At 72.5% G+C, this 230,686-nt stretch carries 166 protein-coding genes and 3 pseudogenes (2 of these 169 only partly in view); 78 read left to right on the top strand and 91 right to left on the bottom strand.

What is annotated here, in order from left to right; genetic code table 11:
- The 5 genes from pabB to OG875_RS29745 form a co-directional block, all read right to left on the bottom strand.
- Positions 1-912: the beginning of an aminodeoxychorismate synthase component I gene (pabB, locus tag OG875_RS29765; protein ID WP_330177948.1), read on the bottom strand. Its footprint begins 1,206 nt before the window's first position; only the first 912 of its 2,118 coding nucleotides appear in the window; it begins with the start codon at positions 910-912; the stop codon falls past the left edge of the window.
- Positions 912-1,742, bottom strand: coding sequence for an arylamine N-acetyltransferase family protein (locus OG875_RS29760; protein ID WP_330177331.1), 831 nt, complete (start codon positions 1,740-1,742; stop codon positions 912-914). Before OG875_RS29760 ends, pabB begins: the two co-directional genes overlap by 1 nt.
- A gap of 14 nt (positions 1,743-1,756) precedes the next feature.
- Positions 1,757-2,653, bottom strand: coding sequence for a 4-hydroxybenzoate octaprenyltransferase (locus OG875_RS29755; RefSeq protein WP_330177330.1), 897 nt, complete (start codon positions 2,651-2,653; stop codon positions 1,757-1,759).
- 10 nt (positions 2,654-2,663) lie between these two features.
- Positions 2,664-3,836, bottom strand: coding sequence for a cytochrome P450 (locus OG875_RS29750; protein WP_330177329.1), 1,173 nt, complete (start codon positions 3,834-3,836; stop codon positions 2,664-2,666).
- 150 nt (positions 3,837-3,986) lie between these two features.
- A complete protein-coding gene (locus OG875_RS29745) occupies positions 3,987-5,024 on the bottom strand; it encodes a polyprenyl synthetase family protein (protein WP_330177328.1) in 1,038 nt (345 codons plus the stop codon).
- Between the two features lie 564 nt (positions 5,025-5,588).
- Here OG875_RS29745 and OG875_RS29740 point away from each other — a divergent pair.
- Positions 5,589-6,875, top strand: coding sequence for a cytochrome P450 (locus tag OG875_RS29740; protein WP_330177327.1), 1,287 nt, complete (start codon positions 5,589-5,591; stop codon positions 6,873-6,875).
- Positions 6,876-7,121: 246 nt separating this feature from the next.
- Here the strand turns inward: OG875_RS29740 and OG875_RS29735 are convergent, their stop codons facing one another.
- From OG875_RS29735 to OG875_RS31090, 3 genes are all read right to left on the bottom strand, one after another.
- Positions 7,122-7,952, bottom strand: a complete 831-nt coding sequence (locus OG875_RS29735; protein WP_330177326.1) for a methyltransferase domain-containing protein — start codon at positions 7,950-7,952, stop codon at positions 7,122-7,124.
- Positions 7,953-8,133: 181 nt separating this feature from the next.
- Positions 8,134-9,042, bottom strand: a complete 909-nt coding sequence (locus tag OG875_RS29730; protein WP_330177325.1) for an SAM-dependent methyltransferase — start codon at positions 9,040-9,042, stop codon at positions 8,134-8,136.
- A 494-nt stretch (positions 9,043-9,536) separates the two neighbouring features.
- The gene (locus tag OG875_RS31090) at positions 9,537-9,821 is read right to left on the bottom strand and encodes a LuxR C-terminal-related transcriptional regulator (RefSeq protein WP_443079224.1); all 285 of its coding nucleotides are present in this window, start codon (positions 9,819-9,821) and stop codon (positions 9,537-9,539) included.
- A gap of 317 nt (positions 9,822-10,138) precedes the next feature.
- Between OG875_RS31090 and OG875_RS29725 the strand changes: the two genes are divergently transcribed.
- Positions 10,139-10,426, top strand: coding sequence for a hypothetical protein (locus tag OG875_RS29725; protein ID WP_330177324.1), 288 nt, complete (start codon positions 10,139-10,141; stop codon positions 10,424-10,426).
- Between the two features lie 97 nt (positions 10,427-10,523).
- Here the strand turns inward: OG875_RS29725 and OG875_RS29720 are convergent, their stop codons facing one another.
- From OG875_RS29720 to OG875_RS29705, 4 genes are all read right to left on the bottom strand, one after another.
- Positions 10,524-11,705 carry an MFS transporter gene (locus OG875_RS29720; RefSeq protein ID WP_330177323.1) on the bottom strand — a complete coding sequence of 394 codons (1,182 nt, stop codon included), beginning with the start codon at positions 11,703-11,705 and terminating at the stop codon, positions 10,524-10,526.
- 198 nt (positions 11,706-11,903) lie between these two features.
- The gene (locus OG875_RS29715) at positions 11,904-12,824 is read right to left on the bottom strand and encodes a PucR family transcriptional regulator (protein ID WP_330177322.1); all 921 of its coding nucleotides are present in this window, start codon (positions 12,822-12,824) and stop codon (positions 11,904-11,906) included.
- 917 nt (positions 12,825-13,741) lie between these two features.
- On the bottom strand, positions 13,742-14,527 hold the full coding sequence (locus tag OG875_RS29710; protein WP_330177321.1) for a WD40 repeat domain-containing protein: 786 nt from the start codon (positions 14,525-14,527) through the stop codon (positions 13,742-13,744).
- The gene (locus tag OG875_RS29705) at positions 14,524-15,246 is read right to left on the bottom strand and encodes an alpha/beta hydrolase (RefSeq protein ID WP_330177320.1); all 723 of its coding nucleotides are present in this window, start codon (positions 15,244-15,246) and stop codon (positions 14,524-14,526) included. The genes OG875_RS29710 and OG875_RS29705 overlap by 4 nt, the downstream gene beginning before the upstream one ends.
- A gap of 465 nt (positions 15,247-15,711) precedes the next feature.
- Between OG875_RS29705 and OG875_RS29700 the strand changes: the two genes are divergently transcribed.
- The 10 genes from OG875_RS29700 (at position 15,712) to OG875_RS29655 (ending at position 26,522) form a co-directional block, all read left to right on the top strand.
- A complete protein-coding gene (locus tag OG875_RS29700; protein WP_330177319.1) occupies positions 15,712-16,416 on the top strand; it encodes a GNAT family N-acetyltransferase in 705 nt (234 codons plus the stop codon).
- 797 nt (positions 16,417-17,213) lie between these two features.
- Positions 17,214-18,614: an ATP-binding protein gene (locus OG875_RS29695; RefSeq protein WP_330177318.1), complete on the top strand. Its 1,401-nt coding sequence runs from the start codon at positions 17,214-17,216 to the stop codon at positions 18,612-18,614.
- Positions 18,615-18,616: 2 nt separating this feature from the next.
- Positions 18,617-19,030 (top strand): roadblock/LC7 domain-containing protein, encoded by a 414-nt coding sequence (locus tag OG875_RS29690; RefSeq protein ID WP_330177947.1) that lies wholly within the window; start codon positions 18,617-18,619, stop codon positions 19,028-19,030.
- A 65-nt stretch (positions 19,031-19,095) separates the two neighbouring features.
- On the top strand, positions 19,096-19,407 hold the full coding sequence (locus tag OG875_RS29685) for a DUF742 domain-containing protein (protein ID WP_330177317.1): 312 nt from the start codon (positions 19,096-19,098) through the stop codon (positions 19,405-19,407).
- Between the two features lie 10 nt (positions 19,408-19,417).
- Positions 19,418-19,999, top strand: coding sequence for a GTP-binding protein (locus tag OG875_RS29680; protein WP_330177316.1), 582 nt, complete (start codon positions 19,418-19,420; stop codon positions 19,997-19,999).
- A complete protein-coding gene (locus OG875_RS29675; protein WP_330177315.1) occupies positions 19,996-21,303 on the top strand; it encodes a cytochrome P450 in 1,308 nt (435 codons plus the stop codon). The genes OG875_RS29680 and OG875_RS29675 overlap by 4 nt, the downstream gene beginning before the upstream one ends.
- Before the next feature lie 150 nt (positions 21,304-21,453).
- The gene (locus OG875_RS29670; RefSeq protein WP_330177314.1) at positions 21,454-22,536 is read left to right on the top strand and encodes a polyprenyl synthetase family protein; all 1,083 of its coding nucleotides are present in this window, start codon (positions 21,454-21,456) and stop codon (positions 22,534-22,536) included.
- Positions 22,537-22,583: 47 nt separating this feature from the next.
- Positions 22,584-24,194: a prenyltransferase/squalene oxidase repeat-containing protein gene (locus OG875_RS29665; RefSeq protein ID WP_330177313.1), complete on the top strand. Its 1,611-nt coding sequence runs from the start codon at positions 22,584-22,586 to the stop codon at positions 24,192-24,194.
- Positions 24,195-24,204: 10 nt separating this feature from the next.
- Positions 24,205-25,563 (top strand): cytochrome P450, encoded by a 1,359-nt coding sequence (locus OG875_RS29660; protein WP_330177312.1) that lies wholly within the window; start codon positions 24,205-24,207, stop codon positions 25,561-25,563.
- Complete coding sequence (locus OG875_RS29655; protein WP_330177311.1) at positions 25,560-26,522, top strand: terpene synthase family protein; 963 nt, start codon at positions 25,560-25,562, stop codon at positions 26,520-26,522. Before OG875_RS29660 ends, OG875_RS29655 begins: the two co-directional genes overlap by 4 nt.
- Positions 26,523-26,631: 109 nt before the next feature.
- On the opposite strand, the gene OG875_RS29650 is transcribed toward OG875_RS29655, so the two are convergent.
- Positions 26,632-28,149: an alpha/beta hydrolase gene (locus tag OG875_RS29650; protein WP_330177310.1), complete on the bottom strand. Its 1,518-nt coding sequence runs from the start codon at positions 28,147-28,149 to the stop codon at positions 26,632-26,634.
- Between the two features lie 193 nt (positions 28,150-28,342).
- Positions 28,343-29,296, bottom strand: a complete 954-nt coding sequence (locus OG875_RS29645) for a phosphotransferase family protein (protein WP_330177309.1) — start codon at positions 29,294-29,296, stop codon at positions 28,343-28,345.
- Positions 29,297-29,649: 353 nt separating this feature from the next.
- Between OG875_RS29645 and OG875_RS29640 the strand changes: the two genes are divergently transcribed.
- Entirely contained in the window at positions 29,650-30,585 is a 936-nt protein-coding gene (locus OG875_RS29640; RefSeq protein WP_330177308.1) for an SDR family oxidoreductase, read from the top strand.
- 326 nt (positions 30,586-30,911) lie between these two features.
- Positions 30,912-32,537: an MFS transporter gene (locus OG875_RS29635; RefSeq protein ID WP_330177307.1), complete on the top strand. Its 1,626-nt coding sequence runs from the start codon at positions 30,912-30,914 to the stop codon at positions 32,535-32,537.
- Between the two features lie 70 nt (positions 32,538-32,607).
- Here the strand turns inward: OG875_RS29635 and OG875_RS29630 are convergent, their stop codons facing one another.
- The 9 genes from OG875_RS29630 to OG875_RS29590 form a co-directional block, all read right to left on the bottom strand.
- On the bottom strand, positions 32,608-33,450 hold the full coding sequence (locus OG875_RS29630) for a methyltransferase domain-containing protein (protein WP_330177306.1): 843 nt from the start codon (positions 33,448-33,450) through the stop codon (positions 32,608-32,610).
- A gap of 457 nt (positions 33,451-33,907) precedes the next feature.
- Positions 33,908-35,521, bottom strand: coding sequence for an FAD-binding oxidoreductase (locus OG875_RS29625; RefSeq protein ID WP_330177305.1), 1,614 nt, complete (start codon positions 35,519-35,521; stop codon positions 33,908-33,910).
- Between the two features lie 740 nt (positions 35,522-36,261).
- Positions 36,262-37,914: an MFS transporter gene (locus OG875_RS29620; RefSeq protein WP_330177304.1), complete on the bottom strand. Its 1,653-nt coding sequence runs from the start codon at positions 37,912-37,914 to the stop codon at positions 36,262-36,264.
- 541 nt (positions 37,915-38,455) lie between these two features.
- Positions 38,456-39,502, bottom strand: a complete 1,047-nt coding sequence (locus OG875_RS29615) for a methyltransferase (RefSeq protein WP_330177303.1) — start codon at positions 39,500-39,502, stop codon at positions 38,456-38,458.
- Between the two features lie 85 nt (positions 39,503-39,587).
- Positions 39,588-40,652 (bottom strand): methyltransferase, encoded by a 1,065-nt coding sequence (locus OG875_RS29610; protein WP_330177302.1) that lies wholly within the window; start codon positions 40,650-40,652, stop codon positions 39,588-39,590.
- Positions 40,653-40,751: 99 nt separating this feature from the next.
- Positions 40,752-41,804, bottom strand: a complete 1,053-nt coding sequence (locus OG875_RS29605; RefSeq protein WP_330177301.1) for a hypothetical protein — start codon at positions 41,802-41,804, stop codon at positions 40,752-40,754.
- A gap of 54 nt (positions 41,805-41,858) precedes the next feature.
- A complete protein-coding gene (locus tag OG875_RS29600) occupies positions 41,859-42,584 on the bottom strand; it encodes a GPR1/FUN34/YaaH family transporter (protein ID WP_330177300.1) in 726 nt (241 codons plus the stop codon).
- Between the two features lie 77 nt (positions 42,585-42,661).
- Entirely contained in the window at positions 42,662-51,988 is a 9,327-nt protein-coding gene (locus OG875_RS29595; RefSeq protein WP_330177299.1) for a non-ribosomal peptide synthetase, read from the bottom strand.
- A 67-nt stretch (positions 51,989-52,055) separates the two neighbouring features.
- Positions 52,056-54,038, bottom strand: coding sequence for an AMP-binding protein (locus tag OG875_RS29590; protein WP_330177298.1), 1,983 nt, complete (start codon positions 54,036-54,038; stop codon positions 52,056-52,058).
- A 364-nt stretch (positions 54,039-54,402) separates the two neighbouring features.
- Between OG875_RS29590 and OG875_RS29585 the strand changes: the two genes are divergently transcribed.
- The 8 genes from OG875_RS29585 (at position 54,403) to OG875_RS29550 (ending at position 71,411) form a co-directional block, all read left to right on the top strand.
- Complete coding sequence (locus tag OG875_RS29585) at positions 54,403-55,128, top strand: thioesterase II family protein (protein ID WP_330177297.1); 726 nt, start codon at positions 54,403-54,405, stop codon at positions 55,126-55,128.
- On the top strand, positions 55,125-58,226 hold the full coding sequence (locus tag OG875_RS29580) for a condensation domain-containing protein (RefSeq protein ID WP_330177296.1): 3,102 nt from the start codon (positions 55,125-55,127) through the stop codon (positions 58,224-58,226). Before OG875_RS29585 ends, OG875_RS29580 begins: the two co-directional genes overlap by 4 nt.
- Positions 58,227-58,272: 46 nt before the next feature.
- Positions 58,273-58,473, top strand: a complete 201-nt coding sequence (locus OG875_RS29575; RefSeq protein ID WP_330177295.1) for an MbtH family protein — start codon at positions 58,273-58,275, stop codon at positions 58,471-58,473.
- Positions 58,474-58,506: 33 nt separating this feature from the next.
- Positions 58,507-62,958, top strand: coding sequence for a non-ribosomal peptide synthetase family protein (locus tag OG875_RS29570; protein WP_330177294.1), 4,452 nt, complete (start codon positions 58,507-58,509; stop codon positions 62,956-62,958).
- A gap of 70 nt (positions 62,959-63,028) precedes the next feature.
- Positions 63,029-64,033 (top strand): guanitoxin biosynthesis L-enduracididine beta-hydroxylase GntD, encoded by a 1,005-nt coding sequence (gene gntD, locus OG875_RS29565; protein ID WP_330177293.1) that lies wholly within the window; start codon positions 63,029-63,031, stop codon positions 64,031-64,033.
- An 86-nt stretch (positions 64,034-64,119) separates the two neighbouring features.
- A complete protein-coding gene (locus OG875_RS29560) occupies positions 64,120-66,720 on the top strand; it encodes an amino acid adenylation domain-containing protein (protein WP_330177292.1) in 2,601 nt (866 codons plus the stop codon).
- 247 nt (positions 66,721-66,967) lie between these two features.
- Positions 66,968-68,959, top strand: coding sequence for a BTAD domain-containing putative transcriptional regulator (locus OG875_RS29555; RefSeq protein WP_443079223.1), 1,992 nt, complete (start codon positions 66,968-66,970; stop codon positions 68,957-68,959).
- On the top strand, positions 68,940-71,411 hold the full coding sequence (locus OG875_RS29550; protein ID WP_330177291.1) for a M28 family peptidase: 2,472 nt from the start codon (positions 68,940-68,942) through the stop codon (positions 71,409-71,411). Before OG875_RS29555 ends, OG875_RS29550 begins: the two co-directional genes overlap by 20 nt.
- 73 nt (positions 71,412-71,484) lie before the next feature.
- On the opposite strand, the gene OG875_RS29545 is transcribed toward OG875_RS29550, so the two are convergent.
- The 5 genes from OG875_RS29545 to OG875_RS29525 all read right to left on the bottom strand — a co-directional run bounded on the left by OG875_RS29545 (position 71,485) and on the right by OG875_RS29525 (position 76,533).
- Positions 71,485-71,991 (bottom strand): hypothetical protein, encoded by a 507-nt coding sequence (locus OG875_RS29545; protein ID WP_330177290.1) that lies wholly within the window; start codon positions 71,989-71,991, stop codon positions 71,485-71,487.
- 73 nt (positions 71,992-72,064) lie between these two features.
- Positions 72,065-73,069 (bottom strand): 3-oxoacyl-ACP synthase III family protein, encoded by a 1,005-nt coding sequence (locus OG875_RS29540; RefSeq protein ID WP_330177289.1) that lies wholly within the window; start codon positions 73,067-73,069, stop codon positions 72,065-72,067.
- 19 nt (positions 73,070-73,088) lie between these two features.
- Complete coding sequence (locus OG875_RS29535) at positions 73,089-75,257, bottom strand: 2-oxo acid dehydrogenase subunit E2 (protein WP_330177288.1); 2,169 nt, start codon at positions 75,255-75,257, stop codon at positions 73,089-73,091.
- A complete protein-coding gene (locus OG875_RS29530; RefSeq protein WP_330177287.1) occupies positions 75,254-75,511 on the bottom strand; it encodes an acyl carrier protein in 258 nt (85 codons plus the stop codon). Before OG875_RS29530 ends, OG875_RS29535 begins: the two co-directional genes overlap by 4 nt.
- Before the next feature lie 2 nt (positions 75,512-75,513).
- Positions 75,514-76,533, bottom strand: a complete 1,020-nt coding sequence (locus tag OG875_RS29525) for a thiamine pyrophosphate-dependent dehydrogenase E1 component subunit alpha (protein WP_330177286.1) — start codon at positions 76,531-76,533, stop codon at positions 75,514-75,516.
- Positions 76,534-76,832: 299 nt separating this feature from the next.
- Here OG875_RS29525 and OG875_RS29520 point away from each other — a divergent pair, with 299 nt between their 5' ends.
- A complete protein-coding gene (locus OG875_RS29520; RefSeq protein ID WP_330177285.1) occupies positions 76,833-78,311 on the top strand; it encodes an FAD-dependent monooxygenase in 1,479 nt (492 codons plus the stop codon).
- A gap of 12 nt (positions 78,312-78,323) precedes the next feature.
- A complete protein-coding gene (locus tag OG875_RS29515; protein WP_330177284.1) occupies positions 78,324-79,589 on the top strand; it encodes a metallophosphoesterase in 1,266 nt (421 codons plus the stop codon).
- A 401-nt stretch (positions 79,590-79,990) separates the two neighbouring features.
- On the opposite strand, the gene OG875_RS29510 is transcribed toward OG875_RS29515, so the two are convergent.
- Both OG875_RS29510 and OG875_RS29505 read right to left on the bottom strand, forming a co-directional pair.
- Complete coding sequence (locus OG875_RS29510) at positions 79,991-82,483, bottom strand: excinuclease ABC subunit UvrA (protein ID WP_330177283.1); 2,493 nt, start codon at positions 82,481-82,483, stop codon at positions 79,991-79,993.
- Between the two features lie 118 nt (positions 82,484-82,601).
- On the bottom strand, positions 82,602-83,012 hold the full coding sequence (locus tag OG875_RS29505) for an ACT domain-containing protein (protein WP_330177282.1): 411 nt from the start codon (positions 83,010-83,012) through the stop codon (positions 82,602-82,604).
- 274 nt (positions 83,013-83,286) lie between these two features.
- On the opposite strand from OG875_RS29505, the gene OG875_RS29500 reads away from it, so the two are divergent.
- Genes OG875_RS29500 through OG875_RS29490 form a run of 3 tightly spaced genes read left to right on the top strand, consistent with a single transcriptional unit; the run spans position 83,287 to position 86,026 of the window.
- Complete coding sequence (locus tag OG875_RS29500; RefSeq protein WP_330177945.1) at positions 83,287-84,654, top strand: ferredoxin reductase family protein; 1,368 nt, start codon at positions 83,287-83,289, stop codon at positions 84,652-84,654.
- A 10-nt stretch (positions 84,655-84,664) separates the two neighbouring features.
- Positions 84,665-85,252, top strand: coding sequence for an FMN-binding protein (locus OG875_RS29495; protein WP_330177281.1), 588 nt, complete (start codon positions 84,665-84,667; stop codon positions 85,250-85,252).
- A gap of 42 nt (positions 85,253-85,294) precedes the next feature.
- On the top strand, positions 85,295-86,026 hold the full coding sequence (locus OG875_RS29490) for an FAD:protein FMN transferase (protein ID WP_330177944.1): 732 nt from the start codon (positions 85,295-85,297) through the stop codon (positions 86,024-86,026).
- 142 nt (positions 86,027-86,168) lie between these two features.
- On the opposite strand, the gene OG875_RS29485 is transcribed toward OG875_RS29490, so the two are convergent.
- The 6 genes from OG875_RS29485 to OG875_RS29460 all read right to left on the bottom strand — a co-directional run bounded on the left by OG875_RS29485 (position 86,169) and on the right by OG875_RS29460 (position 94,184).
- The gene (locus tag OG875_RS29485) at positions 86,169-87,161 is read right to left on the bottom strand and encodes a DUF6083 domain-containing protein (RefSeq protein ID WP_330177280.1); all 993 of its coding nucleotides are present in this window, start codon (positions 87,159-87,161) and stop codon (positions 86,169-86,171) included.
- Between the two features lie 122 nt (positions 87,162-87,283).
- Positions 87,284-87,712: a pyridoxamine 5'-phosphate oxidase family protein gene (locus OG875_RS29480; RefSeq protein ID WP_330177279.1), complete on the bottom strand. Its 429-nt coding sequence runs from the start codon at positions 87,710-87,712 to the stop codon at positions 87,284-87,286.
- A gap of 46 nt (positions 87,713-87,758) precedes the next feature.
- Positions 87,759-88,742, bottom strand: coding sequence for an aldo/keto reductase (locus OG875_RS29475; protein WP_330177278.1), 984 nt, complete (start codon positions 88,740-88,742; stop codon positions 87,759-87,761).
- 79 nt (positions 88,743-88,821) lie between these two features.
- On the bottom strand, positions 88,822-89,187 hold the full coding sequence (locus OG875_RS29470) for a VOC family protein (RefSeq protein WP_330177277.1): 366 nt from the start codon (positions 89,185-89,187) through the stop codon (positions 88,822-88,824).
- 1,069 nt (positions 89,188-90,256) lie between these two features.
- Entirely contained in the window at positions 90,257-93,082 is a 2,826-nt protein-coding gene (locus OG875_RS29465) for an AfsR/SARP family transcriptional regulator (RefSeq protein WP_330177276.1), read from the bottom strand.
- A 346-nt stretch (positions 93,083-93,428) separates the two neighbouring features.
- Positions 93,429-94,184, bottom strand: a complete 756-nt coding sequence (locus OG875_RS29460) for a VOC family protein (protein WP_330177275.1) — start codon at positions 94,182-94,184, stop codon at positions 93,429-93,431.
- A gap of 126 nt (positions 94,185-94,310) precedes the next feature.
- Here OG875_RS29460 and OG875_RS29455 point away from each other — a divergent pair, with 126 nt between their 5' ends.
- Positions 94,311-94,937, top strand: a complete 627-nt coding sequence (locus tag OG875_RS29455; RefSeq protein WP_330177274.1) for a hypothetical protein — start codon at positions 94,311-94,313, stop codon at positions 94,935-94,937.
- Positions 94,938-94,986: 49 nt separating this feature from the next.
- On the opposite strand, the gene OG875_RS29450 is transcribed toward OG875_RS29455, so the two are convergent.
- Complete coding sequence (locus OG875_RS29450) at positions 94,987-95,547, bottom strand: SRPBCC family protein (RefSeq protein WP_330177273.1); 561 nt, start codon at positions 95,545-95,547, stop codon at positions 94,987-94,989.
- Between the two features lie 373 nt (positions 95,548-95,920).
- Between OG875_RS29450 and OG875_RS29445 the strand changes: the two genes are divergently transcribed.
- On the top strand, positions 95,921-96,421 hold the full coding sequence (locus OG875_RS29445; protein ID WP_330177272.1) for a hypothetical protein: 501 nt from the start codon (positions 95,921-95,923) through the stop codon (positions 96,419-96,421).
- Between the two features lie 115 nt (positions 96,422-96,536).
- On the opposite strand, the gene OG875_RS29440 is transcribed toward OG875_RS29445, so the two are convergent.
- Positions 96,537-97,931: a ricin-type beta-trefoil lectin domain protein gene (locus OG875_RS29440; protein WP_330177271.1), complete on the bottom strand. Its 1,395-nt coding sequence runs from the start codon at positions 97,929-97,931 to the stop codon at positions 96,537-96,539.
- A 109-nt stretch (positions 97,932-98,040) separates the two neighbouring features.
- Positions 98,041-98,940 carry a glycoside hydrolase family 16 protein gene (locus OG875_RS29435; protein ID WP_330177270.1) on the bottom strand — a complete coding sequence of 300 codons (900 nt, stop codon included), beginning with the start codon at positions 98,938-98,940 and terminating at the stop codon, positions 98,041-98,043.
- A gap of 340 nt (positions 98,941-99,280) precedes the next feature.
- Here OG875_RS29435 and OG875_RS29430 point away from each other — a divergent pair, with 340 nt between their 5' ends.
- On the top strand, positions 99,281-100,129 hold the full coding sequence (locus OG875_RS29430) for an endonuclease I family protein (protein WP_330177269.1): 849 nt from the start codon (positions 99,281-99,283) through the stop codon (positions 100,127-100,129).
- A gap of 409 nt (positions 100,130-100,538) precedes the next feature.
- Positions 100,539-101,951 carry a PP2C family protein-serine/threonine phosphatase gene (locus OG875_RS29425; RefSeq protein ID WP_330177268.1) on the top strand — a complete coding sequence of 471 codons (1,413 nt, stop codon included), beginning with the start codon at positions 100,539-100,541 and terminating at the stop codon, positions 101,949-101,951.
- Positions 101,952-102,106: 155 nt separating this feature from the next.
- Here OG875_RS29425 and OG875_RS29420 read toward each other — a convergent pair whose 3' ends face one another.
- On the bottom strand, positions 102,107-103,597 hold the full coding sequence (locus tag OG875_RS29420) for a DNA-binding protein NsdB (protein WP_330177267.1): 1,491 nt from the start codon (positions 103,595-103,597) through the stop codon (positions 102,107-102,109).
- 244 nt (positions 103,598-103,841) lie between these two features.
- On the opposite strand from OG875_RS29420, the gene OG875_RS29415 reads away from it, so the two are divergent.
- Entirely contained in the window at positions 103,842-104,966 is a 1,125-nt protein-coding gene (locus tag OG875_RS29415; RefSeq protein ID WP_330177266.1) for an aminoglycoside phosphotransferase family protein, read from the top strand.
- 73 nt (positions 104,967-105,039) lie between these two features.
- Here OG875_RS29415 and OG875_RS29410 read toward each other — a convergent pair whose 3' ends face one another.
- From OG875_RS29410 to OG875_RS29385, 6 genes and pseudogenes are all read right to left on the bottom strand, one after another.
- Positions 105,040-108,150: a ThuA domain-containing protein gene (locus OG875_RS29410; protein WP_330177265.1), complete on the bottom strand. Its 3,111-nt coding sequence runs from the start codon at positions 108,148-108,150 to the stop codon at positions 105,040-105,042.
- Between the two features lie 363 nt (positions 108,151-108,513).
- Positions 108,514-109,413: a sugar phosphate isomerase/epimerase family protein gene (locus OG875_RS29405; protein WP_330177264.1), complete on the bottom strand. Its 900-nt coding sequence runs from the start codon at positions 109,411-109,413 to the stop codon at positions 108,514-108,516.
- Positions 109,410-110,630 carry an ABC transporter substrate-binding protein gene (locus tag OG875_RS29400; RefSeq protein WP_330177263.1) on the bottom strand — a complete coding sequence of 407 codons (1,221 nt, stop codon included), beginning with the start codon at positions 110,628-110,630 and terminating at the stop codon, positions 109,410-109,412. Before OG875_RS29400 ends, OG875_RS29405 begins: the two co-directional genes overlap by 4 nt.
- The gene (locus tag OG875_RS29395) at positions 110,627-111,739 is read right to left on the bottom strand and encodes an ABC transporter permease (protein WP_443079222.1); all 1,113 of its coding nucleotides are present in this window, start codon (positions 111,737-111,739) and stop codon (positions 110,627-110,629) included. Before OG875_RS29395 ends, OG875_RS29400 begins: the two co-directional genes overlap by 4 nt.
- Positions 111,736-112,704, bottom strand: a pseudogene (locus OG875_RS29390) (ABC transporter permease); the annotation flags it as partial. The pseudogene OG875_RS29390 and the gene OG875_RS29395, both read right to left, overlap by 4 nt.
- A gap of 28 nt (positions 112,705-112,732) precedes the next feature.
- Positions 112,733-114,286: a sugar ABC transporter ATP-binding protein gene (locus tag OG875_RS29385; RefSeq protein WP_330177262.1), complete on the bottom strand. Its 1,554-nt coding sequence runs from the start codon at positions 114,284-114,286 to the stop codon at positions 112,733-112,735.
- A gap of 207 nt (positions 114,287-114,493) precedes the next feature.
- Here OG875_RS29385 and OG875_RS29380 point away from each other — a divergent pair, with 207 nt between their 5' ends.
- Together OG875_RS29380 and OG875_RS29375 are read left to right on the top strand one after the other, a co-directional pair.
- Positions 114,494-115,699, top strand: a complete 1,206-nt coding sequence (locus tag OG875_RS29380; RefSeq protein ID WP_330177261.1) for an ROK family transcriptional regulator — start codon at positions 114,494-114,496, stop codon at positions 115,697-115,699.
- Positions 115,700-116,049: 350 nt separating this feature from the next.
- Positions 116,050-118,050, top strand: a complete 2,001-nt coding sequence (locus OG875_RS29375) for an N-acetylmuramoyl-L-alanine amidase (RefSeq protein ID WP_330177260.1) — start codon at positions 116,050-116,052, stop codon at positions 118,048-118,050.
- A 319-nt stretch (positions 118,051-118,369) separates the two neighbouring features.
- Here OG875_RS29375 and OG875_RS29370 read toward each other — a convergent pair whose 3' ends face one another.
- The 4 genes from OG875_RS29370 to OG875_RS31085 form a co-directional block, all read right to left on the bottom strand.
- Entirely contained in the window at positions 118,370-119,485 is a 1,116-nt protein-coding gene (locus OG875_RS29370; protein ID WP_330177259.1) for a baeRF3 domain-containing protein, read from the bottom strand.
- Positions 119,486-119,685: 200 nt separating this feature from the next.
- On the bottom strand, positions 119,686-122,016 hold the full coding sequence (locus OG875_RS29365) for a glycoside hydrolase family 95 protein (RefSeq protein WP_330177942.1): 2,331 nt from the start codon (positions 122,014-122,016) through the stop codon (positions 119,686-119,688).
- A gap of 205 nt (positions 122,017-122,221) precedes the next feature.
- Complete coding sequence (locus OG875_RS29360; protein WP_330177258.1) at positions 122,222-122,722, bottom strand: hypothetical protein; 501 nt, start codon at positions 122,720-122,722, stop codon at positions 122,222-122,224.
- Positions 122,646-122,978, bottom strand: a complete 333-nt coding sequence (locus OG875_RS31085) for a DUF397 domain-containing protein (protein WP_443079297.1) — start codon at positions 122,976-122,978, stop codon at positions 122,646-122,648. Before OG875_RS31085 ends, OG875_RS29360 begins: the two co-directional genes overlap by 77 nt.
- A gap of 520 nt (positions 122,979-123,498) precedes the next feature.
- Here OG875_RS31085 and paaK point away from each other — a divergent pair.
- A complete protein-coding gene (paaK, locus tag OG875_RS29350; RefSeq protein ID WP_330177257.1) occupies positions 123,499-124,785 on the top strand; it encodes a phenylacetate--CoA ligase PaaK in 1,287 nt (428 codons plus the stop codon).
- Positions 124,786-124,806: 21 nt separating this feature from the next.
- Here the strand turns inward: paaK and OG875_RS29345 are convergent, their stop codons facing one another.
- Positions 124,807-125,913, bottom strand: coding sequence for a calcium:proton antiporter (locus OG875_RS29345; RefSeq protein ID WP_330177256.1), 1,107 nt, complete (start codon positions 125,911-125,913; stop codon positions 124,807-124,809).
- Positions 125,914-126,064: 151 nt separating this feature from the next.
- Between OG875_RS29345 and OG875_RS29340 the strand changes: the two genes are divergently transcribed.
- Positions 126,065-127,891 carry a serine hydrolase gene (locus tag OG875_RS29340; RefSeq protein ID WP_330177255.1) on the top strand — a complete coding sequence of 609 codons (1,827 nt, stop codon included), beginning with the start codon at positions 126,065-126,067 and terminating at the stop codon, positions 127,889-127,891.
- Positions 127,892-127,957: 66 nt separating this feature from the next.
- Here the strand turns inward: OG875_RS29340 and OG875_RS29335 are convergent, their stop codons facing one another.
- The 3 genes from OG875_RS29335 to OG875_RS29325 all read right to left on the bottom strand — a co-directional run bounded on the left by OG875_RS29335 (position 127,958) and on the right by OG875_RS29325 (position 133,559).
- Positions 127,958-129,412 (bottom strand): MFS transporter, encoded by a 1,455-nt coding sequence (locus OG875_RS29335; RefSeq protein WP_330177254.1) that lies wholly within the window; start codon positions 129,410-129,412, stop codon positions 127,958-127,960.
- Positions 129,413-129,596: 184 nt separating this feature from the next.
- Positions 129,597-131,186: a phytoene desaturase family protein gene (locus OG875_RS29330; protein ID WP_330177253.1), complete on the bottom strand. Its 1,590-nt coding sequence runs from the start codon at positions 131,184-131,186 to the stop codon at positions 129,597-129,599.
- Between the two features lie 93 nt (positions 131,187-131,279).
- Positions 131,280-133,559 (bottom strand): serine/threonine-protein kinase, encoded by a 2,280-nt coding sequence (locus OG875_RS29325; RefSeq protein WP_330177252.1) that lies wholly within the window; start codon positions 133,557-133,559, stop codon positions 131,280-131,282.
- A gap of 280 nt (positions 133,560-133,839) precedes the next feature.
- Between OG875_RS29325 and OG875_RS29320 the strand changes: the two genes are divergently transcribed.
- Both OG875_RS29320 and OG875_RS29315 read left to right on the top strand, forming a co-directional pair.
- The gene (locus OG875_RS29320) at positions 133,840-135,522 is read left to right on the top strand and encodes a pentapeptide repeat-containing protein (protein ID WP_330177251.1); all 1,683 of its coding nucleotides are present in this window, start codon (positions 133,840-133,842) and stop codon (positions 135,520-135,522) included.
- Positions 135,523-135,591: 69 nt separating this feature from the next.
- A complete protein-coding gene (locus OG875_RS29315; protein WP_330177250.1) occupies positions 135,592-137,148 on the top strand; it encodes an ATP-dependent DNA ligase in 1,557 nt (518 codons plus the stop codon).
- Between the two features lie 73 nt (positions 137,149-137,221).
- Here OG875_RS29315 and OG875_RS29310 read toward each other — a convergent pair whose 3' ends face one another.
- The 4 genes from OG875_RS29310 to OG875_RS29295 all read right to left on the bottom strand — a co-directional run bounded on the left by OG875_RS29310 (position 137,222) and on the right by OG875_RS29295 (position 141,701).
- Positions 137,222-139,153: a potassium channel family protein gene (locus tag OG875_RS29310; RefSeq protein ID WP_330177941.1), complete on the bottom strand. Its 1,932-nt coding sequence runs from the start codon at positions 139,151-139,153 to the stop codon at positions 137,222-137,224.
- Between the two features lie 246 nt (positions 139,154-139,399).
- Complete coding sequence (locus OG875_RS29305; protein ID WP_330177249.1) at positions 139,400-140,650, bottom strand: methyltransferase; 1,251 nt, start codon at positions 140,648-140,650, stop codon at positions 139,400-139,402.
- A gap of 81 nt (positions 140,651-140,731) precedes the next feature.
- A complete protein-coding gene (locus OG875_RS29300; RefSeq protein WP_330177248.1) occupies positions 140,732-141,001 on the bottom strand; it encodes a hypothetical protein in 270 nt (89 codons plus the stop codon).
- Between the two features lie 4 nt (positions 141,002-141,005).
- Positions 141,006-141,701 (bottom strand): TetR/AcrR family transcriptional regulator, encoded by a 696-nt coding sequence (locus OG875_RS29295; RefSeq protein WP_330177247.1) that lies wholly within the window; start codon positions 141,699-141,701, stop codon positions 141,006-141,008.
- Positions 141,702-142,158: 457 nt separating this feature from the next.
- Between OG875_RS29295 and OG875_RS29290 the strand changes: the two genes are divergently transcribed.
- From OG875_RS29290 to OG875_RS29270, 5 genes are all read left to right on the top strand, one after another.
- Positions 142,159-142,809, top strand: coding sequence for a hypothetical protein (locus OG875_RS29290; RefSeq protein ID WP_330177246.1), 651 nt, complete (start codon positions 142,159-142,161; stop codon positions 142,807-142,809).
- The gene (locus tag OG875_RS29285; protein ID WP_330177245.1) at positions 142,806-143,480 is read left to right on the top strand and encodes a class F sortase; all 675 of its coding nucleotides are present in this window, start codon (positions 142,806-142,808) and stop codon (positions 143,478-143,480) included. The genes OG875_RS29290 and OG875_RS29285 overlap by 4 nt, the downstream gene beginning before the upstream one ends.
- Before the next feature lie 60 nt (positions 143,481-143,540).
- Positions 143,541-144,335 (top strand): GNAT family N-acetyltransferase, encoded by a 795-nt coding sequence (locus OG875_RS29280; protein WP_330177244.1) that lies wholly within the window; start codon positions 143,541-143,543, stop codon positions 144,333-144,335.
- A 384-nt stretch (positions 144,336-144,719) separates the two neighbouring features.
- Complete coding sequence (locus OG875_RS29275; RefSeq protein WP_161307368.1) at positions 144,720-144,923, top strand: cold-shock protein; 204 nt, start codon at positions 144,720-144,722, stop codon at positions 144,921-144,923.
- Between the two features lie 348 nt (positions 144,924-145,271).
- Entirely contained in the window at positions 145,272-146,813 is a 1,542-nt protein-coding gene (locus OG875_RS29270) for a DEAD/DEAH box helicase (RefSeq protein WP_330177243.1), read from the top strand.
- Between the two features lie 92 nt (positions 146,814-146,905).
- On the opposite strand, the gene OG875_RS29265 is transcribed toward OG875_RS29270, so the two are convergent.
- Positions 146,906-147,214, bottom strand: coding sequence for an SCO5918 family protein (locus OG875_RS29265; RefSeq protein ID WP_330177242.1), 309 nt, complete (start codon positions 147,212-147,214; stop codon positions 146,906-146,908).
- A gap of 224 nt (positions 147,215-147,438) precedes the next feature.
- Between OG875_RS29265 and OG875_RS29260 the strand changes: the two genes are divergently transcribed.
- Positions 147,439-147,756 (top strand): hypothetical protein, encoded by a 318-nt coding sequence (locus tag OG875_RS29260; RefSeq protein ID WP_330177241.1) that lies wholly within the window; start codon positions 147,439-147,441, stop codon positions 147,754-147,756.
- 13 nt (positions 147,757-147,769) lie between these two features.
- Here OG875_RS29260 and OG875_RS29255 read toward each other — a convergent pair whose 3' ends face one another.
- From OG875_RS29255 to OG875_RS29240, 4 genes are all read right to left on the bottom strand, one after another.
- The gene (locus tag OG875_RS29255) at positions 147,770-148,504 is read right to left on the bottom strand and encodes an endonuclease (protein WP_330177240.1); all 735 of its coding nucleotides are present in this window, start codon (positions 148,502-148,504) and stop codon (positions 147,770-147,772) included.
- Positions 148,501-148,860 carry a hypothetical protein gene (locus OG875_RS29250; protein WP_330177239.1) on the bottom strand — a complete coding sequence of 120 codons (360 nt, stop codon included), beginning with the start codon at positions 148,858-148,860 and terminating at the stop codon, positions 148,501-148,503. Before OG875_RS29250 ends, OG875_RS29255 begins: the two co-directional genes overlap by 4 nt.
- A 347-nt stretch (positions 148,861-149,207) precedes the next feature.
- Positions 149,208-149,486, bottom strand: a complete 279-nt coding sequence (locus tag OG875_RS29245; RefSeq protein WP_330177238.1) for a GlsB/YeaQ/YmgE family stress response membrane protein — start codon at positions 149,484-149,486, stop codon at positions 149,208-149,210.
- A 150-nt stretch (positions 149,487-149,636) separates the two neighbouring features.
- The gene (locus tag OG875_RS29240; protein ID WP_330177237.1) at positions 149,637-152,315 is read right to left on the bottom strand and encodes a SpoIIE family protein phosphatase; all 2,679 of its coding nucleotides are present in this window, start codon (positions 152,313-152,315) and stop codon (positions 149,637-149,639) included.
- A 179-nt stretch (positions 152,316-152,494) separates the two neighbouring features.
- Between OG875_RS29240 and OG875_RS29235 the strand changes: the two genes are divergently transcribed.
- The 5 genes from OG875_RS29235 to OG875_RS29215 all read left to right on the top strand — a co-directional run bounded on the left by OG875_RS29235 (position 152,495) and on the right by OG875_RS29215 (position 158,702).
- On the top strand, positions 152,495-154,834 hold the full coding sequence (locus tag OG875_RS29235; protein WP_330177236.1) for a DUF6351 family protein: 2,340 nt from the start codon (positions 152,495-152,497) through the stop codon (positions 154,832-154,834).
- A gap of 55 nt (positions 154,835-154,889) precedes the next feature.
- Positions 154,890-156,677: an ABC transporter ATP-binding protein gene (locus OG875_RS29230; protein WP_330177235.1), complete on the top strand. Its 1,788-nt coding sequence runs from the start codon at positions 154,890-154,892 to the stop codon at positions 156,675-156,677.
- A 112-nt stretch (positions 156,678-156,789) separates the two neighbouring features.
- A complete protein-coding gene (gene ligD, locus OG875_RS29225; RefSeq protein WP_330177234.1) occupies positions 156,790-157,797 on the top strand; it encodes a non-homologous end-joining DNA ligase in 1,008 nt (335 codons plus the stop codon).
- Positions 157,798-157,873: 76 nt separating this feature from the next.
- Positions 157,874-158,305: a VOC family protein gene (locus OG875_RS29220; RefSeq protein WP_330177233.1), complete on the top strand. Its 432-nt coding sequence runs from the start codon at positions 157,874-157,876 to the stop codon at positions 158,303-158,305.
- A gap of 157 nt (positions 158,306-158,462) precedes the next feature.
- Entirely contained in the window at positions 158,463-158,702 is a 240-nt protein-coding gene (locus OG875_RS29215; RefSeq protein WP_330177232.1) for a hypothetical protein, read from the top strand.
- Positions 158,703-158,782: 80 nt separating this feature from the next.
- Here the strand turns inward: OG875_RS29215 and msrA are convergent, their stop codons facing one another.
- Complete coding sequence (gene msrA, locus OG875_RS29210) at positions 158,783-159,301, bottom strand: peptide-methionine (S)-S-oxide reductase MsrA (RefSeq protein WP_330177231.1); 519 nt, start codon at positions 159,299-159,301, stop codon at positions 158,783-158,785.
- Positions 159,302-159,358: 57 nt separating this feature from the next.
- Positions 159,359-159,985: an NADPH-dependent F420 reductase gene (locus tag OG875_RS29205; protein ID WP_330177230.1), complete on the bottom strand. Its 627-nt coding sequence runs from the start codon at positions 159,983-159,985 to the stop codon at positions 159,359-159,361.
- A gap of 264 nt (positions 159,986-160,249) precedes the next feature.
- Between OG875_RS29205 and OG875_RS29200 the strand changes: the two genes are divergently transcribed.
- The 6 genes from OG875_RS29200 (at position 160,250) to OG875_RS29175 (ending at position 168,926) form a co-directional block, all read left to right on the top strand.
- The gene (locus OG875_RS29200; protein WP_330177229.1) at positions 160,250-160,708 is read left to right on the top strand and encodes a DUF2267 domain-containing protein; all 459 of its coding nucleotides are present in this window, start codon (positions 160,250-160,252) and stop codon (positions 160,706-160,708) included.
- An 84-nt stretch (positions 160,709-160,792) separates the two neighbouring features.
- Complete coding sequence (locus tag OG875_RS29195; protein WP_330177228.1) at positions 160,793-161,917, top strand: acetate/propionate family kinase; 1,125 nt, start codon at positions 160,793-160,795, stop codon at positions 161,915-161,917.
- Between the two features lie 189 nt (positions 161,918-162,106).
- Entirely contained in the window at positions 162,107-164,767 is a 2,661-nt protein-coding gene (lanKC, locus tag OG875_RS29190; RefSeq protein ID WP_330177227.1) for a class III lanthionine synthetase LanKC, read from the top strand.
- A 34-nt stretch (positions 164,768-164,801) separates the two neighbouring features.
- Positions 164,802-164,930 (top strand): mycelium formation morphogenetic lantipeptide SapB, encoded by a 129-nt coding sequence (gene ramS, locus OG875_RS29185; protein ID WP_330177226.1) that lies wholly within the window; start codon positions 164,802-164,804, stop codon positions 164,928-164,930.
- A gap of 121 nt (positions 164,931-165,051) precedes the next feature.
- Positions 165,052-167,031: an ABC transporter ATP-binding protein gene (locus OG875_RS29180; protein ID WP_443079221.1), complete on the top strand. Its 1,980-nt coding sequence runs from the start codon at positions 165,052-165,054 to the stop codon at positions 167,029-167,031.
- A complete protein-coding gene (locus OG875_RS29175; RefSeq protein ID WP_443079220.1) occupies positions 167,028-168,926 on the top strand; it encodes an ATP-binding cassette domain-containing protein in 1,899 nt (632 codons plus the stop codon). Before OG875_RS29180 ends, OG875_RS29175 begins: the two co-directional genes overlap by 4 nt.
- A 24-nt stretch (positions 168,927-168,950) precedes the next feature.
- Here the strand turns inward: OG875_RS29175 and OG875_RS29170 are convergent, their stop codons facing one another.
- On the bottom strand, positions 168,951-169,562 hold the full coding sequence (locus OG875_RS29170; RefSeq protein ID WP_330177225.1) for a helix-turn-helix transcriptional regulator: 612 nt from the start codon (positions 169,560-169,562) through the stop codon (positions 168,951-168,953).
- 342 nt (positions 169,563-169,904) lie between these two features.
- Between OG875_RS29170 and OG875_RS29165 the strand changes: the two are divergent.
- Both OG875_RS29165 and OG875_RS29160 read left to right on the top strand, forming a co-directional pair.
- Positions 169,905-170,380 (top strand): annotated as a pseudogene (locus OG875_RS29165) (AraC family transcriptional regulator); the annotation flags it as partial.
- A 131-nt stretch (positions 170,381-170,511) separates the two neighbouring features.
- Entirely contained in the window at positions 170,512-170,820 is a 309-nt protein-coding gene (locus OG875_RS29160) for a DUF6010 family protein (protein WP_330177224.1), read from the top strand.
- 163 nt (positions 170,821-170,983) lie between these two features.
- On the opposite strand, the gene OG875_RS29155 is transcribed toward OG875_RS29160, so the two are convergent.
- The 11 genes from OG875_RS29155 to OG875_RS29105 form a co-directional block, all read right to left on the bottom strand.
- The gene (locus OG875_RS29155) at positions 170,984-172,096 is read right to left on the bottom strand and encodes a protein kinase family protein (RefSeq protein ID WP_330177223.1); all 1,113 of its coding nucleotides are present in this window, start codon (positions 172,094-172,096) and stop codon (positions 170,984-170,986) included.
- 278 nt (positions 172,097-172,374) lie between these two features.
- Positions 172,375-174,207, bottom strand: a complete 1,833-nt coding sequence (locus tag OG875_RS29150) for an MOSC domain-containing protein (protein WP_330177222.1) — start codon at positions 174,205-174,207, stop codon at positions 172,375-172,377.
- Positions 174,204-175,295, bottom strand: a complete 1,092-nt coding sequence (locus OG875_RS29145; RefSeq protein WP_330177221.1) for a C45 family peptidase — start codon at positions 175,293-175,295, stop codon at positions 174,204-174,206. The genes OG875_RS29150 and OG875_RS29145 overlap by 4 nt, the downstream gene beginning before the upstream one ends.
- A 35-nt stretch (positions 175,296-175,330) precedes the next feature.
- Positions 175,331-176,380 (bottom strand): P1 family peptidase, encoded by a 1,050-nt coding sequence (locus tag OG875_RS29140; protein ID WP_330177220.1) that lies wholly within the window; start codon positions 176,378-176,380, stop codon positions 175,331-175,333.
- Entirely contained in the window at positions 176,377-177,285 is a 909-nt protein-coding gene (locus OG875_RS29135; RefSeq protein ID WP_330177219.1) for an ABC transporter ATP-binding protein, read from the bottom strand. Before OG875_RS29135 ends, OG875_RS29140 begins: the two co-directional genes overlap by 4 nt.
- Positions 177,282-178,301, bottom strand: a complete 1,020-nt coding sequence (locus tag OG875_RS29130) for an ABC transporter ATP-binding protein (protein ID WP_330177218.1) — start codon at positions 178,299-178,301, stop codon at positions 177,282-177,284. The genes OG875_RS29135 and OG875_RS29130 overlap by 4 nt, the downstream gene beginning before the upstream one ends.
- On the bottom strand, positions 178,298-179,212 hold the full coding sequence (locus OG875_RS29125; RefSeq protein WP_330177217.1) for an ABC transporter permease: 915 nt from the start codon (positions 179,210-179,212) through the stop codon (positions 178,298-178,300). Before OG875_RS29125 ends, OG875_RS29130 begins: the two co-directional genes overlap by 4 nt.
- Positions 179,209-180,174 carry an ABC transporter permease gene (locus OG875_RS29120; protein ID WP_330177216.1) on the bottom strand — a complete coding sequence of 322 codons (966 nt, stop codon included), beginning with the start codon at positions 180,172-180,174 and terminating at the stop codon, positions 179,209-179,211. The genes OG875_RS29125 and OG875_RS29120 overlap by 4 nt, the downstream gene beginning before the upstream one ends.
- A gap of 5 nt (positions 180,175-180,179) precedes the next feature.
- On the bottom strand, positions 180,180-181,799 hold the full coding sequence (locus OG875_RS29115) for an ABC transporter substrate-binding protein (RefSeq protein WP_330177215.1): 1,620 nt from the start codon (positions 181,797-181,799) through the stop codon (positions 180,180-180,182).
- Between the two features lie 223 nt (positions 181,800-182,022).
- Entirely contained in the window at positions 182,023-183,093 is a 1,071-nt protein-coding gene (locus tag OG875_RS29110) for a LacI family DNA-binding transcriptional regulator (protein WP_330177214.1), read from the bottom strand.
- A 5-nt stretch (positions 183,094-183,098) separates the two neighbouring features.
- A complete protein-coding gene (locus OG875_RS29105; protein WP_330177213.1) occupies positions 183,099-186,212 on the bottom strand; it encodes an aminotransferase class III-fold pyridoxal phosphate-dependent enzyme in 3,114 nt (1,037 codons plus the stop codon).
- A gap of 396 nt (positions 186,213-186,608) precedes the next feature.
- Between OG875_RS29105 and dhaK the strand changes: the two genes are divergently transcribed.
- The 5 genes from dhaK (at position 186,609) to OG875_RS29080 (ending at position 191,602) form a co-directional block, all read left to right on the top strand.
- Complete coding sequence (gene dhaK / locus OG875_RS29100) at positions 186,609-187,601, top strand: dihydroxyacetone kinase subunit DhaK (protein WP_330177212.1); 993 nt, start codon at positions 186,609-186,611, stop codon at positions 187,599-187,601.
- A 175-nt stretch (positions 187,602-187,776) separates the two neighbouring features.
- Complete coding sequence (gene dhaL, locus OG875_RS29095; RefSeq protein WP_330177938.1) at positions 187,777-188,376, top strand: dihydroxyacetone kinase subunit DhaL; 600 nt, start codon at positions 187,777-187,779, stop codon at positions 188,374-188,376.
- On the top strand, positions 188,373-188,786 hold the full coding sequence (locus tag OG875_RS29090; protein WP_330177211.1) for a PTS-dependent dihydroxyacetone kinase phosphotransferase subunit DhaM: 414 nt from the start codon (positions 188,373-188,375) through the stop codon (positions 188,784-188,786). Before dhaL ends, OG875_RS29090 begins: the two co-directional genes overlap by 4 nt.
- 742 nt (positions 188,787-189,528) lie before the next feature.
- Positions 189,529-191,064: an FAD-dependent oxidoreductase gene (locus OG875_RS29085; protein WP_330177210.1), complete on the top strand. Its 1,536-nt coding sequence runs from the start codon at positions 189,529-189,531 to the stop codon at positions 191,062-191,064.
- 82 nt (positions 191,065-191,146) lie between these two features.
- Positions 191,147-191,602 carry a tellurite resistance TerB family protein gene (locus OG875_RS29080; RefSeq protein WP_330177209.1) on the top strand — a complete coding sequence of 152 codons (456 nt, stop codon included), beginning with the start codon at positions 191,147-191,149 and terminating at the stop codon, positions 191,600-191,602.
- A gap of 339 nt (positions 191,603-191,941) precedes the next feature.
- Here OG875_RS29080 and OG875_RS29075 read toward each other — a convergent pair whose 3' ends face one another.
- Both OG875_RS29075 and OG875_RS29070 read right to left on the bottom strand, forming a co-directional pair.
- Entirely contained in the window at positions 191,942-192,973 is a 1,032-nt protein-coding gene (locus OG875_RS29075; protein ID WP_330177208.1) for a M56 family metallopeptidase, read from the bottom strand.
- 4 nt (positions 192,974-192,977) lie between these two features.
- On the bottom strand, positions 192,978-193,388 hold the full coding sequence (locus OG875_RS29070) for a BlaI/MecI/CopY family transcriptional regulator (RefSeq protein WP_330177207.1): 411 nt from the start codon (positions 193,386-193,388) through the stop codon (positions 192,978-192,980).
- 149 nt (positions 193,389-193,537) lie between these two features.
- On the opposite strand from OG875_RS29070, the gene OG875_RS29065 reads away from it, so the two are divergent.
- Entirely contained in the window at positions 193,538-194,113 is a 576-nt protein-coding gene (locus OG875_RS29065) for a TerD family protein (protein ID WP_330177206.1), read from the top strand.
- 93 nt (positions 194,114-194,206) lie between these two features.
- Here the strand turns inward: OG875_RS29065 and OG875_RS29060 are convergent, their stop codons facing one another.
- Positions 194,207-195,520: a cation:proton antiporter gene (locus OG875_RS29060; RefSeq protein WP_330177205.1), complete on the bottom strand. Its 1,314-nt coding sequence runs from the start codon at positions 195,518-195,520 to the stop codon at positions 194,207-194,209.
- Positions 195,521-195,526: 6 nt separating this feature from the next.
- Positions 195,527-196,012: a cation:proton antiporter regulatory subunit gene (locus tag OG875_RS29055; protein ID WP_330177204.1), complete on the bottom strand. Its 486-nt coding sequence runs from the start codon at positions 196,010-196,012 to the stop codon at positions 195,527-195,529.
- 388 nt (positions 196,013-196,400) lie between these two features.
- Between OG875_RS29055 and OG875_RS29050 the strand changes: the two genes are divergently transcribed.
- Positions 196,401-197,372: a siderophore-interacting protein gene (locus OG875_RS29050; RefSeq protein WP_330177203.1), complete on the top strand. Its 972-nt coding sequence runs from the start codon at positions 196,401-196,403 to the stop codon at positions 197,370-197,372.
- 138 nt (positions 197,373-197,510) lie between these two features.
- Here the strand turns inward: OG875_RS29050 and OG875_RS29045 are convergent, their stop codons facing one another.
- The gene (locus OG875_RS29045) at positions 197,511-201,080 is read right to left on the bottom strand and encodes an ATP-binding protein (RefSeq protein WP_330177202.1); all 3,570 of its coding nucleotides are present in this window, start codon (positions 201,078-201,080) and stop codon (positions 197,511-197,513) included.
- Positions 201,081-201,330: 250 nt separating this feature from the next.
- On the opposite strand from OG875_RS29045, the gene OG875_RS29040 reads away from it, so the two are divergent.
- Positions 201,331-203,757 carry a beta-L-arabinofuranosidase domain-containing protein gene (locus tag OG875_RS29040; protein WP_330177201.1) on the top strand — a complete coding sequence of 809 codons (2,427 nt, stop codon included), beginning with the start codon at positions 201,331-201,333 and terminating at the stop codon, positions 203,755-203,757.
- Between the two features lie 193 nt (positions 203,758-203,950).
- Here the strand turns inward: OG875_RS29040 and OG875_RS29035 are convergent, their stop codons facing one another.
- Entirely contained in the window at positions 203,951-204,100 is a 150-nt protein-coding gene (locus OG875_RS29035) for a hypothetical protein (protein ID WP_330177200.1), read from the bottom strand.
- Between the two features lie 185 nt (positions 204,101-204,285).
- Here OG875_RS29035 and OG875_RS29030 point away from each other — a divergent pair.
- Positions 204,286-204,732 (top strand): annotated as a pseudogene (locus OG875_RS29030) (NUDIX domain-containing protein); the annotation flags it as partial.
- 198 nt (positions 204,733-204,930) lie between these two features.
- Positions 204,931-205,731, top strand: a complete 801-nt coding sequence (locus OG875_RS29025) for a glycoside hydrolase family 75 protein (RefSeq protein ID WP_330177199.1) — start codon at positions 204,931-204,933, stop codon at positions 205,729-205,731.
- Positions 205,732-205,874: 143 nt separating this feature from the next.
- Here OG875_RS29025 and OG875_RS29020 read toward each other — a convergent pair whose 3' ends face one another.
- Together OG875_RS29020 and OG875_RS29015 are read right to left on the bottom strand one after the other, a co-directional pair.
- A complete protein-coding gene (locus OG875_RS29020; RefSeq protein ID WP_330177198.1) occupies positions 205,875-207,398 on the bottom strand; it encodes an amino acid permease in 1,524 nt (507 codons plus the stop codon).
- A 79-nt stretch (positions 207,399-207,477) separates the two neighbouring features.
- Positions 207,478-208,404, bottom strand: a complete 927-nt coding sequence (locus OG875_RS29015) for a hypothetical protein (RefSeq protein WP_443079296.1) — start codon at positions 208,402-208,404, stop codon at positions 207,478-207,480.
- 329 nt (positions 208,405-208,733) lie between these two features.
- Between OG875_RS29015 and OG875_RS29010 the strand changes: the two genes are divergently transcribed.
- The 3 genes from OG875_RS29010 to OG875_RS29000 are packed head-to-tail and all read left to right on the top strand — an operon-like array spanning position 208,734 to position 212,979.
- A complete protein-coding gene (locus OG875_RS29010) occupies positions 208,734-210,245 on the top strand; it encodes an FGGY family carbohydrate kinase (protein WP_330177197.1) in 1,512 nt (503 codons plus the stop codon).
- Complete coding sequence (locus OG875_RS29005; protein WP_330177196.1) at positions 210,242-211,681, top strand: NAD(P)/FAD-dependent oxidoreductase; 1,440 nt, start codon at positions 210,242-210,244, stop codon at positions 211,679-211,681. The genes OG875_RS29010 and OG875_RS29005 overlap by 4 nt, the downstream gene beginning before the upstream one ends.
- Positions 211,678-212,979 carry an NAD(P)/FAD-dependent oxidoreductase gene (locus OG875_RS29000; protein WP_330177195.1) on the top strand — a complete coding sequence of 434 codons (1,302 nt, stop codon included), beginning with the start codon at positions 211,678-211,680 and terminating at the stop codon, positions 212,977-212,979. The genes OG875_RS29005 and OG875_RS29000 overlap by 4 nt, the downstream gene beginning before the upstream one ends.
- A gap of 164 nt (positions 212,980-213,143) precedes the next feature.
- On the opposite strand, the gene OG875_RS28995 is transcribed toward OG875_RS29000, so the two are convergent.
- Genes OG875_RS28995 through OG875_RS28975 form a run of 5 tightly spaced genes read right to left on the bottom strand, consistent with a single transcriptional unit; the run spans position 213,144 to position 219,571 of the window.
- Positions 213,144-214,640, bottom strand: a complete 1,497-nt coding sequence (locus tag OG875_RS28995) for a mucin-5B (protein ID WP_330177194.1) — start codon at positions 214,638-214,640, stop codon at positions 213,144-213,146.
- Positions 214,640-215,605 (bottom strand): sugar ABC transporter substrate-binding protein, encoded by a 966-nt coding sequence (locus tag OG875_RS28990; RefSeq protein ID WP_330177193.1) that lies wholly within the window; start codon positions 215,603-215,605, stop codon positions 214,640-214,642. Before OG875_RS28990 ends, OG875_RS28995 begins: the two co-directional genes overlap by 1 nt.
- On the bottom strand, positions 215,602-216,654 hold the full coding sequence (locus tag OG875_RS28985) for an ABC transporter permease (RefSeq protein WP_330177192.1): 1,053 nt from the start codon (positions 216,652-216,654) through the stop codon (positions 215,602-215,604). Before OG875_RS28985 ends, OG875_RS28990 begins: the two co-directional genes overlap by 4 nt.
- On the bottom strand, positions 216,651-218,171 hold the full coding sequence (locus OG875_RS28980) for a sugar ABC transporter ATP-binding protein (RefSeq protein WP_330177191.1): 1,521 nt from the start codon (positions 218,169-218,171) through the stop codon (positions 216,651-216,653). Before OG875_RS28980 ends, OG875_RS28985 begins: the two co-directional genes overlap by 4 nt.
- Positions 218,168-219,571, bottom strand: coding sequence for an aldehyde dehydrogenase family protein (locus OG875_RS28975; protein WP_330177190.1), 1,404 nt, complete (start codon positions 219,569-219,571; stop codon positions 218,168-218,170). Before OG875_RS28975 ends, OG875_RS28980 begins: the two co-directional genes overlap by 4 nt.
- Before the next feature lie 435 nt (positions 219,572-220,006).
- Between OG875_RS28975 and OG875_RS28970 the strand changes: the two genes are divergently transcribed.
- The 5 genes from OG875_RS28970 to OG875_RS28950 all read left to right on the top strand — a co-directional run bounded on the left by OG875_RS28970 (position 220,007) and on the right by OG875_RS28950 (position 226,562).
- Entirely contained in the window at positions 220,007-221,752 is a 1,746-nt protein-coding gene (locus tag OG875_RS28970; RefSeq protein WP_330177189.1) for a TIGR03767 family metallophosphoesterase, read from the top strand.
- A gap of 260 nt (positions 221,753-222,012) precedes the next feature.
- Complete coding sequence (locus OG875_RS28965; RefSeq protein WP_330177188.1) at positions 222,013-222,531, top strand: subtilase-type protease inhibitor; 519 nt, start codon at positions 222,013-222,015, stop codon at positions 222,529-222,531.
- A gap of 412 nt (positions 222,532-222,943) precedes the next feature.
- Positions 222,944-223,135 carry a putative ATP-grasp-modified RiPP gene (gene tgmA, locus OG875_RS28960; protein ID WP_330177187.1) on the top strand — a complete coding sequence of 64 codons (192 nt, stop codon included), beginning with the start codon at positions 222,944-222,946 and terminating at the stop codon, positions 223,133-223,135.
- 16 nt (positions 223,136-223,151) lie between these two features.
- Positions 223,152-224,084 (top strand): ATP-grasp ribosomal peptide maturase, encoded by a 933-nt coding sequence (gene tgmB, locus OG875_RS28955; RefSeq protein WP_330177186.1) that lies wholly within the window; start codon positions 223,152-223,154, stop codon positions 224,082-224,084.
- A gap of 570 nt (positions 224,085-224,654) precedes the next feature.
- Positions 224,655-226,562, top strand: a complete 1,908-nt coding sequence (locus tag OG875_RS28950; protein WP_330177185.1) for an RICIN domain-containing protein — start codon at positions 224,655-224,657, stop codon at positions 226,560-226,562.
- Between the two features lie 418 nt (positions 226,563-226,980).
- On the opposite strand, the gene OG875_RS28945 is transcribed toward OG875_RS28950, so the two are convergent.
- The gene (locus OG875_RS28945) at positions 226,981-227,874 is read right to left on the bottom strand and encodes a UbiA family prenyltransferase (protein WP_443079295.1); all 894 of its coding nucleotides are present in this window, start codon (positions 227,872-227,874) and stop codon (positions 226,981-226,983) included.
- 139 nt (positions 227,875-228,013) lie between these two features.
- Between OG875_RS28945 and OG875_RS28940 the strand changes: the two genes are divergently transcribed.
- The 3 genes in view from OG875_RS28940 to OG875_RS28930 are tightly spaced (at most 14 nt apart) and all read left to right on the top strand, a layout consistent with a single transcriptional unit that may run on beyond the window.
- The gene (locus tag OG875_RS28940) at positions 228,014-229,186 is read left to right on the top strand and encodes a type III polyketide synthase (RefSeq protein WP_330177183.1); all 1,173 of its coding nucleotides are present in this window, start codon (positions 228,014-228,016) and stop codon (positions 229,184-229,186) included.
- A gap of 14 nt (positions 229,187-229,200) precedes the next feature.
- Positions 229,201-229,725 (top strand): isoprenylcysteine carboxyl methyltransferase family protein, encoded by a 525-nt coding sequence (locus OG875_RS28935; RefSeq protein ID WP_330177182.1) that lies wholly within the window; start codon positions 229,201-229,203, stop codon positions 229,723-229,725.
- Positions 229,722-230,686: the 5' portion of an NAD(P)/FAD-dependent oxidoreductase gene (locus OG875_RS28930; protein WP_330177181.1), read on the top strand. 49 nt of this gene lie beyond the right edge of the window; only the first 965 of its 1,014 coding nucleotides appear in the window; it begins with the start codon at positions 229,722-229,724; its stop codon lies off the right edge, out of view. The genes OG875_RS28935 and OG875_RS28930 overlap by 4 nt, the downstream gene beginning before the upstream one ends.

The following is a 230,686-nucleotide window of genomic DNA, read 5'->3' as shown; positions in this document are numbered from 1 at the left end:
GACGTCGAACACGCTGCCGGTGACGGTGTGGACGCCGTTCGCGTCGCGCACTTCCACCGACCCGCTGCCGGTGCGGTAGGTCAGGACCTCGCTGAGCGGACCCGACGTGTCGCCGAGGAAGGAGAACCGGGACAGGTCTTCCTCGACGCGGCTGCTGTCCAGCCAGAAGCAGTGGGGGGTGTTGTCGAAGAGTTCGAGAAAGATGGCCTCGGAATCGGCGGCGGTCGGCACGACCGTGCTCACGATTCCCAGTCCCTCGCCCGCGTCGGGCACGTGGTCGGACGATACGGCGACGCCGACGGGGTCGGTGACGGACGGCCGTGGTCCGTGCCGCGTACGGCGGGTCAGTTCGGCGAAGTTCCGCAGGATGTCCCGCCCGTACTGGGAGGCGATCGACTCGGGGTGGAACTGCACGCCCCACTGCGGCAGATCGCGGTGACGCAGCGCCATGAGCACACCGTCGTCCGCCCACGCGGTGGCGACGAGTTCCTCGGGCAGGGGCTCCCGTACGCAGAGCGAGTGGTAGCGCACCGCGACGAACTCACGCGCGATTCCGGCGAACAGCGGATCTCCGTCGTGGGAGACCTTGGCCAGGTGTCCGTGTTTCGGTTCGGGCGCGGCGACCACCGACGCCCCGGCCAGGTGGGCGATCAGCTGGTGGCCGAAGCAGACGCCCAGCACGGGCAGGGTGGTGCGGCGCAGCAGGTCACCGAGGAGGCCGACGTCGCGGGGGTTCTGCGGCCTGCCGGGGCCGGGTGAGATCACGATGTTGTCGAAGTCCTCCAGCCGCAGGCCGGCCAGCGCCGGATCGTCGTTGACCATGACGACGGGCTCCCGGCCGTTGATCTCGGCGATCAGCTGGTACAGGTTGAAGGTGTACGAGTCGTAGTTGTCCAGCAGCAAGGTACGCATCATGGACCGTCCAAGATTTTCCCGAGCGCCTGGACGTCGCCCGGCTCCAGGGTGATCCCGAATATCTCCTCGGGAGCGGAGAGCAACTCGTCCCTGTCGAGTTCCCGGACGGTCTCCGGCTGCCCGGGACGCAGTTCCATGAGCGTGCCGCCGACGAGGAGGTGCCTCACGTCGGGCCGGGTGCGCTGGAGGACCAACCGGTGGTTGAAGGGCGAGCGCGGATGCGTGAGGCAGAAGTGGTTGAGGAGCTCGAAGTCCGACGGATAGCGCACGTCCGTGGTGAAGCCGTAGAGCTCCGCCGGTCCCTCCGGCCGCAGGAACCGCAGCACGAGCTCACCGGTCGGCTCCCGCACGAGATCGAACGGCCAGTCGCCGTCCAGCCGCGCGTTCTCCGCGAGCCGGATCGGCTCGTGCGGCCCGTAGGCACCGAAACTCACGTCGTGGATCCAGCGTTCGCCGTCGAGCTCCACGCACAGGGCCACGTGCAGGGCAGGCCCGAACCTGGTCCCGGTGCGGTTCCGCGTCCGGCCGGCGAACGCCGTGAACGTGAACCCGATGCGGTCCAGCACGGCCGCCATCAGTACGACCTGTTCCAGGCACCAGCCGCCGCGGCCCCGCCGCACGAGCTTCTCCTGGACGCTGTCCGGGTCCAGCGGTATCACCGTGCGCCCGAGCACCGCGTCGAGGTTGTCGAAGGCGATCGCGTCGACATGGGCGGTGTGCAGGCCGCGCAGCGTGGCGAGGTCCGGAGCCACGTCGCCCTGGTAGCCCACCCGGGTCAGGTAGGAGTCCAGGTCGACGCCGCTCCCGTGCCACATCGAATCCGTCACCCGCGGCTCGTCCCTCATGTGAACTGCCCGGCGACCACGGCCGCGAGAGTGATCCAGCCGAAGTAGGGGTTGGCGACGAAGGTGTCCCAGCACGAGGTCGGGTCGTCCAGGTCCACACGTACGACCAGGAACGACAGGAAGCCTCCCGCGAGCACGACGATCAGATGGAACGCCCATCCCATCGACATCTGGGAGCCGGCCCACAGCACGCCGCCGACGCCCAGCACGACGAACACCGCCAGCCACGCCTTGGTGGCCTTGCCGAACAGCAGGGCGGACGACTTGACGCCGATGTTCCGGTCGTACTCCTTGTCCTGATGGGAGTAGATCGCGTCGTGAATCAGGGTCCAGAACGCCCCGCCGGCGTACAGGCCGTACACCGCCAGCGGGTAGTCGACGCTCCCGGTCGCCGCCGTCCAGCCGATCAGCACGTAGACGCTCATCACCAGCGCCAGGAACGCCGAGGGCCAGAAGAAGACGCGCTTCATGTAGGGGTAGGCGACGATCAACGGGTACGAGGCCCCGGCGACCAGGGCCGTCTCCACGTTCGCCACGGCCAGGACCAGCAGGGCGACCACGCCCTGCGCGACCGCGAACAGGAGCGCGTTCCGGACACTGATCGTTCCCGACGCGACGGGACGCGACACGGTGCGGGCGACTCGGGCGTCGATCTCCCTGTCGACCACGTCGTTGACCGAGCAGGCCGCGCCACGCACCAGCACCGCGGCGACGGCGACGACCACCAGGGTCAGCGGGTCCGGTCGTCGCCCGGAGGCGAGGACGACGGCCCACAGCCCCGGGAGCAGGTAGAGCACGTACCCCGTGGGCCTGTCCAGTCGCATCAACAGGAGATACGCGCGGATGGAGTCCGGGCTCTTCGTGACTACGCCGGTGGATATCTTGTACAGCATCAGGATCCCATCACCATGTCACCGGAAGTTGGATCAGCCCGCCGACCAGCGAGTGGTGACGCAGCCCCAGCTCCTCCACACCGACGGCCGGACGCATGGTCGGGAATCGTGCGACGAGCTGGGTGAGCACCACCCGCAGCTGCATCCGGGCCAACGTCGCGCCGACGCAGTGGTGGGCGCCGTGCCCGAACATGAGGCCGGCCGTGGTGTCGCGCGTGACATCGACCCGGCCGGGGTCCGGGAAGACCGTCTCGTCGTGGTTGGCCGCGATGATGTTCAGCAGCACGAAGTCGCCGGTCCGGATGGTGACCCCGTCGATCTCGAAGTCCGTCAGCGCGTAACGGGGCATGCCGCCGTTGTGCGGGTTCGGCATCGACATGCGCAGGGTTTCCTCGACCGCGCCGGGGATCAGGCCCGGGTCGCGCACCAGCGCCTGCCACTGCCCGGGGTCGGACAGCAACAGCAGCACACAGGTGCCGATCCGGGCCACCGTGGTCTCGTAACCGCCGAACAGCAACAACGCCGTCAGTCCGATGACCTCGTTGTCGGTGATCCCCTCGGTCGCGCAGATCCGGGAGATCGCGTCATCGCCCGGGTTCTGCCGTTTGTCGGCGATCAGTTGACGGCAGTAGCCGAACAACTCGCCCAGCCCCTGCTTGGACCTGACCGGGTCCCCGACGTTGGCGGCGTCCTGGGTCCAGCCGCCGAAGCGTTCCTTGTCCTCCTGGGGAACGCCCAGCCACTCGCACATCACCTGGATCGGCAGCGACTGCGCCAACGCCTGGCACAGGTCCACCGGCGGCTCCCGCCCGGCCAGTGCGTCCAGGAGCCGGCCGGTCAGTTTCTCGACGTAGGGCCGCAGCGCCAGCATCCGCTCGGGTGAGAAGTGCGGCTCCAGCAGCGCGCGCAGCCGGGCGTGATCGGTGGCGAAGCCGCCCAGCAGGCCGGCGAGAAGCGCCGACCCGCTGTCCTTCGTCGCGGCCTCCGGATCAGGATGGGAACGGCCGAGCCGGTCGTCGTCGAGCAACTGCCTCACCCAGGTGTGACCGGTGACCAGCCACGCCTCGTCGCCCTCGGCGGTACGAACCCGATGGACCGCGCCCCGGGACTGGATCGTGCGCAGCCCTGGCGCGAGTTGCAGCACATTCGTCTGCTCGAAAGGCAATTGAGCTGGGGTACTCACTGACGGCCTCCGCCGGAATCGAGGTTCGGACCACCTGGTCGAGGACGCTCAGGACGTACGGGAGCGCCTCGCCCCGGTGTCCGTCGAGGAACGAGGAACGGCCATGATCATGTGCTCCGATCCGGCTGCCGCCCCTGTCGGGAGTACGGGTCATGCCGTGCGGTTGACGATGCGGTCGAACAAGCGGGTCAGTTCGGTGGAGGCGGCCGGGGACAACTCGGCCCGTCCGAGGTGCTCCAGAGCCGAGTCCAGATGGCCCCGGGACACCTGCTCGGCCGTATACCGGCCGCCGGTTTCCCCGACCAGGTCGGCCATCTCCCGCAGCTGCGCCTCCGTGGTGCCGTCGGCGTGCCACAGCCGGAGCAGTCGCTCGCCGGCCGGGCTGTCGGCGGACAGGGCGGCGATCACCGGAAAACTCGGGTTGCGCCGCAGGATGTCGCTCCGGACGGGCTTGCCGGTCACCGCGGGGTCGCCCCAGATGTCCTCGACGTCGTTGAAGATCTGAAAGGCGAGACCCAGATGCCTGCCCGCGCCGCGCAGGGCGGCCAGCACGTGCTCCGGTCTGCCCGCCCGCAGCGCGGGCGTCACCAGTGCGCACTCCAGCAGGGCGGACGTCTTCTCCACCACGATCCGGTCGTACTCCGCGACGCCGGTGCCGGGCTCCGACCGGGCGGTGAACTCGCGAGCCTGGCCCGAGAGAACCAGACCGAGGGCCTCGGCGAACACGCCGGAGATCTCCGCCCGTCCGGGGCCGGGGTCGTCGACGACCATCCGCAGCCCCAGAGCCTGCAACGCGTCCCCGGCCAGGATGGCCGGACCGGTGCCGAACACCTTCCACGCGGCCGGGCGCCCGCGACGCAGCTCGTCCCCGTCGATGATGTCGTCGTGGATCAGGGTCGAGTTGTGCAGCAGCTCCAGTGCCGCCGCCTGGCACCGGACGTCCTCCGGCCGCAGGCCGACTCCGTCGGCCGCCGCCGTCATGAGGGCGGCGCGCGTCAGCTTGCCGCCCTCCGCGCCGCTCGGGTCACCGTGTTCGTCGAGAAAGCCGAGATGGTAGGAGCAGATCCGGGCCAGCGTCGGCTCCAGTGCCGAGACCTGCTGCCGCACGACGGACGATACGGTGGACGGCTCCGGCCTCCGCGACAGGAAGGCTCGGCGTCCGGTCGACGAGGTGTCGAGTGCGCTCATCGAGATTCTCCTCCGGTCGCAAGCCTTTCCCATTCTTGTCGGAACCCACGCTCATGAGGTCCGCGAATTGCACGACTGAAAATCATTGCACGACCGAGAATCACGGTGCTGAATATGTGCGTGCCGGATATGCGCGTACTGCATGGGTGTGCAATTTGCGTGGCCGTTCTGACCGCCATCCTGAACGACCCCGTCCTGCCGTGTCAATGACGCGGCGTAAGCATCTCCGACTTTAGGAAAAACCCCAAAGAAGGCCGCTCGGGGCCTGAATCGGACTCACCTGCGGAATGATGGCTGCCGGGTGGCACCATGACCCTATTCGAGTCCGGCCATTGAGCCGGCGCCCAACGGCGGGCAGGACGTCCCGAGAAGGACTCGGTCTCCACCGACCGGCGCGGATGCCCTGTTCGGCAAGGTGAGCCGGGCGTTCCGACGCGGTCGGGACGGTTGCCGACGCGGAGACACCGGACCTTCCCCGGCATCACACAACGTCATGATCATTACCGGGAATGGTTCGCTGAAAGCTTGAGAGGCGGAATCGTCATGTCAGTTGATTCTGGGCAATTGTACGAAGGCAGGCCGTTCGACCCGTACGGCTCCCATCGTGACGACCCGTATTCGTTTCTGGCCGACATCGGAGAGACGGAGCCGGTGTTCTACGCCCCTTTGCTCGACGCGTGGTGCGTCACCCGGCGCGAGGACATGGTCGCCGTGCTGCGGGACGACCGGAACTTCTCGGCGCGCGACCACAACCCCCGCTCCTCGGTCGCGTTGCCCGAGGACGTGAAGCGGATGCTCCGCACCTGGCGCGGTGCCGGCGCGCTGGCCGTCGGCTCGCTCGACCCTCCCGAGCACACCAAAGTCAGGGAAGTGCTCAACATCGGGTTCACGCCGGCCAGGGTCAGAGCGTTCGAACCCACGATGCGTGCGATCGCCACGGACATCGCCGAGCGGGCCGCGGTCGCGGAGGAGTTCGACTTCATCACGGCGTTCGCCGTCCCGTACGCCCTGGAGGTGATCTGCCGGCGCCTCGGGATCCCGGACGAGTACCTCGACCGCTTGCGCCTGTGGTCCGAGCAGCGGATCGAACTCATGATGTTGCAGGAGTACACCGATCCCGACCAGCTGCGTGAATACGCCCGCGGGCTGATGGAGTTCGGAGCGTTCGCCCGATCGCTCGCGCAGGAGCGGCTGGTCTCACCGAAGGACGACCTGATCAGCGAACTGCTCCACGACGGCAAGGGGGGCCGCACGCTCACCGCCGACGAGGCGGCCGTCCAGATCCCCACACTGATCTTCGCCGGGCACATGACCTGTGCCGAGGCGCTCGGCACGATCCTCTTCCAGCAGCTCCGGTCACCCGGCGGCTGGGCCGAGGTGGTCGACGGGACGATCGCCGTACGGGAACTGGTCGAGGAGGGGTTGCGCTTCGACAGTCCGCTGGCGGGCATGTACCGGAGCGCGGTCCACGACGTCGTGGTCGGCGGCGTCCACCTGCCCGCGGGGAGCCGGCTCCTTCTGCTGTACGGGGCGGCCGGCCGGGACAGCGACTCCCACGCGTGTCCCGCCGGGTTCAGTCCGGGCAGTGGGTCGGCCACGCATCTCGCGTTCGGGCACGGCATCCATTTCTGCCTCGGCGCCGGATTCGCCCGCCTGGAACTGGAGGTCGCGATCCAGGCCCTGGCCACCGCGATGCCGGAGCTGACTCTGGCACCGGGGCCGCCGCCGCGTCACCGGCCGGTGTTTCCGCTTCGGGCGCTGACCGAGTTGCGGGTGCGGCAGGGGGAACGGGCATCCGGGCGGTCGTCGGGAGATGCGGACGGCACATCGGCATCTGCGGGACTCGTCTGACTCATGTGTCCGACGGCACGGAAGGTACGGCCGGTCAGTACGCCGGCCCGCCCCGGGATGTCGTGACGGCCCGCCGGTTGAACCGGCGGGCCGTCACGGCTTGTCGGACTGGTGAGGCGCCTGCCGGTGACCCGGCCGCCGCGCCGGACGGGGCCGGCCCGGCGTGCTCGGCCCGCGTCAGGGCGTGACGACGCGGGCCTTACGCCGTGGGACGCCGAACGGAGCACCGAGGACGGTCGCCCGCGCTCACGCGCGGACGGCGGTCAGGAAGAGGTAGCCGCTCTCCGGGGTGACCGCGGACAGACGCATGAAGTCGATGAGCGACGTGGCCTGTTCCTCGCCGACCAGCGCGGCCAGCTTGTCGTGGACGGTCTCCACGGCGTCGGCCATGACCGCGAGGGTACGGGAGACGTTGTCGCTGATGTCATGGATCTCCACGTCGACGAAACCGCTGGCGGCCAGCGCCGTCCGGTATTCGTCGATGGTGCCCAGGGAGCTCACCGCGTAGTTCGCGCAGATGTGGTCCAGGACCACGCGCCCCTCGGGGCTGACCGGGCCGCGCTCGATGACGTCGGCGACGGCGAGACGGCCGCCGGGGCGCAGGACGCGGGCGGCCTCGGAGAGCACCTGGCCGCGGTCGGGCATGTGCCACATGGACTCGAACGCCCAGGCCGCGTCGAACGAGCCGTCGGGGAAGGGCATGTTCATCGCGTCCGTGAACTGGAACGTGGCCCGGTCGGCGAGCCCGGCCTCGGCGGCGAGTTCCCTGGCCCGCGCCACCTGGACATGGCTGACGGAGATGCCCAACACGTCCACGTCGCACGCGCGGACGAGCCGCAGCGCGGGATGGCCGATGCCGCAGCCGATGTCCAGGACCCGCTGGCCGGCCCGCGCGGCGATGCCCGAGATCATCATGTCGGTCAGGCGGTCGGTGGCTTCCTCGATGGAGCTGTCGTCGGCGTCGTTCTCCCAGTAGCCGTAGTGCTTGTTGGGGCCCCACGCGGAACCGTAGATCTGGCCGATCCCGTCGTACATGTGGGCGACGTCGCTGGGAGCGGGAAACTGCTCGATCGTCATTGAGGAACTCCGTATCGTTGTGAAGGTGACGGGAAGTCGGCGCCGAAAGCGGGCGGAAACCCGCTGCGCCCGGCTGGGCAACCCCAGCCGAGCGCCTGCGTGGTCCACCGGCGACCACTGACATCCAGGTGAGCCGTCAGGTGGTGCGAGGACCCCGAGAATCCGCCACCGCGCTCTCTGCTCACTCCAGTTCGAAACGCAGGAAACCCAGCCGCAAGCCCCCTGCTTGCCATTCGGCGCCCAGCGCCTGATTCGCCATCAGCGATATCCTCAGCTGCCTGCGTTCCACCGCTGAAAGGCTGCTGTCACTGTCCAGTACCGCCTTCGTCCAGGCGGCACTCTCCTCCCAGAACGGCAGGGTTTCCGACGTGGCGTCGACGTCATCGACCAGTTTGAAACCCGCGGCCCGCGCGGCTTCCGCGTAGTCGAGCACCGTGGCCGGTTTGGTGTAGAAGTATTCGGCCCACACATCGGCACCGTGCGGGCGTGTGATGAATACTTCCTCGATGCACACACTCCCGCCCGGACGGAGCACGCGCGCCAGACGCTCGAACCACTGAGGACGGTTGAAGTACCCGCTGCTCTCGATGGCGACTGCCGCGTCGTAGGGGCCGTCCAGGGGGAGATGCATGGCATCACAGACCAGTGGGCGGACCTTGCCGCCCACACCGCTTTCCCGCGCGAACCCCTCGACCAGCGGGGCGTGTTCCGGCGCGTTGGTGACCGCCGTGACGTCGGCGCCGTATTCCTGCGCCCAGAACAGCGAGCCCCCGCCGAGACCGCAGCCGACGTCCAGGATTCTGCCCGAGAGCCGGTGTTCGGCGCCCCAGACCTTGGCCGCGTAACGCAGCAGACCCTCTTGGTGAAGCCGTATGCTGCGGCGGATGTCATCCGGCGTCGCCTCGTGAACATTCAGCGGCGTCGCTGAGGAGGGGTAGTAACCCACGTGATAGTGAATTCTGGGTCCAGGCCCGTATTTGCGAACAAGCCTGGCCGTTTTGTCGTCGTAGTACTGGCCAACTATTCTTACCTCGTCCTGAGGCTCCAGCGCTGTCTGAGGTGAACCTGAAAGTTCATCCAGATTTGACACGGTCACTCCTCCAGAGCTCGGATGCCGACGACATTGGCGAATGGCCTGCTTCGGTCGTTGCGCTGCGCTCGTCATGCGTTCGTGGTTCACGGCACGAGTGGGCCGCAGCCTTGATCCGAGTTTATTGCCGCAGCAGCGCCTCGTTCGACATTCATAGCCGCCCTCACGATGCGGAATCTTGAGGCACCCGGAAATTGGGTGGCAGCTATTGGATTCCATCCTGAAGGGCGACCCTGGGCGTGTCAACGACACGGGGTGCGCATCTTCGACTTTAGGAAAAATCCCAAAGAAGGCGAAGCAGGGCCTGGATCGGACTCATCTGCGGAATGATGGCCGGCGAGTGGCACCGAGGGCCTATTCGAGTCCGGCTGCCGAGCCGGCCGAGTCGTGGATTCTGTGTGCCGATGTACGCCGGGAGACGACAGCCGTCATCGACCTCGCGCCGGAACAGTACGGCGTGCCGATCCGATCGCGATCCCGCGGACCACCGGGCGTCAATCCGCTGTTTCGGACGCGATGCGCGGGGGCCAGGAATCCGTTCGCAGAATCTGGAGGACGAACGCCCTCGAAACCAACGAGACACGATTCGGCGCCTGTAGCTTGTCGGACATGACGCCCACGTGATAATCGATGGCCTTCGAACTGAGGTACAACTCTCTCGAAAGCCGCCGACTGGAGAAGCCGGCCGCGACGCCCTCCAGGATCCTGGCCTGGACCGAGCTGAGAACCCAGCCGCCGGCCGACCGGGACACTTCGTAGCCATTCTGGTCATTATCCATGGCACCCATCCATTCCGTACAGCCCACGAGGCCAGGACCGCAACCGAAGAAATGCAGAGCGAGAAGTGCTTGAATAAGATCCTAGGCAGACCCCTCACTGCTTGTCACTGTCGCGCCGTCGCAACCCGTCAGTTTCCGCCCGCCTCAGAATTCCCTCCGAATTTTGCGGAATTCTGGTCCCGTTTGTGTTGACGCATGCCGGGGAATGAGGGTTGGCCGACGAGCCACGACATGAAAGATCATCAGCTCCCGCGCATCCAGCCCCGGGGAGGGGACCCAGTGTTGTATCCACCGTGGAGCGGCTTCGAGGAGCGGCCGTGACGAACTTCGCGCGCGATACCGGGACGGCGGCGCCGGCGGAACCGGACGCCCTGATCCAGACGCTGTACGAGGACCTGAGCAGACTGCCGGCCAGCGCACAACTGGACGCGACGCTGTGCCTGTTGGAGGCGGCCAGGCTGATGCTGCCCACGCTCACCCCGGCGCGTGGCGAGCTCGCCGGCGAAGACCTCGACGACATCCGCGCGGCCATGCGCGCCGCGTCGCTCTCGGTACGCAGCTACCTGTGGCGGACCGGCGACAACCCTTCGGTGAACCGGAACTGAGGCACACGTGCGGGTTGTCCGTACGCGAAACCGGCGTTCGACCGATCGTCGAACGCCGGTTTCGCCACCGGCTTCCCCCCGCGTCGGCGGCCGACTGTCAGCCGCGTGCCACCGAGGCCGGGGCTGAGGCCCGCAGCCGGGTCGCGTCCCGCGGGTCGGGCAGGAAGGTCATGACGATCGCCGCGCACGCCATGAAGCCGGCGCACACCAGCAGACCGGCACCGAAACCCGTGTTGACGGCCAGCACACCCAGCGTGAGGGGCGCGAAGGCGGACACACCACGCCCGATGTTGTAGCAGAACCCGGCACCGGTCATCCGCACCCTGGTCGGGAACAACTCACCCATGTACACGCCGAAGACGCCCGCGTAGGCGGCGAAGAAGGCGAACATCGGACCCAGCCACAGCAACGTCGTACGGTCGGCGGCGACCACGTACAGCGGCAGGGTGAGCGACACACCGGCCAGTGACAGCACCAGTGCGTTCTTGCGGCCGATGCGGTCGGCGATCAGCCCGAAGACGTTGTAACCGACGAACATCCCGAGGTTGAGCACCGTCATGAACATCGCGACCGTCGCGGCCGGGATGTCCTTGTCGCTCTGCAGGTAGGTCGGCAGCCACGTGGACGCTCCCCACGCACCGAACATCGCGAGCGTTGCCACGATCGTGGCGAGCAGAGTGTTCCTGCGCAGTTCCGGCGCGAAGATCTCCGTCACCTTCACCGGTGTGGTCTTCTGCGCGACCCACTCGGCCGACTCACGGAAGAACAGTCCGACGAAGACCAGCGGGATCAGCACGCCCACCCCGCCGAGGAAGAACAACAGCCGCCAGTCCGGCAGCAACGCACCGGACATCGCCGCGGCGATCACCCCGCCGACGGGGAACGCGCTGAGCACGAACGCGACCGCACGGCCCCGTTGGGCCGCCGGCCACGTCTCGACCACGTAGGTCGACACCGCTCCCCAGACCCCACCGAGTCCCAGCCCCGCGGCGAAACGCAGCAGCAGGAACACCGCGAAACTGTCGACCAACGGGATCGCCGCGGTGAACGCGCCGAACACCGCGAGCGAAAGCATCAACGCCCGTTTGCGGCCGTAGTTATCGGCGAGCCAGCCGACGGTTACGCTGCTCACCCCGATCCCGAGCAACGTCGCCGTGGCGAGCATGCCCCCCTCGGTCGTCGTGAGTCCCAGATCGGCACGGATCGCGGGCAGCGTGTACGACAGCAGCAGGATTTCCAGCGCGTCGAACATGTAGGCCACGAACGAGCCGACGAGCACAACCCACCTGTTAGATCCACTCAATCGAACCAGTCCATTCAGCCCTCAAGGTTCTCCGCTCGGGAGAACGCATGCTAGGTGCCCGTGCGGGGCTCGTCGTGGCTCAGCCCCGATTTTCCGCAGTTCGCGGAGAACCGTCCGAGAACTCATCAAAGAACGGCAACCGGTCGCACCGGCCTGCCCGTTGAGCACATCTGGTCATCCCTGCACGGCCTCGGCGACGATCGCCGCCGTCAGCATCTGGGCGCCCCTGCCGGTGGTCGGGTCGCAGCCGGTGACATCGCCGATCCGCCTCAGGCGGTAGTCCAGTGTGCTGCGGTGGATGAACAGGCTGCGGGCCGCCTTGTTCCTGCTGTAGTCGCAGTCGACGAAGGCGGTCAGCGTCTCCCACAGGACCTTGTGCTCCCGCAGCGGCCTGATGACCGCGGCGAGATCGGTCCGCACCTTCTCGTGCAGTGTGACCGCGTACTCGACCAGCACGTCCGAGATCGTGTAGGCACCGCTCGGGCGCAGTCCCGCCACCACCAGCCTCAGCACGTACGACGCCTCGTTGAAACCGTCGCCGAGGCACGCCCTGTCCCGTTCCGCGGTCGCGAGCCAGCCTCTGCCGCCGAGACACCGGGTCAGCTTCGTCACCGAGCGGTCGCCGCTGCCCGGACCTGCCGCCGGGATGAAGAGCACGACGTTGCCGTCCCGGTGCGTCAGCAGCGCGTTCTCCCCCGCCACCGCGCGCAACGCCTCCACCTGGCGGCCGGGTTCCGCGAACCTCACCACGGCGATCAGGTAGCGAGGGGTGAGCCCCTCGAACACGTCCGCGGGCAGCGGATGACCGTCGGCGAGGTCGCCCGCCACATCACGCGAACCCTCCGCGGCGGTCTTCTGCTGATATCCGTCGAGGAAGTCCTGCAACAGGCGGCCCCCGGCACGCACGATGGCGTCCAGCCCCGGATCACCCGCCGCCGCCTCGGTCAGCAGCTCAACCAGTTCGTCCGGCTCGTCACCGGTCCACTCCTGCCCTGCGGCCCGCACCTTCGCCCGGAAGTCGGCGACCCTGTCCTCCTCCGGCGTCGAGCGGAGCGCCTCGACCGGAGATAACGACCTGCCCATCATTTCGGTCATTTTCCATCTCATCTTCCTGAACGGTGCGGCTGCCCCACAATCCCGCACCTGACGCTTTCTGCAGATGCTCCTCGAAGTCGAGGTGGTATCGGCAGACCCGAGAAAGGGTCGATTCCAGGAAAGAAACCTGCTGCCGAACAACTGGCAATACCATGGTTCGCACCACACTCGGCGACGCCTTGGCGACCGGCGGACGAGGTGACGTGTGCGGTCACCGCGATTCTCCTCCGGCCGCGCGAGTGGGGCGCGAATTGAACCGATGAACATTCATCAATGCACGTGTGAATCAGGTCGAATATATGTCAGCGCTTTTCACCTGTTGCCCCACTTCGCCGTGCGGAAACATCACCCGGCATCACCGCAGGTCAGTGGCGCATCGCTCCCGGGTTTCGCATAATCCGGAATCCAGAGTTGCCCCTGCGGCCCCGGCGGTGGAGCGGATTTCAGTCTGAGTGATGTCCCCAGCCGTGTCAACGATGCAGTACGAGTGTGCTGGAATTGGTCTCGACAACGGGAGCGCCGGCAGATGACCGGCCCGTTCGAGATCCACCTGGAGACGATCAAGTTTATCCCCGGCTTGGGCGGTTTGAGCATCATGTAATTCCCCATCCCGAATCTTCCCGGTTGGCCGGGGGGAAAGCGTTTTCCCGCATATGCATCAACCCGAAGCGGGCCCGAAGCGGTCTTCCAGTTCACTGATACGGGCAATGACGAAACCGCCCGGCCCGCTTGCTCCCGAGGCCGGGACGCCCACAGCGCCGCCGTTATCAAGGCGAATCAGTCGTTGGTGTGGCAATGGCTCAAATGCCTGCCCTGGCGGGATGCGTCCCCGCCCGGTAAACCCGTGGCTTTGTTCAGGACGGCCGGTTCATGCGCCTCTTCCGCGGCGCGGCCGGGGCGAGTGAGGGATAAACACCTCAGGGGTGCAGGAAGTTTCCAGGAATGCTCAGTCGCGATCCTTGGGTGGCCGAAAGCAATTGGCCGATTGCGGGTGTCCGCCCACCGCCCGACTTCGTGCCCACGTCCTGACGATCCGCTGCCCGACCGGGCCCGGTTCGCCGTGGGCCTCGTCGCGGCCGGTCCGACCGGTGCCCGGACACCGGTCGGCCACTGCCGGGCCGGTCGGGGTCCTCCGCCGTGAGGAGCCGCTCGACGGGGACGCAGGCGGCGCAGGTCCACCGGCGGACGGTGCCGTCGCCGTGGGCGCTGACCAGCCGCGCGCCCGGCAGGAACGCCAGGGCCTCGACGGTCGCGCCGAAACCCTCCAGGACCAGCGGTTCGGAGGTCGTGCCGTCGGCCCGCCAGATCCGTACGGTGGCGTCCTTGCCGGTGCTCGCGATCCACTCGCCGTCCGGGCCGACCGCCACGTGCCACACGAACCCCCGGTGCCCGCGCAGTACGACGGGCGGGGTCCACCCGTCGGGGTCCCACAGCCGGACGGTGCCGTCGTCGCCCGCGCTGACCAGGCGCCGGCCGTCCGGCGTGAACACCACGGCGAACGGCAGCCCGCCGTGCCCGCGCAGCACCGTCGGCGCGGCCCGGCCGGTGGTGTCCCACACCCGCACCGTGCCGTCCTGGCCGCCGGTCGCCAGTCGCCGCCCGTCCGGGCTGAAGGCGACGTGCCGGATCTGCGTCCGGTCGGCCCGGCGGACCAGCACCGGGCCGCTCCCGTCGACGTCGCGGACCCGCAGGGGCGGCGTCACTTCAGGTGCCGGGCGAAGAACCGGGCTCCGTCGTCCACCTCGAACCACGGGGTGCCCGCGTGCCCGCCCATGTTGGCGTGCAGGGTCTTCTCCTCGGTGCCGAAGGCGTCGAACAGGTCGAGTGCTCGCTGCCGGTCGTTCCCTTCGTCGTCCCACTGCAACAGGAACAGCACGGGAACGGTGACCTGCCGGGCCTCCTCGCGCTGGGCGCGGGGCACGTAGCCACCGGCGAAGAAGCCGGCGGCCGAGATGCGCGGTTCGGCCGCCGCCAGCCTGATGCCGACGGCGGTCATTCCCGAGTACCCGACCGGGCCGCCGATCTCGGGCAGTGAAAGGAGTGCGTCCAGGGTGGTCCGCCATTCCGGGACCGCCGTGTCGACCAGCGGGGCGACGAAGGATTCGAGGATCCCGTCGACCGGTTCGCCGGCCGCCATCGCCCGGCGGAGGTCGGCACGGGCCTGTTCGCCGGCGGCGGATCGGGGCCGGTCGCCGTGTCCGGGGTGGTCGATGGCGGCCACCGCGTGGCCGTACCGGGCGGCGTAGTGCCGGGCTCGGGCCACCAGGCGCGACTCCCGCTTGTGCAGGCCGCCGTTGTGGCCGATCAGGATCAGCGGGGCCGGTGCGGATCCGGACGTCCACAGGATGCCGGGGATGTCGCCGAGGGTGAATTCGCGTTCGAGAACCCCGTCGTCGAGGCGCTGTTCGGAAGTGAACCGCATGGTCGTGCCTTTCGGGAGCGCGCGTGGGCGGCGCTCCCGGACGACCTATCGCCCGACCGTGACCCCGGAGGAGAGCACCCATGTCGATACCGCGTTCACGGGTACCACCTCCTCGTTCTCTCGCACGGCCTCCGGCAAAGTAGCAGTGGTCGCCGCGGTCCGCCAACGGGTTTTCGCGCGTGCTCCGTGGCCGGACGCCGAGGCCGTCACGCTCGGCCGGCAGGCTCCGGCGGACGCACCCCCGCTCGCCGGACATACCCGCCGGGGAAGGCGAGTTCGCCTCTGTCGAGGGTCGCGGGCGTCCCGTCGCCCGCACGCCCGGTACCTCCCGGGGTTGCCCGTCGCGGTGAGCCTGTCGAACCGGTGTCGTGGCGCTGTCCCGTTCGTCTCCCTGTCCGCCGCCCCGGGCCGGGGGGTGGCGGACGGGCATCGCCCGCCGGGAGAAGGCGTTCTAGGGTTGCGCCCATGCCGACGACCCCCTCACCGCTCTCCGCGTATCCCCCGTTGAACGTGCGGGTGCACACCCCCCGGCTCTCGCTGCTCGGGGCGACGGACGAGCTCCTGGAACGCCTGGTCCCCGTCGTACGCGCGGGGGTGGCCACCGGCCCGCCGTGGGCCTTCGACGATCCGATGTCCCTGTACGAGGACAGCCCGGAACGCGAGTGGCGCTGGCTGCGGGGGATCTGGTCCGGCCGGGGCCGGGTCGGTGCCGGCTCCTGGCGCCTGTACTTCGTCGTGGTCGTCGACGGGGAGCCGGTGGGGATGCAGGATCTGATCGGCATCGACTTCGGCACGTACGGAACGGTCACCACGTTCTCCTGGCTCAGCCCCGGTACGCGCGGCGGCGGGCTCGGGAAGGAGATGCGCCGGGCGGTGCTGGAGCTGGCCTTCGAGGGGATGGGGGCCGGTGAGGCGAGCAGCGACGCGTTCGTCGACAACCACGCCTCCAACCGTGTCTCGGAGTCCCTGGGCTATGTGCCGAACGGTGTCTCCTGGGACACCAGGCGCGGCGAGCGGGCGCAGATCGCCTGCTGGCGGCTGACCCGCGAGGAGTGGAGCAAGCGGCGGCGTGACGACATCGAGCTCGTCGGGGTCGCCGACTGTCTGCCCGTTCTCGGAATCGCCCCTCCGGCGCCGGCGCAGGCACCGGAGGCCGCCCGGCGGTCCTGACCCGGCTCAGTGCCCCCGGCCCGGCCCGGCGGTCCTGATCCGACTCGGCGGTCCCGGTCCGGCTCGGCGCTCGGCGGATCTGGTCTGAACCTGTGGCATCGTCCGGTCGAACACCTGCCGACGCCGACCCGTCGTCGGGGCCCGGACTTCCGGGGGCGGCGGGTGCGGTCGGCCACGCGCCCATTCAGTTCGTTGCAACCGCGAAAGGCTCTCGCTCGCACCTCGGTGGAATCCGCCTCCGGCGACGGCGGACTCGCCCGCTCCACGGTCCGGGGGATGCCGTTCCTGGCGGTTTCCGAGTGGAAAAGGCGAGCTGAGAAGCGCTCGTTCTTCGCCACACACGAAATGGCTCGAACTCTCACCATGGCCCTCTCGCGATGCGAGATGAAGGTCAACTCCCCTAAACTAGCGACGCTTTGGCGTGATCCCCCACTCCGGCACGGCAGCACGTGACGGCGATGACTCCTGCGTCGCCCTCGGTCGGCCAGGGGGATTCCACGAACCCGAGCGATCGTGACCAGTCCAGCCATTGTGTGTCGGAGGCCAGCAGCTATGACGTGCCGGAAAGGACGCCCGCTGTGTTCGCGTGCGGTCCCGCTCCGGGATCGGCGGAAAACCCGCGTCGCTCCTGGTCCCGCCGGTCTCGCGACCCGCTCCGGCGTCCCGCCCCTGCGGCGCTCCGGCTTCGCCGGGCCCGCGGGAAGCGGAATTCCCGGCACACCTCACCACGGGCGGGGACGGCCGACAGGATCGTTGCCCTCGCCCGTTCCCCCTTCAATCCCTAGGACCCTTTTTCCGTGACCTCTCCCTCAGAACCCGCCGTTGTGCTCGGCGCCGTGACCGTCGTCATGGCCGCCGTCGCGCTGCTGCTGGCGCTCTCCCGTCGTAAACAGACGCGACGGTCCAGAGAAATGGACACGGCGCTCAAGAGCGCCGAGGCGCGTACGCGTCACGCCGAACTCCGCGCGCACGGCGCGGAATCCCGCGCACGGGACCTGGAGGCCCGCGAGGAGCGGTTCCGCGCCGAGGTGGGTCATCTCGCCTCCGCGCGGCTCCCGGCCCTCAGACTCAGCCTGATCAGCTCCCACCACCCCGTACCCGGGCTGCTCCACGAGCGGGAGGCGCGGCCCGAGGAGACGGAACTCCTCGACGCCGTGCTCGGCCGGGTCTCGGAGATGGTCCTGACCGACCGTCGTCGGGTGGACGCCGCCGCGCGCGCGGCGTTGCGGGGCGCGAGCCAGGACTCGCAGGCGCTGTCGTACCGGCTTCAGTCGGAACTCGACGCGTTGCAGAGGGAGTTCACCGGGTCGCAGCACCTGACGCACCGGATTCTCGCCGCCGACCATCTCAACGAGCAGAATCTGCGGCTCATCCAGCGCACCGCCATCGTGTGCGGTGCCTGGCCGGGGCACGTGCGCAAGGACACGTACGTGGCCGAGATCGTGATGGGTGCCTCTTCCCGGTTGCGCGGTTTCGACCGGATCAAGATCAACTCGCGGATCGCGTCCAATGTCGGGATCGTCGGCCGTGCCGCCGAGCCCGTCGCGGTGGCCTGCGCGGAGCTGATGGCCAACGCGCTGGAGCACTCCCGCGACGACCTCGCGGTGGAGGTCAGCCTGATCCAGACCGGAAACGGCAACGTCTGCATCACGATCGACGACGCCGGCAAGGGCATGACGGCGGAAGCGACCGCGCGGGGCGTACGGCTGCTGTCGGCCGACAGCCAGGATGTGATGCTCACCGAGCTGGGCGACCCGCCGTCCCAGGGCTTCGCGGCCATCGGCAATCTCGTCGCCGACTACGGCTTCCGCGTATCCATCGACACCGACCATCCGTCTCCCTATGGCGGGGTGCGCGCTGTGGTGACCATTCCCCCGAACCTGCTGGCCCCGATCGACGAGGAGGCCGAGCCGCAGTCGGCGATGGCCGCCCAGCCGGCGGTGGCACCGAAGGCGGAGAGGCGGCCCTCCGCGGTCGCCGAGACCGTTGTCGCCGAGGAGAAGCCGCGCGCCGCCGCGCCGGGCGCCGGGGACGGTCTGCCCCAGCGTCGCCGTCGCGGGCCCTCGGCGTCGGCCAGCGGGCTCGCCGCTCCCACCTACCGTGCGCCGGACCCGGAGCGGTCTCTCAAAGCCTGGAGTGAATTCCAGGACGGCCTCGAAAGCGGCCGAACCGGTACTGATTCGGAGGAAACACTGTGACCATGCCCGCCGGCGAGAACGAGACCTGGTACCTGAACCCCATCACCGAGATTCCAGGTGTCCGTCACGCCCTGCTCATGACCCTGGACGGAATGGTCCAGGCGCGGTCCGGGAATCTTCCGGCCGACGACGCGGACGGTATGGCCGCGATGACCTCCGCCCTGCACGCGGCCTCGCGCGCCGCCGTGATACCGGCGCTGGGGGCCGCGGCGGACACCCCCATCGAGACGGTGACCGTGAAGATAGCCGAGGGCACCTACATGGTCATGCCGGCCGGTGCCAACACCTTGATCGCGGCCGCGGGCGACGACTCGATGCACATGGGCGTGGTCGTCCACATGATGGCTCGTCAGGCGAAGAAGCTCGGGGAGCAGCACATGTCCGTCTCCGCGCGCGTCCATGACGGCACGTCATGATGAGCCGCGGCCATCAACGGCGCCTGCTTCCGGCGTATCTGGCGACCGGAGCCGGCGGTGCCCCGTTGCCCAGCACCGTCGACACGCTCACGGCCCTGCGTGCCAGCGGCGCTCCGTTGGCCTCCTACCACACGGCGGCGCACCGCCGGGTGGTCGAGCTGGTGACGGACGGTTCCCTCACCGCCGTCGAGATAGCCGCCTATCTCGCGCTGCCGGCCAGCGTCGGTCTGATGCTCGCCGAACAGCTGGTCAGTGACGGCCTGTTAAACGCCAGTGTGCCGATGCCGGATGCCCTTGCCCCTTCGCGTGCCGGACGGCCGTCGATGCAACTCATGGAAGAGGTGCTGAGTGGACTCCAGTCACTCCGCGTCGCCTAGCCCGCGTCCGGTGTATCTCCCGGAGGGGGAGCACCAGAGGGCGAAGATCCTTGTCGCGGGTCCTCTCGGCGTCGGCAAGACGACGGCGATCAGGACGCTTTCACAGATCCCCACGCTGCACACCGACGAAGTCATGACGGACGCGGCGGCCGGCGCCGACGATCTGAGTTTCGTCGGTCTGCGGGACAAGACGACCACCACGGTCGCCATCGACTTCGGCCGGCTGACCCTGCCGGGCGGGCGAGTTGTCCTGTATCTGTACGGAACTCCGGGGCAGCGCCGCTTCCTTCCCCTGTGGGAGGGCATCGCGTTCGGGGCTCTCGGTGCGCTCGTCCTGGTCGACACGCGTCGACTGGACGAATCCTTCGAGGTGATGGATCTCATCGAGGAGCGCGGTTTGCCGTACGCCGTGGCAGTCAATACCTTCCCTGACTCACCCGACTACGACTTGGAGGTCGTGCGCAAGAAGCTCGACCTCGCCCCGCGAACCCCGCTCGTCACCTGTGATGCCCGCGAGATGGACAGCACTCTTCACGCACTCATCGCACTGACCGCCCATTCCATATCCTCGGCCGGAGTCGGAGTCTCGTGAGCATCACACCATCTGCCGCCACAGCCGTGCCCCTGCACGGTGCCGCGCACGCGGCCGATCCCCAGCGCAGCTATGAACTGCTGCGCCGTCAGGGGCCGGTCGGGGTCGCGGAGATCGACAACGGTCTCTTCGTCCATCTGGTCACCGACTACCAGGCGGCGCTCGACCTGCTTCAGGACACGGCCACCTGGACGAAGGACACCCGCAGTTGGCTGTCCCGGGTTCCGGAGAACAGTCCGATCAGACCCCTGGTGGAGTGGCGGCCCAGTCTCTTCTTCGCCGACGGCGAGGAGCACGCGCATCTGCGCAAGGTGATCACCGACAGCTTCGCCCTTCTCGATCCCAACGACGTCCGTGTTCTGACGTTCCGTTACGCCGACAGGCTGCTTCAGGACTTCGCGGACGCCGGGACGGTCGATCTCGTCGGCCAGTACGCGCGACAGCTGCCGTTGATGATCTTCAACGCCCTGTTCGGCATGGCGGACGAGCACGGGGCCCCGCTGGTCGGGACGCTCGCGGCCATGGTGGACACCGATCCGGGGCGGAAGGCGGCCGGCACGGAGGCGTTCGGCGCGTATCTGGGGACCCTTTACCAGACCAAGGCCGCGCAGCGCGGGCACGACCTGACGTCCTGGTTCATCGATCACCCCAACGGGTTGAGCCCGGAAGAGGTGATGAACCAGGTCATCATCCTGCTCGGTGCGGGAAACGAGACGACGGCCAACCTCATCGCGAACACCTGCGTCCGGATGCTGAGTGACGACCGGTACTTCGGCACCCTGACCACCGGCAGCCTGCCGGTCCAGCACGCCATCGACGACGCCCTGTGGCACGACTCGCCGCTGGCCAACTACAGCTTCCACTTCCCGAAGGAGGACGTCACTTTCCACGGTACGCACATCCCCGCCGGTTCCCCCGTCATGGTGTCGTACGCCGCCGCGAACACCTGTCCGCACGCGGGGATACCGACCGACGGCTACCGGTCGGGCAGCAAGGCGCATCTGGCGTTCGCCGCCGGGCCGCACGCCTGCCCGGCGCGTGATCTCGCCCTGCTGATCGCGACCGCCGCGATCGAAAGGCTCACCAGCTATCTGCCGGACATCGAACTGGCCGTCGAACCGGATCAGTTGACCTATCGCGAGGGGCCCGTCCACCGGACGCTCACGTCGCTCCCCGCACGGTTCACTCCGCTGACTCCCGACGCCGAAGGCGCCACCCCCTGGAGCCGTAGCTCCTCCAGCCCGGAGCCGACCGTGGCGTCGTCCCCGACGGCAGGCGACCGTGCGTCGGTGACAGCTTCCTAGCCTGACCTCCCATGCCGTGTCGCGGTGGTGCCGTGGGCCGAGTACCCGTCACCACCGTGACACCCGTGGGGCCAAGCAGTGTCCTGGCCGCGTCCTCTGCCCGAACGGAACCGCCGTGGCGGCTCTCGAACGAAAGGGGATCAACCACACATGACAACCACACGCCCCGACACCGCTCCACCCGGCATGTCGCCCGTACGGGACAGGGTGAGCGCGGCTCTCACCGGATTCCTCGACGCCAAGGACGAGGCCGCGCCGGGATCCGAACTGCTCTATCTGACCTCCACCCTGCGCAGGTTCCTCGCCGGCGGGAAACAGCTGCGGTCCGTGCTGTGCGTCTACGGATGGCAGGCCGCCGGAGGGGACGGGGAGATGACGGCCGCCGTCCGGGCGGCCGCGAGCCTCGAACTGTTCCAGGTGTTCGCCCTGGTGCACGACGACGTGATGGACGACAGCGATGTCCGTCGCGGGCAGCCGTCCGCGCACCGCGCGCTGGCCGCCGCGTACACCGATCGCGGTGGTCTCCACGACCGTGCCGAGGCACACGGACTTGGCGCGGCCGTCCTCCTGGGCGACCTGGCGCTGGTGTGGTCCGACGAGCTCCTGCACACGGCGGGTCTCGAACCGAGCAGGCTCGCCCAGGTGCTGCCGCTGGTGGCCGACATGCGCAGCGAGCTCATGTACGGCCAGCTTCTGGACCTTCAGACCACCGGCCGGCCGAGCGACGACGTCGAAACGGCCCTGCACGTCATCCGTTACAAGACCGCCAAGTACACCGTCGAACGCCCCCTGCACATCGGCGCGGCGGTCGCCGGAGCCGCGCCGGAGGTCATCGACGCCTGCACGGCCTTCGGCATCCCGCTAGGAGAAGCGTTTCAGCTGCGGGACGACCTGCTCGGTGTGTTCGGCGATCCCATCGAGACCGGAAAGTCGATACTGGACGATCTGCGCGAGGGCAAGGCCACGGTCCTGATGGCCCTCGCCTTCCGCCGGGCCTCCCCCGGCGAGCGTACGACCCTGCGCGACCTCGTCGGGCGCGGTGATCTCGACGAGGAGCGGGCCGCCGAGGTCCGGGCCGTCCTGGAGTCCACCGGCGCCCGGCAGACCGTGGAAGAAATGATCAAGGAGCGCCGGGAGGCGGCCCTCACCGCACTGGACGAGGCGCCCTTCCCGGAAGCGACCACCGCCCGGCTGCGCCAGGTCGCCCTGGCCGCCACGGACCGGCAGACATGACCGCCCGCCCCTACCCCGTCACCACAACCGTGAGGTGCGACAAGCCGATGAGCGACACGGTCGTGCACACGACCTACCCCGAACAGGCCGCCCAGCTGCTGGCGAGGATCGACCAGGACCCGTGGGGCAGTGTCCGCCCCTCCCTGTACGAGACCGCCCGGGTCATCTCGGCGGCCCCCTGGCTTCCCGGGGAACCGCAGCGGATCGCGTATCTGCTGAACGAGCAGGCCCCGGACGGCAGTTGGGGTGAAGGCCCCGAACGGTACCGCCTGCTGCCGACGCTCAGCGCCGTGGAAGCCGCACTCGCCGTCCTGCGGCGGGGCAACACCTCCGCCGGGACGACCCGCCGGCTCACCGCCTCGGTGGACCGTGGGCTCGCCGCCCTGCGCGCGCTGCCCCCGGCGGGACCGTGGCCCGACACCGCCGCGGCCGAGATCCTCGTGCCCAGCCTGGTCGCGAGGATCCACGAACAGATCGCCCTCCTCGCCGACGACCGGACGGACCACGGGACAGCGGCCACCGGCGGATGGCTGCCGGGGCCCGGCCCCGCCCTGCCCCGGGGCTACGACCAGGGCGCGCCCGCGTACGTCGCCAAGCGGTACGCGGCGGCGGGCGGGCTCCCCGTCAAGCTGCACCACACGTTCGAAGGCATAGCCCGGTACATACCGGAGGCGCTCGTACCCGACGGGCCGGATCTGCTGGGCAGTTCACCGGCCGCCACCGCGGCCCGCGCCGCCGCGCTCTCCCGGGAACCGGCGCCCGAAACCGTCACGGCTCTCGCAGCCGTGTCACGACGCTACGCGGGTAGCTTCCCCGAGGCGGCTCCGATCGTGGTCTTCGAGCGCCTGTGGGTCGCCGCCGCGCTCGCCGGTGCCCAACTGCCGGCCGCCGGCCTGCCCACCGTCCGGCAATGGGCCACCGACCTCTACGACCCCCGGGGAGTACGGGGCGCCCCCGGGCTCATGACGGACGCCGACGACACCGCCATGGCCGTCCTGGTCTCCTCGCTGGTCGGTCTGGAGCACAGCCCCGACCCGCTCGACCTGTTCCACAACGGCACCCACTACGACTGCTACGTCGGCGAGGACACCGGATCCGTCACCGCGAACGCCCACGCCCTCCAGGCACTCGGCGGCTACCAGCGGCGCCACCCCGGGACGCGGCACCTCCACGGCCCCCGCACGGCGGGGGTGCGCGACTGGCTCGTCGGCCGGCAACTGCCCGAAGGACCCTGGCCGGACAAGTGGCACGCCTCCCCCTACTACGCCACGACCCGGTGCGTGTCCGCGCTCACCCGGTACGGCGCGGACCACGCGTCCGGCGCCGTGGAGGCCGCCGTGGCCTGGACCGTCGACACCCAGCGGGACGACGGCTCCTGGGGGGTGTGGGGCGGTACGGCGGAGGAGACCGCGTACGCGGCACAGATCCTGCTGGCCGCCGCCGGACCCCGGCCGGAGCGTGAGCGCGCCCTCCGGCGGGCCGAGACGTATCTGAACGACGGGGCGGGCGACGGCCACCACCCCGCGCTGTGGCACGACAAGACCCTGTACGCCCCCGGGGCCATGATCGAGGCCGAGATCCTCGCCGTACGGGAACGGCTGCGGACCCGGCACGACGCGAACGGACGACAGACCACCCCCACGGACGCGGAAAAGTAAGGAGAGACACGTGTCGACCAGCCTGAACATTCCGCCGATCGCGCCCGGGAAGCTCCCCCTCATCGGGCACACCCTGCCGCTGATCAAGGACCGCCTCGCCTTTCTCCAGAGCCTGCGCACGCACGGCCCCATCGTCCGCGTCACCGTCGGCCCCAAGACCCTGACCGTGGTCAACTCGCCCGAGCTGATGCACAAGATGCTGACCAGCCAGGCCGACGAATTCACCAAGGGGCTGCTCTTCGAGAAGCTCAAACTCTTCGGCAAGGACGCCCTGCCCGTCGCGGAAGGCAAGCCGCACCTGCGCCGGCGCCGCCTGATGCAGCCGGCCTTCCACCGGCAGCAGATCGCCGGCTACGTCACCACCATGCGGGAGACGGTGGAGCCCTACATCGCGTCCTGGGACGGCGGCACCCCGCTCGACCTCAAGACCGAGATGCAGCTCATGACACAGGGCGTCGTCATGTCGGCCCTGTTCTCCGCCACGCCCCCACGCGGTCCCGCCCGCACGATCCTCGACAGCGTCGACACCGTCTTCACGACCGCCCTGAAGCGGGCCCTGCTGCCCATCTCCGTACTCGAACGGCTGCCCACCCGCGGCAACCGGAAGGTCCGGGCGGCCGGCATCACGCTGCGCACCACCGTCGCCGACATCATCGCCGAACACCGGGCGCACCCCGACACGTACGACGACATCGTCTCGCTGCTCCTGAACGCACGGGACGAGTCCGGCGAGCCGCTGCCCGACGACGAGATCCTGTCGGAGGTCGTCGGACTGCTCGCCGCGGGTTCCGAGACCACCGCCGTCGTCCTGTCGTGGCTGTTCCACGAACTGGGCCGCGCCCCGGAGCTGGAGCGCCGGCTCCACGAGGAGGTCGACTCCGTGCTCGCGGAGGGCCCGCTCACCGCCGAGCGCGTCCCCCGGCTCGTCCTCACCCGCAGGCTCGTCAGCGAGACCCTGCGGCTCTACAGCCCCGCGTGGCTCGTGACCCGGAAGGCGGTCGCGGAGGTGAGACTCGGCGAGTTCACCCTGCCCGCCGGCTCGGACGTGATCTGGAGCGCGTACACGCTGCACCGGGACCCGCAGCTGTACCCCGATCCGCTGCGCTTCGACCCCGACCGCTGGCTCCCCGAGCGTCCCCAGCCGCCGAAGGGCGCGTTCATCCCCTTCGGTTCCGGCAAACGCATGTGCATGGGGGACGCGTTCGCCTGGACCGAGGCCGTCCTCATCACCGCGCTGGTCGCCTCCCGCTGGCGGCTGCGGCCCACTCCCGACACCGTACGCCCGGTCGGAGAGATCACCACGCATCCCTCGTCGCTGCACATGGTGCCCGAGCTGAGGCACCACACCCTGGCGGGGAAGGCCCGGTGAACGACGCGACCCGCACGGACCAGGGGGCCCTGCCGATGCCCGATCTGCGCGGCTCCTTCCCCGGGCCCTTCCCGGCGAGCCCGTACGCCGACGACATCGAGCGGCACGCCGCCGGGTGGCTCCGGACGTTCCCGCTCGTCGGCTCGGAGCGCAGATCGGGCGCCCTGGCCAACATCACGGGCCACGGAATGGCCCGCACCTTCCCGACGGCCGGCCGGGACGACCTCTTCCTCTGCGCCGATCTCTTCCTGTGGCTGACCGCGTTCGACGACGCGCACGGCGAGGCGACGGGGGCCCGCGACCCGGCCCGGCTGGTCCGCGCGGTCGGTGAGTGCGTCCAGGTCGTCGCGGGCCATGGCGAGCCACCGGAAAGCCCGAGCGTCTTCGCCACGGCGCTGGGCGACCTCCTGGCCCGGTTCCGGGTACGGGCCGCTCCCGCCCCGTACCTCCGGCTGACCGCACACCTGCGGGACACCCTCTTCGGCATCGTCTGGGAGGCGCACCACCTCGGGGCGCCCGACCGTGTGACCCTGTCCGACTACCGCGCGATGCGCCCGCACACCGTCTTCGTACGGACCCTCATGGCCACCGGGGAGATCGTGCTCGGGTACGAACTGACCGAATCCGAGAGGTCCTTGGAGCCGGTGCGGGAACTGGAGGGGGCCGTCGCCGACCTCGCCGGCTGGATCAACGACCTCGCCTCGTACGCGAAGGAGACGGCCGACGACGGGCAGGCGCCCCTCAGCCTGCCCGTGTTGCTGGGGCGACAGCACGACGGCGATCTCGAAGAGGCGTTCCGGGCGGCCTCGCGCATGTGCGAGGAGCGTGCCGCGACGGCCGCCGCCCGTATCGCCGAACTGACCGCCCGGGGCGGTCCGCTGGCCGCTCACGCGGGGGCGCTCGGGTCCGTCGCGTCCTCGTACGTCTGGCACATCCGGCACTCCCGCTACCGGACGTAGCACCGGGGTTCGGATCCCGGTGGCCTTTCCGGGGGCCTGCCCGTGCCGACCCCTCGGCCGCCCCACTGCCGGGCGGCCGGGCGGTCGGCACGGGCCCCATGACCCCCAGTCAGTTCGCGCAGTACACGTCCCGCCGAGGGCGCTCGCCCGTCCTCAGGAACGTGGTGACCACGCTGTCGCCGCACGCGTTGCCGTTGGCCAGGTACATGCCGTGTCCGCCCTGGTCGACGGTGACCAGCCTCGCCCGGTCGCCCAGCGCCTCACGCATCCTCAGTCCGCCGAAGTACGGGGTGGACGGGTCCCGCAGGCTCTGGATCATCAGGATGTTGGACGGCCCCCGGTCCGTGACGCGCGTCGGCCGGTCCGCGTACTCACCCTTCCAGAAGGCGCAGGGCCCGACGTTGCGGGGCATGCCCGCCGTGAGCGGGTGGCGGGCACGGTCCTCCTTCGTGGCCCGCGCGTAGGCGCCGACGGACGTGGGCCAGCGCACGTCGTTGCAGACGACGCCCATCGTCACGGCCGCGTCCTCGTCGCGCAGCGGCTGCGCGATCTCCGGGGTCAGAACCGGCGTGGCGGCCGGGTCGTGGGCGGCCTGCACGAGCCGGGCGAGCTGGGGGAAGGCGGAGTCGCCGTAAAGGCCGTTGAGGAACGCCTGCCGCAGCATGTTGCCGGTGAGCGGATTGCCCTCGGTGGTCGACTCCTTGGGCGTACGGTCCAGCTCGGCCGCGATCCCGATGAACAACTCCCGCACGTCCCGCGCCCGTTCGGCCAGCCGCAGCCCTTCGTCGTCCCGGTCCGGGTCGGCGGCCCAGGCCGCGAAGTCGGGGAAGCGGTCCTCCACGGCCCGGGACGTGTTCGCCATCCAGCCCTGCTCGACACGCGTCGGGTCCGGGTCGCCGCTGCTGTCCAGCACCCAGCGGTCGGTACGGGTCGGGTACTTCTGCGCGTACACGGCACCGACATACGTCCCGTACGAGTTCCCCAGCGCCGACAGCTTCTCCTCCCCCAGCGCCTGCCGGAACCGCTCGATGTCCCGTACCTCGTTGGCGGAGGTGAAACTCCGCAGCACCGCGCCCCCGTTGGCGTGGCACGCCTCGGCGGTACGGCGCGAGCGGGCCACGTTCTCCGCGATCCCGCCGTCCGCGTCCGGCCAGGACCGCAGGTTCGCCAGATACCGGTCGTCCGCGTCGAGCCCGCAACTGGCCGTCGTACTGCCGCCGACGCCGCGCGGATCGAAACTCACGAGGTCGTACGCCCCGTCCAGCTCCTCCCGCAACGCGTTCCCTCTTCTGGCCAGCGCCTGTACGCCCGATCCCCCGGGCCCGCCGGGGATCATCAGCAGCGTCCCGCGCCGGGCCGCCGGGTCCTCGGCGCGTACCCGCGACACGGCGATCGTCAGCTGTCGGCCACCGGGTTCCCGGTAGTCCACGGGCACTTCCAGCTCCGCGCACTCCTGTTCCGCGGGCCCTCCGGCCCGCGCGCACGGTGTCCAGGCCGGCGCACCCCCGCCCCCGCCCTCGACCGCCCCGGCGCCTCCGGCAGGCCCGGCGACGGTCAACGAGCCGGCCAGGGCGGCGGAGAGGGCGAGGAGCAGGGTCTTTCGGCTGTGGTTCCGGTAAGTCGTCATGCCACAAGGGTGGTTGAGCGGGCGGCTGCTTCCCATGCGGCAGGCAGGCATCCGTGGGGTGGGGGTATCCCCCGGGGGTCCCGGCGGTGTCCGGTGGGTGGGTCCGAGGGGCACGGACACGCCGGCGCCCGGGGACCCGGTGACACCGGGGCGAGGGCCGGGGACCCGTGCGCTCGCCCCGGAGCGCGGCGCGTCATGCCCGACGCATCAGGGCGGTGACGTAGGCGTCCAGCCGCTCCTCCACGGCTCGGGTCGTCAGATCCGTCCTCCCCGCCTGTCGCCATGCCCGCGCCACCGACGGCAGGTCCTCCGAGAGCGCCAGGGCGTCCCGCACCTGCCAGTACAGCCGTTCACCCGGGGCCGCCGCCCGTACGCCGCCCGCCGCCTCGTACGCCTCGGCGAACCGGGGAGCCCACGCGGGACCGTGCAGCAGCGCGAGATTGGTGGAGCAGTGCGCCACATCGAGATCCGCCGGGCCCCAGGAAGTCACCGGCCAGTCGACGACGCCGGTGATCCGGGCATCCGCCGGCCTCGCGGGCGGCACGTCGAACAGCACGTTGCCGGGGTGGAAGTCCCCGTGCAGGAACCGCCCTTCGCAGGAGGGCGCGGGCGCGCGGATCATGTCGATCGCCGCGGCCCACGCCGCCGGGTCGGCGCCCCGCGGAGTCACGACGGTGTCGGCCGTCGTCCACGTCACATACTCCCGGGGCCGCTCGGCGGGCCGCAGCGCGTGGATCGCCACGAGTTGACGGGCCAGCAGCGGGACGCGGGTCTCCAGTCCCTCGTCGGCGAGGACCGTCCGGCCCGCCACACAGGTCATGAGGAGCGACGGAAACTCGCAGTGCTCGCCGACCGGATCGACCGCGACCAGTCCGGGGGCCGGCACGGCGGTCCCGGCGAGCAGGGTCAGCGTGTCGGCCTCCCTGTTCAGCTCGGCCTCGGCGTGTCTCATGTTCACGAACGTCCGCAGCACCAGGTCACGGGTGGATCCGTCCCGCCGCCCGCCGATGGTCAGCCGCCGCATCTCGGCGGTGATACCGCCGTGCAGGACCTCGGTCCCGACGATCCGTTCCCCGGCCTCCAGATACCGGCTCGCCCATGCCAGGGTCGACGGCCGGACGGTCCCCGCCTCATCGTGATCGGTCACCGCGCCACCCCATCACCCGGACGACGTCACGCGCAAAGAATTTCCGCCGGGGAGACGGCGGCACCGGCCTTCCCGGCGGGAGGAGCGGTCCGCTCCCGGAAAGGCGGAACGCGGAGGTTTCAACCTCGCGGGACGATCGCAACCTTCACGTGTGGGCCCACAGCCGGCTCAGCCACCCCATCAGGTGATGTCCGCCCCTTGGGTGACGCGTCGGGGGCCGGGAATTCTGGCGTTTCCGTGGAGATCGGCGAGAAGCACGACACAAGGTGTCGGGTTTCTGGTTGATCATGGTGACACCGGTCTGCGTCGATGACTGACGCGGGCCAGGCCGCGCACATAGATAAGGGAACTCCATGGTATTAAAGCCCGACACATCGGCACCGGACCTCCGCGGGAAGATCGCGCTGGTCGCGGGTGCGACGCGGGGAGCCGGGCGGGCCATCGCCGTGCAGCTCGGCGCGGCGGGTGCGACGGTCTACGTCACCGGCCGCACGACTCGGGAGCGGCGCTCGGAGTACAACCGGGCCGAGACCATCGAGGACACCGCCGAGCTGGTGACCGCGGCGGGCGGGACCGGGATCGCGGTGCCGACCGACCACCTGGTGCCCGAGCAGGTCCGTGCGCTGGCCGAGCGGATCGACGCCGAACAGGGGCGGCTCGACGTGCTGGTCAACGACGTCTGGGGCGGGGAGAAGCTGTTCGAGTTCGACACACCCGTGTGGGAGCACGACCTCGACAACGGACTGCGCCTGTTCCGGCTGGGCATGGAGACCCACGCGATCACCAGCCACTTCGTGCTGCCGCTGCTCGTGCGTCGGCCGGGCGGGCTCGTGATCGAGATGACGGACGGAACATCCGCGTACAACGGAACGCGCTACCGCAACTCGTACTTCTACGACCTGGTCAAGAACAGCGTGCTGCGCATGGCGTTCGTCCTCGCGCACGAGCTGAAGCCGCACGGCGGGGCGGCCGTCGCGCTGAGTCCGGGCTGGATGCGTTCGGAGATGATGCTCGAAACGCTCGGCGTCACCGAGGACACCTGGCAGGACGCGCTGACCGAGGTGCCGCACTTCTGCATCTCGGAGAGCACCTCGTTCGTGGGACGCGCCGTCGCGGCGCTCGCGGGTGACCCCGACATCGCGCGCCGGAACGGTGAGTCGCTGTCCAGCGGTCAACTCGCCCAGGAATACGGCTTCACCGACCTCGACGGCTCCCGCCCCGACTGCTGGCGCTACCTGGTCGAGGTCGAGGAGGCCGGCAAGCCGGCGGACGCCTCCGGGTATCGGTGACGGACACCGCTCCCGGGCCGGGGCGCTGACGTCGGCAGCGCGTACGCGCCCGGCCCGGGAGCGGGCCGTCGGTCCGGGACGGACGTACGACCGTCGGGCGGGGCGGGGTCCCGGCGGCACGCCGAGCGTCAACTCCCCCTGATCCGGGCCGCGCAGGGGCCACCCGGCCGTTGCGTCGAACCCCGGCCGGGTTTCGAACCGCCGCCGGCCACGCCGTATCCGGTGTCCGGCACTCCGACGCCGCCCGCGGGCGGGAATCGTCAGCTGTCGACGACGGCCCGCCTGTCCGGGGCGCGCGTTCACTCTCACCGACGGGGCTCTCCTCCATGACCGTAAGAGAAACGACCGCTCCCTCACCGGCGCGGGCCGGAAGACGCGAATGGACGGCTCTCGGCGTCCTCGCCCTGCCGGCCATGCTCATCACCCTCGACAACACGGTGCTGCACCTCGCCGTGCCACACCTGAACGCGAGTCTGAACCCGAGCGGTCTGCAACTGCTCTGGGCCGTCGACGTCTACAGCTTTCTGATCGCCAGCCTGCTGATCGTCGCGGGCACCCTCGGCGACCGGATCGGGCGCCGCCGGCTGCTGCTGATCGGCGCGGTGGGCTTCGGTGTCGCGTCGCTGATGACGGCGTTCTCCAGCAGCGCGGAGATGCTGATCGTCAGCCGGGCACTGCTCGGCATCGCCGGGGCGACCCTCACGCCGTCCTCGATGTCGCTGATCCGCAATCTGTTCCACGACGCCCGGCAGCGGACCGTGGCCTTCAGCGTCTGGATAACCTGCTTCCTGGTGGGCGGGGCCATCGGCCCGCTCGTCGGTGGCGTGATGCTGGAGCACTTCTGGTGGGGCTCGGTGTTCCTGCTGAGCGTGCCGGCCATGGTGCTGCTGCTGATCCTCGGGCCGGTGCTGCTGCCCGAGTACCGCGACTCCCGGCCGGGCAGCATCGACATGGCGAGCATCGGCCTTCTGGTGCTCTCCCTGCTCAGCACCGTCTACGGCCTCAAGAAGCTGGCCGGCGAGGGCCTGGCCACGGCCCCCGCCCTGATCCTCCTCGCCGGTCTCGTCCTGGGCATGTCGTTCGTCGTACGCCAGCGCCGGCTCACCGAGCCGCTGATCGACATGGATCTGTTCCGGGAGCGGACCTTCTCGGCGTCCCTGGGCGCGATGGGGCTCGCCCTGTTCGTGATGTCGGGATCGCAGTTCTTCATCGCGCAGTACCTCCAGATGGTGCTGGGACTGTCGCCGCTGGAGGCCGGGTTGGCGTCGTTACCCGGCAGTGTCGGTGGGGTGGCGGGGTCGTTGCTCGCGCCGGTGGCACTGCGCTGGGCACGTGCGGCGTACGTGATGACCGGGGGCCTGGTGATCGCCGTGATCGGCTTCGTGGTCCTGGCGCAGGCCGGTACCGACAGCGGGCCGGCCACGGTGATGGTCGCGCTGGCGCTGCTGAACGTCGGCGTCAGCCCCACCGTCGTGCTCGGCACCGACATGATGATCAATTCCGCGCCGCCGGAGAAGGCCGGAGCGGTCGCCGCCATCTCGGACACCTCGCACGAACTGGGCCTGGGCCTGGGCATCGCCGTACTGGGCAGTGTCGGGAACGCGGTCTACCGGGGTCAGGTCTCCGGTGAGCTGCCCGCCGGGCTGCCGGAGGGGGCCGCCGAGGGTGTTCGGGACACCATCGGCAACGCGGTCGGCCAGGTCTCCCGGCTGCCGGAGGCGCTCGGTTCCGCCACGCTGGACGTGGCGCGCGAGGCGTTCACCCACGGGCTGGTGCTGGTCGGCGTCGTCTGCGGGGTCCTGACGGTGCTGACCGTGTTCCTGACGCTGAGTCTGCGCGGAGTGGCCCCGGCCGCCGGGTCCGAGGGGTCCGGGAAGTCCGGGGAGGAGTCCGGCGCGGCCGGCGACGGGTCGGCGGAACTGCTGGAGGCCGGCGGCCGTATCACCGAGTGAGGTCACGGCCGTGACTGCCCGACACCCGCCGTCGCGGGGGGTGTCGGGCGGCGTACGCGGGGGGCCGGGGTCAGGAGCCCGATGCCGGGTCCAGCGTCGCGGCGATCACGAGGTACCCGATGTCCTGGCTGGCCGCCGCGCGGCGCATGAGGTCGATGTACTGGTCGACCGGTTCCGGCCCGTCGATCTTGGCCAGTTCGTCGCGCCGGGCCGCGACGACATCGGCCATGATCACACCGGTCCGGACGACCTTGTCACTGATGTCGTGGACCTCGACGTCCACGAACCCGTGGGCGGCCAGCAGTTCGAGGTACTCGGCGGCGGTGGCGAACGAACTCACGCCGTAGGAGGCGCAGATGTCGCCGAGCACCTTGCGGCCCTCCGGACCCACCGGCGGGATCTCGGCGGTGTCGGCGATCACCAGCCGCCCGCCGGGGCGCAGCACCCTGGCCGTCTCGGCGAGCGCACGGCCCCGGTCCGGCACGTGGAGCAGCGACTCGATCGCCCACGCGCCGTCGAACGAGCCGTCGCCGAAGGGCAGTTCCATCACGTCGGCGTTGCGGAAGGTGGTGACGTCCGACCGGCCCGCGGCCTTGGCGCGCTCGGCGGCCTGCTCCACCTCGACGTCGCTGATGGCGATGCCGGTGACGTGCACGTCCCTGGTCGCGACGAGCTGGAGGGCGGGCTTGGCCACCCCGCATCCGATGTCGAGGACCGCGCCGCCGGGGGCGGGGTCGAGCAGGGTGATCAGCATGTCGTTCAGCCGGGCCGTGGCGGCCTCGACGGTGCTGTCGTCGGCGTCGTCCTCCCAGTAGCCGTAGTGCAGGTTCTCGCCCCAGGCGGCGTTCAGAACCTGACCGAGACCTTCGTAGAAACTCGCGACATTGTCAGCGCCGGATATCTCGGCAGCCATCTCGATCTCCCTGCGTGTCTGCGACACCTTGACCCCGGTGGCTCGACCGGCCGGACCGCCACAGAAGTCATGTCGTCCCCTGTGGAAGAACGGGGCCGGGAGCTTCCCCGGGGTGGTCGAAATCTTGCTAGGACGCGTAAACAAACTCATGACCGGCGTGGGGTGTCAAGGCAGCCCGAATCGGCGCCGGTCGCACCGGTCTGGCTGAAAGAAAGCCATCTGCGGAAGGGAATGAGCCACTTTCCCGACGTCGGGCAACGGCTACTCCGGCCCGATTTCCCGCTGTGCGGACGCGCGTTTCCCCGACGCCGTACGCCTGGACGGCCGTACGGTCCGGAAGAACCCTGCACCGTCCGGATTCGTGGAGCAATTGATTCCACCCCGTACGGGCGAACACCGGTGCGCCCACCGGCCGGGAGACGAACCGGCCGGTGGGCGCACCCGTGGTGGTACGGAATCAGTTGGGCCGGATGGACAGCGCGTGGCGGAACACGTCGCGCGGGTCGTAGGCCCGCTTGACCTGCTGGAGCCGCGCGTAGTTCGCCCCGTAGTACAGCCCGTGCCAGGGCGTGTTCGAGGTGTTCCACTCCGGGTCGGCGAGGTCGACGTCCGGGTAGTTGATGTACGCCCCGGCGTTGATGGCGTTGGGAACGGGCACACCCCCGGTCGTGCTGTAGACGTCCCGGTAGAGCTTGCGCACCCAGTCCACGTGCGTGGCGTCCTCCGCCTCCGACCTCCATACGCCGGGGGTGAAGTAGGCGCGCAGGATGGAGTCCCGGTGCACGTAGGCGGTCGCGTCCGGACGCACGCTGTTGATCTTCCCGCCGAGGGCGGCCAGGTTCACCTGGGCGCCGGGATTGCTGATGGAGTCGTCGGTCAGGTAGCGGTAGATCGTCGCGATCTGCGCGTCCGTGTAGCTCTTCTTCAGGTCCGACGTCTTGTCCTTCTGGCGTCCGGGGGGACCCCAGAACCAGTTGTCCCGGTCGAGCCACGCCAGTTCGGACCTCGTGTCCGACGCGGACGTGAGGCCGGTGCCTGCGGCGACGGCGTCGAACAGGCTGTCGAGCATGGCCTCGCCGCCGGGGACGTTCTCCGACACACCGGCCATCAGGCCGACCACGCCGGCCGCCTGGTGCGACGCGGAGAACGAGGCCCAGACCTGGACCTCCCTCGCCCCGGGGGCGCTGTTGTGCTCGTACCACGTGCTGAAGTTGCGGATGAGCTTGGCGAACGCCTGCGGCGACAGGCCGTCCCACGACCACTGCACATTACGGACCCGCTGGTTCGAACCGCGCGGAAGCAGCATGCCCGGGTCGGTGGAGTCCACCTTCGGCGTACGCAGCCAATACCGCGTGACGATGCCGAAGTTGCCGCCGCCACCGCCGGTGTGCGCCCACCACAGGTCGCGGTTGGGGTCGTTGCGACGGCGCGTCGCCACGACGGTGCGGGGCTGTCCGTCGGCGCCCACCACGACCACCTCGACGGCGTAGAGGTGGTCGACGGCGATGCCGTGCACGCGGGAGAAGAAGTTGTAGCCGCCGCCGAGTATGTGCCCGCCGAGGGCCACCTCCGAGCAGCCCGCGGAGGGAATCGTCACGCCCCAGCCCTTGAAGAGCGTGTTCTGCGTCGGCGCCACGATCGCGCCGGGTCCTACGGCGAAGGCACGTCGCTTCTCGTCGAAGTAGACGTCCGACATCTGCGAGAGATCGATGATCTCCTTGATCTCGGCGTTCGCCGTGAAGTTCTCCAGGCAGTGGCCGCCGGAGCGGACGGCGACCCGCCGGCCGGACGCGACGGCCCGGCCGAGCGCCTCGGCGACGTCGTCCGAGGACGTCGCGATGGTCACCTGGTCGGGCCGGCCGGTGAATCGGGTGTTGTGGGCACGGAGGAAACTGTTGTACCGGGAGTCCCCGGGCTGGACGGTGATGGAGTCGAACGCCGGCGTGCACGCTCCGTCGGGCGCACCCGCCGCGACCGCGGGTCGGGTTCCGGCCAAGACGTCCGCCGAGACCAGACCGGCCCCGGCGAGTGCGGCACGAGTAAGTAATCCTCGGCGGTTCAATTCAGACATTTACGCGACTCCTCGCATTTTACTGGAACTGAGCACAGTGGATCTTGGCAATCCGCCGAATGGGTCCGACATCAGCCGATCGGAAGCTTATGTCATGACGTCGGAATTGAAACGAGTCAGTGCTGGTAGAAGCTGACCGGGAACGGTTTCCCGGATCTCCTCGCATAAGTGGAATGCGGGAATCAGGTCGGCTTCGCGGTGCCGTGGGGATCCGGCGAATACGGAATGGGATCGGCCGGATTCGATTCATCGTCGTGGCCGTACGGGTGCGGTCGGCGCCGGTGACCAGTGGTGGGATCTCGGCCATGGGCGTCCCGACGGAGGCCGGCGCAGCGGCAGATCGGCGACACGCTGTCAGCGTGTGGGCGGCGCGTCGACGGTGTGCCGCCGATACGAGGAAAGCGCCGCCGCCCGACACGGTTTCCCGAACGGCGCCGTCCGGACGGTGAATCGGGGTGATCCGGGCCCGGGAGGCCGGCACCGCTTCCGCCCCGGCCGCGCGGAACGTGCGCGCCGGACCTCCGCGCGGAACGGGCGGGCCGAACCGGCGTGCGGAACGGGCGGGCCGAACCGGCGTGCGGAACGGGCGGGCCGAACCGGCGTGCGGAACGGGCGGGCCGAACCGGCGTGCCGCGTCACCGGGACGTCTCCACCGTCCGGCGCTCCCGGGCGCGCCGTCACCCTTTCGTTCAGCGCCCCCGGTCCGTCTGCCGTCGCTCCTTCGTTCAGCGTGCCCGGTCCTAGCGTGCCCGGTCCTCCGGGGCCGTCGCCGGCCGGTGGTGAGCGGGCGTTCGCGGGTCGGCGGTCTCCAGGGCCTCATGGGGACCGGGACGCCCGGCGGCGCCGTCGGGGCCGTCGGGTCCGTCGCCGGCCGGCACCCGGCGGAGCAGCACGGCGACCATGACAACGGTCAGCAGCGTGATCACCGTACAGATCACGCTGACGTAGAACAGGCCGTCGGTGAAGGCGACTCGGGCCGCGTCGAGGACCGCCGTGCCGAGCTCGCCGGGCAGCCGGTCGGCCTCGTACACGGCTGAGCCGATGGTGTCCTGGACGCGGGAGGCCGCGTCGTCCGGCAGACCGGCGGGCAGGGTGTCGGAGACCTCGGCGCGGTACACGGCGGTGCCGACGCTGCCGAGGATCGCGATGCCCATGCCCAGGCCGAGTTCGTGACAGGTCTCGGAGATCGCGGAGACCGCTCCGGCCTTCTCCGGCGGTGCGGACGCGATCATCATGTCGGTGCCGAGCGCGATGGTCGGTGCCACACCGAAGTTGAGCAGTCCCAGGGCGATCATCACCGGGATCAGTCCGTTCTCCGTCTCGACCTGGGTCAGCACGGCGAAGCCGGCGAAGGCGATCGTGAGGCCCAGTGTCATCACGTACGCGGACCGCAGCCAGCGCAGCGCCACGGGGGCCAGCAGGGCGCCCATCACACCGCCGACGCTCCCGGGCAGGGAACTCAGTCCCGTCTCCAGCGGGGAGAGCCCCACCACCATCTGGAGATACTGCGCGACGAAGAACTGCGAGCCCGACATCACGAACAGGGCGAGGGCCATGGCCCCGAGGGAGACGGCGAACGTGCGCTCGCGGAAGAGGCCGGGTTCCAGCAGGGGATGGGTGAGGCGGCGCTGCCGGGAGGCGAAGACCACGGCGAGCGTGAGTCCGGCCAGCAGCAGTGCCACCGGCAGGACGGCGACACCGTCACCGGCGAGCACCTTGAGTCCGTAGACCGTCGCCAGCAGGGAGACCACCAGCAACAGCACGCTCGTGGGGTCGATCCTGCCCGGGTTCGGGTCCCGGTACTCGGGCAGCAGGAGCGGCCCCACGATGAGCAGCAGCACCATCGCGGGCACGCTCAGCAGGAAGACCGAACCCCACCAGAAGTGCTCCAGCATGGCGCCGCCGACCATGGGGCCGATCGCCCCGCCCACCAGGAAGCAGGCGATCCAGACGCTGAAGGCGACCGACCGCTGGCGTGGGTCGGCGAACATGTTCCGGATCAGCGACATCGAGGACGGCATCAGGGTCGCCCCGGCGATGCCGAGCAGTGCCCGGCTGACGATCAGCATCTCCGCGCTGTTGGAGAACGCCGTGAGCAGCGAGGCCAGTCCGAAGCCCGCCGCGCCGATCAGCAGCAGCCGGCGGCGGCCCACCCGGTCGCCGAGGGTACCCGCGATGATCAGCAGGCCGGCGATGAGGAAGCTGTAGATGTCGACGATCCAGAGGAGTTGAAGACCGCTGGGGTCGATGCTCGCGCTGAGATGCGGAACCGCCAGGTGCAGGACCGTGTTGTCGAGGGAGATCAGCATCGCCGGCAGGGCGAGGACGGCGAGGGCGGTCCATTCGCGTTTTCCGGCGCGCTCGGGTGGCGGGAGGGCGGAGTGTGGGCTCATGTGGGAGTGCCTATCCAGCGAGGAGAGGGTGATACGCCCGTCTGAGTGGCCGGTGGCCGTTCAGGAGCGGTTTTCGGACCTGGTGGGCGGCGGTTCGTGGCACGCCGGAGCCACGTCCGGGCCCTGGGGGCCCGTACGTCGGCGGCACCGGGACACTGAACGGAAATCACCCTTTCCGTGGGCGGGCGGACGCGCGGTTGCGGGCGCCGGACCGGTCGGCCTCGGACGGCTCCCCGCCGGGCTCCCGTACGGCCGTACGACCGGGCTCCCGTACGAGCGGAGGACCGGACTTCCGTACCACCGGGCTCCCGTACGGCCTCGACGGCTCGAACTCCGGCCGGTGGCGGTGGACACCCCCGTACCGGTCCTCACGCACGCCACGCGGTCCGCGTGCGGACCGCCGGAGCCTGTGACATGACGTCAGAGGCGCCCCGTCGGGCGGGCGTGCGGGGAGGCCCCCCGCCGACGGGCCGGCGCATCCGGACCGGACAGGCGCAGGCGCCGATGCGGGCGCCGGTGCCGATGCGGGCGCCGGTGCCGGTCAGCCGATGATCGGGCGGGCCGTGATGACGGCCATTCCGCTGGGCAGCACCAGGGTCTCCTCGGCCTCCAGCCCGGCGTCCGCCAGCAGCGCCCCGAACTCTCCGCCGGTGCGCTCCCGGCCGCCGTCGGCGCCGAAGAGGGAGAGCATGTAGAGGTCCATCAGGGCGGGGAGCCGGTGGCGTCCGCCGTGGTCGTCGGCGGCGGCGTCGGTGAGCAGGTCGATCACCATGATCCGCCCGTGCGGGGGCATCGCCGCCGCGCAGGTACGGAGGATCGAGACCGCGCTGTCGTCGCCCCAGTCGTGCAGGATGTGGCTGAGAATGTAGAGGTCCGCTCCCGGGGTGACGGAGCTGAAGAAGTCTCCGGCGGTGGTGGTGCACCGGTCGATGAGCCCGCCCTCGACGATCCGCTTCTCGGCGAGCGGTACGGTGCCGGGCAGGTCGACGACGATGCCGGTGCTGCCCGGCGTACGGAGCAGCAGTTCGCACATCAGGTGGCCGTTGCCGCCACCGACGTCCACGATCCGCCGGTACCGGTCGAAGGTGACCGCCTCGAAGATCTCGTCCAGTTCCAGGCGCAGCCCGGCTTCCTGCGACCGGTCGAAGACCTCGCGCCGCTCCGGCCGCCGCTCCAGGTGTTCGAAGAGCGCGATGTCGTTGATCAGCCGGAACGCGGATTCGCCGGTCCGTACGGTGTGTTCGAACTCGCCCCAGGCGCCGCCGACCTCGCCGGCCAGCAGCAGGGCGGAGGGGCGTGCCGTACCGGGGGTGTCCGGCAGCAGGGTCGTCCCGAGTCCGGTCAGCGCGAAGGTCCCGTCGGCCTCTTCGGTGAAGACCTCGAAGGGGACGAGGGCGCGCAGCAGTCTGCGCAGGGCGAGCGGGTGGGCCTCCACCTCGCGGGCGAGGTCCTCGGCGGAGCGGGGGCCCCCGGCCAGGGCCTCCGGCAGGCCGAGCTGCACCGCCGTGCACACCGTCTTCGACACGAGCTGGCCGTAGAGCAGCATGCGCATCCGTGTGGCGTCGTCCCGGAGCCGTGGGTGGAGCATGCGGTCACCTCCTTGTTGCGTCGGGTGGGATCCCACCGGGCCGCCGTGCGGCGGCCCGGTGGGATCCACTGGCGAGGGACGTGTGTTACTTGGTGGCGACGATGACGCCGTGCGGGGTCCAGCCCGGGAAGGGGATGCGCTTGAGGGTACTGAACCCGGCGGCGCGCAGGGACTTCTCGTGCGTGGCCCAGGAGTAGATCATCCCGCCCTCGGCGGGCAGCGCGGCGAAGTAGACGCTGTCGAGCGCGGCGACCACCGGGCCGTCGCCCTCGTCGTTGGACATGGAGTTGAAGATGACCAGCTGGCCGCCTTCGGGCAGGACCTCGTAGGCGCGGCGGAGAAGCTCGGTGTTCTCCTCCGGGGTCCAGATCACCATCTGGTGGGCGAACATCACGACGTCGCAGCCGGTGGGCAGCGGGTCGCGGAACATGTCACCGGTGATGACGGAGACCTGGTTGCTGACCCCTGCCTGGGCGATCTTCTTCTCGGCGATGGTGCCGGACGCCGGAATCTCGAAGACGGTGACCTTGAGGTCCGGGTTGGCCTTGGCGAGCTCGATGGCGTTCACCGCGTCGCCGCCGCCGCAGTCCAGGAGGTGCGTGCGGCCGGAGAGGTCGAGTTCCTCGACCAGGTGCTTGTTGGCCAGCTCGGACCAGGACCGCATGTAGCGGTAGAAGACCTGCTCCATGTGCGGGTTCTCGGCGAGACGGTGGTACAGGTCGCGGCCGGAGCCACGGACCCGGCGCAGGCCGACGTTGCGGTTCTCGCGGAGCGAGTCGGTGAAGTCGAGCTGGCCTTCGTACACGATGTACTGCTCGAAGGCGACGGTGTCCTTGAAGCGCTGCCAGTCGCCCTCGTCCATGAGGCCCTTGACGACGTCGGCCAGTCGGTACAGCCCGTCCTGCTTGACGAGGATGCCCAGCGAGGTGCAGCCGAGGAGGAGGATGTCGACGGCGCGGTCCTGGAGAGCGAGCGCGTCGCGGATCTCTTCCCGGGTCAGTTCCTGCTTCTCGGCGACCAGGTCGGGCAAGCCCAGTTCACAGGCGGCGTTGAGGTACTGGAAGGCCGCATGCCCGAAGAGGATCCGGGACAGGCCGTCCATGTCGAGCTCGATGGGCCCGCCGTGCTGGGTGTGTGCGATCGCGGTCATGAGTGCCCTGCCTCTCGGATGTGGATGCGTCTCTACCGGTCACTGGTGTGTGGTCCGTGACACCTGTGGTGGTCAGGAAGTCCGTTGTGGTCGGGATGGTCATTTGTGGTCAGGAAGCGGGGCGGCGGGCAGGGTGCCCGCACGCAGTCGGCGGAACTGCTCGATGACGCCGACCGCGGGACGGTGGGACCGGCTGGTCGCGAGCAGGCTCGGCGACTGCCGGCCCACGAAGTGTCCGCAGACGCCCTTGTGCGCGTCGTACGTGGCGTCGAGCGCGGTGCGGAACTCCTCGAGCGGCTCGGGACGGCGCTCGGCCAGCCATGACCAGGCGTCACTCGACCCGGTGAGGGCGGTCACCAGGGCTTCGTGGTCCCGCCATCGCAGTCCGCTCATCTGCGGGGGTGCGACGGGCGGCATGAGGGTGGGCCTGATCTCCGCCTGGTACTGGTCCGGGCTGGCGTCCCCGGCGAACCGGAGCGAGGCCCGGCAGCCCCACATGATGCGGGCCGCCACGCCTGCCGCGGTGGCGGCGGTCTCCTCGTCGCCCGCCTCGGCCGCCGCCCGCAGGCTGTTCACGGCGAGGGCGCCACCCTGCGCGAGCACCATGAACACGTGATGGCCGCGGACCCAGCGGCGGAGCCCGTCGAGGGCTTCCGGCGCGCCGGACGGCGGGCACGCGGGCACGGGCAGCGGTGCGGGGAGCCGGGTGGGAGCGGCCGGCCAGCGCACCAGTACGTCGAAGCCCGCGACGAGGTCGTACCACGCGGATTCGTCGAGTCCGGTGCCCCGTTCCTCGGCGATTTCCAGGATGCCGAGCTGGGCGTTGAGGACGGCCGCGACGAACAGTGCGAGTGGGTCGCCGTGGTGCCGTTCTATGCCGAACGCCAGGTCGTTGTCCCGATTGGGCCGTGACTCCTTCGGATCGTCGCCGACGAGGGTGCTGGGCACCGGGCCGAGGTCCTCGCGTGCGGCCCGGGTGGCTGCCAGCAGCTGGGCGAGCCCGGTCCGGTTGGCCGGCCGGGACGTCCGGTCGGCCAGCGCGGCGAGCGCGGTGGGGGCCGCCGCCGCGATGGCCGGGGCGTCGTCGGGCAGATCCTCCGGGCGCGGCATGGGGAAGGGAACGGTGGCGACGTGGGGCAGGTAGTCGGTCATCGTGCCTCCTTTCATACGCGGAGTCGTACGCGGGACGTCGGGAAGAATCCGTGCTCAGCGGCCCTTGACCAGCGGCTTGCCCAGCGGGAGGGTCTTGGCGCCGGTCGCCCGGTGCATGAAGGCGGCGAAGATGTACATACCGAGCACGATGAAGAGGAACATCGTCCCGATGCCGACATAGATCAGCCAGGGGTCACTCGGCTTGAGGGGGTTGTTGACGGTCTGGTCGATGGCCTGCTCGATCGAGCCGAACAGCACGAGCAGGGTCGCCGAGACCACCACGAAGAGGAACGTGAAGACCCGCGGCAGCCGCAGGGTCGTCAGCGTCAGCAGAACGATCACGATGGCCCACACCAGGACGAAGTTGGCGGTGGCCTGACGCTGTTCGATGTTCTCGAACTCACCCATCAGGTTGTTGTTCAGGGCGAGGCTGAGTACGGAGAAGCTCAGCCAGAAGGTGCCGAACAGTCCGTACACCGCCGCGAACACCCCGTCGCCCAGGCGCATCGCCCAGACCGAGGCCATCAGCAGCATGATGGTGCTGCTGAACACCATGATGGGCAGCGAGGCCACCAGGGAGTTGGCCGGGATGCTGACGTCCTTCAGGTAGAAGGCGAGCGAGATGGAGCCGAGCAGGAATCCCCCGAAGCCCAGCATGGCGGGCTCGGTGGCCCGGGGTCCCTGGGACAGATCCGGCACGGGTGCGGCCGTCCTCGCCGCGGGAGCGACCCCGGCGACCGGCGCGGGTGGGACGTCGAGTGTTGCCTTTTCCTGCTTCATCGCTTTCTCCTGTATCTCGTAGGGAGCGGAAGGACGGAGGGGGGAGCGGGGCGTACGTGGAGGGAAGGGGCCGGGTCTCACCCCGCGGCGGATCGTCCCCTGACGCGCCGGACGCGCGTGATCCCGGCCGGGGCCGCCCAGGACGCCGGATCGGGCAACTGCCGGGCGAGGTCGGCGAGTTCGGAGTGGTCGAAGATGAGCTGGAGCGGTACGTCGGTGCCGGTACGCGCCGCGAGCCGGCTGATGACGCGGCTGGCGAGGAGGGAGTGCCCGCCGAGGCCGAAGAAGTCGTCGTCCGCGCCGATGTCGCCGATGTCCAGGACCTCGCGCCATATCTCGGCGACGAGTTCCTCGGCCGGGGAGGCGGGGGCGCGGTAGGCGGTGCGGCCGATGCCCTGTTCGGGGTCGGGGAGTGCGTTGCGGTCGGTCTTTCCGTTGGGGAGGAGGGGGAGTTCTTCCAGGCCGACGAAGACGGAGGGGACCATGAAGTCCGGCAGCCAGGTGCGGGCATGGGAGGTCAGTCCGTCGGGGACTGTTCCGCCGGGCTGGTCCGGGACGATGTAGGCGACGAGGCGCAGTGATCCGGATACGTCTTCGCGGGCGACAACGACAGCCTGGTTCACCTGGTCGTGGCGGCGGAGGATTTCCTCCACCTCGCCGAGTTCGACCCGGTGGCCACGGACCTTGACCTGTCCGTCCGCCCGGCCGAGATAGTCCAGCTGGCCGTCGGGGCGCCAGCGTACGAGGTCTCCCGTGCGATACATCCGTCCCCCGCCGTCGGCGGAGAACGGATCGGGGAGATAGCGGTCGGCGGTGAGAGCGGGGCGGGCGTGATAGCCACGCGTCACACCGGCACCCGCCAGATACAGCTCCCCCACCGCACCCAGTACCACCGGGCGAAGATTCGTGTCCAGGACGTGGGCGGTGGTGCCGTCGACCGGCCCGCCGATCGGAGTCCGTACGTCACCGGGAGACGTGACCGCGTGCGTGGAGTACGTGGTGTCCTCGCTGGGCCCGTACAAGTTGTTGACGACGTCGATGACCGGGTGGGCGTACAACTCTCCGACCAGGCCCGGTGCCAGCGGTTCGCCCGCGAGGTTCATCGTCCGTGCGCGGGGCGGCACCGCACCCGACGCCAGCAGCTCCCGCGCCACCGACGGCACCGTATTTACCAGCGTCACGTCTTGGTAGCGCTCCGGATGGGCGATCAGATCCAGCGCACTGTCCGGGACCACGAACACCGTCCCGCCCACGGACAGCGGCGCGAAGATCTCGAACACGGAGAGGTCGAAGGAAACAGAGGTGGCGGCGAGCGTGCCTGCCAACTCCTCGCCCGTGAACACCCGGCCGGCCCAGGACAGCATCGCCACCACCTGGGAATGCTCGATCACCACCCCCTTCGGACGACCGGTCGAACCCGACGTGTAGATCACATACGCCGTGTCGTCCGAACCACCCGTCAGCGGAACGCGATCCACCCGCCCACCGTCCGGGAAATCCTCCACCGAACGCAGAACCAACGACACACCCGAGTCCTCAACCATGAACTCGACACGCTCGTCCGGATAACCCGGATCCATCGGCACATAACCCGCACCCGACTTCAGCACACCCAGCAAGGCGACCACGAGGTCGACCGACCGGGGCAGACATACACCCACCAGGTCGCCCGGCCCCACACCCGCACCCCTCAAACCCCACGCCAGCCGATTCGCCCGCTCCTCCAACTCCCTGTACGACAAAGCTCCGTCCGCACCACGAACCGCCACAGCACCACGGTCCGAACGATCGACAACCCTCTCCACCAACCCCTCAACCCGACCACCAACCACACCCAGCCCCGCACCCACCGACAACCCACCCAACCGCTCCCGCTCCCCCACCGACCGCACATCCAACCCCGCCAACTCCTGACCCGGACCGTCGACCAACGCCCGGACGACGGTGGAGAGTCGGTCCGCGATGAGCAGAGCGGTCGACCGCTCGAACAGGTCCGTGTTGAAGACCAGATGTCCGGTGACGCCGCCGTCGCGTTCCTCCGCCTGGACGACCAGGTCGTACGGGGTGGTGCGGAACGGAACGAGGGCCGGGGTCACGGTCAGACCGGGCAGCTCGTACCGGGGCGGGGTTCCGTTGAGCGCGAGGAGCACCTGGAACAGGGGGCTGCGGTCGCGGTCCGGGCGCAACTCCCTGATCAGTTCTTCCAGCGGGAGCTGCGGGTGGGCGCGGACGTCGTCCACGAGTTCGCGGGTCGTTCGCAGGGCCTCGGCGAGCGTGCCGTCGGGGTCGTGGCGCAGGCGGAGCGGGAGGGTGTCGACGAGGTAGCCGACGACCTCCGCGGTGTCCGGGTGGTCGCGGCCGGCGACGGGGATGCCGATGGTCACGTCGTACCGGTCGGTGAGCTTGGCGAGGACGACGGCCAGGGCCGTCGCGAGGACGGTGAACGAGGTGGTTCCCGCGGCACGGGCGGCGGCGCCGAGTGCTTCCTGCGGAAGTGTCAGGGGTACCGAGTCGCCCCGGAAGGTCTGCTGCGGGGGGCGCGGCCGGTCGGTGGGCAGACCGGCCGACGAAGCGTCAGCCAACTGGGCCCGCCAGAAGTCCAGTTCCTTCGGCGCCGTATCGCGCTGCCAGGTGGCCACTTCGGCGTACTGCACGGCAGAGGGCGGAAGCGGTTCGGTGTCGGGGGCGTGCATGAGCGTGCCGTAGCTCTCGGCGACCTCCCGGAAGGCGAGGTCGAGCGACCAGCCGTCGGCGATCGCATGGTGCAGGCTGACGACGAGGACATGGTGCTCGGGGCCGGTACGGACGAGCGTCACGTGCCAGAGGGGGCCGGTGGTGAGGTCGAAGGCCCGCCGGGTCTCCGCCTCGACCACCGCTTCCCAGTCGGCGGTGGCGGTCCGGGTCAGCGGCACCTCGGGGTCGGCGCTCACGACCTGGCGGACCTCGCCGTCGATCTGACGCAACGAGGTACGCAGCACCTCGTGGCGACGCGCGAGATGCCGCAGGGCGGTGGTCAGCGCGTCCTCGTCCAGGGTTCCGTCGATGTGGACGGCGCCCCTGATGTGGTACGCGAGGTTGGCCTGCGCGTCCCGCGCGCACAGCACCCAGAGCCGCTCCTGGCCGAGCGACGCCGGCAGGACGAGGGTCCCGTCCGCTGCCGGAACCCGGTCGAGCACGTCGATGAGCGGGACGCGCTGCTGCTCCTTGTCGGCGGGCAGATGAGCGGCGAGGTCGATGAGGGTGGGGTGTTCGAAGACGAGGTGCAGCGGGACGTGGGTGCCGAGGGCGGCACCGAGTCGGTGGGTGAGACGCGTGGCAAGGAGGGAGTGCCCGCCGAGGCTGAAGAAGTCGTCGTCCGCTCCGACTTGGGTGATGTCGAGCAGCTCAGCCCAGATACGGGCGACGAGTTCCTCGGCCGCTCCCGAAGGAGCACGGAAAGCGGTGAGGCCGGCACCCGGGTCAGGGTCGGGAAGCGCGCCGCGGTCGGTCTTCCCGTTCGGAAGCAGCGGGAGTTCTTCCAGGCCGACGAAGACGGAGGGGACCATGAAGTCCGGCAGCCAGGTACGGACATGCGACGACAACCCGTCGGGAACCAGTCCGCCCGGCTGGTCGGGAACGATGTAGGCGACGAGGCGCAGTGATCCGGATACGTCTTCGCGGGCGACAACGACAGCCTGGTTCACCTGGTCGTGGCGGCGGAGGATCTCCTCGACCTCGCCGAGTTCGACCCGGTGACCGCGGACCTTGACCTGTCCGTCCGCCCGGCCGAGATAGTCCAGCTGGCCGTCGGGGCGCCACCGCACCAGGTCTCCCGTGCGATACATCCGCCCCCCGCCGTCGGCGGAGAACGGATCGGGGAGATACCGGTCGGCGGTGAGAGCGGGGCGGGCGTGATAGCCACGCGTCACACCGGCACCCGCCAGATACAGCTCCCCCACCGCACCGAGCACCACCGGGCGAAGATTCGTGTCCAGGACGTGGGCGGTGGTGCCGTCGACCGGCCCCCCGATCGGAGTACGGGCATCACCGGGAGACGTCACCGCGTGCGTCGAATAGGTCGTGTCCTCGCTCGGCCCGTACAGGTTGTTGACCACATCGATGACCGGATGCGCGTACAACTCTCGCACCAGGCCGGGTGCCAGCGGTTCGCCCGCGAGGTTCATCGTGCGGGCACGCGGCGGCACCGCACCCGACGCCAGCAGCTCCCGCGCCACCGACGGCACCGTGTTCACCAGCGTCACGTCTTCATACCGGCCCGGATGCGCGATCAGATCCAGCGCACTGTCCGGCACCACGAACACCGTCCCACCGACGGACAGCGGCGCGAATATCTCGAACACCGAAAGATCGAAGGAAACAGAGGTGGCGGCAAGTGTTCCCGCCAACTCCTCAGGCGAGAAGACGCGGCCGGCCCAGGACAGCATCGCCGTGACCTGGGAATGCTCGATCACCACCCCCTTCGGACGACCCGTCGAACCCGACGTGTAGATCACATACGCCGCGTCGTCCGAACCACCCGTGAGCGGAACCCGATCCACCCGCCCACCGTCCGGGAAATCCTCCACCGAACGCAGAACCAACGACACACCCGAGTCCTCAACCATGAACTCGACACGTTCCTCGGGATAACCCGGATCCATCGGCACATAACCCGCACCCGACTTCAACACACCCAACATCGCCACCACCAGATCAACCGACCGGGGAAGCAGCACACCCACCACATCACCCCGCCCCACACCCGCACCCCTCAAACCCCACGCCAAACGATTCGCCCGCTCCTCCAACTCCCCGTACGACAAAGCCCCCTCCGCACCACGAACCGCCACAGCACCACGGTCAGACCGGTCAACAACCCTCTCCACCAACCCCTCCACCCGACCACCAACCACACCCAGCCCCGCACCCACCGACAACCCACCCAACCGCTCCCGCTCCCCCACCGACCGCACATCCAACCCCGCCAGCACAGCGTCCGGATGCTCGGCCAGAGCTGAGACGACAGCGGCGAGGCGCTCGGGGAGGAGACGCGCGGTGCTGCCGGCGTAGAGGTCGGTGTCATAGGTGAGATAGCCGGTGATGGCGTCCTCGCCCTGCTCCAGGTGGAGCGAGAACTCGAACTGGGAGCCCGCCGGCGCGATGTCGAGCCGGGTGACGGTCAGACCGGGCAGGTGCAGATTCCGCGACGGGGTCTCGTTGAGGGCGAGCATCGTCTGGAACAGCGGGCCGCGCGACTGGCCGTCAGGGGTGGCCGCCGCGTGGCGGACGATCTCCTCGAACGGTGTCTCCGCGTGCTGGTGCGCTTCCACCAGGGCCTGGTGCGTGGCGCGCAGGGTTTCCGCGAGGGTGGCCCGAGGGTCCAGAGTCCGCCGCAGCGGCAGGGTGTTGGTGAAGAAGCCCAGGATCCCGGCGGTGTCGGGGTGGGTACGCCCGCTGGTCGGGATACCGATGGTCACATCGTGGTTGCCCGACAGGGCGCCCAGGACGACGGTGACCGCTGTGGCGACCACGGCGAACGGGGTGGTTCCGGTGCTCCGCGCGAGCCGGCCGACCACTTCGGCGCTCAACTCCACAGGGATGGCAGCGCCGTTGTGGGTACGGCGGGCCGGGCGCGGGTGATCGGTCGGGAGATCCAGCGCGCGTGCTCCCGCGAGCCGCTCACGCCAGTGGACAAGCCCGGTGTCGTCCTCGGGTACGCCTGCGGCGGCCCGTGCGTGCGCGAAGTCGCCGTACTGGAGACCGGGCGCGGGGGCGAGGGGGCGGTCTTCGACAAGGGCGGTGTAGGTCTGGGCGATCTCGTCGAGGAGGAGGGTGAGCGTCCAGCCGTCGGCAATGGTGTGGTGCAGGGACAGCAGGAGCAGGTGGGCGTCCTCGGTCCGGCGGACGATCCGGGCGCGGAACAGGGGACCTGCGGCGAGGTCGACCGTGGACCGACGCCAACTCTCCAGCAGCGCGGCCTCGTTGTCGCCCGCCGAGACCGCGTTCACCGTGGCCGTGTCCGAGGGGTCTGACGGGTCCGACGCGAGCGGGTCGCCGCGCCAGAGCGGATGCACGACCTGGACGATCTCGCCGTTCTCTTCGCGCAGCGTGGTCCGCAGCACCTCGTGGCGGCGGGCGACCTCCTCGATGGCCCGTGCCAGTGACGGGACTTCGAGGTCGCCGGATATCCGGGCCCCGCCGTTGAGGGTGTAGGCCAGGTTGGCCTGCGGGTCCAGAGCGCACAGCAGCCACAGGCGCTTCTGGCCGGAGGTGGCGGGAAGGGTGACGGTGCCGTCGGAGTTCGGGGTACGCGGCGCGACCGGGATGGGCTCGTGGCCGTCGCCCGAGCGGGGCAGGTGGGCGGCGAGTTCGGTGAGGGTGGGGTGTTCGAAGACGAGGTGCAGCGGGACGTGGGTGCCGAGGGCGGCACCGAGTCGGTGGGTGAGACGCGTGGCGAGGAGGGAGTGCCCGCCGAGGCTGAAGAAGTCGTCGTCCGCTCCGACTTGGGTGATGTCGAGCAGTTCACCCCAGATACGGGCGACGAGTTCCTCGGCCGCTCCCGAAGGAGCACGGAATGCGGTGAGGCCGGCACCCGGGTCAGGGTCGGGGAGTGCGTTGCGGTCGGTCTTTCCGTTGGGGAGGAGGGGGAGTTCTTCCAGGCCGACGAAGACGGAGGGGACCATGAAGTCGGGCAGCCAGGTGCGGGCGTGGGAGGTCAGTCCGTCGGGGACTGTTCCGCCGGGCTGGTCCGGGACGATGTAGGCGACGAGGCGCAGTGATCCGGATACGTCTTCGCGGGCGACAACGACAGCCTGGTTCACCTGGTCGTGGCGGCGGAGGATCTCCTCGACCTCGCCGAGTTCGACCCGGTGGCCACGGACCTTGACCTGTCCGTCCGCCCGGCCGAGATAGTCCAGCTGGCCGTCGGGGCGCCACCGCACCAGGTCTCCCGTGCGATACATCCGTCCCCCGCCGTCGGCGGAGAAGGGGTCGGGGAGATAGCGGTCGGCGGTGAGAGCGGGGCGGGCGTGATAACCGCGCGTCACACCGGCACCCGCCAGATACAGCTCCCCCACCGCACCGAGCACCACCGGGCGAAGATTCGTGTCCAGGACGTGGGCGGTGGTGCCGTCGACCGGCCCCCCGATCGGAGTACGGGCATCACCGGGAGACGTCACCGCGTGCGTCGAATAGGTCGTGTCCTCGCTCGGCCCGTACAGGTTGTTGACCACATCGATGACCGGATGCGCGTACAACTCTCGCACCAGGCCGGGTGCCAGCGGTTCGCCCGCGAGGTTCATCGTCCGTGCGCGGGGCGGCACCGTACCCGACGCCAGCAGCTCCCGCGCCACCGACGGCACCGTGTTCACCAGCGTCACGTCTTCATACCGGCCCGGATGGGCGATCAGATCCAGCGCACTGTCCGGCACCACGAACACCGTCCCACCGACGGACAGCGGAGCGAAGATCTCGAACACCGAAAGGTCGAACGAGACCGACGTCGCCGCCAACGTTCCTGACAGTTCCTCGGCGGAGAAGACGCGGCCGGCCCACGCAAGCATGGCGACGACCTGGGAATGCTCGATCACCACCCCCTTCGGACGACCCGTCGAACCCGACGTATAGATCACATACGCCGCGTCGTCCGAACCACCCGTGAGCGGAACCCGATCCACCCGCCCACCGTCCGGGAAATCCTCCACCGAACGCAGAACCAACGACACACCCGAGTCCTCAACCATGAACTCGACACGTTCCTCGGGATAACCCGGATCCATCGGCACATAACCCGCACCCGACTTCAACACACCCAGCAGTGCGACGACCAAGTCGACCGACCGGGGCAGACACACACCCACCAAGTCGCCCGGCCCCACACCCGCACCCCTCAAACCCCACGCCAGCCGATTCGCCCGCTCCTCCAACTCCCCGTACGACAAAGCTCCGTCCGCACCACGAACCGCCACAGCACCACGATCCGAACGATCGACAACCCCCTCCACCAACCCCTCAACCCGACCACCAACCACACCCAGCCCCGCACCCACCGACAACCCACCCAACCGCTCCCGCTCCCCCACCGACCGCACATCCAACCCCGCCAACTCCTGACCCGGACCGTCGACCAACGCGGTGAGGGCCGTGCGGAAGCGGTCGGCGAGCAGGCCCGCCGTGTCGGCGGTGAACAGGTCGGTGTCGTAGCCGAGGAAGCCGGTGATGCCGTTCTCGCCCTGCCAGAGGTACAGCTCGCAGTCGTTGCGGATGGTGGTGGGCGCCATCACCGTCGGGCGGACCGGCAGGTCGCCCAGGTGGACGACGGGCAGTTGCGGCTGGAGCACGAACAGCACGTCGAACAGGGCGGTGCCGCGCTGCCCGAGCTGTTCCGCCACGGTCTCGAAAGGCACGTGGGCGCGGCCGTACGCGTCCAGGCAGGTGTCCCGGACGGCGTGCAGCACCTCACGGGCGGTACGGGCCCCGGTGGTGTCGGTGCGCAGGGCGAGCATGGTCGCCAGCGGGCCGACGGCGCCCGGGGCGCGGTGGCGTTCGCGGGTGGCGATGGGCGATCCGACGGTGATGTCGTCGTGGCCGGCGGTGCGCGCGAGGGTCAGGTGCAGTGCCGCGAGCAGGACCATGAAGGGGGTCATGCCGTTGCTGTCGGCCACGTCCTCGACACGGCGCAGCAGGTCGGCGTCGACGGAGAGGTCGACGTGGTCGGAGCGGAACCGGCGGGTGCCCGGTCGGGGCCGGTCGGTGGGCAGGGCGAGCGGGCGGGCGCCGGCCAGCCGGTCGCGCCAGGCGGCGAGGTCGGCCGGGTCGGGGGTCGCGGGGACCGGCGGCAGGGGGGTGGCCGGCCCGAGGGGCAGGTCCGCGTACAGGGTGCCGAGTTCGGCGAGAAACACACCGAGGGACCAGCCGTCGGCCACGATGTGGTGGGCGAGGAGCTGGAGGCGGGCGGTGCCGTCGGCGAGGGTCCAGACGGCGACCCGCCAGAGCGGGCCGGTGGCCAGGTCCACGGGGGCCCCGGCGCGGGTGGCGGCCTCCGCGCGGGCCTGGTCGCGGCCGGCCGCGGCGCCGAGGTGGCGGAGGTCGGTGACGGTCAGGTCGGGTGCGGCGTCGGCCTCGGGGGTGACGGCGCAGGCGGTGCGGTCCCCGTGGGGGAAGGTGGTGCGCAGCACGGGGTGCCGTCGGGCGAGGGTACGGAGGGCGGTGGCGAGGCGGTCCCTGTCGACGGTGCCGCCGACCTCGGCGTCGAAGCGCAGGATGTTGGCGGCCGTGCCCGGGTGGATCTCCTCGAACAGCCGCAGGCCGAGCTGGATGGGACTGACCTGGGGGACGACGGGCGCTGTGGTGTCCGGTGTGCGGGCACGCCAGCGGGCGAGCAGGTCGCGGCCGAGGTCGGCGGGTACCTGAACGTTGTCTGACACGGGCGTCGTCCTCCGATTTGTCACCGGACGTGGTCCTCCGCTTGGTTGCCGGGTGTGGGGGTCGGCCTCACTCGTGGGACATCAGGGTCTTGACGCGTTGCAGGGCGTCGCCGGCGGGTACGCCGTTGTCGGCCCAGCGCCGGGCGAGTCGTGCGGTCAGTTCGCGGGGCGACTGGGCGCGCAGGACGTCCTCGACGCGTACGGGGAGGGTGAGGGCGTCCTCGACGACCGCGGCGATCTCGGCGGCGCGCAGGGAGTCCCCGCCCATGGCTGTGAGGGTCTCGTCGGGTCCGTAGGAGGGGACCTGACAGACGGCGGCGAAGATGGAGGAGAGGAAGAGGGTGATGAGTTCCGCGTCCTCGGCTGTGGCGGTGGCGGGTGTGGCGGTGACGGCGGTGCCGCCGAGTTCGCCCGCGAGGTGGCGGGTGCGGGCCTGGGAGTGCTGGATCTTCCCGCTGGTGGTGCGGGGGATGCTGCGGGGCGGGCAGAGGACGACGGTGTGCACGCGGACTCCGGTCGCGGTGAGGACCCGGGTCCGGATGTCGGCGGCGAGGGCGGCCCGGTCGTGGTCCTGGCCGGCGACCTCGACGGCGATGACGACTTCTTCGTCGGGGCCGCTGAAGGCGGCGGCGGTGGGCCGTACGGCGGGGTTGTCCTCGACGGCGGCGGAACACAGGTCGTGGGCGTGGTGGTTGACGCCGTTCTGGATGAGGACGTCCTTGCGGCGGCCGGTGACGGTGAGGTGTCCGGTGCGCAGTTTGCCGAGGTCGCCGGTGCGCAGGTGGCGGGTGCCGTCGAGGACGCCGAAGAGTTCGCTGTCGGGGGTGCCGGTGCTGTTCCAGTAGCCGCCGCTGATGCTGGGGCCGCTGATCCAGATCTCGCCCTCGGCGCCGTCGGGGACGGGTGTGCCGGTGTCGGGGTCGACGAGGGCGAGGGTGTGTCCGTCGATGACGGGCCCGCAGTCGACGCGGCCGTCGTCGTCGACGCCCCGCTCGTGGCCGGTCCAGTGGTGTCCGGTGACGATGAGGGTGGCCTCGGCCAGTCCGTAGCAGGGCAGGAACGCCTCGGGGCGGAAGCCGTGGGGTGCGAAGCGTTCGGTGAACCGGTGGAGGGTCGCGGGGCGGATCGGTTCGGCGCCGTTGAAGGCGAGGCGCCAGGTGCTCAGGTCGAGTCCGGTGAGGTCGGCCTTGCCGGCGCGCCGGTCGCACAGGTCGTAGGCGAAATTCGGTCCGCCGGTGTGGGTGATGCCGAGTTCGCTGATCTGGCGCAGCCAGGCGAGGGGATTCTTGAGGAAATGCACGGGTGACATCAGGCGGACCGGAAATGCCCCGTGGACGGGTGTGAGGATGAATCCGATGAGGCCCATGTCGTGATAGGGCGGCAGCCAGGAGACAACGCGGGCGGTTTTGTCGAGCTGGAACACGTCGGTGATCGCCTCGATGTTGGCGAGCAGATTCCGGTGTTCCAGGACAACGCCTTTGGGTTGTCCGGTGCTGCCCGACGTGTACTGGATGAGAGCGGTGTCCTCGGGGCGGGCGGCGGTGCGCAGCAGCTCGGCCAGGACGTCCGGGCGGGTGTCGCCGCTCGCGGTCGTGGCGGCGCTCTCCTCGCCGGTCTCCTCCAGGGTGAGGACCCTCGGCAGGTCCTCGGCGCTCAGGCCGGTGGTGAAGAATTCCAGCACCATCGGGTCGGCCAGCAGGGTGGTGGCCTTGGAGTCGTCGAGGATCCGGAGGAAGCGGGCCGTGATGCGGTCGGTGGAGCCGAACAGCGGCGGGTACGCGGGAACGGCGGGCACGCCGGCGAGCAGGCAGGCCCAGATGGCGACGACGAAGTCCAGGCCGGGCGGGTAGAGCAGCAGGGCGGGGCCGTTCTGTCCGCCGTCGGCGCGCAGCCGCGCCGCCGCGCCGGTGGCCCGGTCCAGCAGCTCCTGATAGGTGAGGCTGTCCACTCGCCCGTCGTCGTGCAGGTACTCGTAGGCCGTCTGCCCGCCGCGGGTGGCGGCGTGCCCGACGAGGGTGTGCACGAGGGTGGGGCGGGCGGGGCTCGGCATCGGCGGACTCCATTCCCTCGGCCGCGGGCGGCCCGGTGTCGGATCGACGGATCAGGGAGGGTGCGGGGCTCGGTGGTCGTTCGGCGCGACGGCGACACACGTCGGCGCCGATGCAATTAAAAGCGTGCTGTCTCTCACTCGGGTCTCAGTTCCTTATCGCTCAACTCTCAGGCCGGTACGGGGTCATTGACGCACCCTCCGATGAAACTGGTAGGGATAGGATTCCGCACTGCGATCCGGTCGGTGAATCTGATCCGGTGATGTTGATCCAGCACATTCTCGCGTCCTACGTTCGCCATCTCCGATGGAGGTAGAGGTGCGCCCGTCCCGACTGAGTTCCCGTTGGTACAGAACTTTCGGCGAAGTGGCCGATCCGGTCAGCCAGGTGGTGTGTTTTCCGCATGCCGGTGGCAGTTCCGCGGAGTTCCGGAACTGGCAGCGGTACACCTCGGCGCTGAAGGTCACCGCGGTGCAGTTGCCGGGCCGGGAAGTGCGCCTCGGTGAGGCGCCGTTCCGGGAGATGACCGCGCTCGTCGACGCGTTGGCGCCCGCGCTGCGGCCGCTGACCCGCCGGCCGTACGCGCTCTACGGGCACAGCATGGGCGCCCTGGTCGCCTTCGAGGTGCTGCGGCGGTTCGTGGAGCTGGAACTGCCGCTGCCTCAGGCGCTGTTCGTGTCGGGGCGGGACGCCCCGCAGTACGCGGACCAGGAGCAGGTCCACCATCTGCCGGACGCGGAACTGCTGGACCGGTTGCGGGCCTGGGAAGGCATGGAACCCCAAGACCTCGCGCAGTACGCGGAGTTGGTCGCGCTGATGCTGCCCACCATCCGGGCGGATCTGACCCTGGCGGAGACCTACGGGTATGTGCCGGGGCCGCCGCTGCCGGTGCCGGTGCGGGTGTTGCGCGGTACGCGGGACCCGCTGGTGCGGGCCGGGGACGCGGGCTGGGCCCGGCAGACCTCGGCGGACTGTTCGGTGCACGACTTCGACGGAGGTCATTTCTTCGTGCAGGACCACGAGAGGAGCGTCGTGACCTTCATCGAGACGGCACTCGGTGTATCGGCCGTGAGGGAGGCGGGGACCCAGTGAGCAGTTCCTCGTACGCCGGTGGTGTCGGCAGCGGAGAGTCCAGGGACTACAGCGACTACTTCGTGCTGCCGGCCGCGCCGGCCCAGCGCAGCCTGTGGTTCGTCTGCCAGTTGAACCCGCCGAGCAATGCCGCGTACAACGTGGTGAGCGCGGTGCGGCTGACCGGCGAGCTGGACCTGGTGCTGCTCCAGCAGGCGGTCAACGCGGTGGTGGCGCGGCACGAGAGCCTGCGCACCGGGGTCGGGCTGGTCGACGGTGATCCGCACCAGCTGGTGCTGCCGGAGGCGCTGGTGTCGCTGCCGGTGGTCGACTGCGCGGACCTGTCGGCCGAGGCGGCCGAGGCCCGGGTGCAGCGGCTGGCCCGGGAGCAGGCGGCGCTGCCGTTCGCCCTGGACGCGCCGCCGTTGCTGAGGCTGGTGCTGGTGCGGGAGGCGCCGCGCCGGCACACCATGATCGTGACGATCCATCATCTGGTGTGCGACAGCTGGTCGATGGATGTGTTCTACGCGGATCTCGCGGCGGCCTACCGGGGGTTGCGGGAGCGCGGCCGGGCCGGTTTCGGTGATCTGCCGGTGCAGTACGCCGACTATGTCGGCTGGCTGGACGAGCAGTTGGCCGGTGAGCAGATGGAGCGGATGACCGCCCACTGGCAGCGGGCGCTGGCCGGGACGACGCCGCTGGAGCTTCCGGTGGACCGGCCCCGGGACCAGGGGCGCGGCGGGGACGGCGGCCGGGTCGAGGAGCGGCTGGACGGGACGACGACGGCCGCTCTGGAGGAGCTGGCCAAGCGGTCCGGCGGGACGCTGTTCATGGTGCTGCTGACCGGTTTCATGGCGACGCTGGCCCGGGTGACGGGCCAGGAGGACGTGGTGGTGGGCACGCCGGTGGCCGGGCGGCACCATCCGGACGCGGAGCAGCTGGTGGGGTTCTTCGCGAACACCCTGGTGCTGCGGGCCCGGTTGCCGCTGCGCGGCGGGTTCGAGTCGGCGGCCGGGGTGGTGCGGGACGCCTGTCTGGGCGCGTTCTCGCACGACCGGATGCCCTTCGACCGGCTGGTGCAGGAGATGCGGCAGACCCGGGCGCTGGACCGCAATCCGCTGTTCGACGTGATGTTCTCGATGCCGAACACGCCCGCCGCGGAGGTGCCGCTGCCGGGCCTGACGATGGCCCCGGTGGAACTGACCGGTACGGCGGCGAAGTTCGACCTGTGGCTGACCGTGCTGCCGGACGGGGACGGGCTGCGGCTCCAGTTGGACTACGACCGGGGCCTGTACGACGCGGCGACGGCGGCGCGGATCGTGGAGCTGCACCGGCAGGTGCTGGCGGACGCGCTGCGGGACCCGTCGGTGCCCGTGGGGGCGCTGCCCCTGGCGGCGGCCCCGGTCCCGGCACAGACGCCCGCGGTGCCGGCCCCCGCGGCGGTGCCGGTCACGGTGTCGGAGCTGCTGGCGCGGCGCGGCGCGGAGGACGCGGTGCTGTCCTCGGCGGACGCCGTGCTGACGCTGGGCGAGTTGCGGGAGTGGGCGGCCGATCTGGCCGGGCGGCTGCGGGCGGAGGGGATCGCCGGGCCCGGTATGCGGGTGACGACTCCCCCGGTGCCGTCGGCCGGGCTGATCGCCGTACTCCTGGCGGTGTTCGAGGTCGGCGCGGTACCGGCGTACGGGCAGCGGCACGACCGGGCGGGCGCGTTCGTCCGGCGGGCCGAGGAGGAGCCGGGCGGCTGGGTGATCACCACCGGGCCGAGGTTCGATCCGGTGCCGGACCCGGGCACGCCGGGGCCGGAGGCGACCGCCTGGTCGGCGGGTGACGGGGGCCCGGAGGGGTCCGGGGCCGCGGTGTCGCACGGGGCACTGGCCGCCGCGCTGGCCGGGGTCGCGGAGCGGCTGTCGGTGACCGCCGAGGACGATGTGCTGCTGCTGGACGGCGGCGCCCCGCCGTCCCCGGTGGACCTGTTGATGCCGTTGGCCCATGCCCGCAGTCTGATGCTGTCGGGGGTGCAGCTGGCCCCGGCCGGGCCGCCCGCCGCGTTCGTCCTGGCCGATCCGCCGACCTGGCGGCGGGTGCTGACCGAGGGCTGGGAGCCGCCGCCCGGGGCCCGCCTCGTCTGTGTGGGCGAGGTGCTCGCCCCCGACCTGGTGGACATGCTGACACGGACCGGACGCACGGTGTTCCTGGGCCGCCCCGGCCCGCAGGCGGCGGCGATGCCCGCCGCGCTGGCCCCGCTGGACGAGAGGCGGGGGCGCCGGCTGGGGCCGCCGCCCGCCGGGGTGGTGCGGAGCCTGCTGGACGTACGGGGCATGCCGGTGTCGGGCGGTCTGGTCGGCGAGTTGCACGTCGCCGACGGGACCGGCACCGCCGTACCGGTGGGGCTGCGATGCCGGCGGGCCCGCGACGGGGCCCTGGAGGCGGTCGGGCCCGGTGAGGGACGGCTGTTCGTCGGGGACCGCGCCGTACCGGCCGCGGCCGTCGAGCGGGTGCTCGCCGGTTTCCCCGGCGTGGGCGCCGCAGCGGTGACCACCGACCCCGGTGCGAGCCGGCTGATCGCCTGGCTGGTGCCGGACGGCAGCGTCGCGGCGGGCACCGGACCGGAGCGGGAGGCGTTCGCCGCCGACATCCGGGGCCGGGCCAGGTCCGCGCTGCCCGGCTACCGCGTCCCGGCCGTCTTCGGCGTACTGGACGAACTGCCCGAGGCTCCGGGCGGCGGACCGGACCGGGGGGCGCTGCCGGCGCCGCCGGCGCCCGCGCCGCGCGAACCGGTGGCGGAGGTGGCACCCCGCAACGGGGTGGAGCGCCGGGTGCTGGCGATCTTCCAGGACGTCCTGGGGCTGTCGGTGGTCGGGGTGCACGGCGACTTCTTCGGGCTCGGCGGGCACTCCCTGCTCGCCGCGAAACTGCTGAGCCGGGTCCGGGCCGAGTTCGGTCTCCAGGTCCCGGTACGCGACTTCTTCCGTCTGCCGACCCCGGCCGGACTGGCCGCGGCCATCGAGGAACTGGAGCGGGCCCGCGACCGCAGGCCCACCTCAGACGAGGCGCTGCTCGCTCAGCTCGCCGGGATGTCCGACGACGAGATCGACCAGCTCCTGCGCCATATGAACTGACCACTGGACAGCCGACCGATCACACGACACACCACGAGGAGCCCTCATGGGGATCGACGACGCCGACACCGTCTTCCAGGTCGTCACCAACGAGCAGGACCAGTACTCCATCTGGTTCGCCGACCGCGCGGTACCCGCGGGCTGGGCCGCCGACGGTCCGGCCGGCACGAAGCAGGAATGCCTCAAGCACATCGAGCGGGTGTGGACCGACATGCGTCCTCGTTCGGTCCGCGAACGCTCCGCCTGATCGCATCCGACAGCTAGGACGGGAGTCCACCGAATGAGCGGGCAGCACGAGATCAGTTCCCTGACGTCCGAGGAGAAGCGGGCGCTCCTGGCGGGCCTCCTGGACGCTTCCGCCAACGTCACCAGCAACCTCACCCTGGAGCAGCGCCGTCTGTGGCTGCTGATCCAGCTGGACGAGAAGCGGCCCTGGCAGACCAGCGCCGCGGTGCGGCTGACCGGCCGGACCGACCCGGCCGTGCTCCAGCAGGCACTGTCGGCGACCGTGCAGCGCCACGAGGTGCTGCGTACCACCTTCCGTACGGTGGACGGCCATCCGCTGGCCACCGTCAGGCCGGTGGCATCGCTGCGTCTGCCGGTGGTCCAGGTGGACCCGGACCGGCTCGACGCCGAACTGGCCCGGATCGTGGCCTCCGAGACCCGCCGCCGGTTCGATCTGGCGCAGGGCCCGCTGGTGCGGGCGAGCCTGCTGCGGCTCGGCGAGGAGGACCACGTACTCCTCCTGACCGTGCATCAGCTGGTCGCCGACCGGCGCTCGGTCCGGCTGCTCACCGACGAGGTCCTCGCCGGCTACACGAACCTGCTCGGCGGGAACGCGGAGGTCACCGCCCTCGCGGCCGAGCCCGAGGCTCTCGCCGCCGCCCAGCGCGCCTGGCTGGCCGGCGACGACGCCGAGAAGGACATCGAGTACTGGCGCGCCCGTACGACCGGTCTGAGCACCCTGGAGCTGCCCACCGACCGGCCGAGGCCGCCGGTGAAGACCATCGACGCCGATGTGGTGACGGTGCGGGTGTCCGCCGAACTGCGTGCCGAACTGGACGCGTTCACGGCACGCACCGGTCACCGGCTGTCCCGGCTGCTGCTCGGCGCGTACACCGCGGTGCTGTCCCGGCACGCCCAGCAGCAGGGCTTCGCGGTCGGTGTCCCCGTACCGCCGTCGTGGCAGGACGGCGCCGGCGATCTCGTCGGCCCGCTGGAGAACACCCTGCCGGTCCGCTTCGACCTGGAGGCCGGCGAGACACTGACCGGGCTGCTGCGGCGGACCGACTCGGCCCTGGACGAGGCCCTGGCGCACGCCAGGCTGCCGTTCGAGCAGATCGTGGAGGCGGCGCAGCCGGCCCGCGACCTGAGCCACACCCCGCTGTTCCAGGCCCTGTTCGGCTTCGAGGAGGAGTGGGGCAGTCAGGAGCTGCCGGGCGCCACCGCGCGTCCGCTGAGCCTGCCGGTCACCTGGACCCCGCACGACCTCGACCTGTTCGCGGTCAGCCGCGACGGGGACCTGTCGCTGCGCGCCCACTACAACACGGCGCTGTTCGACCGTGACACCGCCGAGCGGCTGCTGGACCGGCTGCTGCTGCTCCTGACGTCGGCGGTCGCCGAACCGGACCGGCCGCTGGCGGACTTCTCGCTGCTGTCCGGCCCGGACCGGGAGCGGCTGTCGGAGTGGAACGCGACCGGCGCCGAGCGCGACGGGTCGCGGCTGCTGCACGAGCTGGTCGGGCAGGCCGCGGCGTCCGCCCCGGACACCCTGGCGCTGACCTCCAGCACGGCGGAGCTGACGTACGCGTCGCTGGACCTGCGGGCCGAGGCGCTGGCCGCGCGGCTCGCCGAACTCGGCGCGGGCCCGGAGACCCTCGTCGGTGTCATGGCCGACCGGTCGGTGCACACCATGGTCGCGCTGCTCGGTGTGCTGAAGTCGGGCGGCGCGTACGTGCCGCTGGACCCGTCGTACCCGGCGGACCGTATCGCGTCGATCGCCGAGGACGCCGGGATCACCCTGGTCGTCGGCGGCGAGGGTGCGCTGGACGGGCTCGACGGCAAGCTGCCGGGCCTGGAGAAGGTGGCGGTGCCGACCGCCGATCCGCAGGGCCCGGTGACCCGGCCGTCCGTGGAGGTCGGGCCGGACAGCCTGGCGTACGTCATCTACACCTCCGGGTCCACCGGCCGCCCGAAGGGTGTGGCGGTGGAGCACGGGCAGATCGTCCACTCCACCCTGGCCCGGTCGGTCATCGAGGGCCCGGGGCTGCCGGAGAGCTATCTGGTGCTGGCTCCGTTCACCTTCGACGCCTCGGGCGGCGGCCTGTACTGGACGCTCACCCGCGGCGGCACCGTCGTCGTGCCGAACGAGACGGAGGTGCTGGACCCGCGGCTGCTCGGCGCGCTGATCCGGGACAAGGAGGTCACCCACGTCGACGGTGTGCCCTCGCAGTACGCGGTGCTGCTGGAGGCCGAGCCGGAGGCGTTCCCCTCGGTGCGGACGACCGTGCTGGCCGGTGAGGTGCTGCCGCCGAACCTGGTCGAGGCGCACCTGCGGCGCTCCCCGGACGTGGCGCTGTTCAACGAGTACGGTCCGACGGAGGCGACCGTCTGGGCGTCGGTGCATCCGGTGACCGCCGCCGACGCGGCGTCCGGCCGGGTGCCGATCGGCCACCCGATCCCCAACACCCGTCTGCACCTGCTGGACAAGCGGCTGAGCCCCGTGCCGCCCGGCGTGCCCGGTGAGCTGTACATCGGCGGCGGCGGCGTGGTCCGCGGGTACGTCAACCGGCCGGGGATGACGGCGGGCAGCTTCCTGCCCGACCCGTTCTCCGACGAGCCGGGGGCCCGGCTGTACCGGACCGGTGACCTGGCCCGCTACCGGCAGGACGGCAGCGTCGAGTTCCTCGGACGGGCCGACACCCAGATCAAGATCCGTGGTTTCCGGATCGAGCTGACCGAGATCGAGAACGTCCTGCGGCGCCACCCGCTGGTCGCCGAGACCGCGGTGATCGCGCGGGAGGACCAGCCGGGCGTGCAGCGCCTGGTGGCGTACGTGGTCCCGGTCGTCGGCCGGGTACTGACCAAGGAAGCCCTGATCAAGCACGTACTGGCGCAGGTCCCGGACTACATGGTGCCGGGCGCGTTCGTGACACTGGAGCGGATACCGCTCACCCCGAACGGCAAGGTGGACACCGCGGCGCTGCCCGCGCCCGACCTCGGTATCGAGGACTTCGTCGAGCCGGGGACCCAGCTGGAGGCGGAGATCGCGGAGACCTTCTGCTCGCTGCTGGGCGTGCCCACGGTCAGCGCGGTCGCCGACTTCTTCGAACTCGGCGGGAACTCCCTGCTGGTGGCGCGGCTGACCGCGCAGCTGGCCCGGACGCACGACGTGACCCTGCCGGTGGAGCAGATCTTCCGGGTGCCCACGGTGGCCGGCGTCGCCGCGGCGATCGAGGAGGACCGGCGGCAGCGGGACAACGTGGACAGCGAGGTCCTGTACGCGCAGCAGCTGGAGGAGCTGCACGAGGAGGTCCGGCTGCCCGAGGAGATCACCCCCGGGGACCTGCCGCACTCCGAGTGGTTCAGCCCGCGGCACGCGCTGGTCACCGGTGCCACCGGTTATCTGGGCGCGTTCCTCGTGGTGGAGCTCATCAAGAGCACCGACGTCCTGGTGCACTGCCTGGTCCGGGCGGAAAGCGAGGACGCGGCGTGGGAGCGCATGGAGCAGACCCTGCGCACCTACCACGCGTGGGACGAGTCGTACCGCTCCCGGATGCGCATGGTCATCGGTGACCTGGCCAAGCCGCGGCTCGGGCTGAGCCCGGCGGAGTTCACGCACTGCGCGTCCACGATCGACGTGATCTACCACAGCGGCGCGGTGGTCAACTTCACCTACCCGTACGAGGCGGCCCGCCCGGCCAACGTCGAGGGCACCAAGGAGGTGCTGCGGCTGGCCACGACGGAGACGCTCAAGTCGGTCCACTTCATCTCCAGTGTGGACGTGTTCATGGGCAGCGGGGCGGAGCGCCCGTTCACCGAGGAGGACCTGGACAGCGGTCCGATCCGGATCCCGACCGGCTACCCGCGCAGCAAGTGGCTGGCCGAGAAGATCATGTACATCGCCCGGGACCGGGGTATCCCGGTGACCGTGCAGCGCCCGTGGATGATCACCGGTCACGCCGAGACCGGCGCCTCGCACCACACCGACTACCTGTACGTGTATCTGCGGGGCTTCCTGGACCTCGGGGTGCTGCCGCTCTACAACGACGTCATCAACGCGGTGCCGGTGGACTTCACGGCGCAGGCCGTCGTCTACACCTCGCTCCGCGAGGAGAACTTCGGGAAGAACTTCAACATCACCAACCCGGCGCCCACGACGATGCAGCAGTGCTACCAGTGGCTGCGGTCGTTCGGCTACAACCTCGACGTCATCGACGAGGAGGACGCCCGGCAGCGGGCGCTGGACGTCGGCGAGGACCACATCCTGTTCCCGATGACCCCGCTGCTGCGGGTCGCCACGATGCGGCACGCCGCGCTCGACCCGGAGCTGCAGAAGCAGATCAACCCCATGGACGAGTGCCGGGTACTGACGGAGGCCCTCGAGGGTTCGGGCATCAGCTGCCCGCCGGTGGCCGAGGAGTGGGCGCACTCCTGCTTCCGGTTCCTGGTGGAGGGCGGCTATCTGCCCGATCCCGAGACCTTCGTCGTGTCGAAGGACACCGCCAACTGATCGCAGGACAAGGAGGACTCGTGAACACACGAGGATGCTTCCCTACGGATCGTGCGGGAGATGAGCGCCGATGATCCGTTACGTGGACCTCGACGCGGCCGAAGGGGCCGCACTGGACACGCTCACCCGCTCGGTTCTGCGGGAGCACGGGGCGAGCAGCGCCCCGGCCCTGCTGGACGACCTGTCCGTACAGGCACACCGGCTGCCGCCGCGTCTGATCCGGGAGCTGCGCGAGTTCCGGACCTCGGAGTCGGCGTCGTGCCTGGTCGTACGGGGCCTTCCGGTGGACGACAGCCGGCTCGGGCCGACGCCGCTGGACTGGCGGGAGCCACCGAGGGAACCGGAGTCGGGGGCGCACGAGGTGGCTCTCATGCTCACCACGGCGCACCTCGGGGACCTGTTCGGCTGGTCGACCCTTCAGAACGGGCGGCTGGTGCACGACGTACTGCCGGTCCCCGCGCACGAGAACGACCAGAGCGGTCACGGCACGGTGGAGCTGGCCTGGCACACCGAGGACGGTTTCCACCCGTTCCGCTGCGACTATCTGCTGCTGCTGGGACTGCGGAACCACGACGCGGTGCCGACGGTGGTGGCCGGAGTGGACGAGGTGGTCCTGACGGACGAGCAGCGGGAGGTGCTGAGCCAGGCGCGGTTCCTGATCCTTCCGGACACCGAGCATCTCAAGCACGCCCGGACGCTCACCGCGAACCGGGGCAGCATGCACGCGGTGCAGCGGATGCAGGACGAACCGGAGCCGTGCGCGGTGCTGTTCGGCCATCCGGACCGGCCGTATCTGCGGATCGACCCGGCGTTCATGTCGCCACTGCCGGGTGATCAGGAGGCCCAGGCGGCGCTGAACGCGCTGACCGGGGAACTCCAACGCAACCTGGTCGAGGTCGCGTTGGCCCCCGGTGACCTGCTGGTGATCGACAACTACCGGGCGGTGCACGGCAGGAGCGCGTTCAAGGCCCGGTTCGACGGGACCGACCGCTGGCTCAAGAAGGCGGTCGTCACCCGGGACCTGCGCAAGTCGCGGGCCCACCGGGAGACTCCGGCGGAGCGCGTGCTGCTCTGACGGGTCGCGGGAGCACGGAGGCGGCCGGGCACAACGCCCGGCCGCCTCACCACGACAGCACGTCAGCACGACAGGAGGAGCGACCCATGTCCGCATCCGTGCCGGTGACCGTGCCGGTGTCCGCGTCCGTTCCCGGGGCCGCTCCGGCGGCTGTTCCCCCGGTCCGTCCGGCGGCCGTTCCTCCGGGCGGGCTCGCCGGTCTCACCACCGGTACCTGGGTGGTCCACGGCCGGCCGGACCTGGGCGCGCTGCGGGCGCGGGTCGCGGGCCCGGTTCCGGAGATCCCGCTGACCGTGCACGACCTGGCGGCCGGCGGGACGGACCCTTCGGAGTGGGGCGAGCTGGTCCGGGAGGAGAGCGCCGCCGCCGAGGCGGAACCGGGCCCCGCCCGGGTGCTGCTCGCCCGGCTCGGCGACGAACGCTTCCTCCTGGTGGTGGTCACCGCCCACCCGCTGCCCCCGGCGGCGGTGATGCGGTGGCTGCTCACGGACGGCATCCCCTTCCCGGCGGTGTCCGGGAGCGGACCCTCGGGTTCGCTCCCGGACACCGCCGGATCGGCGGGCTCCGGCGCCGAGGGCGCGGCGCCGGAGCCGTCCGTCCTTCAGGGCGGTGGCCGGGCCTCCGGGAACGCGCGGACGGTGCGGATCCCGGCCGGGCCCTCACTCGCGCGGCTGCGGGCCGCCGGGGTGTCCGACGAGGCGGCGCTGGCCGCGGCCGTCGCGGTGCTCCTGGTCCGCTGCGGCGACTCGCCCGGGGCGGCGCTGGCCGTCGCGTACGACACCCCCGTGGCGGTCGTACCGGGGGTGACCGAGACCCTGTCCGGCGGCGCCGCCCTGCGGCGGGCCGGGGAGGCGGTCGCCTCCGGTGTGCCGCTTCCCCCGGGGTTCCGCGCGGCCCTCGCGCTGGCCCCCGGCGGCGAACCGGAGCCGGAACGGGTCGGCGCGTACACGGCGCTGCCGGTCCGGGTGCCGGACGCCGTCGCCCACCACGGGCTGCTGGTCCTGCGGGAGGGCGACCGGCTGCGCCTGGACCACGACACCGGTCTGCACGACGAGACGGTGGCCGACATCTTCGTACGACGCCTGCTCGCCGTCCTGGACGGGCTGCTCGACGACCGGCCGGTGTACGAGACCGACGGCGGCACCGCGCCGGAGCGGGCCGCGCTCGCCGGCTGGTCGCGCGGCGCGGAGCGGCCCTTTCCCGCCGGCTGCCTGCACACCCTGGTCGAGGAACACGCCGCGCGGACCCCGGACGCGCTCGCCGTACTGTGCGGCGACACCGAACTGACACACCGTCAACTGGACGAGGACGCCAACCGGGTGGCCCGGCAGCTGCACGCGGCCGGGGTCGGCCCCGGCCGGCTGGTGGCCCTGCTCACCGACCGCTCCGCCTGGTCGGTGACCGCGATGCTCGGCACGCTGAAGGCGGGCGCCGCCTACGTGCCGATCGAGCCGACGTACCCGCCCGAGCGGATCCGGCACATCCTGGCCGACTCGGGGGCGGTGGCGCTGCTCACCCGGCGGCGGCCGGAGTTCTCCGTCCCGGTGCCGGTGCTGGCGGCCGAGGACGCCGCCGGGCTGCCCGGCACCTCCCCCGGTGTCCCGGTCACCCCGGACGACCTCGCGTACGTCATCTACACCTCGGGCTCCACCGGGGCCCCGAAGGGCATCGGCGTGCACCACCGGGCGATCGTCGCCTCCACGGCGGCCCGCGCGGCGGCCGGCCCGCCGCCCGGCCGGGACCTGGTGCTGCCGCCGCTGTGCTTCGACGGGGCGGCGGGCGGCATGTTCTGGGCACTGACCAGTGGCGGCGCGGTGGTGCTGCCGACCGAGACCGAGGCGCACGACCCGATGGCGCTGCGGAAGCTGCTGGAGGGCGCGGCCGTCACCCACATCCACGCGGTGCCCTCGCACTACCGGATCGTGCTCCAGGTCGCGGACCGGGAGGTGCTCGGCCGGTTCTCGATGGTGGCGGTGGGCGGGGAGCCGCTGAGCCCGGACATCGTCGCCGAGCATCTGCGGCTCTGCCCGGACGCGCCGCTGTTCAACGACTACGGGCCCACCGAGTGCGCGGTGTGGGCCACCACGCACCGCTGCGGCCCGGCCGAGGCGGCGGGCGCGGCCATCCCGATCGGACGTCCGGTGCCCGGGTACCGGGCGTACGTGCTCGATGCCCGGCTCCGTCCCGTACCGCCCGGGGTGCCGGGCGAGATCCATCTGGGCGGTCCCGGGGTGGCCCGCGGCTATCACGGGCGGGCGGCGGCGACCGCGGAGCGGTTCCTGCCCGATCCGTTCGAGCCGGACGGGCGGCTGTACCGGACCGGGGACCGCGGGTGGTGGGGGGACGACGGGCGGCTGCGGATTCTCGGCAGGGTGGACCATCAGGTCAAGGTGCGCGGTTTCCGGATCGAACTCGGTGAGGTCGAGGCGGCGGTCCGCAGACACCCCGCGGTGACCGATTGCGCGGTGCTGCTGCGCCGTGAGGACGCGGGAGAACGGCTGATCGCGTTCGTGGTGCTGGGAGCCGGTGCGACGGCCTCGGAGGTGCACGAGAAAATAGCCGAGACTCTCCCCGGACAGATGATCCCCGATCACATCATCGTGCTGCCGGAACTGCCGAGAACACCGGGCGGAAAGGTCGACGCACTGGCTCTGCGCACAAGGGCGGGCTCCGTAGGGCGACCATAGCCGTCGGCTGATTGAAACATTCCGCTTGCAGTCGCCTCCCGCCGGAACCACTCCATTCAAGCCAGCCCGCATTGTGCACAGTGCAAGAAACTCGTGCACTGTGCACAATGCGAAGTGCAAGAAACTCCGCACAGGAAAAGATCAGCCGACCAAATCCGTTGTCGCCGCCCAACCTGGGTATGGACATGACACCCGATGCTCTCCTAGCATTCCCTGCTGGCCGTAAATTGCTTCGGGCACCGGGAGGATGATCTTGCCGCTCCACAATGGATATTCATCTCTCAATACAGGTCACTCCCAAGAAGAACTGGACGACAATGGCCGGGAAATCTTCTTTCGCATCCTCGGGCCATTACAGGTAATCATTCACGGCAAGCCAATTCGCCTGGGGAGGAATCGCCAGCTGACCGTGCTGGCGGCCCTTCTGCTCCATACCAACCGAATCGTCCCGGTGAATTCACTGATCGACGCCGTGTGGCGCTCCGCGCCGCCCGCAACCGCGGACAAGCAGATCCAGACCTGCGTCTGGCGCCTGCGGAACGCCTTCGCCGCGGCCGGCGCGCCGGTCGACCTCATCGAGACCGAGCAGGGCGGCTACCGGATCCGGCTCGACGACGAGGACCTCGACGCCCACGCGTTCGAGAAGGCGGTACGCCGGGCCCGGGACCTGGTGGCCGTCGGCGAACTGGAGCCGGCCACCGCCGAGTACCGCAGCGCCCTGGCCCTCTTCCGCGGGCAGCCGCTCGCCGACCTCTCGGGACCGCTCACCTACGCGGTGGCCGCCCACTGGGAGGAACGCCGCTTCTCAGTTCTGGAGGAGTGGCTCGACGTGGGCCTGACCCTCGGCCGGCACGCCGAACTCATCAGCGAACTCAAGCCGCTGGTCGCCGAGTACCCCATGCGTGAGCGGCTGTGCGCCCAGCTGATGACCGCCCTGCACCTGTCCCAGCGCCGGGCGGAGGCGCTCACCGTCTACCGCAACAACCGTCTCACCCAGATCAACAATCTCGGCCTGGAGCCGGGCGCCGGACTCCAGGAACTGCACCAGAAGATCCTCTCCGGCGAGCCGATCGCGCCACCGCCCGCCGTACCGCAACGGACCTGGCCGCCCGCCAAGGTGCCCGCCCAGTTACCACCCCAGATCAAGGACTTCACCGGCCGGCGCGAGCTGCTCCACCGCGTCACCTCGGACCTGCGCGGGGACAGCGGGCCCCGTGTGGTGGCGCTGGCGGGGTGCGGCGGCACCGGCAAGACCGCGCTCGCCCTCCACGCCGGGCACAGCCTGCAACAGCACTTCCCGGACGGCCGGCTCTACGCCGACCTGCGCGGGCAGACCGACCCGGCACCCCCGCAGGAGGTGCTGCACGGGTTCCTCGACGCGCTCGGGGTGCCCGAACAGCGCATCCCGGCGGGCCTCGCCGCACGGGCCGCGCTGTTCCGCAGCGTCACCGCCACCAAGCGGCTGCTCATCGTGCTCGACGACGTGGCCGAGTGCACACGGTACGAGGCCCTGCTGCCGAGCGGCGACAGCGCGGTCCTGTGCACGGGCCGGTCCAGTCTGCTGAAGATCCCCGGTCTGACCGAGTACCGCGTCGACGGGCTGCCCACCGACGAGGCACTGGATCTGCTCGCCTCCCTGGTGGGCGTGGAACGGGTCTTCGCCGAGGTGGACAGCGCCCGGCGGATCGCCCGGCTCTGCGGTCATCTGCCGCTGGCCATCCGGGCCGCCGGAGCCCGGCTGCGGGCCCGCCCCCGCTGCACGTTGCGCAGCTTCACCGACCGCCTGTCGACCCAGCAGAATCGTATCGCCGAACTCTCCATCGGCTGCCTGGACATGGGAGCGCGGCTCGCGTCCTCCCTCGACCAGCTGCCGCCTGCCGGGTACCGGCTGTGGCTCCGGCTCAGCCTGTGCGACCTGGAGTACGTCCCCGAGTGGATGGTCTCCGCCGTCTCCGACCGGCCCGGCGACGACACCCAGCGGCTGCTGGACGCCCTGGTCAACCTGCATCTGCTGGCGGTCGCCCCGGACGAGGTGTCGGGCGGCCCCACCTACACGTTCAACCCGCTGGTCCGCGACCACGCCCGGCAGCGCGCCGCCGCGGAACTCGGCCCGGTCGCCGGGCGGGACGTGATCGACCGCATCGCGCGCGCCCTGCGCGGGCGGGAGAGCACCGCCGGAGTGCACGGCGGATACCTGCCGAGCGAGGGGTCCACGGTCTATGGCACTCAGGCGGTATGACACCGGGGCGGGCCGCACCCCGCCCGGTGGTTCCGACCGGTCCGCGCCCGACCCCGAGGGCCCGGAGGATCCACGCCCCGACGGGCGGGCACGCGACAGCCCCGGGGAGCACGGCACCGACCGGCACGGCGCCGGTGACGAGCCGCCGGGAACGGGCCGTACGGCCGGGAGACGCCGGGTGTTCCCGGCGGCGGTCGCCGTCTTCGCCGCGCTGTGTCTGGCGCTGGTGGTCCAGGACGCCCGGATGCCCGCCGCCCGGGGCCCGGACGCTCCCGCCGACGCCTTCTCGGCCGCCCGCGCCGGCGCTCACGTACGGGAGATCGCCGACGCCCCCCGGCCCAGCGGCTCGCCCGCGCACACCCGGGCCCGTGAGTACATCGTCCGTACCCTCACCGCGCTGGGCATCGACGCCCAAGTGCACACCGGGGCCGCCGCAGCCCACCGCCCCGACCTCTCCCCCACCGCCGCCGACTCCCGGTACGCCGGGCTCCGGCTGGAGAACGTGGTCGCCCGCATCCCCGGCACCGCGAGCACCCGGCCCGTCGCGCTGGTCACCCACTACGACTCCACCGAGGCCGGGCCCGGCGCCAACGACGCCGGGGTCCCGGTGTCGGTGCTGCTGGAGACGGCCCGCGCGCTCCGTACCGGACCGCCCCCGCGCAACGACGTCCTGCTCGTGTTCACCGACGCCGAGGAGAGCGGTCTCCTCGGCGCGCAGGCCCTGGTGGACGCCCCGGGCGCGCTGCCGCCCGACGCGGTGGTCCTGAACTTCGAGGCCCGGGGCAGCCGCGGGCCGAGCCTGATGTTCGAGACCGGGCCGGACGCCGCGTGGCTGGTGGACACCCTCGCCGGAAAGGTGCCGGGCGCGCGGGCCGACTCGCTGCTCGACGCCGCGTACGGCTACATGCCCAACCTGACCGACTTCACGGTGTTCCAGGAGGCCGGGCACCAGGGGCTGAACCTGGCCTACCTGGACGGCTACACCCACTACCACGGGGCCACCGACACCCCGGACCAGGTGGATCCGGCCACCGTCCAGCACCAGGGCGACCAGGCCCTCGGGCTGGCCCGCGCGCTCGGCTCCGCCGACCTGGCGCACACCCCGGCCGGGAACTCCGCGTACTTCCGGGCCGGTGGACTGTTCGTCTCCTATCCGCTGGGCGCGGCCCTGCCCGCCGCGCTGGTCGTGGCCGGGCTCGGCCTGGCGCTGCTGCTGCGGCTGCGCGCCCGGGGCGCGCTCACCGTGGGCGACGTCTGCCGGGGGTTCCTCGTCGCCCTCGGCCAGCTGCTGCTCGCCGCCGGGGCGGCGTTCTTCCTGGCCCCGCTGACGGCGTCCGGGCACGCCGAGTTCCCCCACTACTACGACATCGGCGGGCACGGGACGGCGCTCGCCGGGTTCCTGGTGTTCGCCCTGGCCGTCGGCAGCGCGCTGGCTCTGCTCGCCCGGCGGTGGGCCCGTCCCGGGGCGCAGGTGGCGGGCGCGGCGCTGCTGTGGATCCTGCTGTCCCTCGTGACGGCGGTGCTGCTGCCCGGCGGCAGCCACGTCTTCGTCTGGCCGACGCTGGGGCTGCTCGCGGCGGTCGCCGTGCTCACCTCCCGGGCCGGGACGACCGTACGCGGCCAGGTGCTGGCCGCCGCGCTGGGCACGGTGCCGTGCGCCCTGCTGGTGTTCCCGCTGCTGCCGCTGCTCACGAACGCCCTGGGCCTCGGTCTGGTGGCCGCGCCGGTGGCCGTGGCGTCACTGCTCACGGCCCTGCTGCCGGGGGTGCTGCCGCGCCTGCCGCGTCTGCTGCCGGTGACCGCCGCCGTGGTGGCGACGGCGGTGCTGGCGGGCACCGCCCTGCTGCCTCCGGAGCGCGAACAGCCGGTCCGGTCCGACCTGCTGTACCTGTGGGACGCGGACCGGCGTACGGCCCACTGGATCGGCAGGGCACCGTCGGACGACTGGAGCGACCGGTTCCTGCCTGCGGACGCCGAGCGCGGTTCGGTGGCCGACCTCTGGCCCGGCTGGCGGGTGCCGGTACGGCGCGGCCCGGCCGACGCGTTCCCGCTGCCCGGTCCCCGGGTCACCAGCACGGTGGTCGGGGACTCGGCGGACGGGGGGCGGCGGGTGCGGCTGACGGCGGTCTCCGGGCGCGGCGCCGACGAGCTGGTGATCGTCGTCAGCGGGGCGGCCGTCCGGGGCTGGTCCCTGTCCGGGGTGCCGGGCAGGTTCGCCGACGACCCGGACGGGGACGCGGCGTGGGAACTGTGGGTCCGTCAGGTGCCCGCGCGGGGAGCGGAGCTGGAACTGGAACTGGCGGCGGGACCGGCGACGGTCCGGGTCATCGACCGCACCCCGGGGCTGCCGGGCCCGGCGGCCGACGGGCCGGGCGACACCCGGGCGCCCGCTCTCGGGGTCGCGTCCGTCGGGGAGGCGACCCTGGCCGCCACCACCCGCACCCTGGGGTGAGCGGCGAAACCCCTGGTGCCGGGGCCCGCCACCGTACGGTGGCGGGCCCCGGCACCAGGGGTACGGGGAAGGGTCAGCCGGCGGCTGCGGTCGGGGCGGGAAGCGAGGCCGCGAGCTTCCCCGCCGCCTTCTTCAGGGAGGTGCACACCTGCGGGGTCATCGCCGTGGTCCGGCCGAGCCGCAGTTCCACGCTGTCCTTCTCCCCGGTGTCCAGGAAGATCTTGCAGACACCGTTCAGGGAACCCATCAGCATCACGGCGTCGTACTCGCCGAACTTCATCGTGCTCCGCTTGCCGTCCCCGGTGGCCACCGCCTCGTAGGGACGGTCCCGCAGGGTGAGGGTGAGGGTGCCGAACTCGTGGGTGTGGGCGGTGCAGCCGTCGCCGGCCATCTGGCTCACCGAGGGTTCACCGAGACCGAGGTCGACGGAGACCGGTTTGAACATCCGGCAGGCGGGGGTGTCTGCGGAGCCGGCGGACTGGGCGTCCGGGTCGGGCGTGGACGCGCAGGACACCAGGCCCAGGCCCGCGCAGACCAGCGCGGCGGCCATCAGGGCGCGCCGGGCGGGGTGACGACTCATAGCGTTTTACTCCGATCTGTTCGGTGGTGGGAGGAGACTCCCCGGACGGCCGAGCGGGCGGCCGGCGACACGGTCAGCACTGGAGGACCGCGCACGCCCAGTGCATGCCCCGGCCGTTGGCCGCGAGGGCCACGAGGTCCCCGGGCGCCAGCTCCCCGTCCTCCTCCAGCCGGGCGAGGGCGAACAGGTGGTCGGCGGCACCGAAGTGCCCGTTCCGGGCGGCCAGTCGGGCGTTGGTCCGCTCCAGCGGCACCCCGATCAGTTCGGCCTGCGCCGCCAGTACCCGGGCGTTGTCGTTGAGCAGGAGCAGCCGGGCCAGGCTCTCCTCGTCGCAGTCGGCCTGGCGGCAGGCCCGGTGGACGGCGCGCGCGGTGCGCTCGTCGATCTCCTCGGCGTAGGCGGCCAGCCGTTCGGCGTCGTGGTCGAAGCGCTCGACCACGTCCCAGGCGTCGCGTACGGCGGGTGTTCCGGTGCCGGGTACGAAGGGCTGCCGGGCGCCGCCGACGTCCATCCGGAAGAAGTCGGCGTACCGGCCGTCGGTCTCCGCGTAGGAGGACCGCCAGCGCAGCGTGGGCGCGTCGCGTACGGCGACGGCGGCGGCGGCCCCGTCCGAGAAGAGCAGCGAGTGGGTGTCCAGCCTGTTCCAGTACGCCTCCACGGTCCGGTTGGCGCCGATGACCAGCGCCGTCCGGTAGCCGGGGTGGGTGGCGAACCGGCCCGCGACGGTGTCGAACGCGGTGACTCCGCCCACGCAGCCCTGGTCGACGAGCACCGCCTCGGCGTGGCTGAGTCCGAGGGCCCACTGGACCTGGGCCGCCGCGTCCCAGTAGAGGTGGTCGGCGAGGTCGGTGAGGGCGAGGACGAGCAGGTCGACCTCGCGCGGGTTCACCGACGCGAGGGCCCGCCGGCCCGCGTCGACGGCGAGGTCGGTGACGCTCACGTCGGGCGGGGCCCGGTGGATGTACTCGTAGCCGTATCCGAGGACGCGCTCGACGTCCTCGGTGTACTCGGCCACGACGTCCTTGACGGCGGCCTCTTCGCCCAGGGCCACACCGAAGGCGGTCAACCCGTACTCCACTGGCGCTCACTCCTCAGGGTCAGTCGATGAGTTTGTCGAGCTGTTCCGGGTCGTGGAGGGCGTCCGCGACGACGCGCAGGAACGCGACCGCCTCCCGGCCGTTGACGACCCGGTGGTCGTAGGCGAGACCGAGGGTGACCGCGGTGGCGGGGGTGGGTGTCCCCTCGGTGAGGACGAGGCGGGTGAGCGGGCCGCCGACCGAGACCATGCACAGCTGCGGCCACATGACGATCGGCTGGACGACCAGGACGCCGGGCTCCGTGTTCAGGGACACGCTCAGGGAGCCGCCGGACAGCTCGCCCGCGGTGAACTCACCGCGGAACGCCTTCATCCGGAACTCCATGAGGTCGTCGGAGAGGTCGGTGAGGGAACGGGCGGCGCAGTCGCGGAGCACGGGGATGTAGAGGCCGTTCCCGGCGTCCACGGTGACTCCGATGTCCACGGTGTCGGCGAGTCGTACGGTCCGCTCGTCCAGGAGGGTGCCGAACAGGTGCGGGAACGCGGGGTGGGCGGCGGCCACGGCCTTCACCACCGCCTCCGGGAGGCCGACCTCGGCGCCGGTGTCGTCGGACAGCGTCCGCAGCCGGGCCAGTACCGCGTCCACCTCGACCTCGACGGCGGCGAAGGCGGCGGGCACCTCCTGGTGGGCGCGGGTGACGACGGCGGCGGTGCCCTGCTGGGCCCGGTCGAGCACATGGGTGCGGGCGTCGGGTCCGGGCGGGGCGGCGGCGGGCGGTTCGGGCACGGCCGCGGCCGTGGCGCCCGGGGAGGTGGCGGCCGGAGGGGCGGACGGGGTCGTGGGCGGTTCGGCGAACAGTTCGGCGAGGAGCTTCCCGACGCCGATCTCGGTGCCTTCGGCGGCGTGCACGCGCAGGTGCCCGGCGGCCGGGGCGGCGATCTCCTCGACCGCCTTGGAGGTCTCCACCTCGACCAGCGGGTCGCCCTCGGCGACCTCCGCGCCGTCCTCGGCGAGCCACTGGAGCACCAGGTAGTCGGTGTCGTTGTTGTTGAGCTTGGGCATGCTGACCGGCACCCCGGCCACGGGCTCGACGCCTTCCGGCGCGACGGTGTCCGGGGCTGCGGCGGCCGGCGCGGACGCGTGCGAGCCGGGGTCCACCAGGGGCCCGGCGGCGGCGACGGGCCCCGCGGGCGCGGCCGGCGCGCGGGCCGGCAGCGTGCGGGCGGCGGCGGCCTCGATCTCCTGGGCGATCCGCCCGGCCCCCAGCAGTACCTCCGCCTCCAGGTGCGGGGCGGTCGGCACCACCGAGTCCGCCGACGACAACAGCAGCACGGGCGCGCGCAGTTCCGCCCAGATCCGCGCGTGCACCCGGGCGGCGATCTCGGCGCCCCAGGTGCCGCCCGCGGTGCTCTCCTCCGCGACCGCGACGAGCCGGGCGCCCGCCAGCAGCGGCAGCACGGGTTCCAGGTCGGGCGGGTAGAGCCGGGCCGGTACCAGTACGTGTGCGGTCAGTCCCCGGTCGCGCAGCAGCCGGGCGGCTTCGAGCGCCCGGTGCGCGGTCCCGCCGGGGCAGATCAGCACCACGTCGGCGGGGGCCGCGTCCACGGGGGTGACGTGCGCCCAGCCGGTCGGGCCGCCGAGCAGCTCGTACCGGTGGTGCTCGTCCACCGTCCCGTCCCGGTACATCCGCCGGGTGTAGAGGACCTTGTCCTCGAAGAGGATCGCGGGCCCGTGGTCGAGGCCCTCGGCGAGCTGCGCGTACGGGTCGTGGAACGGGCTCGTCTCGTACAGCGCCAGGTTGGGAATGCCCACGAAGTGCTTCTGGAGGCTCTGGCTGTGGGTGGGGCCGTACCCCCGGTTGCCGCCGACCGGGCAGCGCACCACGACCGGCATCGGCACCCGGTCCCCGTACATGGTCACCGACTTGGAGATCAGGTTGAGCACCTGGTCGAAGGCGAGCGCGGCGAAGTCGCCGAACATCACCTCGACGATCGCCTGGTCACCGGCGAGGGCCAGACCGCCGGCCACGCCGGTGATGCCCGCCTCGCTGATCGGGGTGCCGAGCACCCGGTCGGGGTGGCGGGTGGACAGGCCGCGGGTCACCTTGAAGGCGCCGCCGTACGGGTCGAGTACGTCCTCCCCGAGCAGGTGCAGCGAGGGCCGTTCGTCGAACAGCCGGACCAGGGCGCCGTTGAGGGTCTCCACCACCCGGGGTGCGGGCCCGCTCACGGTGTCTCCCGCTTCTCCGCCAGCACCCCGCGCAGGGCGCCGACGCTCCGGCAGCCGCGTACCTCACGGGCGGTGAGCCGTATGCCGTAGGTCTTCTCGACCCGGGCGACGATCTGGACGTGCCGCAGGCTGGTCCAGGCCGCCGAGGTGGCGGGCCCGGTGTCGTCGGTCACCTCGGCGGCGGCGACCTGGAGCACGTCGGCCACCAGGTCCGTCAGTCCGGTCGGTTCCGTGCTCTCGCTCGGTTCGGCCATGGCTACTCCATCCTCGTGTCCGGGAGACCGGACCCCGTCCACGCGGCGGGCGGCCGTGCCTCCACCTCCCGGGCCAGCTCTTCCATGTCGGCGCGGATCCGCGCGTCGAGCTCCCGGAACGGCTCGCCCAGCCGTTCGGTCAGCTCCCGGTGCCAGTCGTCGTCCCAGAGGCGGTCCACCTCCTCCCGGGGGCGGGTGTCGTCGCCCTTGCTGTGCGGCCCGAGCCGGTGGGTGGTGAACTGCACGACGGCCGGGCGGTGTTCCTCGCGGACCCGGCGGACCACGGGGGCCAGCCGCTCCCGGATCTCCGGCACCTGATGGCCGGTTATCTCCAGGAAGTCGATGCCGAAGGCGGCGGCCCGGTCCGCGATCGAACCGGCCATCTGGAGGTGCGACGGGGTGGACTGGGCGACCCCGTTGTGCTCGACGACCACCAGGACCGGCGACCGCCACAGCGCGGCCATGTTGAGCGCCTCGTACACCGCTCCCTCGCCCCAGGTGCCGTCACCGACGAACGCGGCGGCGATCCGGCCGGACCCGACGCGCTTGCAGCGCAGACCGATGCCGACGGCCAGCGGCAGGCTCTGGCCCTGGACGCCGGTGGAGAGGTAGCCCTCGCGGCGGATGTGCTGGCTGCCGCCGACGCCCGAACACACCGCGCCGGCCCGGCCCATGATCTCCGCGAGCAGTCCGGCGGGGTCCCGGAACAGGGCCAGGTAGTGGCCGTGGCCCCGGTGGTTGCTGAGGACGTGGTCGCCCGCCAGCAGCGGGGCCAGCGCCACCGGCACGTACTCCTGTCCCAGACAGGTGTGGGTGGTGCCGTTGAGCCTGCCCTCGGCGAACATCCGCAGCAGCAGGTTCTCGAAGTGGCGGATGCTCAGCAGGGATTCCAGGTCGTCCGGGTCCGGGACGGCCGGTGACGTCGTGGCGGACGGGGGTTCCGGGGAGGCGGGCGGCTCCGGCGGGGCAGGCGGCTCCGGGGCGGCCGGTGCGCGAAGCGGTTCCGGCGGATGCGCGGTCATGGCGGGACGCCCCCCTGCGGGCTGGACAGCATGGACACCACCTGATCGTCCGCCACGCTAGGTCCCCCTGATCTCAACCTGGTTCTCGAACCGGTCTCATCCGGAGGCTCCCGCTCTCCACCGCCTCTCACCTCGTTCTCAGCCCTGTTGCGCCCCGCCGAGGACCGCCCCTTAACTGGCTGGCGTCACGGCGGGGTGCGGCTCCGCGGCCCTCGTCCGGCCGCCCTGGCCGCCCCGCGCCTCGCGCGCCCCGCACCCTCCCCGTGCGGCGGGACCAGCCGATCCGAAGGAGTCAGCAGATGCCGCCGTCCCCACAGGTGCTCATCGTCGGCGCCGGGCCCGCCGGACTCGCGCTCGCGGCGGAACTGGCCGGTTTCGGCATCTCCTGCCAGGTCGTGGACAAGCGCGACGGGCGCAGCCGGCTGTCCCGGGCCTGTACGGTCGAGCCCCGCACCATGGAACTGCTCGACATGCGGGGCCGGGTGGACGATCTGCTGGCCTGGGGCCTGGAGTGCCCGCACCCGCCGCTCGGCAACGAGGACGGCTTCCTCGACTACGGACTGCTCGACACCGGCTTCCCGTTCAGCCTGTCCATCCCGCAGGCGAAGACCGAGGACGCGTTGCAGATCGCCGCCGAGAAGGCGGGCGCGGTGCTGGTGTACGGCACGCAGATGACCGGGCTGTCGCAGGACGACGAGGGCGTCGTGGTCGAACTGACCGGCCCGGAGGGCCCGACCACGGTCCGGGCCCGGTACGTCGTCGGCTGTGACGGCGTGAACAGCACCGTGCGCGAGGCCCTCGGGGTGAAGTTCGACGGCTGGAACTACGACCAGTCACTGATGATGGGCGACGCCCGGCTGAGCAGTCCGCCGGGACCCGCCGAGTACGCCCGGATCAACCGGCGCGGCATGGCGGCCCTGTTCCCGTTCCGGGACGGCACGTACCGGGTCATCGTCCTGGACCGGCGGAAGTTCACCGTACCCGCGGACGAGCCGCTGACCCTGGAGGACCTCAGCGAGAGCTGCGCCGACATCCTGGGGCTGGACATCGGCATCCACGACCCGCTGTGGCTGTCGCGGTTCCGCAGCTCGCAGCGGCACGCCAAGCGGTACCGGGTCGGCCGGGTGCTGCTCGCCGGGGACGCCGCGCACACCCACATCCCGTCCGGCGGGCAGGGCCTCCAGACCGGTATCCAGGACGCGTTCAACCTGGGCTGGAAACTGCGGGCGGTGCTCGACGGGTGGGCGCCGGAGGATCTGCTGGACAGTTACGAGGCCGAGCGGTACCCGATCGCGGCGGAGACCCTCCGCAAGACCGACCTGTCGTTCCGGTTCGAGACCTCCGACAGTCTGCCCGCCCGGCTGATGCGGAAGGCCGCGATGTGGTCGATGCGTATCAAGCCGGTCCACCGGCTGAACGTGCGGCACCTGTCGGGGCTGACCCTGCGCTACCCGGCGGGCGGGGGCGACCGGTGGGTCGGCCGGCGGGTGCCCGACCGGCCACTGGTGGCGGCTCCCGGCGGCCCGGAGCGGCTGTACGAACTCTTCAGGGGCGGCGGTTTCGTCCTGACGGGCACCAAGGGCTGCCCGCCCGCCGCCGAGGGCTGGGAGGCCCGGCTGCGTACCGGGGTGCTCGCCGAACCCCTCGGCGACCCGTGGCCCGCGCATGTGCTGATCCGGCCCGACGGATACGTGGCGTGGGCGGGCGCCGAGCCCGGCCGGGGGCTGACCAGGGCCCTGCGGCGCTGGTGCGGCGACCCGCAGCCGATCGCCGGCTGATCCGGGGGTCCGGTGTCCTCCGCGCTGTTCGTCGCGCTCGTCCTGCCGCTGCTGGCCGCCGTCCACTACTACGTGTGGCGGCGCACGGTCCGCGACACCACGACTCCCGGCTCCTGGTGGCGCCGGGGCGGTACCGCGCTGATCGTCGTGCTGGGCCTGCTGCTGGTGGCCGCGCCGCCCGGCGAGCGGGGGCTTCCCGTGCCGCTCAACGCGGTGGTCGGCTGGCCGGGTTTCGTGTGGATGGCCGGGATCCTCTATCTGACCCTGGCGCTGCTGGCCGGCGAGGTGCTCCGGCTGTTCCTGCTGCGGGCGGAACGGCGCAGGGCCGCGAACGCCGGGCCCGGACGTCCCGGTGACTCCGCGGCCGGTGCGGAGCCCGCGACCCGTACGGACTCCGTGTCCGGCACGGACTCCCCGGAGCCCGCCCCCGCTCCCGCGGCCGTTCTCCCGCTCTCCCGGCGGCTGTTCGTCGGCCGGACCGTCGCCCTGGTGTCGGGGGCCGCCGCCACCGCGACCGTGGGGTACGGCGCGTACACCGCGCTCGGCCCTCCCCGGATCAAGCACCTCACCGTGCCGCTCGCCCGGCTCGACCCGGCGGCCCACGGCTTCCGGATCGCCCTGATCAGCGACATCCATCTGAACGTACTGGTGGGGCGGTCCCGCACCCGGCAGCTGGTGGACCTCCTCAACGACACCGGGGCGGACCTGGTGGCCCTCGTCGGCGATCTGGTGGAGGACGCCGACGTGGCCGACCAGGGACGGGCCGCCGAACCCCTCGCGGATCTCCGGGCCCCGCACGGCGCGTTCTACGTCACCGGCAACCACGAGTTCTACTCGGGCGCCGACCAGTGGGTCCGGTTCGTGCGGGGACTCGGGCTGCGCACCCTGCGCAACGAGCGGGTCGCCCTGCCCGGCTTCGACCTGGCCGGGGTCGACGACGCGAGCGGCGCCGACGTCGGCGAGGGCCCGGACTACGAGGCCGCGCTCGGCGGACGCGACCGGGACCGGGCCGTCGTCCTGCTCGCCCACCAGCCCGTACAGGTCGAGGAGGCCGCCCGGTACGGGGTGGACCTCCAGCTCTCCGGCCACACCCACGGCGGCCAGCTGTGGCCCTTCACGCACCTCTCGCGCCTGGCCAACCCGTCCGTGGCCGGACTGAGCCGGCACGGGGACACGCTGCTCTACGTGACCCGGGGCACCGGCTTCTGGGGCCCGCCGGTCCGGCTGGGCGCCGACCCGGACATCACGGTCGTGGAACTGGCGTCACCCCGCGCCTGACCGCGCACCGTCGCGGCCGGACGCGGGGCTTCACCCGCCAACTGCCCCCGATCGCGGTCGACTTCGGACGATGAGGTCAACACCCCCAGGGTCGTGGACGACTTCGACCCCGTCGGTCAACCGACTGCGCCAACGACCTCCGTTCATGGGTGACTTCGACCGGCGAGATCAACAGCTGCTGGCCAAGGACGACTTCGCGTACTCAACGCCCTCCGGTCGACCCGACTCGACCCGCGCTCTCAACAGCCGCTGGCCGAGAGCGACTTCGGCCCAGGCGCTCAACACCCCCCGGTCGACCCGACTCGACCCGCGCGCTCAACAGCCGCTGGCCGAGAGCGACTTCGGGCCTCGTCGGGCCGACCGGCGGCGGTGGCCTCCGGGGATCCACCGCGACACCGGACTCAGCTCTCGCCGGGCTCCCCCAGCAGCGGCAGGCCCGCCGCGTACCGGCGGAAGAAGCCCGCCGTCGGGGTGTCCGCGTCCGCGACGTCCTCGGGGGTGCCCGCCGCGACGACCGCCCCGCCGTCCGGGCCCGCGCCCGGCCCCAGGTCGATCACCCAGTCCGCGGAGGCGGCGACCGGGATGTCGTGCTCGGCGACGACCACCGTGTTGCCCGAGTCCAGCAGCAGGTCGAAGGCGTCCACCATGCGCTGGATGTCCGAAGGGTGCAGCCCGGAGACCGGCTCGTCGAGAACGACCAGTCCGGCCTTGCGCCCGGCCGCGCCCCGCTGGATCGCCGAGGCCAGTTTCAGCCGCTGCGCCTCGCCGCCGGAGAGTTCCGTCGCGTTCTGGCCGAGTTGCAGATAGCCGAGGCCGACCCGGTCCAGCGCCTCCAGCGCCTCCGCCAACTGCCGTGGTTTCGTGAGGCGTTCCACGGCCTCGGCGACGGTCAGCTCCAGCACCCCGTCGATGGCCAGCCCCTGGTAGGTGATCTCCAGGGCCTCCGGTGTGTAGCGGCGGCCCTCGCAGGCGTCGCAGACCACCCACACGTCCGGCAGGAAGTGCATGTTGACCAGCTTGCGGCCGTACCCGGTACACGTCTCGCAGCGTCCGCCGTTCGCCGTGTTGAATGAGAACCAGGAGGCGTTGACGCCGCGCTTGCGCGCCTCGTCGGTCTCCGCGAACAGCTTGCGGACGATGTCGAAGGCCTTGCTGTACGTGGCGGGGTTGGACCGGGGGGTCCGGCCGATCGGCTCCTGGTCGACCACGGCGACCCAGCTGAAGCGGTCGCCTCCGGTGACCCGGCGCACGGTGTCGGCCGCCGTGCCGTTCAGGACCGCCTCCATCCCGGCGCCGAGCGCGCCGAGCAGGCTGCTCTTGCCGCTGCCGCTGACCCCGGTCAGACAGGTCAGCCGGCCCATGGGGAAGCGGACCAGGTCCGCGGTCACGTTGTGCGCGGACAGCCCGTGCAGCTCGACCCAGGCGGTACGGTCCCCAACCGGCCGCCGGGAGCGGCGCAGGCGCGGCCCCTTCCCCGCGAGGTAGTGCCCGGTCAGCGATGTCGGGTGCGCGGCGACGTCGTCGGGGGTGCCGGAGACGAGGACCTCGCCGCCGAGCCGCCCGGCGCCCGGCCCCATGTCGATCACCCAGTCGGCGCGGGCGATGAGTTCCGGGTCGTGCTCGACCAGCAGCACGGTGTTCCCGGCCGCGCGCAGTTCCAGCGCGATGTCCAGCAGATGCGCCTTGTCCGCCGGGTGCAGGCCGGTGCCCGGTTCGTCGAGGACGAAGATGATGTCGCTGAGTTCGGTGCTGAGCTGCGCGGCGAGCCGGGTGCGCTGGAGTTCGCCGCCGGACAGGGTGGCCGCGCCCCGGGAGAGCTGGAGGTGGGCCAGGCCGAGGCGGTCCAGCACCCGGAGTCTGCGGGCCAGGTCCTGGAGCAGGGGCTCGCCCACCGCGCGCTGTCCGGTGCCGAGTCCGGCGGTGACGCGCTCCCCCCAGGCGCGCACCTCGCGGACGTCGACCTCCAGCAGCTCGGGGTAGGCGAGCCCGCCGAGCCGTACCGACCGGGCGATGGCGTCGTAGCCGGTGCCGCCGCAGGTGGTGCAGGGCATCTTGCGCATGTACGGCAGGTAGCGCTCCTTGGCGCTGGGCGTCGCGGCCTTGGCGAAGACCCGTTCCACCTCGGCGAGCGCGCCGCGCAGCGGCTCGCTGGAGGTGTACGTCCAGGAGGAGGTCTCGTTCTTGTTCGGCATGTCGACGGTGGCCTCGATCTTCTCGTCACCCGTGCCGTACAGCACGTTGTGCCGGAAGCCCTCGGGCAGCGACTGCCAGGGCCGGGCGAGGTCCACACCGCGTTTCTCGGCGAGGGCGGGGATGAACGCGTGCTCTCCGGACCGCCACTTCGCGTACCAGGGGGAGGCTCCTTCGAAGAGGGGCAACTCCGGTTGGGTGATGATGAGTTCTTCGCGTGCCTGCCAGCGGCCACCGACGCCGTGACAGTCGGCGCAGCTTCCCTCGGGGGTGTGCCGGTCGAAGTGGGCCGTGGAGAGGTGTCCGTCGCCGGGAACGGTGTCGGGGCCGATGCCGGGCAGCCGGGAGTACAGCAGTCCGAGGTGGCCGTCGATGCCGGTGATGGTGGCGACGGTGGACCGGGGGTTGCGGTTGAGCCGGCGCTGATCGACGGCGAGGGTCGCGCCGAGACCGAGGATGCGGTCCACCTTGGGGCGGTTGCGCTGGGTGATGTACTGCCGGACGAACGGTGACAGCCCCTCCAGATAGCGGAGTTGAGCCTCGCTGTGCAGGGTGTCGATCGCTAACGAGGTCTTGCCGCTGCCGCTGACCCCGGTGAAGGCGACCACCTGTCCCTTGGGGATGCTCACGGTGACATCACGGAGGTTGTTGGTGCGCGCGCCCACCACCTCGATGGTCTCGACGTTGTGCGCGGATGCTGTCATTCGTTCAGTCCTCTCCCGACGGCGGGAAGGGAACGTACGTGCCCGGAGTACCCGGAAACGGCCCGGCCTCTCGTCCCGAACACCCCGAAAACCCTTCCCGGACAAACCACTTATGTTACTACGAGCGACCGGCCGCTGATCTACGGGAGAGCCCGTCGAGCAGGTCCATGGCACGGTCCGCCGCCTCGTACGGCACGAAGAGATGGTCGTGGTGGAACCCGGCCACCACGTTGCAGCTGACCCCGCCCCTGGCGAGTTCGTGGGCGACGGCGGCCGTCAGGCCGACCGCCTCCAGCGCGGAGTGCACCCGCAGGACCAGCCAGCCGGCCACGTAGTCGTATCCCAGTCCCGCCGCTTCGGCGTCCTCCTGGCTCAACACCAGGGTGAGGCCCTCGCGTTCGGCCACCATGACGACCGGGGAGACCCCGGGGGGAACGCCGCCGGCCACCGTGGTGAACACGTAGCGCCCCGGATTCAGCTCCGGCCGCATGTCGATCAGAAGTCTTCGCAGGTCAGTCTCACCAGGCACGGGACACACCCTATGCAGCCGCCGGGCCGGAACACGCATTCGCTCCCCCGGTCGGCCCCGCCGGAAGACTCGCGGCGGCCGGGGCTCCGGCCCCCTTCGTGGGCGACCGGCCCCGGACACCGTACGGACATATGTCCCGCATCACCGCGAAAATCGGCCGTCCGACGGCCGCGCCCCGAACTCGTCCCATCTGCCCGCCCCGGTGATTGAACTGGGCCCCTCTCCCATCCGTATGGGCGGACACCGAGGAGAATCGAGGAGCAGTCCCTTGGCGATGATGCACAACGGCCGAGCCGCCAGACGGCAGACCATGCGCGCGATCCGCCCGCAACGGCAGGGCGCACGACCGCTGTTGGCGATGTGGTGGGCGGGCGCGACCGGCGTCATGGCCCTGTGGTGGCAGAACACCCCGGTCGTCCACGTCGACCTGGCCGAGTGGCTGATCGGATCGGGCCGCCTCACCGGGCTGCTCGCCGGTTACACGATCGCGGTCGTGATCCTGCTGATGGCCCGGGTCCCGGCGCTGGAACGGCGGGTGGGCTCCGACCGGGTGGCGCGCTGGCACGCGATGAGCGGCCGTTTCGCCGTCAGTCTGGTGCTCGCCCATCTCCTGCTGACCATCGGCGGCTACGCGGTCCAGGCGAACACCGGTCTGGTGGAGCAGACGCTGATCATCGTCCTCGACTTCCCCCGGATGGTCGAGGCGACCGTCGGCACGGCACTCCTGCTGCTGATCGGCTTCGTCTCGGCGCGGGCGGTGCGCCGCAGGATGCGTTACGAGATCTGGTACTACCTCCATCTGCTGACCTACGTCGCGGTCTATCTGTCCTTCTGGCACCAGCTGGCCGCGGGCGCCGAGTTCGTCGCGAACCCGACGGCACGCTCCCTCTGGTACGCCCTGTACGGCGTGGCCGGTCTGCTGCTGCTCTGGTACCGGGTGCTGGCGCCGGTCCGGCTGAACCGGCGCCATCGGATGCGGGTCGAGCGGACGGTGCAGGAGTCACCGGGCGTGGTCTCCGTCCTGATCACCGGGCGCCGGCTGCACCGGCTCGGCGCGCAGCCCGGCCAGTTCTTCCGCTGGCGGTTCCTCACGGACGGGCTGCGCTGGAGCTCCAACCCGTACTCGCTGTCGGCGGCGCCGCGCCCCGATCTGCTGCGGATCACCGTCAAGGCGAACGGTGAGCACAGCGAGGCCGTGGCGCGGCTCGCGCCCGGCACCCGGGTCTGGGCGGAGGGGCCGTACGGGGCGATGACGGCGGCCCGCCGCAGCCAGGAGAAGGTGCTGATGATCGCGGGCGGTGCCGGAATCACCCCGATGCGGGCCCTGTTCGAGACGCTGCCCGGTGAACCGGGCGATCTGACCCTGCTCTACCGGGCCAGCAAGACCGAGGACCTGGCGCTGTGGGGTGAGCTGCGGCAGATCGCGGAGGCGCGCGGCGCGCGGCTGCTGTACGCGGTCAACGGGCCGGACGGGGTCCGGCCGGAGATCACTCCCCGTCGGCTGCGCGAACTGCTGCCGGACATCGACGACCACGACGTCTATGTGTGCGGGCCGACCGGGCTGGCCCGTCAGTCGTACGAGGCACTGCGCGAGGCGGGCGTGCCCGCCCGCCGTATTCACCACGAATCCTTCGAGATGTGAGAGGCAGCCGATGAAGAGGAACCGTCCGCTCCGGCGGATCATGATCGGTGCCGCCGCGACCGCGGCGGGGGTCGTCCTGCTGCTCGCACTGAAGCAGCCCGGCGGGTCGTCGGTGGCGGGGGTGGCCGCGCCGCCCCCCGGCGGGGTGGTGGTCTCGGCGCCTCCGGCCGGGGATACGGGCGCCGCCCCGGACACGGGCGAGGTGCCGCCGCCGGACGCCCCGGCGGGCGAGGCACCCCCGGCCGGGGACCCGGTCGACGAGGCTCCGGCGGACGAGGCACCTCCCGCGAACGAGCCCCCGGCGGCCGAGGCCCCGCCGGCGCCGCGCACGGTGCTCGGTGACGCGGTGGACACCCAGTACGGCCCCGTGCAGGTGCAGCTCACCCTCAGCGGCGGGCGGATCGTCAAGGCGGAGGCACGTCAGGCGCCCGGCTCCGACGCGCAGAGCAAGTCGGTCACCGCGAACGCCGTACCGAAGCTCAACCAGGCGGCGGTCAGCGCGCAGGGCGCGGGGATCGACGCGGTCTCCGGTGCCAGTTACACCAGCAAGGGCTATCAGGACTCGCTCCAGAGCGCCCTCGACAAGGCGGGGGTCTGAGTGGCGGACCGCACCGAACGGCTGCGCCACGTCGAGGAGTCGATGGGCACGGTCTTCTCGTTCGACGTCCGTGACATCGGCGACGGGGCCCGGGTCGGGGCCGCCCTCGGGGCGGCGGTGGCCTCGCTGCACCGCGCGGACGAGTTGTTCTCGACGTACCGCCCCGGCAGCCAGCTCATGCGGCTGGGGCGGGGCGAGCTGGACCGTGCCGACTGCGCGCCGGAGGTGGCCGAGGTCCTGGAGCTGTGCGCGGCGGCGGAACGGGAGAGCGAGGGCTGGTTCACCACCCGCTACGCGGGCGGGCTGGACCCGACGGGGCTGGTGAAGGGCTGGGCGGTGGAACGCGCGGCCCGTACGATCGCCGCCGCCGGTGCCGGCCGGGTCTGTCTCAACGGCGGCGGCGACGTCCAACTGCTGGGCGGGCCCTGGCGGGTGGGGATCGCCGACCCGCTGAGTCCGGGCGCGCTGGCCCTGGTGGTCGAGGCCCGGGACGATCTGGGGGTGGCCACGTCGGGCCCGGCCGAGCGCGGGTGCCATGTCATCGACCCCCGCACCGGGGAGGCCCCGGTCGGCGGCCTCGCGTCGATCACGGTGGTCTGCCCGGCGGGGCTCACCGTCGCCGATACCCGGGCGACGGCCGCGTACGCGATGGGCGAGCGGGCCCGGGACTGGCTGGAGGCCCTGCCGGACACCGAGGGCTTCGCCGTCACCGCCGACGGCGCCACCTGGACGACCGGCGGATTCCACCGGCACACGGCCGAGGTGCACGCCTGAACACGACGTGGGCGGGGGCGGGTTCAGGGCGGAAGCCGAGGCGTCGGCGCGCCGGGATCTCCTCGCGAGGGCCGGGGTTCGCGTACGTGGGGTTCGCGTACGTCGGGATTCGTGCGACAGCCGGGGTTCGCGTACCGCGAGGTCAGTCGGTCCGTGGTCCCGGTGCCCCGGGTCCCACCCATCGCCGGTGCACGCGTGCGCGGCGGCGCAGCTCCGGTTCGCACTGCCAGCAGAGCCAGCCCTCGGGCACCGACTCGACCGTGCAGTTCGAGCAGTGGGCGCACTTGTGGCGTTCGCGGGGGCCCTCGTGGACGACGATGCCCTCGTCGGTCTTCGCCACGTCGTAGCCGGTCGGCCGTTCGGTGAGGATGAAGGCGTCGTGGCGTACGGGGTGGAACGGCACGAACTCGTTCCGGACGGCGTCGGGCCGCGAGGACATGAAGTGGTCCTCGCAGCGTTGCGCCCACCACCGTCGGACGACATGGAAGTCGACCAGGTGCCAGGCCCAGACCTGGCCGCCGGTGACGTCGAGGACGAGCTGTCCCTGCCGGCCCTTCGCCTGCCGGACGTCGATGTCGACCCGGGCCCACTCTCCCTCGCCCGCGTTGTACACCCCGCTCTCGCAGCGCACGCCGGTGCGGTGTTCCTCCGCGACACAGCGCAGGTCCTCGATGGCGCACGGGCCGAGGCGCAGATCGCCGTAGTACGCCACGATGTGACGGAACCGTCCGACCCGTTCGGGCTCGGGGTGCGCGACGCTCTCCTCGCCGACGGGTTCCTCGTACGGGGTGAACTCCCCGTCCTGGACGGCCTGGTGCATCCGGCGGGCCAGGACCCGGACGACGTCGGCGAGTTCGCCGGGCAGGTCCGGGTGCTCCACCGCCGGGCAGACGGCCGGGTGCGGGATACGGCAGAAGGCCGTGTCGCTCCCGGGGTACGCCACGCCGCGGTTGATGTGCCAGTGCAGGTGCTTCGGCACGGCGCGCGCGGGGAACTCCGGGGTCAGCGGGATGCGTGTCCCGTCGTACCGGTCGAAGAACTCGATCGGGGTTCCGCAGAACTTGCAGCGGGACCGGGCGTCGCGCCGGAGCATCTTGGTCTGGTTCGCCCGGTGCAACCGCAGGTTTCGGGTCATGGATTCCTCAGGACGTACGCGCCGTCACGCCGTCGCGCGCGACGGTACGGCTGATGACAGTCGGCGGGCCCGCGCCCCGGGCGGCTTCGCCCGGGGCGTCGGCCCACCTCACGGTGCCCGGTTCAGAGTCCGCCGAGGTCCGTCGACAGCCACCGCTGGGGCCGCATCCGGATGACGACCTGCTCACCGTAGCCGGAGCTCGCCATGGTGACGTACGCGTCGACCTTGTCGGCGGGCAGATAGCGGCCGGCCATCTCCACGAGGTGGTCCCGGGTGCCGGGGATCCGCTCCGTCACCGGGCCCTCGGCGGAGACGTACCGGACCGTCGGGCTGACCCGCTCGGCCAGCAGCGAGAACCGGCCCGCCGCCGTGATCAGCCTGGCTTTGCGCGAGTCGGCCCCGGTCAGGATCCAGAGGTCCCCGCCGGGCACGTACTGGTACCGGATGGGGACGACGAGCGGCGCCCGGTCCGGCTCGCCGGAGTCGACGGCGAGGGATCCGATGTGCGGCTCGGCGAGGAACCGCTCGCGTTCGTCGGTACTGAGCGCCACGGGAAGTCCCCTTCGTACGAAGTGAGGGAATTCATCCCGTTCATCCTCACCAGCGGTGGTGGACCTCCGCACGGATACGGCGGTCGTACAGCTCCCGGACGGCGTCCAGGGTGGCGTCCGGCAGGGGGGCGAGCGCGGCAGCGGAGGCGTTGGCCCGCACCTGTTCGACGGAACGGGCGCCGGGGATCACGGTGCTGACCCCGGGCTGCTGGATGATCCAGCGCAGCGCGGTCGCGGCGGGCGTGGCGCCCTCGGGGGCCAGCCCGGAGAACTCGGCGGCGGCGGCGAGGCCCGTGCCGTAGTCGATGCCGGAGAAGGTCTCGCCCTGGTCGAACGCCTCGCCGTGCCGGTTGTAGTTCCGGTGGTCGTCGGCGGCGAAGACGGTGTCCTCGGTGTACTTGCCGGTCAGCAGGCCGGAGGCGAGCGGGACACGGGCGATGATGCCGACGCCCGCCTCACGGGCGGCGGGCAGCACCTCTTCGAGGGGCTTGAGCCGGAAGGGGTTGAGGATGATCTGCACGGAGGCGACGCCCGGCCTGGCGATGGCGGCCAGTGCCTCGGCGCAGGTCTCGACGCTCACCGCGTAGGCGGCCGTCCGCTTCTCGGCGACCAGGGTGTCGAGCGCGTCGAAGACGGCGTCGGAGGAGTAGACGTCCGACGGCGGGCAGTGGAGCTGGACCAGGTCGAGGGTGTCCACGCCGAGGTTGGCGCGTGAACGGTCGTTCCAGGCCCGGAAGTTGTCCAGCCGGTAGTTCTCGGGGCGCTGCTCGGCGCGGCGGCCCATCTTCGTCGCGACGAACACGTCGGCGTCGGGGCGGTTCTTCAGGAACCGGCCGATGAGCTGTTCGCTGCGGCCGTCGCCGTACACGTCCGCCGTGTCGAAGAAGGTCACCCCCGATTCGAGTGCCGTGTCGAGAACGGCGAAGGCGTCGGCCTCGGCGACGTCCCCCCAGTCGGCCCCCAACTGCCACGTGCCCAGTCCGACGACGGATGCCTCACGGCCGGTCCTGCCCAGTACGCGCTTCTCCATACGGGTGATGCTACGTGGACCGGCGGGGGCCGGGTGGGCGGGTCGGACAGCTGGGGACGACCGGTCCGCCGGGACCGGTTCAGAGCTGCTGGGTGAGATTGACGGCGTTGCCGTCCGGGTCCTTGATGTGGGCCACCCGCTGGCCCCACGGCATGTCGTTGGGAGGGCCGAGTACCTGCCCGCCCAGCCCTTCGACCTGCCCGAGCAGACCGTCCACGTCCGTGACGGCGACGCTCAGCAGCATCCGCTGGGGCGCGCCGAGTTCGACGTCCGTGTCCGAGACGAGGCCGAGATCGGATTCACCGATCCGCAGGTTGACGAAGAACGGCGGGCCCTCGTCGGGCGTGCGCGCGGTCTCCACGGCGCGGAGGAGCCCCTGGTAGAAGGCGAGCAGCCGCTCGATCCCGGGCGTGACGACGATCGGCTGGACGGTGCTGGCGGTCATGGTGTTTCTCCTTCTGGTGCGTTCGCTCCCGGCTCCGTGCTGCCCGGTCCGGAGGTTTCCCGGCTTTCCCGGCTGCCAGGTTCTCCGGCTTCTCGGCTTCTCGATCTCGCGGCCGGAGCGGCGGGCCCGTGACCGGTCCCGCTCCTGTGACCGGCGGCGGGCCCGAGACTCATCGGTCGACGCGCCCGCGCCGATTCTCTCCGGAGGGCGGGGTACGCGCGATCGCGGGACGCTGTCCGGAGGAAGGCGGCACGGCCGGACAGCCGGTCCCTGGTGGATTGCAGGTTTTCCGAAGGTTTCCCGACGGGCGCCCCGGCAGTGTGGCCAATGCGACGCGACCAAGAGCGGACCTTCGGACCGACCACCGAATCCCGTCCGCTTGTCGTGCCCCGGCGGATCGCTCGTTCGCCGGGGTGAGTGAACCGACGTCAGTCCGGTGCGGGGCCCGCGGAGGGGGTGCGTGGAGGGAGCCCCGCCGATAACCGAACCAGTCGGGGGAGTGTCCGGACCGGGGAGCGCCCGCACGGGGGACGGGCGCACGGAGGACGGGCGCACGGAGGGCGGAATCCGCAGGCTGTCGGCCTGCGGATTCCGGGCCCGCCGCCCGAAGCGCCCCCGGCCGGCGGACGACGCGGACGGCGCGGCAGGGCGCGACGGCGGACGCCGGACGCCGGTCCTTCTCCGGCCGGCGGCGTACCCCCCAGAACCACCCGGCGAGCGGACGGCGCGAAGGGCCGCGACGCCGGACACCGATCAGCCTCCGGCCGGCGGCGTACCCCCCAGAACCACCCGGCGAGCGGACGGCGCGAAGGGCCGCGACGCCGGACACCGATCAGCCTCCGGCCGGCGGCGTACCCCCCAGAACCACCCGGCGAGCGGACGGCGCGAAGGGCCGCGACGCCGGACACCGATCAGCCTCCGGCCGGCGGCGTACCCCCCAGAACCACCCGGCGAGCGGACGGCGCGAAGGGCCGCGACGCCGGACACCGATCAGCCTCCGGCCGGCGGCGTACCCCCCAGAACCACCCGGCGAGCGGACGGCGCGAAGGGCCGCGACGCCGGACACCGATCAGCCTCCGGCCGGCCCGAGCGCGGCCAGCCGCTCGTGGACGCCCTCGGCTTCGGCGGTGCGCCGCTGGTCGCGGTAGAGGGCGAGCGCCCCGCTCCACGCGCGGCGGGCCTCGGCGGGACGGTCCAGCGCCCCGTACGCGTCGCCCAGCCGGGCCAGCGTGTCGGCTTCCTCGTAGTGGTCGCCCAGTTCGCGGCGCAGGGTGAGCGCCCGGCCGTAGTGCTCCAGGGCCAGCGGGTAGCGGCCTCCCTGGTGTGCGATGTAGCCGAGGCTGTCCAGGGTGAACGCCTCGCCCTCCCGGAAGCCGTGCCGACGGCACAGCGCGAGGGCCCGCTCGCAGTACTCGCGCGCCTGCCGATGATCTCCGAGGCGGGCGTGGTACCAGCCCACCGCGTTGAGGGCCTCGGCCTCCCGCGGCGGACTGTCCAGCGTCTCGCGCAGGCGCAGGTTCCGCACGGCGTGTTCCAACGCCTGGGCGTCGTCGCCCCGTTGTTCCCAGGCGAGGGCGAAGTTCAGATGGGTCTGCGCCCGGCCCGCCGCCTCACCGGCCTCCTCGAAGAGGGCCAGTGCCCGTTCAAGATGTTCCACCGCCCGGTCGTGCTCGCCGAGCGGGACGTGGGCGCGGCCGAGCAGCCGGTGCGCCAGGGCGAGCGCGGCCCGGTCCGGAGGCGACGCGAGGGCGGGGAGGGTGTCCCGCAGGGTGCCGACCCGGTCGGACAGCAGACCCCGCCGCCAGTGGAAGGTGTCGAGTGCCCAGGCGAGTTGCCAGGCCCGGCCGTGCCAGCCGTGGGTCAGGGCCGACCGGTGCGCGGCGAGCAGACAGACGTGTTCGGCCTCGAACCAGGTCATCGCCGTCCCGGCGTCCCGGACGTCGGCGGCGACCGGCGCCGGGTCGGGCTCCGGTGGGGCGAGGGGCGTACGGTGCGGGGCCAGGAAGCGGTCACCCGCGCGGGCACCGCACAGGTAGAAGTCGACCAGCCGGCCCAGGGCGGCGTCCCGGACGTCGGCGGGCTGCTCCCGGCCCCGTTCGATCGCGTGGAGGCGGACCAGGTCGTGCATCCGGTAGCGGCCGGGACAGTGCTGTCCGACCAGATGGGCCGCCTCCAGGACCCGGAGCACCCGCCGGGTCGCCGGGAGCGGGAGGTCCGCCAGCCGGGCGGCGGCGGCCGCACCGATGTCCGGTCCGGGCGCCAGTCCGAGCAGCGGGAAGAACCGCGCGCTCTGCGTGTCGAGGGCGCGGAGGGACGTCTCGAAGACCCCTCTGAGGTCGGTGGCCAGGTCTCCGGCGTGCAGGGCGTCCAGTCGGGTGGGCGCGTCGTCGAGTTCGTCGGCCAGCGCGGCGAGCGGGAAGTCGGGGCGGGCGGCGGCCCGTGCGGCGGTGATGCCCAGGGCCAGCGGCAGCCCCGCGCACCGCCGGAGCAGGACGGCCACGGCGCCGGGCTCGGCCGCCATCCGGTCGTGGCCGAGCGCGTGGCTGAAGACCTGGCGGGCGTCGTCGTCGGGAAGGGTGCCGAGGGCGAGGTACTGGGAGCCGTGGGTCGCGGTCAGTCCGCCGAGGTGGCTGCGGCTGGTGACCACGACCACGCAGTTGCCGCCGCCGGGCAGCAGCGGGCGGACCTGGTCGGTGTCACGGGCGTTGTCCAGCACGATCAGCATGCGGCGCCCGGCGACCAGGGACCGGTACAGCCCGGCCTGGGACTCCGGGTCGGCGGGCATCTGCTGCGGATCGGTGCCGAGCGCGTCGAGAAAGCCGCGTACCGCCGCCGGGGCGGTCAACGGGTCGGCGGACGGGTCGAATCCACGCAGGTTCACATACAGCTGCCCGTCCGGGAACAGGTCGAGATTCTCATGGGCCCAGTGCAGTGCCAGCCAGGTCTTGCCCACGCCGCCCGCGCCGCCGACCGCCGAGATCACCGGCCCCCGGTCCGCGCCGACGGACCGCTTCAACAGTCCTTCGAGCGCGGCGAGTTCACGGCCGCGTCCGGTGAAGGCGACGGGCGGCGGCGGAAGTTGCCTCGGCACCGGCCGGGGCCGCCTGACGGCGGGCACCTCGGCGGGCTGTGACGGGGAGACGGCGAGCGCCGGGTCCGCGGTGAGGATGCGGTGGTACAGCCGCCGCAGCGGCCCGCCCGGATCGACACCCATCTCCTCGGCCAGCAGCCGCCGGATCCGCTCGTACCGTTCCAGCGCCTCGGCCTGGCGACCGCAGCGGTACAGGGCGAGCATCAACTGCCCCGCCACCCGCTCGTCCAGCGGATGCCGTTCGGCGCGGGCGGCCAGCTCGGCCGCCATCCCGGCGTGCTGCCCCAGGCGCAGCCGTGTCTCGGCCAGATCGAGCCGGGCGGCCAGCCGTTCCGCGTCGAGCAGCGAGCGCTGCGCGTTGAACCAGGGGGTGTCCGCCCCGGCGAACGCGTCCCCCCGCCAGAGTCCCAGCGCCTCCTCCCAGAGCACGGCCGCCCGCTCGCCCGGGTCCGTCGCCCGCGCCCGGTGCGTCAGCTCGCGGAACCGGCGCAGATCGATCGTCCCGGTGTCCGTGCTCCCGCCGTGCACCGAGAGCCGGTAGCCGCCCTGTTCGCGCACGATGTCGACCTCGGGTGCGGGCAGCGCCCGGCGTAACCGGGACACGTACCCGTACAGCGCCTCCCGGCCCCGTCGGGGCATCCGCTCCCCCCACACCCGCTCGACGAGCGCGTCCGCCCGCACCACCTGACCGGCGTCCGCGAGCAGCGCCGCGAGTACCCACCGCTGCCGCGCGTGCCCCACGTCCAGCGCTCTCCCGTCCCGCCACGCCTCGATGACACCCAGCACCCCGAACCGGACAGCCACCCGCCCCACCCCTGTGATCGTCTCTCCGCCGTCCGGCCCCCGACGAGCCACCGGCCCCGGCCCGCTCCGGAACGCGCCCCCGGACGCCCCGGCCCCCGGGCTCCCCCGGCGTGACGACGCGGCAGGGCGGATCGCGCCCCGCCCGCGGTCGGTCCCCGCGCAGGTCGACCCCCTGGTCCTGGCGGCCGGTCCGAGGGACTCGTCCCCTGGAGGGGCGAGCATCATGAGAGTCTCAGAATCGGCCGCCGTGAGCAGGCCGATCCGGAACATCGGCCGCCGCCTTCCCTCCCGTTGGCACCGGAGACCGCCGGCGGAGGCGGGCGGGCAGCGGCGTCGGCGGCCGGTGTCAGTGGGCCGTGCCCACCGAGAAGACCGCGCCCGAGGGGTCGGTGACGGCGGACATCCGGGCGTACGGGGTGTTCTCGGGCTCGGTGGCCGAGCCGCCGGAGGCGTTGGCGCGGCCCGCCACCGCATCGGCGTCGGCCACGGCGAACAGCGTCCCCCAGGCGGAGGTGGGTACGTCGGCGCTGCCGACGATCCCGCCGATCTCGTGGCCGTCGGGGCGGCGGAGGAAGGTGAAGTCCAGCTCCGGGACCTCGTCGTTGCCGTCGAGTGTGAAGCCGAACAGTGCCGTGTAGAAGGCGCGGGCGGGGCCGGGGTCGGGGGTGATCAGGTCGTTGCGGACCAGTGAGTCGGGCTCGTTGACGATCTCGCTGCCGAGGCGGGTGCGCCCCTGCCACAGCCCGAAACGGGCGCCGACCGCGTCCACCGCGACCGCCGTACGGGCGTGGTCGGCGAGATCGGCGGGCTCCTCGACCAGCCGCCCGCCCGCCTCCGTGGCCCGCCGGGCCGTGTCGTCGCAGTCGTCGGTGGCGAAGTACATCGTCCACGCGGCGGTGGTCCGCCCCGGGTCGGGGACGATTCCGGCGACCGGGCGCCCGCGCAGCAGACACAGGGTGCCGTCGTCGTCGCCGGTCGGGTACGGCTCGTACTCCCAGCCGAACAGTTCCCGGTAGAAGGCGAGCGCGCCCGTCCGGTCGGGGGTCCTGAGGTCGATCCAGGTGGGGGTGCCTTCGGGCTGGTTGCCGCTGAGAACGCTCATGGGTCTGCTCCTTCGTGGGGCGTCGGCGCGATGACCTCAACGTAGGGGGCATACAGGACAGAAGATGTCCTGGAAACACCTGCGGATGAGCGGTGTCCACGCGATCGGGCGCTCCATCATTCGGTCATGACACGCTCATCGAGGCACCGCTCCCTCGGCCGGACGACGGTGGTCGCCGTCGCACTGAGTGCCATGTGCACGCTCACCGGTTGTGTACCGGCGCAGGACGACTCGGATTCCGAGGACGGGCGGTCCACCCGGACCGTACGGCCCGCCCGCACCGCCGTCCTGCTGGGCGACACCGTGCTGGTGAACCACCCCGGCGGGCAGGACGAGGCCATGCTGGCCCTGGCGGTGACCGCCGTCGTGGACGAGGCGTCCCGGGTGGCACGCCTGGCCGTGAGGAGCGCGGACACCGGCACCGGTCGGCCGGGGGCGCGGGGCACCGGCGCCCCGGACGGCAGGAAGTGGGTCGCCGTCCTCGCCGAGGTCAGCAACGCGGGGGCGCTGCCGTATCCGCACGACGTGGCGCACAGCTTCACGGCCGTGGACAGGTCCGGCCGCCGGTACGGACCGCTGCCCGCGGCGGCCGACCTCACCGTGGGCCCGGTGCTGAGCTGGCCGGTGCCGCTCACCGCTGGCCGCTCGGCGCGCGGGTGGCTGGTCTTCGACCTGCCGGCGGAGGCGGTGCTGACCAGGCTGGAGTTCGGCCGTACGCGGACGGCGGCGGCCTCGGCGGACTGGGCCCTGTGAGCGGCCGACGGCGTGCGGCGGACGGAGGTCCGTGGCCGCGCGTGCCCGGTTACTCGGCCGTCAACTCCTCGAAGTACGCCTTCTGCGCCGGGTAGTAGTCGTCGAAGACCGGCCGCGGAGCGCTGTCGAGGGAGACCCGGAGCATGTCCAGGTAGTACTCCCACCCGGGGCCGATCTCGCCGACCCCGTCCCGTGTCCGGAGGTGGTGGACCAACTGGATCTCCGTACCGCCCGTCTCGGCGCCGGGCGGTCCGTCCGGCAGGTCCGCCGCCTCCGCCAGTCTCAGCTCCAGGCGCCAGCCGCCCGCCTCGTCCGCCGTCGAGACGGCCAGCCGGCGCGGCGCCTCGCAGGCGTCGACGCGCATCTCGCTCCAGGGCTCCTCGTCCTCGAAGACCATGCGCACCCGCACGGTGCCGCCGGGTGTGCCGTCGCCCTCCCAGGGGCCGAACCACCGGGCGGTGCGCGCCGGCTCGGTGACGGCCGCCCACACCTCGCCGACCGGGAGGGTGAGGGTCCTGCGGAGGACGAGGTCGACGCCGTCGGGCGTACGCAGGAGCCTGCCGGTCGGGACCGGCGGCGGGGTCGGCGGCGGAGTCGGGGTCGCGGTCATCGGGGAGGTCTCCTCGTGCGATCGGCGAACGGGATGTCCGGACCGGACCGGTGCGGCCGGGTGTCCTGACGGGAACCGGTCTATCACCCGCCACTGACAGTGGCCGTGCGTCCGCCCGCCCGCGCGCGGCGGAACGCGGCCCGAACCGGGCGGGAACATTCCGCGCCGGGCAACCGTTCGGGTGTATGTGGGTGTGGACGGAACAGTGTCCCCGGGCCCCATCAAGAAAAGCCCACAGGGACGATCGTTCGGCTGAAGCCCTGTGGAGCGCATCGCCGCGAGGCGACCGCCGCCCGCACCCCACTCAATCGGCCCCGGCCGGTCTCCCCCGTCCGGTCGGGGTCCCTCCGCGCGTCACGGCTACTGTGCGGGCATGACGGCCGAGGGGAACACGGGTACGAACGCGGGCGGGAGTACGGAAGGGTCCGGCGGTTTCGCCGCCGCGACCGGCGACGGCCCGCCGCCGCACGTCCCGCCGGAGGTCCGCGCCGCCGAGGTACGAGTCGCGTTCGCGGGCCTGTCGCAGATCCGCCGCCTCACCAACTCCGCCGCCGCGGATCCCGGCGCCGTCCCGGCCGACTGGGAGCGGAACCAGCCGGTCCGCGCCGTGGCGCTGGCCCTGGAGGCCGCCGGTGTCGCACCCTCCGCGCTCGACGGGGAGGGGCGGCGCACCGCCACCGGGTACCGGGTCGCCGCAGGCGAACGGCCCGGCACCGTACGGGTGGAGTGGCTCGGCCCGCACGGAAGCGGCGCGGCGCGGGAGGAGGAGCGTGAGCTGACGGCGTGCGCCGCCGTCCTGACCCGGCTGGGCTGGGAGGCGCTGCTCTACCGGGGTCCCCGCCGCCGGCGCTTCCTGGAAGTGGAGCCGGCCTGACCAGCGCCGACCGGCCCCCGCACCCGTACACACCGATCGCCCCGGACACCTCTCCACGGTGTCCGGGGCGATTCGTGCGTCACGGGGCTGTCCGCCGCGTTCGGCGACAGCCGGGTCAGCCCCGGTACTGCGCCAGGACCCGGGTGAAGTCCCACGCGGACTGGCTCACGCCGGAGCAGGTGTCGGCCCCGCCGCCCGTGCAGGGCCGGTCGCGGTTGACGGACCAGAAGGTCAGCCGGGCGAGGTGGCGCTGCTGCGCGTAGGCGAGGATCGTGCGGAAGTCGGCGACGGTGATGGTCTCGCCGACGTCCGTGACGCCGTTCATGGAGGAGATGCCGGTCTTGCGGTACGCCTCGTCGTCGCCGTATCCGTAGGCGTTCTTGACGGCGGTCTTCAGGCCCTCGGCCGCGCGGACCGACAGGGTGCCCATGTTCTGGCCGTTGCCGCCGAAGTTGAACGGCATGATCGTCCAGCTGTCGACGGTGAGGCCGGAGGAGGCCGCGCGGTTGATCAGGCTGGTGTCGGGGCCGTTCTGGCCGGTGCCGAAGGTGATGTAGATCTTGATGCCGGGGTTGTTCGCCCGGATCGTCTTCAGCGCGTCCACGGTGCGCTGCTGCACGGTGGGGCTGTCGTAGGCGGCGGCCTCGATGTCGATGTCGATCGCCTTGAGGCCGTACGCGTTGATGACCTTCTGGTACGCGGCGGCCAGTTCGCCGGCGCTGCCGCAGGAACTCTCCAGCTTGTTGCCGCTCCATCCGCCGAAGGACGGGATGACGTCACCGCCGCCCGCGCGCACGGTGTTGACGGTCTGCTGGTCCACGCCCCCGGTCAGCGGCCGGCCGCCGTCCCACTGCGGATTGCAGTAACCGTTGCTCAGGACGAAGGCGAGAGTGAACCACTTGACGCCGGTCGCGTTCTGCACGGTGGTGGGGCTGGGCGGGCTGCCCCAGCCGTTGTAGATGTACGGCGCGACGGCCATGGGCGCGCCGCCGGGGTCGGGGTTCCCGCCGCCGCCGGAGGGCGCGGTCCACTTCTGGTTGGCGGCACCGGTGCAGGTCCACAGCTGGAGCCGGGTGCCGTTGGCCGAGCTGTTGCCGGTGGCGTCCAGGCACTTGTCGGCCTGGGTGTTGACGATGTCGCGGGCCGCCGAGACGGTCCACTTCTGGTTGGCGGTGCCGGTGCACGACCAGAGCTGGAGGACGGAGCCGTTGGCCGTGCCGCCGTCCTTGACGTCGAGGCACTTGCCGAGCGCGCGGATCGTGCCGTCGGAGGCGACGTCCCACTGCTGGGCGGCGCTGCCGTTGCAGTCGTAGAGCTGGACGGCGGCGCCGTTGGCGGTGCTCCCGCTCGCCACGTCCACGCACTTGCCGCCGATGCCGGTGACGGTGCCGACGGCCGCGACGGCCGCGGTCGCGGGCGTCACGCTCATGGTCGAGGCCACGGCCACCAGCGGCATGGCCAGCACGGCCAGCGGTCTGAGGTGCTTCCAGGGCTTGAACGAGGCGGTCATGCGGGTCACCGTCCACTTCTGGGGAGGCCCACCGGGGGCCGGTGGACCGGTGGGCCCGTGGGTGCGGGGCGGGTCGTGCCCGTACCGCACCCACGGGCGGAAACGGGTACTAGTCGCTGACCCGTACGTAGTCGACGACCAGTTGCTGCGGGAACACCGTGCTTCCGTCGGGGTCGCCGGGCCAGTAGCCGCCGACCGCGAGGTTGAGGATCAGGAAGAACGGCTTGTTGAACACCCAGGGGTTGCCGCCGACGTCGGCGGGCGTACGGGTCTGGTAGACGTTGCCGTCCACCGACCAGGTGATGGAGTCGGGCGCCCAGTCCACCGCGAAGGTGTGGAAGTTGTCCGCGAACGCCTCACCGTTCGGCAGGTTGTAGCCCGCGCCGATGCCGCCGGCACCGGAGTAGCCGGGGCCGTGGAGCGTGCCGTGGACGGTGCCGGGCTCGAAGCCGACGTTCTCCATGATGTCGATCTCGCCGCTGTTGGGCCAGCCGACCTGGCCCATGTCGCTGCCCAGCATCCAGAACGCGGGCCAGATGCCCTGGCCGCGCGGGATCTTCATCCGGGCCTCGACCCGGCCGTACGCGGAGTCGAACTTGCCCGAGGTGTTCAGCCGGGCGGACGTGTACTCGCACGTGCCGTACCAGCACTGGTAGTTGCCCGGATTCTCCTTCCGGGCGGTGATCACGAGATTGCCCTGCCCGTCGAGCTGGGCGTTGCTGTTGCCGGAGGTGTAGTACTGCCGCTCGTGGTTGTTGACGTTGTCGCCGGTCTCGATCTGCCACTTGCTTCCGTCGACACCCGATCCGGCCGGACCGTCGAAGTTCTCCTCGAACTTGACGGCCGCGGGCGCCGCGCCGGAGTGGGGTCCGGTCGCGGCGGAGGCTCCGGCGGGCACGGCGGCCACGGCTCCGGAGGTGCACAGAAGTGCGAGGGCGTACAGCGCCGTACGGCGCCGCCAGGACATATGCACGGTCATCACATCGCTTTGCGTGGGGGGCATGCGCATGACAGGTAACACGGAGAAGAAAGCGCTTGGGGGCGCCTTTTTCACTGCTTGATTGAAGGCAGCCACGGGGCGCCCGTCAAGCACCTGGTATGGACCAAATCTTCAGCCGCGTAACTCCGGCCCATCCATGTGAACAGGTATGAGGAGCGTCCCGCCGCCCCAACACCCGTCGCCGACCGGCCTCTTGACCTGCACATGATGGATGCGGAACATTCACCCCAGCGTCACAGGCGCTGTGGAAAGCTCCTGCGGAAACGCCACACCACGCATGATCACCGCGTGCACCGCCCCACCCTACGGCCGTGCGCGCGGTGTTCCTATGAGGAGAGGACGCCCCCACATGTCCCGTCGTCACCATCCCGCCGTGCGGCCCGTGCTGGCCCTGTGCGCCGCCGCCGCGGTGCTCGTCGGCAGCGCGAACGCCGCTCCGGCCGCCACACCCCCGGCGGCCGGAACGGGAACCGGTGTCACCGGCACCTCGGCCGTCAACAAGCTGGCCGCGCTGGACGACACGTACTACCAGAACGCCCTGGGCAAGACCGGTCCCGCGCTCAAGAGCGCGCTCCACACCATCATCAGAAACCAGACCAAGCTCTCGTACACGGCCGTCTGGGAAGCGCTCAAGGTCACCGACCAGGACCCGGCCAACTCCGCCAACGTCAAGCTCCTCTACAGCGGCCTCTCCCGCGCCAAGTCGAAGAACGGCGGCAACGTCGGCGACTGGAACCGTGAGCACGTGTGGGCCCAGTCCCACGGCGACTTCGGCACCTCGCAGGGCCCCGGCACCGACCTGCACCACCTGCGCCCGGAGGACGTCCAGGTCAACGGCATCCGCGGCAACAAGGACTTCGACAACGGCGGCAGCTCGGTCAGCGGTGCCCCGGGGAACCTCACCGACAGCGACTCCTTCGAGCCGCGCGACGCGGTCAAGGGCGATGTCGCCCGCATGATCCTCTACATGGCGGTCCGCTACGAGGGCAACGACTCGTTCGCCAACCTCGAACCGAACGACCGGGTCAACAACGGGTCGTCCCCCCTGATGGGCCGGCTCTCCGTACTGAAGGCGTGGAGCGACGAGGACCCGCCGGACAGCTTCGAGCAGCGCCGCAACGACGCGATATACAACCAGTTCCAGCACAACCGCAACCCGTTCGTCGACCACCCCGAGTGGGTCGAGTCCATCTGGTGACTCCGGCGGTGACGCGGCGTGCGCTCCCCCGACCCGGGCGTCCCGGCCGGCGGAGCGCGCGGCGCCGCCTCCCGGCGCCCCTGCGGGGAACGCCGGCCGGAGCCCCCGGTCGGGGACCGTCGAGTCCCTGACCGGGGGCTCCGGCGCGTTCCGACGCGCTCCCCGGCGCACTCCCGGCGGACGCCGGGGCGCACGACGGCGCGGCGGACCGGAGGGGCGGACGGCCGCGTCAATTCCATTTGTCGGTCTCACCCGTGACGGTGAGTCACCCGTCCCGCCGTTGGCATATGTCGCAAGCACCACCGGATCGAGTGTTGCCAAACGGCTTACGGGCCGTGGCGGCCTGTGCGACAGTCGTGGGGGTCCACCCTTCAGACCTGGCAGTGCCACGCCTGTAACGGAGTTCGAGATGCCGTCCCCCCTGTCCGCGGACCGTCCCACCCCGCAGCCACCGGAGCGGCGCGTGGTGGAGTCCCTCATCTCGCGCACCCGCAGCCTGCGCGGGGATGTGGACGCCGTGCGCAGGGACACCGTGGCCGACGAGCACGACTCCCGGCGGCGCTGGCAGCGCGCCCTGTGCGACCTGGCGGTCCATCAGCTGGACGATCTGGGCGCGCATCTCGGGCAGTTGAGCAACGGGCTGCCCCAGGAGACGGCCGTCGCGCCGCCCGCCGCGCGGGAGACCGGTGCGGGGATCCGGTCGGCGCCGAGCCGGGTGGGCAGCGCGGAGTGGAATCTGCTGACCGACGAGGTCAGCTGGTCCCCGGAGCTGTACGAGATCTTCGGCCGCCCGCGCGAGAAGGGGCCGATGACCCTGGACGAGCTGCCGTCGGTGGTGGTCGCCGAGGACCGGGGCCCGCTCCAGACGGTGGTGACGGACTGTCTGGTCGACGGCCGGACCATCGACAGCGAGTTCCGTGTCGTCAGCGCCGACCGGCGGATCCGCACCCTGCACATGACGGCCGAGCCCGTGCTCGACGCCGACGGCTTCACGGCCTCCATGTGGGCGGTGCTGCGGGACGTCAGCGAGTTACGCCGCCGCCGGCGGGCCGTCGACGAGTCCGGCGACACGCTCCGGCGCCGCGAGCGCGGCGTCCGGAGCGAACAGCGGCTGGTGGCCGAGGTGCAGAAGGCCGTACTGCCGTCGTGGCGGGGCCCCCTCCGGTCCGCGCCGGGCGCCCTGGATCTGGCGGGCCGCTGTCTGCCCCCGGCGGGCGGCACGCCCGTGGGGGCAGACTGGTTCGACGCGCTGGAACTCCCCGGCGGCGACACCCTGTTGACGGTCGGCGACCTCACGGGTCACGGGGTCGCGGCGGCCTCCACGATGGCCATGCTGCTGGGCGCCCTGCGCGGGATGGCCGTGGCCGGTGTCGAGCCGGGCCGGCTGATGGGCCATCTCAACCAGCTCCTCGACACCGCCGACCGGCCCGCGCTCGGCAGCGCCGTCTGCTGCCGCTACCGCGCCGAGACCCGAAGCCTCCTCTGGGCACAGGCGGGCCACCCCGCCCCGCTGCTGTTCCGCGACGGGACGGGGCGCGCGCTGACCCCCCTGGACGGTGTCCTGCTCGGCGCGACGTCGGGCGCCGCGTACGAGCAGGCCGAGACGACCCTGCTGCCCGGCGACCTGCTGGTGCTGCACACCGGCAGGCTGACGGACCGGACGGGCGTGGACCGGTTACTGGCGCTCGGTCCCCGGCTGTCCGGGGCGCGCGACGCGCAGGACAGTGTCAGGACGGTCGTCGAGGAGTTCGGCGGGACCGGACGCGAGGACGACGCCTGTGTGCTGGTGGCCCGGATCGGCCACGACGGCCCGGAGGCGTGACGGCCCCGGAGAGGTCCCCGGACAGACAGGCCGCCGTCAGGACGTACAGATGGACGAGTCGGACGACGGTCGGTGGGCGACGATCGGTGAACAACGGTCGGTGGAAACGGGATCGGTGAACGACGATCGTCAGGTGCCGGGTGGGCGGTGGGTGGCTAGATCGGTGAACTCCTCGGCTTGTGGACGGAGTTCGGCAGGACCGCGTCGATCTCCTCGCGCAGCCCCCGGATCGTGGAGTGCGCCGCGTACTGCCCGGTGAGCCGGTACATCTCCCGCAGCCGGTCCCAGGTGCGGTGCGAGGACGTCTCCCCCATCGACACCAGCGCCAACCGCGCGTACCGGTCGGCCTGTTCGGGATCGTCCGCGATGAAGCAGGCGGAGGCCAGCGAAAGATAGTCGAAGATCATCGACCGCTGGCGACCGCCCTGGCGCAGCTCGATCGCCCGTGCGGCGTGCCGCTGCGCCAGGGTCGCGGCCGAGGGGTCGTGATCGGCGAGCGTACGGTACGCCAGCGCCTCCATGCCGTGCAGATCCGCCTCGTCGAACATCTGCATCCAACTCGGCGGCGGCACGTCTCCCTTGTCCGAGACGAACAACTCCTCCGCCTCGCCCAGGGTCCGGCGCATGGCCTGGCCCCGGCCCAGGGACGCCTGCGCCCATGCCTCGATCGTGCAGAGCATCGCCCGGGTGCGGGGCAGCACCTCGTCCCCGGAACCGGACTTGGCGAGTTTCATCAGGTCCAGCGCCTCGTCCGGTCGCCCCAGATGGACCATCTGCCGGGCGGCCCGGGAGAGCGCCTCTCCGGCGCGCGGGCGGTCGCCGCCCTCCCGCGCCGCGTGCGTGGCGATGACGAAGTACTTCTGGGCGGTGGGTTCGAGGCCGACGTCGTGCGACATCCAGCCGGCGAGGACCGCCAGGTTGGCGGCGACGCCCCACAGGCGCCGCTGGAGATGGGGAGGGTGGCGGTACGACAGCATGCCGCCCACCTCGTTGAGCTGGCCCACGACCGCTTTTCGCTGGAGTCCGCCGCCCCGGGCGGCGTCCCAGGCCCGGAAGACGTCGACGGAGTGCTCCAGCGCGTCGATCTCCTGCGCCCCGACGGGGGCCGCCTCGTAGCGGTCGTACCCGGCGGGGTCGGCGTGCAGGGGGGTGCCGCTCCGGGGAGCGTCGGCGGTCAGGGCGGGGTCGGTGTGCAGCCAGTCGTACATGGAACTGGTGAGTGCGGTGCCTGCGGTGAGCACGGCGCCCGCGCCCACCAAGCCGCGTCGGTTGAGCATGAGGTCCATTCCCGTGAATTCGGTGAGGACCGTAGCCGTCCGGTCGGGCGCCCAAGGCAGGCCGTCGGGGTTCGATGTCTCCCCGGCGTCCCGTCGTCTCCCCGCGCGTCCGTGTCGTACGAACCCGAGGTCCTCGATGGTCACGACACGGCCGAGCCGCTCGGTGAACAGGGTCGCCATCACCCTCGGCACCGGATCGCGGGGGGTCTCCCCCATGTCGATCCAGCGCCTGACCCGCGAGGTGTCGGTGGCCAGCTGGGGGTGGCCCAGGGCCGCCGCCTGTCTGTTCACCAGCCGCGCGAGCTCGCCCTTGGACCAGCCGGCGAGGCCGAACAGGTCCGACAGACGGGTGTTGGGTACTCCGGTCACGTCAAGCCCCCAGGTTCTCGGCTGAGTTGACAGTAACCGGCCGTCACCCACCGATCGGATGCCTGGCGACTATTCGCCAGGCTTCGCCAGGGTCCGCCACATGGTGTGCCACCCGCGACCGGGTGTCGTGTAGGAACGCGCCACCCCGGCCCGGCGGTTCGGACACATTCCCCAGGATGTGAAAGGGCCGCCGGGGCGGGAGGCGCGGGCAATTCGTCGGTACCACGAAGGGATTCGTTGGCCCATGTACACAGCGTCGTCGTACACAGCATCGCCCTCCGTGGCCGCTCCGCCCCGGCAGCAGCGGCCCCCGACGGCGGGGGGCGGCCCCTATCTGGACCCCACCCACGCCGGCCGGGCGCGGCGCTGGACGGGGACGTCCGGCGGGCCGCTGGGCGGCAGGCTGGACCTGTCCGGCGCCCAGGGCGCGCAACTGCGGATGGCCATCGCCTCGGTGCACCGGATCTGCCCGGAGTTCCACCCGGTTCAGGTGCTGCGGCGCAGCGGCCGGTCGGTGCTGCTGGTCGGGACGACGGGGCGGACCACGGCGGTGGCGAAGTGCTTACTGGACCCGTCCCCGGCGTGGGCGGAGAGTTTCCGGCACGAGATAGCGACGTACCGCTCGTTCGTACGGCACCGGCCGCCGGTCCGGTCCCCGCGGCTGATCGCCGCCGATCCCGACAACTGCACCCTGGTCGTGGAGCGGATGCCGGGGCGCGCCGCGGCCCTGTCGCGCCATCCGGCCGAGGCGGCGCCGCGCGCCGACGTACGGGCGGTGCTGGGCGCGGTGACGCGGCTCAACACCTGGCGTCCGCCGGGCGACCTGTTCGGCCCCGGTCTTGACTACGCGTCGCGGATCACCCGTTACCACGAGCTCGGTCTGTTCACCGACCGGGATCTGGGTGACCTCCAGAAGCTGTTGCGCGGTCTCGGGCGGCCGGGCACGCGGCAGTTCTGCCACGGTGACGCGCTGCTCTCCAACATGCTGCTGGGGCCCGCGGGGGCGGTGCTGCTCGACTGGGAGCACGCGGGCTGGTATCTGCCCGGGTACGACCTGGCGACGCTGTGGACGGTGCTGGGCAACAACCCGGTGGCGCGCCAGCAGATCAGCAAGCTCGCGCAGGCCAGCGGCACGGCGGACCGGGACGCCTTCCTGGTCAATCTGATGCTGGTGCTGACCGGGGAGATCCGTACGTACGAGACGCAGGTGCAGCGCACCATGCGGGACGCGCCTGCGGCCGGGGCGGCGAGTGTGTCGCGGCCGGGTACGGTGCCGAGCGGCGAGGAGCAGCGGCTGCTGCTGCGGCGGTTGCACGACGACTGCGCGCTGGCCCGCCGTGCGGTGCGCGCGGCGGTGGGGACGCGCTGAGCCGACGGGGTGGGTGGTGGGGGGTGGCGCGCCCGGTGTGGGGGCACGGGGCGCGCCACCCCCCGGGGGCGGGCTACGGTCCGAATTCGACCGTGTCCACGTCGAAGGAGTTGTCCCGCGGTGACGTGAAGACGAGGTACAGCGTGTGGGTGCCGTCGTGGGGCTTCACCGGGACGGGATCGGTCGGCCGGTAGACGTCCCAGTCCCCGGTGTCGGGGACCGGGGTGGTGGCGAGCAGTTCGCCGTCCGGTGATCCGGCGCGCAGTTCGATCGCTCCGACGCCGTACGGGGAGGAGACGCGGTAGCTCACGGTGTCGACGCCTTCCACGCTCATCGGTGTGAACGCCAGCCAGTCGCCGTCGCTGATGTCCCCGACGCGTTTGCCGTTGGCGGCGCCCGCCTGGTCGATGACGCGGGTGCCCGACTGGTCGTCGTGGTATTCGGCCTGCTTGACCCTCGGTTGCAGGACGGCCCGTCCGTAACCGGTGAGGGCGGGTGCCCCGTCGCCGCCGCCGTCGGTGTAGGTCGCGTTCAGGACGTAGGTGAGGTCGGCGCCCTCGGGGTGTCCGCCGAGGTCACCGGTGTCGACGGTGCCCTCGCAGCCGGCGATGTCGTTGGTCGGGTGTTCGTGTGCGTCGTGTCCGAGTGCCGGGTTGAGGGTGACGTCGGAGCAGTCGACGGTGCCGTCCTCGGGGTCGGTGACGGTGATCCGGTACGGGACCGTGTCGCCGAAGTCGATGAGGGTGCCGTTGACGGGGATGTCGACGGTCACCGTGGGCCGGGTGTTGCCCGCGGTGACGGACACATTGGCGAAGCCGGTCTTCCCGCCGGGGTCGGTGACCTTCAACTGGGCGTTGAACGCGCCTCCTTCGGTGTAGGTGTGGGTGGCGTCCCGGTCGGTGGAGTCGACGGTGCCGTCGCCGTCGAAGTCCCACGCGTAGGTCAGCGGGTCGCCGTCCGGGTCGGTGCTGCCCGCGCCGGAGAAGTCCACGGCGAGCGGGAGCGGTCCGTCGGTGACGGAGGCGGTGGCCTTGGCGACGGGGCTGCGCCGGCCCTGGGCGTAGTCGACGCGGTAGAGGCCGGAGTCGTTGTTGCCGCCGCCGAACTGGCTGCCCCACTCCAGGACGTACAGCGAACCGTCGGGTCCGAAGGTCATGTCCATGGGGCTCTTGAACGGCACGGTGTCCAGAAAGTCGTTGATCTTGAGGACGTTCCCGTCCTGGTCGAGGCGGACTTCCTTGACCGTGTTGCGGGACCACTCGTAGAGGAAGCCGGCGCCGTCGAAGTACTCGGGGAACTTCGTCTCGGAGGGGTTGTCGGGGTCGTAGCGGTAGACGGGTCCGCCCATGGGGGCCGAGCCGCCCTCGCCCATCTCGGGGAAGTGCCCGGACACGCCGTAGCCGTACCAGAGTTCGGGCTGCTGGAGGGGCGGCAGATCGGTGAGTCCGGTGTTGTTGGGCGAGGGGTTGACGGGGTCGGCGCAGTCGAACTTGGGCCCGGTCTCCCCGGTGTCCGGGTCGTACGGCGCGTACGGCTGGTTGTCGCCGTGGCAGAACGGCCAGCCGAAGTTCCCGGGCTCCTCGATGACGTTGTACTCGACCAGTCCCTCGGGGCCCCGGTCGGTGGTGGGCAGGCCGCGGTCGGGGCCGTAGTCGGCGAGGTGGACGTTGCCGGTCCGCTGGTCGACGGTGAAGCGGAACGGGTTGCGGAAGCCCATCGCGTAGATCTCGGGGCGGGTCTTCTCGGCGCCCGGCGGGAAGAGGTTGCCCTCCGGGACGGTGTAGCCGCCCTCGTCGGTGGGTGTGATGCGCAGCAGTTTGCCGCGCAGGTCGTTGGTGTTGCCCGCGGTGCGCGCGGCGTCGAGCATCTCCTTGCCCTCGCGCCAGTCGATCGGCGCGTAACCCTGCCAGTCGGGGTCGAGGTTGGGCGGTACGTCGTCGCCGACGCCCAGGTACAGGGTGCCGTCCGGGCCGAACTCGACGGCGCCGCCGGTGTGTCCGGGCTCGGTGAAGGTGCGGGAGCGGTAGGCGGGGACGTCGAGGAGCTTCTTCTCGCTGGCGAGGTCGAGGGTGTCGCCGTGCAGGGTGAAGCGGGAGAGCCGGTTGATGTCCTCGGTGGCGCCGGCGGGGGCGTAGTAGAGGTAGATCCAGTGGTTGGTGGTGAAGTCCGGGTCGAGTTCCATCCCGACGAGGCCGTCCTCGCCGCCGGTGTAGACGTCGAGGGTGCCCGCGGTGACGGTGGCGTGGGAGGCGGGGTCGAAGACCTTCAGTTCGCCGTTGCGCTGGGCGTAGACCACCCGGCCGTCGTCGGCGACGTCGAGTTCCATCGGGTCGGCGGTGTTGTCGTCGAGGGTGACCTTCTCGTAGGCGCCCCAGTCGGTGCCGCCGCAGTCGCCGGGCGCGTCGCCGGCCGCCCACCGGAGGCCGCCGACGACATGGTCGCGGAACGCCTCCTCGTCGTAGGCGGGCGCGTCGTGGCCCATGGCGGTGGCCCAGACCCGGCCGCCCTCGGTGTTGCGGCACCAGGAGATGGGGTGGTCGGCGCCCATGGCGTCGGGGCCGGGGTCGTACGTGGTCTCGTCGGCGGTGACCAGGACATGGACGTCACCGCGGGGGTCGGCGTCGAAGTTGTACCACTCCTCGGGGCGTTCCCACCGCTCGGGCAGGTGCGCCGTGGAGGGGTGGACGCGGTCGGCGACCTTGGCGGTGCCGGGGAGCACGCCGGGCGAGTGGCTGGGCATGTGGGCGCCGCCGTTGATGGTCTCGTCCCACCACGGGAACGCCTCCTCGACGCCCATGTCGAGGGTGTTGTGGACGGCGACGACGCCCTTGCCGCTCCGCAGGTAGGTCTGCATGGCCCGGCGCTGGGCCTCGGTGTCCCAGACCATGCCGGAGTTCTGGAGCATGACGATCGCGTCGTACTGGGCGAGGTTGTCGTCGCTGAAGACGGCGGGGTCGTCGCTGCGGACGATCTCGAAGCCGTTGTCGGCCGCCTCCTCCTCGAACATGGTGACGCCGTCCGGGATGGAGGCGTGGACGTAGCCGACGGCGCGGGTGAAGATCAGCGCCTTGAAGGAGGCTTCCTTCTCGGCGGCTCCGGCGCCGGTGGGCAGGGCGGTCAGCGCGAGGAGCAGGGCGCCGACGGCGGCGGTGAGGGCTCTGCGGGTCGCTCTCCCGCGCCGCATATAGTCATGCACATGCCATTTCATCTGCCGGTCCTCTCTGGGGGACGGGATCGGTCGGGTGGTACCGCGCGTGGCGAGCCGGGTCCGACGCTCGCGCGCCCGGCGGGCGCCTGGGCCGTGTCCGGCGCATGGTGTGGTCCGCCCGCAGGGCGGGGCGTGCGCCCGTCGCGGAGCGGCTGATGTCTCCGCCGGTGCGTGCGCCCGCAAGGCGGAGGATCGTCGTCGTGGACGGACCCGGCGTACTCGGGCGTACGTGGCCGACTCCGACAACACAGGGGGCACCTCCCGTAACCCCCTCGGGGGCTACGGGGGAGAGCGTGCGTGCCGGGCGTCGCGCGCCCGGTCATATGCGTCGGACACGGTCTACGGAAGGGCGGCGAGCGTGCGGCGCAGGAACGCCAGCCCGTCGGTGGCGAGCGTGTCCTGGCTGGTGGCGAGGGGACGCCAGACGGAGGCGGCCACGGCGATCGCGTCGTTGTGCGCGGTGAACGACTCGACGCACAGCGGCCCCCGGTAGCCGCTCTCCGCGAGGGCCGTGAGGAAGCCGGGCCAGTCGAGGTGGTCGGCGCCGGGCGCGCCGCGGTCGTTGGCGCACACCTGGACGTGGGCGATCCGGCCGCCCGCCTCGCGTACGGCGCCGGGCAGGCCGCGCTCCTCGATGTTCTGGTGGTAGACGTCGAGGGCGATGCCGACGGCCGCCGGGTCCAGGCCGTCCAGCGCCGTGAGGCACTGGGCGACGGTGTTCAGCAGACTCGTCTCGTACCGGTTCAGCGGTTCGACGGCGATCGTCACGCCCGCGTCCCGCGCGTGGGCGGCGACGGGCGCGAGGTGCTCGCGCCACTCGGCCCACGCCGCCGCGCGCTCACCGTCCGTCATCCGCCAGGCGCGTCCGACGGCCGTGTAGACCGGGCCGGCCACGACGGGCGCCCCGAGGGCGTGGGCCGCGTCGACGCAGCGCCGCAGATAGTCCTGGGTGGCGCGCACGGTCGCCGCGTCGGTGGCCACGAGGTCACGGCCGGGCGGCATGACGGCGACGACGGCCGCCGGGGCGAGCCCGGTGGCGTCCAGCAGCTTCGCCGTGGCGGCGGGCGCCCAGTCGCCGGCCCGCTCCAGGGGGAGTTCGACGCAGTCGAAGCCCCAGCCGGCCAGCTTCGGCAGCGTCTCCGCGAGGGCCGCCCCGTCGACCGGGGAGTGCCAGATCCAGGGGTTGGCGCCGAGCGCGAAGGGCGGGAGCGCCGGGGAGGTCCCGGCCGGCCCGGTCACCTGCCGCCCCAGTCCTTCGGGAATCCGGGCATCGACTCGCAGCCGCACATCGCGTAGTGCAGCGGCGGCATGCCGGGCTTGAGGTAGTCGCCCAGGTTCTCCTGCGTGACGGTCGGCTGCGGCAGCTTCCACTCCTTGGGCACGTCCTCGCCCTTGAGGACGTCCAGCGCGGCGATGACGGCGGTACGCCACTGGAACGTCGGGTACGCGGGGGCGATCGCCGTGAGGTCCTTGTCCCGCCACGCCTGGAGGAAGTCCTGCTGGTCCTCCCCGGTGATCGGCGGGACGTCCTTGCCGGCGTCCTCGAACGCCTCGACGGCGGCGACGGCGGTGGCGCCGGAGTCCATCCACACCCCGTCGATGTCGCCGTGCCGGGTGAGCGCGTCGGTCACGACCGCCTTGGTCCTGGCCGGGTCGCCGTCGGTGAACTTCACGTCCACGACGTCGAGTTCGCTCCGGTCGAAGGCGACCTTCGCCGCCGACCAGCGGGTCTCCAGGACGTCCACGCCGGGTGAGATGCGCAGTGCCAGGATCTTGCCCCTCGGCTCGACCTTCTCGACGAGGAAGTCGGCCGCCACCGCGCCGTACGCGTAGCCGCCGATCGGATTGACGAAGGTGACCGCGCAGTCGGTCTCGACGCCCCGGTCGAAGACCACGACGGGCAGCTTCCCGCAGGCCTGTTCGACGGCGGGGGTGAGGGTGGCGGTCGTGTTCGGCGAGACGATCAGCGCGTCGCAGTCGCGTCCGGAGAGTTCCTGGATGTCGGAGATCTGTTTGTCGTCCTTGCCCTGGGCGTCCAGGACGGTGAACTCGGTGATCTCCCGGTGCAGTTCGACCTCGGCGCGCATGTTCTTCAGGCCCACCTGGCGCCAGGGGTTGAAGACGCCCGCGTTGGAGAAGCAGAGGGCGATGTCGTCCGGCTCGTCCGTCCGGTACTGGGAGGTGTCCACCATCTGCGGGCTGAGCATCTGCTCCCAGGGCTTGTCCGCCGGTCCGTGCGGCCGTTCGTCGGCGAGGGCCAACTGGTGCTCGTACTCGGCCTGTTCGAAGAAGCTGGACTGTTTCCCGGTGCCCGCGTCCGCGGTACTCCCGGTGCCCGGGGCGGCCGGGGGCCGGTCGGGGGGCGCGTCGCTGGTGCAGGAGGCGACGAGTACGGCGCCGAGCAGGGCGGCGCCCGCGGCGAGCGCCCGTCGGCGGGCGGTGCGTAGGACGGTCATGAGGCTGTTCCTCCCGAGGGGTGCGTACCGGTGGGTGGGGTGACACCGGGTGGAGAAATGCCGGGCGGGGCACTGCCGGGCGGGCCGGCGCCCCGAGCCGCGCGGCGGGGCCGGCCGGCCGCGCCGAGGCCGACGGCGGCGATGACGATGACGCCCTGGACGGTGGACTCCAGGGCCCCGGAGACACCGTGCAGGTTGAGCAGGGTGAACAGCGCCTGGAGGGAGAAGGCACCGGCCATGGCGGCGACCACCGAGCCGCGTCCGCCGCCGAGGGCCACCCCGCCGAGGACGACGGCGGTGATGGCCTCGAACTCGTAGCCCCGGCCCGCCTGCGCGGAGACCCCGGAGAAGCCGCCGACGAGGACGGCGGCGAGCGCGGCGGCGGTGCCGGACAGGACGAAGGCCACGGTCCGCACCCGGGCCACGCGGACTCCGGCGAGCGCGGCGGCGCGGTCGCTGTCGCCCGTCGCGACGAGCGTCCGCCCGAAGTCGGAGCGTGTCACCAGGACGGCGGCGGTCCCGGCCAGCAGACAGGCGACGACCGCCCAGGGCAGGACGCCGAAGGCGGTGCCCCGGCCCGCCTCGCGGAAGGCGTCGGGCAGGACGCCCTGCGGTGAGCCGCCGGTCCAGAAGAAGACCGCGCCTTCGAGGATCAGCATCATGCCGAGGGTGGTGATGAACGACGGCACCCGCAGGACCGTCGTGATCAGCCCGCTCACCAGCCCGGCCAGCGCACCGGCGGCGAGCAGGACCCCGGTGACCACCGGCCAGGGGGCGCCGGGGAAGGAGCCGTACAGTTCGGCCGCCACGACCACGCCCGCCGTGACGACCGCGCCGACGGACAGGTCGAACTCGCCGCCGACGACGACGAGATACTGCCCGGCGGCCAGGATCACCAGGGGCGCGGCGCGCTTGACGAAGGAGAGGAAGCTGTCGGGCCGGTAGAAGCCCGGGTCGGTGATCAGGAGGGCGAGGAGCAGCAGGGCGAGCAGCGCGAACACGGGGGCACCGGCGCCGAGGGCGCGGGCGACCCGGCTTCCGAGGGCCGCCGTCGAAGCCTTCCCGCGCCCGGTCCCGGCCTCGCTCGCGGTGGTGCCGGGGGTGTTCACGCGGTCCGCCCTTCCGTCGGTGCCGCGGACGGCTTCGGGGTCCGCCGGGGCCGGGCGTAGAGGGCGACGGCGGCGATGATGACGACGCCGCGTACGACGTTCTTGAAGAACGGGTCGACGGACAGCTGGTTGAACACGCTGTCGAGTACGGCGAGGACGAGGACGCCCCCGAGGGTGCCCGCCACTCCCCCGCGTCCTCCGGCGAGGGCCGTGCCGCCGAGGACGACGGCGGCGATCGACTCCAGGTCGTAGCGTGCCTCGGTGCCGGCCCAGGGGGCGCCCGCGCCCAGTCGCGCGGCGAGAAAGAGGGCGGCGGCGCCGACGCACAGCGAGCACAGGACGTGGGCGAGGACGACGGTGCGTCCGGTGCGTACGCCGGAGAGCCGGGCGGCGTGTGCGTCGCCGCCGGTGGCGTACATGTGGTGGCCGGGGCGGGTGCGCCGGGTGATGAGCCACATCAGGGCGGCGACGGCGGCGAGCAGGAACACCGAGACGGGGACGGGGCCGACGCGGTCGTAGCCGAGGCGCTGGAAGGAGGCGGGCACCTCGCCCGCCGGTCCGGTGTAGGTGTCCTCGATCCAGCCGCGCAGCACGAACGCCGTGCCGAGGGTCGCGATGAAGGCGTTGACCTTGAGCCCGGTGACGACGAGTCCGTTGGCGAGCCCGACGGCGGCGGACAGCGCGAGGACGGCGAGGACCGCGAGCACCACACCGCCGCTCGCCATCGTCTCGGCGGCGACGAGGGTGCCGAGGCTGATGAGGTAGGCGACGGACAGGTCCAGGGAGCCGGTGAGGACGACCACGGACTGGCCGACGGCGACCAGGCCGAGCGCGACGCAGTTCTGGAGGATCGCGACGGTCGTGGTGGTGGTGAGGAAGGTCCCGCCCTGGGCGGTGACGACGATCCAGCCGAGGACGGTGACGGCGAGCGCGGCGAGCCAGACGCCGACGACGGGGTCCTTGAGGGAGCGGCGGGAGCGGACTCGGTGGTGGTCACGCGGCGCCTTCCTGTCGGGGACTCGCGGAAGGGTTCTCGGACGGGGCCTCGGAGGGGGCCGCGCGCTCGTCGGGGCCGTCCGGCCGCCGCCCGGCCGTGGCGAGGCGCATGACGCTCTCCTCCGTCGCTCCCGCGGGCAGTTCGCCCACGAGACGCCCGCCGGACATCACCAGGATCCGGTCGCTCATCCCGATGAGTTCCGGCAGTTCGGAGGAGATGATCAGTACGGCGAGTCCCTCGCGGGCGAGTTCGCGCACCAGGGTGTGGACGGCCGCCTTGGCCCCGACGTCGACGCCGCGCGTGGGCTCGTCGAAGAGCAGCACCCGCGGGCCCGCCGCCAGCCACTTGGCGATGACGACCTTCTGCTGGTTGCCGCCGGACAGGAACCGGACTTCCTGGTCCTCGCCCCGGGACCGGAGCCGTACCCGGTCGAGGAGGGCGCTCACCCCGGGTCCGGCCGGGGGTCTGCCCCGGACGGCGACGGCACGGGTGACCAGCAGGGTGTTGTCCCGTACCGACTGGTGGAGCACCAGCCCCTCGGCCTTGCGGTCCTCGGTGACCAGGGCGACACCGGCGCGGATCGCCCGGCGGGGGGTCGACGGCCGCAGCGGTACTCCGTCGACCGTCATGGTGCCGGTGGTGAAGGGCGCGGCGCCGAAGAGGGCGCGGGCCAGGGACGTACGTCCCGCCCCCTGGAGGCCCGCGACGCCGACGATCTCGCCCGCGCGCAGGGTGAGATCGATGCCGCTGACGCGCGCGTTGCCGCCGCCGGTGACGGTGAGGCGTACGCCGCCGATCTCGCCGGGCCGGGCACGCGGCGGGTAGTACGCGGTCAGTTCGCGGCCGACCATCGCGCGCACCACGGCGTCGGGGGTGGTGTCGGCGGTGCGCACGGTGGTGACGTGACGGCCGTCCTTGAGGACGGTGACACGCCCCGCGAGGTCGAAGACCTCGGTGAGGCGGTGCGAGACGTAGAGGATGCCGAGGCCGCGCGCGGTGAGCCGGCGCACCAGGGCCGACAGGAGCGCGACCTCGTGCCCGGCGAGCGGGGCGGTCGGTTCGTCCATGACCAGCACCCGGACGTCGGAGGCGAGCGCCTTGACGATCTCGACGGTCTGCTGCCGGGCGACGGACAGGTCCTTGACGGGCGTGCGCGGGGTGATGCCCGTCGTGTCCAGTTCGGCGAGCAGTTCGGCGGTGCGCCGCTCCATGGCCGTACGGTCGACCAGGCCCCGGCGGGTCGGTTCGCTGCCGAGGAACACGTTCTCGGCGACGGTGCGGTGGGGCAGGAGCGCGAACTCCTGGTGGATGACGCCGATTCCGGCGGCCCGCGCCTGGCCGGGGTGGCGGAACGCGTGCGCCGTTCCGTCCAGGGTGATGGTGCCGGTGTCGGGGGTGTGTTCGCCGGCCAGGATCTTCATCAGGGTGGACTTTCCGGCGCCGTTCTCGCCCACCAGGGCGTGGACCTCGCCGGGCCGCAGGTCGAGCCCCACGTCGTGGAGCACCCGCACGCCGAGAAAGCTCTTGGACACGCCCTGCATCGTCAGCATCCGGTGCTCCTCGACGGCTTCGACGGGGTGGTTTCGACGGTTCTCGACGGGCTCCTCGGTCGCGGTCTGCTCTGCAATGTCGTGACGGGGCTTTGACCTGTCAAGGGTTCAAGGGCCTTTCTTTTCAACGGAGTTGACGGGGACTTGGGTCGCCCGGCGAACCAACGGTGTCTTGTGAGCGGCGGAAGTCGTCCCTAGGGTGAGGCCATGCCCGCACCGCCGGACCGCAGCGGTCACGCCGTCTCCCACACGCCGGGCGAGGTGCTCACGCTGATCAGTTCCGGCGCCGCGGCGACCCGCGCGGATCTCGCCCGGATGACGGGTCTCGCGCGCTCCACGGTCGCCCAGCGGGTGGACGCGCTCATCGCGCACGGTTTCGTGGACGAGTCGGGACCCGAGTCCGGTGACTCCACGGGCGGCAGGCCGCCGCGCAGACTGCGGCTGCGCACCCGCGAGCACGCGGTGGCGGGTGTCGACCTCGGCGCCTCGCACTGCCGGGTGGCGCTGATGGACATCGGCGGGACGACCCTGGCCACCCGGGAGGACCCGCTGTCGATCGGGGACGGCCCCGACCCGGTCCTGCGCCATGTGGAACACACACTGCGCGCGCTGCTGGAGGAGGCGGGGCGTGATCCGCGCACGCTGCGGTCGATCGGGGTGGGGGTGCCGGGGCCGGTCGAGTTCTCGACGGGGCGTCCCGTCGATCCGCCGATCATGCCCGGCTGGCACCAGTACCCGATCCCCGAGTTCTTCGCCTCCCGCTTCGGGGCGCGGGCGCTGGTCGACAACGACGTGAACGTGATGGCGCTGGCCGAGCAGCGGCGGGCCTTCCCCGAGACCCGTTTCCTGCTCCACATCAAGGTCGGCACGGGCATCGGCTGCGGCATCGTCGCCGACGGCAGGCTGCACCGGGGCGCGCAGGGCAGCGCCGGCGACATCGGGCACATCAAGGTCGGCGAGCGGGAGGACGCCTGCCGGTGCGGCAACTTCGGCTGTCTGGAGGCGGTCGCCGGGGGCGCGGCGATCGCGGGGCGGCTGGCGGCGCTCGGGCTCGACGCCGTGTCCGGCCGTGATGTCGTACGGCTGGTGACGTCGGGCAACCGGGACGCGCTGCGGATGGTGCGCGAGGCGGGCCGCGCGGTCGGCGAGGTGCTGGCGGGGCTGGTGAACTTCTTCAACCCGGACACGGTGGTGCTGGGCGGGGCGCTGGCCGCCGTGCACGACCAGTTGCTCGCGGGCGTACGGGAGGCGGTGTACCGGCGGTCGAATCCGCTCGCCACACGGGTGCTGCGGATCGAGCCGAGCCGTACGGGCGAGAACGCGGCGGCGCTCGGGGCGGGCATCCTGGCGATCGAGCACGCGCTGTCCCCGGCGCAGGTGGACCGGCGGCTGGCCGGCGGGATCCCGGCGTGAGACGCCCCGGCGGCTCCGGGGCGACCGGCCGCCGTCCCGCTTCCCGACCTGCTGTCAGCCGTCGGTGAACGTCACGGCGGGATCAACATCGTTCAGTTCCGGGCGAGTCCGGACATTGGTTCACACCACTGACGCGCCGCAGGCCCGTGGCCCGCCAGGGCCGGAACGGCCGCGACACACGCCCTGACGTGCGAACTCGGCGCCCTCACACATGATTGACGGATCGCCGCCGAGCCGATACCCCTGTACCCCTGCCCTGTACTTCGCACCCCTCCCTCGTCCCGCACCACCGGTCCGGTGCCGAGTACGGTCCCACGGGCGCTTCGCGCACCATGTCTCCGGAGGCCGTTTTGCCAGGTTCGACCCCCACATCCGCCAGAAACGTCCGCGGCCGCGCGCTGCGCACCGCGGGCGCCGTCGCCTCGGTGGCCCTGCTGCTGCCCCTGGTGTCGGCCTCCCCGTCCGCCACCGCCGAACAGCCCGCCGAGGGCTCCCTCCAGCGGGACTTCGCCGCGGCGGCGGACCGGTACGACGTACCGTCGAGCATCCTGCTCGGTGTCTCCTACCTCCAGTCGCGGTGGGACACCCACAGCGGGGCGCCGAGCGTCACCGGCGGCTACGGCCCCATGCACCTCACCGACGCCCGGACCGCGATCGCCGAGGCACCGCACCACTCGCACGGCTCGGAGGACGCCCGCGGCGACACCTCCCGCCCGGTGCGGACCGGGGCACCGGACTCCGTCCGGCAGGCCGTCGTCCCGGCGAACTCCGCGCTCCCCGCGCGGCTGCGCACCGTGGACCGCGCCGCGAAGCTCACCGGCCGCCCCGCCGCACAGCTCCGGCGGGACCCCGCCGCCAACATCCAGGGCGGCGCCGCCCTGCTCGCCGACGCCCAGCGGGCGCTCGGCAAGCCGCTGAGCGCCGACCCGGCCGACTGGTACGGCGCCGTCGCCCGCTTCTCCGGCGCCGACGACTCGGCCACCGCCGCGACGTACGCCAACGACGTGTTCGCCGTGATCCGGGACGGCCAGCGCCGTACGACCGACAGCGGGCAGCGGGTCTCGCTGCCCGCCACCCCGAGGCTCGCCCCCGACCCCGCGCAGATGAAGAAGCTCGGGCTGCGCACGGCGGACACCGGGGCCACCGAGTGCCCGCCCACCGTGGCCTGCGAGTGGATCCCGGCCCCGTACGAGGAGTTCGGCGAGGGCGACTACGGCAACCACGACAAGGCGAGCCGGCCGGAGGCCGGGTCCCCGTCCATCGACACGATCGTCATCCATGACACCGAGGCGACCTGGGACACCACGCTCCAGCTCGTCCAGGACCCCACGTACGTCTCCTGGCACTACTCGCTGCGCTCCTCCGACGGCCACATCGCGCAGCACGTCCCGCTGAAGGACGTCGGCTGGCACGCGGGCAACTGGTACGTCAACTCCACCTCGGTGGGCCTGGAGCACGAGGGGTTCCTGGTCTCCCCGGACGCCTGGTACACCGAGGCGATGTACCGCACGTCGTCCCGGCTGGTGCGCTACCTCGCCGACCGGTACGACATCCCGCTCGACCGGCAGCACATCATCGGCCACGACAACGTGCCGGGCACCACCGCCTCGACCATCGCCGGGATGCACACCGACCCGGGCCCGTACTGGGACTGGGCGCACTACTTCGAGCTGCTGGGCAAGCCGTTCAAGGCGGCGGGCGGACGCAACCCGGGCATGGTGACGATCCGTCCCGACTACGCGTCCCACCAGCCCGTCTACACCGGGTGCGTGACGGCCGGTCAGGCGTGCGCGCCGCGCGGCTCGGGCGCGGTACGGCTGCACACCGCGCCGGACGCCTCCTCGCCGCTGGTCAAGGACATCGGTCTGCGGCCGGGCGGCGGTGACTCCACGACCGGCGTCAACGACCTGGGCGCGCGGGCGTCGACGGGCCAGCAGTACGCCGTGGCCGGACGCGAGGGCGACTGGACGGCGATCTGGTACCTCGGCCAGAAGGCGTGGTTCCACAACCCGGCCTCGGCGCCCACGGCCGTCGGTGCCACCGGGCGGGTGCTGACGCCCAAGCCCGGTCTCACGGAGGTACCGGTGTACGGCAGGGCCTACCCGGAGGCGGCGGCGTACCCGGCCGGCATCCCCGTCCAGGCGATCTCGCCGTTCCCGTACAAGCTGCTCGCGGGCCAGACGTACGTGGTCGGTGACCGGGTGCCGGGCGCCTACTACTTCGCGCCGGTCTTCGACACCACGGGCCACCGGGTGGTCAGCGGGCAGGAGCGGTACTACGAGATCCAGTTCGGGCACCGGATCGCCTATGTGAAGGCGTCCGACGTCCGAGTCCTGCCCTCGGGCCGCTGACACGCGGCTCTCGCAGGGCCCCGGGCGCCACCGGTCTGTGGGGGGCCGGTGGCGCCCGGCTCGTTCTTCCCGCCGCCGGGCCGTGTCCGACACACGGTTTCCCGGCGCGCGGCGTCCGGCACGCTCGCTGCGGTGTCGGAGTCGGAGTCGGCCGCGTACGCGCGGGTCATTCACGACGCCGATCCTCCGCCGGGCGATCGCGCGCACCGCGGGGACATCAGCCGCTCCACGACGGGCGCACGCCCCGCCCCGGGGGTGGACGACACCCGGTGTCGGACACGGCCCCGGGCGTCCGGCCCGCCCCTCCCGGCCGGGCGCGTCAGTAGCGCAGCTCCGCCGCGATCCGGCCGTGGGCGGCGAGCGCGTCGTCGTCCAGGAACGCGACCTCCGCGCCGCCGTCCAGGGCCGCCTCGACGAGTTCGTCGACGATGTCGTCCTGGACCTCACGGCCGGGGGCCGCCCCGTCCTCGCCGCCGACCGGGATCAGCCGTCCCCCGGCGACCCGGGCGGTGCGCTGGAAGTGCTCCTCCACCGCCACGAGCCCGGCGCGCCGTTCGCGTACCGCCTCCCACACCTCGTCCAGACCGGCGGCGAGGGTACGCCGGCCCCGGGCCGCCACGAGCCGGTCCAGGATCTTCCGTGCCTCGCCGCGCGCGTGCACCGCCACCACCGGCCGGATCGCGGCGGCCAGCGCGTGCGCCGGGCCGTCCGTCAGACCGCCCTTGGCCAGCCGCCCGTCGGCGGAGCGCGCGGTGGTGCCCGCCTCGTCCAGCAGGGCGAGCGCCGGGGCCACGCCCACCAGATGGACCGGCCGGGGGCGGGCGGCGAGGACGGCCGTCAGGGCGTCGTCCACGGACCGCAGGAACTTGCGGGTCTCCTCGTCGGTGAAGGTGCTCGGGGTGTCGCCGATCCGTTCCTCCCGCTCGGTGTCCCACGCCTCCTCGGGCGCCCGCATCGGGAAACCGTCGGCGCGGTGCTCGCGCAGCGAGCCGCCGACACCGCTCCAGAGCGTCGCGCGGTCGGCGGCCACGGCCAGGACCCAGTAGGGGCGCGTCTGCGCGGTGGCGGCGACCAGGTTCCGGGTGAGGTAGGTGTCGCTGACGACGACCGACTCGGGCGCCTCGCGCGGCAGGTACCAGACCTGGTGCTCGTCGGCGTCGGCGAGGATCACGAGCCCGTCGAGCCGGTCGCGCGGGTCCACCTCGGCCGCGGCCCGGTCGAGCTGTGCCCGCACGGCGAGCCGGGCCGTCCTCGGGACGTCCGGGTCGGCCTCCATCCGGCGCTCGGCCTCGGCGAGGCCGTTGCGCAGCCGCACCGGGTCGCCGTCGTACCGGGGCTCGTGCCGGTGGGTGGGCATCGTCAGGGACACCGCCGGGTAGGGCCGCCGTGCGCGCAGTGTCCGCAGGACCTCGGGCGTCAGATCGTTACTGTCCATGCTGCCCCTTCGCTCGGCGGAGATCCGGCGCCGGCGAGCGGCCGGCGTGGAGTCCCCGGACCTGCTTCCAGTCTGCGCGACGGCGCCGACATCCGCAGGGGCGCGGGCCCCGGGCGCGGCCCGGATCCCGGGCACGCGGCGGGGCCCCGTCCCTGGCTGCCGCCGCTGCCGGGAACGAGGCCCCTCGTGACCGCGTGCCGTCAGTGCCGGCCGCGGTCCGCTGTGAATTCGTAGACCTGACCGGCGCGGGCGCGGAACGTCTCCTCGCCCCCGGGCAGCAGGGTGCTGCGCAGGGTCAGGCTTCCGGTGCGGCTCGCCGTGAGGACGATCCGGCTCGCCCTGCCGCCGGCCCAGGTGATGTCCAGGGTGGCGCCGCCGCGCGCCCGCAGTCCGGTGACCGAGCCGTCGGGCCAGGACGCGGGCAGGGCGGGCAGGACCTCGATCGGGCCGTGCTGGCTCTGGAGCAGCATCTCCGCGACGCCGGAGGAGGCGCCGAAGTTGCCGTCGATCTGGAACGGCGGGTGGGTGTCCCAGAGGTTCGGCAGCGTGGAACTCCTCAGCTGCTCGGTGAGCATCTTGTGCGCGTGGTCGCCGTCCCGCAGCCGGGCCCAGAAGTTGATCTTCCAGGCCTTGCTCCAGCCCGTACCGCCGTCACCGCGCGCGGTGAGGGAGACCTTCGCGGCCTCGGCCCACTCGGTGCCGACCTCGACCTGCCGGCCCGGGTGCAGGGCGAAGAGGTGGGAGACGTGCCGGTGGTCGTTGTTCTCGTCGTCCAGGTCCTCCTTCCACTCCTGGAGCTGCCCCCAGGACCCGACCCGCAGTCCGGGATCGAGCTTGCGCAGCGCCTCCCGGAGCCGCCTGCGGAACCGGGGGTCGTCGCCGAGGATCTGCGAGGCTTCGAGCGTGTTGGTGAACAGGTCGTGGACGATCTGCTGCGACATCGCGGCACCGGCCGTGAAGTCGCCCTGCTCGGGCGAGTAGCTGGGGTTGACGACGAGCTTCCCGTCGCGCGGGTCGGTCCGCAGGAAGCCGAGCCAGAACTCGGCGGTCTCCTTCATCACCGGGAAGGCGGTGGCCCGCAGATAGTCCGCGGAGAGGTTGAACCGGTAGTGGTCGTACATCTGCTGGGTGAGCCAGGCACCGGCCTCCGGGAACCAGAACGAGGTCGGCCAGGTGTGCAGGCCCGTGAAGCCGTACGGGTTGGTCTCGTTGTTCACCACCCAGCCGTCCGTCTCGAACATCTCCCGCGCCGTGACCCGGCCGGGCGCGCGCATCGAGTCGACGTACTCGTCGTACGGCACGGTGGTCTCGGCGAGGTTGGTGACCTCGGCGAGCCAGTAGTTCATCTGGAGATTGATGTTGACGTGGTAGTCGGCGTCCCAGGGCGGGTTGGTGACGTTGTTCCACACGCCCTGGAGGTTGGCGGGCAGCGATCCGGCCCGTGACGAGGCGATGAGCAGATACCGGCCGTACTGGAAGTAGAGCGCTTCGAGCGCCCGGTCCGCCGCGCTCGCGCCGCCCGTGTAACCGGAGAGCAGCCGGTCGGTCGGCAGGTCGGGCAGGGCCTGGCCGATGTCGAGGGCGACCCGGTCGAACAGGCCCCGGTGGTCGGCGACATGCTCGGCGCGCAGGTCCTCGTAGGAGAGGGCGGCTGCCCGGTCGACGGTCCCGGTGACCCGGGTGTGCGGGTCGTCGGTGCGGTAGTCGGGGTAGGTGTCGGCGTAGTCGGTGCCGGCCGCGAGGACGAACCACGCGCTGTCGGCGCCGGTGACGGTGAGGGTGCCGTTCCCGGCGGTGACGGTGCCGCCCTGGGTACGGACCCGGAGCTGGCCCTCGAAGATCAGCCCGTTGTTCTGGAGCCTGCCGCGGATGGTCAGCCGGTCGCCGCTCGCGGTGGCCGTGTAGTCCTGGCGGGGGGAGGTGTAGCGGAGGGTGAAGCCGACCTTGCCGGGCTGGTCGGCGGCGAACCGGCCCGCGATCACCCGGCCGGGGTGGGAGGCGAAGAACTCCCGGGTGTGGACGGCGCCCTGGTGGGTGTAGGTGACCGAGGCGAGGGCCGACGCGATGTCCAGGGCGCGCCGGTAGGAGGCGTCGGGGCCGGCGGGCGCTCCGGGGACGTCGATCAGCAGGTCGCCGAAGACGTTGTAGGACCCGAAGTTGTGCTTGGGCTGGCCCAGTTCGGCGACGACGTCCTCCGGGGTCATGGACCCCTCGGCGTCGATACGGTCCTGGATTCCGCGCAGCACGCCGGGGCGGGGGCTGGTCCAGTTGCCGTGGTCGTAGTCGGGCGACCCGGGCCCGCCGGTCCACAGGGTCTTCTCGTTCAGGACCAGCCGCTCGGTGGCGAGCGTTCCGTAGATGCCGGCACCGAGCGCGCCGCTGCCGATGGGGAGGCTCTCGCGCTCCCAGTCGGCGGCGGGCTTGGCGTACCAGAGTGTCAATTCATCGGAGGGGTCGGCGGCTACGGCTCTCCCGGCGAGAGCAGGTACACCCAGTGCCAGAGCACTGGTTACGCCGAGGGCGGACTTCATCGTGGTTCTGCGGGTGATGCCCTGAGTCATGCGGCAGACGTTAAAAGTCCGATGACTGAATTGGCAAGGCACATGACAAAACCTCGCGGCAGCCATTTTCGCCACCGCGAGGTGAGGGGGTGCGGAACCCGCCCGGGAGGGAGCGCGGGAACGGAGTGCGGGAAGGGGCGCCGGCCGGTCCGCGCCGGACGCGGACGCGGCCCGTTCAGCCCTGCTGGAACAGTTCGGCGGGCAGGGGCTTCAGCAGCGCGTAGAGATCGTCGGTGATCGGCCGGTCCCAGCTGGCGATGGTGACGAGGACGTTGTCGCTGCGGTCGAACTGCACGCAGGCGATACGGGTTTCGGAGAGCTTGAGCCGGCGCACGATCAGCAGGTTGTCGCCCTGCATCACCGGCACGTCCTCCGAACCGACGACGTCGACCTGTTCCTCGTTCTCCAGCGCGATCAGCAGCTGCGCGACCTCGAACGGGACCTGGCCGTCCGCCAGCTCACGGGCCGGTGATCCCTCGGGCAGATTGCCGATGATCATCGCCGGGCCACGTCCGCCGAACAGGTCGTACCGCAGGAAGACGCCCTGACAGCTGCCGTCGGGGGCGGGCAGCAGACCGGCGCCCAGATTTCCGGGCCAGTCACCCGGGTCCATGGCCAGGACGTCGAAGTCCGGGCCCGCGGGTGTGGCGGCGCTGCGGCGGCGGAGGAAGGACATGCCGCCATGGTACGTCTCGCCGGGGCCCCGGCGACCCGGGACCCCGGGCCCGGGAGGGGGCCGCGGGAGACGGTCGGGTGAGGTCGAACTCCCCCGTGCGGGCGTCGAGTACGAAGGCCCGCCACTCCGCCGGGCCGAAGATCGGCGAGGGGTTCTCCGGCCCGCCGCCGTCGCGCATGGCGACGCATCCCTCGACGAGGGCGATCCGGACGGCTACCCGGCCCCGACTGCCCGAGCGCCGGTCGGCCCGGCTCAGGCCCGGCTCAGGCCCGGCTCAGGCCCGGCTCAGGCCCGGCTCAGGCCCGGCTCAGGTCCGGCTCCGGCTCGTTCCGGCCCGTCGGCGGCTGCCCGGACGTGCTGCCGCCGACCACGTCCCGCTCCCTCCGGTTCGTCGTCCGGGGCCGGACCGGCGATCGTTTCCGGTCACCGACGGGCCGCTGCGCGGACCCTCCTCAACACCCGTACGCAGCGGCCGGGTCGGCGGCCGTACAGGCTCGTTCCGGCCTGCGTACGCGCGCCGGGGCGCGGCACGGACGACCGCCCCGACGACCACGGGCGGCACCGGTGGAACGACGGCCGGGACCGGCGGCGGGAGGCCCACCGGCCCGCCACCGGCCTGCCGCCGGGACACGGGTCCGGGGCGCGTTCCGGACCTTGACGCCCGTGCGGAGGGCTGGATTACTGAGCGGGAACGAAGATCGACCGAATGATCGGTCGCCCGTCCGCCGGCCCGTCGGGCGGTCGGCGGGCGGCCACGGAAGAGTCGGAGATCAGCCATGACGGTTCTGCTGGACGACGGGGAGCGGCTCGGCCGGGACGCGCTCGAAGCGTTGCAGCTCACCCGGTTGCGGGCGACGCTGCGCCAGGCGTACGACAACGTGCCGTTCTACCGCCGCTCCTTCGACGCGGCGGGGCTGTCGCCGGACGACTGCCGCTCGCTCGCCGATCTCGCCCGCTTCCCCTTCACCGCCAAGTCCGACCTGCGGGACAACTACCCCTTCGGGATGTTCGCGGTCGACCGGGCCGACGTCCGCCGTATCCACGCGTCCAGCGGCACCACGGGCCGCCCGACCGTCGTCGGTTACACCCAACGCGATCTGGACACCTGGGCGGACGTCGTCGCCCGGTCGATCCGGGCGGCGGGCGGGCGGCCCGGCCACACGGTCCATGTGGCGTACGGATACGGCCTGTTCACCGGCGGTCTGGGCGCGCACTACGGGGCGGAGCGGCTGGGCTGCACCGTGGTCCCCGCGTCGGGGGGCATGACCGCCCGGCAGGTCCGGCTGATCACCGATTTCCGGCCGGAGATCATCATGGTCACCCCCTCCTACATGCTGACGCTGCTCGACGAGTTCGAGCGCCAGGGCGTCGATCCCCGGTCGACCTCGCTGAAGGTCGGCATCTTCGGGGCGGAGCCGTGGACGGAGGAGATGCGGCGGGAGATCGAGGAGCGGTTCGCCATCGACGCCGTCGACATATACGGCCTCTCGGAGGTCATGGGCCCCGGTGTGGCGCAGGAGTGCGTGGAGACGAAGGACGGCCCGCACATCTGGGAGGACCACTTCTATCCCGAGGTGGTCGACCCGCTCACCGGCGAGGTGCTGCCCGAGGGCGAGGAGGGCGAACTGGTCTTCACCTCGCTCACCAAGGAGGCGATGCCCGTGATCCGCTACCGCACGCGTGATCTCACCCGGCTGCTGCCGGGCACGGCACGGGTGTTCCGGCGGATGGAGAAGATCACCGGGCGCAGCGACGACATGGTCGTGCTGCGCGGGGTCAATCTCTTCCCGACCCAGATCGAGGAGATCGTGCTGCGTACGGCGGGGGTCGCCCCGCATTTCCAGCTGCGGCTGACCCGCGAGGGGCGGATGGACGCGCTGACGGTGCGGGCGGAGGCACGGGCGGGTGCGACGCCGGAGCGGCGCGCGGAGGCCGCGCGCGCGATCGCGGCGGCCGTGAAGGACGGGATCGGGGTCTCGGTGGCGGTCGAGGTGGTGGACCCGGAGACGCTGGAGCGGTCGGTGGGCAAGATCAGGCGGATCGAGGACCTCAGGACACCGTGAACGGGGGCGGCGGCGCGGGTGTCACGGGCTGACCGCGAGGAACACGAACGCCGCGAAGATCGCCAGGTGGACGCCGCCCTGGAGGAGGGTCGCCCGGCCCGGGACGACCGTCAGCGCGCCCACGACGACGGTGAGCGCGAGCAGCACCATATGGGTGGCGTTCAGCCCGAGCACGAGCGGTCCGGACAGCCAGACGCCGGCGAGCGCGATGGCGGGGATCGTCAGGCCGATGCTGGCCATGGCCGAGCCGAGCGCGAGATTGAGGCTGGTCTGCACCCGTTCGCGGCGCGCCGCCCGTACGGCGGCCAGGGTCTCGGGGGCCAGCACGAGCAGGGCGATGATCACGCCCACCACGGCGTGCGGCAGCCCGGCCGACTCCACGCCGGACTCGATGGTGGGCGACACCGCCTTGGCGTCGCCGACGACGGCGATCAGTGCGACGACGAGCAGCACCGTGCTCAGGGCCGTCGCGCGCCGGGTGGGCAGGGGCGCGTGCGCGTCCTCCTCCTTGATCTCGCCCTGCTGGGTGACGGGGAGGAAATAGGAGCGGTGACGGACCGTCTGCATGGCGACGAAGAGGCCGTACAGGGCGAGGGAGGCGATCGCGGCGAAGGTGAGCTGCGCCGGGGAGAACTCGCGTCCCGGTCTGCTCGTGGTGAAGGTGGGAAGCACGAGGCTGAGTGTGGCGAGGGTGGCGACCGTGGCCAGGGCGCCGCCCGAGCCCTCGGCGTTGAAGACGGCGACCCGGCTCCGGAGGGCGCCGACCACCAGGGCGGCGCCGACGATGCCGTTGCAGGTGATCATCACGGCGGCGAAGACGGTGTCCCGGGCGAGGGTGGCGCTCTTGGCGCCGCCGTCGACCATCAGGGTGACGATCAGCGCCACTTCGATGACGGTGACGGCGACCGCCAGGACGAGGGACCCGAAGGGTTCGCCGACCCGGTGCGCGACGACCTCGGCGTGGTGGACGGCGGCGAGGACGGCGCCCGCGAGGAGCAGGGCCACCAGGGCGACCGCGTACCCCGGCAGGTCGCGGCCCCAGCTGAACACCAGGGCCAGCAGGGCGAGCAGCGGTACGACCACCGTCCAGCGGGACCACGGCGCTCGGGTCCCGGTGCGCGTCGTCATACGGCTCACGCTGCCAGAGGTGCCCGGGGCCCGCGCGGTGAGCCGTTCGGCCGGGAATCGCGCGGTCCCGCGGTCGCGGGCCGGGCGTGAGCGGGCGAGTAGCCTCGGGCGGCGGGCCGGGTCGGACGGAGCGTCAGGAGGGGTGTGCCGGATGAGCGGGGACACGGTGGGCGGCGGAATGAGCCGGCGGTGGCCGGGCGGCGGCACTCCGCCGCCCGGTGGCGCGCCCGCCCCGGCGCCGGTCCCGTTCGCCGGCAACGCCACGGCCCGGGGCCCGGAGGCGTCCGGCCCGGCAGACTCCGGCCCGGCAGGCTCCGGGCGCCCGGCCCCGACGCTGCGGCGCGGCTCCCCGGCGCGGGCCGGTCTGCTGGCGGGCCCGCTGGAGCGGCTGGTCACGGAGGCCGAGCGGTTCCTTCACCCGTCCCCGGCGCACCCCTGGTACGCGGGGGCCGTCCTGCTGGCCGGGCGGGGTGACACGGTCGCCCTGCACCGGCCCCTCGGCATGGCCGTGCGCTACGCGGCGTACGACGAGACGACCGACACCGGTGTCGAACTGCCGCCGGAGCGGCGGATCCCGATGGCCGAGGACACCGTCTTCGACCTGGCGTCCGTCTCCAAGCTGTTCACCTCGATCCTCGCCGTGCGGGAGACCGAACGCGGGGCGCTGGCCCTGGGGGAGCGCGTCGCCGCGTATCTGCCCGAGTTCGGCGGCGCGGGCAAGCAGGACGTCACGGTCCGGCAGTTGCTCACGCACACCTCGGGCCTCGCGGCCTGGATCCCGCTCTACGAGGAGCCCACCCGGGAGGGGAAGCTGCGCCGGCTGTGGGCGCAGGCCCCCACGAGCCCGCCGGGCACCGTCCACCGGTACTCCGACCTCAATCTGATCTCCCTCCAGCTCGTCCTGGAGGAGATCACCGGCCGCACGCTGGACGTCCTGCTGCGCGAGGAGATCACCGGGCCGCTCGGTATGCGCCGTACGCGTTTCAACCCGCCCGCCTCGTGGCGGCCGGGGATCGCGGCCACCGAGGACGCACGGCCGCCGTGGTCGGGGCTGGACCGGGGCCTGGTGTGGGGCGAGGTGCACGACGAGAACGCGTACGCGTTCGGCGGCGTCGCCGGTCACGCGGGGGTCTTCTCGTGCGCGTGGGACCTGGCGGTCCTGTGCCGGACACTGCTGAACGGCGGGGCCTACGGGCGGGCGCGCGTCCTGCGTCCGGAGTCGGTGGAGCTGATGTTCACCGCCTTCGACACCGGCTTTCCCGGCGATCCCCACGGGCTGGGTTTCGCACTCGGCCGGCACTGGTTCATGGGGGCGATGGCGACTCCGCGTACGGCGGGGCACACCGGCTTCACCGGGACCAGTCTCGTGCTCGATCCGACGACCGACTCGTTCCTGGTGGTGCTCGGCAACTCCGTTCATCCGGTGCGCGGGTGGCGGACGGGCAGCGCGCCCCGGGTGGCCGCCGGCGACCTGCTGGCGCGCGCGGTGCCGGTCACGCCGGTAGGGGGCCGGACCGCCTGGTTCTCCGGCATGGCCGCCGGGACCACCGCCACGCTCACGCTGCCCGCGCTGCGCCTCGCCACCGACCGGGCGCGGATGCGCTGCCACCTGTGGTGGGACACCGAACCCGGAACGGGGGTCCTGGCGCTGGAGGCGTACGGCGCGGACGGCGAGTGGCGGCCGGTGCCCTTCACCACCACCCACGCCGGTGCGGAGACGGGCACCCCGCACCCCGAGGGTTCCGTCTCGGGCTGGTCGGGCCGGGTCTGGCACCGGCTGGACGCGGAGCTGACCGGCCGGCGCGGGCATGACGTAAGGCTGCGCTGGCGGTACACCACCGACGGCCCGTACGTCGGCCGGGGTGTCTACGTGGACGGGCCCCGGATCGAGGACGGCGGCCGTACGGTGTTCGACGACGCCCGCCCCGGGGACGCCGCCCGGGTGGAGCCGGACGGCTGGAGCGTGTCGGCCGACTGACCGCGCGCCCCGCGTCCCTTGTCCGGCGCACGCGTCCGACGTGCCACGTCCGGCGGGCCGCCCGGCTCAGTCGCGGGCCGACAGGGGCCGCGCGATGTCCTCCAGCGACCTGCCCTCGGCGGCCACGGCGAAGAGCACGGCGACCACACCTGCGGCCACCATGAGCGAGGCGCCCACGCAGAACGCGATGACGGCATCGCCGACGACCCCGCTGCTGGTGAGGCTCGCGAACAGCAGCGGCCCGGAGATGCCGCCCGCCGCCGTACCGACGGCGTAGAAGAACGCGATCGCCAGGGCCCGGGTCTCCATGGGGAAGACCTCACTGACCGTCAGATAGGCGGAACTCGCCCCGGCGGAGGCGAAGAAGAGCACCACGGCCCAGCAGAGGGTCATGGTGGTCGCGTCGAGCCAGCCGTTGCTGAAGAACCAGGCGGTGAGGAAGAGCAGCAGCCCCGAGATGATGTACGTGCCCGCGATCATCGGCCGGCGGCCCACCGTGTCGAACAGCCGCCCGAGCAGCAGGGGGCCGAGGAAGTTGCCGAAGGCGATGGCGGCGAAGTAGTAGCCGGTGGAGCCGCTCGACACGTCGAAGAAGTTCACCAGGATCGTGCCGAAGCCGAAGGTGATGGCGTTGTAGAGGAACGCCTGGCCGATGAAGAGGGAGAAGCCGAGGACGGATCGCTTGGGGTAGACACGGAACAGCGTCTTGGCGATCTCCAGGAAGCCGATGCTCCTGCGCTGCTCGATGGTGATGGACGAGCCGGGTTCCGGCAGTTTCTTCCCGGTCTCCCGCTCGATCTCGCGTTCCGCCCCGGACACGATCTCCTCGGCGCCCTCGTCCTGCCCGTGGATGAACATCCAGCGGGGGCTCTCGGGGACATGCCTGCGGACCAGCAGGATGACAAGGCCGAGGACGACGCCGAGCGCGAACGTCAGCCGCCAGCCGACGTCCTTGGGGAAGATGTTCGTGTTGAGCGCGAGGACGGAGAGCAGTGCGCCGCCCATCGCGCCGAGCCAGAAGCTGCCGTTGATGATGAGGTCGACCCGGCCCCGGTACTTGCTGGGGATGAGTTCGTCGATGGCGGAGTTGATCGCCGCGTACTCGCCGCCGATACCGAATCCGGTGAGGAAGCGGAAGAGGAAGAACCACCACGCGGAGAAGGAGATCGCCGTCAGCGCGGTCGCGACCAGATACACCGCGAGGGTGATCAGGAAGAGCTTCTTGCGGCCGAACCGATCGGTGAGCCAGCCGAAGAAGAGCGCGCCCGAGCAGGCACCCGCCACATAGAGGGCGGCGGCCAGGCCGGTGACCTCGGCGTCGGTGATCGGCAGGCCGCTGCCGTCCTCGGAGAGGCGGCTGGCGATGTTGCCGACGACGGTGACTTCGAGCCCGTCGAGGATCCACACGGTGCCGAGGCCGATCACGATCATCCAGTGCCACCGGGCCCACGGCAGCCGGTCGAGCCTGGCCGGGACCTGGGTGGTGACGGTCCCGGTCACGGGGGATCCGCTCGGACTCATGGTCTGCCTCCTCGCTGGCGGCAGCGCCTTCCGCGCCGCTGACGCCGGGTCCGTGTACCCGGCGGCCTTCGAGGGGAAACGGGCCACCGGCCGGACGGCCGAGCGGCAATCGGGCCGGACGGCACGGCGGCCGTCCGGCCCGTCAGGAACCGGTGCCGGGGAGGCCGGCGGCGGTCCCCGGGAGTCAGCGCGCGGCCGTACGCTCCCGCTCCAGCACGGCCATCGCGGCGTTGTGCCCGGGTACGCCGCTGACGCCGCCGCCGCGCACGGCGCCCGCGCCGCACAGCAGTACGTTCGCGTGCGCCGTCTCCACGCCCCACCGGCCGGTGTCCGGCGTGGCGTAGGGGAAGGCGAGATCCCGGTGGAAGATGTGGCCGCCGGGCAGCCGCAGGTCGCGTTCGAGATCCAGGGGCGTCTTCGCCTCGATGCAGGGCCGCCCGTCCGCGTCCACGGCGAGACAGTCGGCGATCGGCTCGTCCAGGTGCGCGTCGAGCTGGTTCAGGGTCGCCTTGAGCAGCGCGTCGCGCGCGGCGTCGTTGTCCTCCGTGAACAGCCGCGCGGGCGTGTGCAGTCCGAAGAGGGTGAGCGTCTGGTAGCCCTCCCCGGCCAGCTCGGGGCCCAGGATCGACGGGTCCGTCAGCGAGTGGCAGTAGATCTCGGACGGGGGCGCCGACGGCGGCCGGCCACCGGCCGCCTCCTCGTACGCCGTCGCCAACTGCCCGTACCCCTCGGCGATGTGGAACGTCCCCGCGAACGCCTCGCGCGGGTCGACGCCCCGGTCCCGCAGCCTCGGCAGCCGCCGCAGCAGCATGTTGACCTTCAGCTGGGCGCCCTCGGCCGGGGGCGCGGGCGGGGTGGCGCCGAGCAGGGCGGCGAGCGCCTGCGGGGACGCGTTCACCAGCACATGGCGCGCGGCGACGGTGCCGGTGCCGCCGTCCTCCGTACGGAAGGTGACCTCGGCGCGCGCGCCGTCGGTCTCGACGCGGGTCGCCTCGTGGCCGGTGACGATCTCCGCCCCGGCCGCGCGGGCCGCGCCGGCGAGCGCGTCGGTGAACGCGCCCATGCCGCCCACCGGCACGTCCCAGTCGCCGGTGCCGCCGCCCACCACGTGGTAGAGGAAGCAGCGGTTCTGGAGCAGGGACGGGTCGTGGGCGTCGGCGAAGGTGCCGATCAGCGCGTCGGTGAGGACGACGCCCCGTACGAGGTCGTCACGGAACCGCTCCTCGATCGCGACGCCGATCGGCTCCTCGAAGAGCATCCGCCAGGCGGCTTCGTCGTCGATCCGGGCGCGCAACTCGTCGTGGGCGGGCAGGGGTTCGGTGAGCGTCGGGAAGACGCGCTCGGCGACCCGGGCGGTGGCGGCGTAGAACTCCTGCCAGGCCGCGTACTCGCTGTCGCCCCCGGTCAGCGCGGCGAACGACGCGCGGGTGCGGTCGGCGCCGCCGCCCACCAGCAGCCCGGTCGGCCTGCCGTCACGCACGGCCGGTGTGTAGGAGGAGACGGTGCGCTTGCGTACGGCGAACCGCAGCCCCAGTTCGTCCACGATCTTGTCCGGCAGCAGCGACACCAGGTACGAGTAGCGGGAGAGCCGGGCGTCGACCCCGGCGAAGGGGCGGGTGGAGACGGCGGCCCCGCCGGTGTGGCCGAGGCGCTCCAGGACGAGGACGGTGTGTCCGGCTCCGGCGAGATAGGCGGCGGCGACCAGTCCGTTGTGGCCGCCGCCGACGATCACGGCGTCGTAGGAGGTGCGGGTGGGAGAGGCGAGTGCGGGCATGGCTCTTGATTAACACGTTTGCCGCCCGTACGGGACCCCGTCCCCGCCCGTTCACGGCGTCGCGCCCGGGGCCCCGCGCGGACCCGGGCCGGCTCAGCGCCGCCCGGCCTCCCGCTGCCGGCGCAGGGCCGCCACCCTGCGGTAGAGCTCCACCGCCTCGGCGCCGCGCCCGAGTTGTTCGAGACAGTGCGCCTCGTCGTTGCGGCTGGCGAGGGCGTCGGGGTGGTCCGGGCCGAGGACACGTTCGCGGGACTCCGCGACCGCCCGGTAGACCGTCAGCGCGTCGGACCAGCGGCCCAGCCAGCCGAGGCCCACGGCGACCTCGCGGCGGCTGACGAGGGTGTCCGGATGGTCGGGCCCCAGGACGCGTTCCCGGATCGCGCACACGTCGCGCGACTCCGCCAGGGCCTCCTCCCAGCGGGCGAGGCGGCCGAGATTCACCCCGAGCCCGTGCCGGGCGCGCAGCGTCTCGGGGTCGGTGGGGCCGTGCACCCGGGCGCGGTCCCCGACCAGTTCCCGGTAGAGCTCCAGGGCCTCGGTGCTGCGGCCGAGCCGGCCGAGGCTGATGCCGACCTCGTAGCGCGCCGCCAGGGTGTCGGGGTGGTCGCCGCCGAGGGCCTGGGCGCGGCCGGCGGCGACCTCGCGGTACGTCCGGAGCGCCTCCGTCCAGCGGCCGAGCGTGCCGAGCGCGTAGGCCACCTCGTACCGGGTGACCAGGGTGTCGGGGTGGGTGGCGCCCAGCACCCGGGTGCGCGCCCGCGCCACGTCGAGCGCCGTCCGGTACGAGTCCTCGATCCGGCCGAGCCTGCTGAGGTTGAAGGCCAGGTTGTGGCGGCAGCGCAGGGTGTCGGGGTGGTCGGCGCCCATGGTGCGCTGGCGGGAGGCGAGGACCGCCGCGTACACCTCGTGCGCCTCGAAGTGCCGGCCGAGCTGTCCGAGGACGTACGCGGTCTCCTGGCGCGCGGCCAGGGTGTCCGGGTGGTCGGCGCCCAGTGTGCGTTCGCGGCCCTCCGCGACCCGGACGAACTCCCGCAGCGCGTCCGCCGTGCGGCCGGTGCGGCTGAGCGTGAAACCCACCTCGTAGCGGCTGCCGAGGGTGTCGGGGTGGTCGGGGCCCAGCGTGTGCTCACGCTCGGCCGCGACCGCGCGGTGCACCTCGCCCGCCTCGTCCCAGCGGCCGAGCCGGCCCAGGCTGAGGCCGGCGCTGTGTCTGCTGTTGAGCACGGCGATCTGCTCGGGCGACGGGGTGGGGCGCTCGGGGCGGCGGGGTCCGGCGGAGGCGGGACCGGCCGGTCCCGACGGGGTGGTCCATTCGCCGGTGAGGCCCGCCGCGGGGTCGGGCTGCGCGGTCCGCCGGGTGAGGGAGCCGGTCGCCAGGCGGCCGATGGTCATGCCGTACGTCCAGGCGGGCAGCCGGGGGTCGGCGCCGCCGGGCCCGTGGGAGGGGGAGCCGGCCGCCGACGGCGGGTGGGCGAGGGTGGGCGGGCCCGGTGGCCGCCCCTGCCCGCCGGGCCGTTCGGCCAGGGACCGGGCCGCGATGATCCGGTGCCGGAGGGCGGTGGCGTCCGGCGGGCGCTCGTCGGGTGTCTTGGCCAGCAGGTCGCGCACGATCCCGTCGAGGAACTCGGGCACGTCGGAGCGGCGGCTGCGCAGCGGGCGCGGTGTGGTGTCGCGGTGGCCGAGCAGGACGGCCCAGGCGTCGTCCTGGTCGAAGGGCGGGGCGCCGGTGGTGATCTCGTACAGCACACAGCCCAGGGAGTAGAGATCGCTGCGGTGGTCGATGTGGCCGCCGCCGATCTGCTCGGGCGACATGTAGTGCGGGGTGCCCATGGCGATGCCGGTGCCGGTGAGCTTGGAGGTGAAGCCGATGTCGTGGCCGAGCCGGGCGATGCCGAAGTCGCAGATCTTCACGGCGCCGTCGGCCAGCCGCATGATGTTGGCGGGCTTCAGGTCCCGGTGCACGATGCCCTGTTCGTGGGTGTACGCGAGGGCGTCCGCGACCTGCTCGGCGATGTCCACGACGTCCGGCACCGGGAGCCTGCCCCGCCCGTTGTCCTCCAGCAGCTGGCTGAGGTTGCGGCCTTCGAGCAGTTCCATGACGAGGTAGAGCACGCCGTCGTGTTCGCCGAAGTCGTGGACGACGGTGACGCCCCGGTGCTGGAGGGCGGCGGCGACGCGCGCCTCACGGCGGAACCGTTCGCGCAGGACGCGGGTGAACGACCGATCCTGCTGCGGACCGAGCGGCTTGAGGCATTTGACGGCGACGTGCCGGCCGAGCGACTCGTCCCGGGCCCGCCACACCTCGCCCATGCCGCCGCGCCCGATCAGATCGAGCAATCGGTACCGGCCCTGGATCAGACTCGTTTCCGCCATTGCCCGCTGTCGCCCCCGTCACCTCGCTGCGCGCCCTCCCCGGCCCGTCCAGTATGGCCGCCCGGCCGCGCCGGGGGGCAGCCCGACGCCCCGGGTTCCCGTGCGCGGAGGTGTGCGGCGGGGACGTGTGGACCGGCCGGGTCGTCACCGACGCCGGGGTCGGGGTCGGGGTCGGGGTCGGGGTCGGGGTCGGGGTCGGGTCGAGACGGGGAGGAGAGGGAGGAGAGGCGGAAGGAGAACGGGCGGAAACCGACGGGGTGTCGGGAGGCGTCCTCCGGACATGACGTACCCGAGCTCCGATCCTTCCCGGCCCCCGGCCTGGCCGCACTGCGCGCGGGGCGCCGGCGTCACGGACCCGGTGGGCTGCCGCGGGGTCCGGGTGGCCCGCCGCACCGCGTGCCTGGCCCATCTGGAGGAGACCGACCGGGCCGCCCACCTGGCCGCCCTGTCGCCCGGCGCCGACATCGACCATCGCGGTACCTCCTTCAGTACGAGCCTCCTGGACCGGCTGCTCGACGCGCTGCGCGACCAGGTCACCCGGCATCCCCGCCTCGGCAACGCCCGTTTCAACGGGGCGAGGTTCACCGGCGACGCCAACTTCTCCGGGGCGGACCTCACCGGCCGGGCCTCGTTCGACGACGCGGTCTTCACCGGCGGCGCCCGGTTCGGCGGGGCCGACTTCACGGAGACCGCCCGGTTCGGCGGCGCGGTGTTCGAGGGCGAGGCCAGGTTCCGCGAGGCGGCCTTCTCGGGCGGCGCCCGGTTCGACGGGACGGTCTTCCGGGGGAACGCCCTGTTCCTCGGGGCGGTCTTCGAGGCCGACACCACGTTCGGCGAGGCGCGGTTCGAGGCCACCTCGGAACTGGGCCCGCTGCTGTGCGACGGGGCGGTCGATCTGGACGGCGCGGTGTTCGGCGCGCCGGTCACCCTGGAGATAGCCGCCCGCGCGGTGAGCCTGCGCCGGGCCCGCTGGGCGCCGAAGGCCGCGTTACGGCTGCGCTACGCCTCCCTCGACCTGAGCGACGCGGTCCTGGAGTACCCGCTGGTGGTCACCGCGCACGGCACCCCCTTCGTCTCCCCCCACCTGGACGATCCGCTGTCCGAGACCGCGCTGGCCGGCCGGGACCACGGGGTGCGGCTCACCTCGGTGAGCGGCGTCGACACCGCGCTGCTGGCCCTGCACGACATCGACCTGAGCGGCTGCCGGTTCGCCGGGGCCGTCCATCTCGACGGCCTCCGGGTGGACGGCTGGTGCACCTTCGCCACCGCGCCCACCGGCTGGTGGCGGCGGTTCCCCTGGCGGTGGAGCCGCCGGCGCGCCCTGATCGAGGAACACCACTGGCGGGCCCGCTCGGCGCGGCGCGCCCACGGCTGGACGGCGCTGCCCGCCGACGCGCCCAGGGACACGCCGGAGCTGCGCCCGGCCGCGCTCGCCGCCCTGTACCGGCAGCTGCGCAAGTCCCTGGAGGACGGCAAGAACGAGCCCGGCGCGGCCGACTTCTACTTCGGCGAGTGCGAGATGCGCCGCCACGACAGGGACGGCACCTTCCTCGTCGAACGCCTCCTGCTGACCGTCCACTGGGCACTGTCCGGCTACGGGCTCCGTGCCGTGCGCGCCCTGGCCTGGCTCGCGCTCGCGATGCTCGTCACGGTGACGCTGCTGATGGCCTTCGGCCTGCCGGAGGAGTCCCCGAAGCAGGAGATCACCGGGACCGTGCCGGCGGGCGGCGGAAAGGTCACCTTCGAGATGGACAAGGCCGACCCGGAGAACCCCCGGGGCGACACCTTCACCGGCGAGCGCCTGGAGAAGGCGCTGAACGTCACTCTCAACTCGGTGGTCTTCCGCTCCTCCGGCCAGGACCTGACCACCGCCGGCGGCTACATCGAGATGGCCTCCCGGGTGAGCGAGCCCGTGCTCCTGGGCCTGGCGGCCCTCGCGGTCCGCAACCGCGTCAAACGCTGACACCGCGTGCCCCGGGGGATGACCAGGTCGTACCTCGCGCCCCCGGTCCGCGCGTTGCACGATGGACGCATGCTGCTGGCCACGCTCGCCCATGTCTCACGGGAGGTCGCCACCACCTCGGCGCGGTCCCGGAAGATCTCCCTGCTGGCCGACCTCTTCCGGGCGGCCGGGCCCGACGACGTGCCGGTCGTCATTCCCTGGCTGGCGGGACGGCTGCCCCAGGGCCGTATCGGTGTCGGCCGGCAGATCCTGAAGGACCCTGTCGCGCCCGCGGCCACGGCCACGCTGACCGTCCGCGCGGCGGACGGCGCGGTCACCGCGCTCGCGGGCGTCTCCGGTCCCGGTTCGGTGGCCGAGCGGCGGCGGCTGGTGGAGGCGCTGCTGGGCGCGGCCACCGGGGAGGAGCAGCGGTTCCTGATCGCCCTGCTCTCCGGTGAGGTGCGGCAGGGGGCGCTGGACGCGGTCGCCGTGGAGGCCCTGGCGCGGGCGACCGGGGCGCCGCCCGCCGCCGTACGGCGGGCCGTGATGCTGGCGGGCTCGCTCCAGCGTGTCGCCGAGCGGCTGCTGGCGGAGGGGCCCGGCGCGCTGGCCGGGTTCCGGCTGACCGTGGGGCGGCCGGTGCTCCCGATGCTCGCCGGGTCGGCGGGCAGTGTGGCGGAGGCGGTGGAACGGCTGGGGCCGTGCGCGGTGGAGGAGAAGCTGGACGGGATCCGGGTGCAGGTCCACCGGGAGGGTGACTCCGTACGGGTCCACACCCGGACCCTGGACGACATCACGGACCGGCTGCCCGAGCTGACGCGCGCCGCGCTGGCGCTGGACGGTGACCGTTTCATCCTGGACGGGGAGGTCGTCGCGCTGGGCGGGGACGGCAGGCCGCGCCCGTTCCAGGAGGTCGCGGGGCGGGTCGGCTCCCGTACCGACGTGACGACGGCGGCGGTCGCCCTGCCGCTGTCGCCGGTCTTCTTCGACGTCCTCGCCGCCGACGGCGAGGATCTGCTGGACCTGCCGTACGCCGGGCGCCGTTCGGTGCTGGACCGGCTGGTGCCCGCGCCGATGCGGGTGCGGCGGGTGGTGGTGGCTCCCCGGGAGGGGGCGGAGGCCGCGGCCCTCGCGGAGGCGGAGGAGTTCGCGCGGGCGACCCTCGACCGGGGGCACGAGGGCGTCGTGGTCAAGGCGCTCGGCACCCCGTACAGCGCGGGACGGCGCGGCGCGGGGTGGGTGAAGGTCAAGCCGGTCCACACGCTGGATCTCGTGGTGCTGGCCGCCGAGTGGGGCCACGGCAGGCGCACCGGACGGCTGTCCAATCTGCATCTGGGCGCCCGGGGGCCGGACGGCTCGTTCGTGATGCTGGGCAAGACGTTCAAGGGCCTCACCGACGCCATGCTGGAGTGGCAGACGGCGCGGCTGCGCGAACTCGCCGTGTCGGACGACGGTTTCACGGTGCGGGTGCGCCCGGAGCTGGTGGTGGAGATCGCGTACGACGGGCTCCAGCGCTCGTCGCGCTACCCGGCGGGGGTGACGCCGCGGTTCGCGCGGGTGCTGCGCCACCGCGAGGACAAACCGGCGTCGGAGGCCGACACCCTGGAAGCGGTCCTCGCCACGCCGGGCGCGCCCGGCGTGGTGTGACGCCCGGACGGGCGCGCGCGGACTGGCGCGTGGACGGGCGCGCGGACGGGCGCCAGGACGTGTCCGGCAGGACCTACGGCCCCGGCGGTGGCCGGTGCCCCGTCGACCGGCGGCCCATCAGTTCGGCCAGGCCCCGTCGGGTGGCGGCGAGGACGACCCGGTCCCGGGGGCGCAGGACGTAGCCCGGACGCAGGTCCCAGACCAGGCCGCTGCCGTCCTCGTCCGCGTCGCGCCGCATGTCGGCGAGATCGGGCGGGCGGTCGCCCGGCTCGGCGGTGTCGAGCGCGATGATCCGCCAGGCGCCCGGCCGGAACACCTCGGCGACGGTGCGCCCTTCGAGCCTCGGGTGACCGGCCACGTCGAGGGCGGCGACCAGCAGCACCTTGCGCTCGACGGGGATCGCGCCGAGGATCTGACGGCCCATCATGGCGATGGCGAAGGCGGGCGCGGCGAGCGTGGAGACACTGCGGCTGCGGGTGAGCCCCCGGGGATGGGCCGCGCGCAGCGTCCGGTAGACGGCGGTGGAGAACTCGTCGTCGTACACCCGCAGGGCGACCCGGAGGTCCGGTGTGACGGACCGCGCGTACAGGGCGGCTTCGAGGTTGGTGATGTCGACGCTGGTGAGCGCGAGGAGGGCGTGCGCCCGGTGCACCTTGGCGGCCTCCAGGACACCCTCCTGGGTCACGTCGCCGACCACGGTGGGCACCCGCAGGCTCCGTGCGAGGGCGATGCCCCGGGCCTCGGGGTCCTCCTCCACGCACACCACGGGTATGCCGAGTTCCCGCAGTTGTACGAGGACCCTGCTCCCGATCTTGCCGAGACCGAGCAGCACGATGTGTCCGGAGAGCCCGCGCGGCGGCCTGCGCAGGGCGGAGGCGTTGCGGAAGGTGCCGAGCGCTTCGAGGGCTGCGGCCAGCAGCACCGGCAGCAGCAGCAACCCGGCCAGTCCGGAGAGGAGCTGGATGAGCTGACGGCTCAGGTCCGCGCCGGTCGCGGGGTCTCCGATGGCGAACAGGTCGAGCAGCACGAGGTACGTCGCGTGCGCCGGGTCCTCGTCGGAGGTGATCCAGGAGGCGAGGGCGAGGCCCAGTACGGCGGCGGCGATCCCCGCCAGCGACCAGCGCAGCCGCCGGGAGAGCAGGGAGCCCAGCGGCGCGGCGCGCCCGGTGGTCCGGCGGCGCGGCTGCGTCTCCCCCGCGTGGGAGACGGCCTCCAGGACGACGGTGCCCCGGCCGGTGGCCGCCGCCGTGCTGGCGTCGTCGGGGAGCAGCCGGGGGCCGTCGTGCCCGCTGCTGTCCGAACCCTCCGCTCCCGCCGGGTCGTTGGTGGTGGACGACAGCAGGGCGAGGGTGCACAGTCCGGGGTCGGCGACCTCGCCGGGGCCCGGCGGGTTGCGCTCCACGGCCCGCAGCATCAGTCCGCCGGCCCGGACGATCTTGCTGGTCCCGGCGACGGCGGTGGCCGCCAGCGCGGGGGCGGCGGTGTCTGCGTCGGAGAGCACGGTGGTGGACGCGTCGAGCGCGGCGACGTCCAGGCCGGGCACGGCGACGGCCGACGCCTGGTCGAGGAGTTCTTCGAGATGCTGGCCGAGTTTGCGGTTGTAGAGCCTGATGACGAGGCGCAGCCGGGGGTTGAGGCGGCGGGCGGCCAGCGCGGTCCGGATGTTGACCTCGTCGTCGTCGTGGACGAGCGCGAGGGCCGCCGCCTCGGCCACTCCGGCCGCGACGAGGACGTCGTTGTCGAGTTCCGGTGTCTCGATGAGCGGCGGGGGCCCGGGGTCGCCGGGCCGGCCGTCGGGGTCGCCGCTCCCGGGGCCGTAGGTCCGGGCCATGACCGCCGACATGCGGCCGATGAGGGCGGAGGCCCGGCCCCGGCCGGTGAGCGGCGCGGGGTCGCGGCGCTCGGCGCGTACGGGCGGAACGACCAGGGTGACCCGCTCGCCGTACACCTCGCGCAGTTCACCGGCCAGCCGGTGGCTGAGTGCGTCGTCGCCGCACACGATCATGTGGCCGGTCCCCGGGCCGTGTTGACCTTGGGGCGGAAGGTACGGGAGTGACGTCACGACCCCAGTGTGCCGAACAGCTCCCGTGTGCCCAACACGGAGTCGGCAGAGGGGTGTTCGCGTCGCTAGGGCCCTCCCGGCTCGGGCCCGCGCCCGGAACACGTCCCCCCGGTGCCGGCGCCGCCGGGACGCACGGGGCGGGCTCCCTCGGCGGATCCACGGTCCCAGGGCCGTACGGGTCCCACGGTGTCAGCGCCGTACGGACCGCAGGACCACGAACTTCGGGTCGCTCGCCATGACGTCGCAGTTGCCGAAGAGGCGCCGCAGTTTGGTGTGGTAGCCGAGATGGCGGTTGCCGACCACCCACAGTTCGCCGCCCCGGCGCAGTGCCTCGCGCGATCCGGTGAACATCCGCCAGGCCGTGGCGTCCCCGGTCGTCTGATGCGTGTGGAAGGGCGGGTTGTTCAGGACGAGATCGGCCGACCCGGCCGCCACGTCCGCCGGTCCGTCGCCGACGACGAACTCCACCGGGCGGTCCGTACCGACGTTCTCGGTGAAGGTCGCGCGGGCGGACGCCACGGCCGAGAAGGACTCGTCGACGAAGGTCAGCCGGGCCTCCGGGTTGGCCCTGGCGGCGGCGGTGCCGACGACACCGTTGCCGCAGCCGAGGTCCACGACATGCTCCCGGCCCCGGCGTTCGGGCAGATGGCGCAGGAAGAACCGGGTGCCGATGTCGAGGCGTTCGGCGCAGAAGATGCCCGCGTGGTTGACGACGGTCAGCCCCGTGGCCGTACCGGCTCCCTCGGGCACGGTGTACGAGACCGGCCAGGGCCCCGTCCCGGCACGGCCGCCTCCGGCACGGTCGGTGTCCGGCGCGCAGAAGATCAGCCGTGCCTTCTTGACCGCGAGCGAGGTCCGGGTCGGGCCGAGGATCCGTTCGAAGAGTTTGAGGGTGGAGGTGTGGATCTCGGTGACCCGGCCGGTGCCGACGACGACGGTCCCCGGCCGCACGGCGGGCGCCAGCCGGTGGAGCTGGTCCTCCAGGAGCGACAGGCTCTTGGGCACCCGGACGAGCAGGACGTCGATCCGCTCGGGCGGGGTGTCCCGTACCGTCCGCAGGCGTACGGCGTCGGCGTCGATGCCGTTGCGCCGCAGATTGGCGCGGGTCGCCCGCTGGGTGAGGTAGGAGTCGGTGATCTGTACGGGGCGGTGCGGGGCGAGCGCGGTGGCGAGCGCGCCCCACCGGTCACCGAGGACGACGACCCGTCCGGAGAGGCCGGCGCCCGCGCGCCCGTCGCCGCCCGGTGCGCCGGCCCCGGTGTCCGTCCGGGTGGCTGACCCGGGATCGGTGTCCGTGTCCGCCCCTGGGGCGTCCTCGGCGTCGGCGAGATGCCTCAGCAGATACTCGTCGGCCGCGTCCCAGGCCCGGAGCGTGTCGCGGGGCTGCTCGGGAAAACGGGCAAGGTCGAGATCGCCCCAGGGCGTCGTCAAACGGTTCATCGTCCGCTCAGGCTAACGGAGCGGACGGGCCGCCCTCCCGGCGGTGCGGCCCCGCCGAGACACCCGGCCCGGCGTCTCCGGTCAGCCGTCCCCGTCGTCGCCCGCCCGGCCCGGGGCCGTCCGTCCCCGGACCCTCTCGCGGGCCTGCTGGAGCGCGAACCGGGCCTGCCGCACGGTCAGTACGGCGGCGAACTCCGTACGGGCGATGTCGAGGACGACATCGGCGTCCGCGGGCGGTTCCGGGTGGTCGCGCAGGGCGATGTCGGCGGCGGCCAGCGCGAGGATGTCGTCGTCGGGGGCCGCGTCCGGCTGGGACATGGTCCGCATGACCTGGTGCCAGAGCCCGGTCATGTCCTCACGCCCCCTCGTCGGCCGGTACGGCGCCGGGGCCCGGCTCCTTCGTGGGACGGCCGATCGTGGCGAGCACGTGCCGGATCGTCTCGTCCGCCACCACCTCGCGCGGCAGCGTTCCGTTGCCGCGCGCCCAGTGCGCGATCAGCTCGTTGATGGCACCGATCAGCGCGACGATCGCCAGCGTGTGGTCGCGCGGCGCCGCCTCTCCCCTGGCGACGGCACGGTCGGCCTCGCCGGTGAGGAAGTCGGTCCACAGGCTGCGCCAGATCACCCGGTGCTCCTCCACCGCGCGGTTGACCCCGATCACCTCGACGAAGGCGACCTTCGCGGAGGCGAGATCGGCGGTCACGGCGGCGACGAAGGCACGGACGAGCGCGCTCACCCGGGTCCGGGTGTCGGCCGTGTCCATGCCGGGCTCGCCGAGCGCCGTCACGGTGGCCGCCATGCCCGCCTGCGCGACCTGGTTGTGCAGGGCGATCAGCAGGGCCTCGCGCCCCTCGAACTCCTGGTAGAAAGCGCGGATCGACACACGCGCGGTGGCGCAGATCCGTTCGATCGACGTGCCCACGTAGCCACGCGTGGTGAAGAGGTCGGTGGCCGTCGTCAGCAGCCGCTCCCGGCGCAGCGCCTTGCGGGCGTCCCCGCCGCCGAGCGGGAAACCGGCCGTGCCGTCCCCGGGATCGTCCGTCACGTCCATTCGGCCCTCCCCGTGTCCGACCGGCCCGCCTCGCCCCTCGCCCCACCACCTCGCGACACCGCGGGCCGCACATCGCATATCCGTACGCGGTCGCCGGTAAGGGTGCTTACCGAGCATGGCACGCGGCACCGCTCCGCCGTCCGGGTTTCGGGGAATTCACGGCGCCGTATGCGGGGAAAAGCGTGCCCGACCCACCAGCAGGTCAGATGTTCGAAGATTTCGGGCCATGGCCGACCCTCCTTTTCCACCCCATCCATCACATCCAGCTCACCGGTTACGCGTTGCCGCGCCCTCCGTTCCGGGACCGCCTTCGATAACCCGACTGGCGGCGCCGAACGGCTCCCGGAGTGCGCTGACAATTCATCACTTCTAGCGTCGGGATCGCTGTGCGGTGCGCCCGGTATTTCCCGCCGGGACGCCTCCGACGTACGGCGGGACGCTCACGAGTGGAGATCCGATGCGCACGACAGGTACGGCCCCGGCGGCGGTCGCGGGCGTCGCGGCACTCCTTCTCGGGGCGGCGGCGCCGGCGTTCGCGGGTGACGAGGCGGAGTACGAGTACAGCGTCTCCCCCGAGGCGGTCGAGCCGGGCGGCGAGGTGACGGTGTCGACGGCCGGGTGCCAGGTGCCGACCGTGACCGTGTCGTCGGGGGTGTTCGAGACCGTCACCCTCGAAGAGGGCGGCACGAAGTCGGCCCGGATCTTCGACGACGTGAAACCGGAGGCCGAGTACGAGATCACCTTCGACTGCGACGGGGTGATCCGTTCGGTGCCGCTGACGATCAGGCCGGGCGGGCCCGGGAAGCCGCACCGGCCCGGGAAGCCGGACAGGCCGCCGCACTCGGCGAAGCCGCCCGGTCCCTGGGAGCCGCCCCGGCCGGACCACCCGAAGCCCCCGGACCGGCCGGAGCCTCCCGGGCAGCGGCCCCACGAGCCGAAGGACCCCTACGAGGAGGGCGCGCACCAGGGCGTCAGGGCGGGTGTCGGCGGCAGCACCGACGGCGGACCGCACACGGCGGGTCTGGCGGTCGGGGCGGCGGTCGTCGCGCTCGCGGTGGCGGGCGGCGTCCGGCTCGCCCGCGACCGGTCGGCGAACGGCTCCCGGTGACCGAGACGGAACGGCTCCGGGCCTCCCGGTGGGCGTCGCTCGTCCTGCTCCTGCTGGTGGGCGTCTTCGTGGTCCGGCTCAGCGTGGAGGGCCGGGTCGTGCTGCCGCCGGGGCCCGCCGGGGCCGAGGCGAACGCCCGGACGGGCGCGCGGCCGGTCCCGATGCCGAAACCGGCGGGCACGGCGGCACGGGCGGCGCCGCCGCTGCCGCTCTCCCCCGCGACCCGGCTCCGCATCCCCTCCGTACGCGTCGACGCGCCGCTCACCCGGGTGTCCCTGGACGCGGACGGCTGGATCGACGCGCCGCCCGCCGACCGGCCCGGACTCGCGGGCCACTTCCGGGGATCGGTCACCCCCGGCGAGCAGGGCACCTCGGTGATCGTGGGCCATGTCGACACCGGGAAGGGCCCGGCGGTCTTCTACGACCTGGGCAGGATCGCCCGGGGCAGCCGGGTCGAGGTGAGCCGTGCCGACGGCACCACGGCGGTGTTCACCGTCTACGGCGTCGAGGGCTTCCCCAAGCGGGACTTCCCCGCCAGGAGCGTCTACCGCGCGACCGGGGCACCGGAACTGCGCCTGATCACCTGCGGCGGCGGCTACACGGAGCGGACCGGGTACCAGGGCAACGTCGTCGCCTTCGCCCGCCTCACCGAGACCCGCCGGGCGGCCTGAGCAACGCCGTCGCGGACAACCCGGTTGCGGTGGGGGTCGGGTCTCCGGTGGGGTGGGCGGATGGACACGGAGGACGTACGCGCGCGGTTCGACCGCCAGATGCGCAGGGAAGCCCCGGCCGACGGCCCCGGAGCCGTGGTCGAACGGGTCGGCGCGGTCGTCCGGCAGACGGTCGGCGGCCCCGGCGCGGCGCCGGAAGGCGGCTGGAACGGCGTGCTGTGGTCCGCTCTCGACGCGGACTCCGCGGATGCCGCGATCGCCGGGCAGATACGCCATTTCGCCTCGCTGGGGCTGGAGTTCGAGTGGAAGCTCTACTCCTACGACGGGCCCGCCGACCTCGCCGGACGGCTTCTCGCGGCCGGATTCACTCCCGAACCGCCGGAGACCCTGATGATCGCCGAGACCGCCGGGCTGCCCGGTCATGTCCCGCTGCCCGACGGGGTGCGGCTGGTCGCGGTGACCGACGCGGCGGGCGTGGAGCTGATGGCCGAGGTCCACGAGCGGGCGTTCGGCGAGGACCGGGCGCACACCCGTGAGCGGCTGCTGGGCCAACTCGCCGCCGCGCCGGGCAGTGTGGCGGCGGTGGTCGCCCTCGCCGGCGACACCCCGGTCAGCGCGGCCCGGATGGAGCTGCCGCCCGGTACGGACTTCGCCGGTCTCTGGGGCGGCGGCACCGTCCCCGGCTGGCGCGGCCGGGGTCTCTACCGCGCGCTGGTCGCCTTCCGTACCCGGCTGGCCGCCGAACGGGGCTACCGCTATCTCCAGGTCGACGCGTCGCGCGAGAGCCGGCCCATCCTGCGGCGGCTCGGCTTCGCGGAACTGGCCACGACCACGCCGTACGTCCGCGCCCCCTGAACGCCGCCCGCCGAACGGCCCCGCGCACGCTCCCCGGAACGGTTTTCGGACGCACCGCGGCACGTCGCCGGGACACGGTCCGGTGAAGAACCGGAGAATATTCCCCGATCGCGGATCCGGAAAATTCTCCGGCGACTCGCGTGATTTTCCCGTGCGCCCGCCCGGTTCTCCGGGACAGCCCGTACTCGGCCGGATCCACCGTGCTAGTGTGTCCTTCAGTTGCAGTTGTGGTTCCCGAAAACTTCAAGTGCTCTCGCCGACTTTATGTGCCGGTGGGCGCACTTTTGTATTTCCGGTATTTCTCCGGACGGGGCAATCATCTCAGGCGACGCGGAGTCCGCACAGTGCGGACTCCCGGGCAGCATTGCCCTGAAGGAGATCAAAATGGCTAGTGGCACCGTCAAGTGGTTCAACGCGGAAAAGGGCTTCGGCTTCATCGAGCAGGACGGCGGCGGCGCCGACGTCTTCGCCCACTACTCGAACATCGCCGCCCAGGGCTTCCGTGAGCTCCAGGAAGGCCAGAAGGTGACCTTCGACGTCACGCAGGGCCAGAAGGGCCCGCAGGCGGAGAACATCGTCCCCGCCTGACACCAAGACGTATGACGTAGCTGGGGCCCGCACCTTGCGATGCGGGCCCCGGCTGCGTTGCCTTTTCCCCGGGCCCGCCCGGTGCGGCCGGGGCCCGCGGGTCACGGCGCGGGCCGGTTTTCCGCCCGCCGTCCGGCTCATGCCCGACGCGGGCCCCGCACCACGGCGATCCGTCGCCGCATCTCGTCACCACCGGTCGATTCCGACCCGATTTCCCGCGCCGTTTCCGGATCTCATGTCCCGGCGCGGTTCCGTTCTTCGTATTCCCCCGGCTCGTTCTTGCGATTCCTTGCGCGGTCATTCTGCCCAAGAGTTCCTCGATACGTGCCGCATCGAGAGAGGTTCAGCTTGAACCGCACGCCTCGCACGAACGACCGTTATTCCCGTACCCGCTCCGGCGGCTCCACCGGAGGCAACAGCCGCTTCCGCCCCGGGTCGTCGTCCGGCTCCGGACGCCCCGGCTCCTCCGGCCGGTCCGGGGGCGGCTACGGCCGTCGTCCCGCCGCCCTCCAGGGCGAGTTCGCCCTGCCGGTCACCCTCACACCGGCCCTGCCCGCCGTGTCGAGCTTCGCCGAGCTCGACCTGCCCGACCCGGTCATGACGACGCTCGCCGGCCTCGGCGTGAGCGAGCCGTTCCCCATCCAGGCCGCGACGCTGCCGAACTCGATCGCGGGCCGCGACGTCCTGGGCCGCGGGCGCACCGGCTCCGGCAAGACCCTCGCCTTCGGTCTGGCGCTCCTGGTCCGCACGGCGGGCCAGCGCGCCCAGCCCAGGCAGCCGCTGGTGCTCGTGCTCGTACCGACCCGTGAGCTGGCCCAGCAGGTCACCGACGCGCTCACCCCCTACGCCCGCGCGCTGAAGCTGCGGCTCGCCACCGTCGTCGGCGGCATGTCGATCGGCCGCCAGGCCGGCGCGCTGCGCGGCGGCGCCGAGATCGTCGTGGCGACACCCGGACGGCTCAAGGACCTGATCGAGCGCGGCGACTGCGCGTTGGACCAGGTGGCCATCACCGTCCTCGACGAAGCCGACCAGATGGCCGACATGGGCTTCATGCCCCAGGTCACCGAGCTCCTCGACCAGGTACGGCCGGACGGCCAGCGCATGCTGTTCTCCGCGACACTCGACCGCAACGTCGACCTGCTGGTACGCCGCTACCTGCACGACCCGGTGGTCCACTCCGTGGACGCGGCCGTCGGCACGGTCACCACCATGGAGCACCACGTCCTGCACGTACAGAACGCCGACAAGTACGCCACCACCACGGAGATCGCGGCACGCGACGGCCGGGTACTGATGTTCCTGGACACCAAACACGCCGTCGACCGGCTCACCGAGCACCTGCTGAACAGCGGAGTACGCGCCGCCGCGCTCCACGGGGGCAAGTCCCAGCCGCAGCGCACCCGGACACTCGCCCGGTTCAAGACGGGCCATGTGACGGTACTCGTGGCGACGAACGTCGCCGCACGCGGCATCCACATCGACAATCTCGACCTCGTCGTGAACGTCGACCCGCCCAGCGACCACAAGGACTACCTGCACCGAGGCGGACGTACCGCGCGCGCCGGGGAATCCGGCAGCGTCGTCACCCTCGTCCTGCCCAACCAGCGCCGCGAGATGACGCGCCTGATGTCCGACGCCGGCATCGTCCCGCAGATCGCACAGGTCCGCTCCGGCGAAGCCGAACTGAGCAGAATCACCGGCGCCCAAGCACCCTCAGGCGTTCCCGTCATCATCACCACCCCCGTCTCGGAGCGTGCCAAGAGCGGTTCGGGCAGCCGGGGGCGCAGCCGTCCGGGGCAGGGCCGCAGGCCGTCCGGCTCGGGCTCCTCGGGCGGGTCGCAGAGCCGGTCGGGCGTGGCGCGTACGTCGTCGCGCAGCTGGTCCGCGTAGGAGCTGTCCGGCGGCGCTGCCGTCATGCGCGGGGAGGGCCCGTCACCGGTCGGTGACGGGCCCTCCCCGTGTGCGTGGTCTGCGGCGGTCGCTCAGGAGCCCGCGGGGGTGCCGAGCAGCGCGGAAGCGGTGTCCACCGGGTCAGGTGCCGCCACGGGGGCCGGGACGGGCGCGCTGCGGCAGGTGAAGCCGAGCCGGGTCAGGGCGCGGGTCACCTCGGCGGCGGAGAAGTCGCGGCGGTCCTGGCGGGTGATGACTTCACCGACCTGCTTCACGGGGTAGGTGCGGCGGCCGATGATCACGCATTCACCCGTGACCGGTTCGGGCTTGACGCCCTTCATCGCCTCCAGCACCTCGCTCTTGACCAGTTCGAAGGGAAAGCGGGCGATGACGCAGCGCATAGTGCCTCGGCGGGGAGAAGGGAAAGGAGCGGAGTTATCAGCATCGCACACTCACCGGGGGATCCCGGCGGCGATGGGGGCGGGGACACGGACGCCGATCCGGACGGGGACAGCGGGCCGGGAGGTGATCGGGGCGGAAAACGGGGCAGGTCACAAGGTGGGGCGCGAAGCCCACGCCGTACCCCGGGGACGGACCCCGGGGGCCGTCAACGCCAGGAGTTCGCATGACCGCGTACGTCATCACCGTCCCGGGCACCTTCCTGCGCACGCTCGACGCCGGTTCACGGGCGGCGCTGCTGCGCGGTCTGCGGCCCTCGGACCCGCAGAACACGGCGCTGGGCGAGGCCGAGGAGCTGGACATGCTGACGGTCAACGAGGGCGGCACGTTCAGCGTCCGGCTGGAGATCGAGGCCGACAACAGGCGGGCCGCCGAGGCGGAGGCGAAGCGGGTGGCGGGTGCGGCGCTCACCGGCGCGGGTTTCTCGCCGGACGAGGCGCCGCTGGGACCGGCGTTCGTGACGGGCATCGACAGCGAGTACTGAGAGCCGGGACGTCTCAGGCGGAGGTGCCCCGTCCGCCGCCGTGGCCCTTGCTTCGGTTGTGGTCGCCGTTGCTTCCGCCGCCGTCGCTTCGGCTGCGGTGGTCCTGCCCGGCCTCGCGCAGGCATTCGTGGACGATGTCGTCGTCCAGGGACGCCCGGACCAGGGCGGCGGCCAGGGTCGCGGGGCCGGAGTCCCCGGCCAGCCGGGCGAGGGCCGTCGCGTCCTCGGCGAGGCCCAGGCGGTCGGCGCCGTGCAGCGCCCTGGTGTCGAAGTAGGGCACGACCTCGGGCCAGACTCCCTGCACCTCGCGCAGGAAGATGTCCGCCCCGGTCGGGCCGATCCCCGGCAGGTCCTGGAGGAGATGCCGCAGGTGCGGGACGTCTCCGTCGGCCTCGGCGCGCATCCCGCGCGGGTCGGCGTGCCAGCGCCGGATCAGCAGGTCGGCGCCGTCACCGAGCCGGGTGGCGGTGCTCTCGTCGTAACGCCGGTAGCCGCCCCGGACCAGCGCGTCGACACGCTGCTGCCAGGTCGCGTCGGCCGTGCGGTGCGCGCTGCGCAGGCCCGCGTCGCTGAGCGCGCGCGAGGTGGCGACGGCGACTCGGGCCCGGATGGGGGCGCTCAACAGCAGGGCGAGGACGAGCAGTTGGTAGAGCGGCTGGGGGGTGTCACGGAGTTTGATGCCCGCGTCCTGGGCGTAGGTGGTGCCGTGGGAGCGGAGCAGGGCGTGGACGACGGCGCGCTGGGTCATCGGAACCTCAGCGGGGTCGTGCGCGCGCCGCGCGGCGGGCCGGTGTTGGTACGGCCGACGGGGCGCGGGGTGCCGTAGGCGCGGCGGCGGGCGGAGCTGCGTACGGTCCGCGCGCGGGCCCTGGCGGGGCCGGTCTCGTCGGGGCGCGGGTCCGTGCCGTCGCTGTCGCCGTCGTCCCCGGTGCCGGGCTTTCCGGGCCGGGTGTTCTCCGCCGGGGAGTCCTGGTCGCCGTCGGCGGGGAGCGGTGCCCGCAGGTGTGGCAGCAGGAACTCCTCCATGCGTCCGAGCCCCAGCGTGATCAGCAGCATCAGGGCCGGAAACACCACGCATATCAGTACGGTAGGCAGCAGCCCCATGGACCCGGTCTCCTTTCTCTTCCCGGCGTGAGGAGCGCCGGATTGAGCGGTGCCGACCGATAACGCGCCGGCCTGAGAGACACGCGGAACATCGCGGGCGGTCGTTCGCGGGATTGCGCTCCACCACGGGTGACCGGGCGATTGCCACGTCTTTTGCCACGTCTGTCGGAGTTCTCACTCCGCGGAGCCTGAATTCGTACTCCTGTTGAAGCGTATGGCGTCCGCACCGACCTCGCTCGTCGGCTCCCGTACGGCGGAACACCGTTTGACATCCGGTGTTCCCGCGCCACGCGCACGTACGGCGGCCCGCGGGGGATCCGCGGGCCGCCGTACGTGAGGGGTCGGGGTCAGGCGCGCCGGCCACCGCGGTTGCGCCCGGCGACGAGCCGGAAGAGCACCAGCAGGATGAGCGAGCCGACAACGGCGGCTATCCAGGTGGAGAGGTCGAAGAATCCGTCGATGGAATCGACTCCGAACAGCACCTTGCCGAGCCAGCCGCCGAGAAGTCCGCCGGCGATTCCGATGAGCATGGTGACGATGAGGCCACCGGGGTCCTTGCCCGGCAGCAGGACCTTCGCCACGATTCCCGCGAGAAGTCCGATAAAGATCCACGCGATGATGCCCACGGGGCACCTCCCTGTCTTCGGATCGACGGCTCGAGGTCACGACGTCGGGTCACGACTGCGTCTTTCGCATGACCGGGTTCTCCGTGCGGGCGGGTTCAAACGCCGTCGTTCTCCCAAGAAGACGTCAAGGAAGCCGCCGGGAAGGGCGGATCAGCCGTCGCCGAGGGACTGTTCGGTCCAGATGACCTTGCCCTGGGCGCTGTAACGGGTCCCCCAGCGCTCCGCGAACTGGGCGACCAGGAAGAGCCCGCGGCCTCCCTCGTCGGTGCCCGCCGCCTGGCGCAGATGCGGCGAGGTGCTGCTGTGGTCGGAGACCTCGCAGATCAGGCTGCGGTCGCGGATCAGCCGTACCCGGATCGGCCCGGACGCGTAGCGGATCGCGTTGGTGACGAGTTCGCTGAGGATCAGTTCGGTGGTGAACGCCTCTTCGGACAGGCCCCATTCGGTGAGTTTGCGGGTGACGTCGGCCCGCAGCCTGCCGACGGCGGAGGGGTCGGCGGGGATCTCCCAGTCGGCGACGTGCCCGCCGTCCAGCACCCGGGTGCGCGCGACCAGCAGGGCGATGTCGTCGCGCGGGTGCTCGGGCAGCAGCGCCCGCAGGACCGCGTCGCACGCCTCCTCCGGGGGCCGGTCGGCCTGCTCGGCGAGCGTACGGCGCAGGAGCGACAGGCCCTCGTCGATGTCCCGGTGCCGCTCCTCGACCAGCCCGTCGGTGTACATCACCAGCCGGCTGTTCTCCGGCAGATGGACCTCCAGGGTGTCGAAGGGCAGTCCGCCGAGCCCGAGCGGCGGTCCGCCCGGTACGTCGGCGAAGACCGCCGTACCGTCCTCGTGGACGACGACGGGCTGGAGGTGGCCCGCCCGTGCCATGGAGCAGGTCCCGGAGACCGGGTCGTAGATGGCGTAGAGGCAGGTGGCGCCGGTGACGCCGGCCTCGGCACCGTCGACGGCCTCGTCCTGGTCGATACGGGCCACCAGTTCGTCGAGGTGCCACAGGAGTTCGTCGGGCGGCAGGTCCAGGGTCGAGAAGTTGTGCACGGCGGTACGCAGCCGACCCATGGTGGCGGCGGCGTGCAGCCCGTGGCCGACGACGTCGCCCACGACGAGCGCCACCCGCGCGCCGGGCAGCGGGATGATGTCGAACCAGTCGCCGCCGACGCCGCCGAGCCCGCCGAGTCCCGCCTGGGCGGGCAGATACCGGTAGGCGACGTCGATGCCGCTCAGGGCGGGCAGCCCGCGCGGCAGCAGACTCCGCTGGAGGGTGACGGCCATGGTGTGCTCGCGGTTGTAGCGGCGGGCGTTGTCGACGCTGACGGCCGCGCGGGCGACCATCTCCTCGGCCACGGACAGGTCCTCGGCCTCGAACGGCTCGGGCCGGGTGGAGCGCCAGAAGGTGGCGACGCCGAGGACGACACCGCGGGCCCGGAGCGGGACGGTGATCATCGAGTGGACGCCCTCCTCCTCGACCAGCTTCCTGGCGCGTTCGGGTTCCTGTTTGTGCCAGCCGGAGAACGCGCCGAGATTCGCGACGAGGATCGGCTCGCCGTGCACGATGGCGTCGCTCATCGGCGTGGACGGCGGGAAGTGGATCAGTTCGTGGAGGGGGTAGATCACGGTGTTCTCGCCCTGGCCGCTCAGCGCGGCGCGCCGCATGTCGAGGACGACGGCGCTGGTCGGTTCCTCGCCCCGCAGTACGGCCTCCAGCAGGTCGACCGTCGCCACGTCGGCGAAGTGGTCGGCGGCGAACCCGGTCAGTTCCTCGCAGGTGCGGATCACGTCGAGGGTCGTACCGATCCGGGTCCCGGCGTCGTACAGCATCCGCAGGCGCCCCCGGGCCACGTCGGCCTTCCCGGTGAGCGCCTGGAGTTCGGTGGTGTCACGCAGGGTGGTCACGCTGCCGGGCGGGCCGCCGTCCTGGTCGGTGGGGCGCTGGCTGACGGCGAGGAGCCGGTCGCCGACGGGGTGGAGTTCGTCGGTGGCGGTGCGGCCGGAGAGCAGCAGCGTGCCGGTTTCCGCGTCCAGGCCCAGTTCGTCGAGGGACCGGCCTTCCACGTCGGGCGGCAGGCCGAGAAGCCGGCGGGCCTCGTCGTTGGCGAGCAGCAGCCTGCTGTCGTCGCCGACGATGAGCACCCCTTCGCGTACGGCGTGCAGGACCGCGTCGTGGTGCTCGTACATCCGGGTCATCTCGGCGGGTCCGAGCCCGTGGGTCTGGCGGCGCAGCCGTCGGCTCACCAGGGCCGTACCGCCCATGGTGATGAGGAGGACGGCGCCCGCGGACCCGAAGAGGAGCGGGAACTGGTCCTCCACCACGTTGCCGACCCGTTCGATGGTGATTCCGGCGGAGACCAGCCCCACGACCTTGCCGCGCGCGTCGGTGACGGGGACGACCGCCTGGATGACGGGGCCGATGGTGCCGGTGAGCTTCTGGGTGATGACGTGACCGTGCAGGGCGGGTTCGATGTCGCCGACGAACTTCTTTCCGACCCGGTCGGGGATCGGATGGGTGTAGCGGATTCCGTCGGTGTTCAGGACGACGATGAAGTCGACACCGGAGCGTTCCCTGGCCCGTTCGGCGGGCCGGCGCAGGACCTCGGCGGGGTTGGGGTTCTTCAGCGCGGCCTGGATGCCCGGCGAGTTCGCGAAGGTCTCGGCGACGGCGACCGACCGGTTGCGCGCCTCGCGGTCACTGTCCGTATGGCCCTGGATCACGAGCGCGACGGAGGCGGCGGCGACGATCAGAACGACGATAGCCACCTGGAGAAGAAAGACCTGGCCTGCGACTGTTCTCAGCTTCAGAACGGAGCGCGGGCGGCCGTCGCGTCCCGCCATGCCCCCTTTCTACACCCCGTGCGAGGGGCGGGCGAGCGGCGGGGACCCCCCTGGACGGCGTCCGCCGGGCCCGGCCGGGATGAACCTTTTCGGCGGTCCGGGAGTGAAGGGAGGTGACAGGAGTGTTCACCGGCCCCGGTGCGGCCGGTGGGTGCGTCACGGATCGTGGAGGTTCACCGGTGTCCCGTCGGCCCGTTCTCGCTCTCGTGCTCACCCTGGGCGCGCTGCTGCCGACCGCGCTGCCGAGCGCCGCCGTGGGGCGGCCGGGCGACGGCCCGGGAGGGGGCGCCGCGCGGCTCACCGTGGAGACCGTGTCGACCCGGCCGTCCGTGGTCACCGGCGGCGACGTGCTGGTCCGGGTCGGGGTGCCGAGGGGCATCGACCCCGGGGACGTACGGATCACCCGGGACGGTACGGATGTCACGGAGGCGTTCACGCCGGACGGAGCCGGAGCCGGTCCCGGTCCCGGTCCCGGTGCCATTGCCGGTGCCGGGTCCAGGGCGCTGACCGGCCTGGTGACCTCGCTGCGCGAGGGCCGCAACCGGCTCGTCGCGGCCGTGCCCGGCAGGCCCGGCGCGCGGGCCGCGCTCACGGTGCGGGACCACCCGGCGACGGGTCCGGTGATCAGCGGCCCGCACGAGCGGCCCTTCGTCTGCGGTACGGAACGGTTCACGCTCGTCGACGGCTCCACCCTGGGACCGCCGCTGGACGCGGACTGCTCGGTCACGACCCGGGTCGACCACGCGTACCGCTCCACCGACGGCACCGTGAAACCGCTGGCCGACCCGGCGAGCCGTCCCCCGGACCTCGCGACGACCACCACGAGCACCGGCGCGCGCGTGCCGTTCCTCATCCGCGTCGAGACGGGCACCCTCAACCGGGGTGTGTACCAGATCTCCATGCTGGCCGACCCCGCCGCGCCCGCGCCGACCCGGACCCGGCCGTCCGAGGGCTGGAACGGGCGGCTGATGTACACCTTCGGCGGCGGCTGCCGGGGCGGCTGGTACACCCAGGGCAGCGACACCGGGGGCGTCCTCGACACGGAGATGCTGGGGCGCGGATACGCCGTCGCCTCGTCGTCCCTGAATGTCTTCGGCAACAACTGCAACGACCTGCTGGCGTCCGAGACCGTGATGACGGTCAAGGAGCACTTCACGGAGCGGTACGGCGTCCCGCGCTTCACCATCGGCTGGGGATGCTCCGGAGGCTCGTACCAGAGCTACCAGACCGCCGACAACTACCCCGGCCTGCTCGACGGGATCATCGTCGGGTGCAGCTTCCCCGACGTGACGTCGGCGACCAACACGACCCTGCTGGACGCCCGGCTGCTCGACCACTACTTCACGGCGACCGCGCCCGGCACGTTCAGCGCGGAGCAGCAGACCGCGGTCGCCGGGTTCCGTGAGCGGGCGAGCATCCCGAATCTGAGCGACGGCGCGAAGCGTCTCGACCCGGACGCGGAGTTCCCGGCGGCCCTGCCCGAGGACCAGCGGTACGACGCCCTCACCCGCCCGGACGGGGCGCGGGGCACGGTGTTCGACCACACCGTGAACGTGTACGGGAGGGACCGGCGCACCGGGGCGGCGCTGCGCCCGCTGGACAACACGGGGGTGCAGTACGGCCTGGACGCGCTCAACAGGGGTGTGATCGACACCAGGCGGTTCCTCGACCTCAACGCCCGGGTCGGGGGCATCGACCGCGACGCCGGGTTCACCCCGGGGCGTACCGCCGCCGACCGTACGGCGACCGAGGCGGCGTACGGCACGGGCCGCATCCTGTGGGGCGGCGCCGGGCTGGCCGCCACCCCGGTCGTCGACCACCGCTCGTACACCGACGACCTGCCCGGCGGTGACATCCACATGGCGGTGCACGGGTACTCCACCCGCGCCCGGCTGGTCGCGGCCAACGGGCACGCGGACAACCAGGTGATGCTCGCGGAGGACAACCGGTACGGGTTCAGTCTCCGGAGCCCGGCGCTGCGGCACGCGCTCACGGAGATGGACGCCTGGCTGACAACGCTGACCGCGCGGGCGCCGCGCGCGGAGTGGACGGCGCGGGAGGTCGTCGCGCACAAGCCGGCCGGGCTCACCGACGCGTGCTGGACCGGGGATCCGGAGCCCCGGAAGATCGCGCAGCGGCTCTCGTACGACAACGCGGGTACGTGCGGGACGCTCTACCCGGCATTCCCGACGCCGCGACTGGTCGCGGGCGCGCCGCTCGCCGACGACGTGATCGCCTGCCGCCGCAAGGCCGTTGATCCGGCGGACTACGCGGTGCGGTTCACGGGCGCGGAACTGCGGGAGCTGCGGGCGGTGTTCGCCGGCGGGGTCTGCGACTGGGCGCGGAGCGGGGTGGGGCAGCGCCCGCTCTCGGGGACCTGGCAGTCGGTGGGCCCGGCGGATCCGACGGCGCCGACAGTTCAAGGAACCCGGACAACTCGACAGGCCCCGGCGCCGCGACGGAACCCGGCGGCCCAAGGGGCCCCGGCGGTGCGGGACTCGGGCGGCGCGGGAGGGTAAACCCGCAGGAGAGAGAGGGGTTGCGTACCCGCGAGGGGCCGGATTTGCTTGGCACATGCAGCGACCGGTCTCCTCCACCCCGTCATCGGCGGCGCTCGACCACCGCTACCGGGGGGAGCATCCCGTACGGACCCTCGGCTATCTCTTCCGTCCCGACCGCGCCCGGCTCGTGGTCGCCGTCCTCGCCTTCGTCGGGAAGCACAGCCCGATCTGGCTGCTTCCCCTCATCACCGCCAACATCATCGACACCGTCGTCCAGCGCGGCCCGGTCTCCGGAATCTGGATCAACGCGGGCGTGCTGCTCGTGGTGCTGCTGCTCAACTTCCCGCTGCATCTGCTGTATGTGCGCTGTCTGGCGGGGAGCGTACGGCGGGTGGGCATGGAGTTGCGGGACGCGCTCTGCCGCCGGATGCAGCAGCTCTCCATCGGCTACCACGCGCGGGTGAGCGCGGGCGTGCTCCAGGCCAAGGTGGTCAGGGACGTGGAGACGGTGGAGCAGATGGTGCAGCAGTCCTCGGACATGGGGCTGGCGGCCGTCGTGACCCTGGTCGGCGGTCTGGTGGTGATCGGTGTGCGCGTCCCGTCGTTCCTCCCGGTCTTCCTGCTCGTGGTGCCCGCCGCCGGTTTCCTGATCGTGCGGCTGCGCGGCCGGCTGCGGAGCCACAACGCGGCCTTCCGCAGCGAGGTGGAGCGGATGTCGTCGCGGGTCAGTGAGATGACGTCGCTGATCCCGATCACCCGCGCGCACGGACTGGAGGGCGCGGCGATGGTCCGTATCGACGGCTCGCTGCGCCAGGTGCTGGCGGCCGGGGTGCGGCTCGACCTGCTCAACGGGCGTTTCGGGGCGCTCTCCTGGATCCTGCTCAACTCGCTGGGTGTGGCGTGTCTCGCGGGCTCGGCGCTCGTGGCGTACCACGGTCTGCTGCCCATCACGGCGGGCGACGTCGTCATGCTCAGCGCGTTCTTCACCACCCTGACCACGTCGATGGTGACCCTGCTGGGTCTCGCGCCCGTCATCAGCAAGGGACTTGAGTCCGTGCGGTCGGCGGGCGAGGTGCTCCAGGCACCCGATCTGGAGAACAACGCGGGCAAGGAGCGGGTCGGTTCGGTCGCCGGGCGCATCGACTTCGAGAACGTCGGTTTCCGGTACGACGGCACGCCGGACGCGGCCGTGGAGGGTTTCACGCTGTCCGCCCGGCCGGGCCGGACGATCGCCCTGGTCGGGGCGTCGGGCGCGGGCAAGTCGACCGTGCTCAACCTCCTCATCGGTTTCATCCGCCCGACCTCGGGCCGCATTCTGCTGGACGGCACGGACATGGCCTCCCTCGATCTGCGCAGCTACCGCCGGTTCCTGTCCGTGGTCCCCCAGGAGTCGATCCTCTTCGAGGGCACGATCCGGGAGAACGTCACGTACGGCCTGGACGGCGCGGACGAGACGACCGTGCGGCGGGCGCTGCGGGACGCCAACGCCCTGGAGTTCGTGGACCGGCTGCCGGACGGCCTCGACACCGTCGTCGGCGAGCGCGGGGCACGGCTGTCCGGCGGGCAGAAGCAGCGGCTGGCGATCGCCCGCGCGCTGATACGCGACCCCCGGGTCCTGGTCCTGGACGAGGCCACGTCCGCGCTCGACACCCGCTCGGAGGCGCTGGTGCAGGAGGCGCTGGCCCGGCTGGTCCACGGCCGTACGGTCTTCGTGGTCGCCCACCGGCTCTCCACGATCCGGAGCGCGGACCGCATCGTGGTGATGGAGCGGGGCCGGATCGCGGAGGTGGGCACGCACGACTCGCTGATGACACGGGGCGGGGTGTACGCGGGGCTCCAGCCGGCGCACCGGGCGTCGTAGGGGGCGGCTCCGGGGCCGGGCGGGTGACCGGCCGGACCCGCCGACGAGGTGCGCGTCGGGTGACGGCCGAGGATGTCACCCGACATCACCCGACGGACGGACACGAGACCCGATGAGCAGTCTCCTGGACACCCTGCCCGCCGACGAACGGGGCAGGCTGCGGCACGGCCGGTCGGGAGCGCTGCTGGCGTCGGCGCCGATACTCGCCACCGCGAGCGACCGACGGGTCTTCGGCGACGGCTGGATCTTCGAGCGGAAACTGGACGGCGTACGGGTGCTGGCCGTGCGCGACACCTCGGGCGTTCGGCTGCTGTCGCGGACCGGGCGGCGGCTCGACGCCACGTATCCGGAGGTCGTGGCGGCACTGGAGGCGCAGGAGTGCGCCGACTTCACGGTGGACGGCGAGGTCGTCGCGTACATCGACGGCCGTACCGACTTCGCGCGGCTCCAGCGGCGGATGGGCATCGACGACGCCCGCCGGGCGCGCGCCACCGGAGTGGCCGTCACCTACCACCTGTTCGATCTGCTGCGGCTCGACGGCGCCGACCTGACCTCGGTCTCGCTGCGCTCACGCAAGTCGCTGCTGCGGCGGGCACTGTCCTTCCGGGCGCCGCTGCGCTTCACGACCCACCGCAACGCGGGCGGCCGGGAGCTGCTGGACCGGGCGTGCGCCGACGGCTGGGAGGGCCTGATCGCCAAACGCGCGGCGGGCCGCTACGAGCCCCGGCGCTCGACGGGCTGGCTGAAGCTCAAGTGCCAGCGGGGGCAGGAGTTCGTGGTCGGGGGCTACACGGAGCCGTCCGGCTCCCGCGTGGGCTTCGGCGCGCTGCTGCTCGGCCACTACGAGGACGGGCGGCTGCGGTACGCGGGCAAGGTGGGGACGGGCTGGGACCACGCGACGCTGGTGGCGCTGCGCCGGCGTCTGGACGAGGCGGCGATCCCCCGGTCCCCGTTCGCCGACGTGGTCAGGGAACGGGCGCCGCACTGGACGGAGCCCCGGCTGGTCGCCCAGATCGCGTTCACCGAGTGGACCCGGGACGGCATGCTGCGCCACCCCCGGTATCTGGGACTGCGGGAGGACAGGGACCCGGCGGAGGTGGTGCGGGAGAGGCCGGTCTGACGGTGGGCGGCGTGTCCTCCGTACAGTGCGTGCGGACAACAGTGACCGCGACCGCGACGAAGGGCGGCACCCCACCATGACGACCCCCGACTCCCGTCTCCCCCGCTTCCACCTCGCGATCCCCGTGGACGACCTCGCGGCGGCCCGCCGCTTCTACGGCGACGTCCTCGACCTCCCGGAAGGCCGCAGCTCGGACACCTGGGTGGACTGGAACCTCCACGGCCACCAGTTCGTGACCCACCTGTCCCCGCACCGCCCGGAGCCGGTCCGCAACGCGGTCGACGGCCACGACGTGCCGGTACCCCACTTCGGCCTGCTGCTGACCCCACCGGAGTTCCACGCCCTGGCGGACCGGCTCCGCGCGGCGGGCACGGCGTTCGTGATCGAGCCGTACCTCCGCTTCGAGGGCCTGCCGGGCGAACAGTGGACGATGTTCCTGCTGGACCCGTCGGGCAACGCACTGGAGTTCAAGGCGTTCGCGGACGACGGGCAGGTGTTCGCGGCCTGAGGGTCGTCGCGTACGCCTCCGCCCCCTCGCGACCCGGCACCGCCCGGAGGAACCAGCCGGACCCTCGTTGACGACTACCGGTTGGGGACAGCCGAGTTGGTCGGCGAAAGCAGAGTGGGAGGGGCAACTGATGCAACGGCTACGGGGGTTCGGACTGGTGCTTGGCGCAGGAGCGGTGCTGCTGCTCGCGGGGTGCGGGGTTCCGACCGACTACAGCGAGATCGTCACGTTCACCGACGGGCACGGCCGCGCCTGCACCGCCGCGGTGGTCGTCGACCAGGAGCAGAACGAGGGCAACGACTACGAGGTGTCCAGCCTCGACTGCGACTACGCCCCGGCGGGCCGGTCACCGGGTCCCACCGGCTACTCGCCCATGCCGGAGCGCGACAAGAAGTGACGCGGTGACCCCGCGCGACGCCGAGGGGCCCGTGTCCCGGCCGGGACACGGGCCCCTCGTGGCGTTCCGACCGACAGGGCCTAACGACCGGCGCGGGCCGGAAGTTTCCAGCCCGGACGGATGAAGTGGCAGGTGTAGCCGTCGGGGTAGCGGACCAGATAGTCCTGGTGCTCGGGCTCGGCCTCCCAGAAGGGGCCCGCCTCGGCCACCTCCGTGACGACCTTCCCCGGCCACAGGCCGGACGCCTCGACGTCGGCGACGGTGTCCTCGGCGACGCGCTTCTGCTCGTCGCCGAGGTAGTAGATCGCCGACCGGTAGCTGAGACCGATGTCGTTGCCCTGGCGGTTGAGTGTCGTGGGGTCGTGGATCTGGAAGAAGTATTCGAGGATCTGGCGGTAGCTGGTCTTCTCGGGGTCGAAGACGATCTCGATGCCCTCGGCGTGGGTGCCGTGGTTGCGGTACGTGGCGTTCGCGACGTCTCCCCCCGTGTAACCGACCCTGGTGGAGATCACCCCCGGCAGACCGCGAATCAGGTCCTGCATGCCCCAGAAGCAGCCGCCCGCGAGGACCGCTTTCTCCGTAGCCGTGTGTGTGCTCATAAGACTCCCTCCTCTGTCACACGGTACTGCGACGGTGCCCGCGAACGTCTCGGTGTCTCAGAGCGCGTGCAGTCGCGCGTCCAGTTCGTGGGCGGTCAGCTCCGCGGTGTACACGTCCGTGCCCGGCTGGTGCTTGCGTCCGCCGCCGCCGAGGTGGCCGGCGTTCACCGGGTCGAAGCCGATGTCGCGGATCAGCCCCGCCACCACGGCCACGGCCTCCTCGTCGTCGCCGGAGAGCGGAATGCCGAGGCGGTCCGGGGCGCCCTTGGGGCGGCCCCGGTCGCGCAGGACGTCCCAGCGGATGGCGTTGAACGCCTTGACCAGGTTGGAGTGGGTCCGGGCCCGTACCTTCTCGCTGGAGGTGGTCGAGTCGTCGTCCAGGTCGGGTTCGTGGCCGTCCCGCTCCGGAGAGTAGTTGCAGGTGTCGACGACGACCTTGTCGCGCAGCTCGCCCAGGGGCAGCTCGCCGACACGGCCGTACGGGACGGACACGACGACGACCTGGCCGAACCACGCGGCCTCCCCGGCGCCCACGGCCCGTACGGAGCCCTCGATGCCGTCGACCAGTTCCGCCAGCGTCTCGGGGCCGCGCGAGTTCGCGATGACCACCTCGTGGCCGATGCCGGCGAAGTGCCGGGCGAGCGTCGAGCCGATGTGGCCCGCGCCGATGATTCCGATACGCATGGTGCCTCTCCTGTCCGAAACGTCGGGGTCGTCGGGCCGGCGGTAGGGATCGCCGAGCACCGGGGTCGTCACCATGGGTAGCCGTACGGCGATTCCCCAAACTTGCCGCACCACGCCCGCGGACTCACCCTGAGGCTGCGGGCCCCGCCCGACGCCACCCGGCTCCCGGGCGGGTGCGGCAGCCACCCCCGCGCCCGGTCGAGCCCGGAGCCGTACCCGGGGAGGCGGGCGGCCGGTGCGGTGACCCGTGGAGAGGATCACGCGATGCACCACGACGAGATGATCGGGAAGATCCAGGCCCTCGCCCGACTGCCGGACCGGGGATCCACCGAGCGGGCGACCCGGGCCGTGCTGCGGACACTGGGCGAGCGGCTGCCCGCCGGGCTCGCCGATCATGTGGCGGCGCAGCTTCCGCCGGATCTGGCGGCCTGTCTGCGGCGTCCGGCGGAGTCCGCCGCCGCCGGGGGCCGGGACACCGGTTCCGGTGAGCGGTTCGACCTGGTCGCCTTCACGGGGCGGGTCTCGGACCGTGCCGGCACCGGGGAGGACGCGGCGCTGCGGGAGTCGGCCGCGGTGCTGGAGGTGCTGGACGCCGCGCTCTCCCCCGAGCTGATGGACAAGATCGCCGCCGCGCTGCCCGTCGACATCGGCGCGCTGCTGCCGTCCGGCCGCGCCGGCGGGGGCGGGGGCGGGGGTCCCCGAGGCCGTACCGGGACACGCTGATGTGCCGGGCACACGGCGGCGTACCTGACGTGCCGGCGTATCCGGAACGCGCCGGCGTACCCCGTACCCGAGGAGGTGCACGTCGTGGCCGGTCATGAACGAGAGCCCGTCCTGGTGGCGGACGCCGGGGCCACCAGTGTGCATCTGACCGTCTACGCCAACGACGGTACGGCGCTCGCCTCGTACGACGACATGTCCGTCCCGGAGGACCGCCTGTCGGGACAGCTGCGGAACCTGCTGCGTTACGCGCCCGCGCCCACGGCCGTCGGTCACCGGATCGTGCACGGCGGCCCGGAGCTGCGCCGGCACACCGTGGTCGACGACACGGTCCGTGAGGAGATCGCCCTGACGGCGGATCTGGCGCCCTCCCACGTGCCGCCGGCTCTCCACGTCCTCGACGCGGCCCGTGAGCTGCTGCCCAACGTGCCGCACGTCGCCTGCTTCGACACCGCGTTCCACACCGGACTGCCGCCCGCCGCACGGGAGTTCGCGGTGCCCGAGAGCTGGCGCGAGGAGTACGGCGTACGGCGCTACGGCTTCCACGGCCTGTCCTACGCGTGGGCCCTGGGCCGTACGGCCGAACTGCTGGACCGGCCGCCGGGCGAGCTGCGGATCGTCATCGCGCATCTGGGCGGCGGGTGCTCGGTGTGCGCGGTACGCGACGGCGTGAGCGTCGACACCACCATGGGTTTCACCCCGCTGGACGGTCTGGTGATGACGTGCCGCAGCGGCGCCGTCGATCCCGGCGCGCTGACCTGGCTTCAGACCCGGCACGGTCTGTCCGCGCAGGAGATCGACGACGCCCTGAACCACCGTTCGGGGCTGCTGGCGCTGTCCGGTTCCTCCGGCGACACCCGTGACCTGGTACGCGACCGGGCGGCCGGTGACACTCGCGCCGCGCTGGCGCTGGACGTCTTCACCCACCACTGCCGTGCGGGCATCGCGTCGATGGCCGCCTCCCTGGACCGGCTCGACGCGCTCGTCCTCACCGGGGAGATCGGTGTGGACCAGCCCGAGGTGCGCGAGGAGATCTGCGCCGGGCTCGGGGTCCTCGGGGTGACCGGCGGTCTGCGGGTGCCCCCGGCGTCCGACGGGGTCCGCGCCCTTCCGGTCAGCGAGCCGGACGCGGCGGTCCCGGTGGTCGTCGTCCCGAGCGGGGAGACGCGCCAGATCGACCGGGAGACCCGGCGGTTGCTGCGCGCGGGCTGAACCGCCGCCGACCGCGCGCCCGCACCCAGGGCCCGATCCCTCCCCGCACCCCCGGCGAGCTGCCTCAACGCCCGCGTGAAACACACACGTTACTCGTGCGTAACGCATGCCAGGTCGATGACATCGGCGACTATGGGCGCCCCTCGGCACCGTGGCACGGTTGGCGCTGTCGCCGACGAGGGAGGGTGTGTGAACAAGGGTTACGCCGTGTTCTGCGACGCGGACCGGCACTTCTACGACTCGCCCCACCGTCTGTCCCCCGCCGCCGACACGACCGCCTCGGCCACCTCGACCGGGACCGCCGCACGCGGCACCGCCGACGAGTACGAGGCCGCGCGGCGCCCGGTGCCCGAGGGGTGGCAGCGGCACCGGAGCGGTGACTGGCTGGCCTTCCGTCCCGTCGAGCACGAACTCCCCGCCCAGGGCTGGAAGATCCATGTGTCCGCCTGTCTGGACAACGCGGAGTCGATCCTCGCCCGGACCATCGAGTACTGCGTGGCCCGCCGGATCGCGTTCAAGTTCGTGCCGAGCAGGTACCTGCTGCACACCCGGAACGCCAAGTACGCCGACCGCGGCGCGAGCGGCAAGTTCATCACCGTCTACCCGGTGGACGACGAGCAGTTCGGCCGTGTCGCCGGGGAGCTCGACGCACTGCTGGCCGGCGAGCCGGGCCCGTACATCCTGAGCGATCTGCGCTGGAACTCCGGCCCCGTGCACGTCCGTTACGGCAGTTTCACCCGCCGCGACTGCTACGCCGACGGCGCGCTGCGCCCGGCGATCGAGAACGCCGAGGGCCGGCTCGTACCCGACCCGCGCGGCCCGGTCTTCCGCATACCCGACTGGATCACCCCGCCCGAGGTCCTGCGCCCGCACCTGGAGGCCCGCGCCGCGACGACGGTGGCCGAGTCGCCGTACGTGGTGGAGCAGGCGCTGCACTTCTCCAACGGCGGGGGCGTGTACGTCGCCCGCGACAGCCGGACCGGCGAGAAGGTCGTCCTCAAGGAGGCCCGGCCGCACGCGGGTCTGGCGGCGGACGGCGCCGACGCGGTGACCCGGCTGCGCCGCGAACGCGAGGCGCTGGAGAAGCTGTCCGGGCTCGCCTGCACCCCGGAGGTGCGTGACGCGTTCGAACTCGGCGGCCACCACTTCCTGGTGCTGGAGTTCGTGGAGGGCAAGCCCCTCAACTCCTTCTTCGCACGCAGGCATCCGCTCATCGACGCGGACCCGGGCGCCGAGCGGCTCGCCGACTACACCCGGTGGGCGCTGCGCGTGTACGGGCTCGTGGAGAAGGCCGTCGCCGAGGTGCACGGGCGCGGGATCGTCTTCAACGACCTGCATCTGTTCAACATCATGGTCTCCGAGGACGAGTCGTCCGTCGCGCTGCTGGACTTCGAGGCGGCGGCGCCCGCCGCCGACAACGGGCGGCAGACGGTGGCCAACCCGGCGTTCGTCGCCCCGGCGGGCCGGCGCGGCTACGACGTCGACCGCTATGCCCTCGCCTGTCTGCGGCTGGCCCTGTTCATACCGCTGACCAGTCTCTTCGCGGTCGACCGGGGCAAGGCGGCGCATCTGGCGGACGTCGTGGCACGGGAGTTCCCCGTCGACCGGGCCTTCCTGGACGAGGCGGTGGCGGAGATCATGCGCGATCCGGGTGCCCCGGCCGCCCGGAGCACCGGGCCGAGCCGGCCCGCGCCCTATCTGCCGGCCGAGCCCGCCGACTGGCCGGCCAGCCGCGACTCCATGGTCCGCGCGATCCTCGCCTCCGCCACCCCGGACCGCGACGACCGCTACTTCCCCGGTGACATCGCCCAGTTCGCCACCACCGGCGGCGGTCTCTCCTTCGGCTACGGCACCGCCGGAGTGCTCTACGCACTCGCCGAGAGCGGCGCCGACCCGTGTCCCGCCGCCGAGGAATGGCTGCTGGAGCGGACCAAACAGCCCGAGTCCGGCACCCCGCTGGGCTTCTACGACGGCCTCGCGGGCCTCAGTTGGACCCTGCACCGGCTCGGTCATCCCCATCGCGCCCTGGAACTGGCCGAACTGACACTGCGTCAGCCGTGGGACGACCTGCCCGCCGATCTGCACGGCGGCGCCGCCGGCCTGGGCCTCGCGCTCAGCGCGCTCGGTGAGGCGACCGGCGAGAGCGGACTGGACGACGCGGCCCTGCGCTGCGCGGAACTCGCCGCCCGCGCCGTGGACGCCACTCCCCCGGGCACGATGGTCGACGGTACGCACCGGGCCGGACTGCTGTACGGCGGCGCCGGTGTCGCACTCCTCTTCATCCGCCTGTACGAACGCACCCACGACACCGCCCTGCTCGACCTCGCGGCGAAAGCACTGGGCGGCGACCTGGACCGCTGCGTACAGGGCGCGGGCGGCACGCTCCAGGTGAACGAGGGCTGGCGCACCATGCCCTACCTCGGCGCGGGCAGCGTCGGCATCGGGACGGTCCTCGACGACTATCTCGCCCACCGCGCCGACGAGCGGTTCGAGCGGGCGCGCGGCGAGATCGTACGGGCGGCCCAGGCCACCTTCTACGCACAGCCCGGACTCTTCCGGGGCGCGGCGGGCATGGTGCTCCATCTCAGTCGTACGTCCGCGACCGGGCCGGGCACCGAACCGGCCGACATCGCGCGGCAGATGGGCACCCTCGCCTGGCACGCGCTGCCCTACCAGGGCCAACTCGCCTTCCCCGGAGAGCAGATGATGCGGCTCTCGATGGACCTCGCGACCGGCACCGCCGGTTGTCTGCTGGCAGTCGCCGCCGCGCAGGCGGAGAAACCCGCGCGACTGCCCTTCCTCCCGCCGCTGAAGAAGCGGCCCATGAACCGGCTCCGCCTGGAGTCGTGACGAGCACATCGTCCCCAAAAAGAGAGGCACCGTCATGAACCTTCTTGACCTGCAGTCGATGGAGACCCCGAAGGAAGAGGCCATGGGCGACGTCGCCACCGGCAGCCGCGCCAGCCTGCTCCTCTGCGGCGACAGCAGCCTGAGCATCACCACCTGTAACTGACACCACCGGTCGTCGGCCGGCCGATGACCTGGGTGCCACAGGCGCCGGACGGGCTCTCCATCCCGTCCGGCGCCTCCAGGGCGTGCCCGCGCAGGCAGCCAGAACCGAGGAGACCACCTTCGTGAAGACGCCGCCCGCCGCCGGCCGCCGCACCTCGGCCGACCGTGACGCGACAGCCGCCGGGCTCCTGCTGGGCGCCGCGCGGCACAGCGCGGGCCGTACCACGGCCGTCTTCCTCTGTTCCGCCGCCTCGGCGGGCGCCTCCCTCGCCCTGCCGGCCGTTCTCGGCCGGACCCTGGACCTGCTGCTGCGGCGGAGTCCCGGCGCCGACCCGTGGCTGCTCGCCTGCGCGGCTCTCGTCGTCGCCGAGGTGCTGCTGGACGCGCTGGTGGCGATGCTCGGCGGCACGACCGGCGCCCGTTCGACCGCGTGGCTCCGCACCCGGGGCGTGAACCGGCTGCTCGCCGCGTGGCCCGGCCACGCCGCCCGCTTCCCGGCCGGTGACGTGACGGTCCGGCTGACCGCGAACGCCACCGAGGCGGGTACGGCGCCCGTCGCCGCCGCCACGCTCGGTGCCTCGCTGCTCGCACCCGTGGGGGCGGTCGCCGCGCTGTTCCTGATCGACCCGTGGACCGCGCTGACCTTTCTGGCGGGGCTTCCGCTGCTGATGCTGGTGCTGCGCGCCTTCGCGCGCGGTTCGTCGGACAGCGTCGCGAGTTACCAGCGTGTCCAGGCAGACATCGCGACGCGGCTGGTGGAGACGCTGGCCGGGGCCCGTACGATCGCCGCCGCCGGGACGGAGGAGCGTGACCGAGACCGGGTCCTCGCCCCGCTGCCCGAACTGGCCGCGCAGGGCACCCGGATGTGGCGGATCCACGGTGCGGCCGTGGCCCGCAGCGGGGTACTGCTGCCGCTGCTGACGACGGCGGTCCTGGCCGTCGGCGGACTGCGCCTCGCGTCGGGGGACATGAGCGTGGGCGAGTTGCTGGCCGCCGCCCGGTACGCGGCGCTCGCCGCCGGGGTCGGTACGGCGGCGGGCCTGCTCGGCTCGCTGATCCGCAGCCGTGCGGCGGCCCGCCGGACGGCCGGGCTGACGGCGCTGCCCTCGATGACGTACGGGACCCGGAGCCTGCCGCCGCAGGGGGGCGGCAGGCTGGAGCTGCGCGGGGTGGCCGTACGGCACGAGGGCCGCGCCGTCCTCGACGGCGTCGACCTGACAGTCGACGGGGGCATGTCGGTGGCGGTGGTGGGGCGTTCGGGCGCGGGCAAGTCCACCCTGGCGGCGGTCGCGGGGCGGCTCACGGAGCCGGACGAGGGAACCGTCCTGCTGGACGGTGTCCCGCTCGGCGACATCCCGCACGACGAACTGCGCGACGAGGTCGGTCACGCGTTCGAACGGCCGGTCCTCTTCGGCGCCACGCTGGCCGAGGCACTGGCCGGCCGCGCGCCGCTCCCGGAGGAACGCACCGGGAGGACGCGACCGTTGGGAGCCGGGGCCGGGCGGGACACCGGGGAGCGGGTCCGGGCGGCGGCGCGGGCGGCGAGCGCGGACGCGTTCGTACGGCTGCTGCCGCACGGGTACGCCACCGCGCCGCACGCCGCGCCGCTCTCCGGGGGCGAGCTGCAACGCCTGGGCCTGGCACGGGCGTTCGCGCGCGCGGGGCGGCTGCTGGTGCTGGACGACGCGACCTCCAGCCTGGACACCGTGACCGAGCACCAGGTGGAGCGGGCCCTGGCCGGGGAGGTCCGGCACGGTACCCGGCTGATCGTCGCCCACCGGCTCTCCTCGGCCGCCCGCTGCGACCGGGTGGTCTGGCTGGAGGAGGGCCGGGTGCGGGCGACGGGGACGCACGAGGAGCTGTGGCGCACTCCGGAGTACCGGGCCCTGTTCGCCCCTCCGGAACCCGGACCTTCGGAGACGGCATCCTGGGAGACCGCCCCGCCCGAACCCGGCGCGCACCAACCCGCGCGGCCGGAACCCGGACCTTCGCAGCCTGGCCCGCCCGGACCCGGACCTTCGGAGACCGCCCCGGCCGTGACGCCGTACGCGCGGTCCGTGCCCCCCGCGCCCGCCGTCGTCACCGAGGCGGCCGACCGGTGAGCGCCACCGCGAAGGCGCCCGCCGGGGGGACGGCGCCCGGCCGGGGCATGCTGCGCCGCAACTGGCCGCCCGCACGCCGGTTCCTGCTCCGCCGCAAGCGGGTGCTGGTCCGGCTCGGCGGCTGGTCGCTGCTGGAGTCCGCGCAGACCTTCCTCGGCGGGTACTGCCTCGCCCAGGCCCTCGACCGCGGATTCCTCGCCGGACACACCGGGACCGGTCTGGCGTGGCTGGCCGTCGCCGCCGCCGCGATCCTCGGCGCGGGCCCTCCGGTACGCGGGGTCTTCGCCCAACTCGCCGAACTGACCGAGCCGTTGCGCGACGCGCTGGTACGGCGCGCGGTCCGGCAGGCGCTGCGCCGGGCGGTCACCGACCCGGCCCGTACCGACGACCGCTCGGACGCCGGGGCCGTCTCACGGCTCACCCATCAGACCGAGATCGTGCGCGACAGTTTCGCCGGACTGGTCCTGACGGTGCGGGCGTTCGTCTTCAACGCGGGCGGGGCGCTGCTCGGGCTGCTGGCGCTGGCCCCCCAACTGCTGCTGGTCGTCGTACCGCCGCTGGTCCTCGGCATCGGACTGTTCCTGCTGACGCTGCTCCCGATGGCCTCGGCCCAGCGCGCCTTCCTGGACGCGGACGAGGCGGTCGCCGAGGGTGTGGGGGCTGTCTCGGCGGGCCACCGGGACCTGGTGGCCTGCGGGGCGGAGGCGGACGCGGCGGAGCGGACCGGACGGCTCTTCGACACCGCCGAGCGGACGTCGCGGGTACTGGCGCGCTGGGCGGCGGCCCGTACGGTGGCGCTCGGCGTCGCCGGGCAGCTGCCTGTGCTGCTTCTGCTGGTGACCACCCCGTGGCTGCTGCGGCAGGGGGTGACGACCGGGGCGCTGGCCGGGGCGCTGACGTATCTGCTCCAGGCGCTGCTGCCCGCGCTGCACAGCATGATGACGGCGCTGGGCGCGGCGGGGACGCGGCTGCTGGTGGTGGTCGACCGGTTCCAGGACGCGACGGCGGACCGGGGGCCCGCGACCGTACCCGGGGCCACCGGGCGTACGACGGCCGGGGACAGGGCAGCCGGTGCCGTACCCGACCGGCGGACGCCCGCCATGGAGATCCTCGCCGTGGAGACCCCCGCCGTGGAGGTCCGCGCCGTCACCCACGCGTACGGCCCCGACTCGCCCCCCGTCCTGGAACGTCTCGGCCTCACCGTCCGGCGCGGCGAGCACATCGCCGTCGTCGGCCCGAGCGGCATCGGGAAGTCCACGCTCACGGGTGTCGTCGCCGGGCTGGTCGCGCCCGACCGGGGCAGCGTCCTGCTCGGCGGGGAGCGGGTGACCGGCCGGACCGCGTACGACCTCGCGGAGCGGCGGGTCCTCATCCCGCAGCAGGCGTACGTCTTCACCGGCAGCGTCCGCGACAACCTCCGGCATCTGCGGCCGGACGCCACGAGCGCCGAACTGGCCCACGCGGTCGAGACGTTGGGCGCCGAGCCGCTGGTCCGCCGACTGGGCGGCCCCGACGCCGTACTCGATCCGCGCGCGCTGTCGCACGGCGAGCGCCAGCTGCTGGCCCTGTGCCGCGCGTATCTCTCCCCCGCGCCGCTCGTCCTGCTGGACGAGGCCACCTGCCATCTGGATCCGGTCACCGAGGCGCGCGCCGAGCGCGCGTTCGCCGCGCGGGCGCGCGCCGACTGCGCGAGTGCCCGCCCCAGCGCCCTGATCGTGGTGGCCCACCGGCTGTCGTCGGCGCGCCGGGCGGACCGGGTGCTCGTCCTGGACGGCACCACGCCACGGTTCGGGACCCACGAGGAGCTGCTGGCCGATTCCGCGCTCTACCGGGACCTGGTCGGTCACTGGCAGCGGACGCCGCCGACCGACGGCCACCGGACCGCCGACCGCTGAGCCGGCGGTCACCGGCCGCCGGCGTCAGAGCCAGCCCGCGTCCTGGGATATGCGTATGGCGTCCATACGGTTGCGCCCGCCGACCTTGCGGATCGCGGAGGCCAGGTAGTTGCGTATCGTCCCGCTCGACAGGTGCAGCGAGGTCGCGATGTCGCTGATCGGTGACCCCTGCGCCGCCAGCGCGAGCACGCTCAACTCCCTGGGTGTCATGGGGAGCTTCGTGGCCTGGAGGAAGTCACAGGCCAGGGAGTCGTCCACGAATCGCTCGCCGTTCGCGACCTGATGTATTCCGTCGATCAGACGGCTGGGATCGCCGTCCCTGCTGACATATCCGAGCGCCCCCGCCTCGAATGCCCTCAGCAGCGCCCCCGGCTTTTTCTCCGGGGTGAGGACCAATAACGCCCCCCGGTCGCCGCGACCGCCGGCCGATCCCGCGCGCCCCGCCCGTCCCGTGCTCGCCGGGTCATCGAGACAGTCGACATCGGTGACCCAGACGTGCGGGGAAGGTGCCTGCGTCCCCTGTCGGTTGGGCCGCCAGGGCGAGGCCGTCACATCCAGCGTCCCCTCGCAGCGCAACAGCGCCACGAGTGCCGAACGGAACAGTCCCACCCGATGTACGACATGAACACGGATCATTTGTTCCCCCATGGTGGTGGTCGGTCGCCGGTCGGCATGTCAACCAGTTCCCCACATACGCCGACCGGAACTCAGAACCGGCCACGAGGTGAGGCACTGTGCATACTCCTGTGAGCCCCCGGCGTGCATGTGTGCTCCTCAGTACGCCCCCTCAATGTATTCCTTCGGCTGCCTCCCGGGAAAAGCTGTCACAACCATCCGACAAGCGGAAAGAAAAAGATACAACCGGTCAGTTGGCGACTGAATCGCGTCGAAGTGCCAACCGTGACCAATCCTTTCCGTCGGTTGGCATATGCCCCGCCCCTTCCGTCCCTCCCGGCGCGGCGGTGGCACCTTCGCGGCATGCCCACCGTCGCCGTCCTCGCACCGGGACCGGGTGATCCCCTTCGACCCGGCCACGCCCATCGAAGTCTTCTGCCGCACCCGGCTCCCGGACGGCGCTCCCGGGTGCGAGGCAGGGCCTGCGCGGAGCGGCCGGAGGTCGACGCCGGGGCCCGCACCCTGCGCGCCCCGTGCGGCCTGACCGGGCCCGATGGCGCGGACACCGTCGTCGCGCCGAGCGCCGCCGACCCCGCGACGGCCCTCACCCCCGCCTCGCGCGACGCACTGCGCGCGGCGGCCGGGCGGGGCACCCGTGTCGCCTCCCGCTGCTCCCGGACGTCCCCGCCGGCCGTCACCGGTCCGCCCGACGGACCGCGCGCCACCACCCACGGGTCGCGGCCGGTCAACCGGCCGACGCGCACCCGGACATCGAGGTGGCTCCGCACGTCCCGTACGTCGACAACGGGCAGTTCCTCACCCCGTCCGGCGCCGCCGCCGACCGCCGGAACTGGAAATTATCCGGGCCTGATTCTCACTTTCGCCGCTTCTTCGCGCTCCGCCTGCCCGTCGGGTCGGACGACGGTTCCGGCGTTCGGTCCGGCGTTCCCAAGAAAGCGGAGCGAATTCCATGTCCGTTGTCGCGCCTCTCCTCATCGGCCTCCTCCATGTCTGCCTCATGTCTCTCGTCCGGGAGCCGCACCGGCGTCAATTGAACGCGGCCATGGTGGCGGAGGCGGGGGCCGCCCATCTCAGTGGCGGTGGTTTCGGGGCGTGGGAATTCGTCTTCACCACCACGGTGCCGTACTGCGCCTGTCGGGGTCTCGATTCCTGGGAGTTCATCGGCGTCGGCCGCCTGCCGCACACGGTGGGGGACGTTCTTCATCACTTCAAGGGGAATCCCGTCATTCCGTTCGCGGAGCATTCCTCTTTCGGCTAAGAGATCTGCGATCCGGTCATCGCGGTGTGGTGTCCGACCGGAGGCCACCCGGTGTTCGGCCTTCTCCGCGCCCGCCGGGCCGGCCGGGCCCGGAATAGGAGGGCCGGGTCGCCCGGGGTACCGGACGCGGCGGAGCGGGGCCGAACCGGGGGCGCCAAGGGCCCTACGAGCCGGGGTCGGTGGCACGGTCGGACCGGCCGGGCCCACGGCACAGCCGCCGGATCTCCTCCAGCGGATACGGGGTCGACCTGCCGCTTTCCCGGAAATCGCGGTGGAAGTCCGACACCACGGCGGCCACCGGCGCGTACCGGGTGATCAACTCCGCCGCCTTTGCCGGGATTCCCGTGGGGCGCTTCCCCTCGGCGTAGGCGCGTACGAGCGCGAGGCGGCCGTCCCGGTCCTCCGGGCGGCATCCGTACAGCGCGGTGACGAGCCAATTCACCAGATATGTGGCGGCGTAACAGCGGTCGTAGACCCGGTGGCGGTCGAAGAAACGGCGCTCCTCCCGGGACAGTTCGAAACGGGAGGAGAGGGCGAGTCCGTAATCGGCGAAGTAGAGGCGCCGGCCGTCGGTGAGGATGTTTTCGAAATGCGCGTCGAAATGCAGGAGTCCTCGTGCGTTCATGAACGAGATGCCGGATTCCAGTTCCTTCTCCACGAGGGCGCAGGCCCGGTCCACGGCTCCGTCGTCGCCCGCCTCGACCTGGGCGCCCAGCCACTGGTGCAGCGTGCGCGGCAGGTGCTCCAGGAACAGCGCGACGCTCGCCGAGGACCGCTGAAGCTCCTCGATCCGTCGGCGCACCGGGGCGCCCCCGCCCCAGTAGGCAGCCGCCCGTTCGGTGTCGGCCAGCTCCCCGGGCAGGGGCAACGCGTCGGGCAGCACCCGCCAGTGGTGCATCAGCGGGAAGCCCTCATGCTCCCCCGTGAGCACCCAGTTCGTCGTCATGACGTGCACGGCGAGTTCACGCCAGGCCCCGAGGCCCGGCCCGCCGATGGCGCCGACCCCGTGGTGGAGGAAGTCCGGCAGCTCGAACAGGTTGGCCGTGGACCGGACATGCTCGGGCCGGCGCTCCAGGTCGGTGAGGGCCACCCGCTTCACGAAGACCGGAGTTCCGTCGATGTCGAGCAGGGCGGACGTCCCGCCGATGCCGGAACCGAGCGGCGCGGCCGAGGCCAGGAGCTCGCCGAGGGCGCGATCACCGTACCGGGCCAGGGAGAGGGAGGCGGCGCGGTGGGCGCGGAGCCGCGTACGGCGCGACGGTTCGGGGTCGTTCACCGCTGCTTCCCCCTCGGCACTGGGCTCCCCTCCCGGGCGCGGGCGTCGATCCGGAGCGCGTCGAACGGGCCGCCGGAGCCGGTCGGCGGGGTCGGTCGGCGGGGTCGGTCGGACCCGTACGTCGACGACGCCGATGTGATCGCCCCGTTGACGGCACTGTACGTGGGGCCGGGCGGCGGCCCGCCGGGAACGCGACGCGGCCTGCGCCGAGGACGGCGGCCCCGGGCGCGGCAACCGCCGTCGCCGGGGCCGTTCCCGTGCTAGGCACCCGGGGACGCTCAGGCGTCCAGGGTGAGGTCCGCCGTCGGCACCGCGCAGCACAGGAGCGCCTGCCCCGGCCCGACGGGCGCCGCCGGGGTGAGGAGATGCGCCGTCGGGCCCTTCACCGGCTGGCGGCAGGTGCCGCACGCGCCGGCCCGGCAGGCTGCGGGCAGCCTGATCCCGGCGGCCTCGGCGAGGTCGAGCAGCGTGCCGTCCTCGGGCGTCCAGCGCGCGTCGACACCGCTGGTGGCGAACCGTACGGTGAACGGCCCCGGCAGGGGCGGCGGTTGGTCCGTCAGCGGGGCCGCCACCGGGGAGAAGAACGGTTCGTCCGTGATCGACTCCTCGGGCAGTCCCGCGCCGCGCAGGGCGGTGCGGACCGCTCGTACGAAGGCGTCCGGGCCGCAGAGGTACGCCTCGGTCAGCGGGTCCGCCGCCCACCGTCCCCACTCCTCGGCGGTGGGGCGTCCCCGGCGGGCGCCGGGTGGCAACGGCCCCTCGGGCGCGGTGAGACGGAGGAGCGCCTCGGTACGGGGGAGCCGGTCGGCCAGCGCGGTGATCTCCTCCCACAGCGGTGCTTCGCGTACCGTCCGGGCCACGTTGACCACGGTGACGGTCCGCCCCGGCGCCGTCGCCGCGACGAAACGCAGCAGCGGCGGTACGGGGGTGACCCCGATCCCGGCGACCGCCAGCAGCAGCGGGCGGTCCGGGTCCGGCGAGACCAGCGGGTCACCGTACGGGCCGGAGATCAACAGCCTTTCGCCGGGCGGCAGTTCGTGCAGCCGCGAGGAGACCCGGCCGCCGTCCAGGCGTTTCACACTGACGCTGAGTTCGCCCGGTGCCGCGCCGGTGATCGTGTAGCAGCGCCACAGCGGCCCGTCCGTGTCCGCCGTGTGCACCCGGAGGTGCTGGCCGGGCGCGGGGGTCAGGTCCGCCGGGTCGCGCAGCCGCAGCGTGGCGACGGTCGGGCTGCGCGGCTTACGCCCGGTCAGGGTGGCGTAGCGCGGCCGGTCCGGTCCGGACGCGGACAGGTCGGCGGGGTCGACCCGGATGCCGGTGTCGGTGAGCGGGTCGCCGACGGCGACCGGGCCGCCCGCGGCGACGCGCGCGTACACCCCGCAGTACAGATGGCCGAAGCGGGAGGCGAGCAGCACCGGCACGTTGAGGTCACGGGCGGCGGTGTCCGGGTCGACCGTGGTCGCCCGGCACCGTTCGGTGGCCTGGACGATCTCCAGTTCCGCCCCGCCGATCCGCAACCGCCGCCCTACCAGGTCCAGTTCCCGCCAGGCGCCGAGCCCGGCGAGGTACAGGTTGGCCCGGAAGCGGCGGGGGTCGAGCGGTACGCCGGCCGCCTCGGCCATCGCGTCGAGTGTGTCCAGGTTGACGAGCGAGACGGCGGCCCGGGGCCAGTCCCAGAGCGGCACCCCGGTCGACTCGACCGTCACCGGACCGAGGGGACCGGCCGGGAACCAGTCGCGCAGGGTCCGGCTCGCCCGAGCCACGTCGGCGGGGCGGGGCAGGCCCGCGTCCAGCCGTACGACGACCACCTCGCCCTCCGGTGAGCCGAGGCGCAGTTCGCCGGCGTCCTCGTCGAGAGTGACCCGGTGGCGGGCGAGCGCGGCGTTCTTGACGAGCCGCAGGAACGCCTCGCTCGGGACCCATTCGGCGGCCGTCGCGGCGGGGACGGAGCCGTTGCGCAGGGCCAGGATGCGGTCCAGGGGCAGTCCGGCGCCGGGAGTGAGCGTCACCCGGTCGAGCGGCTGGCCGGTCATGCCCTTGACCGGGTAGCGCGCGATCCGGGCGACCCGGGCGGGCGGGATGCCCGGAGCCGGGGCGGGGACCGGACTCACAGATCGTTCCAGCTGTCGTCGGTTGCGGTGCAGGGCTCGCCCGCGTGGTAGCGCAGCCGCCGCCCGCCGAGGTCGATCATGAGCGTCAGCAGGGTCCGCCACTGGTGCTGGAACTCCAGGCCGGGCTTGGGGTGGCAGCACAGCGGCGCGCCGTCCTCCTCGTGCACCCGCATCAGTTCCAGCCAGCGCGCCGGGTCGGCGGAGACGATCAGCTCGCGGCGGTCGCTCAGCCGCTTGTACCGGGGGTGGGTGCTGGCGGCGGCGGCCGCTTCCTCGCCGAGGGCGAGTTCGGGGTCGAGGAAGTGGTTGGTGTGCAGGAGTACACCGTCGGCGTCGGGCCGTACCACCGCCGTTCCCCGGGGGCTGAGTTCGATGCTCGCCGCCTCGCCGTGCCGTCCGTCGTAGGTGACGACGGTGAGCACGGTCGACGCGGAGACCCGCGCGGAGCGGGCGAGGTCGACGGCCTCGGCGACGGTGGCGGCCTCGTCCAGGACCCGGCGCGCGACGGCGTGCACCGGGACGCCGATCGACTCGCCGTCGTCCTGGTGGCTGAGGATGTTGAAGTGGACGCCGAGACCCGCGTCGTTGACGCCGATCTTGCCCAGCACGCCCGCCTCGGTGAAGGCCCGGACGGTACGGCCGGCGCCCCCGGCGCGGGGGGCCGGGACCCGATAGGCGCTCAGGGTCCTGGCAGCGGCCATCTCGTCGTGCCAGTCCCAGGTCTGGATGGTGTGCGGGGCGCCGGGGCCGCCGACGTACACGGCGGTGGAGCACTCCCCCTCGGCGGTGGCTCCGACGGTGGCCAGGATCTCGGTACGGGCGTTGACCATGGCGACCTCCCAGTCCCGCACACCCGCTCCGGCGGCGGTGGCCACCAGTTCGGCGGCCAGGTGCGGGGCCCACCGCTCGATCTCGGCCAGCGCCCTCTCCCCGTACGGGCGCAGGTCCTGCGGGCGGACCCGGACGGCGTCGAAGAGTCGTCGGTAGGCGGCGATGTTGTCCCGTATCCGTGCGGCGTGCGCGCTGCCGAGGGCGCGACCGCGCCGGGCCGGGTCGGTCTCGTCGCTGCGGGAGAGGGGGAGGGTCATGGTGGACCTGTCTGTGGGGAGGCTGCCGGCCGGGGTCAACGGACGCCGCCGCGAACGCTGTTGAGGATCGCGTCCCACATCACCTCGGCGGCGACGGAGCCGAGGGCGACGGAGGTCAGGGAGTCCTCGCCGGTGCGTGCCGGGTTCCTGGGCAGGTCGATCTCGTCGGTGGTGAGGGTGAAGAGGGTGTCGCCGTCGAGGTTGGTGTGGAAGGGCTGGATGCCCCGGTGCATGGAGCCGTGCACCTGGCGGCCGAAGTAGTCCAGTTCCCGGTCGCCGAGGCGGACGTTGGTGATCAGGACGGAGATGGTGGTGTTGCCGGGCACGGTGGTGGGGGTGCCTGCGGCGAAGGCGTCGGCGTAGTCGAGCTGGGGAAGCCGCCGGGTGCCGGTGGCCGCGTCGTAGTTGCCGCGTACGACCGTGCCGTCCCGGTCCACGATCACGCCGACCGCGTTGACGACGGTGGCCGCGAGGATCTTGACGTCGCCGATCTGCCGGAACGCGGCGCCCTGGCCCGCGAATTCGCAGCGCGCAGCCTCGACCTTGCCGACGGACGCGGACGCCCCGGCGCCGCGTCGGCCCACGGGGAAGCGGCCGGGCCGGGCGGCGAGCAGCGCGGCACGTCCGAGCGCGGCGTCCGGGAAGACGGCGTTGTCGCGGGCGGCGAAGTCGTAGATGATCGCGCCGGCCACGCACTGGAGGTGCTCCCAGCCGGCGTTGTTCTCCTTGCGGCGCAGCAGTTCGGTGGCGACGCCGGGGGCGGCGCCGAGCCCGTAGAGGGAGCCGCCGGCCAGGCAGATGGCGTGCGCGTAGTTGTCGCCCCCGTAGGTGAGACCGATGGCGCCGCCGCGTGCGTCGATCGACATCCGCGCGCCGGCCGGGACATGGACGACGGTGGCGCCGGTGGGGCCCTCGGCGTACTCGGCGGTGCCGACCTCGACGCCGGGGAAGTCGAACTCCACGATCCGGTCGCCGGGGTCGGTGACGGGCCGCAGGGCGTGGTCGTCGTTGCTCCGGGAGGGGCCGAAGGTCGGGACCGGGACCAGCGCGTGGTGGTCGTCCGTGGGGCGGGCGGGGCGGGTCACAGTGTCTCCAGGAGTTGTCGTGAGTAGGGGTGTTCGGGGGTGGCCCAGAAGCGCGCGGTGTCGGCGAGTTCGACGATCGAGCCCTCGCGCATCACGGCGATGCGGTGGGCGAGGTAGCGGACGGCCGCGAGGTCGTGGGAGATGAACAGGGCGCCGAAGCCGTGCTGGGCCTGGAGGTCGTGGATGAGGTTGAGGGTCTGGGCCTGGACGGAGACGTCGAGGGCGCTGACCGCTTCGTCGAAGACGATGAAGCGGGGCCGGGTGATCAGGGAGCGGGCGATGGCGACGCGCTGGCGCTGGCCGCCGGAGAGTTCGTGCGGGAGCCGGTCGCCGTAGCTCGGGGGCAGGCCGACCTGGTCGAGGAGGCGGGCGGCCTCGGCGTGGTGGGCGCGCAGGCGTCCGCCCCCGGTCGCGGTGAGGGGTTCGGCGACGCAGTCGAGCACGGACATACGGGGGTTGAGCGACCAGTGCGGATTCTGGAGCACCGCCTGGATACGGCCGGCCCGGGAGCGCCGGCCGCCGTGGGGCGAGCCGAGGAACCGTACGGCGCCTGAGGTGGGCCGCCGGAGTCCGAGCGCGACGGAGCCGGTGGTGGACTTGCCGGAGCCGGACTCCCCCACCAGGCCGAGGGTCTCCCCGGCGCCGATGGTGAAGGTGACCCGGTTCACGGCGGTGAGGGAGGAGCGGCGCCGGCCGGCGCCGGAGGCGAAGACGACGGACACGTCGTCGAGTTCGAGGACGGGGTCGCGGGGCGGACGGGGTGACGGGTCCGAGCGGGGTAGGCCATGGGGCGCGGGCTCGTCGCGGGGCGCGGGCGGGGTGGGCGGCCCAGCGGCGGGCTCGTCGCGGGGCGCGGGCTCGTCACGGGGCGCGGGCCGCGCGCCGTACAGCCGTTCCTCGTTCATCGGGGGGTCTCCAGGTGCCGGGTCTCCGTCGGTCGGGTCTCCGTCGGCGGAGGCGCGGGCGGCCGGGGCACCGGGTGGTGGCAGAGCACCACGCGCCCCGGTTCCGCCACGGGAGCCGGCCGTTCGGTGTGGCAGAGGTCCGTGGCCGCGCCGCAGCGCGGGGCGAACGCGCAGCCGGGCGTGGAGCCGAGCAGCGCGGGCGGGACGCCCCCGATGGCGCGGAGCCGGGTGCCCGCCGCCGCGCGGGCCGGGTCGGCGGCGGCCAGCGCGGCGGTGTACGGGTGGCGGGGCGCGGCCAGCACGTCGGCCGCCGGGCCGTCCTCCACCACGCGCCCGCCGTACATGACGGCGATCCGCCCGCACCACCGGGCGACGCCGCCCAGGTCGTGGCTGAGCCACAGGACGGTGGTGCCGTTGGCCTCGGCCAGGGAGAACAGCAGCCGCAGGACGTCCTGGCGTACCTGCGCGTCCAGCGCCGCGGTGGGTTCGTCGGCGATGAGGAGGTCCGGGTCGCGGGCCATCGCCATGGCGATGGTGACGCGCTGCGCCATGCCGCCGGACATCTCGTGCGGGTACAGCCGCAGGACCCGTTCGGGTTCGTGGATCCGGACCTGGCCGAGCCGGTCCAGGAGTCCGGCCTTGTCGGTGGCGGCGCCGGTGCCGCGCAGTGCCAGGGCGAGTTGGCGTCCGATCCGCAGGGTCGGGTCGAGGGCGCCGACCGGATCCTGCGGGATGAAGCCGAGCCGTTCCCGGCGCAGTCGGGCCACCCCATCGGCGGGGAGGTCCAGCACGGACTCCCCGTCGATCAGGACCCGGCCGCGCGGGTGGCGGGTGGCGGCGGGCAGCAGCCGGCCCAGGAGCAGTCCGAGCGTGGTCTTGCCGGAGCCGCTCTCGCCCACGATGCCGACGTGTTCGCCGCGTTCGACGGAGAGGTGGGCGCCGTCCAGGGCCCGTACGGTGCGCCGGGCGGTGTGGTATTCGGCCACGATGTCCTCGACGTGGATCAGCGGGGTCATCTCAGGGCTCTCGCTTCTCTGGGTTCCCACCGGTCGCGCAGGCTGTCGCCGATGAGGTTGATCGAGACGATGGCGGCCACGAGTACGACGCCCGGCACGACGATCAGCCAGGGCGCGTTGACCATGTAGAGGCTGCCTTCCTGGATCAGCAGTCCGAGGGAGGCGTCGGGGAGCTGGACGCCGTAGCCGAGGAAGCCCAGCCCGCCCTCGACCAGGATGCCGACCGACAGGGCGTACGTGCCCTGGACGGCGATGGTCCCGGAGACGTTCGGCAGGATGTGCCGGCGCATGATCGTCACGGCGGGTACGCCGCTGATCCGGGCGGCGGTGACGAAGTCCCGGCGGGCGACGGTGCGGGCGGCAGTGGCGATCATGCGGGTCATCAGGGGCACGGTGACGAGCACGATGCTGGTGAGGGCGGCGGGCCGGCCGGGGTTCAGGACGGCGGAGACCAGGACGGCCAGCACGATGGTCGGGAAGGAGTAGAGGACGTCGCCGAGGCGGGTGATCGCCTCGGCCGTCCGGCCGCCCCGGTAGCCCGCGACGATGCCCGCCGCGGTGCTGATCAGTGCGGCGAGCAGCACGGCCGCCGAGGACAGCAGCAGGGTGGTGCCGATGCCCTGGAGGAGTCTCGGCAGCAGTGAGCGGCCGAGGTTGTCGGTGCCGAGGAGTCCGCCGTCGCCGGGCGGGGACAGCCGCCGGCCGACCGTCGCCCCGGGGTCGCCGCCGAGTCCGGTGAGATGGCTGAGCAGGGTGGCCAGGACGAGGACCACGAGGGTCCAGGCCGCGATCCGGAACAGGATGTCGTGGCCGCCCGGGGTGCGGGCGGCGCGCAGCCGGGCGGACCGGCTCCCGCGCGGGGGTTCGGGTGCCGCCCCGGGCACGGGTGGGCGGAGGATGTCGCCTGTCATGACCGGGCCTTTCCGGCGAGTGCGCTGATCCGGGGATCGACGAGCCCGCAGACGAGGTCGATCAGCAGATTGGTGGTGATGAACACGGCCGCCGCGAGCAGCACGCCCGTCTGGACGACCGCGTAGTCGCGCCGGTCGAGCCCGTCGACCAGGAACGAGCCGAGGCCGGGGGCGTTGAACAGGCGCTCCACGATGACCGCTCCGCCGAGCAGGTACGCGCTGAGGGTGGCGGTCAGGGTGAGGACCGGGATGGACGCGTTGCGCAGGACGTGGTGGCGGACGATGAAGGCGGCGGACTCGCCGCGCGCCACCGCCGCCGCGATGTGCGGCTCCACCAGGACTCCGAGCACGGCGTCCCGGGTGGTGCGGGCGACCGCGGCGACGCAGAACACGGCGAGCACGCAGGCGGGCAGGAGCAGGGAGAGCGCCGACCGGAGGGGCCCCTGGGACCAGGGGACGTACTCCCCGACGGTGAGCCCGAGGCTGTAGCGGGTGAACACGAACACCACGAGGCTGCCCAGGACGAATTCCGGGACGCTCAGCCCGAGGCTGCCGAGGAGCCGGCCGGTGCGGCCCGCGCCCTTGCCGCGTGTCCCGGTCCACACCCCGAGCGGGACGCCGACGAGCACGGTGAAAGCGAGGGCGAGACCGGTCAGGGTGAGGGTGACGGGCAGCCGGGCGGCGAACTCGGCGCTGACCGGGGTCCGGCTGGCCATGGAGATACCGAAGTCGCCCTGGACGGCGTTGAGCAGCCAGTGCCCGTACTGCTCGGGCAGCGACCCGCCGAGGCCGAACCGGCGCGCCGCCTCCGCCTTGTCGGCCTGGGTGGCGAGCGGGCCGAGGACCAGGTCGGAGTACCGGCCGGGCATCGCGCGGACGGCCGCGAAGATGAGGACGGAGACACCGGTCATGGTGAGCGCGGCGGCCGTGAGACGTCCGAGGACCCAACGGAGGTAGACCATGGCGACTACTTCGCCGCCGGGAGGGTGAAGTCGGTGATGTTGCGCAGGATGTTGCCGAAGCCCTCGTTGGCGTGGAGGGTCGGGCTGACCCGGTCGGTGCGCAGGCCGACGGCTCCGGGCCGGGTGACGAGGGGCAGCATCTCGGCGTTGGTGTCGACGCGTTCGCACACCTGGCGCAGAGTCTTCTCGCGCGCGTCGCCGGCGGGCTGGGCGGACGCGGAGTCGATCAGCTTGTCGAGTTCCTTGTCGTCGCCGATGAAGCCGGCCGAGAAGCCGGCGACGACGGGGTTCCACCAGCGGGAGACCATGGCGGCGTCCACGTAGCCGGCGAACCAGCCGATGGCCATGTCGAAGTCGGCCTTCGGGGCGAAGATCCGTTCGCCGTAGGTGGAGTCGTCCAGTTTCTCGATGGTGACGGTGACACCGACGGCCGCGTACTGCTGCTGGATCACCTGGGCGATCTGGCCGAGGGCCGGTTCGGAGGTGTAGACGGCGAGACGGAGTGTCAGGTTCTCGGCGCCGGCGGCCTTGAGCGCGGCCTTCGCCTCGCCGGCGGCGCGGGCGGCGGGCAGGTCGGCGGGGTCGCAGGCGCCGGGCAGCACGACGGGGGTGACCCCGGTCGGTCTGGCCTGTCCGCCGAGGGCGACGTCGGCCATCTGCTGCCGGTCCAGGGCGCTGTTCAGCGCGAAACGGATCTTCTGATCCGCCAGCGGGGATTTCGGATTCCGCGAGTTCTGGATGAGGTAGTAGAAGTCGCTGTTGTTCTGGTTGACGACCTTCGCGTTACGGGTGCCGCTCAACTGGTCGATGGAATCGACATTGTTGAAGAAGGCGAATCCGGATGTGCCATTGCGTACGGCGGCGAGTCGCGCCGCCTCCTGGGGCACGATGTCGACCTTGAGTTCCTCGACGTGGACCCGGTCGGCGTCCCGGTATTCCGGGTTCTTCACAAAGGTCCAGCCCCGGTCCTGCCGGTGTTCCTTCACGGTGTACGGGCCGGAGCCGAGCATCTCCTTCGTGAGGTCCAGCGAGCCGTCCTCGATCTCCTTCATGGGCAGGACGGCGGCGGGGGTGTTGGCGAGCGCCGCGAGGAACGGCGTGTAGGGCTTGGCGAGTTCGACGGTGACCTCGCCGGGCGCGGAGGCGCTCACCGTCTTCACCGGGCCGAGCTGTCCCACGTACGGGCCCTTGGAGTCCAGCAGCCGGCGCAGGCTGCCCGCGGCGTCGTCGGCGGTGACGGCGCGCCCGTTGGAGAATGCGGCGCCCTCGCGGAGGGTGAAGACGTACGTGGTGGGGGTGGGCTGCCGCCACGACGCGGCCAGCAGGGGCTTGATCTCGAAGCCCGGTCCTATGGTGACGAGCGGTTCGTAGACGAGCGAGCCGAGCATCCAGGAGCGGGCGCTGGAGGCCGTCTGCGGATTCAGTCCGTCGGCCTCGACGGAGTCGTAGTCGAGCTGGACGGTGAGTGCGCCGCGCCCGGTGAGGCCCTCGTCGGCGACGGTGAGAAAGCCGGGCTTCTCCTGCTTGCCGGCCGGGTCCTGCTCGCCCTGGGATGCGGGGGACGAGCAGGAGACCAGGGCGGCTGACAGAACGGCAGAACACGCGATGATCGCACTTCTTCGCACGTGATCCCCTCCTTGTACGAGTCCTTGTCCGAGCCGTGTCCGAGACAAGTGCCGGATCGTTCCGGCGTGAGGGGGAAGTTACGTGGCCGGAAATTCGCTTGTCAATGGATCGCGGGGAAATACTCCGAGGCGTTATTCGATGTCCCGAGGGCCCTGAAAACAGGCGCGGGTCTTTCCGGGCGACGAAATTACGTCGTCCGGAAAGACCCGGGGGAAAGCGGGGTCAGAGGCCGGTCGAAGCGCGGCGGTTGAGACTGATCGGCAGGGACCGGACCGTACCTCGCGGCGAACGGCCGGCCAGAATTTCGCAGAGCAGGCGCGCGCATTCCGCACCCATGTCCCGGGGCCGCAGATCGATCGCCGTGATCGGAGGGTCCGAGAGCCGCATACGGGTGCTGTCGACGCACGACGCGAGGAGCAGGTCCTTGCCGACGGTGCGGCCTGCCGCCCGGATCTCGGGGAGCACGGTCACGGCGGCGCCGTCGGCGGCGCACACGACGGCGTCGGTCTCCGGCGCCTCGGCGAGCATCCGGGCCACCTCGGTGCGCAGCACCTCTGGGGACGAGCCGAACGGGGCCTTGTGGACGGTGCCCGGCAGACCGCCGCGCGCACACCAGGCGCGGTAGGTGTCGAGGACCGTCGTGGCCCACTCGGCGGTGCTGTCCGAGGCGAGTAAGGCGGGCCGGGTGGCGCCCGCGTCCCGCAGATGGTCGAGCAGTTCGAGGGTGGTCGTCTCGTGGTCCGACCAGACGACGCCGGTGGACTCCTTGTCGCCGACGTACCGTTCGGCGGTGACGACCGGCAGCCCCGAGTTCATCAGGGCCTCGACGACCGGGTCCCCGGCCATCGGGTCGCACAGCACCAGACCGTCGACCTGGGGCAGCGCACCCCGGTGCGGCAGATGGCCGGACGAGATCATCGTGACGTTGAGGCTGGCCCGGGTCGCCTGCTCGATCACCCCGAACACGAACGACATGTAGTACTCGGCGCTCGTCAGGAACTCCGGGATGTGCAGCGCGATGGTCTCGGTGACCGACGTACGCAGGGAACGGGCGTTGCGGTTGGGCGAGTAGCCGAGCCGCCGGGCCGCCTCCTCCACCGCCTCGCGGGTCGCGCCGGAGACCCGGCCGTGGCCGCGCAGGGCGTCGGAGGCGGTCGTCTTGGAGACCGCGGCCTCGCGGGCCACGTCGGCGATGGTGGGCGGCGGGGCGTCGTCGGCGCGGGGCCGGGAGGGGCCCGCGGTCCCGTCGCCCGGGTCGGGGTCCCGGGGGGCGCTCGGTGTCGTACGGGGCATCCGGTTCACCATCCGTGGGTCAGGGTGTCGTCGAGCGCGTCCGCGAAACGGTCCGCGCTCTCGCGGGTCAGACAGAGCGGCGGCTTGATCTTCAGGACGCACAGCCGGTCGGAGGTGGGCTGGACGACGACGCCCAGTTCGCGCAGCCGCTCGCAGATCGCCGCCGTCTCCTCGGCGGCCGGCTCCAGGGTCGTCCGGTCCCGGACGAATTCCACCCCCAGGTAGAGCCCCGTGCCGTGCACCGCGCCGATCAGCGGGTGCCGGCCGGCCAGTTCCTCCAGCCGCTCCCGCAGATGACCGCCCACGGTCCGGGCGTTCTCCTGGAGCCCTTCGTCGCGCAGCGCGTCGAGCACGGTGAGCCCGACGACCGAGCTGACGGGGCTGCCGCCGGCCGAGGAGAAGAAGTAGCCCTGGGTGCGGTACGCGTCGGCGATCTCCTTGCGGGTGATCACCGCGCCCAGCGGGTGGCCGTTGCCCATCGCCTTGGCGACGGTGACGACGTCCGGCACGACGCCCTGCTGTTCGAAGCCCCAGAAGTGCGAGCCGAGCCGCCCGTAGCCGACCTGCACCTCGTCGGCGACGCACAGCCCGCCCGCCGCGCGGGTCGCCTCGTACACCTGGCGGAGATAGCCGTCGGGCAGCGCCATGCCTCCGGCGTTGCCGTAGTACGGCTCGCAGATGAACGCGGCGGGCGGGCGGCCCGAGCGGGCCAGCTCCGTGATCGCCTCCGCCGCGAGCGGGCCGTATCGGGCGGCGTCCGGGCCCCGGTGGAGTCCCCGGTAGGAGTTCGGCGCGGGCAGCACGTGCACCCAGTCGGGGCGGGAGGTGAGGGCGCCGGGATTGTCGGCGACCGAGGTCGAGACGGCGTCGGAGGCGTACGTCCAGCCGTGGTACGCCTCCCCCACCGCGACGACGTCCTGCCGCCCGGCGGCGGCCCAGGTCAGGCGCAGCGCCAGGTCGACCGCCTCGGAGCCGCTGTTCACCAGGAACACGGTGTCCAGGCCGTCGGGCAGCAGCCCGGCCAGCCGTTCCGAGAGGGCGACCACCGACTCGTAGTGGAAACGGGAGTTGGTGTTGAGGCGCCGCCACTGCCGGTGGACCGCCTCGCCGAGCCCCGGGTGGCCGTGGCCGAGGATGGTCACGTTGTTGAGCATGTCCAGGTAGCAGCGGCCCTCGGTGTCGACGAGGTGCTCCCGCCAGCCGCGCTCGATACGGGGCGGCGCCTCGAAGTAGTGCTCCTGTACGGCGGCGAAGGAACGGTCGCGGCGTTCGAGGAGAGCGGGGGCGGTGCTGCGGCTGTCGGGCCGGGCGCCGCCGCTCTCGGTGGCGGGCGCGGTGTCCGCGCGGGCGGGCTCGGCGTCCGGGTCCGGGTCCGCGTCCGGGTCCGGGTCCGCGTCCGGGTCCGTGGGTGCCGGTGCCGGTGCCGGTGCGAACAGCGCGGCGGGGTCGGGGCAGACCGCGAGCCAGCCGTCCGCCAGACCCGGGGGGACCGCCCGGGGCGTCGGCCGGTCGGTCAGCCGGGAGAGCTGGAGACGCGCGGCGGTGCCGTCAGGCCGGGGTACGACGGTGCCGAGCGGCGTCCCGGCGGGAACGGCCCGGCCCTCGTCCTCGGCCGGCTCGACGCCTTCAACGCCTTCGACGCCTTCAACGCCTTCAACGCCTTCAACGCCTTCAACGCCTTCAACGATCAGGCTCCAGCCGCCGTCGGTGCGCAGCGTCACCCCGTTCGGCGCGTGCCTCAGGAGCACCCCGTCCCACGGGGCCCGCAGCGCCGTGGGCGCCGCGACCCACAGATCGACACCGAGGGCGAGTGTCGGCGCGTCCGGTTCGCCCGGCCGGGAGCGGGTCAGCCGGTACTCGCCGTGCCGGGTCCGTACGCCCGTACGATCCCCCTCCAACTCCCGTGCGGCCAGGGCCGATTCGGCACCGGCCTCCAGCCAGCGCCCGGCGTCCAGTGCGTCACCGGTCACCGACAGGTCCAGGGTCTCGACCGTCTCCGCGACGGCGGCCGGGTCCGTGTCCGGGTGTGGCAGGAGCGGGTGCACGCCTGTCGGGGGGCCTGACGGCGCGGGGTGGCCGAGGGCCGCCCGCAGTTGGGCCCCCATGACCTCGGCCGGAACCGACGCGGCTGCCTCGAACATCGCCCACTCGCGCTCCAGCGCGGTCTCCGCGTAGACGTTGCCGGGGTCCTGGAGCACGTCGTACCGCCCGCTCACGACCAGCACCGCGGTCCGCAGGACGACGAGCGGCCACAGCGCGTCGGTCTCCGCTCCGTCCAGCGGGCGGGCCCGGTGGAAGGCGCGCACGGCGGGCAGGACCGACGCCGGGCCGGCGCCGTGGTGGTGGAGGACCGACGCGCAGGTGACGGCGAGTTCGGCGACCGTCCAGCCGTCCCCGAGGTCGCCGAAGTCGATCACGCCGACGGGCACGGGCCGCCCGTCCGGGCCCCGTTCGCACACCACGTTGTTGTCGGTGAGGTCGCCGTGGATCACCTGGACCGGCAACAGGTCCTCAAGGGGGCGCAGCCGTTCCCGGGCGGCGCGGGCCTCGCTCAGCACCCGGTCGGCGCGTGCGCGGTCGGTCATGAAGGGGGCCAGGGCCTCCACGACGTCCGCCGCGTTGCGCAGGTCCCACAGCCGGGGCCGTCCGGCGTCCGGCACGGTGAGCGCGGCCAGCGAGGACGCCGTGGACCCGGCGAGTTCGCCGAGCCGGGCGACGACGCCCGGCGCGAGGTAGCGGCTGTCCATGATCGGCTCGCCCGGTACGTAGTCGAAGAGGCGGCAGTGCAGCGTCACCCCGTCGACGGTCATCCGCTGGACGTAGCCGCCGTCTGCGCCCGGCCGCGCGCGGGGCAGCCGGAGGCCGGGGTGGGCGTCGGCGAGGCGGGCGCAGGCGGTGACCTGGGCCAGCAGCGTGGCGGGGTCGGTGACCGGGTTGGCGATCTTCAGGACGTGGTCGCCGCCGGACTCCGTACGCACCCGGTAGTTCCGGTCCTGCTGGCTGCCGAGATCCCGGACGGTTCCGCGTACGCCGAACAGTTCCCCCAACGCGTCCGCCACCGCGGCGTCGTCGAGGGGAACCATGGACGGCACCTGCCAGTCCGCGGCCGAGTACCCCATTCTGCTCCCCTCCGAGCGTCTGACCCGGCTCCGCGCGCTGCGTGCCGGATCGTTCCGGCGCAATGTAACCAGGCGCGATGCGCCTGTCAACGGCCCGGCCGCGGGGGCATGCCGCAGGGGACGGCAGGGCGATGGATCCGGGAGGGAAGGCGGTCCGATCCGCCCCGGTCCGGCCGGCGCGCTCCGCCCGCGCGCCTCACCCGAACGGACGTATGCCCCCGGCGGCGTCGGGCCCGTGCCCCCGAAGCCGTGTCCGATGCCGGTGTTATTGGAATACTGGACCCGAGTGGCCTACCGAAGCCCCGTGTCCTCAGCCACGTCTCACAGAGCCTGCCCCGCCCCGGCGGAGTCAGGATCCGGTCAGTGACAGAGCCGCCAGCCCACTGGGGAGAATCCATGAAGATGCTCATCAACGTCCCGGAGACCGTGGTCGCCGACGGCCTCCGGGGGATGGCCGCCGCGCACCCCGAGCTCTCCGTCGACGTGGACAACCGTGTCGTCGTACGCCGGGACGCGCCCGTCGAGGGAAAGGTCGGGCTCGTCTCCGGCGGCGGCTCCGGGCACGAGCCGCTGCACGGCGGGTTCGTGGGGCCGGGAATGCTCTCCGCCGCCTGTCCCGGTGAGGTCTTCACCAGTCCCGTACCGGATCAGATGGTGCGGGCCGCCAGCGCGGTCGACAGCGGTGCCGGGGTCCTGTTCATCGTCAAGAACTACACGGGGGACGTCCTCAACTTCGACATGGCCGCCGAGCTGGCCGAGGACGAGGGCATCCGGGTCGGCAAGGTACTGGTCAACGACGACGTCGCCGTGACGGACAGCCTGTTCACGGCGGGCCGCCGGGGCACGGGCGCCACGCTGTTCGTCGAGAAGATCGCCGGCGCCGCCGCCGAGGAGGGCGCGGCGCTGGACCGGGTCGAGGCGATCGGCCGGCAGGTGAACGACAGCGCGCGGAGTTTCGGTGTCGCGCTGAGCGCGGTGACCACCCCGGCCAAGGGCAGCCCGACCTTCGATCTCCCGGACGGCGAGCTGGAGTTGGGCATCGGCATCCACGGTGAGCCGGGGCGCGAGCGGCGCGCGATGATGACCTCGCGCGAGATCGCGGACTTCGCCGTGGACGCCGTGCTGGAGGACCTCCGCCCGTCGGGCCCGGTGATCGCGCTCGTCAACGGCATGGGTGCGACACCGCTGTTGGAGCTGTACGGCTTCAACGCCGAGGTGCAGCGCGTCCTCGCCGAGCGCGGCGTGGCGGTGGCCCGCACGCTCGTCGGCAACTACGTGACCTCGCTCGACATGGCCGGATGTTCGGTGACACTCTGTCAGGTCGACGAGGACCTGCTGCGGTTGTGGGACGCGCCGGTCCAGACGCCCGCGCTACGCTGGGGCCGCTGACCCCCGGCTCCCGGGGCGCGCGTGGGCCGGTCCCCGTGGGCCCGCCCCGCGCGCCCGGCCCGCAGGAACGGCACTCTCCTGCCCGAAGCACGCCCGCCCGACAGCTCTTCCGTCCGAAGCACTTCTGTCCGAAGCTCTTCGAGGAGGCCCCGTGTCCGACCAGGATCCCGCGCCGGTGCTCGACGTCGACTTCTTCCGCCGCTGGCTCACGACGGCCGCCGCCTCCGTGGAAGAGGCGGCCGACCGGCTCACCGAGCTGGACTCGGCGATCGGCGACGCCGACCACGGCAGCAATCTCCAGCGCGGTTTCCGCGCCGTGTCCGCGGCGCTGGACAAGGAGCCGCCGACCACGCCCGGCGCCGTACTGACCCTCGCGGGGCGGCAGTTGATCTCCACGGTGGGCGGCGCCTCCGGCCCGCTGTACGGGACGCTGCTGCGCCGTACGGGCAAGGCCCTCGGCGACACCGCCGAGGTCACGCCCGCCCAGCTGACCGAGGCGCTGGGCGCCGGGGTCGCGGCCGTCGCGCAGCTCGGCGGCGCGAAGGCCGGGGACAAGACGATGATCGACGCGCTGGAGCCCGCGGTGGCGGCGCTCGGCACCTCGTTCGCGGCGGCGGCGACCGCCGCCGACGAGGGCGCGGAGGCGACCGTGCCGCTCCAGGCCCGCAAGGGCCGGGCCAGTTATCTCGGTGAACGCAGCATCGGGCATCAGGACCCGGGCGCCACCTCCGCCGCGCTGCTGATCGCGGCCCTCGCCACGGCGGCGGGCCGATGAGTACGGCGAAGCCCTCCGTGGGCGTGGTCCTCGTCTCGCACAGCCGGGCGGTCGCCGAGGCGGTCGCCGACCTGGCGACCGGGCTCGCGGGCGGCGGCCCGACCGCTCCGGTGGCCGCCGCCGGGGGCACCCCCGACGGCGGACTCGGCACGAGCGCCGAGCTGATAGCGGGCGCCGCCGCCCGCGTGGACCAGGGCGCGGGCGTCGCCGTCCTGGTGGATCTCGGCAGCGCCGTACTGACGGTCAAGTCGATGCTGGCGGAGGGCGACGAACTGCCCCCGGACGCACGGCTGGTGGACGCCCCGTTCGTCGAGGGCGCGGTCGCGGCCGTCGTCACGGCGTCGGCGGGCGGGGACCTGGACGCGGTGGAGGCGGCGGCCGTGGAGGCGTACAGCTACCGCAAGGTCTGACGGGGATTCCGACGGGGCGGGGGCCGTTGGGGCGCAACGGGCCGCAGTCGGTTCAACTCGTCCTGCGGAGTGCGGCGTTGGCCGGTGCGCTGCTGACCCGGTCGGCGACGCGGCGCGGCTGTCCGGCGAGTTGGACCCTGATGAGCGTCGGCCGTTCGGAAGAGGCCCGGCGCGGCCGGTCCGCTGTGCGCACGTCGGCCGCTCCGGCATGATCTATCGAGAACGGCCTTGCCCGCCGCCAAGGTTCGCCGGGCCCCGGTCCGCTCGCCGCGCGCGCAGAACGGTCCGCGGATCACGCAGGGTCGAAGCACTGCGGCCGGAATTCCCCGCGCAGGCGGGAATGGTCCCTTCGAGAAAGGTCTGATCACCTTCCGCGCCGGCAACTCCCCGCGTCTGCGGGGGTGATCCCACGGTCGCGGCCTTCGTCGCCTTGAGCGCGACCCGTTCCCCGCGTCGCGCGGGGATGGTCCCGCGGGGGACCTCACCGGGAACACCGGCCCGTGCTCGCCGAGCCGGCTGAGACCACGGAGGGACGCAGGCCGACCGGCTGCGGCACATCCCGAAACCGGCGGCGTACCGGCCGGTCCCGAAGTCGCGTCCCGCACATGAGTACGGGTCCCCGAACGGTCGCCCGTCAACACGCGGACGCCCACTCACCTTACGAGTACGACTCCACACACTCCGTCAGTTCCGACATACTGGACTCTCGTATCAACCACCGTACGAAACGGGAGACATGGGCATGGACGACGAAGCGGATCGGTCGGCGCGCCACGCGGTGGTGATCGGTGGGAGCATCGCCGGCCTCCTCGCGGCGCACGTACTCGCCTCGCACGCCGACCGGGTGACGATCGTGGAACGCGACCGGCTCCCCGACGGGGCACGGCCCCGCTCCGGTGTGCCGCAGGGCGGCCACATCCACGCGCTGCTGGCCGGGGGCCAGTCGGCGCTGGAGGCGCTGCTTCCCGGCATCGTCGGTGAACTGCGGGAGCACGGAGCGCCCTGGGTGGGGATGCCGAGCGACCTGGTGCAGTGGCAGGCGGGCACCTGGTATCGCCGCACGCCCGCCACCGCCCATATCCTCACCGGCACGCGGCCGTTGGTCGAATGGCTCGTACGGCGCCGGGTCCTGGCGGACCCGCGTGTCCGGGTCGTGGAGGGCACGGAGGTCGTGGGACTGCTCGGGGACGCGGTCCGGACGACCGGCGTCCTGCTCCGGGAGCGCGGCGCCGGGGCGCGGAACAGGGCGGCGCCGGATGCGACGGGCGGAACGGACGCGACTGAGAGGACCGACGCGGACGGCATCGCGGACGCGGCCGAGGCAGGAGCGGGCGGGCCGCGCGGCGGGGTCGTGACCCGCGCGCTGACCGCCGACCTGGTCGTGGACGCCTCCGGGCGCGCGTCCCGGGCGGCCGACTGGCTGACGGCGGTCGGCGCCGAACCCCCGAGGGAGGAGCGGCTCGACAGCGGGCTCGCCTACGCCACCCGTCTCTACGTCCCCGGCGCGGACGGCGACATCACCGACACCATCGGCTACAACATCGTCCCCAACCCGGCACAGGTGTACGGGGCGGTGGCGCTGCCGATCGAGGACGGCCGCTATCTCGTCACGCTCTCCGGGACGCGGGGCTGCGAACCCCCGTCGAACGACAAGGAGTTCGAGGAATTCACGGCGCGTCTGCCGCACCCGCTGCTGCGCGAGTGGCTGACCCGGGCCGAACCGGTCTCGCCCGTACGGGCGTTCCGCGGCACCGCGAACGTCCGCCGGCGGTACGACCGTCCGGGCCGCCGCCCGGCCGGTTTCCTCTCCACGGGCGACGCCCTGTGCACCTTCAACCCCGTCTACGGGCAGGGCATGACCGTGGCCGCGCTGGGCGCCGTCGCGCTGCGCGACGCGCTGACGGACCGGCGGCGTACGCCCACGACGCTCCGCGTGCAGCGGGCGATCATGGGCGCCGCGCGGCAGGCGTGGGGCATCTCGTCCGGGGCGGACAGGAACATGCCGGGCGCGCTCGGCGAGGCGGCACGGGTCCGTACGGTGGACCGGCCCACGACCTGGTATCTGGCCCGGGTGGAGAGGCGGGCGGGCGCCGACCCGGTCGTCGGTACGGCGTTCCGGGCCGCGCTTCATCTGTCGGCGCCGCTGAAGGTGCTGTTCGCACCGCGCGTCGCGCGCGCCGTGCTGTTCGCTCCGGCGCCCCGCACACCCGCCGCACCGCCGATGTGGCGAGAGTCCGCCAGTTCGGCCACGGGGAGCGGACTCGTCGCGGGGACCTGATAACTTCTACATCACTGTAGAAGAAGCCACTGTCCGTGCCGGCTCCTCCCGGTGCGGGCGGTCCGAGACATGCGGAGCATTCATGGCCCTGTGGGATCGCATCAAGGAATCCGCCCAGACGATGCAGACCCAGCTGGAGGCGAAGAAACACGACTTGAAGAGCGGTGCGTTCCGTGACGCCGGCATGGCCATGTGCGCCCTGGTCGCGGCTGCGGACGGCTCCGTCGACCCGGCCGAGCGTCAGCGGGTCACTCAGCTGATCATGAGCAACGACGTGCTGCGGAACTTCCCGCCGGCGGATCTCCAGAAGCGCTTCGACGACTATCTGAACCAGCTGCTGGCCGACCCGGCGCTGGGCAGGGTCAATGTGCTCCAGGAGGTCGCCAAGGCGAAGAAGAAGCCGGAGGAGGCACGGGCGGTCGTCCAGATCGGCATCATCATCGGCGGCGCGGACGGCAACTTCGACGCGCAGGAGCGGGCCGTGGTCCGTGAGGCGTGCCTCGCGCTCGGTCTCCAGCCGCAGGAGTTCGACGTCTAGGTCCGGGTCCGGCACGTGGGGTCGGCCGCCCGTGGGGCAGGGCAGGGGCCCGTCCCGGAACGGCTGATGTCCTCGCGCCGGTGAGTGCGCTCGCACGACGGAGATCGGCGTGGCGGACGGCCCGGCCGTATGTGGCCGACTCCGACGACACGGGGGGACTTCCCGTGCCCCTCGGGTCGTCGCGGGGAGAGCGTGCGTGCCGGGCGTCGCGCACCCGTCGCTACGTGGCAGACACAGCCCCGGCGGCGTCCGAGGGGCCCGGTCCGGCGGACCGTCCGGATCGGGTCCGGAGCCGGGGCGGGCCGGGGTTTGGCCGGGTAGGCGCACACCCGCCGGGGCTCACAACGGCCCGGCCTTGAGGACGAGGAAGAGCGTGACCGTCGCGTTCGCCGAGGAGAGTGCGGAGCCCAGTGTCCCGGCCGCCGCCGCCCATGCCGCCAGGCCCACGGCGGTGAAGACCGACGGCCAGCTCACGGGTGACGGCGCGGGCTCCAGGAGTGCGGCCACCCGGCGGGGTACGGGGCCGGGCGCGGCGAAGCCCGCCAGCGTGGGGGTGGGGGTGCCCCGTGAGACGAGGGCCGCCTTGCCGATGGCCCGCGCCACGACCCGGCGCTCGCCGGTCACACGCGCCGCCTCCTCGTCGGCCCAGCGCTCCGTTGTGTACGCGACGGCCGAACGCAGCGGCCTCAGCAGCGGGTTGGCGCGCGCGGCGAAGCGGACCGTGAGCAGATAACGGTGGTGGTGCCCGGCCAGATGCGCCCGCTCATGGGCGAGGAGCGCCGCGCGCTCGCCGTCGTCCAGGCACGCCAGCATGGCGGTCGAGACGACGACCCGGCCGCCGGGGATCCCGGTCCGCCGGCTCCGGCGGCGGAGACCCGGCCGGGACAGGACGGACGACCACCGCACGCGGCGGGCACGCGCGCGGGCGGTCGGCGGCCGGTCCCGTACGCCCGGCAGCGCGTACGCGTAGGCGGCCTCGTCCGTCAGCACGGCGAGTTCGCCGTCCGGCACTCCGGCGAGCGCGTGCTCCGCCCGGCGTCGGACCCGGCGGTGTCTGCGGGCGGCGGTGGACCACGACACGGCAACGGCGAGCAGCGCGACGACGGCGGCCTTGCCCGCGGCCTCCTCGTACGGCGCGGTGGTACGGGTCTCCCGTTCGGCCCACTCGTCGGGCAGCGGGTGGCCGGGCAGCTGCACCGTGCCGACGACCACCAGCAGTCCCAGGCAGACCGTGCTGCACAGCGCCAGGACGGCGGCCAGCGCCGACAACAGCCGGGTGGCGACGCGCGGATGGAGGTGCCGCTCGGCGAGGCGCGCGACGGGCAGCGCCGTCAGGGGCAGCAGCAGCGGCAGCAGGACGAACACTCCCATCCGCTCAGCCCTCCGCCCCGTCCTCGGGCAGACCGAGGAGATCGCGCAGCAGTTGTTCGTCGTCCGGCGAGAGGGTCGTGACGAACCGGGCGAGGACGGCCTCGCGGTCCGACTCCGCGTCCAGCACCCGGCGCATCCGCAGGGCGGCCAGCCCCGCCTCGTCGGAGGTGGCGCACCAGGCGAAGGAGCGGCCCGCCCGCTCCCGGGTGACCGCCCGTTTGCCGTGGAGCCGGGTCAGGATGGTCATGACCGTGGTGTAAGCCAGGTCCCCGTCGAGCCGGTCGAGCACCCAGCCCGCGTTGACCGGTCCCGGCGCCTGGCGCAGCGCGGCGAGCACCTGGGCCTCCAGTTCGCCCTGGCCGCGCCGGCGCGGGCGCTCGTCCGGTCCCCCGGTCCCTCCCGGCTGTTGCCTCACACCGTCTCCCTCCACTTCCGACGTGCGGTCCGGGTCCATCCGGCGCAGTCCCGGCGTGGCTCCGGCCCGGCGGCTCAGCCGCCGCACGGACACTTCCCCAGTGTCGAAGATTTTCGTCACGGTCACCAACTCGACCCAGGAGGACCAGCGTGGGAGTTTCCCTGTCCAAAGGCGGCAATGTCTCGCTCAGCAAGGAGGCGCCGGGGCTGACAGCCGTCCTGGTCGGTCTCGGGTGGGACGTCCGCACGACGACCGGTACCGACTACGACCTGGACGCCAGTGCCCTGCTGGTGAACGAGGCCGGGAAGGTCCGCACGGATCAGGACTTCATCTTCTACAACAACCTGCGGAGTCCTGACGGTTCGGTGGAGCACACCGGCGACAATCTGACCGGTGAGGGTGAGGGGGACGACGAGGTCGTCAAGGTGAATCTGGCCGGCGTGCCCGCCGAGGTCGCCAGGATCGTCTTCCCGGTGTCCATCCATGACGCCGAGAGCCGGGGTCACAGCTTCGGTCAGGTCCGCAACGCCTTCATCCGGGTGGTGAACCAGGACGGTGGCGCCGAACTGGCACGGTACGACCTGAGCGAGGACGCGGCGACCGAGACGGCGATGGTCTTCGGTGAGCTGTACCGCAACGGCGCGGAGTGGAAGTTCCGTGCCGTCGGCCAGGGTTACGCGAGTGGCCTGTCCGGCATCGCCGCCGATTTCGGCGTCGGGGTCTGACCCGGAGGGCCGTACCGCAGCGGCCCGTACCGGAGGGGCGTGGCGTCGCGCGTGACGGGCGACTCCACGCCCCTCCGGTGCGGGGGCCGGGAGTCAGCCGTGCGAAGGGGCCGGGTCGCCCGGCCCGGGGGCGACGGTGGGCGAGTCCGTGCCGGGCGTGTCCGCCGACGGCTCCCCCACGAGCGGGCCCTCGATGGCCGGTCCCCCCGCCACCGGTCCCTCGGTGGCCGGTTTCCCGGTGGGCGGGGGTGTCTGCCGCCCGCCGGTCAGGCGCCGGGCCAGCGGCTCGGTCCAACGGGCGGCCAGCGGCCCGAGGATGACCAGGATCAGCACGTACGCGGTGGCCAGCGGACCGATCCGGGGTTCCACACCGACGGCGAGGCCCGCGATGACGATGGAGAACTCCCCGCGTGCGACGAGGGTTCCGCCCGTACGCCAGCGGCCCGCCGTCTTCACCCCCGCCCGGCGTGCCGCGTACCACCCGGTGGCGATCTTCGTGAGCGCGCTGACGACGGCCAGGATCAGCGCGGGCACGAGCACCGGCGGGATGGCGGCCGGGTCGGTGTTCAGCCCGAAGAACACGAAGAAGACGGCGGCGAACAGGTCACGCAGCGGCGCCAGCAGGTTGTGGGCGCCCTCCGCGACCTCACCGGAGAGCGCGATGCCGACGAGGAACGCGCCGACGGCGGCGGAGACCTGGAGTTCCTGGGCGACGCCCGCGACCAGGACGGTGAGACCGAGGACGACCAGCAGCAGCATCTCGGGGTTGTCGGAGGACACCGCGCGGCTGATGAGCCGGCCGTGGCGCAGCGCCACGTACAGCACGGCTCCCACGCTGCCGAGCGAGATGAGCAGCGTCAGGCTGCCGCCCGCGAGGCTCAGTCCGGCGAGCAGCGCGGTGAGCAGCGGCAGATAGACCGCCATGGCGAGGTCCTCGATGACCAGGACACCGAGGATGACGGGGGTTTCCCGGTTGCCGAGCCTGCCGAGGTCGCCGAGCACCTTGGCGATGACGCCGGAGGACGAGATCCAGGTGACGCCGGCGAGCGCGACGGCGGCGACGGGCCCCCAGCCGAGCAGGAGCGCGGCGACCGCGCCGGGCAGCGCGTTGAGGACGAAGTCGACGATGCCGGAGGGGTACTGGGTCTTGAGGTTGGTGACGAGATCGGAGGCGCTGTACTCCAGGCCGAGGAGCAGCAGGAGCAGGATGACGCCTATCTCGGCGCCCGTGGCGATGAACTCCTCACTGGCGGCCATGGGGAGGAGGCCGCCGTGGCCGAAGGCGAGTCCCGCCAGCAGATAGAGCGGGATGGGGGAGAATCCCACCCGCCCGGCGAGCCGGCCGAGCAGGCCCAGGCCGAGGATGACGGCCCCGAGTTCGATGAGCAGCGCGGTCGTGTCGTGCACGGGCCTCTATCCTCCGGTGATCAGTTCTGCGACGGCGTCCACGCCTTCCCTGGTGCCGACGACGACGAGCGTGTCTCCCAGTGCGAAGCGGAAGTCCGGGGTGGGTGAGGGGACGGCGTCGGTACGGCGCAGGACGGCGACGATGGACGCGCCGGTCCGTGCGCGGGCCTGGGTGGAGCCGAGCGTGCGCCCCGCGAAGGGGGAGCGGGTGGTGATCGGGATGTGCTCAGTGACGAGGTCGATCTCCAGGTGCTGGTGCAGATGTCCGACCGGGTCGGGCATCAGGAGTTTGGAGAGTGCCGTGGCCTCGGAGGGGACGAGGGTGGTGGCGTCCTTGCAGGCGTCGTCGTCCTCGGGGTCGTGGAAGGCGACGACGCGGCGGCCGTCCTGGCGCACGACGACCGAGATGTGACGGCCCGAGTCGGTGTTGAGGTCGTAGCGGGTGCCGACGCCGGGCAGGGCGGTCTTGCTGACGTGAGCGGGGTGCTCCATGGGAAGTCGCTCCAGGCGATGCATGCGGACATGCGTGGACGGTTGTGTGGGCCGCGGCCCCTGGTCGTGTCGTCGCGGATCGGGCTCAGGTTGCGCGGGGCCGGTGCGCGCGCCCTCCGCGCGGTCGTACGCACCTGCCTTCGCTCACCTGTCCGGTCTGATCCGAAAGACACGCCCCAGCCAGGGGAATTGTCACCCATGTGGCGGCGTGCGGCACGGGTCGGGGTCCGAGATGTCAGGCACCAGGTTCGGAACGGGGAAATCGGCGTCCGTATTCCGGAGATCGTGGGGCGCGGCTCCCGGCGGGGGGATGTCTCGCCGGGCGAGGGCACGCGCCGTGTCGGTCGCGTGTCGGGGGCGCGTCGGTGGCGGCGGGGAGCCTGGCGGTATGACACGTCACCACGACACGCCCGCCGGGCGTCCCGCCACCCCGTCCCTGCCGGTGCGGACCGTCGAGGTCCGGGCCGTACGGCGGCTCACGCCCCGCATGGTCCGCGTCACCTTCGGCGATCCCGCGTCCGCCGCTCTCGTCGGCGACGCGCCGGACCAGCAGGTGAAGCTCTACTTCCCCCGGCCGGGGCAGCGCGTTCCCCGGCTCCCCGAGACCGGCACCGACGGGGACGTGATGCGCTGGTACGGGGCGTTCCAGGAGATCCCGGAGGAGGAGCGGCCCTGGACGCGCAGCTACACGGTCCGGGGGCACGATCCGGCGCGGGGCACCGTCGATGTCGACTTCCTCCTGCACGACGGGGCGGCGGCGGGCCGGGGAGACGGTTCGGGCGGAGGGTCCGGCGACGGCGCCGGTGAGCGCTCCGGTGTGCGCTCCGGTGAAGGGCCCGCGACCCGGTGGGCGCGGTCGGCGCGGGTCGGTGACGTGCTCGGGATGTTCGGCCCGTCCGCGTACTTCGCGGAGCCCGTACCGCTCGGGACCACCGACTGGACGCTGCTGGCCGGTGACGCGTCGGCGCTGCCCGCGATCGGCACGATCGTCGAGGCGCTGCCCGCCGGGGCGCGCGCGCTGGTGTACGTGGAGGTGTGGGACGCGGCCGAGGAGCAGCGCCTGGCGTCGGCGGGTGAGGTGACGGTGCGCTGGCTGCACCGGTCCCCGGCCGCGGGGGAGGTTCCGTCCCTGGTGGAGGCCGTGCGCGGGGCGCAGTTCCCGGCGGGGTCGGTGTTCGCCTGGCTGGGCGGTGAGGCGGGCGCGGTACGGGCGCTGCGCCGGCATCTGCTCGGCGAACGCGGCGTCGACAGGCGTTCGGTCCACTTCACCGGCTACTGGCGCCGGGGCCTGACGCACGACGACGCGCCGACGGAGACGGATCTCGCGGAGGCGCGGCAGCGGCTGGCCGACCGCGCCTGACGCACGCGCGGGCCGGCGGAGACCGGGGGACCGGCGGAGACCGGCGGGGACCGGCGGAGACCGGGGGACCGGCACGGACCGGCACGGACCGGCACGGACCGGCACGGACCGGCACGGACCGGCACGGACCGGCGGGATTCAGACGACGGCGGCGGCCTCCTTCACGGAGAGGCCGCCGCCGTCGGCGTAGGCACGCGTCCAGGTGTCCGGGTCGAGCGCGGCACGCACCTCGGCCTCGGCGCGGCGGCGGATCTCCCGCTCGTAGGCCGCCGGGTAGGGGTGGAAGAGGAACTTTTCGGCGAGCCCGGCGTGCCGGGCGTACGCGCCGAGCAGCCGGGCTCCGTCGGCCGCCCGGCCGGTGCCGGTCTTCGCCCAGGCGGCGCAGAGGAACTGACTGACGATCAGCTGCGGTGCCACGAGGTGGGCGAGGCTGTCCAACAGGCGTACCGATTCACGCAGATGGGCCAGCGCCCGCTCGTACGCGCCGTCGAGGCAGTCGAGCCAGCCGTGGAGTCCCTCGGTGAGGCCCACCTGGAGGCCGTGTTCCCGGAAGCCCGGTTCCTCCTGGAGGGTGATCAGTTGGTCCCGGGCGAGGGCGGTGCGGCCGGTGCGCCCGTAGCGGCCGGCGAGCAGCAGCCGGGCGGTCCCGCCGGTGCGCCCCGCGTGGCCCCGGGACTCCTCGACGGCTTCGCGCAGCAGCCGTTCGGCGTCCGCCTCGGCCGCCTCACCGGTGGCGGCCTCCAGTCGGACGGAGGCCAACCGCGCCTTGAACAGGGAGACTTGGGTGGGCATACCGATCCGCGCGCAGTTCTCCATGGCCCGCTCGAAATCGGCCGCCGCCTCCTCGAAGCGGCCCCGGCGTTCGTACGACTCGCCCCGGGCGGACAGGGATTCGGCGAGGATCACCGAGTCCCCGGCCTGTTCGAAGAGCGCCACGGCCTCGTCGGCGTCCCGCGCGGCCCGGTCCTCGGTGTCGGGGCCGGTGTCCAGGAGTTTGGCGCGCAGGGTGAGCGCGAGGCCGAGGTCCCAGCCCCGGTCGGGCCGGGCCCGGCAGGCGTCTACGAGGACGTCCAGCGTCTCGCCCATCCCGCGCCACCGGCCGACGAGGAGTCCGGCGAAGAACCAGAGGACGGCGGGCTGCCGGCTGACCTGGGGCAGCCCGGGGCGGTAGGCGGCGACGATCCGGGTCAGGAGGTCGCGGGTTCCGGCACCGCCCCAGGCCCGCGCGTCGTCCTCGTCCCAGTCCTTGCCCTCGTCCTTGCCCCGGTCCACGTCCCGCCGTGTGTCCCCGTTCTCCGCCCCGCCCTCCGTCCACTCCCCCGGCCGTGTCCCCGGCCGCTCTCCCGCCCGCTCGCCGCCTCCGCCGCTCGCGAACGTCAGCAGCCGGACCCCGCGTCTGGCCTCCCACACCTGTTCCTCGGACCAGGGCGGCGGGAGCGCGATGCACGGGTCGGTGAGGGGTACGGCGGGACGGACGGGCGCCGCGAACGGGTCGGGGCCGAGGGCCGCGACGGCCGTGGACCAGTCGTGGGCGTCGCGCTGATGGCCGCGCACCTGCCAGAACCAGCTCAGCGAGAGCGTGAGGCAGAGCGCGTCCTGTTCGCGCGACGGCGCGTCGTCGCGGTGGGGCGCGGCCCGGCCGAGGGCGGTGCGCAGCGCGGCCCGTACATTGTCGTGCTCCCGCTCGAACTGGGCGAGCAGGTACGCCTGTCGGGGGCCGCGCAGTCCGGGTTCCCCGACCCGTACCAGCTCCCGGTAGACCCGCAGATGCCGCAGCTCGACGCCGGGCCGTTCACCCGACGCGTCCAGCCGCCCGGCCGCGTACTCGGCCACGGTCTCCAGCAGCCGGTACCGCATCCCCTCCGGCCCGCCCGGTACGGCCACCAGGAGCGACTTGTCGACCAGGGACGCCAGCACGTCGAAGACCGGGACGCCCTCGCCCGCACCCGACTCCCCGGTCCCACCAGCCCGCACCTCCCCGTTCTCGTCCGCGCACACCTCCTCGGCCTCGTCCGGCGCGCAGCCGCCGACGAAGACGGAGAGCCGGCGCAGCACGGCCCGTTCGGGCTCGGTGAGCAGGTCCCACGACCAGTCGACCACCGCGCGCAGGGTCTGCTGTCTGGGCAGTACGGTCCGGCTGCCGCTGCCCGCGCCCAGCAGCCGGAAGCGGTCGTCCAACCGGTCGGCGAGCTGGCGCGGGGTGAGCAACCGCAGCCGGGCGGCGGCCAGTTCGAGGGCGAGCGGCAGTCCGTCGAGTCTGCGGCAGATCTCGTCGCAGGCCGGTGCGTCGTCGTCGGTACGGAATCCGGGCCGGGCGGCGGCGCCGCGTTCCCCGAGCAGGCGCAGCGCCTCGGACCGGGCCAGCGGCCCGACGCCGTACAGGAACTCACCCCGTACGCCCAGCGGTTCGCGGCTGGTGGCCAGGACGGTGACGTACGGGCAGCGGGTGAGGACGGTCTCGGCGAGTTCGGCGGCGGCGCCGATCACCTGCTCGCAGTTGTCGAGCACCAGCAACAGGCGCCGTGTTCCGCAGTGTTCGACGAGCCGGGCGAGCGGGCCGGGTGCGGTGCCGTCCGGGCCGCCGTGGCTTCCGCCGGGTCCGTGGACCGCCGTCTCGCGGGCCCCGAGCGCGGTCAGGACAGCCTCGGCGACGGCGCCGGGGTCGCGGACGGAGGCGAGTTCCGCGACCCGGACGCCGTCCGGCCAGTCGCCGCCGGTGTTCGCCGCGCGCTCGGCGGCCTCGAAGGCCAGCCGGGTCTTGCCCGCGCCGCCGGGGCCGGTGAGGGTCGTGAGCCGGTGGGCCCGCAACTCGACGTCGAGCGTGTCCAGTTCGGTCTCGCGTCCGACGAAGGAGGTGAGCCGGGCGGGCAGGCCGCCGGGGAGGGCGGAGGGCGGCCGGTCGCTCCCGCCGACCCGGGCCGGGGGCCGTGCCGGCTCCCGCGCGTCCGAGGCGTCGCGCGCGTCGTGCGCGTCGTCCGCCAGCAGATCGGCGTGCAGGGCGCGCAGTTCCCGGCCGGGGCCGGTGCCGAGCCGGTCGGCCAGCAGCGCGCGTACCCCGTCGTACGCCTCCAGTGCCTCGGCCCGGCGCCCGGCCGCGCGCAGCGCGCCGATCCGGGCCGCCTGCAACGGCTCGTCCAGCGGCGCCTCGGCGGCCAGCGCGGCGAGCCCCGGCAGGGCGCGCTCGGGCCGGCCGAGCCGGACGTCGGCCGTCAGCCGGGCGCGGCGCGCCTCGGTGTGCCGCCGCCGCGCGCGTACGGCCGACGGGTCGGTGTCCCCGTCGGGCAGATCGGCGAGCGCCGGGCCGCGCCACAGGGCCAGTGCCCGGTCCAGCAGTGTGGCGGCGCGGGCGGGGTCGCCGCTGTCGAGCGCGGACACCCCGTCGGCGGCGAGCCGTTCGAAGCGGAACAGGTCGATGGCGTCGGGGTCGGCCGCCAGCCGGTAGCCGCCGGGGACGGACTCGACGGCGTCCGCGCCGAGCGCTCTGCGCAGCCGCCCGACGAGTGCCTGGAGCGCGGCGGGCTCGTCGGCGGGCGGCTCACGCCCGTCGTCCCTGATCCGCGCGGCCAGCCGGCCGGCGGTGACCGTACGGCCTCCGGCGGCGGCGAGCGCGGTGAGCAGCGCGCGCATCCGGGCCCCGCTGACCGGCACCTCGACGCCGTCGGGGCCGCGGGCCCGGGTCGTGCCGAGGATGTCGTAGCGGTAGCTCACCGGCCCATTCTCCCCGCACCGTGAGGCCCGCGCGCCCGGCGGGCACGGTCCGCCGTCGTCCCGGCCGCCCGGACACCGGTCGGGTCCGGGGCGCACCGGGTCGTGCCGGGTGTCTGGACAGGGCCCGGGTGCCGTGCTGTGATGCCAGCGACCACTCCTTACAACGTTGTAGAGAACCGTTGCGGAGTGGTGCGAGCCCCCACCGTCGTACCGAACCCCTTCGTCTCGATGCTCGTGGACGGGAGACCCGATGACGCTCGACCGACGGCACTTCCTCGGCACCGGAGCCCTCGCGATCGGCGGCGCGGGCCTGCTGGGCCCGCTCGCGCCGACCGCCGCGGCCGTACCCCCGGCGCGCGGCGGCTGGTACACACCGAACGCCGCGCCGCTCGCCCCCACCGCGTTCCAGAAGCTGCCCCTGGGCAGCGTCACCCCGCGCGGCTGGCTCACCGGCCGATTGCGGCAGCTGCTCGACGGACTGTTCGGCCGGTACGCCGAGGTCTCGCACTTCCTGCGCTTCGAGGACTCCGGCTGGGTCCACCCGGAGAAGGCCGGCTGGGAGGAGGTCACGTACTGGCTGCGCGGGTACGTGGATCTGGCCGCCCTCACCGGCGACCCGGCGGCCCTCGCCACCTCCCGCCGCTGGATCGACGCGATCCTCGCCACGCAGCGGCCCGACGGCTTCTTCGGGCCCACCCGGCTGCGCACGGCGCTCAACGGCGGCCCGGACTTCTGGCCGTATCTGCCGCTCCTTCAGGCGCTGCGCTCGCACGAGGAGTTCACCGGGGACGACCGCGTCGTGCCGTTCCTGCTCCCCTTCCTGCGTTTCATGAACGCGCAGGGGCCGGGTGCCTTCAACTCCAGCTGGGTGTCGAAGCGCTGGGGCGACGGACTCGACATCGCCTTCTGGCTCTACAACCGCACGGGCGAGTCCTTCCTGCTCGAACTCGCCGACACCATGCACACGCACGGCGCGAACTGGGTCGACAACTTCCCCGACCTGCACAACGTCAACATCGCGCAGGGCTTCCGGGAACCCGCCCAGTACGCGCTGCGCTCCGGCTCGGCGGAGCTGACCCGTGCCACGTACCGGAGTTACGACACGGTCATGGGCGCCTACGGCCGCTTCCCGGGCGGCGGATTCGCCGGGGACGAGAACGCCCGACCCGGTTTCGGCGACCCCCGGCAGGGCTTCGAGACCTGCGGCACGGTCGAGTTCATGGCCAGCCACGAACTGCTCACCCGGATCACCGGCGACCCGGTCTGGGCCGACCGGTGCGAGGAGCTGGCCTTCAACCTGCTGCCCGTGGCGACCGACCCCGGGGGCCGGGGCGTCCACTACATCACCAGCGCGAACAGTGTGGAGCTCGACAACACCGCCAAGAACCAGGGCCAGTTCCAGAACGGCTTCGCCATGCAGGCGTACAAGCCGGGCACAGACCCTTATCGCTGCTGCCCGCACAACTACGGCATGGGCTGGCCGTACTTCACCGAGGAGCTGTGGCTGGCCACCCCCGACCGGGGGCTCGCGGCGGCGATGTACGCGCCGAGCCAGGTGCGCGCGAAGGTCGCCGACGGCGTCGAGGTCACCGTCACCGAGGACACCGACTACCCCTTCAAGGAGACCGTCACCCTCACGGTCGCCGTCCCACGGCCGGTCACCTTCCCCCTGCATCTGCGGATTCCCGGCTGGTGCCCGGACCCGGTGCTCACCGTCGCCGGGCAGCCGGTGGCCGTGTCCGGCGGACCGCGCTTCGTCCGGGTCGCGCGCGAGTGGCGCGACGGCGACCGGGTGACCCTGCGGCTGCCGCAGCGCACCACCGTGACGACCTGGCAGGACAACCACGGTGCCGTCAGCGTGCACCACGGTCCGCTCACGTACTCGCTGAAGATCGGCGAACGGTACGAACGGTTCGCGGGCACCCAGGACTTCCCCGAACTGTCGGTGCGTCCCACCACCCCGTGGAACGTCGGTCTGGCGCCCGACCCACTGCGCGGGCTGCGGTTCACCGCCGACGACGGGCCGCTCGCCGCCGACCCCTTCACCCATGAGGGGTCACCGGTGCGGATCACCACGACGGCACGCCGGATAGCGGAGTGGGTGGCGGACGACCAGCGGGTCGTCGCGCCGCTCCAGGACAGTCCGGCCCGCAGCACGGCGCCGCCCGAGCCGGTGACGCTGATCCCGATGGGCGCGGCCCGGCTGCGGATCACCGCCTTCCCGACGGCGTCGCCCGGCGGTCGGGCCTGGACGGCGGCGCCGCCGTACCGCCGGGTACGGAACAAGCACAGCGGCAAGGTGCTCGGCGTGGACGGCATGTCCCTGGCGGTGGGCGGGCGTGTGGTGCAGTACGACAACACCGGGACCTCGGACCACGCCTGGCAGCTGTACCCGGCCGGCGGCGGCTGGTTCGTGATCCGCAACGGCAACAGCGGGAAGGTCATCGGCGCCGAGGGCGGGTCGACGGCGAACAGCGCGCGGATCGTGCAGTTCGAGGACGACGGGAGCGGTGACCACCTCTGGCAGCTGGTCGACCGGGGCGAGGGCTGGTCGCTGATCCTCAGCCGGCACAGCGGGAAGGTCCTGGGCGTCGACGGGATGTCGACGGCCAACAGCGCGCAGGTGGTCCAGTTCGAGGACAACGGGACGGACGACCATCTCTGGCAGCTGATCTGAGCGGGTGATTCAGGCCGGTGAGCCGAGCCGATGATTCACGCCGGCGATCCGAGCCTCTGATCCGGCCCGGGTCCCCGCCGTCCCGGTGCGGCCTGCGCCGACCGTTTCGGCGACGGCCGGGGTCCGGCCTCCGGTGGTACTCAGGAGGCCGGACCCCGGCCGTGCGCTCACTACCCCGGTCGCCGCCGGGCCGTCAGCGCCTGCCGCCGCGCAGCTTGCCGAAGAGGCGGCGGGCCTGCTCGCGCTTCCTGGGGTCCGCAGAGGCCGCGCGCGCCTGGGCGATCGCGCGCTGTCCCTGGGGGCTACGGGTGAATGCCTTGATGCGGGCGATGATTCCGGGCATGCCGTCTCCTGCGCTTCGATGACTCCGACAGCCCGCTGACGGGGGCCTCGGACTGCGTCTACCCCTCGAACGCGCGAAGAGTCCCATGACGTTCCCATGACCGTCGCTCTCCTGTGGGCGCGTTCGGCTGCCCCGCATGCGCTCCCCCGATGGCGCCCCCGCGCGACCCCGCACAGACTGACGTGATGTCAGGGAAGCGAAGCGCCGGGCTCCTGCTGTACCGGGTGACGGAGACCGGCACCGAGGTGCTCATCGGGCACATGGGAGGCCCGTTCTGGGCGGGCCGTTCGCGGGCCGCGTGGTCGGTCCCCAAGGGCGAGTACGGCCCCGACGAGACACCGGAGGCCGCCGCCGACCGGGAGTTCGAGGAGGAGGTGGGTCTGCCGCCGCCCGCCGGACACCGGGAGCCGCTGGGCGAGACCCGGCAGTCGGGCGGCAAGACGGTCACCGTGTGGGCGGTGGAGGCCGACATCGATCCGGCGCTCGCCGTGCCGGGGACGTTCACCCTGGAGTGGCCGCGCGGGTCGGGCGTGGAGCGGGAGTTCCCGGAGCTCGACCGGCTGGCCTGGGTGCCGCTGGGGGACGCCGTGGAGCTGCTGGTGGCCGGGCAGCGGATCTTCCTCGGCCGGCTGGCCCTGTCGCTGGAGAGCCGGACCGACCACGAGGGCCGACCGGTGGACACGGGCGGCACCTACGACAGGGGCGGCGCACCGGACGCGGCCGGGTCGCGGGACGAAGCCGGGTCGCGGGACGGCGACGCCACGGGGACGTAAACCACCCGGTCCCGCCCCCGGCCGCCGTGACATCCGTACGGAGAGGGAGACACCACCGTGCACCATCGCCCCCGTCGCCCCCATGTCTGCGCCGCCGTCGGCGCGGTCCTGCTCGCCGCGTCGGCGCTGCCCGCCTCCGCCCATCCCGGGCCGGTGGCCGAGACGAGGCGTCCGCCGCCTCCCGCGCCCCGGGGCGGCGCGCCCGGCCCCCCGGCCACGGCGGGATCGTTCCGGCTGGACACGGCCGTCACGGCGGAGGCCCTGCGGGCGAAGACGTCGGACTGCGCCCGGATCTCGAAGGGCCTGTACCGGGGTGACCGGGGAGGACCCGCCGAGATCCCGGTGTGCGGGACGAAGGGCGCGGTGTTCTGGAAGGCCGATCTGGACGTCGACTGCGACGGCCGGGTGACCGCCCGCTGCAACGGGCGGACCGACCCCTGGTTCCACGGGGACACGGCGTTCCACCAGTCGGACGACCAGCCGCTCGACGCGGCGGCGCTGCCGTTCGTCGTGGTGCCCGCGCCGAGCGGGATCTGGGACTACCGGGACGCCGGCATCCGGGGCGGAGGTGTCGTCGCGATCGTCCACCGGGACCGGGTGGTGTACGCGGTGGTGGGTGACGCCGGACCGGCCGGGCTCGTCGGGGAGGCGTCGTACGCGGCGGCGCGCTCGCTCGGGATCGACCCCGATCCCTCGCACGGCGGTGTTGCCTCGGGAGTCACGTACATCCTGTTCAGGAACTCCGTGGTGAGGCCGATCGAGAGCCGGAGCGAGGCCGAGCGGCTGGGCGCCGAACTGGCCCGGGGCTTCCTCCGGGAGATTGACGGCACGTCCTCGGTGACGGCACTTCCTCGGTGACGACACGTCCTCGGTAAGGAGGCGATGTCGGCGCCGTCTCCGTACCGAGGACGTGGTCGTCCCTCGCGATGCGTGCCTCGCGGTCGCGCGGACGGGGTTGGGGTGTCCCGCCGTCGTGTCCGTCCCGCGACAGCGAACGCGCCCTACACGATTCCCTCGGATATCTCCGACTGCTCGCGCGCGCTGCCGTACGACTGCGGGGTGCTGTACGAGCCGCGTGCCGCGTACCACCAGGCGGTGGCGAGGGCCAGCACGGCGGCCAGCGCGATCACCGCGTAGTTCATGGTGTCGGTGGTGACGGGGTTCTTCTGCGGCAGACAGAAGATCACCGTGACGATCGCGACCCAGACGACGGCGATCCAGCCGATGGGCTTGCTCCAGCGGCCCAGCGACCAGGGACCGGGCTGGAAGCGGTCGCCCGCGCGCAGCCGCAGGTAGATCGGGATCGCGTAGGCGGGCGTGATGCCGATGACGTTGATGGCCGTCACGGCGCCGTACGCGGTCGGCGAGTACAGCGAGGGCAGCGCGAGCAGACACGCGAAGCCGACGGACAGCCAGACCGCCGGTACCGGGGTCTGGGTACGGCTGCTGACCCGCCGCCACAGGGCCGATCCGGGCAGGGCGTTGTCCCGGCTGAAGGCGAACACCATGCGGCTGGCGGCGGCCACCTCGGCGTTGCCGCAGAAGAGCTGCGCCATGATCACGATCAGCAGGAGGGCGCTGGCGCCGTTGGTGCCCAGGACGTCGATGAAGATCTGCGCGGGCGGCACGGCGGCGCCGCTGGTGGCCGCGTAGTCCTGGATGGCGAAGGTCAGTCCGGCGAGCAGGGCGAAGCCGGCGATCCAGGAGACCCAGATGGCGCGCACGATGCCGCGCGCGGCGGAGACGGAGGCGTTGGAGGTCTCCTCGGAGAGGTGCGCCGACGCGTCGTAGCCGCAGAAGGTGTACTGGGCGAGGAGCAGACCGATCGCGGCCACGTAGAGCGGGTTCTCCCAGCCGGTCTCGTTGACGAACTGGCCGAAGACGAACTCGGGCGACTGGTGGTTCTTGGGGACGACCGCGAGGATGCCGACGATCAGCGCGACACCGCCGAGGTGCCACCAGACGCTGACCGAGTTGAGAATGCTGACGAGCCGGACACCGAACAGGTTGAGCGTCGCGTGCAGCAGCAGGATGCACATGAAGATGATCATGGTCCAGCCCGTGGTGGGCTCGAATCCCCACTGGAGATTCAGGAACGCGCCGGTGAACAGGGCCGCGCCGTAGTCGATTCCGGCGATCGCGCCCAGCAGACCGAGCAGGTTGAGCCAGCCGGTGTACCAGCCCCACTTGCGTCCGCCGAGCCGGTCGGCCATGTAGTACAGCGCGCCCGAGGTGGGATAGGCGCTGGTCACCTCCGCCAGTGCCATGCCTATGCACAGGACGAAGAGGCCGACGCCCACCCAGCCCCACAGCATCACGGCCGGGCCGCCGGTGATGAGCCCGAACCCGTACAGGGTCATACAGCCCGAGAGGATCGAGATGACCGAGAAGCTGATGGCGAAATTGCCGAAACCGCCCATCCTGCGGGCGAGTACCGGCTGATAACCGAGTTCCCTCAGCCGTTCTTCTTCGTCCTGCTGCGGGACCGGTGCCGATGTCGACCGGACCGGCGGGGAGACGGACATGGAATTACCTCCGGGTACGGAGAGTTTCTGCGAAAGGGGGACGGTGCGGTGGGGACCCGGAGTCGCCGCGCGGGCGGGCTCAGGACTCCGCCTTGCGCTCACTGGCGGCGGCGAGACAGCGGGCACGGGCGCGGACGAACACCTCCTCGGCCTGCGCGGTGTCGTTGGGCTTGCGGGCGCGGCAGGCCCAGGGGAAGGGGGTGTAGTAGGGCCCCAGTGCCTCGAACACCCGCGCCGCCTCCGCCAGTTGGAGCGAGCCCCAGAGGGCGTGCGCCAGATGGTTGAGGTCGAGCAGCGAGGTCTCGGCGGGCACGGACCGGTCGAACCAGAGGTTCAGGGCGCGCAGGGCGTCCCGGGTGGCGTCCTCGGTGACCCAGTGCAGGTCCAGCGCCTTCTCGTTGCCGCGCTCCCTGCGGTACCGCTCGACCCGCACGAAGAGCGGCAGGACCTGGAGCGCCGAGCCCTCGGGCGCCGAAGAGGCCGCCCACTGAACGAAGTTGACCGCCTCGGACAGTGAGCCGTCGGACCTACGCGCGTAAACGAACTGGAGCATCCGGTGGTACGCCTCGCGGTTGCCCGGGTCGCGCCGGTCGGCCTCGGCGAGCAGGGCCCACGGGCCGGGGAAGAGCATCGGGCCGGGCGGCGCCAGCCGGTTCTCCTCCATCCGCTGCTTGGTGTCGAGCTGGGCGAGGGCGAGCAGACAGACCCAGGGGACGGGGTCGGCCGGCACCAGCCGCGCCGTGTCGCCGCACGCCTCCCACGCCTGCTTCCAGAGGTCCGTGGTGCGGGCGTGGCCCTCGCGGTGCGCGCGCAGGGCGCGTTCCACCGTGACACGTGTCTGCATGACGGCCGCGGCCGTGCTGTCCGGCTCCTCGGTGCGCCACGCGTGCACGGTGTCCGAGCCCGCGGCGACGGCGGCGAGCACCTGGGTGCGCTGGGTCCACAGGGCCCAGCCCTCGGTGTCCGCAAGCAGTTGACGCATCGACAGCCAGCGGCCGGTGCGCAGTTCCTGTACGGCCGCCCGAAGGTCACCGTCGTGGCCGGCTGGGTGATAGAGCGGACGAAAGCGATCGCTCACGGACCCTCCGCCCCATTCTCCGGCAACTCCGCCTCTTTCCGGTGCGGTTCACTTTTCCGCACCAAAGAATCTTGCTACTCAGTGACACTCCGCTGTTACTCGGCGATCAGTGTAGGGGCGAATGCGACGCTCTTTGAACACTTTGCTGATCTCAGGCAACCCTGAGTGCAGGTCGTGACCTTGACGTCGCAGGCAGGCTGCACCACCCTTTCGCTCAGTGATCGGACGATCACCGCACTCCGACCGAAAAATGTGACATGCCGACAGCTCCGCACTCCCCCGGCAGCGCCGTGGACCCGGCCGCGCGACCGGTGCTCGCCGTCGATCAGGGCACCTCCTCGACCAAGGCGCTGGTGATCTGTCCGGAGCGCGGGGTGATCGGCAGCGGCTCCGCTCCGGCCCCTCCCCGCTACGGCTCGGGCGGAGTGGTCGAGGCCGATCCCGCCCTGCTCCTCTCCTCGGTGATCGAGGCCGGGCGCCGGGCGCTCGCCGAGGCCGGGGAACCCGTCGCGGCGGTCGGACTCGCCAACCAGGGGGAGACCGTCCTCGCCTGGGACCCCGACACCGGGGAGCCGCTCACCGACGCGCTTGTCTGGCAGGACCGGCGCGCCGCCTCGGTCTGCGCCGAACTCGCCCCGCACGCCGAGGAGTTGCGGGAGCTGACCGGCCTGCCGCTGGAGCCGTACTTCGCCGCGCCCAAGATGGCCTGGATCCGCCGCCGTCTCACCCGCGAGGGTGTCGTCACCACCTCCGACTCCTGGCTGGTCCACCGGCTGACGGGCGCGTTCGTCACCGACGCGGCGACCGCCGGGCGCACCCAACTGCTCGACCTCGACACCGCCGAGTGGTCCCCCGCCGCGCTCGGCATCTTCGGGATGGCCGGCGAACGGCTGCCCCGGGTCGTCGACGCGGCGGGTCACTTCGGTGTCACCACGGCCTTCGGCGACCCGATTCCGCTGACCGGTCTGCTCGTCGACCAGCAGGCCGCGCTGCTCGCCCAGAACGGCACGGAGCCGTCCACCGCCAAGTGCACCTACGGCACCGGGGCGTTCCTCCTCGCGGGGACCGGCACGCGCCCGCTGCGCAGCGGCACCGGCCTGGTCGGCTGCGTGGCCTGGCGGTTCGGCGGCCGTACGAGCTACTGCCTGGACGGGCAGGTCTACACGGCCGCCTCCGCCGTGCGCTGGCTCGCCGAACTCGGGGTCGTCTCCGGTGCCGGGGACCTGGACCGGGTGGGCGGGTCGGTCGCCGACAGCGGGGGTGTCACCTTCGTACCGTCGCTCGCCGGGCTCGCCGCGCCCTGGTGGCGCGGTGACGCGAAGGGGTCGCTCACCGGGCTCGGTCTGGACACCGGCCCCGGGCATCTGGTGCGGGCGCTGTGCGAGGGCATCGCGGCGCAGGTCGTCGGGCTGGCGGACGCCGTCGCCGAGGACACCGGTACGCCGCTGGGGTCACTGCGCGTCGACGGGGGCCTGACCGGGTCGGACCTGCTGATGCAGACCCAGGCGGACCTGCTCCAACTGCCCGTCGAGGTGAGCCCGTTGGCCGACGCCACCGCGCTGGGCGCGGGCGCCGTCGCCCGGATGGGGCTCGATCCCGGGCTGACGGTGGAGCGGGCCGCGCCCCACCGGAAGCCCTCACGGGTCTTCGAGCCGAGGATCGGGGCGGCCGAGGCGGCGGAGCGGCTGGGTGTGTTCCGCACCGAGGTGGCGGCGCTCCTCGCCCGTACGCCGGCCCCCGGGCGGGCCGGCGTCGTGGGCGCGGGATGAGCGTCACCGTGTCCGGGCCGCTGCCGGACGAGGTGTACGACGTGGTGGTCGTCGGCGCCGGGGTGGTCGGCAGCGCGATCGCCCGCGAGCTGGCCCGGTACCCGCTGCGTACCGCCCTGGTCGAGGCGTCGGGCGATGTCGGCGAGGGGACGTCGAAGGCCAACACGGCGATCCTGCACACCGGTTTCGACGCGGTGCCGGGGTCGCTGGAGGCCCGGCTCGTACGCGAGGGGCGGGACCGGCTCGCCGTGTACGCCGAGGAGTGCGGCATCCCGGTCGAGCCGGTCGGCGCCCTGCTCGTCGCCTGGGACGAGGACCAGGTCGCCGCCCTGCCCGCGCTCGCCCGGAAGGCCGCCCGGAACGGCTACCGGCGCACCCGGACCGTCGGCGCGGACGAACTGCGCCGCCGTGAACCGCACTTGGGGCCGGGCGCGGCGGGCGCGCTCGAAGTCCCCGACGAGAGCGTCATCTGCCCGTGGACGACGACGCTCGCCTACGCGACCCAGGCCGTGCGCGGCGGGGTCGACCTGCATCTGCGCTGCCGGGTGGAGGCGGTGACGCAGGGCCGCGCGCGGGAACCGCACGTGCTCGGCACCGGTCGCGGGCCGCTGCGCACCCGCTGGCTGGTCAACGCGGCGGGCCTGTACGCCGACGCGTTCGACCGGTTCCTCGGGCACACCGATTTCACGGTGACGCCCCGGCGCGGCCAGCTCATGGTCTTCGACAAACTCGCGCGCCCGCTGGTGAGTCACCTTCTGCTGCCGGTGCCCACGGCGCTCGGGAAGGGCGTGCTGGTGTCGCCGACGGTGTACGGGAACGTGCTGCTCGGCCCGACCGCCGAGGACCTGGACGACAAGGGGGCGACGGGCTCGACGGCGGAGGGGCTGGAGTTCCTCCGGGAACGGGGCCGGCGCATCCTGCCCCGGCTCCTGGAGGAGGAGGTCACCGCCGTGTACGCGGGGCTGCGCGCGGCCACCGGGCAGGACGACTACGCGATCCGCGCGCACCCCGGGCAGCGGTACGTCACGGTGGGCGGGATCCGGTCGACGGGGCTGAGCGCGTCGATGGCGATCGCCGCCCATGTGGTGGAACTGCTCGCGGAGGCGGGGACGAGGACCGGGAGGGCGGCGGACCTGGCGCCGGTGACGATGCCGAATCTCGGGGAGGCCGCTCCCCGCCCGTATCTGCGCGCCGAGCTGATCGCGGCCGACCCCGAGTACGGGACGCTGGTGTGCCACTGCGAGCGGGTCTCGCGCGGTGAGATCCGGGACGCGCTCGTCTCCGACATCCCGCCGTCGTCGCCCGAGGGCCTGCGCCGGCGCACACGGGCGCTGGGCGGCCGGTGCCAGGGGTTCTTCTGCGGGGCCTCGGTGCGGGCCCTGTTCGACGGTGCGGAGTCCGGTACGCGGGCGCCCGGTACGGAGGCCGTACGGTGAACGGCACCCCGGAAGCCCCGCCCGGCCGGCGGGAGCGCGCCGTCGACGTCCTGGTGGTCGGTGCGGGCCCGGCCGGTCTGGCGCTGGCGTCCCGGCTGGCCGCCGAGGACGGCGTCGGTGTCGAGGTCGTGGAGCGCGAGGACGAACCGGGCGGGGCGCCCCGGCACTGCCGCCACTCCGGTTTCGGTCTGCGGGATCTGCGCCGTCCGACGACGGGCCCCGCGTACGCCCGCCACTGGGCGGACACGGCACTCCGGGCGGGGGCGACGCTGCGTACGGGGGTGACGGTCACCGGGTGGAGCGATGGCCCGGACCCGGACCGGCCCGCCCTGGACGTCACGAGTGCGGCCGGTCTTGAGCGGATCACGGCCCGCGCCGTGGTCCTGGCCACCGGGGCGCGCGAGCGGCCCCGCAGCGCGCGCCTGGTGCCGGGCACCCGGCCCGCCGGGGTGTTCACCACGGGCGAGCTTCAGCGGACGGTGGCGCTCGGGCGCGGTCCCGTCGGGCGGCGTGCCGTCGTGGTGGGCGCCGAGGCGGTCAGTTATTCGGCGGTACGGGCGCTGCGGAGGAACGGTGTGGAGGTGGTGGCCGTGGTCACGGAGCTGCCGTATCCCCAGGTCTCCCCCGCCACGGCGCTCGACGCCCGGCTCCGGCATGGTGCGCCGCTGGTCGTCGGCGCGCGGGTGGACGAACTGCTGGGCCGGGGGCGGCTGTCGGGGGTGGTGCTGCGACGCCACGACGGCCGGAGCCGGACCCTCGACTGCGACACGGTGGTGTTCACCGGCGACTGGATTCCCGACCACGAGCTGGCCCGCCGGGGCGGTGTCGCCCTGGACCCCGGCACGCGCGGCCCGGCCGTCGACGGCTCGTTCCGCACGAACCGCCCGGGGGTCTTCGCGGTCGGCAATGTGCTGCACGGGATCGAGCCGGCGGCTACGGCCGCACGGGAGGGGCTGCTCGCCGCCGGGCCGGTGCTGCGCGCGCTGGCGGGCGGCGGGCATCCGGGCGAGCCGGTGCCGGTGCGGGTGGAGGCGCCCCTGCTGTGGGTCGCGCCGAACCGGATCGACCTCGCGGACCCGGGTGTCGCGACGGGCGGCTTCGTCCTCCGTACGGGGAGCAGGCTCGTCCCGTGGTCGTCGCTGGTCGTCGTACGGGGCGGGCGGGTGCTGCACCGGCAGCGGCTGGTGGGGGGCGCGGTGCCGAACCGGACGCTGCGGCTGTCCGCCGCCTGGACGGCGGGGGTCGGGGCCGGGACCGGCCCGGACGAGGGACCCGTACGGATCTCCGTGGTGCGCTGAGGCCGTCCGGACAAGGGGACGGCCCCACCGGCAGGGGGGGACCGGTGGGGCCGGGAGAACACTGCGGTGGGGGAACCGCAGGCTCGGGTCGAAGGGGCGTGTGCCCCTTCGACCGAGGGTTACTCCCTGGGAGGCGACTTTTTCTCGCCGTACTTCTGCTCGCCCTACTTCCTGGTCCTGGGGACGAACATCTTGATGTCGGTCAGGCTCGCGCTGCCCTCGTAGACGTTGGTGTAGAGGTCCCCGATGACGAAGGAGTCCGGGTAGGCGGAGCCGGAGGGCCACTGGTCGGGCCAGCTGGCGCTGCCGTTGTAGTCGTTCTGCGTGAGCGTGTTGTTGTAACGCCCGTCGTACTCGCCCGGCTTGACGTTGTAGTGCCAGATCGGGTCGTTGCCCACGATGAACGGGCGGTGGAAGCGGAGGGTTCGCTGTCCGGCGCGGGCGAAGTTGCCGCTGGCCTCCAGCGTGTAGCCGGTGGAGTCGCGTTCGATCGCGAAGGTGTAGTCCTGGTTGGGCATCAGCTCCGGCTGGAGCTCGGCGGCGGACGACAGCTGCTGCTCGGCCACGCCGTTCGAGCAACTGGTCATGAACCACTGCGAGTTGCCCGCGAGACCGCCTCTGCCGGGGTTCCAGTTGGGCAGTCCGCTGATCCACATGTTGACGGTGTTGAAGCTGCTGTCGCGGTAGTTGTAGTACGTGTTGTCGGCGGAGTTGCAGATCCGGCCGCCGGTGCCCGAGCCGACCCGGTCGGGGTGCTGGGCGAAGGAGTCCATGAGGACCTTGCGGCGGTAGTGCCAGAAGTGGTTGTTGCGGGGCGCGGGGTCGGCAAAGTCCACGATCGACAGATAGTGGAAGCCGTTGTACCCGTAGCGGCCGGCCCGTACGTCCTGCCACTCGCAGTACGGCGCGGACGCGTCACCCTCCCAGCCGGGGCTGTCGGAGCCCTCGCCCCACGGGTGCTGGGTCTTGCAGCCGTCCTTGCTGTAGCCGTTCGTGCGGTTGTCGTAGTCGATGGTGCCGTTGCGCTTTCCGCCGAAGTCGAGCGTCTTGAGCTTGTACTCGACGCGGTACTGGTCCGGCAGGGACTGCGTGGGCCGGAAGATGGCACCGCCGGTGTGGTCGGGAACGGTGAGCCGGGCGACGGTGCTGCCGCCCGCCCGCCCGTTGGTGACGGACGGGGCCTTCTCGATGCGTCCGTCCTTGTTCCAGTCGCGCGCGGAGAGCGAGGCGGTGAGCCATCCGCCGTCACCGACCTTGAACTCCTTGCGGTAGGTGTCGAAGGAGGTGAACGCGGTGTTCCAGGCGGGCCCGTAGTCGTTCGGGTACCACTTGCCGTTGTCCTCCATGATGGTGTCGAACGGCTTGCTGTACGTCTCACGGGTCCAGGGCGCGCCCGCCGGGTCCAGCTTCTTCGCGAAGTTCTCCGAGTGCAGCAGCCGCCAGGCCGGTGCCTTGGGCGCTTTCGGAGCCTTGCCGGGGCGATCGGCCGCCGCCGCTCCGGCGCCGTCGTCCGGGGCCGCGCTGGCGGAGCCGAGCGAGAGCGGGACGACGAGGGCGCCGCAGAGCAGGGCCGTCAGGGCGTACGCGCGCTTCGTCCGGGGCAGGGAGCGGGTACGGCCGGACCGGCCGGGTGGCGGGGAGTGCGTGAGGGTGCGGCTCATCAGAAGATGCCCTTCGGGTCGTAGTACTTCTCCGCGTTCTCCTTGGTGACGCGCGGCGAGGGCACGACCGTGTCCTTCTCCGGCTTCCCGCCGTCGAGGATCTCCACGGTCCTGTCCAGGCCGAGACTTCCGATCACGTCGGCGTCGTTCAGGCCGGTGACCAGGTAGTTGGTCCCGTCGAGGATGGCTTTCAGCGCCTCGTTCTGGCCGTCGACGCCCGCCAGTACGATCTTGGAGCGGCCGGCGTCCTTGACGGCGCGCTGCGCGCCCAGGCACATGGCGTCGTTCTCGCAGAAGACGGCGTCGATGTCGTCGTGGGCGGCGAGCAGGCTCTCCATGACGGTGAGTCCGCCGTCGGAGCTCCAGTTGCCGTAGTCGGGCGCCTCGACCAGTTCGATGCCGGACGCGGCTTCGAGCGCGCCCTTGACGCCGTCGGTGCGGGCCTTGCCGATGCTGTTGTCGGCGGGGCCGCCCTTGATCAGCGCGACCTTCCCGCCGTCGGGGAGTCGCTCGGCGAGGAACTCGCCGTTCTGCTTGCCGATCGCCTCGTTGTCGGGGCCGACCCAGCTCGCGTACTCGCCCGTCCGGAACTTCCGGTCGACCAGGACGGCGGGTTTGCCCGCCGCCTTCAGGGAGTTGAGGACGGCGGGCGCCGACTCCAGCGGTCCGCCGGAGATGATGACGGCGTCGACGTCCTTGCTGATCAGGTCCTCGACGTTGGAGGCGAGTTTGGCGGCGTCGCCGCCCGCGTCCGTGCTGAGGATCTCGACGTCCTTCGTCTTGGCACGGGCCTTGACGGCCTTGTCCATGCCGTTGAAGTAGGGGCCGCCGAGGGTGAAGTTGGCGACGCCGACGGTGTACGGGCCGTCGCCCTCGCCGCCGCTCCCGGAGTCGGAGGAACAGCCGGTCAGGGCCGCGGTGAGGACTGCGGCCACCAGCACACCGGTCGCTCGTTTCGTGATCATGAGGGGCTTGCCTTTCCGGGTTGCGGTGCGGGCACGGCCGCCGTGCGGAATCGGCCGGTGCGCTGGACGAGGATGACGGCGACGATGATCAGGCCCTTGAGCACCTGCTGCCAGAAGCTCTGCACGTCGTAGAGGTTGAGCAGGTTGTTGATGAGTGCGAGGACGAGGACGCCGGCGAAGGTGGCCCGCACGGAGCCCTTGCCGCCGGCCAGGCTGGCGCCGCCGATGACACAGGCGGCGATGGCGTCGAGTTCGAACGCGGTGCCGACGCTGGGCTGGGCGATGCCGACCCGGCTGGCGAGGATGACCCCGGCGAGTCCCGCGCAGGCGCCGGAAATCGTGTACGCGAGGACGAGATGGCGCCGGACGCCGATGCCCGCGAGGCGTACGGTCTCCGCGCTGCCGCCGATCGCGACCAGGGAGCGGCCGGACGGGGTGCGGCTGAGGAAGACGCCGCCGACCAGGAAGACCGCCAGCATGATCAGGGTGGAGACGGGCAGTGGGCCGACCACGGCGGAGCCGAGTTCGAAGAAGCCGGGCTTCTCCGGTGCGACGGGGGTCTCCGAGTAGACGAAGGCGAGACCTCTGATGGTGGTGAGCGCGGCCAGTGTCACGACGAACGGCGCGAGTTGGAAGCGGGCCACCAGGACGCCGTTGAGCAGTCCGAAGCCGATGCCGGAGGCGACGCCGACGGCCATGGCGACGGGGACGGGCAGCCCGGCGGAGAGTCCGGCGGCGACGATGCCGGAGAACGCGACGACCGAGCCGACGGAGAGGTCGATGCCGCCGGTGAGGATGACGGCGAGCATCCCGTAGGCGAGCAGGCCGGTGGTGACCATCTGCTTGAGCAGGTTGGTGAGGTTGCCCTCGGTGAGGAACGCCTCGGTGGTGGTGCCCGCGACCACGGTGAGCACGACGAGCAGGACCACCGTCGCCGCCTCGGCGGTGATGTCGCGTCCGCCGACGGTGAGCCGGGGCAGCCGCGAGCCGCGCGGCGGGGCCGGGGCGGGGTCGCCGGGCCCGGTGGGGCGGGTGAGCTGTTCGGTCATGCCGTGTGTCCGATCGCGTGGGCGAGGACGGTGTCCTCGGTCGTACCGTCCGAAGGGAGTTCCGCGGCGATCCGCCCCTCGTGCATCACCAGCACCCGGTCGGTGGCGCCGAGCACCTCCGTGAGGTCGGAGGAGATGAGCAGGATGGCCATGCCGTCGCGGGCGAGCCGGTCGAGCATCCGGTAGATCTCGGCGCGGGTGGCCATGTCGACACCCCGGGTGGGTTCGTCGAGCAGCAGCACCCGGGGCCCGGTGAGGAGCCACTTGGCGAGGACGGCCTTCTGCTGGTTGCCGCCGCTGAGCGCGCGTACGGGCAGCCCCGCCGCGTGGGCGGGCCGGATGTCCAGCCGGTCGACCATGGAGACGACGTCGCGGCGGCGGCGCGCGGTGTCGAGCAGCGGGCCGCGGGTGGTGGTGCGCAGGGTGGTGAGGCCGATGTTCTCGGCGGTGCTGAGACCGAGGACGAGCCCGCTGCGCTTGCGGTCCTCGGTGACCAGGGCGAGCCCGGCCGCGATGGCGTCGCGCGGGCCCCGGAACCGCGCGCTGTCGGTGCCCGCCGCGCGGACGGTCCCGGTGGTGGCGGGCTCGGCGCCGAAGACACAGCGGGCGAGTTCGCTGCGGCCGGAGCCGACGAGCCCGAACAGTCCGGTGATGCGTCCGGCGCGCAGCGAGAAGGAGACGTCGCTGAACTCCCCGGTGCGGCCGAGCCCCTGGACGTCGAGGAGGGCGTCGCCCTCGTCGGCGCGGCGCGCGGGGTAGAGCTGTCCGGCGGGGCGGCCCGCCATCAGCCGGATCAGTTCGTTCTCGTCGGTGCGGTCGGGGGTGGTCTCGGCGACGACCCGGCCGTCCTTGATCACCACGATGGAGGTGGCCAGTTCGGTGACCTCGGCCAGGCGGTGGGAGACGTACACGACGAGGACGCGGCGTTCCTGGAGGCGCCGGATCAGGGCGAACAGCGCGTCGAGGTCGCTGCCGGCGAGGACGGCGGACGGCTCGTCCAGGACCAGCACACGGGGTTCGCCGCCCTCGCTGACCAGGGCTTTGGCGATCTCCACCATCTGCTGGCGGGCGACGGTGAGACGGCCTGCCCTGACGCGGGGGTCGATGGCGCCGTAGCCGATGCCGTCGAGCAGGTCGCGAGCGCGGCGGTGGGCGGCCTTCCAGTCGATGAGGCCGCCGAGGCGCCTCGGGAAGTGGCCCATGAGGAGGTTCTCGGTGACGGACAGTTCGGGCACCAGGGTCAGTTCCTGGTGGACGGTGCGGACGCCGTGTGTGTGGGCGTCGTGCGGGGAGCGTAACTCGACGCTCTCACCGTCCAGTTGGAGCTGCCCGGCGCTCATCCGCTCGGCGCCCGCGAGGATCTTGATGAGGGTGGACTTGCCCGCCCCGTTGGCGCCGACGACGGCCAGCACCTCACCGGCCCGTCCGGTGAGGTCGACTCCGTGCAGCACTTTCGTGGGGCCGTACGACTTGTGGACCCCGCGCATCCGCAGGACCGGCCGGGTCGGCGTGCTCACCCGAACGCCTCCATCACGACGATCGTCTTCTGCCGGGTGAACTCCAGGGCGGTGTCGTGCAGTCCCTCGGCCGAGCCGCCGGTGTCCTTCGGGCCGCCGAAGGGCAGGTTCTCGGCGCGCAGCGCGGTCGACCCGTTGATGACGACGCCGCCGACCTCCAGCCGTCCGGCGAGGGTGAGGGCGCGCTGGATGTCTCGGGTGAAGACGGCGGCCTGGAGGCCGTACGGGGAGGAGTTGGCCATCCGTACGGCGTCGAGCGGGTCGGAGAAGCGGGCGACGGGGGCGACGGGGCCGAAGATCTCGTCGGCGAACGCGGGGCTGTCGTGGGGGACGTCGACGAGGACGGCGGGGTCGTAGAAGGCGCCCCGGCGTCCGCCGCCGGCCGCCATGCGCGCGCCGTCGGCGACGAGCGCGGCGACGGCCGCCTCGACGCGTTCGGCGGCCTCCTCACTGATGAGCGGGCCGACATCGTTGCCATCGGCGAGCTGGTCCCCGACGCTGAGTTTCGCCGCGCCCGCCAGCAGTGCCTCCACGAAGCTGTCGTGCGCCCCGTCCTGGACGTAGACGCGTTTGACGGCGCAGCAGATCTGGCCGTTGCCGCGGGCGAGCCGGCCGAGGACCACGGCCTCGGCCGCCAGTTCGACGTCGGCGTCGTCGCAGACGATCAGGGCGTCGTTGCCGCCGAGTTCGAGGTGGACCTTCTTCAGGGTGTCGGCGGCGCGGCGGGCGATCTCGCGTCCGGCGGTGGTGCTGCCGGTGAGGCTGACGGCGGCGGCGCCGGGGCGCGAGGCGAGTTCCTGGGAGACCTGGACGCCGCCGGTGAGCATCTGGTGGGCGCCGTCCGGGACGCCCGCCCGCCGCACGAGTTCGCCGATCCGCAGCACGGCGAGCGGGCAGCGCGCGGGCGGGTGGACGAGGACCGCGTTGCCGGCGGCGAGGGCGGCGGCGGCCTTGTGGGCGTAGAGCTCGACCGGGTAGTTGAACGGCACCAGCGCGGCGACCGGGCCGAGCGGCTCGCGGAGGGTGACGGCGAGGTGCCGTTCCAGACCGGGGACGGCGTCGAGCGGGATCTGGCGGCCGAAGAGGCGGGTGGCCTCGCCCGCGAAGCCGCGGAAGATCCGGACGGCGGCCCGGACCTCTTCGACGGTCTGGAAGACGGGCTTGCCGTTCTCGGCGGCGAGCAGCCGCGCCAGGTCGTCGGTCTCCGCCTCGATCAGGTCCGCGACGGTGAGCAGCAGCCGGGCGCGGGCGTGCGCGGGCAGTGCGGCCATCGCCCGCTGGCCGTGTGCCGCGGCGGCGAGGGCGGCGGTGACGCGCTCCGGACCGAAGTCCTCGATCTCACCCAGCTGTTCGCCGGTTCCTGGATTGCGTACGGGCAGCGGTGCGGTTCGGGTGGGCATGCGTCGCTACTCCCTGGTGCAGGGCTCGGCAGAGGGGCATGGGGGTCGCTCTTCGAACTTTTGGAGGCGATGCTGACGCACCCTCACCAATTCGTCAACACATCTAACAAAATCAGAAAGCGCTTACTGCACGACAGATCCGCTCCCTCCGGAAGGCCCCGGGACCGGTCCCCGGTCGGCAGCCCGGGGCCCGTCGCTTCCCCGTCCGGTGAACGGCGGATGAGCGGTTCCCGGACGTCGCGGGAGGCCCCGGCGAACGTTTGCGGTTGCGAGTGATCCATGTGCGGCGATGGGCGGCGGGCGTTGCGGTCTCGTTCACGCGCGGGCCACGCCGGGTGCCCAGCATCGGAAGGGCCGGGGTCCGCCCGGCGTGCCGGGACGAGGTGCCAGACGCGGCCCGGCTGCCGCGACGTACGCACTCGGGGAGAGCGCACCATGTCACGCATCCGCTCGGCGGTCACCGCCGTCGACCGCCGTTCCTTCCTCGCCGCCGCCGGAGCCGTGGGCCTGTCCGCCGGTATCGGCGTGGCCGTCGGTACCGGCGGCGGATCCGGCAGCGCCGCCGCGGCGCCCGCGCCGACGGCCCCCGCCGGCCCCGTCCCCACCGCCGCTCCCGTGCCCGCGCCCTCCTCCGCCGGCCCCTCGGCCCCGCTGACGACGCTCCACTCGCGGTCCGTACCGCGCGACCGGGGCGCGGCCTTCCGGCGGCTCGGGGACGGTCCGGGCTGGCGCCGGGTCGTACGCGAACAGTTCGCGACCGCCAAGTCCGGCCGGGAGGACCGCCGTACGGTACTCAGCTCCTTCGTCCAGCTCACCGACCTCCACGTGACCGACGTGCAGCACCCCGTGCGCACCGAGTACGTGCGCAGTCAGTCGCCCGGCGCCTGGCGCCCCCATGAAGCGCTGTCGGTGGCCGGGGGTGTGTCGCTGATCGAGCGGATCAATTCGCTGGGGACGGGGCCGGCGACCGGCGCGCCGCTGGCCTTCGCCATGACGACCGGCGACAACACGGACAACAACGCGCTGTGCGAGCTCGACTGGTACCTGACCCTGATGAGCGGCGGGCTCGTCACCCCGAACACCGGGGACCCGGAGGCGTACGAGGGGGTGCAGAACTCGGGCGCGCGGATGTACTGGCATCCGGAGGACGGCGCGCCCGACGCCTACAAGCGCCTGGGCTTCCCGCGCGTCGAGGGTTTCCTGGAGGCGGCGCTGCGCCCCGTACGCAGTCCCGGCCTGGCGCTGCCCTGGTACTCGACCGTCGGCAACCACGACAGCCTCGCCAGCGGCGCCTACTCCGACCGGACCGGCTTCCTCGCCGACTTCGCCGTCGGGGCGCGCAAGCTGTACGACGTCCCGAAGCCGGACGCCGAAACGCTGCTGGCCCGGATCGCCGCGGGCGAGTCCGCCCACGGCGAGGCGGTCATCTCACTGCTGCGCCGCGAGAAGCGGCGGATGCGCGCGGTCACGCCGGACCCCCGGCGCGCGCCGTTCACCCCGCTCCAGTACCTGACGGCACATCTGGACCCCCGGCACACCGGGGCCGGGCCGGCCGGCCACGGCTACACCCGGGCCAATCTGGCGGACGGGAGTCTCGACTACACGTTCCCCATGGGGGAGAACGTGACCGGGGTCAGCCTGGACACCACCGACCACGGCGGCCACTTCACCGGCTCCGTGGGGACCGGGCAGCTGGACTGGCTGGAGCGGGTACTGACGGAGCACCGGGACGGCTGGGTGGTGCTGTTCACGCACCACAACAGCTGGACGATGGGCAACGAACGGCCCGACCCGGCACGGCCCGGGGAGGCGCGGCACGACGGGAACGCGGTCGTGTCGCTGCTGCGGCGCCACCGTTCGGCGGTGGCCTGGATCAACGGGCACAGCCATCGCAACGTGGTCCTGCCGCACGGTTCGTTCTGGGAGATCTCCACCGCCTCGCACATCGACTTCCCACAGCTCGCGCGGGTGATCGAGATCGCGGACAACCGGGACGGCACGCTGTCGCTCTTCACCACCCTGATCGAGTCGGCCGCGCCGCGCCCAACCGACTTCACGGACCTCTCCCCGACGGGCCTGGCCTCGCTCTACCGGGAACTGGCGCTCAACACGCCGGGGAGCCGCCAGGACCTGGCGGGGACGGACGACGCGCGCAACACCGAACTCCTCCTCCGTCGCTGACAGTCACATAATCCAAGATTCATACGTCCTTCCACCTGACAATCAAACCGTCAACCTGCCACACGAACTGCGAATCACTCCCTTTCCTCCCCACCCACCGCCCCCTCCCCACCCACCCGGACCAGGCGATTGTCCGCACAGAAAGCGATCGTGACGACACGCGGAGCGACGGAAACGGGCCGTGAAGCGGGCCTGACACCCCCGCCGTGAGCAAGACTCACGTCCGTTGTCCGAGACATCGACCCCAGGGAGTGTTCGCAATGCGGAGCATCGCAAGGGCCGCGGCGTGTGGAGCCGCACTGGCACTGAGCAGTCTGTCGTTCGCCGGCACGGCCGGCGCCGCCTCGACAGGAACGACCGGCGGGGCGGCCGTGGAGGCGGCCGCCGCGCGCGCAGCCATCGGAGGCGTGCCGACGGCCCCCGTCGCCCCGTCCACCGGATCGGAGAGCGTGTACGCGCCCTCGGCGCTGGTGCTGGCGGTTACGGACGGTGCCGATCACACGACCGGCACCGTACGGCGCGCGGTCACGCTGAGTTGCGCCCCCACGCCGTCCGGCAGCCACCCCGACCCGGTGGCCGCCTGCTCCGAACTCAAGCAGAACGGCGCGAAGTTCGACACCGTCACCGCCTCCGCGACCAACCGGGTCTGCACCAAGGAGTGGGAACCGGTCACCGTGACGGCCGACGGCGTGTGGGACGGGCAGCGCGTCGCCTACGCGCACACCTTCGCCAACTCCTGTGCCATGGACGGGGGCAGAGGAGCCGTCTTCACCTTCTGAGGCGGACCGGCCGGACCTCGGCCGGCGCACCGGGACAGGCGGCACCGGAGGCGGCCGGGGCGGGAGAATCTCCCCGCCCCGGCCGCCCGTGCGCGGGCGCCCGGGAAGGCCGTCGCGGCGCCTTCACCTCCCGGCCCCCCGCCGGGGAGGACCTCCGCCGGAATCGGGACAGGACCCCTCAATACCGGCAGTCCGGTCCACCGAACTCGGTTTCTCCACAACGGACTTGAGGACGTTTCACGACCCCGTCACCGCACTCCGGACCCCCGTCCGCCCAGGTCCGGAAGGCGGTGACGGGCGCTTTTGCTGACGGCCCGTCATATATGACGTTCCGTGCTGAGACCATTACGTCTTCGCCACGTATTGTTACCTGCGTGACAGACACACACTCTCGGGTCAGTGGAGGAGAATCATGCGACCGTTCGCGCTGAACTACGCTTTCCCGGCTCCGAGCTCGCCGGTCGTCGGACCTTTCACCTACGACTCCACGCTCCAGCTGAACGTCCTGCCCGACGGACGTCCCGCGATAGCCGACCGCGCACTGCTGCTGGCCGCCGGGTCCACGACCTCGACGGCCGGCTCCAAGACGCACTTCGACGACTGAGCGAACCGGCCACCCGATGACTGTGCTGATCCTCACCGCCGAGCAGGACGTCACCGCCGATCTGGTGGTGGCCGAACTGCACGGGCGCGGTACCCCGCTGGTGCGCTTCGACCCCGCCGACCTGCCGGGCGAGGCGGCGATGTCCGCCGAGTACGTCAGCGGCGACTTCCGCGGGCATCTGTCCGCGGGCGGACGCCTGTTGAGCATGGACGGACTGCGTTCGATATGGGTACGGCGGCCGGGTGCGAGCGCGGCCCACGCGCCGCACCCCTCGCCCTGGCTCACCGCCGAGTCCGCCCACGCCTTCTTCGGCATGCTGTACTCGACCACGGCGCGCTGGATGAACCACCCCCAGGCGGCGGCGCAGGCGCGGCTCAAGCCGTGGCAGCTGAGGGTCGCGCACCAGAGCGGCTTCGCCGTGCCGCCGACGCTCGTCACCACCTTTCCGCGCATCGCGCGGCTGTTCGCCGCCGAGCACCGGGACATCGTGGTGAAGTCGATCACCGGCCCGCCGCCCGGCGATCCCCCGGTGTCGCTGCCGACCACCCGGGTGGGACCCGGCGCCGACTTCTCCTCGGTCGCCGCCGGGCCCACCCTGCTCCAGCGCCATGTCTCCAAGCGGGCGGACATCCGGCTCACCTGTGTCGGGCACCGGCTCTTCGCCGCGCGGCGGGCCGCCACCCCCGGCCAGGTGGACGGCCGGTACGACGGGAGCGACCACCCGTGGGAGCCCGTCGAGGTGCCCGAGCGCATCAACCGCGCCGTGTACGGGTACATGCGCGCCGCCCATCTCGCCTACGGCGCCTTCGACTTCGCCGAGGACACCGACGGCACCTGGTGGTTTCTCGAATGCAATCAGGGCGGCCAGTTCGGCTTCGTGGAGCTGGAGACCCGGCAGCCGATCGCCGAGGCGGTGGCCGACTGGCTGGCCGAACCGCCACCGGTGTAGACCGCGCCCCGGCGGATTCCCGCAGGCCCGGGGGCGGGCGGCGGGTCCCGGTCGAACGCGAGCAGGGCTCGCGTTCGACCAACGGGCTGCGTCGGCCGTAGAGTTGCCGACGCGGTGCGACTGCGAAGACCTTGGTACGGTCCGGGCCCCTCGGGGTCTCCTCGGCGACCCCATTCACCGGTCGCCTCTGGTATTTCCCCGGCCCGAATTGGATCGCGCGACGGATATCCTTCCCCGGCGCGTTCTTCAACAGCGCACCGAATAGCCGTGGTTGGAGATCCCTTGTTTCACACACACGGGCTGTGCAATGGTGAACGCGCGCGGTCGGCAGCAATGCCAAGAGCGCTCAACCGTTCGATTCGAGGACGGTCCGGCCACCCGGAAAAGCCTTCCGGGTGTCACCGTGCGCCGCCCTCCCCCCGCGGATCTCTTTCCTGGAGGCAGCACACCGCCCACCGATACGCAGCATTCGCCCCAACGCCCTTTCAGCCGGCCGGAAAAACACTGCCGCCATCACCGCGTCAAGGGACTGGACGCCCCCCACTCAGTGCCCTGGAAGGCAGGACCTCAGTGCAGGATCCCCGTACGTCCAGAACCACCCCGCCCCCGCCGGCCGGCCGTCCGGTCCCCCGTCCCGAAGGCCCGGACGCGGAGCTCGTCGCCGCGCTCAGGACCGGCGACAGCGACGAGGAGGACCACGCCACCGCGCTGCTGCTGGCCCGGCACTGGGGTGCGCTGCTCGACTACGCCGAGATCCGCTCCCCCTCTGCGGACGCCGCCTCGATGCTCGCCACCGCCGCCTTCGGCACCGTCCTCGACGCCCTGCGCCGCCCCGGTCCGGTCCCGGCCCTGCGGCCCGAATTCCTGGTGACCGCACGGCATACGGCGGGTGTCTGGGCGGCCGAGGGACAGCGGACCGACAACGTCTGGGAGCACCCCGGACATTTCACCGACACCGGCGCGGGACATCCCGACGGGCCGCAAGCCCCGGAGAACCGGCGGCTGGCCCTGCACTCCTTCCGGTCAATGCCCGCGCCCGCGCGGACCCTGCTCTGGCACACCGAGGTCGAGGCGGAGCCCCTGTCCGTACCGGCCACCCTGCTCGGCATCGACCCGGAAATGGCGCCCACCGAACTGGAACACGCGCGGGAACTCTTCCGCACCGGCTGTGTTCGCGCGCATATCCATCTCGCGCCGGACTCGGAATGCCGCCATTACAACCGTCTGCTGGACGTCTCACTGCGACGGGGCGGTCCTTTGCTCCCGGACATCCAGCAGCATCTGGCGATCTGCGCCCATTGCGCCTACGCCACCGAGCAGTTCGTCCACTCCGCGGGCCGCCCGGCCGCCCTGCTCGCCGAGGCGCTCCTCGGCCCGCACGCCAGGCGCTACCTGGACACCCGGCCGGGCAGACGTGGCCGCTCCCGGTCCGCGCGCGCGGGCGCCCGGCGCGGCGGACGGCACTCGGTGGGCGGGCGTCCCCGGGTGCTGCCGCGCGTGACGGTGCTGGGCAAGCGGGTCATGAGCACGCCGGGCCGGCCGAGGACGGTCCTGCTCAGCGGGCTCGGTCTGGTGACGGTCGGCCTGTTCGCCGTGACCGTCACCAGCCTCAGCTCGGGGGACCGCGGCGGCCAGGCGATAGGCCCGGCCGTGCCCATCGGCACGGGCTCCTCCCCGACCGCCACCGACCCCGGCTCACAGGGCGTCTCCGGGCCCGGCGGGCAGCCGCCGAGCGGCGCCCAGGACCAGCGGCCGGACGTCCTGCGCACGGCGCTGCGCAGCGCGGACGCCGACCTCTGCCTCGATCTGCGCGACACCCGGCCCGACATCGGGTCCGAGGCGACCCTGGCCATCTGCTCGTCGTCGGCCGACACCCAGCGGTGGCAGTACGAGGACGACGGGCTGCTGCGCAGCGGCGCCGACGACGATCTGTGCCTCAACTCCCACACGGTGGACGGCTCCCTGGTCCTCGGGCTCTGCGCGCCGCCGGGCGCCGACGACGCCGCGGACGTGCGCTACGACCTGACGCCCCAGGGGCAGGTGGTCCCCCGGTGGGACGACTCGCTGGCCGTCGTCCCGACCACTCCCGTGGCGGGCACGTCCGTGGTGGCGAAGATCCGGGACGGGTCCTCCGCCCAGAACTGGTCGACGGACGCCCCGCGCGACAGCCCCCGTTCCCTGCCGGTCGTGGGCGGCGGCCGTCCCACGGCACCACCGGAGGGCCCGGCGTCGGTGCGCCGGAGCACGATCGGGTCGGAGCGGCTGACGGAGCGACGCGAGGAACGGCGGTCGCAACAACTGGAGGACCGGCAGGAGGAACGGCGTACGGGCGGCCGGGGCTGCGAGACACCGGCCGACGCGGACAACGATGTCCGTGGCCACCACACCGACCGGTCCGACGACGACGCCCGTTCCCGCGAAGGCGCCTACGACCGCGACCGCCGGGAGCACTGCGACGACACCCGGTTCGGCGACTGAGCGGGGCGGGTACGGGAGCGCCCGGCGGGGGCCGTCCCGCCCCGGCGTCCTCATGGGAGCGCGAGCCGCCCGCAGGGGCGGGGGCGCGGCGTCCGGCGCGGTGCGCCGCACGGCGGAGGATCGTCGTGGTGCGAGGCCCGGACGCAGGTAGGCGTGCGCGGGCCTAGGAGGACGACCCCGCGTACGACGCGGGGCGCCGTGCCGGCCGTTCCGGGCCCGCGAAGATCCTCCGGGCCGCGCCTGGGATCTGTCGTTCGGATCAGGCCGGATCAGTGAGTGCCCGACGCGTCAGCGGCCGATGTCACGTCGGTGCCGTGGATCGCGGGGCGGAGGAGGGAGCCGTGCCTCCCTCCCGCGCCGACACCGCGGCGAGGCGTGGTGCCAGGGCGCGAGCCCGGCAAGATCCGAACGACAGCGCCTAACCGACACCCGTCCCATGGACAGCCAGCAGGGACACGTCCAGTGCCGCCACCGTGACCGCCGCGACGAAGGGGGTTTTCGGGTGGCGGCGGGCGAGGAGCAGGCCGGTGGCGGCGATCGTCCCGGCGGCCGTCGGGACGAGGACGGCCGCCATGCCCGCGGGACCCGGTGGGCCGAGCACCGGCACCGCCGAGGCAGCGACCAGCGGCACCGGGAGCAGCAGGCGGGTGCCGGTGGTGCCGAGCCGGTGCGGCAGGCCCCGTACACCGGTGGCGAGGTCGTCGCGGATGTCGGGCAGGACGTCCGCGAGGTGTGCCCCGACGCCGAGCAGCGCCCCCGTGGTGACGGCCCACCAGGCCGGCCACGGGCTGCCCGGCAGACTCAGTGAGACCAGCGCGGGCAGACTCGCGAATCCGAGCGCGTACGGCAGCCAGGACAGCGGCGTGGCCTTGAGCCGCAGGTTGTACGCCCACGCCGCGCCCACCGCGCCCAGATGCGCGCCGCCCGCGAGGGCGCCGCAGGCCAGGGAGAGCGGCACGCAGAGCGCGAGCGCCCCGAACGCCGCCGCCCACACCGTGCGTCGGCCGACCGTGCCCGTGGCGACGGGCTTGTCCCGGCGGCCGTTGACGGTGTCGCGGCGGGCGTCGTACGCGTCGTTGCACCACCCGACGGAGAGCTGACCGGTCAGCACCGCCGCGACGAGCAGCGCGCAACTTCCCACGCCGTGCCCGGAGGTGACGGCGAGCACGAGCGTGAGCCCCGTGACGGCGGCCACCGGGCCCGGATGGCAGGACAGCGCCAGCGCGCGTCCCGTACGGACCGGCCTCGTACGGGCCGGGGTACGCCTCCCGCTGCCCGGCCCCGCCTCCCAGGTCGGCGTCGCGGGGGACATGTCGGTATTCGCGTCGGCGTTCACGAGCCGATCGTAGGCACGCCCGCCACGTGGGCGCGCCATCCGGACGGGCGACAAACGGTGTCCCATCCGGCGTCGCGCGTGTTGGAGGGGTCATGACGTTCTCAGGCTGGAATCGATGACCCGAATCGCCGCTGTGCACGGCGTCCTGCCCCCGTACCGACACACCCAGTCCGAGATCACCGACATGGTGGCGCGCACCTGTCTGCCGGCCGGGGCGGACCGGCGGGTCCTGGACCGGCTGCACGCGAGCGCGCGGGTCGGCTTCCGGCACATGGCCCTGCCGCTGGACGACTACGCCAAGATCGACGGGTTCGGCGCCGCCAACGACATCTTCATCGAGGTCGCGGTGGAGTTGGGCGCGGAGGCGATCCGGGGGGCGCTGCGTACGGCGGGTCTCCGGGCGGAGGACGTGGATCTGCTGCTCTTCGCCTCCGTGACCGGCGTTGCCGCCCCGTCGGTGGACGCCCGCCTGGTGGGACGGCTGGGGATGCGCCCGGATGTGAAACGGCTGCCCGTCTTCGGGCTGGGCTGTGTCGCGGGCGCGGCGGGGCTGGCGCGGCTGCACGACTATCTGCGGGGCTGGCCGGAGCAGGTGGCCGTGCTGCTCTCGGTCGAGTTGTGCTCGCTCACCTTCCAGCGTGACGACGCGTCGTCGGCGAATCTGGTGGCGAGCGGGCTGTTCGGGGACGGGGCGGGGGCCGTGGTGGCGGTGGGCGAGCGGTTCCGGGCGGGGCGCTCCGGTGCGGCGCGGTCCCTCGCGACGGAGCCCGTGTCGAACGGAGTCGCGCGGTCGGGAGCCACGCGGCCGGAGAGCGTACCGCCCGAAGTCGTACGGCCGGACACCGCGACCGCCGGTCCCACGGTCGTCGCCACCCGCAGCCGTATGTATCCGGACACCGGTCATGTCATGGGCTGGTCCGTCACCGCGTCCGGCTTCCGGGTCGTTCTCGATCCGTCCGTCCCCGCCGTCGTCCGCCGCCATCTCCCGGACGACGTACGGAACTTCCTCGCGGAGCACGGTCTGACGCCCGCCGACGTCACCGCGTGGGTCTGCCACCCCGGGGGCCCCAAGGTCCTGGAGGCCGTGGGCGAGGCGCTGGGGCTGCCGGAGGGGGCCCTGGACGTCACCTGGCGCTCGCTGTCAGAGGTGGGGAACCTGTCGTCGTCCTCCGTGCTGCACATCCTGCGCGACACCCTCGCCGACCGCTCCCCCGAGCCCGGCACCCCCGGCCTGATGATCGCGATGGGTCCCGGGTTCTGCTGCGAACTCGTGCTGCTTCGCTGGTGAGTTGGAGAGAACACATGGAGTGGTACACGCTGCTGGTGCTGGCCGTCGCGGGCGAGCGCGCCGCCGAACTCGTCGTCGCCCGCCGCCATACCCGCTGGAGTCTGGAGCGCGGCGGCAGGGAGACCGGCGGCGGGCACTACCCGGCGATGGTCGTCCTGCACACGGGCCTGCTGGCCGGCGCGCTCGCCGAAACAGCCCTGGCCGGGCGGCCGTTCGTGCCCGTGCTCGGCTGGACGATGGTGGCCGTCGTCGTCGCGGCCCAGTCGCTGCGCTGGTGGTGCGTACGGACGCTGGGTCCGCGCTGGAACACGCGGGTGATCGTCGTGCCCGGTCTGCCGCCGGTCGCCACCGGCCCCTACCGTCTGCTTCGTCATCCCAACTATGTCGCCGTCGCCGCCGAGGGTCTGGCGCTGCCGCTGGCGCACGGGGCGTGGGTGACGGCCGCCGTCTTCACGGTGCTGAACGCCGCCCTGATGGTGGTCCGCGTCCGGTGCGAGAACACGGCGCTCGGGTTCGCGGGCGCCGGTGCCCCGGCGTGATCGACGTCCTGGTCGCGGGCGGCGGCCCCGCCGGTCTGGCCGCCGGGATCCACGCCGCCCTGGCGGGACTGCGGGCCGTGGTGGTGGAGCCGCGCACCGGGCCGGTGGACAAGGCGTGCGGGGAGGGCGTCATGCCGGGCGGTGTGGCGGCGCTGCGCGCGCTGGGGGTCGAGGTGTCGGGGTACGAACTGCGCGGTGTGCGCTACCGGGAGGGCGTACGCGGCGCCGAGGCGTGCTTCCGGGACGGTACGGGGCTGGGTGTGCGCCGCACCGAGTTGCACGCCGCCCTGCGCCGCCGGGCCGACGACCTCGGGGTGGAGACGGTCCGGGGCAGGATCGGCGGGGTGCGGCAGGACGCCGACCGGGTACGCACCGGGGAGTGGACCGCGCGGTGGCTGATCGCCGCCGACGGGCTGCACTCACCGGTCCGGCGCGGTCTCGGGCTGGAGCTGCCGGACCGCGCGCCGTCCCGGTACGGGCTGCGGCGGCACTTCCGTGTGGCGCCCTGGTCGGCGTTCGTGGAGGTCCACTGGTCACGGTGGGGCGAGGCGTACGTGACGCCCGTCGGGGACGATCTGGTGGGCGTGGCGGTGCTGAGCCACGAGCGGCGGAGTTACGACGAACACCTGGGCGCCTTCCCGGACTTGGCGCCGTTGCTGCGGGAGCGGCCGGCGAGCGCGGTCCGGGGCGCGGGGCCGCTGCGGCAGCGGGTGCGACGGCCACGGGCCGGGCGGGTCCTGCTCGTCGGGGACGCCGCCGGTTATGTCGACGCGCTGACCGGGGAGGGGGTGGCCCTCGCCCTGTCGACGGCCGAGGCGGCGGTACGCGCGCTCGCCGAGGGTAGGCCGGAGACCTATCCGGCGGCCTGGGGAAAACTGACGAGGCGTCACCGGCTGCTCACGGAGGGCCTGTTGCGTGCCGCGCGTGGTCCGCGTGCGGCACGCCTCGTGGTGCCCGCCGC

The organism is Streptomyces sp. NBC_01498 (assembly GCF_036327775.1).
Lineage (GTDB): Bacteria > Actinomycetota > Actinomycetes > Streptomycetales > Streptomycetaceae > Streptomyces.
This window is presented reverse-complemented; position numbering and strand designations above follow the sequence as displayed.

What these genes read in the sequence shown, in the direction of transcription:
- OG875_RS29250 (WP_330177239.1), bottom strand. Translation starts at nt 148,860, where the DNA reads ATGGGGCTGCTGCCTACCGTACTGATATGCGTGGTGTTTCCGGCCCTG.
- OG875_RS29260 (WP_330177241.1), top strand. Translation starts at nt 147,439, where the DNA reads ATGACCGCGTACGTCATCACCGTCCCGGGCACCTTCCTGCGCACGCTC.
- OG875_RS29290 (WP_330177246.1), top strand. Translation starts at nt 142,159, where the DNA reads ATGCGCACGACAGGTACGGCCCCGGCGGCGGTCGCGGGCGTCGCGGCA.
- OG875_RS29555 (WP_443079223.1), top strand. Translation starts at nt 66,968, where the DNA reads ATGATCTTGCCGCTCCACAATGGATATTCATCTCTCAATACAGGTCAC.
- OG875_RS31090 (WP_443079224.1), bottom strand. Translation starts at nt 9,821, where the DNA reads ATGGATAATGACCAGAATGGCTACGAAGTGTCCCGGTCGGCCGGCGGC.
- OG875_RS29125 (WP_330177217.1), bottom strand. Translation starts at nt 179,212, where the DNA reads ATGACAGGCGACATCCTCCGCCCACCCGTGCCCGGGGCGGCACCCGAA.
- OG875_RS29040 (WP_330177201.1), top strand. Translation starts at nt 201,331, where the DNA reads ATGACGCTCGACCGACGGCACTTCCTCGGCACCGGAGCCCTCGCGATC.
- OG875_RS29570 (WP_330177294.1), top strand. Translation starts at nt 58,507, where the DNA reads ATGAGCGGGCAGCACGAGATCAGTTCCCTGACGTCCGAGGAGAAGCGG.
- OG875_RS29330 (WP_330177253.1), bottom strand. Translation starts at nt 131,186, where the DNA reads ATGCCCGCACTCGCCTCTCCCACCCGCACCTCCTACGACGCCGTGATC.
- OG875_RS29090 (WP_330177211.1), top strand. Translation starts at nt 188,373, where the DNA reads ATGAGTACGGCGAAGCCCTCCGTGGGCGTGGTCCTCGTCTCGCACAGC.
- OG875_RS29080 (WP_330177209.1), top strand. Translation starts at nt 191,147, where the DNA reads ATGGCCCTGTGGGATCGCATCAAGGAATCCGCCCAGACGATGCAGACC.
- OG875_RS29670 (WP_330177314.1), top strand. Translation starts at nt 21,454, where the DNA reads ATGACAACCACACGCCCCGACACCGCTCCACCCGGCATGTCGCCCGTA.
- OG875_RS29665 (WP_330177313.1), top strand. Translation starts at nt 22,584, where the DNA reads ATGAGCGACACGGTCGTGCACACGACCTACCCCGAACAGGCCGCCCAG.
- OG875_RS29550 (WP_330177291.1), top strand. Translation starts at nt 68,940, where the DNA reads ATGGCACTCAGGCGGTATGACACCGGGGCGGGCCGCACCCCGCCCGGT.
- gntD (WP_330177293.1), top strand. Translation starts at nt 63,029, where the DNA reads ATGATCCGTTACGTGGACCTCGACGCGGCCGAAGGGGCCGCACTGGAC.
- OG875_RS29715 (WP_330177322.1), bottom strand. Translation starts at nt 12,824, where the DNA reads ATGACCGAAATGATGGGCAGGTCGTTATCTCCGGTCGAGGCGCTCCGC.
- OG875_RS29035 (WP_330177200.1), bottom strand. Translation starts at nt 204,100, where the DNA reads ATGCCCGGAATCATCGCCCGCATCAAGGCATTCACCCGTAGCCCCCAG.
- dhaK (WP_330177212.1), top strand. Translation starts at nt 186,609, where the DNA reads ATGAAGATGCTCATCAACGTCCCGGAGACCGTGGTCGCCGACGGCCTC.
- OG875_RS29345 (WP_330177256.1), bottom strand. Translation starts at nt 125,913, where the DNA reads ATGACGACGCGCACCGGGACCCGAGCGCCGTGGTCCCGCTGGACGGTG.
- OG875_RS29500 (WP_330177945.1), top strand. Translation starts at nt 83,287, where the DNA reads ATGATGCACAACGGCCGAGCCGCCAGACGGCAGACCATGCGCGCGATC.
- OG875_RS29485 (WP_330177280.1), bottom strand. Translation starts at nt 87,161, where the DNA reads ATGACCCGAAACCTGCGGTTGCACCGGGCGAACCAGACCAAGATGCTC.
- OG875_RS29240 (WP_330177237.1), bottom strand. Translation starts at nt 152,315, where the DNA reads ATGGCGGGACGCGACGGCCGCCCGCGCTCCGTTCTGAAGCTGAGAACA.
- OG875_RS29490 (WP_330177944.1), top strand. Translation starts at nt 85,295, where the DNA reads ATGGGCACGGTCTTCTCGTTCGACGTCCGTGACATCGGCGACGGGGCC.
- OG875_RS29145 (WP_330177221.1), bottom strand. Translation starts at nt 175,295, where the DNA reads ATGACCCTCCCCCTCTCCCGCAGCGACGAGACCGACCCGGCCCGGCGC.
- OG875_RS29430 (WP_330177269.1), top strand. Translation starts at nt 99,281, where the DNA reads ATGTCCCGTCGTCACCATCCCGCCGTGCGGCCCGTGCTGGCCCTGTGC.
- OG875_RS28995 (WP_330177194.1), bottom strand. Translation starts at nt 214,640, where the DNA reads ATGAGCCGCACCCTCACGCACTCCCCGCCACCCGGCCGGTCCGGCCGT.
- ramS (WP_330177226.1), top strand. Translation starts at nt 164,802, where the DNA reads ATGAACCTTCTTGACCTGCAGTCGATGGAGACCCCGAAGGAAGAGGCC.
- OG875_RS29370 (WP_330177259.1), bottom strand. Translation starts at nt 119,485, where the DNA reads ATGGACAGTAACGATCTGACGCCCGAGGTCCTGCGGACACTGCGCGCA.
- OG875_RS29380 (WP_330177261.1), top strand. Translation starts at nt 114,494, where the DNA reads ATGCCCGCACCGCCGGACCGCAGCGGTCACGCCGTCTCCCACACGCCG.
- OG875_RS29425 (WP_330177268.1), top strand. Translation starts at nt 100,539, where the DNA reads ATGCCGTCCCCCCTGTCCGCGGACCGTCCCACCCCGCAGCCACCGGAG.
- OG875_RS29280 (WP_330177244.1), top strand. Translation starts at nt 143,541, where the DNA reads ATGGACACGGAGGACGTACGCGCGCGGTTCGACCGCCAGATGCGCAGG.
- OG875_RS29470 (WP_330177277.1), bottom strand. Translation starts at nt 89,187, where the DNA reads ATGACCGCCAGCACCGTCCAGCCGATCGTCGTCACGCCCGGGATCGAG.
- OG875_RS29255 (WP_330177240.1), bottom strand. Translation starts at nt 148,504, where the DNA reads ATGACCCAGCGCGCCGTCGTCCACGCCCTGCTCCGCTCCCACGGCACC.
- OG875_RS29105 (WP_330177213.1), bottom strand. Translation starts at nt 186,212, where the DNA reads ATGGGGTACTCGGCCGCGGACTGGCAGGTGCCGTCCATGGTTCCCCTC.
- OG875_RS29575 (WP_330177295.1), top strand. Translation starts at nt 58,273, where the DNA reads ATGGGGATCGACGACGCCGACACCGTCTTCCAGGTCGTCACCAACGAG.
- OG875_RS29545 (WP_330177290.1), bottom strand. Translation starts at nt 71,991, where the DNA reads ATGAGTCGTCACCCCGCCCGGCGCGCCCTGATGGCCGCCGCGCTGGTC.
- OG875_RS29135 (WP_330177219.1), bottom strand. Translation starts at nt 177,285, where the DNA reads ATGAACGAGGAACGGCTGTACGGCGCGCGGCCCGCGCCCCGTGACGAG.
- OG875_RS29205 (WP_330177230.1), bottom strand. Translation starts at nt 159,985, where the DNA reads ATGCGTATCGGAATCATCGGCGCGGGCCACATCGGCTCGACGCTCGCC.
- OG875_RS29360 (WP_330177258.1), bottom strand. Translation starts at nt 122,722, where the DNA reads ATGTCCTTCCTCCGCCGCCGCAGCGCCGCCACACCCGCGGGCCCGGAC.
- OG875_RS29365 (WP_330177942.1), bottom strand. Translation starts at nt 122,016, where the DNA reads ATGAAGTCCGCCCTCGGCGTAACCAGTGCTCTGGCACTGGGTGTACCT.
- OG875_RS29700 (WP_330177319.1), top strand. Translation starts at nt 15,712, where the DNA reads ATGCCGACGACCCCCTCACCGCTCTCCGCGTATCCCCCGTTGAACGTG.
- OG875_RS29630 (WP_330177306.1), bottom strand. Translation starts at nt 33,450, where the DNA reads ATGGCTGCCGAGATATCCGGCGCTGACAATGTCGCGAGTTTCTACGAA.
- tgmB (WP_330177186.1), top strand. Translation starts at nt 223,152, where the DNA reads ATGACTGTGCTGATCCTCACCGCCGAGCAGGACGTCACCGCCGATCTG.
- OG875_RS28985 (WP_330177192.1), bottom strand. Translation starts at nt 216,654, where the DNA reads ATGACCGAACAGCTCACCCGCCCCACCGGGCCCGGCGACCCCGCCCCG.
- OG875_RS29530 (WP_330177287.1), bottom strand. Translation starts at nt 75,511, where the DNA reads ATGGCCGAACCGAGCGAGAGCACGGAACCGACCGGACTGACGGACCTG.
- OG875_RS29520 (WP_330177285.1), top strand. Translation starts at nt 76,833, where the DNA reads ATGCCGCCGTCCCCACAGGTGCTCATCGTCGGCGCCGGGCCCGCCGGA.
- OG875_RS29560 (WP_330177292.1), top strand. Translation starts at nt 64,120, where the DNA reads ATGTCCGCATCCGTGCCGGTGACCGTGCCGGTGTCCGCGTCCGTTCCC.
- OG875_RS29055 (WP_330177204.1), bottom strand. Translation starts at nt 196,012, where the DNA reads ATGGAGCACCCCGCTCACGTCAGCAAGACCGCCCTGCCCGGCGTCGGC.
- OG875_RS29010 (WP_330177197.1), top strand. Translation starts at nt 208,734, where the DNA reads ATGCCGACAGCTCCGCACTCCCCCGGCAGCGCCGTGGACCCGGCCGCG.
- OG875_RS29310 (WP_330177941.1), bottom strand. Translation starts at nt 139,153, where the DNA reads ATGATCGTGTGCGGCGACGACGCACTCAGCCACCGGCTGGCCGGTGAA.
- OG875_RS29320 (WP_330177251.1), top strand. Translation starts at nt 133,840, where the DNA reads ATGACGTACCCGAGCTCCGATCCTTCCCGGCCCCCGGCCTGGCCGCAC.
- OG875_RS29230 (WP_330177235.1), top strand. Translation starts at nt 154,890, where the DNA reads ATGCAGCGACCGGTCTCCTCCACCCCGTCATCGGCGGCGCTCGACCAC.
- OG875_RS29410 (WP_330177265.1), bottom strand. Translation starts at nt 108,150, where the DNA reads ATGCGGCGCGGGAGAGCGACCCGCAGAGCCCTCACCGCCGCCGTCGGC.
- OG875_RS28965 (WP_330177188.1), top strand. Translation starts at nt 222,013, where the DNA reads ATGCGGAGCATCGCAAGGGCCGCGGCGTGTGGAGCCGCACTGGCACTG.
- OG875_RS29495 (WP_330177281.1), top strand. Translation starts at nt 84,665, where the DNA reads ATGAAGAGGAACCGTCCGCTCCGGCGGATCATGATCGGTGCCGCCGCG.
- OG875_RS29590 (WP_330177298.1), bottom strand. Translation starts at nt 54,038, where the DNA reads ATGCCGAGCCCCGCCCGCCCCACCCTCGTGCACACCCTCGTCGGGCAC.
- OG875_RS29325 (WP_330177252.1), bottom strand. Translation starts at nt 133,559, where the DNA reads ATGGCGGAAACGAGTCTGATCCAGGGCCGGTACCGATTGCTCGATCTG.
- msrA (WP_330177231.1), bottom strand. Translation starts at nt 159,301, where the DNA reads ATGAGCACACACACGGCTACGGAGAAAGCGGTCCTCGCGGGCGGCTGC.
- OG875_RS29340 (WP_330177255.1), top strand. Translation starts at nt 126,065, where the DNA reads ATGAGCGGGGACACGGTGGGCGGCGGAATGAGCCGGCGGTGGCCGGGC.
- OG875_RS29690 (WP_330177947.1), top strand. Translation starts at nt 18,617, where the DNA reads ATGCCCGCCGGCGAGAACGAGACCTGGTACCTGAACCCCATCACCGAG.
- OG875_RS29745 (WP_330177328.1), bottom strand. Translation starts at nt 5,024, where the DNA reads ATGAGCGCACTCGACACCTCGTCGACCGGACGCCGAGCCTTCCTGTCG.
- OG875_RS29275 (WP_161307368.1), top strand. Translation starts at nt 144,720, where the DNA reads ATGGCTAGTGGCACCGTCAAGTGGTTCAACGCGGAAAAGGGCTTCGGC.
- OG875_RS29170 (WP_330177225.1), bottom strand. Translation starts at nt 169,562, where the DNA reads ATGATCCGTGTTCATGTCGTACATCGGGTGGGACTGTTCCGTTCGGCA.
- tgmA (WP_330177187.1), top strand. Translation starts at nt 222,944, where the DNA reads ATGCGACCGTTCGCGCTGAACTACGCTTTCCCGGCTCCGAGCTCGCCG.
- OG875_RS29400 (WP_330177263.1), bottom strand. Translation starts at nt 110,630, where the DNA reads ATGACCGTCCTACGCACCGCCCGCCGACGGGCGCTCGCCGCGGGCGCC.
- OG875_RS29085 (WP_330177210.1), top strand. Translation starts at nt 189,529, where the DNA reads ATGGACGACGAAGCGGATCGGTCGGCGCGCCACGCGGTGGTGATCGGT.
- OG875_RS29635 (WP_330177307.1), top strand. Translation starts at nt 30,912, where the DNA reads ATGACCGTAAGAGAAACGACCGCTCCCTCACCGGCGCGGGCCGGAAGA.
- ligD (WP_330177234.1), top strand. Translation starts at nt 156,790, where the DNA reads ATGAGCAGTCTCCTGGACACCCTGCCCGCCGACGAACGGGGCAGGCTG.
- OG875_RS29705 (WP_330177320.1), bottom strand. Translation starts at nt 15,246, where the DNA reads ATGCGGTTCACTTCCGAACAGCGCCTCGACGACGGGGTTCTCGAACGC.
- OG875_RS29385 (WP_330177262.1), bottom strand. Translation starts at nt 114,286, where the DNA reads ATGCTGACGATGCAGGGCGTGTCCAAGAGCTTTCTCGGCGTGCGGGTG.
- OG875_RS29450 (WP_330177273.1), bottom strand. Translation starts at nt 95,547, where the DNA reads ATGACCGCGACCCCGACTCCGCCGCCGACCCCGCCGCCGGTCCCGACC.
- OG875_RS29160 (WP_330177224.1), top strand. Translation starts at nt 170,512, where the DNA reads ATGTCCGTTGTCGCGCCTCTCCTCATCGGCCTCCTCCATGTCTGCCTC.
- OG875_RS29415 (WP_330177266.1), top strand. Translation starts at nt 103,842, where the DNA reads ATGTACACAGCGTCGTCGTACACAGCATCGCCCTCCGTGGCCGCTCCG.
- OG875_RS28940 (WP_330177183.1), top strand. Translation starts at nt 228,014, where the DNA reads ATGACCCGAATCGCCGCTGTGCACGGCGTCCTGCCCCCGTACCGACAC.
- OG875_RS29295 (WP_330177247.1), bottom strand. Translation starts at nt 141,701, where the DNA reads ATGGACGTGACGGACGATCCCGGGGACGGCACGGCCGGTTTCCCGCTC.
- OG875_RS29475 (WP_330177278.1), bottom strand. Translation starts at nt 88,742, where the DNA reads ATGGAGAAGCGCGTACTGGGCAGGACCGGCCGTGAGGCATCCGTCGTC.
- OG875_RS29300 (WP_330177248.1), bottom strand. Translation starts at nt 141,001, where the DNA reads ATGACCGGGCTCTGGCACCAGGTCATGCGGACCATGTCCCAGCCGGAC.
- OG875_RS29110 (WP_330177214.1), bottom strand. Translation starts at nt 183,093, where the DNA reads ATGCCCCGTACGACACCGAGCGCCCCCCGGGACCCCGACCCGGGCGAC.
- OG875_RS29120 (WP_330177216.1), bottom strand. Translation starts at nt 180,174, where the DNA reads ATGGTCTACCTCCGTTGGGTCCTCGGACGTCTCACGGCCGCCGCGCTC.
- OG875_RS29005 (WP_330177196.1), top strand. Translation starts at nt 210,242, where the DNA reads ATGAGCGTCACCGTGTCCGGGCCGCTGCCGGACGAGGTGTACGACGTG.
- OG875_RS29615 (WP_330177303.1), bottom strand. Translation starts at nt 39,502, where the DNA reads ATGCTCCACCCACGGCTCCGGGACGACGCCACACGGATGCGCATGCTG.
- OG875_RS29305 (WP_330177249.1), bottom strand. Translation starts at nt 140,650, where the DNA reads ATGAACCGTTTGACGACGCCCTGGGGCGATCTCGACCTTGCCCGTTTT.
- OG875_RS29605 (WP_330177301.1), bottom strand. Translation starts at nt 41,804, where the DNA reads ATGACCGACTACCTGCCCCACGTCGCCACCGTTCCCTTCCCCATGCCG.
- OG875_RS29200 (WP_330177229.1), top strand. Translation starts at nt 160,250, where the DNA reads ATGCACCACGACGAGATGATCGGGAAGATCCAGGCCCTCGCCCGACTG.
- OG875_RS29600 (WP_330177300.1), bottom strand. Translation starts at nt 42,584, where the DNA reads ATGAAGCAGGAAAAGGCAACACTCGACGTCCCACCCGCGCCGGTCGCC.
- OG875_RS29640 (WP_330177308.1), top strand. Translation starts at nt 29,650, where the DNA reads ATGGTATTAAAGCCCGACACATCGGCACCGGACCTCCGCGGGAAGATC.
- OG875_RS29455 (WP_330177274.1), top strand. Translation starts at nt 94,311, where the DNA reads ATGACACGCTCATCGAGGCACCGCTCCCTCGGCCGGACGACGGTGGTC.
- OG875_RS29445 (WP_330177272.1), top strand. Translation starts at nt 95,921, where the DNA reads ATGACGGCCGAGGGGAACACGGGTACGAACGCGGGCGGGAGTACGGAA.
- OG875_RS29460 (WP_330177275.1), bottom strand. Translation starts at nt 94,184, where the DNA reads ATGAGCGTTCTCAGCGGCAACCAGCCCGAAGGCACCCCCACCTGGATC.
- OG875_RS28945 (WP_443079295.1), bottom strand. Translation starts at nt 227,874, where the DNA reads ATGTCCCCCGCGACGCCGACCTGGGAGGCGGGGCCGGGCAGCGGGAGG.
- OG875_RS29435 (WP_330177270.1), bottom strand. Translation starts at nt 98,940, where the DNA reads ATGCGCATGCCCCCCACGCAAAGCGATGTGATGACCGTGCATATGTCC.
- OG875_RS28990 (WP_330177193.1), bottom strand. Translation starts at nt 215,605, where the DNA reads ATGATCACGAAACGAGCGACCGGTGTGCTGGTGGCCGCAGTCCTCACC.
- OG875_RS29130 (WP_330177218.1), bottom strand. Translation starts at nt 178,301, where the DNA reads ATGACCCCGCTGATCCACGTCGAGGACATCGTGGCCGAATACCACACC.
- OG875_RS29620 (WP_330177304.1), bottom strand. Translation starts at nt 37,914, where the DNA reads ATGAGCCCACACTCCGCCCTCCCGCCACCCGAGCGCGCCGGAAAACGC.
- OG875_RS29315 (WP_330177250.1), top strand. Translation starts at nt 135,592, where the DNA reads ATGCTGCTGGCCACGCTCGCCCATGTCTCACGGGAGGTCGCCACCACC.
- OG875_RS29755 (WP_330177330.1), bottom strand. Translation starts at nt 2,653, where the DNA reads ATGCTGTACAAGATATCCACCGGCGTAGTCACGAAGAGCCCGGACTCC.
- OG875_RS28970 (WP_330177189.1), top strand. Translation starts at nt 220,007, where the DNA reads ATGTCACGCATCCGCTCGGCGGTCACCGCCGTCGACCGCCGTTCCTTC.
- OG875_RS29440 (WP_330177271.1), bottom strand. Translation starts at nt 97,931, where the DNA reads ATGACCGCCTCGTTCAAGCCCTGGAAGCACCTCAGACCGCTGGCCGTG.
- OG875_RS29020 (WP_330177198.1), bottom strand. Translation starts at nt 207,398, where the DNA reads ATGTCCGTCTCCCCGCCGGTCCGGTCGACATCGGCACCGGTCCCGCAG.
- OG875_RS28975 (WP_330177190.1), bottom strand. Translation starts at nt 219,571, where the DNA reads ATGCCCACCCGAACCGCACCGCTGCCCGTACGCAATCCAGGAACCGGC.
- OG875_RS29735 (WP_330177326.1), bottom strand. Translation starts at nt 7,952, where the DNA reads ATGACGATCGAGCAGTTTCCCGCTCCCAGCGACGTCGCCCACATGTAC.
- OG875_RS28935 (WP_330177182.1), top strand. Translation starts at nt 229,201, where the DNA reads ATGGAGTGGTACACGCTGCTGGTGCTGGCCGTCGCGGGCGAGCGCGCC.
- OG875_RS29335 (WP_330177254.1), bottom strand. Translation starts at nt 129,412, where the DNA reads ATGAGTCCGAGCGGATCCCCCGTGACCGGGACCGTCACCACCCAGGTC.
- OG875_RS29525 (WP_330177286.1), bottom strand. Translation starts at nt 76,533, where the DNA reads ATGACCGCGCATCCGCCGGAACCGCTTCGCGCACCGGCCGCCCCGGAG.
- OG875_RS29265 (WP_330177242.1), bottom strand. Translation starts at nt 147,214, where the DNA reads ATGCGCTGCGTCATCGCCCGCTTTCCCTTCGAACTGGTCAAGAGCGAG.
- OG875_RS29075 (WP_330177208.1), bottom strand. Translation starts at nt 192,973, where the DNA reads ATGGGAGTGTTCGTCCTGCTGCCGCTGCTGCTGCCCCTGACGGCGCTG.
- OG875_RS29050 (WP_330177203.1), top strand. Translation starts at nt 196,401, where the DNA reads ATGACACGTCACCACGACACGCCCGCCGGGCGTCCCGCCACCCCGTCC.
- OG875_RS29625 (WP_330177305.1), bottom strand. Translation starts at nt 35,521, where the DNA reads ATGTCTGAATTGAACCGCCGAGGATTACTTACTCGTGCCGCACTCGCC.
- OG875_RS29650 (WP_330177310.1), bottom strand. Translation starts at nt 28,149, where the DNA reads ATGACGACTTACCGGAACCACAGCCGAAAGACCCTGCTCCTCGCCCTC.
- OG875_RS29610 (WP_330177302.1), bottom strand. Translation starts at nt 40,652, where the DNA reads ATGACCGCGATCGCACACACCCAGCACGGCGGGCCCATCGAGCTCGAC.
- OG875_RS29510 (WP_330177283.1), bottom strand. Translation starts at nt 82,483, where the DNA reads ATGACAGCATCCGCGCACAACGTCGAGACCATCGAGGTGGTGGGCGCG.
- OG875_RS29220 (WP_330177233.1), top strand. Translation starts at nt 157,874, where the DNA reads ATGACGACCCCCGACTCCCGTCTCCCCCGCTTCCACCTCGCGATCCCC.
- paaK (WP_330177257.1), top strand. Translation starts at nt 123,499, where the DNA reads ATGACGGTTCTGCTGGACGACGGGGAGCGGCTCGGCCGGGACGCGCTC.